Here is a 230,686-nt window from a genome sequence, read left to right as displayed (position 1 = left end):
ACCGAGATCGTCGGCGAGCTCGGCCCCGGCGGGGAGGCCCGAGGCCACGGTCACCCCACGGAGGGCCCCGTCGCGCTCCGGGCACACGGTCGTGACGAGGTGCGCGGGCCCCGCGTCCCCCTCGAGCCGAAGGCCTGTCACGCCCCCCTCGCACGCGTACGGCTCGGGAGCTCCCACGATGGCCACGGTGGTGCCCGCGGCGTCTCGCACGGCAGGGCGAAACCAGAGGAGCGGATCCTCGCTGTCCCCCGGGCCCGTGTCGGCGTCGACGAGCGCGCCGCGGAGGGGCTTTTTCCCGGGCTCGTCGGCGCTCGCCGCGAAGGTGTAGAGCGCACCTTCCGTCCCCACGACGAGGTCGCCCGTGCGCCCGTACGCGTGCGGCGCGAGGCGGTTTTGGCTTCGCGTCGCGGGTGCGGCGGGCTTCGCCGTGGCGCTCGCTTTTGCCCTCGGTGCGCCCTCGGGGGCTTTGGGCTCGGGTCCGCACGCGGACAGGAGGACGATGGCGGCCAGGGTCGTGCGGTCGTGCCTCGGGGAGCTCATGGCTACCGTCGGCGTATCACGATCGCCTGACGGATGGGCCCTCGCAGCGGCAGCTCGACGGGCCCGCCCGCGCTGCGGTAGACGACGCCCGTCGAGGGGCCTCCGTCGAGCGAGAGGGCGTCGTGGCAGCCACGTGCCTCGAGATAGTGCCCCGTGGCGAACAGCGAGGGCCCGCGCTCCTCGTTCTCGAGCACGACGACGCTGAGCACTTTGCCTCCGTCACGCAGGCAGAGGGTCGTGCGCTCCGCCCGTTTTTTGTCGTCGCTGCGCACGTTCGCGTGCCCCGAGACCACGAGCCTCGGGCGGCACTGGACGGCGAACGCCGGGGTGCGCTTTTTGTCGTACGTCTCGGTCTCGAAGAGGGCGCCCGTGTCGCCGTCGACCTCGAGCACGCCGCCCGAGAGCTTGGGCGCGAACGCGGAGAGGGTCGCCCCGCGCGAGCGCGAGAGCCCGAGGGGCGCGTCGTGATCGTCGAAGAAGCCCGCGTTCACGGCGAGCAGATCGTCGTCCGTCTCGAGGGCCCTCCCGAGCTCTCGGCTCGCGCCCACGTCGACGATCCGCAGCCCGACGCTCGCGAGCCGGAAGGTGAACCAGTCGGCCGTGAACGACTCGCCCGAGCTCGTCGCCTTCTCTCTGTGGTGGGGCTCGGACGGGCTCGGAGCGCCGTCGGTCCCTGCCGCGCTCGGCCCCTCGTGAGCGAGAGTCGCGCTCGCGCCGGCGTCGGGCGCGTCGTGGGTGCTCGGCCCAACGCGGCACGCGAGGAAGGTCGCGGCGGCGAGCGCGGCCGTGGACACGAGCCCGACCCGCGCCTTCGGAGCGACGCGCCCCGGAGTCACATCGCGCCCGGCGTGATGCCGTAGAGCTCCGATTTCGACGTGCGCACGAGCAGCGCCTTCAGCGCCTCGGCGAGCGGGCGCCCGCGGTGGAGCACGTGGAAGACCTGCTCGGTGATGGGCATCTCGACGCCGAGCTTCTTGCCGAGCTCGTAGGCGGCCGACGACGTGAGGTACCCCTCGGCCACGCTCCGCTGCGACGCCACGTACGCCGCGGGATCGACGCCCTCGGCCACCTTGAGGCCCAGCGTTCGATTGCGCGAGAGGTCGCCCGTGCAGGTCAAGACGAGGTCGCCCATGCCGGCCATGCCCATGAACGTGAGGGGATCGGCGCCCATCGCGACGCCGAGGCGGGCCATCTCGGAGAGGCCGCGCGTCATGAGGGCCGCGCGCGCGTTGAGCCCGAGGCCGAGCCCGTCGCACGTGCCGGTGGCCACCGCGAGCACGTTCTTCACGGCGCCCCCGACCTGAACACCGACCGGATCGAGCGACGTGTAGATGCGCAGCGCTGGCGAGTGGAGCATGTCCTGAATGGCCTCGGCGCACCCGGCGTCGCGCGACGCGACGACCGAGTCCGTGGGCAGGCCCGAGGCCACCTCTTTGGCGAAGTTCGGCCCCGAGAGGAACGCGAGGCGGCCCCAGCCGAGGCCCGGGATCGTGTCCTCGATGACCTGGCTCATGAGCTCGAGGGTGCCTTCCTCGAAGCCCTTGGTCGCGACGAGCACACGCGCGGTCGACGGGAGGTGCCCCTTCGCGATCGCGGCGATCTTGCGCAAGTGGGACGACGGTGGGACGAGCACGACGAGGTCGGTCCCCTCGAGGGCGTGCGCCATGTCGTTCGTGGCCGAGAGGCTCTTCGGGAGCTCGATCTTGGGGAGGTAGACCGTGTTCTCGTGGCGCTCGGTCACGTCCCTCGCGACGTCGGGCTCGAAGGCCCAGAGCACCACGTCGTGCTTCTTGCGCGCGGCGTGCGCGGCGATGGCGGTTCCCCAGGCTCCGGCCCCGATGACGGCGATGCGGCTCACGCGGCCGAAGCTACCAGGGCCTTCGCCGGAGGCAAAGGGCCCGCGGTGCGTCAAACGAGGCCAAATTCGCGGAGGACGAGGCCCACGGCGACGCTCGACGCGTTCGCGAGCACGGAGATCCAGAAGGCCCGGCGCCCCGGCACGCCGAACGCGCGGGCCACGAGCGCGGCCTCGACCAGCACGGCGAACGCCTCGGCGGCGGCGGCCATCCCCAGGTACGAGACGCCGTGCTCTTGCAGCAACGGGAACACGAACCACACGAACGGGTGGGTGACGGCCGAGGGCACGAGCGCCTTCCACCACGAGATTTTGGCCGTCCTCGCGTAGATCGGCCCCTCGACGAGCTGGGTGAGCGCGAACGCGCGGAGCCACGGGAGAAGGAGCGCCACGAGCGGCTCATACCATCGTGTCGCGCGGCGAGGGGGCTCACGTGCGCCCCGCGCCTAACGCCGTGTCGAGGTCCCTGACACGTGCGTCGCGGGGGGGCGAACGGGCCTTGACGGTGGTCGCGGAAGCGGGCCGAAAACCCGCACAGGGCTCGTCGTGTCGGGCACGCCTCTTCCGGCATGGCCCCTGCAATCCCTGTCGCCATGAGCCTCCCTTCGCTTGCCCGCGCCCTCCCTGCCCTCGCCGTCACGTTCTTCCTTTTTCACTGCACCTCGCAGCCCGAGCGCACGGCCGTGTACGCCGCGAGCGAGCAGGACACGGAGGTCTCTCGCGCGACGGGGCGGTTCGCGAGCGCCGACGGCAAGGTCGTCGTCGAGGTGTGCGAGGCGGGCCGCGCGTCTCCCGCCGTGAACGACTGCCAAGACTCGTACGTGATCCAGTCGGGGGGCCGCGGCGAGCGCATCAGCGACGGCTCCGCGGGGGGCGTCGGCTGTGGCGGCTGCCCCTTCGACGGTGTCATCTTGCCGCTCCGCGCGACCGTCACGCGCGACGCGACCCCGTCCACCTACGACGGCATCGCCGATTGGGGCAGCGACGACGGGACCTCGCTCCGCCGCGACAACGTCGACTACGACCTCGTGGCCGCGAACGGGAACAACGTGCCCGTGTCGCTCCGCCTCCGGCTCGATGGCACCCTCGAGCTGCTCGAGTCGACGAACGGCCAATCCTCCGTCACGGCCACGCTCACCCGCACGGGCGCTGCGACCTGCCCGCGCCCTTGATCGACGAGGCGTTCGGACGAAGGTCGCCCCGGACCGGCGGTAGGCGGGGTACTGGCCACCTGGAACACGAGGTTTCGAGAAAACGTCGCGTCCGAGGCCACCTGGAACACGAGGTTCCGAGAAAACGCCGCGTCCGAGGCCACCTGGAACACGAGGTTTCGAGAAAAAGTCGCGTTCCGGGCCACCTGGAAAGCGAGGTCTCGAGAAAAAGTCGCGTTCCGGGCCACCTGGAACGCGAGGTCTCGAGAAAAAGTCGCGTCCGAGGCCACCTGGAACGCGAGGTTCCGAGAAAAAGCCGGGTTCCAGCCGGGTGGACGCGGTCTCCCGTGCCGAGAGGGCCATCCGCGGGCTGTTTGACACCTCGCGCGACCGACACGATCGCACGCGGCACGTGCGAGAGCGTGAGGGCCACGCGCGACTTGCCCTTGGCGTGCCGTCTCGACTGCCATGAAGCCCCCCTTGGCAGGGTATCTGCGGTCGCGTAGCGTCTCCCCCGTTCGGCACGCGAGGGCGCGTGTCACGTTTGGGGAGGTATCATGGCCAAGAAGGGGTATTCGAAGCAGGTCTCCGATCGCGCCAAGGCTTCGCGGGGGCTCGCGCAGACCCTCGAGACGAACGCGAGCGCGCTCGCAGAAGCGATCGAGAAGGCGCTCGCGCGTGGCGCCTCGAAACCGAAGAAGCTCGGCGATCTGACGGGCCTCTTCGTGGCGATGGGCGCGCTCGTCACGGCCGTGTCCGAGGAGCTCGAGGCCGCCGACCAGGCGCACGAGCGCGAGATGGCCGACGACGCCGCGCCACGCGACGAGCGTGAAGCCGCCATCGCCGCGGTCCGCGAGGTGCTCGTCGACCTGCGGTCGGCGCTCGTCGCGGCGTATCCCGCCTCGGCCCTCCAGGCCGTCGGGCTCTCGGGCGCGGCGCCCTACGACGGGCAGGCGCTCCTCTCGTATGGCAAGAAGGTCCTCGAGGGGCTCGAGGGCGCGAAGCTGGGCGCGCCGAAGCGCGAGGGCCTCCATGTCGACACCAAGGTGTTCGCCAAAGATCTCCGGAAGCAGCTCCGAGCGCTCGACCCGGCGCTCGCGGCGGTGGCGCGTGAGCAGCGCGAGGGCGAGGCCACGCTCGCCACGAAGACGAAGGCCCTCGCCGAGAACGACCGCACCTTCCAGCGGACCGCCGCCGCGGTCGAGGCCCTCGCGCGCTTCGGAGGCCGCGACGACATCGCCGACAAGGTCCGCCCCTCGTCGCGTCGCCCGGGCCTCCCCGCCGAGGAGGAGGGCGAGGGTGAGCCCAAGCCGCCCCCCGAGGGGTGAGCGGCGAGAGGTCGCCGCACGAGGTACGAGCGCTCGCGGAGCTGTGCGAGCGCTCGTAGTTTCGTTGGAGGGTGCGACGAGGCTGTCTTCCCGCTCGGCCGCCTGACGCAGTCGTCGCACGCTCCCGGTACCGGACGCCCACATCTCGACGGCGCCGAGGTTGGCCACTCCGGGCAGGTTGCGCGCGGGACGTTCGTCGTGCCCCGTGGCATCTGCGTCCATCCTCCGACTCGTAGTGCCTCGATGACGACTTTCTGTTCACGTCGGCGACCACGCCGCGCCATGTCGCGCGGGTGGCCGCGACGTGGAGCCTCATGAGGCAGCGCCGCGCCGCGACCGAGCGAGAGCGCCCGTCGCGGCGAGCGTCACTCCGCAAGACGCGTTCTCCGCACGTCGGGTCATCGCATCCAACGGCGGGGCCGCGGTCGGACGAATTCCGCCGGATGACTTTACCCTCGACGTGCGATGCGTTCCGAAGGAGGATGGTGGCTTAATCATTCCCGTGCGGAGGAACCATGGGACTTCAGCGTCGTGTCGCTCTGGTGGGAACTTCGATCTTTGCCTGCATCGCTTCTATCGTCGCATGCAGCTCGGGAGAGGCTATCGCCCCCGACGCCGGCGCGCCCCCCGTCGGAGCTGGCTCTGACGGTGGCATCGATAGCTCGCGGCCGAAGGACGCTGGGGGTGACGCGCGCGGACCGCTCGGCCCCGCCGTGGTCGTGGCCCCTGACGCGCTGGGCTGCCCGGGCCAGGTCCGCGTCGACGGCACGGCCATCGACACGTCCACGTGGCCGCTGATTCGGGAGCGGCCCGAGTCGGGGCTGCTCTCATTTGCGGACGGGACGTTCGGCGCAGTCGTGATGGAGTATGACGTCGTCGCCGCGAGGCTCGGTCCCCGCCTCGAGCTGCTCGCCAGCTACCCCATCGCCCCCTTAGATCTTCCGCGCCCCGGGGTCACGGGCGGAGCCCCTCACGTTCGAAATGGAAGCATGACCGGCGTTGGCCTTGCGGGGCGAGTTGGGAACACGGATGCGGTCGCGGGGAGGTACTTCTCGTACGACTTCGCCAAAGGCGAATCCTGGACCATGGCCTACGACGAAACCGTCGACGGCCGAGTGGTCTCGCGGGGAGCGACGACGGGAGACGAAACGACGTCCTTCGCGTGGACGCGGGTGGCGGACGAGGCTGGCTCCTCCGTGTGGAGGCGTGCCTTCGGGGCGAGCGCTTGGCAGAAAACGGACCTATCCGCGATCCCCGAAACGCAGTGGGAGGAAGGCGGCGCGACCCACGTCTTCGATGGAACGAATGACGTCGTCGTCGCGGCGGACGGTACGGTCGTGCGGCAATCGGTCGTTCCGATGATCGAGAACACAGTCTCGCCGTGCTCCTTCGGGCAGGTCGTCCGCACCGGCAGCGCCTTCATCACGCTCCGCAGCATCCGTCGTCTACCGTGCAGCGACCCGGGCGCAAATGCGGCTCCCAGCGAGTACTGGGGGCACCTGGACGGGGATCCCGTCGGTCGCAAGCTTGGGGAGGCTACCCCAGACGAGAACCGTCGCAATCTCCTCCAGTTCCTATGGGGGCACGGAGTCGACGCCGTCGTCCGTCACGACACGACCGACGGTACCAAGTTCGTCGCGCATCTTCAGCGGCTCGGGCCCCGCCTGGAGCCTCTCGGGGACGTCGTGAGCATCACGGAGCGGGGAAGGCCGTCGAGATCGAAGCTCATTCCCGTGAAAGGTGGCTACTTCTGGTTCGTCGGGCGCGTGGAATCCGGGAACACCATCCTGCAATCGGCGTACAAGCTCGTCTGCCAGTAGCCCATGTCGACCCGACGACGTCGAAGAGGAGCCTCGCGACGACCAACCCCAAGGGCGATCGCCGGAGGCTCCTCCTCCCCGAACGTGGTTATCCCGAGACCGTCACTGCCCGTCCGTGACCGTGACCAAGGGGCGCAGCTTCTTGAACGTCCCTCGGCCTATTCCTTTGACCCTCATGAGGTCCTCCGGCCTCCTGAACTTTCCTATCTTGGCTCGTATCGCCAAGATGGCCTCGGCCTTCTTCGGGCCCACTCCGGGGAGCCTTCGCAGGTCCTCGAAGGTGGCCGTGTTGAGAGACACGGGGTTCTCCGGAGTGGCTTTTCCCGCCGCTCCGTTCGCGGGGGCCGGAGCTCCCGCGGCTTGTCCGGGCGGCGTCGTGGGCGCAGGGGGCGGGGGAGCCTGCGCCTCGATCACCGTCTCGGCGAGGGTCACGACGGGCGGAGGCGTCGCGCCCGCGTCGGCGAGGGCCACCCCCGAGGGCCCCGTGCTCGCCCGCGCGCCTCCGATCGCCGAGCCCCCGATGACCGAGAGCACGACGAGCGCGAGCACCGCGAGTGCCGCCTTCGCCGCAGGTTTTGCCCAGGGCGAGGCGCGCGCCTGGCTCACGAGGGCCGAGAGCGCCTTGCGGACCGGGCGCCGCTTCGCCACGTCGGTCGCTTGAGGGCGTCCGATCACGCGAACCTCGCCGCCGCGTCACCGGCGCCGTTCGTGCGGCCGTCGCGATCGCGCCCCTCCCGCCCCTCGCGGTCGCGCCCCCCGAAGTCCCTCTCTTCGCGGGGCTCCCAGTCGCGCACCTGGAGCGTGCCGTTCGTGGGCACGGCGTCGAGCTTCAGGTTGAGCGAGCCGTCGGCGTTCTCGAACCCCACGCCGACGCGCACCCAGTACGACTTCTGACCGCGATCCACGATGGTGTAGACGACCTTCATCTTGCGCTGCTGATCCATGATGACCTCCGAGCCCCGAGGCTCTTTGCCGCGGGGCACGAGCGCCCTTATTGCGAACGGGATGCCAACGTTAGATCGTTGAAATCATTGGAGTTGCGCCCCGTTTTGGGTGGCCGGGCCACATTTCGGCCTGGCCTGGGCCAGTCGCGTGGGGCGCGCGCGGTCGGGCTCGTCCCCGCGCGTGGGGGGGCGCGTGGGGTGACGGCCGGCGCGCGTGGGCTTGGTCCGTCGCGGAAAACGGCGTAGAGATGGGGGAAACCCGCCGCGGCCCCCACGCGCCGCGCGCCCGCACGAGGCCCCCATGCGCATCGACGAGCCTTCCGAGACCGCCCGTATCGAAGAGTCCCTCACGCCGGAGGCCGGCGCGGCCACGCGTCGCACGTTCCTCGCCGCGGCTGGCGCCATGGCGATCCCGCTCCTCCTCGAGAAGAGCGCCGAGGCCGCCGGAGGCGCGAACGAGGCCCCGAGCCTCGCCGCCGTCCCCCCCGACGGGTTCCGTCCGTTCCAGGCGCCGGGCAAGGTCGTGAAGGTCGTCAAGAAGGACAGCCTCCAGGCGAACCAGCTCTACCCGAAGCCCGAGGACGCGAAGGCCATGCTCACGCGGGTCATGACCGAGCTCACGGGCAAGCCCGACCTCGTCGCCTCCGTGAAAGAGTTCGTTCACCCGAAGGACAAGGTCCTCGTCAAGGTGAACGGCATCGCGCGCGAGAACATGGGCACCAACAAGGAGCTCGTGCTCCCGTTCATCGAGGCGCTCATCGCGGCCGGCGTGCCCGCGAACCAAATCACGGTGCTCGAGCAGTACTCGGGCTTCCTCGCCGGCACGCGCATCACGCCGCAGAGCCTGCCCGCGGGCGTGCAGGTCGCCATCCACCAGAACGGCAAAATCAAAGGCCCCGACGGCGACAAAGAGAACCCGGCCATGGTCAACATGCCCGAGCGCCTCATCCCGGGCACCGGCACGCGCACCAAGTTCGTGCGTCCGCTCACCGAGGCCACGGCGGCGTTCAACTTCGCCCTCGTGAAGGACCACAGCATCTGCGGGTTCACCGGCGCCCTCAAGAACATGACCCACGGGTGCAGCATCAACCCGCACGATTTCCACGTGCACAACGCGAGCCCGCAGATCGCGCTCATGTACGCCCAGGACGTCATCAAGTCCCGCGTGCGCCTCTCGATCCTCGACGGCTACAAGGTCATGGCGAACGGCGGTCCGCTCTGGAAGATGCCGCAGCACGTGAAGCCGCACGAGGCCGTGTACGCCTCGACCGACCCGGTCGCCCTCGACATGATCGGCTGGGAGGTCGTCGAGAAGTACCGCGCCGAGCTCGGTCTCAAGACCCTCACCGACGACAAACGCGCCCCCGTCTACATCAAGACGGCCGGGGAGCTCGGGCTCGGCGTCGCCGACAGGGCGCGCATCCAGCTCAAGGAAGTCACGATCTGAGCCCCACCTCGAGGCCCGTGCATCGTGCATGGGTCTCGATCGGAGCCTCTCATGCGCCCGGCCCTCACGCTCGTCCTCCACGCTTTGCTCGAGGAGACCCGAGAGCCGGGCGCTCGCCTTTTGTCGCTCGATCGTGTGGCCGAGGCGATCGGCACGGTGGCGGTCTCGGCCGACGAGGTCGAGGTCTTGGTCTCGGCGCTCGAGGCCGAGGGGCGCACCGTCGTCGACGCCCACGACGTGCGCTCCCCGAAGGACGATCTCGCGCTCGTGCTCCCGGCCGCGCGCGCCCTCGCGAAGGAGCTCGGTCGTAAGCCCACGGTCGCCGAGCTCGCCGTTCGCTCCGGCCTCTCGGAGGACGCGGTGCGCGCTGCGCTCCGGTTCGCCGAGGTCATGGCGCGCTGAGCCAGCGATGATCTCGTGCGTGCTCCCCGCGCGTGACGCTTCGTCCACCGTGGTCCGCGCGCTGTCGTCGGTCCTCGCCGAGGCGTGCGTGGACGAGGTCGTGGTCGTCGACGACGGCTCGACCGATGCGACGTCGGCGCGTGTGCTCGCGCTCGGAGACCCTCGGGTTCGGCTCGTCCGCACGCCGGGCCTCGGTGTCGCCGGCGCGCTCGCCCTCGGGATGCGCGAGTCCAAGGGAGAGCTGGTCGCACGTATGGACGCCGACGACGTCTCGTCCCCCGGGCGCATCGCCGCGTGCGCCGAGCTCCTCGCGCGAGACCCTTCGCTCGGGGCCGCGGCGTCGCAGGTCGAGCTGGTCTCGGACGAGCCTTCTCCAGGGTTTTCGGCATACGTCGCGTGGCAGAACGCCCTCGTCGATCCGGCGTCGCACGCCCTCGCCAGGTTCGTCGAGTCGCCGCTGTGCCACCCGGCGACGGTGCTCAGGAGGAGCGCGCTCGAGGGCGTCGGGGGCTATCGCGAGGCCCCGTGGCCCGAGGACTACGATCTCTTCCTGCGCCTCGCCGCGGCAGGGTACGGGCTCGCCAAGGTGCCTCGGGTGCTCTTCGCATGGCACGACCACCCGCGCCGCGTCACGACGAACGACGCACGATGCGACGAGCGCGCCCTCGTCGCGGCCCGAGCGCACCACCTCGCGCCGCTCCTCCGCGCGCGGCCCGGAGGGTTCGTCGTGTGGGGCGCGGGAGACGCCGGCAAAGGGCTCGCCAAGGCCCTCCGCGGAGAGGGGCTCGTGCCCCGCGCGTTCGTCGACGTAGACCCTCGTAAAGTAGGGAACTTGCTCGAAAAAGTGCCGATCGTTGGGCCCGCGGAGCGGCCTTCGGGGGCGCTCGTGCTCGTGCGCCTTCGCGCGCGGGGATCGCGGGCGCTCGCGTCCGAGCAGCGCGCCCTGGGTGAGGCTCTCCAAGTGTCGCGCTCGGCGCGTGACATGGTGCGTGAGCGCCTCGTGAACGAGGGGCTCGTCGAGGGCGAGGGTTTTCTCCTGACGGCCTAATCCGGGCTCGCATTCGCGGGTTTTCGTTTCGCGCGACCGAGGTTCCCCGTACTCTTTCGAGGTGCGTGACAAGCTGTCCACGTTGAAGACCCCGTTCTCGCGGGCGGGCCGAACCTCGCTCCCCGAGCTGCCCGCGGGCAGCGCGTTCTTGGTCATTCTCTACGGGCCCGACATGGGCCGGCGCGTGGAGCTGCACGACGACCCGATCGTCATCGGGCGCGTCGAGCCCGCCGAGCTCTGCATCGCGCAAGAGAGCGTGAGCCGCAAACACTCGCGTATCTTCAAGCGCGACGGTCGTCACCACATCGAGGACCTCGGCTCCACGAACGGCACCTTCGTGAACGACGTGTCCGTGAAAGAGAGCGCCCTCGAGAACGGCGTCCAGATCAAGATCGGCCGCAGCATCCTCAAGTACATGACGGGCGACGACGTCGAGGCCCGGTACCACGAAGAGATCTACCGCCTCATGATGACCGACGCGCTCACGCAGGCGCACAACAAGCGCGCCTTCACGGAGGCCCTCCCTCGCGAGGCCGCTCGCGCCCAAAGGTACAAACGCCCGCTGTCGCTCCTCCTCTTCGACATCGACCACTTCAAGAAGATCAACGACACCTACGGGCACGTCGCCGGAGACTCGGTGCTCCGTCAGCTCGCGGGCCTCGTGCGCCCACGCATCCGCGAGCACGACATCTTCGGCCGCGTCGGCGGCGAAGAGTTCGGCATCTTGCTCCCCGAGGTCGATCTGCTCGGCGCCAAGGTCGTCGCCGAGAAGGTGCGCATCGCGGTCGAGGCCGCGTCGTTCCTCATCAAAGACGAGACCTTCGGCGCCACGGTGAGCCTCGGCTGCGCGAGCCTCGACGGCACCACCCAAGACTCGGCCGAGCGCCTCTACGAGCGCGCCGACAAGGCCCTCTACGCCGCCAAACGCGCGGGCCGAAACCGGGTGGTCGTGGCCGAATGAGCCTCGCGCGAGCTTGGCTCGTCGTCGTGCTCGCGCTCGGCTCGCTCGCGTCGGGGTGCCGCCCGAAGGCCGACACGAAGCACGAGGACGCCGCCCCGCCGGTGACGTCTTCGTCGCCGGGCGCGAGCGCGAGCGCGCCGAAGGCCGATCCCATGGGCGCACCCTCCGTCGCCAAGCCCGAGGTCCGCGGCAAGGTCGAGGGCTCCGCGAGAGACGTGCCCGCCGAAGACCCCAAGAAGTCGTTCGTCGAGAACCGCGTCGCGCGAGCCGCCGCCGGCGCGGTCGAGATCGCGGGCCTCCGCGTGTGGCACTGCGGACCTTCGTGCACGTGCCCGCCCCCCTGCATCCAGACGGTCGCGCAAGAGGGCGGGGCGACCTGGATCGATCTCCACGACGACGGCGGAGAGCCGGTGACCCTCGCCGACTGGGCCACCGCCGACGTGACCGGGCGCTTCACCGGTCGCACGCGGAAGGCCCGCACGGGCGGCGGAGACGGCCCCGAGGTCACTATCCCGGAGCTCCGGCTCACGAGCACCCCCACCGTGGTTGGCTCGTCGATGGGCGCCCCCGACTTCGAGGGCGCGCGTGAGAAGGTCTTGCTCGCGGGCGAGGTCGCCAAGAAGGACGTCCCTCGTGTCCGCGACGACAGGCCGTTCCTCGTGGTCGCGGGCGCCTTCCCGATGGACGACCCTGCGCGCGCCGACGAGGGCGCCGGGGCCCTCTTCGAGAAGCTCACGAAGGCCGGGATCTCGGACGCCGAGCGCACCGACAGCCGCGCCTTCGTCGGGCTCGCGTGCTGCTTCGAGGTCGTGCTCGGCGGTCGCTTCACCGACGCGAAGGCCGCCGACGCGCGCGCGAAGCTCCTCGCCGCGAAGGGCATCAAGGGCGCCTACACCAAGAAGGGCTTCTGACGGATCCTGCGTGAACCGCCGGCTACGGCGTCGGTCAAATGTGAATGAAATCCGTGGGATAGATGCGGCTGGTTTCTGGAACGGTCGTTGCTAAAAGCGCCGCCATGCGCGCTTCTCTTCGCCTCTGTTCGTTCGTCGCTCTCTCTCTCTCCGCCGTCGCGGGGTGCGCCGTGAAAGACACCGCCGGCAACGGCGCGAGCGGCCTCCTCGAGTTCTCTCCGCCCGACGAGCCCCTCGCCGTCGGGGTGCCGGCGCCCGTGAGGGTCACCCGCCCGAACCAGGGCGTTCACATCTGCATCAAGGGATGTGTCGACGTCGATCCGAACGCGCTCGTGATCGACGAGGCCACCTGCGACGACGGGGCCTGCGAGATCGTGCCTTCGTCGTCGGGCCTTGGCATCGTCGCGCGCCGCGAAGGCTCGCTCACGCTCCGCATCAAGGGGCGCGATGGGAGCACGCAGCTCACCGACTCGTTCACCCTCACCGCCAAGACGCCCGCGTCGCTGGTCGTCGTGCCCGACGTTCGCCCCCACGACGCCGAGGGCACGCTCGGCCTCACGCCCGGCCTCCTCGTCAACGTCGGCGCCGAGGTCCGCTCGCAGTCCGGAGAGAAGCTCGCCCACGATCTCGACGCCGAGGTGTACGCGGCCACCGGGGCGATGGCGGTCGTCCCGAGCGAGTCGACGAGCGCCGTGTCTCGCAGGTTCGAAGCGAAGGCGCCTGGCACGGGCGAGGTCGGGATCACGCTCGGGCCGCTCCGCGCGGCGCTCCCCGTCGTCGTCACGAACCCCGAGGCTGCGCACGTGTCGCTCGAGGTCTATCGCTACGCGGGCCGTCGCGCCGCGGGCGAGCTCCAGAAGGGGCCCATCGTGCTCGAGCGCTCGTCGTACCCCGCGTTCGCCCTCGTCGCGCGCGACGCACGAGGCCAGGCGTACTACACGGGGGCGCGCTACCTCGCCACGAAGAGCGAGCCGCTCCTCTCGACCTTCCCGGAGCCCACGACGGCGCCCATCTTCAACCTTCGGACGAGCGACGAGACCCCGGAGACGTTCGTCGCCGCGTTCGGAGGGCAGACCGTCTCCCTGCCGGTGGTGGTCGAGGCGTCGAAGCCCGGGCAATAAAAGTCAGCGTCGCCTTGACAAGGGTTATGTGTACTTTATCTAAGAGCACATGAAGACGATCGTCCTCGACGACCGCACCCGCGTGCTCGTGCTCACCGGCGCTGGCATCTCGGCCGAGAGCGGCATCCCCACGTTCCGCGGCGCCGACGGCCTGTGGGAAAACCACCCGATCGAGAAGGTCGCCTCGCCCCGCGGCTTCGTCGAAGATCCCGCGCTCGTGTGGCGCTTCTACTCCGAACGCCGTGAGGCCGCGCGCGCCGTCAGCCCGAACCCGGGGCACGTCGCGCTCGCCGCGCTCGAGGAGCGCCTCGGGGACAGGTTCCTCCTCGCGACCCAGAACGTCGACGGCCTCCACAGCCGCGCCGGAAGTCGACGTGTCGTCGAGATGCACGGCACCCTCTGGAAGACGCGGTGCTCGCGCTGCGATCGCCCGCCCTTCGACGACGACACCGTGTACGAGCCCGGCTCGCTCCCCGGGTGCGCCCGCTGCGCCGCGCGTGGGGAGACGGCGCTCCTCCGCCCCCACATCGTCTGGTTCGGCGAGCGGCTCGACCCTCGCGATCTCGCGCGCATCGAGGCGTTCGTGCACGCGTCGGCTGGCACGCGCTTCGTCTTCTTGGCCGTGGGCACGTCGGGGCGCGTCTCTCCGGCGTCGGAGCTCGTCCTCCGCGCGCGCGACATGGGCGCCGAGACGTGGCTCGTGAACCTCGACCCACCGGACAACGAGCGCGCCTTCGAGCACGTCGTGCGCGGCCCGAGCGGCACCGTGCTTCCCGCGCTCTTTGCGTGACGATGCTCAGTGCACGCAGCCCTTGTCCAGTCGAAGTTGGCCCGCGGCCTTGGCGCATGGGTCTCCCGTCTCGCGGCACGCGGTCTTGAGAGTCTGCAGGTCGCCGCAGCCCAAGCTCGACATGCGGGGCAGCAAGAGCGATTTGGCCATCGGCCAGTTGGCGTCCCTGATGGCTGCCTCGAGGGGCGAGATCAAGACCATGCAGGTCGACTTGTACCTCGCGTCGCGCTTCGCGTTCGGGCCCGAGCACCAGGCCGGGCGAAGGCTCGGGCTCGGGGCCGGAGGCGCCGCGTCGAAGGCCGCGACGTACACGGGCACGGACGGCTCGGGCACGATCGGGTCCATTTCGGGAGGAGCTTTGGTGGTGGCCGGTGCGGGAGGTGGCGGAGGCGGGACGACGGCCTCGGCGGCCTCGGTCGGTGCAGCGCGCGTGAGGGCCTTGCGCGCGGCGAGCAGCACGACGAGCCCCGTGAGCAGAGCCCCCGCTACGTACACGACGCGCGACGGGCCCGGGGACGCTGGGCTCGCGTTCGGAGCTTCTGCGAACGCGGCCGGGGTCGACGGCATCGGCGCAGCCTCGCTCCGTTCGAGGGGAGGCCGTGGAGGCGCGCTCGCGCCTCCGAACCCGGGACGCGACGAGCCCTCACCGAGAGAGGGCTCGTGCGCCTCGAGCGTAGGTGCATTCTGCAAGGATGAGCCGAGGGCTTCGGACGAGGGCGGGGGAGACGCGCGCGCGGAGAGGCTCGGTCGCTCGCTCGCCTCGTTCAACGCGCGTGACGCACGCTCCGCGTGGACCTGGAGCTCGGCGGGAGCGAACGGGGCCAAGGCCCTCGCGAAGGCCGCGATGCTCGGGAACCTGTCCTCGGGTCTCTTCGCGAGCGCGCGCGCGACGACCTCGGCGAGCCCCTCCGGAGCCTCGGGGACCCTCTCGCGGAGGTTCGGCGCGTGGCCCGAGAGCACGGCCGCCATGGCTACGTGCGTCTCGCCGGGGAAGGCGCGAGCTCCCGTGATCATCTCGTAGAGCGTCGCCGCGAGGGAGAACTGGTCGGTCGCGGCGGTGACATGTTTGCTCGAGACGAGCTGCTCCGGGGAGGCGTAGCTCACGGTCGCCACCACCATCCCGGTCGTCGTGATCTCTTCGCGCGCCGCGCTCGGACCGCGCACCTCCCGCGCGATCCCGAAGTCGAGCACCTTGACGATGGAGGTGCCGTCGGGTCGCGTGGTCAAAAAGAGGTTCGGCGGCTTGATGTCGCGGTGGACGAGGCCCGCGGCGTGCGCCTCGGAGAGCGCCTCGCAGACCTGAAGCGCGTATCCGACGCCGACCGGCACCGGGAGAGGCCCTCCGCGGAGCACGCGCGCCAGGTCTTGCCCGACGAGGTGCTCGAGCACGAGGTAGAGCTCGCCGCTCGGGAGCGAGCCGAAATCGGTGGCGCGCGCCACGTGCTCGCCGCGGAGCCGCGCCAAGATCTGCGCCTCGCGCCGGAACCTCTCGACCGCGCCGGGACCCTCGGTGCTCTTCAGGAGCTTCAGGGCCACGCGCTGCCCGAGGCCCTCGTGCACGGCGACCCACACCTGTCCCATCCCCCCGGACCCGAGCGGGCCCTCGATCCGGTACCGATCGGCGAGCAAGGTCCCCGGCTTCATGAAGACAGGATCCTAAGGGAGCCGTCGTTCACGTGCACGTCTCCGACGCGCCCGACGAGGTAGGAGCGTGGGCTGCACGGTCGACCGTTGCTTGCCTCGAAGGCATAGCTCAACGGCGCGCGCGCACACGCATGCGCACGCCGTGCTTCGGGCGGAGCGTCGCCGAGGGCTCGGGCTCGTCGTCCGCGAGGCGCTCGAAGTCGAACCTCCGCAGCAGCACCGCGAGCGCGAGCTGTGCCTCCATGTATGCGAAATGATTGCCCAAACAGACCCGTGGGCCCGCGCCGAACGGCAGGTACGCGTGGCGGGAGCGCGCCGCCTCGTTGGCGGGCAAGAACCTGTCGGGATCGAAGCGCTCCGGGTCGGGCCAGACGTGCGGCGAGTGGTGGATGGCCCACGGCGAGACGAGCACGTTCGTTCGCTTCGGGAGCTCGTACCCGCCCACGGTGACCTCTTCCGTCGAGTCGCGGCCGAACATGTACACCGGCGGATAGAGGCGGAGCGCCTCCTTGAACGCGCGCAGGCACATGTCGAGGCGAGGGAGATCGTCCATCGTCGGCCGAAGGCCCACCGCGTCGGCTTCGCGGCGCATCGCCTCGAGGACCTCGGGGTTCTTCGACGCGAGGTACAACGTCCAGGCGAGGCCCGTCGCGGTGGTCTCGTGGCCGGCCACGAAGAGCGTGAGCACCTCGTCGCGGATCTGGCGATCGCTCATCGCCTCGCCGGTCTCGTCGTCGCGCGTCTCGAGCAGCCGCGTGAGGAGGTCCTTCGGTTTTTCGCGGGCGCTCCGGCGATCCTCGATCATGCGCTGAACGTACTCGTCGAGGGTGCGAATGGCGCGCCCGAACGCGCGATCGTCTTTGCTGACCAGGGCTACGGGCCCTTGAAACGCCTTTGCCGCGGCCGACGTGAGCGGGCGCAGCGCCGGCGGTACGCGCTCCCCGGCCTCTTCCATCGCGCGCTTCGCGAGCACGTGCAGGATCGCGCTCGGTCGGCCGATGACCGTGCCGGTCCAATCGAGCGCCACCGTGAGCGCCTCCGAGAGCGCGTCCGACTCGTCGAACGTGTCCACGTCGAAGAGCGTGCGCCCGGCGACCCCCATCGTGAGGCGCGTCGTCTCGTGGGCGAGCGAGATCGTGTCGCCGTCCCGCCACGTCGCGCACGTGCGCTCGGCGCACTCGACCATCGCGTCGGCGTAGGCCGAGAGCGCCTTCGGCGTGAAGAGCGGCGCCATGAGCTTCCGCTGGCGCTTCCAGAGATCGCCGTTGGACGTGAAGAGGCCCTCGCCGGCGAGGTTCCACAAGGAGAACCGCAGCATGTCCGACTTCGCGAACGACTTGGCCTTGTCGACGAGCACCTCGGCGACCACCTCCGGATCGTTCGCGACGCACACACGCACCACGGGCACGGCGGCGCGCAGGCGCTCGATGCGAGCCGCCGACGCCGTGAGCAGGCGCAGCGTCCCCAGACGATCGCGTTGAAACGCGCCCGTGTGCCCCGAGAGTCCCTCCCCACCCGGGGCGATGGGCATCGACGAAAAGTGCATGGCGTCTCCTCGGCTGCCCGGGCTCTCGCGCGGGGCACACGAATCTTTCACGCCACCGCTTGGGATGCCGTCCTTTTTCCGTCCCCGAGAGCGCGCGTACCTTCGACTACATGCGCATCGCGCCCTCCCGACGGGACGTCGCCGCGGTCCGCATGTAGGCTTGGCTCATGGCGATCCGAGCCCTTCGTACGACCTTGATTCCCGCCGTGTTGTTCTCGACGCTCGCGTCCGTGGCGCTGGTCGCGCCGGGCTGTGGTGGGGACCCGGACGCTGCGACCGACGGAGGCGCAGGCGGCGAGGGGGGCGGCGGCGGAGGTGGCGGCGGGGGTGGCGGGGGCGGAGACGATGGAGGCGGAGGAGGGGGCACCGAGCCGCCCAAGGCGTCGTGCCGGCCAGGCACGGGGGGCAGCGCGACGGTCGCCGTCCCCCAAGTGAAGCTCTCGCTCTCGGCCGACGGAGAGAGCGGTTGGCTCGGCTCTCCCGCCGTGGTCGACCTCGACGGCGACGGAAAAAAGGAGATCGTCGTCACGCGCAACTCCGACGTCGTCGTCTACGCGGCCGACGGCACCCAGAAATGGACCGCGCGCGCCGGCGGAGGCCGCATCTGGTCGAGCGCGGTGATCGCGAACCTCGCGGGCGACACGAAGCTCGAGATCGCGGTCGCCGCGCGTGACAAGGTCTTCGTGTTCGACGCCGCAGGCGCGCCGGTGCAAGGCTTTCCGGTCTCCTTCACGGACGAGATGCGCGCGCTCGCGGCAGGGGACCTCGACGGCGACGGCAAGGCCGACATCGTCGCGTCGACGGGCCGCGGCTCCCCGGCCGACGTCGTGGCCGCGTGGAAAGGGGACGGCAAGCCCGTCACGGGGTTCCCCCCGAACGCCGCGGGCGCGAGCGGATGCACGGGCCGCAACGCACCGAGCCCCTGCTACCTCGCGGGCGCCTTCGATCAGAACCTCGCGATCGCCGACCTCGACGGCGACGGAAAACAAGACGTGGTCGTCCCCATGGACAACGCGTACGCGAGCTTCCACAAGGGTACTGGCGAGGCGTTCGACTGCGATCCCGCCTTCGAGGACAAAAAGAAGAGCCCCGGGGTCCGCTACCTCCACGACCTCGCCGAGGCCCACGCCGGCTACGCCGACAACGAAGCCACGGCGCTCCAGGCCCACTTCACCAACACCGCGCCGGCCATCGCGGACGTCGACGAGGACGGCACGCTCGACATCGTCATGCTCGGCAGCGTCCAGAATGCCGCGCAGAGCCGCCGCGAGCTCGGCGTGGGCCTCTGGGTGGTCCACGCGAACGCGTCACGCGCGCCGGGCTGGGAGACCCCGTTCCACGTGCCTGAGTACCTCGGCGGCCTCGTCGACATCGGGGGCAACCTGGTCGCCGAGACGAACCAAGTCGCCATTGGAGACATCAACCCGGGCGAGAAGGGCAAGGAGATCGTCTTCGCCGGCTTCGACGGCAAGATCCACGCTGTCACGGCCGGAAAAAAGGAGCTCTGGGCGACGCCCTTCACCACCGACCGCGCCACGTTCACGGCAGGGGTCGCGCTCGCCGATCTCTCCGGAGACGGCTCTCCCGAGGTCGTCTTCGCGACGTACGGAGCGGCCGGAAAGAGCCTCTCGCTCGTGGTGCTCTCGGCGACGGGGCAGAAGCTCCACGAGGTGAAGCTCCCCGGCCGCGGCTCGATGGCGGTGCCCACGATCGCCGACGTCGACGGAGACGGCAAACCCGAGATCCTCGTCTCCCTCAAGGACCCCGACGGCGCCGCCGAGGTGCAGGTCTACGGCGTCGACAGCGCGCAGGAGAACTGCATTCTCTGGGGCACCGGTCGGGGCAACTTCACCCGGAACGCCTGGGTGAGGTAGCGCCTCAGGCGGCGCGCGGAGCCTGCTTCACCGCGGGCTCCTCGGCCCGCACGGCCTTCACCTTCGACTTGGCGAACACCCGCGCGAGGGCGAGGCCCGAGAGCGTCGGGCGGAGCCTCAGCGCGTCGACGTGGCCCTCGGCGTGGAGCTGCGAGATCACCGAGCGTACGTCGGCGCGCCGCACCTCGAGCTCCTGCGAGACGTCGTCCACCGTGAGGGTGCGCCCTTTGCTCGCCGCGCGGGCGAGGGTGACGAGGACGTGGGCGGAGAGCGCGTGACGGTCGATAACAGGGCTCATGGTGGACCTCCGAAGAACGGGGTTGGTGTTGCTTCGGGGTATTGCACGAGCCGGGCCATCCATGCGCTATGCACGCGATTTCCCCTTTTCCCGGACGATTGTGGAAAACCTGGAATCTTCAGTATTTACGCACTTATAGAAGTCCCTGGTGCCTCGGCGGCATGGGGCCGGATCGACGATCCACCAGGCGACCTTCACATAGAATTTCCCACACGCGCCGTCGCCCCACGAAAAAGCCGCCCCGGATCTCCGAGGCGGCGCATCCCGACGTGGGCGTTCGAGCGAGGTCGGCTCAGTAGCCGGCTTTTTTGTCGCCGGCGGGTGGGGTGGTCGCGGGCTCGGCTTTGGCGGGGGCAGGTGCCGGCGCGGGGGCAGGTGCCGGCGTGGGAGCGGGCGAGGCTCCCGGCGCCGTCGTGGCCTTGGGCAAGGCCTTCGTGTCGGTCGCGCGCTCGGTGGGGACGTAGTCGCCCTTGGGGAAATCGACGGCGAGGGTCGCCCCGGCCGTGCCCTGAGGAGCCGCCTCGACCTTGAACGTCGGCGCGGAGCCGCCCCGGAGCGCGATGACGAGGTGGAGATCGGCCCCGTGCGGCACGAGGCGCGCCTGGACGACCGGCGTGTTGAAGTGCACCGTCACGAGCGAGTTGGTGTCGTTCCAGCGCGACACGTGCGCGCCCTTCAAGATGTACGTGACGCTCCCCGCGGCCTTGCGCTCCTCGACGGGAACGCTCGCCGAGAGGTGCACGACGATGCGCGAGCCACCGCCCTCGGTCTCACGGAACGAAGGGAACGACGCGTGCGGCCCCGTGCGGACGACCCGCGGCCCTGCCGACGCGCGCTTCGGACCCTTGTCGCTGTAGGCGTAGCCCGCGGCCGCGCGCTTCTCTTTGGCGGCGGTGTCGTCGAGCTTCACGGTCTCGCCCGAGCCTTTAGGCTTCGTGTCACCCTTCTTGGCGGCCTCGGCCGCGAACGTGTCGGCGAGGGCGAACGCCGTCGACGACGAGAGGACGATGGCGGAGAGCCCGAGGAGACCGACGAGACGGCTCGACTTCATGCACCGAAGTAGACCACGGTCCGCGCGGCCGCACAAATCGCCGGCTTTTTCCCCTCGAAACGCCGAAGAGGGCGGGCCCAAGGCTTGCTGGGCCACACCCTCTTCTGCGATCCACGACGCGCGCTCTCAGAGCTTCGCGGCGTTCTCCTTCAGGTACGCCGCGACGCCGGCCGCGTCGGCCTTCATCGAGGCTTTGCCCTTCTGCCAGCCAGCCGGGCAGACCTCGCCGTGCTCCTCGGTGAACTGGAGCGCGTCGACGAGGCGGAGGGTCTCTTCGACCGAGCGGCCGAGCGGGAGGTCGTTCACCGTCTCTTGGCGGACGGTGCCGTTCTTGTCGATGAGGAACGTGCCGCGGAGGGCGACGCCGCCGTCGAGGAGCACGCCGAAGTTACGGGCGATGTCCTTGTTGAGGTCCGCGACGAGCGGGTACTTGATGGGGCCGATGCCGCCGTCCTCGACCTTGGTGTTGCGCCACGCGCGGTGCGTGTGCTCCGAGTCGACCGACACGCCGAGCACCTCGACGTTGCGCTTCTTGAACTCTTCGATGTGGTTCGAGAACGCGAGGATCTCGGTCGGGCAGACGAAGGTGAAGTCGAGCGGGTAGAAGAAGAGCACCACGTACTTGCCCTTGTAGTCCGAGAGCGAGATGGCTTTCTCGGTACCGTCGGCGAGGACGGCCATGGCCTTGAAGTCGGGCGCGGGCTTCTGAACGAGGGACATGTCTTTCTTGCTCCTGGAAGGGTTCGGGAGGGATTCTTACCACCGATGCCGAGCCCCGTGCACCCGTCGCGCACGACCTGCGCGAAAGGGGGCTTCCCGCGCGAAATGGCGTGCGAAATCGGGGGGGCTCAGGGGCCGCGAGGAGTCGTCGCCTTTTTCCTAGCCAAGGCGCTCGCGGCAGCCGCTCACGCTCAGTCGGCGCCCGCGTCGGACGGCTGGGCGTCGGGGCTCGCGTCGGGCGCTTGGGCGTCCGAGGCCGCGTCGACCCCGCCGTCGCCGTCGACCTTCGGGGAGCATGCCCCACAGCTGAAGACGCTCGCCCCTTGGGCGATCCAGAGGCTCAAGGTCTCTCGTTCGTCGAACGTGAGCGGGCGATTGGCGTCGTTCGGGGGGACGAACCCGGGGGCCGGGAAGGGCATCTCGACCCCGAGGACGTGGTCGCGCAGGACAGCGAGCTCGCTGTCCGAGGGGGCCGGGGTCGCGTTCGCGGGCAGCGTGAAGCCCGCGAGAGGCGGGCGCGTGGTGGCTTCGCAGACGAACGGGGTCGGCGGCACGTCCACGGTAGGGAGAGGTGCGAGGAGTACCTTGTAGAGGAGCCAGCTCTGCCCGGGGTTTTTCGGGCTGATGATGGGCATGTCGATGCCGAACGGCCGCCGCGGATCGTTCGGGGAGGCGCCCGAGCCCGCCTGCGCGGCGCCGCCCGTGTTGGCGCCTTGGGCCACGCGGAACGCCGTCGCGCCGAGCCCCACGCCCGTCGTGAGGACGAGGCCGGCCGCGGCGCTCGCCGAGCCCCCGTGGCAGGTGTTTCCTCCGCACTTCTTCTCGAGGAGCGGGGCGACGTCGTCGCAGAACGACACCCGGGGCGGCGCCAAGCTCTTCGGGCTCGGATCTCCGACCACGAACTGGATCGTGACCGGCTCCGCAAGGGGCGCGCCGTCGATCGCGCGCAGGCCGAACCCCGGGTTTTCTTCGGTCGGAACGGGCAGCGTGAGCTTGTACGACTGGTCTTTCGCGAGCCACGGTGACCCCTCGCCGTTCGGGCTCGCGAGGGTCACGACGCGCGTGACCGGATCGTAGGTGACGATCGCCGGCGTCACGCTCCCGCCGCCTACCGGCGTGAGGACCGCGGATTGCCGCGTCTCGGTGCCCGGCAAGAGGTAGCGGTCGAACGCGAGCTGGATCACCCCGTTCGCAGGGAGCTTCACGTTCGTACCGACGTTCGCGCCCAACAAACGGAGCGGGGCCGCTTGCTGGGTCGCCGGGTCGACGCGGAACGTTCCGGCGTCGCACGCGGCTCCCAGCGCGGCCCCTGCGAGCACGGCCACGAGGGTGGCCGCACCGAGCGCGCGAAGGCCCTTCGGCCTCAGCTGTCGCTGTAGTTCTGGAGCTCCTGCTTCATGACCTGCTCGTTGATGCCCGTGCGGAGGTGCTCCTTCAGCACGTCGGCCAGCGCGATCAAGAGGTCGTCCACGCCCTTGTCCTCGATGAGCTTCTGAAGGAGCGCCTTCGCCTCCTTGCTGTCGTCGCCCCTCAAGAACTGCCGGACTTGGTCGAGCGAGATCTCCCCCTGGAAATCCAGGTAGAGATTCTCCAAGAGATACCGGACGAGCTCTTTCACGGGGGGCCTCCTTCTGTCCCTCGGGACAGTCCCGGGGGGGAAGGCTATATCGCCCCCCCCGCGCTTCTTGCAACAAATAGCCGCCGCTGCCCTCCGCGTCGGGGGCGTTCGTGGCCGAGGCCATGGGCTCGTCGTGAGGAGGGCGCTTCATTTGCACTGGCTCAGGCTGGCGTCGCCGGGGGAGTGGCAGACGAAACACGGGCGGGGGTTTCGCGACATCTGCGTGGCGCACGAGGCCGTGAAGCCTCCTGGGTGCGGGTTGAACCCGCCGCCCACGCCGGTCGCGCCGTGGCACACGACGCAGTCGCGCTCGACGTGGCACGAGACGCACGCGTTCAGGTTGCGCCGCGCCTCTTGTGCGTGATGACCGGGGTTCCGCGGGGGGTCGCTCCAGATGGTCTTCGGCGGGTGGAAGCGGCCGGCGTTCCGCGCGTCGCTCGGGCCGCTCATGGTGATGCCGAGGCGCTGGTGGCACTGGAGGCAGAAGCTCTGCTCGCGGTGGCAGCTCTGGCACTTCTGCATGGCGAGGCGCGCCTCGACCGGGTGCATGGAAATGTAGTCGTTCGGGTGGATGCTGCGCGGCCGCACCTGGCCGTCGTGGCACGAGGTGCAGAAGTCTTCTTTGTGGCAGTTCGCGCAGAACTGAGAGTCGTTCGCGGCCACCATTTTGTGGCGCTGGATGAAGTCCGGCCCGTGCGCGGCGTTGTGCATCCACCGCGGAGGGACGAGCGTTCCCGACGCGAACGCGACCTTCATCTTGGTGCCGCCGGCGCCCGCCCCCGAGATGTGGCACGTCTCGCAGCTCCCCTTGGCGAGCCCACGCGCCGCCGAATCCGGATACTGATGGCATCCGAAACAGCCGCGCATACGCGGGAGCTGATCGCGTGTCGCGAGCTCGAGCTCCTGCACCTCGCCGTGGCACTGCCGGCAGTTGATGTTCCGGTCGGCGTGTTTCTTGTGGTTGAAGATCATGTTCGCGCGCGGCAAGACGAGCTTCGCGACGCGGTTTCCGTCCTTCGGCTGGTACCCCACGTGGCAGAACGCGCACTGGCCCGAGGCGTCGTCGCCCGGCTTCACGGCCGCGAGGTCGTCATGGCTCGTGCCGTGGCAGTCGTCGCAGGTCTGGCCCGTCGGGACGAGGTGGTCTTGAGCGGATTGGCTCGTGAGGGCGGCCTTGTGGCAGCTCTGGCACTTCATCCCCACCTTCGTCTGGTGGAGCTTGTGGTTGAACCGGAGCGTCAGCGACTGCGGCGGGTAGATGGCTTGGCTCGGCCCCGTGTCGGGGTCGAAAGCGCCATCGGGGAGCCATTTTCCAGGCACTTTTGCCCCGCCCGGGAGCGGCGCGCGCCCCGAGCCGAGCTCGCCTTGGGGAGGGCTCGACGCGGGAGCTGCGGCAGCCGCCAGGGGTGCTCCGGCGTCGGCCGCAGAGGGGGCGCTCGTATCGGCGAACGCGAGCGACAGCGCCGACAAAACGCCGACGACGAGCAACAGGGTGAGCGACAGGAACGGGGCGTTTGCGCGGCTCATTTGTTCACCGCGAGGCTGAGCCAGAGCATGAGGCGGAAGCGGTTGCCGACGATGCGGTTCATGTCGTGCTCGAATTCGACGAGCGCCTGGGAGCGCGGCGAAAAGATGTATCCTGCACCGAGCACGTAGCCGAGGCTCGTGGCGCTGCGGTCGGGCCGGAGCGAGTCTTTCCAGGCCCACGCGCCGACCCTGGCGGACACGAGGTAGCGCTTCTGGAAGGTGTGATCGGCGTAGACGTCGCCGCCCGCGCGACCCCCGGTGCCGCCGCCGTCGGCCGCGCCGCGCACGGTGACGTTGCCGCGCGTGTACCGGTACTTGGCCGCGACGTTGCCGCCGCCGTTCAAGTAGAGCGGGCTGGCCGCGTACTGGTTCGCGTCGGCGAGGGGGCTCTTCCCGCGCGTATCTTCTTCGGGGCCGGTCGCGTTCTCGAACATGCGCACGTGGCCCCCGCCCGAGACGCCGAACGAATCGGACGCTTGGTACGCGAAGCGCGCGCCGAGATCGTTCGTCGGGCCCGTCACGAACAGGTTCCAGATGCTGTCGGCGTCGAACGTGGGGCGGAAGTGGTCGAAGTCGGCGCTGAGCGTGAGCTTCTGCGTCGCGTAGACGTCCGTCGAGAGGTAAAGCTGGCTGAACTTCGCGACGTAGAGATCGTACGCGAGGCCGCCTCGCAGCCCACCCACGCTCGGCAGGCTCCCGTCGAACGCATACCCGATGCGCTCCGACGAGACCCGCGTGCCGTCGTAGAGGGCGGAGCTCCGGAGGCCGGGCTGGAACATGGAGACGTTGCTCTCGCCCGTGTTGTAGACGCGGCGGTACGTGAGGCGCGAGTGGAGGAACGACACGCCTTGGGACTCGAGGGCCGCGCCGAACGCGGGCGCGAGCGAGCTCGGTTGGTACGCCGCCCAGGTCGTCGGGTCGTAGCCGATGCGGCTCCCGCGGAGCACACCGTCGCGTTCGAAGCGCGGCGTCGACAGCGGCATGCCGCCGCGTTGCTCGAGGCCTCCGTACGCCTCGACGGCCATGAAAAAGGGCGTCGTCGCGCGCACCGTGGCGCCGTCGAACGACCACCAGCCGAGCACGTCGGTCACGTATTGACGCCCGAGCTTGAACCCGAGGACGCCGTTCGCGAAGCGCCGCCCCTCGACGTACGCGTACATGAGATCGAGCCGCCCGCGGGAAAATCCAGGGACGACCGAGCTCGCGAGGGAGGGATCCTCTTCCGCGGCGAGGGCGCCGTAGTCCGAGTCGAAGCGGACGCGCGCGCGGAACACGAGATCCGGAGCGAGCGGGTTCTGCTCGCGCACCTTGTCCTTCGAGAGGAGGTCGAGGGCGCCGACGCCGAGGGTGCTCGTGAACCTGCGGCGCGTGAGCACACGCGTCCCGTCGGGGCTCGTCACCTCGTAGAACTGCGCGGCCGTGTCGCTCGTGACCTCGGGCTCCACCGCGAGCGCCGGGCGCACGGCGAGCGTCGACCCGACGCCGCACACGAGGGCCAGTCCGTGTGCCGTAAGTCTTCGTTTTGACGAAGGAAAATGTGTCAGAAGTCGCACGAGCGCTTCCCGCCGAACTCGGCCACGAGCCGATCGTCGAAGGTGTCGGCCACGGCCGCGACTTGGCGGATGGTCTGCACGACCTCTTCGGGCTCGAGGTTCTCGGTGGGCCGCTCGGCCACGACCACGACGCTGTCGCCGAGGATGCCGAACGCGCACCACGAGAGGCCCGCCGCGTTGAGCTGGAGCAGCCGTAAGAAGAGCGCCTCGCGCGTGTCCTCGGCGAACACGACGATCGGCGCGACGACACGCAGGTGCACCCCTTCGGTCCCGAGCGCCTCACGCGCGACGAGCCCGACCACCACCTTTGCGCTCCCGCGTTTCATGGACCACGAGGGCAGCGCGTCGGGCTTCGACACGAGCACCTCGGCCGGCACCAGGTCGAGCATGCGGAGCGCGGTCTCGACGACCGCGAGGGCTTCGGGGGGAGCAGTGGTCATGGTCCTCGCCCCGAGGAGGGAGACGGCCTCGGGCCGCGACACGCTCGCATCACTTCGGTCATCGGCGCAAGGGCGTGCCCACGGCCGTGGTGTCGGAATCGACCGGTACGTGCGGGTGGCGAGGCTCGGCATGGCCTGCCGCTACGCAGGAAGCGCCGCGTCGGTTACCGGCGCCCCACGACTATTTTTCGAAGGTCCTGATTTTCCTCGAGAAATCGACTTCGGACCGCCCGCTCGCGAGGTCGCTCGACGTGCCATGTCCTCGCCCCGTTCCCGGTTTCGACTGTTCGGCGCGGGTGAACGCACCGTTTCCCGGTCATCGAAGAACGAACGCGAGGGTGACGAGCCGTAGGCCCACGAGCGCGAACGTCGCGACGGCGGCCCGTGCAAAGAGCCTCTCGCGAGCGGCGAGGGGGACGAGGGTCTCCTCGAGAGTCTCGGCGACGAGCACGACGGCGCGCCCTCGAGCGGCGGTGCGGTAGCTCGCGCGCTCGACCTTCTCGACCACGACCCGGTCGCCGAACCCGATGTCGGCGATCGGAGGCAGGGCCGCTCGCTCCTCCGGGGTCGCGAGGCACGACAGCTCGACACCGGGCTCTCGCCCTTCGAACACGCGGGTCACGAAGCCTCGCCGCGCGCGGTCCCTGAGGGCGAGCACCGTGAGTGAGCCGAGCCCGAGACCCGCGATCGCAGCGGCAGGGACGAGCTCCTCGGGGTCGAGCATGGCCATCCAGAGGGCGCTCGCCACGCTCGCCGCGCCGAGCGCCGGGATCCCGAGCCGCTCCTCCGCGTCGAGCACGGCCGCCGAGCGCTGCACGGTTCGGAGCCCGACGGCCAAGAGCGCGAACCCGAACACCGCGCCCACCGCGCCCGCGAGCGCACCGAAGACCAGCCACGCGCCACGGTCCGAGCCGAGCGGGACATCGAAGACCCAGAGCTTCTCCCAGGGATCGAGGTGGAGCGCGAGGAACGCCTGGCTCACCGTGCCGAGCGACGCCCCCATGGCGACCGTCAGGGCGAAGGGCCCGACGAGCGAGCTTCGCAGGCGAGACGCGTCGTGGATGCGGCTCGCGGCGTACGTGAGGGGAAACGCAGAGGCGGCCGCGAGCACCACGGTGAACGCCACTTGGGCCGGATCGACGCGGGCCATCCGCGTGACGTGGGCGAGCACCGAAGCGAGCGTGCCGAAGGCCACGGACAGGGCCAGCGCGAGCGCTTCTCGAGGGGCTTTGGTGACGAACGTCGGCGAAACGGCAGGCTCGGGCATCGTCGCTCCTCGCAGGTAGGGCACGGACCATCGCGCGCGGCCGAAGTTCCGCGCTGTCGCGTGATAGAGTGCGGGTCATGCGGAACCCCGCGTCTTCCTTCAGGTCCTTGTCGCTCGGAGTCTTCGTCTCGCTCGTGGGGGGCGCGCTGTCGTCGTCCGCGTGCTCCGGCTCGTCCGCGACCCCGGGCGACGCGGGATCTCCCCCGGTCGATCCCCCTCTCGACGCCGGCACGGGCGAGGAGACCTCGCTCGACGGTGCGGCCCTCGACGCCCGAGGCCCTGTCGGGAGCACGAAGGGCTCGGGTGGGGTCGTGTGCGCGAGCCGCGGCGAGCTCTCCGGGGGCGGGCGTTCTGCACGCTCACGATCGCGGGCGCCGAGGTCAAGCTCGCCGAGCCCACCGCGGGCGCGGGCCCCTTCCGTGTGGTCGCGTACCTCCACGGCGACGGCGCCGCGGCCCACAACAGCGGCAGCGCCATGCGCGCGCTCCTCCCGTTCGCCGACGAGCGTCACGCCCTCGTGCTCTCGGTCAAGGCCCCCAACGGCTGCCGGTGGTGGCAGGTCCCTACCCAGACCGACTGCTCCGATACGGCGCCCGAGGTCCCCGACACCGACGGCCTCAACGCCGACGTGCTCAAGGCGGTGCTCGACGCCGTCCGCGCGGCCTACGACGTCACGCTCGGGAACGCCTACTATTATGGCTCCTCGGGCGGCTCGATCTTCCTCACGTCGCAGTTCGTACGCAAGTACGGCGACGCGTACCCCGGCGTCTACGCGCTCAACTGCGGTGGGGAGCGGCCCACGAAGGCGTTCGCCTGGGACACGACGAGCCCCGAGAGACGCGCGGGCACCACGATGTTCTTCACCTACGGCGACCAGGACTTCTTGAAGGCCGACATCGAGAAGGCCGCGCCCCACTTCGCGGGCCTCGGGTTCCCGGTCGACACCAAGGTCGTGGCGGGCGCGGGGCACTGCGCCTTCGACGGGCACGGGCGAGCGGTCGAGGTCTTCCGCGCGAACTAAATCAGCGTGACCGAGGACAAAGGTCGGTCATCGGGCGAGCGTAGAGGCCCGCGAGGTCAGTGCGAGGTGGCGTGGTCGTCGTGGTCGTGCGTCACGCGCGTGTGCTCCGCCGCGATGACGACGAGCCTGCGGACCGAGCGCGCGCCGAAGAGCACGGCCACGACGGGGAGGACGGCGAGCGCGTGCCACTGAAACGCGAGGAAGGCCGCCGGCAGCGCTGCCGCGAAGGCGATCGCCGCGGACGTCTTGGCGTCGCGGGCGCGGAGGGAGAGCGAGAACTCGGAGGACCGAGCGGCCGAGCGGGTGTGGGTCTCGATGCTCATAGACCTTACGTATGCGCACTCCGCGTGGCGCGCGCTCGCCGCCTTCGTGTCGATCGTGTGACGCTTCGGTCACGCAATCCGTGCGGGATCGAACGGTCGCCCCGCGCACGAGCCTTTATTTCACGTAGATCGCGGCCTTGTAGGGGCCCGAGCCGCTGTCGACCTTGAGCTGGTATTTGTACATGCCGCTCTCCTTGGCGCAGTGGCCGACCATGGTGGTCTCGGAGTCGCTCTTGTTCTCGGTGACCCGCTTCGACTTCGGGTCCCACAGATAAAGAAAGAGCTTCTTCACCTTGCCGGGCTCCCCCGCGGCGATGATCCAGTAGCACTTGCCCGCTTCCATCGCGGTGTAGAGCTCGGTCGTCTCGGCCGTGCCCTCGACGAAATCGCCGGAGCGCTTGGCCCCCGCGGCGGCCTGCGCTGCCTTCTTCTCGATGGTCGCCGCGAGATCGCTCGTGGGCTCGGGCTTCTTCTCGGGCTCGGGCTTCTTCTCGACCCCCTTGGTCTTGTAGACGACCACGGCGTAGTGCCCGGCACCTTCGGAGACCTTGCCCTGGAGGCGATAGATGCCGCTCGTCTCGGCGCAGTGGGTGAAGATGCCCTGCGGCGGTTTTCCGCGCGCGCTGTCGAGGCGCTTGTCCTTCGGATCCCAGATGTACATCGAGAACCTCTGGACCCCCGCGTCGCCCGCGTAGCCGAACCAGTAACACTGCCCTTCGTCGAGCTGGATGCGCCAGTCCGTCGAGGCGTCGTCGCGGTGGGCCACACCTCGGAGCGTGTCGCCCACGCGCTCGCCCTCTTTGGCGCTCGAGCGTGCTTCGGCCTCGGCGCGGCTCTCGAGATCGCGGGGGGGCTCCGGAGAGACGACGATGCGCTCGTGCCCTCCGCACGCGCCGAGAGCAAGCGCTGCAGGGGCCAAGGACACGATCGCGAGGAGGCTCGTGAGGCGACGCATGCGCGCGACCATACCCCGACTTTCACGCGCGTGCGTCACGAGCGTCGTCGGCCTCCTCGTGGCTCCGCCGCATGCGCTCGGACTTTGGTCGTCTGCACGCGTCCGAGGCGGGTAGGATCGGCTCCGGAGGTTTTGCTCGTGACCCCACGGCGGACGCGACACGGCGAGCACGGACGCGCATGAAGGTCTCGGCGCGCCCCCTCCACCTCGCGCTCTTTCGGATCTGCGTCGTCGGGGTGACGCTCGCGTCGCCCGAGCCCGAAATGGCGTGCGCGATCGCCCGTGCGCCCTCGGCGCTTCGGTTCTACCCGGGGTGGCTCTCGGAGCTCGCACACGTGCCTCTTTCGCCGAGCGCGGTCGACGCTCTCCGGGTCCTTTTCTATGCGAGCGGAGGGCTCGCCTTGGTCGGCCTCTACACGCGCCTCTCGCTCTCCGTGCTCACGCTCGCGGCCCTCGTGCTGTTCGGCGTCGCGCAGCTCACCGGGGAGGTCGTCCACGACATGCACCTCGTGTGGATGCTCGCGGTGCTCGCGGTCGCGCCCTCCGGCGAGGCGCTGTCGGTCGATCGCGCCTTCGCGCGCGGGCTCTCGTTCCGGGCCCTCGCGGGGCCGAAGCGGCCGTCGGCTCCGGCCGAGATCGCGCTCGCGTCGGCCCGCGCGCTCCTCGGGGTCGTGTACTTCTTCCCGGGCTTCTGGAAGCTCGCCACCTCGGGCCTCGCCTGGGTCACGAGCGACAACGTCCGGAACCAGATGTGGTGGAAGTGGGCCGAGTGGGGCGTTGCCCCGGCGCTCCGCGTCGACCGCGTGCCCGGGCTCGTGGAAGCGGGCGCGGGGCTCGTGGTCGCCTTCGAGCTCTCGTTCTTCGTGCTCGGCGCCGTACCTCGCGCGCGAAGGCCGCTCGCCCTCGTAGGGCTCCTTTTCCACCAGGCCACGCGCGTCTTCTTCTTCATCACGTTCACGAGCCTGTGGGCCTGCTATGGGTGCCTCGTTTTTCCTCGGGCGCGGGCCCTCGGGCGCCGAAGGGCGGTGTCGCGCCGCACCCTCCCGGGCCTCGTCGTGGGCGGGTGGCTCTTCGTGATGGCGCTCGTTCAAGGCGTCCGTGGCGAGACCCAGAGCTACCCGTTCGCCTGCTACCCCACGTTCGCCGCCCGCGTCGGTCCGGAGATGCCCGACGTCGCGGTCGAGATCGAGCGCGACACCGGCGAAAGGAGCTGGCTCCCTCGCGCACCGCGCTCCCAATCGGAGTGGGGCACGACGTGGCAGATCGCGGGGCTCTTCGGCCGTGAGTCGACCCGCGAGGCCAAGCTGGCGTTCGCCCGCGGCGAGCTCGTCACGACCGGCATACCCCCCGGGACACGCGCCCTGAGGCTCTTCGTGGTCCTGCGCTCGGTCGAGCCCGGGAGCACCAAGTCCCGCGTCGTTCGCGAGCTCGTGACGTTCTCTCCGTCCGAGCTCTCCTCACCGTGAACTCGCCCCCTTGGGTGCGCGGTGGTGCGTGCGCATTCGAGAGAATTGTTCAATAAATCTCAGTGTTTGTGTGATCGAAATCGCGCGCGCTCGCCCCATACGAAGCGAGGTGCACGTGATGAAGGCTCGTCTCTCCAAGGTCGTGTCGTTGGTCTCGGTCCTGGTCGTTTTGGGGATGTCGTTCACGCACCGCGCGTCGGCGCACGTCGAGCCCGAGGGGCCACCGCCCGGAGGTGGGGTCACCGTGGTGCCTCCGCCGCGCACGACGACCGAAGAAGGGGCGCACGAGGAGGAGTGGGAGGACCAGGATCACGTGCGGGTGGGGGCGCTCCTCGGCCTCGGCTTCCCGCGCCCGTTCTCCCTCGAGGCCCTCGTGAAGATCGAGCGCACGCTCGGCCTCGGCGCGGAGGTCGGGTTCATGCCGAGCCTCAAGGTCGGGCCGCTCGAGGGCTCGTTCTGGGGCGTGGCTGGAGACCTCCGTGTCTTCCCGTTCCAAGGGGCGTTCTTCATCGGCCTCCGCGCCGGCTACCAACGCATGCACGCGCGGGCCACCGCGGAGCTGCCCATCTTGGGCACGCTCACGGAGACGGCGACGGCCGAGACCTACTTCGTGAACCCTCGCGTCGGCTTCTTGTGGACGCTCCGCTCGGGGCTCACCGTCGGGCTCGACGCGGGCGTGCAGGTCCCCATCAAGAAGTCGTACGTCGACTCGCTCCCGGACGGCACACCCACGGAGGTGCGGTCGGCCGCCGAGGACGTGGCGAAGACGTTCGGGTACGCCACCGTGCCCACGGTGGATCTCCTCCGGATAGGCTTCCTTTTTTGAGGGGTGCTTTCAGCGCTTCTCGAGGAAGAGCACCGCCGGGCTGTCGCCGAGCTTCGCGGGGGGCAAGAACGGATCGACGACCGGGGCGCTTCGCTGGAGCCTCGCGATGACGCGCTCGAGGATCCCCTTCAGGATCGTCGCGTCGGTGCGCGTGATGGCGGCCGCGCCCTGCGTGGCGCACGTGAGCGCCCCGTCGCGCCATACGAGGGTCTGGGCGTCGCCGCACATCGGGATGCGCCCCGTGCGGAGCGACGCCTTGAGGGGCCGTGCCAGCTCGCGAGGTGGTTTGCCCTCGACGACCCGGTACACGTAGTCGAGCGTGCGCGCGAGCAGGCCCTCGTCGACCGCGCCGGCGTTGCGTGGGCCGCACTCGATGGTGACGCCGTCGTGGCTCGTCTGCCCCGAGGCGAAGTCGGAGCACGGGAGCGCGACGCGCCCGGAGGGGAGATCCATGCACCGGAGCTCGCGTTGCGCGTTGAACGTCACGGTCTGGCCTGGGCCACATTTGGGCGTGGGCAGGGCCGGAACGCCTTCTTTCGAGGGCGCCGTCTCGCAGCGGAAAACGTCGGGGGAGACCTTGGTGAACGCCCCGCACTCGAAGGTCCGCTGCGGCTTCGGGAGCTCGGCGATCGTGCGCGCGGCGCCGCCCGCGTCGAGCCAACGCACGATCGCGTCTTTGCGGACGAGGTAGTACGGGTCGGTCTGGCCCGTGCCTCGAGGCACGCACGTCAAGGCGCCGTCGTCGTCGCCGGGCCCGAGCGAACAGTCGGCCGGGAGCGGGCTCGGGATCGTGGGCAGCGTGCGGCAGGCGTACGTCCCGTCGGGGCGTACCCCGAGCGCCTCGGTCGCGCCGCAGACGGGCAGCTTGAGGGTCTTCGGCGCGGGTGGCGCGTCTTCGGCGTGGGCGCGCTCCGGCGCGACGGTGAGGGCGCACGCGAGCACGAACGACGACGGACCGAGGAGGGCGCGAGCGAGGCCGTGTCTCATGGTCGAAGCATCGCACGTGAAAAAGGCACGTGAGGTGACGTTTTCCCGTGGGACTCGTTTCCACCCCCACTCCATCCCCGGCTATCGTACATCGCGCTACAGAGGTCCTTCGTGAGGAGGCTCGAGATCGTTCGGGTTTCGACGCTCTCGCGCCTCGAGGCATCCGCGGTTCCTCGGAGAGGATGGGAGGGCCGATTCAGGCCCGCGCCGCCATGGGATCGATCCCACGCTCGCGGAGCGGGGCGAGCACCTTCGTCTCCATCGATTTGCGTGCAAGCTGCAAGTACGCACCGGACTCCATCCAGGCGAGCGCGTCGCCCGCGGTCTCGGTGCGGCGAGGTCGCTTCTCGATGTCCTTCCACTGGTCGTGGATGGCGTCGACGGCGAGCCTCGCGTGGCGCGCGAGGTGAGCGAGGTCGTCCTCGCCGAGCATGGGCGCCGCCCAATCGAGGAACGCGAAGCCGAACGTCCCGTGCGCCGCCTCGTCCTTCACGATGCGCCCGAGCACGGCCTTCGGGAGCGGGTGTTTCGCCGCGTGCCAGGTCCCGCGGAGGAGCGGGATCGAGAGCGCCTCGCCCACGCAGAAGAACCGCACGACGAGCTCGGCAGCCCGGAGCAGAGGCGGCGTGCCCTCCTTCGCGTCGAGCACCATGAGGTCGGGGTCGTGTTGGATCTCGGTTCCTCCGCCGAGCTCCATCGCCATGCGCGCGCAAAGCTCGACGTGCACCATTTCGTCGAGAGGGAAGCGTGAGCCGAGGGCGATGAGATCGAGTGGCGCGCGGCACTCGATGAGCGCGCGGAGGGTCGCCGCGCAGGCGATGCCGGTCCTGTGCTCCTGGAAGGCCGCGCCCGTCCACGCGCGCCTCGCCGCGACGAGGTCCTCCTCGGAGATCCCGCGTGTGTCGATCGTGCCCCAGGGCATGGCCTCGACCTCGGGGCGCATGCGCCGGTAGCGCTTCTCGACGCCGCCCCCGAAGAGCTCGAGCTCGAAGAGTACGCCGCTCATCGCAGCCCTCAGAGCCGCCCGGGCGGGGGCATCAGGTTGCCTGGCGGGTGAGGCGGCGCGGTGGCCTTCGGGGCGGCGCCACCGTCGTGTTTGCCGGGGTCGCGCGTCGCGCCCGCGTCCTTCTTCTTCGCCCCCGCGTCGCTCGGCTCGGGCGGAGGTGGAGGCATGAGGTTGCCCGGCGGATGGTCGGCGATCGAGGGCTCGGGCGGGGGCATGAGGTTCCCCGAGGTCGGCGGCGCCGTCTCGGAGGGCGCGGGCGCGGCGTCGAGCGTCGGCACGGGCGCCATGAGGTTGCCCGGCGGGTACGGGTCTTTTTTCTCGCACGCGTAGAGGACCGTGGCGACCCCCACCGACGCGACCAGGAGCTTTCGGCTCTTCACAGTGCGCTTCATTCCCCGATGCTAGCGGCGTTCGGGGCCGCGTCGTCGCCCTTTCATGCGCGCCCGCCGATACGGCGACGATGTGGGGGAACGTGCGCTTCGGACCTGTCGGGCGAGGTGAGCCGCTGCGCGGGCGAGGACCGTGAGGTCAATCGGTGCCAGCGTCGCTCGCGCCGTCGTCTCCCGCGTCGATGGGCGGAGGAGGCATGAGATTTCCGGAGGTCGGGGGGACGTCGGGCTTCACGTCCTCGGAGGCGTCGACCGGGGGCGGCGGCATGAGGTTCCCCGAGGTGACGGGGCCGTCGGCCGCGGCGTCGGCGCCCGCGTCGGTGGTCGTCGTGCTCGTGGAGCAAGCCACGTAGCTGATGGTCGCGACTCCGATCGAGGCCACGAGCAGCTTCTTCCCGATGACTCGCCTTTTCATGGCTGCGCCCTCCCGGCAAGCTCGAGCCTAGCGTCTTTTTGCCGGTGCGCCGGCCGAAAAACCGCAAAACCCGCGTCAGGGGCCCGCTTCGTCCAGGGTAGCCCACCCTTGACCTCGCTCGGCCGCTGGTGGCACCCTGACAGCGCCCCGAAAAGGTGCGCGCCGAAGCCGAGGTCGAGAACGTCGTTCTCGTCTCGGAGCTCACCGCACTCTCGTGTGCCGGGTGGGACCGGCGAGTCGGGGTGTGTGTGCCGCGATCGGCCACGCGGGAGATTTTCTCCCCCTTACCCGGAGCCAGAATGTCGGAATCTCAGCAGCGCTACCGCGTCCTCCAGAAGCTCGAAGCGGGCGGCATGGCCGAGGTGTTCCGGGCGGAGAGCGAGGGGCTCCAGGGCTTCAAGAAGCAGGTCGCGATCAAGCGCGTCCTCCCGGAGCTCGGCAAGAAGAAGAAGTTCATCTCGATGTTCCTCGACGAGGCGCGCCTCTCGGCGCAGCTCTCGCACTCGAACTGCGTGCAGGTGTTCGACATCGGCGCGGGCGACGGGGCCTACTTCATCGTGATGGAGTTCGTCGACGGGGCGAACCTCAAGGCCATCGCCGAGTCGATGCGCAAGCAGGGGCGCGAGTTCCCGGTGCACGCCGCGGCCTTCATCGCGCTCGAGATCTGCAAGGGTCTCTCGTACGCGCACGAAATGAAGGACGACGCGGGGCAGCCGCTCCACATCGTGCACCGCGACATGTCCCCGCCGAACGTGCTCGTCACGAAGTACGGCGAGATCAAGATCGTGGACTTCGGCCTCGCGAAGGCGAGCTCTCAGCTCGAAAAATCCGAGCCGGGCATCATCAAGGGCAAGTTCTCGTACCTCTCCCCCGAGGCCGCCATGGGCCAAGAGGTCGATCTTCGCACCGACATCTTCGCCGTCGGCATCATCTTGTGGGAGCTGCTCACGCAGCAGCGCCTCTTCCTCGGCGAGACCGACTACCAGACCGTGAAGCGCGTCCAAGACGCGGTCATCCCGAGCGTCTCGCAGATCAACCCGCGGGTGCCTCGCGAGCTCGAGCGCATCGTCAACCGCGCGCTCGCGAAGGACCTTCACGCGCGCTACCAGTCGGCCCGCGAGCTCGGGCAGGATCTCACGCGCTTTCTCTTCGCGAACGGCGCGGCGGTCGGCACGTTCGACATCGCCGAGATCGTGACGCTCGCCATCCGCGATCGCGAGCGCGAGCGGATCCGCGCGCCCCAAGGCTCCAAGATCGACAAGCTCATCGAAGAGGCCCTCTTCGAGTTCACCTCGCTCCGCGAGGACGAGGACCCCGCGGTGCAGGCTCAAAATCAGCCCGGCGCGCAGCCCATCCACGGGGGCTCGTTCGTCGACCCGACGAACTGGGCGAACGAGCTGAACCTCGGAGGCGACATCCCGCGTACGCCGAGCGTGTCCATCGCCGACTCTCTGCCGAACCTCGCCGACGGCAACCTCTCGGCCCTCGAGGACGCCGACATCCCCGAGGCCCCGTCGCAGCCCAAGATCGCGCCGCACGCGTCGAACCGCGGTGTGCCCCAGGTCATGGGACAGCAGGGGCCACGCCCGGTCTCCATGCCCCCTCCAGCGCAGCTCATGGCGGCGCAGGTCGCGCCCGTGTCGGCGCCGGGCTCCGCACCTACACCCCAACCGCCCGCGAAAAAGGGTGGAGTCGGCGGGGCCGCGATCGGCGTCGTCGTGACGGTCGTCATCGCGGCGGCGGTCGGCGCGGCGTATTTTGCCGGCGCGATCGGTCATCACTGACGCTGCCTCGTTTGCCGCCACGTCTGCTCGAGGGGAGGTCCCATGTCGCACCAGCACAACCCGTACACGCCGCCGCAAGCCCCGATGGGGAACCCGTACCCGAACCCGTACGGTCTCCCTTCGTGCCCCCAGTGCCAGAGCCCCAACGTGCACAAGCCGGGCTTCACGTGGTGGGGGGGGCTGCTCGGTCCCAAGCTCTTGAACCACCACGTGTGCAACGCGTGCGGCTTCGGCTTCAACGGGTCCACGGGCAAGTCCAACGCCACCGCGATCGGCATCTACCTCGGCGTGGGCGTGGGCCTCGCGGTGCTCTTGGTCGTGCTTCGTGTCGCCGTCGGGTAGCCTGCAAGTGTCCGTCATGCCGAGTGTTTCGGCCCGACGACGAGGTCCGACGATCCGCGCGCGCGCCCATGGCCTCTCGAGGCGTGAGGCGTGGCTCCACGAAAACCTGGGGTGTCGGCTTTCGAGGGCCTGCTAGGCTCGGCGCCTCGACATGGGCACACCTTGGGACCGCGCGGCGGACGGCTACCTCGAAACCTGGATCCCTCGATTTCTCCCGTACCACCTCGATCTGGTGCGCGAGCTCTCGATCCCGGAGGGCGCGCGGGTGCTCGTCACGAGCTCGGGCCCCGGTGGGAACGAGGTGCTCGCCGTGGCCCGCGCGGTCGGACGAGAGGGCCGCGTGTTGGCGACGGACGCGAGCGCGCGCATGGTCGAGATCTGCCGCGAACAGGTCGAAAAGGCGGGGTTCTCGGATCGTGTGACGTGCGCCCAAGCCGACGCGGCCGCCGTGCCCGACGGGCCCTACGACGTCATCGTGTGTGCGTTCGGCCTTTGGCAAGTCGTCGAGCGTGAGCTCACCTTGCGGTCGTGGGCGCGGGGCCTCAAGAAGGGCGGCAAGGTCGGCGTGGTCGCGTGGGGGCCGGCCGAGATCGACGACCCGTTCGAGCAAATGCGCGAGCTGCTCCTCGAGCTCGAGCCCGAGGTCGCCACCCACAGCCACCGTGTTCTCGCGAGCCGCGAGTCGATGGCGAAGATGTTCTCGGAGAGCGAGCTGTCGATGGTGCGCCACACGGTGATCCGTCACTCGCTCACGTTCGCCACCGCCGAGGCCTTCGTCACGGCGCTCCGCGAGTCGTGCACCTGGCGCCGCGTCTGGGAGACCCTCGGCGACGAGCGGCTCGCCCGCGTCGCTGCCCGGTTCTACGACAGGTCCGGCGGGCCGCTCGCGCCGCTCACGTTCCAGCCTCCGGCCACCATCGCGATCGCCGCGCGCCCGGGCGACGAGGTCGTCCTCGGCGAGCGCACGGTGCGTGCCCCGGGTGTGGCGCGCCTCGTGCCTTAACATCTCGTATCTGTTGAGGTTTATTCGTGAGGTGAGGGCTCCCTCTCCGGCGACGCTGCGGCCCGCCGGCGTGTAGGGGGGCCGCCGTCGTGAGGGAGCTTGGACCGGCGCTCGCTCGAATCCGAGCCTCGCCGCGCGACGGCGCTCCCGCTCCGCGAGGGGGAGAGCGAGGCCGAGGCCGCGGGTGTCGGCTCGGTCATCGTCGATCTCGGTGCCTTTTTCGCCTTTGCGCGGTGCGCTTTCGGCGCTATCTCGGTGGCCTTGACGAATGGGGCGCAACGAAGCGCGCCAACAAGGCTCCCCGCGCTGGGCGGAACGAGCCGAGCCAGGAGAACCCATGACACGTTATCAGTTCACCTCCGAGTCGGTCACCGAGGGGCACCCGGACAAGCTTTGCGATCACGTCTCGGACGCCGTCCTCGACGCGATCCTCACGCAAGACCCGAAGGCTCGCGTCGCGTGCGAGACGCTCGCCAAGACGGGCATGGTGGTCCTCGCCGGTGAGATCACGACGACGGCGCGCATCGACTACCCGACGCTCGTCCGCAAGACCGTCGCCGACATCGGCTACGTGAGCTCGGAGATGGGCTTCGACGCGCACACCTGCGCGATCCTGACGGCCGTCGAGCAGCAGAGCCCCGACATCTCGCAGGGTGTCAGCGAGGGCGAGGGCATGCACAAGGAGCAGGGCGCCGGCGACCAGGGCCTCATGTTCGGCTTCGCCGTCAACGAGACGCCCGAGCTCATGCCCGCGCCGATCGCGTACGCGCACCAGCTCGCCCGCACGCTCACCCAGGTCCGCAAGTCGAAGAAGGTCGACTTCCTCCGCCCCGACGGCAAGACCCAGGTCACGCTCGAGTACGAGAACGGCAAGCCGGTCCGCATCGACGCGGTCGTCGTCTCGACGCAGCACTCGGAGAGCGTCAAGCACAAGGCCCTCAAAGAGGCCGTCATGGAGCTCGTCATCAAGAAGACGCTCCCGGCGAAGCTCCTCGACAACAAGACCAAGTACCACGTGAACCCCACGGGTCGCTTCGTCGTCGGCGGCCCCATGGGCGACTGCGGCCTCACGGGCCGTAAGATCATCGTCGACACGTACGGCGGCATGGGTCGCCACGGCGGCGGCGCCTTCTCGGGCAAAGACCCGTCGAAGGTCGACCGCTCGGCCTGCTACTACGCGCGCTACGTCGCGAAGAACGTCGTCGCGGCGGGCCTCGCCGACAAGTGCGAGGTCCAGATCGCGTACGCGATCGGTGTCGCGAAGCCCGTCGGCGTCCACGTGAACACGTTCGGCACCGGCAAGGTCGAGGACGAGAAGCTCGAGAAGTACATCCTCGAGAAGTTCGACATGCGCCCGAAGGCGCTCATCGACGAGCTCAAGCTCCTCCGCCCGATCTACCTCCCGACGGCCGGCTACGGTCACTTCGGCCGCAAGGAGTTCCCCTGGGAGAGCACCGCGCGCGCCGCCAAGATGGCCGACGACCTCCTCCCGAAGGCCCCCAAGCCGAAGACGAACGGCTCCGCCAAGAAGGGCAAAGGCTCGGCGCACGCGTCGGCCTGAGCTCCCTGGCTCGTGAGGCGAGCGGCTCCTCCTCCGGGTGGGCCGCTCTCTTCTTTTGTCTTTGATTTTCGATGGTTATCCGAGGCGGGCGCGAAGCGCTCAGCGGCACTCGGGGTCCTGGGTCCCGTGGCAGAGGCGCACGACGTCGACCGTCTCGAGCGGCACGGTCACGGTGGTGCCCTCGGCCGTGCGCCGCGGCGTGAGGGGGATGAGGTCACCGTGGAAGCCGAGCGCGAAGGTGTCGCGCCCGAACAGGGTGACGTCGATGGAGCCCTGCGGGAGCGGGCGGCCCGTCCAGTTGAAGAGCACGATCGCGACGCCCTTGGCCGAGCGAACGACGGCGGCCTCGACCCCGGGCACGCTCGTTCGTGCGTGGCGAAACGCGTCGCTCGGCTTGCGTCGCTCGGCGTCCTGCGCGGGGAGGCTCGCCCACACGCGGGGGGCGGGCGAGGTTACCTCGGGCAAGGCGGCGACGCTGCGCCCCTCGAGGGCGAGCCAGTGCTGGAGCCCGGGGAAAAAGGCGTACGCGTAGGCTACGCCGCCCGAAGGGTGCGCTTTGCGCGTGATGCCCGCCGAGGTGCCGAGGCGCGCGACGACCTCGGCGTCGTTCACGACGAGCTCGCCCAAGCGGCAGCCCGCGCGCTCGCACGGAGGCTGAAAAACCGCCTCCTCGGGGATCGAGCGAGAGGGCGCGGCCATGAGCGAGCCCGCGAGGGTGTAGCCCGTGGTTCCGGGGACCACCGGGGGCAAGCGGCCTTGACCGTCCGCGCGCTTCGTCACGCCGAGGATCGCATCGAGGTCGGTCACGGGCCTGTCGACCTCGTCCCGCGAGCCGGCGCCGGGCAGGGCCACGAGCGTTCCCCCGTCGCGCGTGACCCAGTCGGCGATGGCGCGCCTCGCGCGGGTGGTCGTGTGCGCCTGCGTGAGGAACACGACGTCGAACGCCGCCTTGGCGACCCCGCGCGCCAGGCTCTCGTCGTCGACCATCTCGACGGCATATCCGGCGTCGGTGAGGGCGCCGTGCAAAAACGCAGGCTCGTAGAGGTGCGCCGCCTCTCCCTTCGACCATAGGCTCGACACGCCTTCGGCCTGGATCGCCACGCGGCCTCGGGGGCGGGTGCCCGTGGCGAGCAGCGTGTCGGCGAACGCGACCTTCTCGCTGGCGCGCGCGACTTCCTTGTAGAATGCACGTGCCTCGGAGAAGCCGTCGTCGGGGAGGAGCCAGCTCGGCCCGAACGCCCAGTACTCCACGTGCCGAGCGCCGCGTGACACGGCGGCGAGCACCTTGTACGCGAGGCCGTCGCGCATCGGCACTCCGACGCCCACGGTGACGTACACGCCGAAGCGTGTGAAGGGCGACGGGGGCTTCCCCGGAAGGACGTGAGGGAGCTCGGCGGCCGAGCGCGCCACGTCGGCGCGGAAGGTCGCGAGGCGCGCCATGGTGTCGGTGTATTTGGTGTCGATCCAAGGGACGAAGGGCCGCGGCGAGGCCGTCCCGAGCGCTCTCCCCGGTCGCTCGGCCTGCGCGCGCATCGTCGCGAACCAATCGTAGCTTCCGACGGTCCCGTACGACTCGTACGCGAGCATGCTCGTGCGGTGCGCGGTCCCGTTGTTCCAGTTGATACCCGCGACGTAGTCGCACGCGCCGTCGGCCTTGCACTCGGGTAGGGCCGCGACCGTGGCCGCGAGGGTGTCGTTCGTGTCGAGCGCGCGGCTCGCCACCGTCTCGCTCAGGTAGCGGACCGTCGCGAGGTACCGGCGTTTTGCGTCGACGGTGCCGCGTGGATCTTGGGCCGTCGCGAGCCTCGCCTCGGCGCCGACCGCGAACCCGGTCTCCTCCCGAGCCTCGTTCGCGCGCGCGACCCACGTCCGGAGCCTCGCCTTGGCGGTCGCGTCGCGCGCGACGGCCTCGTACACCGCGGCGCGCGGGCCGAGAGGCCAGCTCGGCTCGTCGTCGAGCAGCACGGTGCGGAGCTGCGTCGCCTTGGCGCCTTGGCGATGGAAGAGGGAGCCGGGCTCCTCCGACGCGACGAGCGACCGCGCGAAGCTCGTGTCGAGGGCGGGACCTTTGGCCGAGAACGTCTCCGATGCGTCGAAGCGGCTTATCGATTTGGCTCCGACGAAGGGCATGCCGTACGCGCGGAAGCGCTCGTCGACCCAAGGCCGTGGGAGGAGCTGGGCGTAGTCGCTCGTGATCTCGTTGCACCCGAGGGCCGAGGTCGCGCGCGCGACGTTCTCGACGAACGCGGTGGCCCCGTGCGCGAGCAGCGCGTAGCAGCCGAGGTGGATGGCGCGGGGCGCTCGCCTCACCTTCACGGCCTCGGCGTCGTTCGCCCACTCGGAAGAGAGCGAGGTCAACGTCTTGAAGGCTTCGCGATCGAAGCTTCGAACGTTCGCTCCGGGGGCGAAAAACGTAAGTGATCTTCCGTAGATGGGGCCGTCTTGCTCGGTCTTTGCGGGGGTGATCCGGCCGCTCGCGTCGCGTGTCGCGAGCTCGAGCCGCGCGGAGAACCTCGGCGCGTCGGTGAGCGACTTCGCGACGAGGGTGTTGTCGCCCGAAGGCTCCGGACCGCCTGCGAGGTGGAGGGCGAGCGCGTGGGTGCTCTTCGCGCCGACGCCCGTGAGGAAGCCGTCGAGCGAGATCCAAGGTGTCGTCTTGCCGATCGCCTCGAAGCGGACGGAGAGGGGCTTCGCAGGGCTCGGGCCGAGGTCGGCGAGGGTGGCGTCGAAAGGAAGGGCGGGGAGAGCGTCTCGCCCGACGAGCTCCGTGAGCGTGAAGCGCGCGACGACGCTCTCGGGCACCTCGCCACCGACGCGGGAGTCCTCGCCGTCGATCGGCAACTCGGCGAGCGCGAAGAGCGTCTTCGTGTCTCGCGCCACGGCCATGGCGCCCACGACGTGGCCGCTCGGCACCGTGGAGACGCGCGCTCCGGGCACGTCCTTCGTCGCGAGGGTGACCGCGTCACGGGCGACGATCGTCGTACCTACGACCACGTCTTTGCCGTCGCGTGTCCTCGCCGTGCGTGGCTCGGCCGTCCACAGGATCGCGTCGCCCGGGTCGAGCGCGAGCCCATACGTCGCCGTGGAGGGTGCGGCGCCGCCGAGCCGCTCGAGGGGGACCCGCCCGCGCGCCCCGAGCGGCCCGGGATACGTGCGAAAGAGGGACGCGCCGTGCCCGACGAACGCGAGGGGCTGCGCTGCGCACTCGGCCGCGGGGAGGGGGACGTTCTCGGCGCAGGCGGGGCGGTGCTTCGTGACCGTCGTGGAGGCGACCTTCGTCCCGTCGAGCTCGAGCGTGACGAGCGTCGCGCCGCCTGCCCCGACGAAGAGCTTGCCGTCTGCGGCGTGGACCGCGAGGGCGTTGCCGGACCCCGTCTCGAGGGATGCCGGGGACGGGCCCGGGTGACCGCTCTCGTCGAGGGGGAACGCGAGCACCGTCGGAGTGACCGCCGTCGTCGCGTAGAGCACCCTCGGCGTCAGGGCGAGGCGGCCGCTCGACGGGGCGCCAAGGGGCACGACGCGCCTCGAGCCCTCGAGCACCGCGCCGTCGGCGGCGAGGTCGAACGTCGTGAGGCGGCCCTCCGCCCGATCGTTCCAGAGCACGTAGAGCCGACGATCCGTGGCCCGCAGGTCGGTCACGACCACGGAGGCGTCCGGCGAGAGCTCGACGTCGGAGAGGGCGACGTAGTGCGGAGTCGGTGAGAGCTCGTTGCCCTTCCGCGTGAGCACTCCGAGCGCCCGCGCGCGCCTCGCGCCGCTCACCTCCACCCCCATGTACACACGTGCGCCGCTCGGGTGCGCTTCGAACGCGGAGACCCAGGCTTTGTTCGTAGAGCCGTCGTCGAAGAGGTGCGTCGTGGGCAGCACGATCACGCGGGCCGAGGGGGCGTCGTGATCGCTCGCGGAAGGGCGCGGCGGCGCGACCGTCCCGTGGCCCGCCTGACCGCAGGCCACGAAGGTCGCGCCGAGGAGCATGCCGTGGAGACCTCGACGAGGGTGGCTTCGCACGCCCGCAAAGGTAGCAAGGTCACGAGCGCGGGGCCGCGAATCTCCGCGTCGAGCTCAGCCCTATGGCCTCACGTCACTCGCAGTAGCCGAAGCTGCACGTCGACTTGGCGCCCGTGCACTGGCTCGAGTCGCGGCACGGCGTGCACTCCGAGCGGGTCGTGGTCGGCGCGGCGGCCTCGAACGCGCACCCGCACGACAGCTCGGGGGTGTGGGGCGTGATGTTCGCGCCGTCGCTCGAGCGCCGCACCTTCATCGCGCACGCGGGCACGTTGCCGACGCGCTTCATCGCGCCGAAGAGGTCGACGCCGCGCACGGGGGCCTCTTGACGGCTCACCATCACGTACGCGAGGCGCTTCACGGCCGCGTCGAGCTCGGCCTTCGCGGTGCCTGACGGATCTCGCACGTCGTTCGGGGCGGCGATGGGCTCGCCACCCTGCGTGCGCACGAGGACGTGGAGGGCGTTCCACATCACGTAGTGGCCATCGCGCACGTTTCGCCGGTCGAGCGAGCCTCGAACCGAGTCCGGGTAGAACGCGACGGGCTGCGCGAGGTGTCGGTAGGCGAGGGCCTTCAGCGCGTCGGGGTTCGTGTCCACGATCTCCGACGAGCTGATTCCGATGGTCTTCGAAGGATCCTTCGTCGAGAGCAGCGCAGGCAGCATCGCCGACGACCCGTTCGAGTCGCGCCCGCGCAGCTTGTCCGCGGGGAGACCGAGCGTCCGCGCCACGGTCTGCTGGTTGCCCGAGCTCGCGCGTCGGCGGAACACCGAGCTCTCGTCGTTCCACGGCGTGACGCCGGAGCTCGCCATACCGAACACGCGGTACGCGGCATCGGCGCTGATGGCGCGCTCCTTGGAGGTGGCCGGGGTCGCGAACATGACCGGGCTCACGGGCCCGATGAGATCGTCGATGTCGGTCGGGAGGGTGACGGTGCCCGCGAGGTCGGCCTGCCCGCCGCACGAGCTCGCGAAGAGCGCCGAGAGGGCGAGGTCGGCCGGCTGGGGCTCGGAGAGCACGCAGCGCGACTTGTCGCCGTTCGGGGAGTACACGGTCACGGGACCGTCGACGCGCTTCTTCAGCACGACGCTCGCCACGCCCTCGCACGAGCCAGCCTCGCGGAACACGATCGTCGCCGCCGTGCCCATGGCCTTCGCCAAGGGCTCCATCGGGAAGCCGGTCGCCCCATAGACGAGGACCGGCGTGCGGAGAGAGGTAAGCGAGCACGTGGGCAGCACGGTCGTGTCCGGGGTCTCGCTGGGCCCGGGGTCGAACGCCGGGAGCTCGGGGCCCTGGTCCGCGATCTCGGGGAGGGGATCTCCCTCGGTGTACCCGGGGATCCTCGCCTCGTTGTCGAAGGTCTCGTACTTCGCGTCGGTGCACGCGGCGAGGAGCTGGGCCATCGTCGTGGGCTTGCAGCGGTAGCAGCCGTGGCCCCCGAAGCCGTTCGGGTCGACGCAGGTGTCTCTCGGAGGGGTGGACGTCCCCGTCGTCGGGGTGCCCGTGGAGCGCGACGGATCGTAGCCGTCGTAGCCATCGTAGCGGTCGTAGCTCCCCCCTCCACCGATCCAACATCCGGTGAGGCCAAGGGCGACGAGCACGAAAACAGAACGGGTCATGGGAATCTCCATCGGCGGCTTATGGTTCACTGGTTGAATCACTTGATGACCCATCAGCAAGGGGTGTGCCGCCGCCAAAGTGGCTGTTTCCCGCGCGATGGCGCTCCGGTGTCAAAGCTCGTTCACGCCCTCCCCCGGACCTCGTGACGGAACGGTCCGTGCTTAGGGCGAGGCGTGGCCCTGGTTCTTCCCTCGCTGCGAGCTCTCCTGTCGTCGCCGAAGGTGGCGTCGCAAGTCGCGGTCGTCGCCATGTGGCTCGGAGTGGCACGCGTCGCGTCTGCCGGTGAGCCGGTCGGCCTCGAGGTGGTCGGAGCGCCGTGCCTCACGGTCGAGGGCGTCACGGCCGAGGCGACGGCCCGAGGCGTCACCCTCGTTCCCACGGGGGCAGGCGCGCCCCCCCGTGTGTCGTACCGCGCCGTCGTCGTCTCGGAGGGAGACACGATCGAAGTCCGGGTCGAGGGGACCGACGAAGACCGCGCGATCCCCTCGCGCACCTTGCGGGCCGACTCGTGCGAAGAAGCGCGGCGCGCCGTCGCGGTCCTCGTCGCCGTAGGGCATGGGGGCGAGCCGGAGCCCGCGCCTCCCGCCCCAGTCGCGCCTGTCGTTTCGAGCGCACCGAAGCGCGTCCCGGCGCGTCCTTCGCCGGTCGCGCACCCCGAGGCCCCTTCGGCCGCCCTCACGGCAGCGGTCGGAGCCGGAGCTCGCTCGCTCGTCGAAGGCCAGGCGACGTTCTCCCTCACGATGGGGCTCGTACGGCCCTCGAACGTGGTCCCGTGGGTCGAGACTTCGTTCGTCGTGGGCGTCCCCAAGACGATCGTGGGGGGTGGCGCCTCGGGCGAGTTCTCCTACCTGGCCGGGCGCGTCGCTGCCGCGCCCGTGAGCGTGCGTGCCGGTGGGTGGAGCGTGTCGCCCTTCCTCGCGCTCGAGGTCGGCGCGCTCGGCGCCTCGGGTGTCGGCGCGACGCGGGTGGAGCGACGCTCCCGTCCTTCGCTCGTCGGCGCTCTAGGTGTCCGATCTCATTATGATTTTTCGCGTCGATTCTTCGCCTCGGGGGGCGTCGAGGGCCTCGTCGTGGGCCTCCGTGACGACTTCGTCATCGTCGGTGGAGGCACGACCTACCGCCCGCCCGCCGTGGGGTTCGCCGTGTCTCTCGCCCTCGGAGTGACGATTCCATGATCAAAACGCTCACGCCGACGATCTTCCTCGGGAGCGCCCCCGTGACCCCCGCCACCGAGAGCCCGATCGAACGTTCTCTGCCGGGCCCCGTGCCCATGGCGCGAGAGGTCCCGCGCTCGGAGCGCCTCGAGGTGCTGGCCGGCGTGCTCGAGCTCGTGTGGCGCTACGTCCGCCGGATGGGCTTCTCGGAGGGCGCCGCGGACGACGTCGCCCAAGAGGCGTTCTGCATCGCCGCCTCGCGTGTCGACGTGATCGAGATCGGGAAGGAGCGCGCGTACCTCCTCTCCACCGCCATCCACCTCGTCCGGCGCGAGCGCACACGGAGCGGCAGGCTCACGGCGCTCGATCGGGAGCCCGAGGTCGCCACGACGGAGCTGCCCGACGCGAGGCTCGACGCCGAACGTGCGCGGAGGATGCTCGACTGCGCGCTCGCGTCCCTGGAGGACGACGTGCGCGAGGTCTTCGTCCTCCACGAGATCGAGGAGCTCACGATGGCCGAGATCGCGGTCATGATCGGCGTCCCGAGCGGCACGGTCGCCTCACGCCTGCGCCGCGCGCGGGAAGAGTTCAAGAAGGCTACGGCGCGCCTGCGTCGCGAAGGGAGGCCCGCATGAGCTCGGGCGACTACGAGAGGGACGACCTCGACTTGCTCGCGGCGGCGCGGTCCGAGAGGCCTCGCGGCGATCTCCGCGCGCGGGTGCTCGTTGCGGCGTCCCTCGCCGGAGGTGCCGCGGTCACGAAGGTCGTCGCGACCAAGGTCGCGGCTACGAAGGTCGGGGCCAAGGTTGGCCTTGGCGCGACGTTCACCGGGCTCTTCGCGGGGGCGCGCCTCCTCGCGCTGAAGCCGCTCGTCGCGATCGCCGTGGTGGCCTCCGCTTCGGCGCTCGTCGTCGATCGCTCGCGCGACGAAGGCTCGCGAGAATCCCCCATGGCGACGCTCGACGGTGGCCGCGCGACCTTCGCCGTCGCGGGCGGGGCCGTGCGCCAGATCCTCGCGAAGGCGCACGCGCTCGCCGCGACGCCTGCCCCCCCCGTAGAGCCCCCGAGCGTCGATGCTCCTCGGCCTCCCCCGTCGAACGTCGCTGCGCCCACGCACGCGAACGGCGCGGGCGCCCCGCCGAGGCGCTCCACGTCCGTGAAGGACGTTCCGGCCGAGGCCACGGTCGCACCCGCGAACGACACGCGCCCCGCTGCGCCTCCTCCTCGCTCGTCCCTCGGCGACGAGATGGAGCTCGTCGACGCCGCGCGCGCCGAGCTCCGCAGGGGGACGTCGCGCGCGCCCTCTCCCGGCTCGAGGTTCACGCGTCTCGCTTCCCCTCGGGGATCCTCGCCGTCGAGCGCGACGCTCTCCGCATCGAGGCCCTCGCCGCCCAAGGTCGAGAGGCCGAGGCACGCGCGGCCGCGCGCCATTTCACCGTCGCGCACCCCGGAGCGCCGCTCCCTCCGCGTGCACGGAAGGCTCTCCTGGGAGATCGAAAAAACGAAGGGACCGGGTCGATTCCGTGATCGTTTCGTCGAGCTCCGCGATTGTACGAGCAGAGGTGAACGTCATGCAGATCCGCTTTCTTTCCTTTGCGTGTGTGCTCGGTCTCGGTCTCGCCGTCGGCTCCATCGGGTGCTCGGGGCAGGTCGTCCCCATCGGCGAGATCGAGAAGCCGGTGACCGGAGACGACGCAGGTCCCGGGCCCAACCCCGGCGTACCGGGGCCCGGAGGCACGAACCCCACCATCGACGACGGCCCGTGGGAAATGCCCGACTGCGCCGAGCCGAGCGGCGAGTCGAACACGTACACGTCGATCGCCGACGTCGAGGCGAAGGTCGAGGGCGTGTGGGCGCTCTGCTCGGGCCGCGTGAACAGCCCCGCCGACACGAAGGGCATCGCGTTCGCGAAGGGGCGGGCGCACTTCCTCGTCCAGGGGCGCGCAGCGGCCGGCCCGTCCGTCACGGGCTCCCAGCTCCAGAAGGGGGCGGGCGGCGACTACGAGCGGAGCGTCGAGATCCTCGACACCCAGATGATGAATGGTCCCGGGCACTTCCAGATCAACTTGACCGCGAACGGCGGCACGAACATGTACGCGTCGCGCACGTCGAAGGATGGGCGTTTCCTCGAGCTCAACGAGGGGACCTCGGGCAACCGCGGTCGCTACGTGCGCGTGACACGCAGGGTCGCGTCGACGTGCGCGACGCCGATGGGGCCGCTCCACGCGTACACCTCCATCGCCGACGTCGAGGCCCGCATCGCGGGGCGTTGGCAGGTGTGCACCGGGGGCATCTCGTCGCCCGCCGACACGAAGGGCATCGAGGTCGCGCAGCGGATGGCCTACTTCCTCGTGCAGGGCGCGAGCGGGCTCGAGCGCAAGCCGAGCTGGGACTACGAGCGGCGCGTGACCATCATCGACGCTACGAGCATGAACGGCCCCGGCAGCTACCAGATCAACCTGTCCGACGGAGGTGGGACGAACATGTACTTTACCCGTATCACCGAGGCGGGTGATCGCCTCGAGCTCGACGAGGGCACGAGCGGCAAGAAGGTCAGCCTCGTCCGCATCCCGTGAGATCGAGCGCGGGGCCGTCCGTCGTGTGGCGCGCGAGAGCCCCGCACGGAGCGGCCCCGCAATCCGTTCGCCGGGGCGACACCCTTGCGCCCAGGAGGGACAATCCTCGGGCAAAATGCGGTTGGCGTGACCTGTGCGTTCTTCGCACCTCATGCCCGAGGTTGCCTCCAGCCGAACGTCCGAGGTCGCCGAGGGGTTGGCGCGCGCCCTAGGGATGAAGGTGGGGGAGCGCCGCCGAAGCGCGCTGCTCTTCCTCTACCTGTTCCTCGCGTCGGCCGTGTTCATCCTGGGCCGTACCGTGCGCGACACGCTCTTTCTGAGCCGCTATTCGCTCTCGGCGCTCCCGTGGATGTTCGTGCTCTACGGTGTCGTTTCCGCGATCGTCGCCGTCGCCTACGGGCGCTTCGCCGACAAGCTGCCGCGGCACGTCGGGACGGCGGGGACCGTGGCGCTCGGCGGGGCGACCTATCTCCTCACGTGGGGGCTCGTGCGCCTCGGTATCGCGTGGATCTATCCGGTGTTCTACGTGTGGTCCGAGGTGGTGGCGAACCTCCTCATCGTCCAGTTCTGGACGCTGGCGAACGATCTGCACGACGCCCGCGCGGCCAAACGGCTCTTTCCGATCATCGGCTCGGCGCGCGTGCTCGGCGTCGTCGTCGTGGGGACGTCGACGGGGGCCATCGTGCGGCGGCTCGGGACCCCGCAGCTCCTCTTCGTGCTCGTGGCGATGATGATCGCCGTGGCAGGCCTCGCGAGGGCCCTCCGGCAGGAGCCTCGCGTCTCGGCCCCTTCGGCGACGAGGGGGCCCGCGCCGAAGGTCTTCGGGAGCCCCTACGTTCGTGCGCTCGCAGCTCTCGTGCTCCTCACGTTCATGACGCTCACGGTCGGCGACTACCAGTTCAAGGCGATCGCTCGCGCGACCTACCGTGAGGACGCGCTCGCGCAGTTCTTCTCCCTCTTCTACGCCGCCACGGGCATCGTATCGTTCCTCTTCCAGGTCTTCTTGACCCCTCGCATTTTGGGGCGCTTCGGGGTCGGGTACGGGATGGCGCTCATGCCCGTGGTGTTCGGCGCGGCGAGCGCGACGCTCGTCGGCGTGCCGGCCCTCCCGGTGGCGACCGTCATGAAGTTCGCCGACAACGGGCTTCAGTACACGATCCACGAGACGAGCCTTCAGGCCCTCTACGTCCCGTTCCCGGCGCGCGTCAAGGCGCGCACCCGCGCCCTCCTCGACGTCGCCGTCAAGCCGCTCGCGTACGGTGCCGGTGGGCTCTTGCTCGTCGGGCTCTCGTCGCGGCTCGCCGTTCGAGAGCTCTCCATCGTCACTTCCGCGCTCGTCGTCGTCTGGCTCGGCCTCGTGCCCGTCGTGCGCAGGCTCTATCAACGAACGCTCGCCCACACCCTGAGCGCGCTCGGTCCCATGGCGATCGAGGAAGAGCCGTACCTCGACTCGGCCGGTCGCGCGGCGCTCGCCGGAATGCTCGAGAGCCCCGACGCCCGCCTCGTGCTCCTCGCGCTCGAGCACCTCGGCGGCGATCCACGCGCGGCGCACCCGGAGGTGGTCTCCAAGCTGCTCGAGCACGCGGATCCGCGCGTCCGCGCCGCGGCGCTCCGAGCTCTGCCGGCCGACGCGCCGGTGCCGGGAGCCGCGCTCGAGGCACGGCTCCACGACTCGAGCGCCGAGGTGCGCGCGGCGTGCGTGAGGAGGCTGTCTCGTACGCGCGGGGACGAGGCCGTAGAACCGCTTCGTGCCCTCCTCGACGATCCCGACGACGACGTCCGCGTCGCGGCGTGCGCGGGGCTCATGCGGTCGTGTGGGGTCGAGGGCAGCCTCGTCGGAGCGGCCCGCCTGGGCTCGCTGCTCGAAGGCACGCCCGACGCGCGGGTCGAGGCCGCGGCGCTCCTCGGAGAAATCGGAAAGGACGCGTACATCCCCCTACGTCGCCTCCTCGACGACTCCGACGACGGCGTTCGTCGCGCGGCGCTCAAGGCCAGCGCGGGCGTGGGAGACCTTCGTCTCGTGCCGAAGCTCTTGGGGCTGCTCGACGACCGCACGGTGCGGGTGCGCGCAGGCCAGGCGCTCGTCGCCGTGGGGGAGCCTTCGGTGCCTGCGCTCCTCGCTCGCCTCTCCGACGCCGGTGTGCCTCGCGACACGAAGCTCTACGTCCCGAGGCTCCTGCGCTCGATCGCGAGCCCATCGACGTACGACGGCCTCCTCTCGCACCTCACGAGCGACGACAGCCACGTGCGCCTCCGGATCCTCGCTGCCCTCGTGAAGCTGCGTGAGGCCACCGGGAGGCGCCCCGAGCCGCTCTCGTTCGTGCGCAAAGCCGTCGAGCACGAGGCCGCGTCCGAGCTCCGCACCCTGCTCGCGTGGGAGACGGCCCGCAGCACCTACACGGCGCCCCTGCTCGTGGAGAGCCTCGCTCATCGCGCGCGCCGCGCCGAGCGCCGCATCGTGCTCATGCTCGCGCTCCGGTACGACACGGCAGCGCTCCGCCTCGTCCGCGACAGGCTCGGCGATCCGCGGCGTCGCGCCAACGCGCTCGAGACCCTCGACTCCCTGCTCGAGCCGAGCGCACGCGCGCTCGTCATGCCGTTCTTCGACGACGCTCCCCTCCCGGCGAGGATCGCCAAGGCGAGCCTGCTCGTCCCCGAGGTGCCGAAGCCCGACGCGCTCCTCCGCGAAGAGTGTCGCCACCCGAACCCGTTCGTGGTCGCCGTCGCGCTCGACGCGCTCACGCTCGCGAAGAGCCCGATCGTGGCCGAGGTCGCGGACGAGGCCCTTTCGCACCCGTCTCCCCTCGTGCGCGAGGCGGCGATCCATGCCGTTGTTTTTGCTGACTTTTCGCGCGTTCGTGAGCTCGTCTCGCCGCTCCTCGACGACCCGGATCCCACCGTCGTCGCGCATGCCCGCGAGGCCCTACGCGCCACACCCGACGATCGCCCGGAGGACTGCATGAACACGACGCTCGAGAAGATCTTCTTCCTGAAGAGCACGTCGCTCTTCGGTCATGTCGAGAGCGAGGACCTCGCGCCGCTCGCGCGCGTGGCGACCATCGAGAGCTTCGCCAAGGGGCAGAAGATCGTGAACGAAGGAGAGATCGGAGATCGCCTCTACGTCATCGTGTCGGGAAAGGTCTCCGTCTCGCGGAAGGGCGAGCGGGTCGCCGAGCTCGGACCGGGGGAGGCCGTCGGAGAGATGGCGATCCTCGACGCCTCGCCGCGGAGCGCGTCGGCCACGGCCGAAGAGGAGACGTCGGCTCTCTGCATCGGGAGCGAGGAGTTCTACGAGATCCTGCACGAGCAGGTAGAGATCGCCGAAGGCGTGATTCGCATGCTCACGCAGAGGCTCCGCTCGACCCTCGAGGGAGGGGCGAACGGAGCGTGACCGCGAGGCTCAGGCCAAGAGGCCGCGGGCGTGGTGCCGGACGTGGTCCTCCGCGAAGGTCGACACGAAGAAGTACCCGTGGTCGTACCCCGCGTGCCTTCGCACGGTGAGCTCTTGCCCGTGGGCCTTGCACGCCGCCTCGAAGATCTCCGGGCGGAGCTCCCGCTCGAGGAATTTGTCGGCGAGCCCCTGGTCGACGAGGATGTGCGACTGGCGCTTCCCCGCTTCGACCAGCGCCGTCGCGTCGTACGCCTGCCACGCGGCGCGGTCCTGACCGAGGTACGACGAGAAGGCCTTCTCTCCCCACGGGACGCGGCTCGGCGAGCCGATCGGCGCGAACGCCGACACCGTCCGGTAAAGGTCGGGGCGGCGCAGCGCGCACACGAGCGCGCCGTGTCCGCCCATCGAGTGCCCGAAAATGCCGCGGCGTGCGCCATCGAGCCCGAAGTGGGACTCGACGAGCGCCGGGAGCTCCTCGGTGACGTACGAGAACATGCGGTACCCGGACGACCACGGGCTCTCGGTCGCGTCCACGTAGAAGCCCGCGCCGAGGCCGAAGTCCCACGACGCGTCGTCCCCGGGGTAGCGCACTGCGCGCGGGCTCGTGTCGGGCATCACGAGCGCGATCCCGAGCTCCGAGGCCACGCGCTGCGCTCCGCCTTTCGTGGTGAACGTCTCCTCGGTGCAGGTGAGGCCGGCGAGGTAGTAGAGCACCGGCACGCTCGCCGAACCTTTGCGCTCGGGCACGAAGACCGCGAATTTCATGGGCCCCGAGCACGCCTCGGAGACGTGCTCGTAGTAGCCCTGGGTGCCCCCGAACGCGCGGTGCTCGCCGAGCGTCTTCACCGCCGACATCAGTAGGTCACCACCGTGCGAATGGACTCGCCGCGCTTCATGAGGTCGAAGCCCTCGTTGATGCGGTCGAGTGGGAGAGTGTGCGTAACGAGGGAGTCGATGTCGATCTTGCCCTCCATGTACCAGTCGACGATCTTGGGAACGTCGGTGCGGCCACGTGCGCCGCCGAAGGCCGAGCCCTTCCACACGCGACCGGTGACGAGCTGGAACGGCCGGGTCTTGATCTCTTGGCCCGCCCCGGCCACGCCGATGATGATCGACTCGCCCCAGCCGCGGTGGCAGCACTCGAGCGCCTGGCGCATGAGATCGACGTTGCCCACGCACTCGAACGAGTAGTCGGCGCCGCCACCCGTGAGCTCGACGAGGTGCGCGACCACATCGCCCTTCACCTCCTTCGGGTTCACGAAGTGGGTCATGCCGAATTTGCGGCCGAGCGCCTCACGCGCGGGGTTGATGTCGACGCCGATGATCTTGTCCGCCCCGACGAGGCGAAGGCCCTGGATGACGTTGAGCCCGATGCCGCCGAGCCCGAAGACGACCGCGTTCGCGCCGGGCTCGACCTTGGCCGTATGGATGACGGCGCCGATGCCCGTGGTGACGCCGCAGCCGATGTAACAGACCTTCTCGAAGGGCGCGTCCTTCCGGATCTTCGCGAGCGCGATCTCGGGCAGCACGGTGTAGTTCGAGAACGTGGAGCAGCCCATGTAGTGGAAGATGGGCTTGCCCTTCACCGAGAAGCGGCTCGTCCCGTCGGGCATCACGCCCTTGCCCTGCGTGGCGCGGATCGCCGTGCAAAGGTTCGTCTTCCGCGAGAGGCACGATTTGCAGCCGCGGCACTCGGGTGTGTAGAGCGGGATCACGTGATCGCCCACGGCGAGGCTCGTGACGCCCGGGCCGACCTCGACGACGACGCCCGCGCCCTCGTGCCCGAAGATGACCGGGAACTGCCCCTCGGGATCGGCGCCCGACAAGGTGAACTCGTCCGTGTGGCAGATCCCCGTGGCCTTGAGCTCGACGAGCACCTCACCGTGCTTGGGGCCCTCGAGATCGACCTCTTCGACGACGAGCGGCTTCTTCACTTCGTAGGCAACGGCGGCGCGGACTTTCATGGGGCTCTCCTCGCGGGGGTGGCAGGCAGGACGGTAGAGGCGCAATCTTACTCTGGTTTTCGCCGTTTCCGGAACGGGTACGGCGCCATGTAAGCGCCGTGAAAGGTGGGCTCCGGGCACGAAAAAGAGGCCCCCTCGTTCGTGACGAGAGGGCCTCCGGAGACGCGCTCGGCGCGCGGGCTTCAGGTGTCGAAGTAGAGGTAGAACTCGTGCGGCGTCGGGCGCATGCGGATCGGGTTCAGCTCCTTCGTGCGCTTGAGATCGAGCCACTCCTCGATGGCGTCCTTCGTGAAGACGTCGCCGCGGAGGAGGAACTCGTGATCGCGCTCGAGGTTGTTCAAGGCCTCCTCGAGGCTGCCCGGCATCTGCGGGACGGTCTTCAGCTCCTCGGGGGAGAGGGCGTAGATGTCCTTGTCGAGCGGATCACCCGGATCGATCTTGTTCTGGATGCCGTCGAGGCCGGCCATCATCATGGCGGCGAAGGCGAGGTAGGGGTTCGCCGTCGGGTCGGGGAAACGCACCTCGATGCGGCGGGTCTTCGGCGACGGGCCCGTGATGGGGATACGCACGGACGCCGAGCGGTTGCGGCTCGAGTACGCGAGGTTCACGGGCGCCTCGAAGCCCGGGACGAGCCGGCGGTAGCTGTTCGTCGTCGGGTTCGTGAACGCAGCGAGCGTGCCGGCGTGCTTGATGATGCCGCCGATGTACCAGAGCGCCATCTGCGAGAGGCCCGCGTAGCCGTCGCCGCCGAAGAGGGGCTTTCCGTCCTTCCAGAGGGACTGGTGGACGTGCATGCCCGAGCCGTTGTCTCCGAAGAGAGGCTTCGGCATGAACGTGCAGGCCTTGCCGTTCTTGCGGGCGATGTTCTTGATGACGTACTTGAACCAGAGGAGGTTATCGGCGCAGGGGAGGAGCTTGTCGAACTTGAAGCCGATCTCGCACTGACCGCCCGTCGCCACCTCGTGGTGCCCCACCTCGACGGTGATGCCCGTCGCCTGGAGCATGAGCATCATCTCCTGGCGGATGCCGGCGAGGGTGTCGGTCGGCGGGACGGGGAAGTACCCTTCCTTGTAGCGGGTCTTGTAGCCGAGGTTCGGGCCCTCTTTCGTGCCCGAGTTCCACGCGCCCTCTTTGCTGTCGAGGAAGTAGTAGCCCTCGTTCGGCTTCGAGTGGTCGAAGCGCACGTCGTCGAAGAGGAAGAACTCCGCCTCGGGGCCCATGTACGAGGTGTCGGCGATGCCCGTCTGGACGAGGTACGCCTCGGCCTTCTTGGCGATGTGGCGCGGGTCGCGCGAGTAGGGCTGCTTCGTGATCGGATCGAACACGCTCGCGACGAGCGAGAGCGTCTTGTTCTCGTAGAACGGATCGATCTTCGCCGTCGACGCGTCGGGGATCATGACCATGTCCGAGGCGTTGATGGGCTGCCAGCCGCGGATCGACGAGCCGTCGAAGGCGATCCCGTCCTCGAACATGGCCTCGTCGAGGCGGTAGGCCGGGAGCGTCGTGTGCTGCCACTGGCCCGGGAAGTCGACGAACTTGACGTCGATGAATTTGACGTCGTTGGCCTTCGCGAGCTCGATTACGTCCTTCGGTTTCATTCTCTCTCTTCTCCTCGGCGTGTGACGGTCGAAACGAACTTGGGTGGGGCCGCCTTGGCGGCAGTGACACTAGATGGCGTCTTTGCCGCGCTCTCCGGTGCGGATGCGCACGGCCTCTTCGACGTTGGTGACGAAGATCTTCCCGTCGCCGATGCGCCCGGTCTTGGCGCTCTTCTCGATAGCGTCGAGCACGTCGGTCACGAGCTCTTCGGGGACGACGATCTCGACCTTCACCTTGGGGACGAAATCGACGACGTACGCCGAGCCGCGGTAGACCTCTTTCTTGCCACCGGTGCGCCCGAAGCCCTTCACCTCGGTCACGGTCATGCCCTGCACGCCGACCTCGGAGAGGGCGTCTTTCACTTCGTCGAGCTTGAAGGGCTTGATGATGGCTTCGATCTTCTTCATCGGCGGACCTCGGCGTCGGGGAGCGTGGCCTCGGAGGCTACACGGCCGGCTCGGCCCGTGCGAGCGCGCTCACGCCCGCGCACGCCCTCGCCGCCGCTTGTGCATAGAGGGCCGAAGGTTTCGGGAATGTTTCTCCGTGTCGCGCCGCAGAGCGTCAAAAACGCGCGAAAAAAGGGCGTGGTTTCACGGCTTTGGGTGCGCCGTTTGCGACGACGTGCGACACGCCTCGACGATGCGCGCCGCGATGGCGCGGAGGGCCTCGCGGTCGGTCAGGTAGGCGCCTCGGTTCATGACGAGCCGCGCGCTCACGTCCCCGATGGTCGCGAGCACCTCGAGATCGTTGTCACGCAGCGTGTCCCCCGATTGCACGAGGTCGACGATGGCGTGCGCGAGCCCGAGCCGAGGCGCGATCTCGACGCTCGACTCGATCGGGACGAGCTCCGCTGTGATGCCCATGCGGTCGAGCCACGCGGCGCACGCCCTTGAGAACTTGGTGGCGAGGCGGAGGTGGGGCGTCGCGAGGAGCTCGTCGAGCCTCATCCCCTTCGGCCCCGCGAGGCAGAGCGTGCAGCGCCCGAAGCCCAAGTCCGCGAGCTCGAGGACGTCGTCGTCGCACTCTCCAAGGGCGTCGGACCCGACGACCCCGAAGGTCGCCGCGCCGCGCGACACGTAGCGGATGAGATCGCGCCCCTTCAGCCACACGGCGAGCACGCGAGGATCGCCGGTAGGAAACGTGAGCGCGCGCGGGTTCTCCTTCGACGGGATCGGCCCGAGCCCGGTGCCCGCGAGGCGTTTGTCGAGCGTCTCGCCGAGCCTGCCCTTCGGGAGCGCGAAGACGAAACGACGTTCGCCGTGGAGGGGAACGGAGGTCATGCGTCACCTCGCGTGAAGAGCTCGGGGTGAGCTTCGTGGAGGTCGAGGACACGAGAGAGCCGCACGCAGAACCCGGCGGCGCGCCAGGGCTTTCCGAGCTGCGGGTAGAGCGCGTCGTACCGGCCGCCGGCCGCGAGCTCGGCCGTCGCGAACGGCGCCCAGAGCGCGAACGTGGGCCCCGTATAGAAGTCGATGCCCGTGACGTCGGCGTAGTCGCGGCGGACGGGCACCGTGGCGGGGAGGGCCTCGCGAAACACCGAGGCGGCGCGCTCGATCGCCTCGAGGTCGTCGCGCACGAGCGACGCATACGGGCTCGCCTCCGGCGCGTCGTCGAGGAGCGCACGCGCGTGCGCGAGGAGCCTCGCCTCGGGACCGTCTCCGAGGCCTTCGATCGCCGCGGGGACCGCATGGAGCGCGCGTACGGACAGGGCGCGCACGTAGGCGTCGCGCCTCGCGCCCGAGACCCCTTCGTCGGCGAGCGGGCGCCGAACCAGGTCGGCGTGACCGAGCTTCATGGTGCCACCCGAGAGCCCGAGCGCCTCGGGCACGCGGGCCAAGAGCGTGCATAATGCACGGTCTGCGTCCTCGCCGTCGTCGTGGGGTTGCGTGTGCTCGCAGCCGACCTCGAAGCGCTCGGTGGGCTCCCACGCCCCCTCGGGCTCGCGGAACACGGGGCCGGCGTACGAGACGCGCCGCGGCGGATCGGCGTAGCGGACCACGAGGAGATCGGCGAGCGCCAAGGTGAAATCGCTCCGGAGCGCCGAGACGCCTCCCTCGCCATCGAGCACGAGCTTCTCGCGGCCGAGCGTCGCGTGCGTGCCGGTCGTCAGCTTGCGCGAGACGAGCGAAGGGCGGAGCTCCGCGTACCCGGCGTCGGCGAAGAGGGCCATGAGCCGGGCCTCCCACACACGGAGGCGCCTCGCGGGCTCGAAGAGGAGGTCGGGAAAGAGCGGCCTGTGTGTGGGCATGACTCAGCCACGCTCTCGCGTCTTCTGGGCGTGGCGCTCGCGGAGCACGCGCACGGCGTCCTCGAGGCTCGCGCCGCTCGCGACGAGGAGCATGTCGAGGTGGACGAGCAGATCGGCCGCCTCCCCGAAGAGCTCGGCGCGCTCGGCCTCGCCCGGGCTCTGCGCCACGTTTTTGGCCGCGATGACGACCTCGCCGGCCTCCTCGACGACCTTCTTGGCGATGCGGTCGATCCCCTGGAAAAAGAGCCGCTCCGTGTAGCTCCCGTCGGCCCTCCGCGCCGCGTGACGTTCGCGGAGCGTGCCCTCGAGCTCTCCCAAGAACGCGAGGCCCCGCGCGGGAACGAGCGACCCTTCGGGCTCCCCCTCGACCGAGAAGCAGCTCGGGGTCTCACGATGGCAGGTGGGCCCTACGCACGTCGCTCGCACGAGGACCGCGTCGCCGTCGCAATCGAGCCGGACGTCCTCGGCCGTGAGCGTGTGCCCGCTCGTCTCGCCCTTCACCCAGAGCGCCCCCGGCTTCGGCTGAAGAAGGTGACCCGCCCGGTCGAGAGCGTGCGCTCGTAGGCCTCGGCGTTCATGTACGCGAGCATGCGCACCTCGCCCGAGGTCGACTGGACGATGCACGGGACGAGGCCGTCTTCGCCGAATTTTGGAGTGGTTTCCGGAGCTTTCATAGGAGCCTCATGGAGTGGCCGCGGTCGGCCAAGAAGCGCTTCAGCGCGGCGACCTCGATGGCCTTCTCGTGGAAGAGGGACGCCGCGAGCACCGCGCTCGCCCCGGCGCGGAGCGCGTCGTCGAAGTGGGCCATGGTGCCGGCCCCACCCGAAGCGACGACCGGCACGGGTAGGTCGCGGAGCTTCTCGAGCAGGCTCACGTCGAACCCTTCCTTCGTGCCATCGCGGTCCATCGACGTGACGAGGATCTCGCCGGCCCCGAGCGCGCAAGCCTCGGCGGCCCAGGCCTCGGCCACGAGCGTCGTTGCCGTCTTTCCGGCGTCGACGTACACCCGGTGCACGCCGTCTCCGTCGAGCTTCGCGTCGAGCGCGAGCACCACGCATTGGGCCCCGAAGAGGTCGGCGCACTCGCGCAGCAAGGCCGGTCGTTTCACCGCCGCGCTGTTGATGGCCACCTTGTCGGCGCCGGCACGCAGGAGGGTGCGGACGTCGTCGGGGGAGGAGACTCCGCCTCCGACGGTGAACGGGATCGACAGCTCGTCGGCCACGGCGGAGACCCACGCCGCGCGCGCCTTTCGCCCCTCGTTGGTGGCCGAAATGTCGAGGAACACGAGCTCGTCGATGCCCTCCTCGTCGTAGCGGCGTGCGAGCGCCACGGGGTCGCCCTGATCACGCAGGTCGACGAACTTCACGCCCTTCACGACGCGACCGTCCTTCACGTCGAGGCAGGCGACGACACGCGCGGCTACCACGCCTCACCTCGGAGCGCGCGGCGCGTGCGCGGGTCGTCGAGGTCGATGGCCCCGTCGAGCACGGCCTTGCCCGAGATGGCCGCGTAGGCCGCGGGTACACGAGCGACCGTGGCCACGTCGTCGAGGCTCCGGATCCCGCCCGAGGCTTGCACCTTGAACCCGAACGAGCCGACCCAGGTGACGGCGTCGAGGCCGGGCCCCGTCATGAGCCCGTCGCGGTCGACGTCCGTCACGAGCGCAGCGTCGAGCCCCATGCCGCGGAGCTCCGCGCACACCTCGGCGGAGGGGCGCTTCGTGGTCTCCGTCCACCCGCGCACGACGAGGGCGAACGCGCCGCCTTCTTCCGCGCGGACATCGAGCGCGAGCACCACGTCGCTCGGCGCGATGCCCCGAAGCGCCGCGGGAGAGGTGACGGCGAGGGTGCCAACGACCGCCGAAAAACCGTGAGATATCGCATCCTTGACAGCCCGCTCGTCGCGCAGCCCTCCGCCGAGCTGGAAGCGCACGTGCGGGTAGCGCCGCGGGTACGCGAGCAGGCTCGGTTGGCGCGCCTCGCCGAAGGCCCCGTCGAGATCGACGAGGTGCACGAGGGTCGCGCCGGCGGCGACGAGGCGCTCGACCCACGCGTCGGCGTCGAGGTCGTACGTCTCTTCGGAGCCGTCGACCCCCTTCTTGAGGCGCACGACCTTGCCGCGCCGGAGGTCCATCGAAGGTACGAGCTTCACGTCATGCTCCCGAGGTTGCGGAGAAGGTCGCCGAGAAAACGCTGGCCTGCCCGCCCCGAGCGCTCGGGATGAGCCTGCACACCGAACACGTTCCCTCGGGCCGCCGCCGCCGCGAAGTCTCCCCCGTGGGTCGAGACGAGCGCGGTCTCGGGGCCTCGCGGGAGCGCGTACGAGTGGACGAAGTAGAGGTAGCGGGGCGCCGCGGGCACGTAGGTCGGAGCGTTGGCCCGTGTGACCTCGCTCCAGCCCATGTGCGGCACCTTGACGCTCGCGGGCAGGCGCGCGGCCACGCCGGCGAGGGCTCCCAGGCCGGCCTCGCCCGGAGCCTCTTCGCTCCCCTCGGCGAGGAGCTGGAGGCCGAGGCAGATGCCGACGAGGGGCCGACCGGCGCGGAGCGTGTCTTCGAGGAAGGCCCAGAGCCCACGCGCGACGAGCGCTTCTTTCGCCGCACGAAAGTGCCCGACCCCCGGGAGGACGACGGGGCCTCGCGCGCTTCGGGCCGCGGTCGCGTCCTCGGCGACGACGTGCGTGAGCCCCTCGCGTCGGAGAGCCCCCGCGAGCGACGCGAGGTTGCCCGCGCCGTAGTCGAGCACCACGACGCTCATCCGGTGAGGGTCCCTTTGGTGCTCGGGACCGCCGAGCCCGACACGCGCGTGGCCATGCGGAGCGCGCGCGCGAGCGCCTTGAAGAGCGCCTCGATTTTGTGGTGCGTGTTCTCGCCGTAGAGCACGTGCGCGTGGAGGTTCATTTTTCCTCGCACGGAGAGCGCGTGGAAGAACTCGCGGACCATCTCGGTCTGGAAGCCGTTGCCCATGATGACGCTCGGGAGGTCGGCCGAGAACACGCAGTAGGGCCGCCCCGAGAGATCGATGACCACGCGCGCCAAGGTCTCGTCCATGGGCACGTGCGCCTCGCCCCAGCGCGCGATCCCGGCACGCTCGCCGAGCGCCATCGCGAGCGCGTCGCCGAGCGCGAGCCCCACGTCCTCGACGAGGTGGTGGCTGTCGACCGGCAGATCGCCCGAGGCCGACACGTCGAGCCCGAGGCCGCCGTGCCGCGAGAGCTGGTCGAGCATGTGATCGAAGAAGGGCAAGCCCGTAGAAATGCTCGACTTTTCGCCGTGCTCTCTTCCGTCCAGGTGGAGCCCGAGCTCGATGCGAGTCTCCTTCGTGGTGCGCGAAACGGTGGCGGTTCTCATGCGGGGCTCCGTGGGGCTTCGGTGAAGAGCGGGCCTTGGGCGAGGAGCGCGCGGAGGGTCTCCGCGACGCGATCCCCGTCCTCGTGGCGAGCGAACGAGTCTCGATCGGGGCCGACGGCGGCGAAACGAAAGTGGGTCTCGGGGCGGAGCTTCGCCGCGGCCACGAGGGCTGCGCGATCGTCGCGGGTGTCGCCCACGAACACGACGTGGGTCGCGCGGAACGCGTCGGCGAGCTGGAGGAGCCCTCCGGGCCTCGGTTTCTCGACGTGCGGAGCGTGGGCGCACACGGCTTCGCACGTAAAGCCGAGGGTCCCCATGGCGTCCCGGAGCTCGCGTGGATCCCGACCCGTGAGGATGGCGAAGGGGACACCGAGCGCCTCGAGCTCGGCGTGCGTCACGAGCGGCACCTCGCACGCGCGGGTGTGCTCGTAGTGGCGCGCGACCCGCGCGGCCGACTCGGCGAAGAGCTCCGAGAGCGCGGCCTCGAGCCCCTCGTCCCACGTCACGCGGCCCTCGAGGAGCTCGCCGAGCCTGCCACGGTCGCCGAGCGCGGCCACACCGGCGCAGAGGCGAAAATCGTTGTTCATTCCGCCGAGCCGCTTCATGGCGCGGAAATACCGGTCGTCCCACGCGAGCCCCGGGCGCATCTCGGAGAGGGCGAGCCGCACGGCCTCACGGAAGCTCGCTTCGGCGTCGATCATCACGCCGTCGATGTCGAGCACGAGGAGGGGAGCCGTGGTGATGGGCGCAGGCTCGGCGAGTCTGCCTCCGAGGGCCCGTACGGCGGCCTCGCACTCGGCCTCGGTGCCGATCGAGATGCGCGTCCCGAGCGCTCCCCCGAGCCTGCGCGCGAGCAGTCCGTGGGCGGCGAGGGTGTCGGCTACGTCACGTGCAGTATGCACGAAATTGGCCGTGGTCGGAGACACGGGCACGCCGGCGCGCTCGAGGGCGTCGACGAAGCGCGTGCGGCGTTCGACCGTCTCCCGCACCGCGACGTCGAAGGCCGCGGCGTGATCGAGGGCGACGTCGAGCGCGATGAGCTGCGGGGTGGAGAGCGAATAGGGCAGCTTCAGACGCGCGAGCTCGGCGACGAGGTCCTTCGGGCCCACGAGCGCCCCGAGCCTGAGGCCGGCCGACGCGAGGGCCTTCGAAAACGTGCGGAGGAGCACGACGTTCTCGTAGCGCTCGGGCAAGAGCCTCGCCGTGCGTGAAGAGAACTCGGCGTACGCCTCGTCGAGCACGACGAGCGGAGGCTCCGGGAGGCGCGCGATTTCGTCGAGGAGCGAGACCACGCGCGAGAGCTCGCACGACGCCCCCGTGGGGTTGTTCGGCAGGGTGAGCCACACCTGGCGCACCCCCGCCGCGGCGGCTCGCGCGAAGCCTTCGAGTGGGAGCCCGAAGCCCACGTCGACCTTCTCGCACACCCCGCCGTGGCGCCGAACGAGGGCCGGATAGAGGGAAAATCCCGGGTCCGGGATGGCCACGCGATCCCCGACCGAGAGCCCCGCGAGCGCCACGAGATCGAGCAGCGCGCCGCTCGACGGCCCGAGCAGCACGGCGCCCTCGGGTGCGCCCATGCGCTCTTCGAGGCGCCTCGTCACATCGCCTTCCGTCTCGGGGTAGGTCGACAGGGGAGCGTGTGCGAGGCGCTCGAGGAACGCCGCGCGCGCCGCGGGAGGGAAGTCCCGGGCGGCCTCGTTCATGTGGAGGCGCGCGAGGCCGGGCGGCTCGTGGGGGCGCGTGTACGTGGCCCGCTCTCCGCGGAGATCGGGGCGCAGGAAGGCTCGCGGATCAGCCACGGAGCCTCGCACTCCGTGCATGATGCACGAGATTCTCCGCGTCGGCGAGCGCCCCGACCCAAGGGCCCATGGCGCGGGCGTCGGCGTTCGAGAGCGCGAGCACGCTCTGCCTCTTCATGTAGGTGGCGACGCCGAGCGGGCTCGAGTACCGCGCCGTGCGGTTCGTCGGGAGCACGTGGTTCGGGCCGGCGCCGTAGTCGCCGAAGGCCTCGGCGCTCGCGCTGCCGACGAAGAGCGCCGACGCGGTCGTGAGCGCGTCTCTCCAGTCGTCCGGATCGTGGACGACGAGCTCGAGGTGCTCGGGCGCGAAGGCTTGGGCGAACGCCACGAGGGCCTCTTTGTCCCCGTGGAGCAGGAACCCGTACGACGAAAGGCTCGCCTCCACGATCTCCTTCCGCGGCGACGTGGCGACGCGCGCGGCGAGCTCTTGCGCCACCGCGTCGAGCAGCGTGTCGCTCGTGGACGCGAGCACGGCCGCCGCGTCGGGATCGTGCTCGGCCTGCGCGAGCAGATCTTCGGCTACGCGCGCCGGATCCGCCGAGCCGTCGGCGAGCACGAGGATCTCGGTCGGGCCGGCGAGCGAGTCGATGCCCGCGGTGCCCACGAGCTGGCGTTTGGCCTCGGCCACGAAGCGGTTGCCAGGGCCAGCCACGAGATCGACCTCGGGCTCGCCGTGCGCGAGGAACGCTATGCCCTGCGCGCCACCGACCATGTAGAGCTCGTCGAGGCCGACGAGGTGCGCGGTGGCGAGCAGCACGGGATCGAGCCCCGAAGCGCGTGGCGGCGTGACCGCGACGATCCTGCGCACACCCGCGCACATCGCGGGGATCACGGTCATCACGAGCGTCGACGGGTAGAACGCTCGCCCTCCGGGGACGTACACGCCCACGCGCCGGAGCGGCAGCCACCGCTCGCCGACCTCGCCCCCGCCAGGAAGCGGCACTCGAACGTCGGAGAGGGCCGCGCGCTGCGCCAGCGCGAAGGTGCGCACGTGCTCGATCATCTGGCCGAGGGCGGAGACGAGCTCCGACGACGTATGCGCGAGCGTATCGGCCGCGGCTCGCATCGCGCTCGGCGGGACCCGGGCGGACGCCGCGTCGAGCGTGACCCCGTCGAGGCGCGCGCCGATCGCGAGGGCGCGCTCGAGGCCTCCCTCGGGGCCACCCGCTCGAACCTCGGCGAGGATCGAGGCCACGGTGTCCCGTGTGCGAGCTTCGACCCCCGGATCGCGTGCGAGCCGGGAGAGCACCTCGGGGATCGCGGACATCGTGAGCGTTCGTCGCTGCAAAATCGGGCCTCTTCGGCGCGGACCCTACCAGGCCGTCGAGGCTTCGGGTAGGCGATGAAGGAGTCCCGTCGACGAGAGCCGAGCTCTGCCCATGAGGTGCAAAATGAGCCCTTCGTAGAACGAGGGCGCATCGAACCGGCCCCAGCCGACCGAGCCCCAGTGGTCGGCGTCGATGTGGCCGAGCACCTCGCCGCGCGCTTGGGACGACACGGGGACCACGCCGTCGTTGTCACCGGCGATGCGCTTCAAGAACGCGTACGTCGGCAAGAGCCACGGGCCTACCCCGAGCGCTCCGCCCGACGGGGAGGCCACGACGGACGCGTACCGCACGCCCTCGGCGTCCGGGGTGTCACGCTCGAAGGCGTCCATGGCCGCGGTCGTCAGATCGAGGATCGAGGCGAAATTGCGCTCGACGAACGCACGTGGCGCGAGGAGCTTCGCTCCGAGGTCGGCGATCGGCGTGCCCCCGTGGGGGGTCGCCACCGTCACGAGGGACTCGGCGTAGGCCGCGAGCCCGAGGTGCGTCAGGGCGAAGCGCGCGTCGAGCCCGCCCATGCTGTGCGCGACCAGGTGCACACGTCCAGGGCCCAGCGCGCGCACGGCGTCCCGCACCTCGCGCGCGCGGGTGGCGATCCCCGCGAACGGCGACACCTTCACGAACACGGCCTCGATCCCGAGCGCGCGCAGCCTCGCGGCCACGCCCCTGAAGTACGCCGAGCGAACGCGGCCGACCCCGAGCTCCGAGAAGCCCGCGAACCCGTGGAGGAACACGACGCGCTCGGGGCGATGGACCCGCTCGAGCGGCGCGCGGGCCGTGAGCACCCGGTTGACGAAGGCCTCGAGGCTCTCGTCGTCGTCGTCCTCGGGGCGCGGGAGGGGGAGCTTCGGTGCGGCGCGGAGCCTCGGGCCGCTCGTGCGCTCCTCGTCGTTCTCTTGGTCCAGCCGGAGGGGCGCGTGCTCCTCGCCGATCTCGGGCGGCGGCGCCGAGAGCCCCCACGCGAGGCGGACGGCGAGCACGACCAGCACGAGGAAGGGGACGACGAGGGTGGCCGCGAGCGCGAGTTCGAGCATGGCTCCTCCCAACGAAGAAACCCAGCTTAGCTCGGATAACGTACCGCGTCAAACTTGGCCGATGTGACCGAAAGGACAGCGAAATATGGCTGACGCCCCGTGTCGTTCTGACGCTCGGCTCACTCGAATTTGTAGTTCAGCCCGACGCCCAGCGTGAGGGCGCGCACCGTGTACGTGCCGCCGTTGATCGACTCGGTCGCGACGGGGTTGCCCTTCACGGGGTTCACGCGCGGCACCTTGGCCTCGGCGGGATCGACCGCGATCTCGGGCGCGAAGATGTACGAAAACGCGCTGTCGAAGCGCCAATTTTTGCCGACGAAGAGGCCGATGCCGCCGCCGATCTGGACCTTGTTCGTGTCGACGGTGAGCGGGCTCACCCACTCGCGCGGCACCGCCGACGACTCGTACGAGCCGCCGCCGCGGAGCGCCATTTTGTAGTCGAAGAGGCCCTTGAACGTGAGCTCCCCGCCCACGCGGAGGGAGTTCGAGTCCTGGAAATTGCGCGGCAGCGAGATCGGCGCGACCCCGAACGGCGAGGGGAAGCCCGTCACGTCGACGAGCTTCATCGCGTCCGGCGTGACGTCGATCGAGTCGTGGAGGGACCAGAACTCGCGGATGTACGCGACCTCCACCCGAAGGAGCTTCTCGTTCGCCATCTTCTGACGAAACTCGACGCCCGCGCGGATCGTGCCCGGGAGCCGGAAGCTCACGTTCGCCGAGTCGCCCTCTTGCCGCGCACGATCGAAGGGCGCGGCCGTCGGCAAGCGCACCTTCAAAGTCGCGGGCGACGAGATCCAGAAGGGGAGGTGCCCGGCCACGCCGATGCGAAAGTGCTCCTCGGGCTCCCACACCGCGCCGATGCCGCCGCTCGGGGCGAAGATCGGGCCCACGCTCATCTGGGCTGCGGCGTCGTAGGCGGGGTCCTCCGGCGCGCCGATCACGCGGTCGGCGGGGTTCGCGTTGAACACGACGGTCGACGCGAACTTGCCTACGAGCATGTCGATGCCCACGCCGACGCGAAACTGCTCGACCGGCTTCCACGCGAAGTACCCGCCGAGCTGCACGAGGGCCGAGCCGTCCATGGAGAGCAGCGAGTACCGCGAGGGCGCGGGCTGACCGTCGACCGTCGCCGGGTAGGTGGCGATGGGCACGTAGGGCGCGAGGATGGCGCCGGCGAGCGTGTACTGCTTCTTGTCGCCGAAGGCGTACGAGCCCGCGATCGTCGGGATCGGGAGGAACGGAGTCGACCCTTTGACGGTCGGGTAGTCGTACCTCCGCACCGTGCCGCTCGCGTCGACGACCTGCGTCTGCCGCTTGAACTCCGAAGAGAAGTTCAGCCACGTGCCGTCGACGAGGATGCTCGAGCCCGCGTCGGCGAGGCCGGCGGGGTTGTACCAGACGGCGCCGAGATCGTCGGCGCCCGCGACGAAGGCCCCGCCGCGCCCGACGGCGCGCACGCCACGATCCGAGAAGTAGAGGCCCGCGGCCGAGGCCTCGCGGGGCAGGCTGGCTCCGGCGAGGCTCGCGAGGAGCGAAGCCGCGAGCGCCCGGCGCCCGAGGTTGGAAAGACGCTTCATGAGAGGCCTCTACTATCGACGCTCGGACGCGCTTAAGGGAGCGAAAAACGTCATTTCAGGCCGTTCCGAACGACTTCGTAGAACTGCTCGAGGCCGCGCTCCTTGTTGAGCAAGAAGTCCGACACGTTGTCCGACACGTTGCGGTAGTCGGAGTTCGAGAGGCGCTCCTCCATGGGCCGCGCCGGGTCGACGCGGTTCACCTCGGCGACGGTGTCGAGCACCACCTCGAGCGGGGTCTTGCCCTTTTGGGGGCCGTTCGGGATCGGCGTCACCATGTTGCCGAGCACCTGCGTGATGACCTGGTTCGGATCGATCTCGCGGGCGCAAATCTCGTTCCCGGAGCCGTCGAACGCGCGCCCGGCCATCTTGGCCAAGAGGGCCGCCTGGGCGTCGACGAGGCCCTTCTCGACGACCTTGCCGGTCGCGTCTTTCTTGGAGGGCGCCATGGCCTCGCTCATGACGTGCATGAACGGCACGATGTTGCGCTCGTCCTTCATGACCTGCATGGCGTCGGTCGCCGAGGCGAGCATGGCCTGGAGGGCGTCGTTTTTGGAGGCCTCGTCGAGCAGGTAGAGCACGAGCTTCTCGAGCTCGACGCGGCCGGCCTCGTCCTTCCGAACGGCGTCGGCGAGGTCGAGCCCCGTCGCGAACGTGGGCCCGTTCACCGCGTCGGCCATCTTCTTCGGGAGCTCCTCGCGGATCCACTTGCAGGGCTCGTAGGGCGGCGAGAACGAGCTCGGGCACCGCGCGTGGAGCTGCGACCGGAGGAGGTCGGAGATGACCGGGGTCATCTTCACCATGGTCGGGTTCGTGAACTTCGACGCCGTGCCCTTGCCCGTCACGCCGACGAATTGGTCGGCGAGCTGCGACCTGGCGCGACGCCAACGGACGAGGCGATCCTTGTCGTCGGGGTGCTGCTCGGCGAACGTGACGAACGTCTTGTCGATGGCCGAGAGGGCGTTTGCGATGAGGTAAGCTGGCGTAACTTGTGGGTTTTTCGTGCCGTCGTTGCGCAGACCCTCGGCGTTTCCGCGCCTGTCCTTGAGGCCCTGGGCCTTGGCGAGCTCGGGCGAGAGCATCGAGCGTGTGGCCTCGGCGAGCACCTGGGTGCCGGTCGCGTTCTCGCTCTTCGTGCACTGTTTCGTCTGCGGGTTCACCGCCGTGCACTTCTTCACGACCATCGTGGTGAGCTCCTTCGAGAGCGCCACGAGGGCCGGGAAGACGTCACCCGTGAACACGTTGCCGAGCAGCGGCTCGTACGAGACCAGGTTGCTCCGCACGCAGTTCGACGTGGGCGTGAGCTTGCACTCGTCGGCCGTCGCGTCGGCGTTCGGGTAGTGCTTGGCGATCACGGCCGACATCTCGACGAAGAGATCGGTGCGGCCGTGGCCCACGAACGCGGCCACGGTGGGCTGCATCGCGTCGTAGAACCCGAACTGCTCGAGCGTGAAGAGCGCGTCCCGGTTCCGCTGATCGAACCACTGGCCCTCTTGGCAGTTGCGGAGACCGCGCACCATGCCGTCGGGCGCCACGGCCGCGTCGATCGCGTTTCCGCAGCTCGAGTTCCCGCGGCACGGGTCGGAGATCACGCGCTCGGGGCAGGTGGCGCTGCCGATGTGCACGCCGTTGAGATCCTTGATGAAGGCGTTCGTCCGCGAGTTCTTAGTATCGGTGAAATCGAAGAAGACGAGGCGGTTCAGCCACGAGGGCTTCGGCCGCAGCTCCTTCGAGGAGCCCGGCGTCCAGAACCCGACGAGGCCCGACGAGTCTTCGATGGTGCTGACGTCGGCCGCGCCCAGCGTGAGCACGCCATTCCGCATGAGGCTGTCGCGCAGATGGATCTTGCCGGGGCAGGTCTTTCCGTCTTGGCACGGCAAGCCCGCGATCGAGCCGACGTAGAACTCGGCCATGTTGTCGACCTTCAAGGACTCGCACTCCTTGAAGGTGCCCGTGAGGGGCAAGTCGAGCGCCACGCCGAAGGCCCGGGCGTGGGCCTTGGCGCCCTCTTTGTTGCACATCGTGACGCCGCGCGCGTCGGACACGGCGGCGAGGAACTTGTACATCGCGCTGCGGTTGTCGCCCGTGAGCTTCTGCCCGCGGTCGACCGGCGTCTTCATGTCGGTCACGGCGCGGGCCGTGTCGTTGTAGGCCGCGCCGTTCAGGTTGTTGCGGTCGTACGTGATGCGATCTTTGTACTTGGCGAAGCTCGCCATCGCCGTGCCGAGCTGCGCGGTCTTCTCGTTGGCCATCGCCGTCATGAGATCTTCGAGGAGGCCAGGCTCTTTCGCGATCTTGGCGGCGACGTCGAGCAGCTCGTCCCAAAAGACCGAATTTTCAGGGATTTTCGCCGAATCGTACTGCGGGTCGTTCGAGGTCTCTTTGGCCGCGAGCATGGCGCCGGCCACACGCGCGACCTCGCCCGTCTTGTCGATGAAGAGCGAACGAACGAGCTGGAGCACCTCGTCGGCGTTCTTGTCACCCGCCGCCACGAGCAGCGCGTACGCGAGGTCGAGCAGCGGAGACGTGTCGGCGTGGACGCGATCGTACTGCACGGCGCCCGAGGGGTAGTCGCGTTTGCTCGCCGGGCTCCCGTCGCGCTTGCCGATCGCGACGTACGCGCCTGCCAAGGCGTCCATGAGCGTCTCGTGGTTCTGCGACACGTCCGGGTTCAAGAGCGGCTTCGTGTCGACGAGCATCTGGGCTGCGAGCGTGTGGCTCGTGTCGACGTACGCGTAGAGGAGCTTGTCCCCGATGACGGCTCGGCCGAACGGATCGCGAGGCGTCGAGATCTCCGCGCCCGGGAAATAGAAGGGCGAGGGCGCGACCGCGCCGTTCGTGGTCTTGAACTGCCCGAGCTCGTCGGTGTCCGGGAGGCCGTCCTTGTCGGCGTCGACGAAGGGCGCCCCGGCCGCGCCGGCGAGGGCCGCGTTGCCGAACCTGTCGCGCCGCACGATGTACCGCGGGGGGCCCGAGCCGAGCAGGGGATCGCTCGTGAGCATCACGGTCTCCATGATCTCGAGCGAGTCGCGTGGGCGAGAGAGCACGACGCGCCCCGTCTGCGGATCCGCGACGCCGACGAGCGGCGCCGACACCGGATCGGCGGTCATGTGACGGAGCTCCTTCTGCGCGACCTCGAGGAGCCGGTTGAACTGCGCGTTGGCCTTGCCGGGCACGGGCACCCGACCGACGCCGGGGAGCGGCGCGTCGTAGGGTTGCGAGTCCGCCGAGAGCACGTTGAGCGAGGTGTTCGCGAGATCGCGGAGCCTCGGGTACGCGGCCATGGGGCGCATCGCGCCGAGCGCGACCTCGTTCGGGCGGTAGCCTTTGCGAGCCGAGAGCCGCGCCCACGCCGCCTGCGCCTCGTCCGAGTCACGGAAGGCGTTCACGACTTTCGCGAGCGACTGCGTCGACTGTGGGAGCGTGCCGTCCAAATAAAGCTCGCCCATTTGGCCGAGCATGCGCGCGAGCTCGTCGTGGAGCTTGCCTTCGCCACTCTTCGCCGGAGCCCCACACGACTTGGTCGGATCGGGGTTCGCTAGGTCTTTGACGGGGATCGTGGAGTTCGGGAAGGCGACGTCGAGCGCCTCGATGAGGTCGTCGCGGCGGCGCACGAAGGCCTGGATCCGCGCGACGGCGTACTCGCGCGCGGCCTTCTGTTTCTCGAGGGGGACGGGCTTGCCGTCGACGTCCTTGCCGTTCGGGTCGAGCGCAGGGAGCTTGGTCTGGTCGACCTCGTTCGCGAATTTTCCCGCGTTTTTGTGACACACGTCGCGGAAGCTCGCGCCCGTGAGATCCTCGCGGAGGGCCTGCGCGGCCACACGATCGCACAGAATCCCGTACATCTCGGTGCCGAGCGAGCCACGCGGCGGGGGTGTGCGCTCCGTGTCGAACTCGTTGCACGCCGCCGTCACGCTCGCGCCGAGCACGATCGCGCCCAGCCCGAGGGCGCGCACGGCCCGAAGCCCGAGTTGGCGAGGAGAGCTCGTCGCCTCCGACGTCTTCGCCGAGCCCGCTTTCACCTGAAACCGCATGCCACTCCTCCGTACTTCGGGCCACGCATCGGCCGAAAAGCCAGGGCTTCAGTGTGGTCGATGCGGCGCGCCGGAGCGAGGGTGCATGCGCCGTGTCATGTCGTTTATGCAGTGCGGCATCAGCCGAGCATGTCCAAGCGGCGACGGGCTGAGGTACCCTCGCGTGCCCCCTCATCCACGGAGAGCCCATGTCGTCACTCACGGCCAAGACCACCGCCCTCATCCTCGCCGCCGGGCAGGGAACCCGCATGAAGAGCGCCCTCCCCAAGGTGCTCCACCCGGTGTGCGGCCGCCCGCTCGTCGCGTATCCGGTGCAAGCCGCGTTCGACGCGGGGTGTCACGACGTGGTCGTGGTCGTGGGGCACGGGCGTGAGCTCGTCGAGGCCGCGCTGAAGAAGGAGTTCGGCGATCGCGTGCGCACGGCCCTCCAATCCGAGCAGAAGGGGACGGGCGACGCCGCGCGCGCGGGCATCGGGGCCATCCCGGCCGACACCGAGCGCGTGCTCGTCTACTACGGAGACGTCCCGCTCCTCTCGGGCGACGACGTGCGCGCGGTCGCGACGGCGCTCGACGACGATCCGGTCGCCGGGCTCGCGCTCGCCACCTGTTCCATCGAGAACCCGCAGGGCTACGGCCGCGTGCTCCGCGACGCGCTCGGGCACATCGTCGAGATCCGCGAGCAGAAAGACCTGAAGACCGACGAGGAGCGCGCCGTCCGCGAGATAAACCCTGGCATCTACGCGTCGAGCCTCGCCTTCCTCCAAGAAGCGCTCGAGAGCCTCACGCCGAACAACGCGCAGAAGGAGTACTACCTCACCGACATCGTCGCCTTCGCGGCGAACCGCGGGCGCCGTGTGCTCGGTGTGCCCTCGCGCGCCGACGTCATGGAAGGCGCGAACGACCGCGCCCAGCTCGCGGCCCTCGAAGAGCAGATGCAGGCGCGCATCGTCCGCAAGCACCGCCTCGACGGGGTGACCGTGCGGGCGGGGGCGCGCATCGACTCCACCGTGACCATCGGCAAAGACGCCACCATCGAGGCCTACGCGGTGCTGCGCGGCAAGACGCAGGTGGGGCCGGGCGCGTTCGTCGACGTGGGCTCGGTGCTCACCGACGTCGTCGTCGAAGAGGGGGCGCACCTCAAGCCGTACACGGTGGCGACCCAGTCGACCATCGGAAAAAAGGCGCAAATCGGGCCGTTTTCGCACCTGCGCCCGGAGAGCACGATCGGCGAGGACGCCCACGTCGGCAACTTCGTCGAGACCAAGAAGACCACCATGGACAAGGGCGCGAAGGCGAACCACCTCGCGTACCTCGGCGACGGCGTGATCGGCGCCGGCGCGAACATCGGCGCGGGCACCATCTTCTGCAACTACGACGGCTACCAGAAGCACACGACCACCATCGGGGCGGGCGCGTTCATCGGGAGCGACTCGCAGCTCGTGGCGCCCGTGACGATCGGGGAGGGGGCGTACGTGGCCACCGGCACCACCGTGACGAAATCGGTGCCTGCCGACGCGCTCGCGATCTCGCGCGTGAAACAAGAGAACAAGGACGGCTACGCCGCGAAGCTCAAGGCCCGCATGAAGGCCGCCAAAGAGGCCGCCGCGAAGAAGTGAACGCCCTTGGAAGTGTCGGAATGAGCTCGGGTTTCCTGCGGCTCTCGGTCCGCAGGAGACCCGACCTCAGGCGCCCGTGGCGCCCGCCGGCTCGGCGCCGTCGATGACACGCTTGAGCGATCCTGGCACGAGCCCGTAGGCCTCGGCCGCCGCCACGAGGCCGGCGTTCTGCGCCACGTTCACGAGGAACTCCCTCGCGTACGGCGTGCCGCGTAGACCATCGACCCTCAAGACGAGCCGCGGCATGGCGCGCTCGATCGCGAACCGGGCGTCGCGGAGGCGGCCCATGTCGACGTACGCGTCGTGCAGGGCGAGGAAGATCGGGGCCTCGTTGAGGAGCGACGGGGAGCCGTCCTCGAGGAGGGTCACGGCCTCGAGGGCGAGCTCTTGGGCGCGTTCGGGTTCCCCGAGTCGGCGCTCGGCCTCGGCCCACACGCCGAGGGCCACGGGCACGAGGTCGAGCATCTTCGTCGAGCGGTAGGCGCCAGCCGCGGTCTTGAGCAGGGTGCGCGCGCGCTCGACGTCGGCCGTGTCGTTGCTGCGGAGGAGCTCGACGCCGCGATAGTAAAGCACTCCGAGCGTCGCGCGATCGTGGGGGACCCATCCCCCCGCCGCGGCGCCGTCGGCGAGGCCGCGCGGTTCGGCGAGGAGGGCGATCGTGTCGTCGTTCGGGCGAGGGCTCCCGTCGTCTTGCGTGTCGTCGGCGCGGTGCTCCTTCGGCCGAGGGGTCCCGAAGGTCGCCGCCCAGCAGAGCAGGATCATCTGCCCGTGACGGATGACCCCGGCGCTCCCGACAGCCTGACCGAGCGCGATGCCCGCGTCGATGGCGAGCCTGGCCTCGGCCTTCGCGCCGACCGTCGTGAGCGCGAAGCCCACGTTGATGGTCAGCATCGCCTCTTGGGTCTTGAGGCCGGCCTGGCACGCCGCCTCCGCCGCGCTCCTCCGCGCCTCGAGCGCGGCCCCCACTTCGCCCCGGGCTTGCCGAACGACGGCGAGCGTTTGCCAGGCGTCGACCGCGGCGCCCGGGATTCTCTGCCGGGCGGCGATCTCGAGCAGCTCTTCGGCCACGTCGGCGGCGCGCGTGAGCTGACCCGCGAACGCCGAGCGCGCCGCGAGCACCGCCGCGCTCTTGGCTTCTTCGTCGAAAAGTCCCAATTCTCTCGCAGACTTACGGACCTCGTCGAGCCCCTCGAGGGTGTCGGGTCCGCCGCCCTTCGCGTCCTCGTAGCGGAGCCTCGCACCCCGCGCGCGCACGCCGCTCGCGGCGTCGTAGATGGAGTCTTCCATGGCCGACACGGCGGTCTCGCGATCGGCCGCGCGAGGGTCGAGGCGAACGTGGGCCTCGTCGAGCAGGAAGGCGCGCGCGAACTGCGTGGGCTTGTCCTCGGCGAACGCGAGGGCCTTCTCGGCGTACGACGCGGCGTCGGCGTGGGCGCTCGCGGCGAGCGCGCGCCTCGCGGCCCTCTCGAGGTAGGTCGCGGCGTCCTTCGGGCGCCCACCGAGCTCGAGGTGCCGCGCGACGGTGGCGTCGTCCTCGCCGAGGCTCGCGAGCCAGAACCCGGCCTTCGCGTGGAGCTCGCGGAGCTCGTCGTCCCCGAGGGAGGCGTAGGCCACCTCGCGCGTGAGCGCGTGTTTGAACGCCCACTCGCGGGTGTCTCGAAAGCGCGACGTGGCCTGCTCCACGAGCAGCTCGGCGGCCCCGAGCGCACGGAGCGCCTCCGGAGCACCACGCACGCCGAGGCTCTCGAGGCCCGCGTCCCACCCCTGGAGACCGAACACCGACAGCTTCGCGATCGCGTCGCGGAGCTCTTCGTCGAGCGCGTCGAGGTGCACCTGGATGGCGGCCTCGATCGTGAGCGCGCCCGTCGCGTCGCGCCCTTGGGCGGCGAGCCGCGAGAGCTCCTCGGCGAACAGCGGAGACCCCGCGGCCTGCGCCGCGATCGCCTCGAGGGCTGCCTCGCCGGCCTCGCCCGAGGCGCGCTCTCCGAGCATGGCCTTGGCGATCGCGCGCACCGTGCGCTTCGCCAAGGGGCGGAGCTCGATGCGCACGTGATCGCGCGACGAGAACCTCTTGCCGTTCTCACGCAGGAACGAGGGCCGCGCCGTGACGAGCACGCAGAGCGGGTGCTTCGCGGCGCGCCCCATGACGTGATCGAGCCACGAGAGGCTCTCGGCGTCGGCCCACTGGGCGTCCTCGAGGGCGAGGAGCAGCGGGCCCTTCGCGGTGGCCCCGAGCGTCGCCTCGGTGAGCGCGAGCCAGAGGGCGTCGCGCGCGCCGCGAAAGTCGACCGACGTGGGCATGACCTCGTTCGTGAGGAGGCGCCCGAGGAGCTCTCGGTTGCGGTCGTCGATCGGACCTCCGCGCCCGTGGGTCAGCTCGGAGAGCGCCTCGGTGAGCTCCTCGCTGCTCGCCCCTTTGGGCAAGTGCGCGAGCGCCCTCGCGACGTCTCCCATGACGCTGAGCGCCTGCCCCTTCGAGAACGACTCGCACCGGACGAGCGCGAGCTTGGGCGACGTGGGGTGCGAGCCGATCCCTGCGAGCGCCTCGCGGCGGAGGCGGGTCTTGCCGATGCCGGGCAAGCCCGTGACCGAGATGAAGATGGGCGTTTTGTCCTCGGCGCTGCGCTCGTAGGCCGACAGGATCTGGGCGAGCTCCGCTTCGCGGCCCACGAACGGCGCGCCTCCCACGAGCTCGCGCCGCGCGATGACGGCGCCGCCCACGACCGCGGTCCCGTCGGCGCGGAGCTGAAACTCGTACCGGCCGCGGGCGAGCTCGCTCGTCGTCGTGTCGGCCAGCACCTGGCCCCTTCGTGCGTCTCTCGCGAGCGCAGCGGCCCGGTCCACGACCTCTCCCGTCGGCTTCGTGCGATCGATGCGCGAGCGCCCCGTCGCGATCCCGACGGCCGCGTTCGTCTTCGCGAGGCGCATGCCGAGGTCGAGCGCGCGCGCCGCCTCGTCCCCGAGCGTTTTGTGCACGCCGAAGTGCGCGACGATCGCGTCCCCGCCGAGCTCGGTGGCCTCCGCACCTCGTGCGCGGAGGTGGGAGAGTAGGCGATGCCTCGCCGGCCCTTTCGGGACGAAGGTCGCGAGGATGCTCGTGACGAGGCGCTGCCCCCCGAGGCCTCGGGACGTCGAGAGCACGATGCTCCCCACGCTCATCGGCGGCTCGGTCGCGAGCAGGTGGGCGCTCGGGGCCTCGGGCTCGTCGAGCTCGTGACGAATGCGGCGGAGCTCTTCGGCCACCTCACGGGCGGTGTCGGGACGCTCGTCGGGGAAGGTCGACAGCATGCGCCCGAGCAGCTCGTCGAGCGAGAGGGGCGCGTCGGGGAAGAGCTCGCGGAGGCGCGGCGCCGGGGTAGTGACGAGCTTGGCGAGCACGGCGATCGGGGTCGGCCCGACGTGCGGTGGCCTCCCCGTGAGCATCTCGAAGAGCGTGGCCCCGAGGCTGTATATGTCGGAGCGCGAGTCGACCTCGGACTCTCCCCGGGCCTGCTCGGGCGCCATGTACGCCGGGGTGCCGACGATGGCCCCTGTCTTCGTGAGGCGCGCGTCCTCGGCGCTCGCGACGCCGAAGTCGACGAGCTTGGTCACGAACGGGCCCGAGGTGCCCTCGGCGCTCCCCACCAAGAACACGTTCGAGGGCTTCACGTCGCGGTGGACGATGCCGGCCTCGTGCGCTGCCGTGAGCGCGTCGGCCACTTGGGCGGCGACCTCGATCGACTCGGCCACGGTGAGCGGCTTGCGCTTCTGCCGCTGGGCGATGTCCTCGCCCTCGAGCCACTCCATGGCCACGTAGGGTTGGCCCTCGTCGAGCTGGCCGAACGCGACCACCTTGACGATGCCCGGGGCCGACAGCCCCGCGAGCACCCGGCCTTCACGCGCGAACCGCGCCTCTTCGCCCGCGTCGACGCCGGAGATCGCGATCACCTTGAGCGCCACGGTCTGCGCCGTGATGCGGTCGAGCGCGCGAAACACGATGCCCACGCCGCCGCGCCCCACCTCGCGCTCGACGACGAAACGGCCGCCCATGACGAGCGGCGTGTCGTGCTCCCCCACACCGGCCATCATGGCGACGCCCCCTCGGCGCCCGGAGCCTTGGCTGCGCGTTTTCTCTCGCCGATCACGAACACCTCGTAGCTGTTCGTGCGGGTGCCCTCGGGGCGGATCGTGCGCTCCACCTCGAAGATGCGCTTTACCGCGGCCTTCGCGAGGGAGAAGTCCTCGCCCATGAAGATCTTTCCCACGAACGCCCCCCCAGGCTTCAAGAGCGCCTCGGCCACGCCGAGGGCCCGCATGAAAAGCTCGAAGCTCCGCGTCTGGTCTCCGAGCCGGTTCCCCGTCGTGTTCGGCGCCATGTCCGATAAGACGACGTCGTACGGGAAAAACTTCGACAGCGCCTCGGTTTCGAGCGAGAGGGCGTCGCCGATGAAAAACTCCGCCTGCGGAGGGAGCGTCGTCTCGAGGGGCTTCAGGTCCATGGCGAGCAGGTGGCCCTTCGCGCCGACCTTCCCCGCCGCGTAGAGCGCCCAGCTCCCCGGAGACGCGCCGAGCTCGAGCACGCTCTGACCCGGGCGAAGGAGCCGCGTGCGCTGGTCGATCTCCTCGAGCTTGAAGACGCTCCGGGCCGGGTATCCGGCCTTTTTGGCTTCGACGGTGAAGCGGTCGGCGCCTTTGTAAGGGTTTTTCCGCTTCATGGGACGACGGCTCGGTTCGCGCGGTTCGGCGTTCGGTGCGACGCGCGGGCCGATCGTGTGGTCCCGCGGTGGGGATCCGGTCGGATCCACCGACTCTCCTTGTCGCGCCTTTTTTCGCGAAAATCACGGCTTATTTCGTTGGCCTCCGGGTTGCAATCCCCGTGGGCACAACCCGAGAGGTGCGCCGTGACCATCAAGAGCCTCTTCCACGTCCAGTCGCGTTCGATCCGCCCCGCCCCGAAGCCCGACACCTCGTCCGAGACGATCGAGATCGCGGTCGTGTGGGACGAGGACCGCCCCCTCCGTGGGGTGTCCGAGCAGTCGTGGATGCGCGCGCGCGGCTGGTCGACCGAAGACTGAGCGTCGTGTAGCAGGCTTCAGAACGTGCCCACGAGACCCGCCCGTCCCGGCCCGAGGACCGGAGTGATCGCGATCTTCGCTGCGTCGTTCCGTACGGCGAACGTGCGCGGGGCCGTGAGGCCCACGACGAGCATCGCGGCACCGGCCGCCTGCGCGAGGCCGTCGACCACGAGGACGAGCTTGGCCGTGTCGCTCGACGCATCCTTCAAGTGAAGGAAGGGCCCCGCCACGGGCACGTACAGAGCTCCGGCGTTGCGCTCTCGGTTCGTGTCGTCGAGCGCGGCCGCGGTGAGCGCCGTGAGCAGGTAGAGCGAGCCGAAGGTGACGGCGCCGCCGATCACGAGGCCGCTCCGCACGCCGCCCTCGAGGTGGTAGCCGGCGGGCGCCGCTCGGTCGTCGTCCCAGCGCATGCGGGCGGGCCCCGAGGGGCTCTCGCTTTCGTTCGGCTCGGGGGTCGAAGCGCGCGGCGAGGGGGGCGCTTGCGGGGTCTTCGTCTCGGGCGGCGTCGCCTCCACGGCGGGGACATTCACGACGGCCGGGGCGGTGGCCGGCGGCGGCTCTTCCGCACGAGCCAGACGGGGGACGAGAGAGAGCCCGACGAGGGAGAGCGGGGCGACCCATCCAACAAAATGACGCATTGCCTTCATGTGGGCAGCAAGTGCGTCAAAGTCAATGCTGCGAATAACGCAATGCGAAACAAAAGCGCCACGAGGGCCCTGGCGACACCCCGCCATCGCGCCATAACGCCCGAGAATCGCAGCACAAAAGCAAAGCGCCTCGCGAGGTCCGCGAGGCGCCTTCGAGCCGAAGCTCAGCCGTCGATCAGGAGTTGCCCTTGAGGCGCTTCTTGACCGCGTGGCGGATGACGACGATGCCCGACTTCGCGCCGGGGATACCACCCTCGATGAGGAGGAGGTTCTTCTCGGCGTCGACGCGCGCGATCTTGAGGTTGAGGATGCTGACCGTCTCGTCGCCGTACTGCCCGCTCATTTTGAGGTTCGGGAGCGTGCGGCCCGGGGTCATGTTCGTACCGATCGAGCCACCGTGACGGCGGTACTCGTGCGTGCCGTGCGTCTGCACGCCGCCCGCGAAGTTCCAGCGGCGCATGACGCCGGTGTAGCCGCGGCCGCGGGTCTTGCCCTGCGCGTCGATGAACTGGCCTTCCTTGAAGACCTCGTCGAGCTTGATCGTGGCGCCGACCTCGAACTTGGCGGCGAAGTCGGGCTCGCAGCGGAGCTCGCGCACGACGCGCTTCGGGGTGACGTTCGCCTTCTTGAAGACGCCGAGCTCGGGCTTCGTGACGTGCTTCTCCTTGGCGTCGTTCATGCCGAGGACGAGGGCCGTGTAGCCGTCCTTCTCGGGGGTGCGCTTGGCGACCACCACGACGGGGCCAGCCTTGACGACGCACACGCGCTTGACGTTGCCGTCGGCGGCGAAATACTGAGTGAAACCAATCTTTTCGCCGATGATGCCGGGCTGCTGATTCATAATCGATTCTCCTTGCGTACCCCGAGAAGGGAAACCCCCGAGGAGATGCCGGCCGTTTGGCGTTTCGCCGAGGTTTCCCTAGGCTGAACCGGTCCACAGGGTACGCTGGACCAGGGGGACGAGCCCCACGCCGCGAGCCACCTCGCGGGGCGCGCACCATGGCAAACCCCCGCCCCCGAGTCAAGCGCTCCTGGGGCGTCTCGCGCGTCTCGGTCAACGAGGCCGAACGGCTCGAAAAGGCAGCCTTTTGGCTACTCGCCGGCGATCGGGATCGTGAGGGTGCCCGCGAGGCGAAAGATCCCCTTCGCGTCGGGGGACTCGGACTGCATGCGCGCGTCCGCCAGCCGGAGCACGAGCTGGGTGCGCGTCCGCGTCTCGACGACGGCGCTGCCCATGTCCGCCTCCCACACCTTCTCGCCCGCAGCCCCCGAGATCCCGGTCCCCTCGAAGTACACCACGTTCACCCGATCGAATCGGGAGAGCGACACGGTCTCCCCTTCGCGCGGGAGGTGCCCGGACGGGAACGCGACGCGGAGGGTCCGCGCCGTGCCGCTCGTCGTGTCGGTGAAGAGCGCGGAGCGACGGTCGTTCGTGAACGGGTAGCTTGCGTCCTTCAGGGAGAGCTGGCTCGTCGCGAGCGAGGCCTGCACGAAGTTCGGCGCCTCGCCCGTGATGGGCTCGTTCTCGGGGTTGCTCACGGCCAGGCTGGCCGCGCCGCCGGTCGCGTCGGGGAGCTTGGCGAGGGGCACCGTGACCGTGCCCTCGAGGGTGAACACGTCTTGGCCTGGCCCCTGGCCGAACTGGCCGACGGTCTGGAGGCGCAGCGTGACCTGGGTGGCCGAGATCGCCTCGACGAGGACCGCGCCGTCCCCGCCTGCGCGATGCGCCGTGCCTGTCGCGGGGTACGTCTCGACCCGAGCGCGTCGCGGGGGGAGCGCGGTCTGTGTGCTCGCCTCGGCTTGGAATCGCTCGGTGGCGTCGAGGGTCTGTGTGTCGTCGTACAGCGTGATCTCGATCGTGCGAAACGCGGCGATGGCGCGGTCTTCGGTGAGGCGCACGGTGAGCACCGAGCCGCCGCTCGGTCGCGGGCGAAGCTCCGCCGAGCCCTCCTTCGGGACGAAGGTGCCGAGCTTTGCCTGGGTCGGGAGCCCTGCCACGGCCTTCGCTTCGAGCGTGCCCGAGACGGGCCCCGGTGCAGGAGCGGCGTCCGCGGCGTCGGGGCGTGAGCCGTCGACGGGGGTGGCGTCGGGGCTCGCGCCGTCCGCCGTGCTCGCCTCGGGGATGGCGCCGTCGGCGGAGCTCGCCGCATCTGCCGTGGGAGGCTCGGGGGTCGACCCGCACGCCACGAACGGAAGCGCGGCGCCGAGCGCGAAGGGAAAAAAGACGTGAAAGACCCGCATGATACGAAGCTATCACCCGGTTTCCGTCAGGCGCCCGTCGTGCATGGTGAATCGTGCCGAAGCGGCATCCGCGAGGCCCTGGTCGTGGGTCACGGCGAGGACCGTGGTGCCCCCGGCGGCGAGCTCTCCGAAGAGCTTCCCGAGCTCCACTTTTCGCTTCGGATCGAGGGCGCTCGTCGGCTCGTCGAGGAGGAGCACCGCGGGCTCGAGCACCAGCGCCCGCGCGAGCGCGACACGTTGGGCTTGCCCCCCCGAGAGCTCTCCCGGGTACACGCTGGCCTTCTCGGCGACCCCGAGGCGCTCGAGCATCGCCATCGCCCTCTCGCGCGCGGCTCCGTCGCCGAGCCCGCGCACGTGGCGGAGCGCGAGCGTCACGTTCTCGACGACGCGAAGGTGAGGGAAGAGGTTCGGCTCTTGAAGGACGAGCACGGCCTTCCTCCGGAGCTGCAGCTTCAGCGCTTCGTCGCACGTGCCAGGCGCGAGCGTCATACCCGCGACACGCACCTCGCCGCGCGAGAACGGCAAGAACCCCGACAGCACGCGGAGCAGCGTCGACTTGCCCGAGCCCGACTCGCCCACGAGCGCCACGAACGAGCCTCGCTCCACCGTGAAGGTCACGTCGTCGAGCCTCTGCGGACGCTCTCCTTCGGCGGCCTCGGTGTCGACCGAGAGCCCTCGCGTGACGATCATGGCTTGGCCTCCGGGCGCGATTTCCGCGAGGCGCGCGCCTCGAACCGACGCGCGAGGCGCGCGAGGGGGTAGCTCATGGAGAGGTACAGGAGCGCGCACGCGAGGCCCGGTCCGCTCCACGATCTCACGTCGACTGCGGTGATGGACATCTGCTTTGTCAGCTCGACGACGGTGATCACGCTCACGAGCGAGCTGTCCTTGAGGAGCGAGACGAAATCGCTCGTGACGTTGGGGAGCGCGAGCCGCACCGCCTGCGGCACGACGACGCTCCGTACGACGCGGAAGCGCGAGAGCCCGAGGGCGAGCCCGGCCTCGGTGTGCCCCTCGGGGACGGCCTGGATGCCCGCGCGGTACGCCTCGGCCTCGTACGCCGCGTAGTTGAGCCCGAGCGCCAGCACGGCTGCGAACGGCGCCGGGAGCTTCACCCAGGGGGCGAGGCCGAAGTAGAGCAAGTAGAGCTGAAGGAGCAGCGGCGTACCTCGCATCACCTCGACGTACGTCGTCGCCATCGCCGACACGGGCCGACCGCCGTAGGTGCGAAGGCACGCGAGCGCGAGCCCGAGCGGCGCGGCGAGGGCCATGCCCGCGAGGGAGAGCGTGAGCGTGACGAGCGCGGCCCGGAGCAGCAAGACGAGGCGCGGGAGGTCGAACACGGGCTCGGGGCCCTCGGGCGCGGGCGTGGTGCTCTCGGGCGCGGGCGGTGGCAGGGCTCCGGCGTCGGCGCCCCCGTCGAGGCTCGTAGCGCTCGCGGGAGGTGGCTGGCCGAGCGCCGCGGCTTGCGCGGGTGCGTCCCACGTCATGAGCTTCTCGTCGCGTGGCTCGAGCAGCTTGGCGCGAGCGAGGATGTCCCGGAGCTCCCCCTTCGTGATCATGTCGCCGAGCGCGGCGTCGACGGCATCGCGCAGGCCCGGCTCCGAGCGCCGCGTCGCGACCGCGTAGAACCCGGGCTCCACGTCTCCGGAGACGACGAGCGACTTCTTTCCGGCCGAGTAGCGGACGGCGATGAGGTCGTCGAGCAGCACCCCGTCGATGCGCCCGTTCTCGAGGTCGATGTAGGGCTCGAGGCACCCTTCGTACGGCACCGGCACGGCGCCCGCTTCGCGCACGATCTCGAACGAGCGCGTGCCCGCGAGGGAGCCGATACGCTTCCCTTTCATCGCGTCGCGGGTGGGCGCGAGCGGGGCGTTCGCGCGGGTCATGAGGCGCGAGGCGTAGGTCTTGTACGGTCGTGTGTAAAGTACACGTGGTACGCGCGAGGCCGTCATCTCGAAGCCGTTCAGGATCACGTCGAACGTGCCACGGTCGAGCGCCGGCACCAGGGCGGACCAGTCGTTCTGCACGAACACGGCCTTCGCGCCGAGCCTCTTGGCGATGCCGTCGGCCACCTCGACCTCGAACCCCACGCGCTCGCCCTTCGCGTTCTCGTGCACGAACGGCTCGCCCCCTTGGACGTCACCTCCCCAGCGGAACGTCTTCGTGGTGGTGACGCGGCGGAGCCCAGGGTCTTGAGTCTCTTCGCCGGCGTGCGCCTCGGTCGCGGCCGCGAGCACGCTCGTGAGGCACAGGGCGGCGAGGGTGGCTTTCCCCGGAGTCACGCGGCGAGCGTACCCCGAACGACGACGCGCCCCACGGACGAAATCCGTAGGGCGCGTAGAGGGCTCTCGCCCGTCACGGCTTCGAGGTCGTCAGGGCGTCGGGTAGACGCAGCGGAGGCCGAGCTTGCCGTACTTGTTGAGGAGGTGCGACGAGTGGGTGGTCCCGATGCCGTGGCCCTCGAACGAGCCATTTTTCGCCCACGTCATCGACGACGCGAACGGCGTCGCGGCCGCCGGGTTCGAGATCGTGCCCGTGATCTCCATGAGCCCGTCGTTCAGCGAGTGGCCGTTCGCGCTCCTGCCGCGGAGCCGCCCGGGCGCCCCGATGAACACGGCGTAGTCGGTGCCGACGAGGTTCGGGTACTCGTACGAGTAGAGGAAGTTCGCGTACTCGATGCTCTGGTTCGCCGCGGGAGCGAAGGGGCTGCCGGCGGCGCGGAGGCTCTCGTCGGTCGCGGTGGGGAAGCGGTTGCCGGCGAAGGTCGCGCTGCCTTGGCCCTTCGGCACCGGGCTCGCGCCCCACGGGTAAGTGCTCGCGCCCCACGCGGCGTCGTACTCCGCACGGGTCTGGAGGCGGCCGCCGTCCCAGATGCAGAACGACTGCGCCATGAGGTAGTTCACGCAGTTGAGCCCCTTCGTGTCGTCCACGTCCTGGCTCACCACGTGGGGAATGTCGCCCATGTAGGAGGACTGCACCTGCGGTGTCATCCAGTAGGTGTGCGTACCGGGCGCGCTCACGTAGCAGCCCGTCTGGCTCTGCGTGTTGTTGCGGAAGATGAAGCCGCCGAGGTGACGCCACACGCTCGTATACACGCCGGGGATGGGCGTCGCGTCGTTCTGCGAGCCCTCGGCGAGCTCGGCGGCGTTGGTGTTGCCGTCGAAGCTCGTGGGCAGGTACGGGTCCCACGCGGCGTTCATGGCCGCGCCCGGGGGGATTCGGCCCGCGGCGCGCTCGCCCTGGATGAACCCGCGCACGTTGCCGCCGATCGACGTGAGGAACGCGCGCATGCGGCCCGCCGTGACGCCGTACTTGCCGAGGTGCGTGTCGGCCATGCCCGGCACGGGCGCCGTCGCGCAGCAGCTCTCGTGGGTGGCGCCGACCTGGCCCACCTCACCGCGACCGCAGGTGTCGCCGCCGAACCGCGCCACGCAGCTCCGCCGCGGGGCGCACTTGAAGTTGTACGAGCAACCGTCCGATGCGCAGTCGTTCGCGACCTTGCAGCTCTTCGCGGCCGCGCACTTCGGGTTGCCCGCGCCGCCGCAGTCGACGTCGGTCTCGGTGCCGTTCTTCACGGCGTCGGTCGGGGTGGGCGCGCGGCACGTTCCCCCCGTGCACACGCGGCTCGTGCAGTCGTCGCCGACGTTGCACATCTTGGTGTCGGCGCACGCGGGCGCCGTGGGCCCGCCGCAGTCGACGTCGGTCTCGGTGCCGTTCTTCACGCCGTCGATCGCCGGGGCCTTGCACGTGCCCGCGTCGCACACGCCGCTCACGCAGTCGGTCTTCTGCACGCACTTGAGGCCCGTCGCGCACTTCGGGGCGATCGCGCCGCCGCAGTCGATGTCGCTCTCGTCGCCGTTCTTGGTGAGGTCGTCGCCCTTGGGCGCTTGGCACCGGAGGCCCTGACCGTCGCCCATGTCTTTGCAGACGCTGCTCGTGCAATCGAGGCGCGTGAGGCACTTCTTGCCGTCCTCACAGGCCTTCTTCGTGATGCCGCCGCAGTCGACGTCGGTCTCGTCGTTGTTTTGGACGCCGTCGGTGTTGGAGGCGACCGCACACTTGCCCGTTGGCAGACAGATCTTCGACGAGCAGTCGTCGGGCTTCTCGCAGTCGGCCTTGGGGCCGTCCGGAGCGGCGTCGGGCGTGCTCGTGGGGACCGTCGTCGTTGGGGTCGTGGACGTCGGCACCGCGGCGTCCACCGTGCCTTCCGGGTCGGGCGTGCTGGAGCACGCGACGGGCACGGCGACGAGCGAAGCGAGCAGGGTGAAGCCGAGCACGCGAGTACGGTTCATCGATCCTCCGGGTGGCGCGAGAGAGCGCCATCTTCGATGGTACGAGGATCTATGCCGTGATGCACGTCACCCGTTCGGGTGGGCCCCGGCCGAGGTGACCGCGGCCGCGTCAGCCTCGGGGGCCGCCTCGCGCGCCTCGGGCTCGAGCCTGGCGACGACCGCGCGCACCCCGTCGACGTGGGCCGAGGCGTTCAGCTCGCCCTCGAAAATGCCAGCGATTTCGCCGTGTTTGGAGATGACGTAGGTCAGCCTTCGGACGCGCCCGAAGAGGGAGAGCAGCACGCTCCTCGCGTCGTACGCGTCGGCGAGGGCACGGTCCTCGTCCGCCACGAGCGGAAAGGGGATGCGGTTTTCCCGGGCGAACCTCTCGTGGGACTCGTTCGAGTCGGTCGAGATGCCGATGACCTCGGTGTCGCGGGAGACGAGCTCGGGGTAGAGCTCACGGAAGCCACACGCCTCACGCGTGCAGACCAAGGTGAAGTCGGCCGGGTAGAAGAACAGGACGACGTTCTTCTTTCCGCGGTAGTCGGCGAGGCGAACGTTCTGGCCGTTGCTAGCGACGACGTCGAATTCCGGGGCGAGTTGACCGATGCGGAGGCTCACAGCCCTGACGATGCCACCGAACGGACGGGCGTTGCGAGCCGAGCGGGATCGGGCCGTTCCTTTTCGAACAAAAAAGCCGAGGCGCGGCAGCCTCGTGGGCCAGCCGCGCCTTCGTCCCTTCGCGAGGTGTCGGGCTCAGGCGTCTTTCTGGTCGCGGACGCGGGCGGCCTTGCCCTGCAGCTCGCGGAGGTAGAAGAGGCGCGCGCGGCGAACCACGCCACGCGAGACGACCTCGATCTTGTCGATGCGGGGCGAGTGCGAGAGGAAGACGCGCTCGACGCCGACACCGAAGCTCACCTTACGGACGGTGAAGGTGCTGCGGGCGCCCGCGCGGTGCCGCTTGAGGACGACGCCCTGGAAGACCTGGATGCGGTCCTTGTCGCCTTCGACGATTTTGTAGTGAACGCGAACGGTGTCGCCGACGCGAAAATCGACCGACTCCCGAAGCTGCGACGACTCGAGGTCCGCGATGATGGGGGTGTTCATGGCAAATTCTTCCGTTTCTCTCGAAGGTCCGGGCGGGAGGCTTGGCCTCTACGCCTCGCGAGGGGACGCTAGGGACGCGCGGAGTTACCACCCACCCCACCCCCTGTCAATGGACGCTCGGGGCCCTCACGAAATGCGCGACGCCCGCTCCCCGGAAGGAAGCGGGCGCCGACGGAAGAAGGCTCGGAAGGAGCTCAGGCCTTCTTGGGGGTGACGAGCTGCCAGCGCTCGCCGAGGTACGAGCCGATGAGCGTGAAGAGCACGCCGATTCCCCCCAGGATCACATAGAGGAAGGCCGGGAGGGTGCGCACCGTCTGGCTCGCATGAAGGAGGTAAGTGGACGGAATCGCTACCAAAAATGCGGCGATCATGGGCTCGATGAAGGTGCGCCCCGGGGAGATCATGCCGACCAGCAGCCCCCCGACGAACCACACCGGGATGCACACGATCATGCCGTTGCCGCCCTCGAAGTCGATGGCGCGGATGAGCCAGGGCAGGCCGAAGACCACGGCGCCCGTGAGGAGCGCCTGCACGGCCAGGGCGATCAGCGTCCACTGCACCGAGAGCCCGTCTTGTTGGTATCGGCGATCGGCCTCGTCCTCCTTGGAGCGGGCCGAGCCCTCGAGCGACTCGATCTTGGCGCCGCAGGACCCGCAGCGCTGGGACCCTTCGGGGTTCTTGTCGAAGCCGCAGGACGGACAGGTGACGAGCTTGTTCGAGGCCATCCCCGGCAGCATACGCAAGGTCTTCGACTCTTCGCAAAGTCTTTCCGGGAACCTCGGGAACCTCCCCGTGCAGGCGTTGTCGGTACGGTGTACCTTCTCTCCCATCGTTAGGCCCAAGCGTCCCGAGCCCACCGTGCACAGCGCGTCTCACACCCCCTCGCACCCTCCGATCTCGGGAGGCCCCGTGTCTCGCCCCTCCGAGGACGAGCTCGATCCGGAGCTGCTCGCCCTCCCGGATCCGCCGAAGCAGGGCCTCTGGGCGACCGTGCTCCTCCTCGTCGTGACGGCCCTGGCCTCCCTCGCCATGGTGGCCTCCCTCCGAAAAGACGTGGCCTATGCCTTCGCCTCCGCCATCCCCCGCGAGCTCGGCGACCTCGGGGCCGTCGATTTCCGCGGGGTCGAGGGCAACGAGCTCGTGCACGCCAAGGCCATGCTCGGCGGCGGCGGGGCCATTCGCTACGAACGCCCTTTCGACTCGGGGAGCTACCGCCTCGCGCCGGTCGTCGGGCACCCGAACGTGTGGGTCGAGATGCACGTGCCCCCGGGGGCCGAGTCGGGCCGTTTCGTCCCTCCCCAGGAGTTCTCCGGGCGCCTCGTGAAGTTCTCCGCCGTCGGTCCGAAGCACCGCGGTCTCGCGGGCTCGATCGCCTCGGCGACGGGCCAAGTGGTGCCGGAAGGCGCGTTTTTGCTCGCCGAGGGGGAGCGCCCCGACAACGCCCGCTGGGCCGTCGTGCTCGTGGTGCTCTTCTCGATTTTCGCCGCGTGGAACGTGCTCACCGTGGCGAAGCTCGTGCGCCCCGCCAAAGAGTGACGCCTCAGCCCGGTCGTTGACCGAACTTCTGCTCGCCCAGGTAGGTGGCGAAGGCCTCTTGGGCCTCGCGATCGCCGTGGTGGAGCGCGAGCCTCCGAGGTGTGGGAAGGTGCGATAGCCAGCCGAGCAGCTCTTTGCGGTCGGCGTGCGCGGAGAGGCCCTTCAGCGTCGCGATGCGCGCGCGGACCTTCACCTCTTCGCCGTCGAGGCGGACCCCGCGCCCGCTCTTGGCCGCGTCTTGGATGCGGCGTCCTGGGGTGCCCTCGGCTTGGTGACCGACGAAGAGCACGGTGGTCGACGGGTCGGGGAGGCCGTCGACGAGGTGGCGAACGATGCGGCCGCCTGTGCACATGCCGCTCCCGGCGATGACGAGCAGGGGGCCCGGGAGGTCGGCGAGCTTCCGCGAGTCTCGCCCGTGTTTGATCGGGAAGAGGGTCTTCCAGTCGAGGACGTCGTCGTCCCCATGGGCCATCTTCTCGACGCTCTCCTTGTCGAAGAGGCGCGAGAAGCGCTTGTAGGTGTCGGTCACGGCGAGGCCCATGGGGGTGTCGAGCGCCACGGGGAACGCGGGCACCCGGCCCGACTCGACGAGCTCGTTCAGGTAGTAAAGCAGCGTCTGGGTTCGGCCGATCGCGAAGCTCGGGACGAGCACGCGGCTCTTCTTCGCCACGGCGTCGAGCAAAATGGCCTCGAAATCGCCGAGCACGTCGTCGTGTCCGTGGGCGTGCTCGCGGCTCCCGTACGTGGTCTCGACGACCACGACGTCGAAGGGGCGGCTCATGTCCCACGTGGTGTTCGGATCGCGCAAGATGGGCGCGCCGGGGCGGCCGAGGTCCCCCGAGACGAGGGCCGAGGAGCGCGCGCTCCGCACCTCGACGCTCGCGGAGCCCAAGATGTGGCCGGCCTCGCGGAAGGCGAGCGAGATGCCCGGGAGCGCCTCGCGGAGCACGTCGTACGGGAAGGGGCGCGAGAGCGCGTCGAAGCGCGTGAGGAATGCACGTATCTCGGCGGTGGACGCGCGCTGCATCTCGAGGGCGTCCTCGAGCGAGAGCCGGGTGACGGCGAGCGTGGCCGCGGTGCCGAAGATGGGGCCTTGGTAGCCGCCCTCGAGCAGCGCGGGCAGGCTGCCGACGTGATCGTTGTGGCCGTGCGTGAGGACGACCGCGGCGGTGTCGCGGGCCGCTTCGGGGAAGACGAAATCGTGCGCGTCGCGGCCTTGAGGCACGCCGCAGTCGACCAAGACAGCCGATTTTCCGAGCTCGATGCGGGTCATCGCGCCGGTCACGCAGTCGTGGGCGCCGAGTAGGCGGAGCTCGCCGTCGGGGAGGGGATGCACACGCTCGCACGCGACGATGTCGGTCATCCCGCGAGCATCGCAGGATCGCGCGAGAGGCGAAAGCCCACCTGTCCGCGCGGCACCCGGAGCCGCCTCAGTAGCGCACGTTGACGGTCGTGCCTTTGTTGTCGGCCGAGATCACGCCGTGCCAGCCCTCGGGCACCTGGGGGTCGGTCCACATGAAGATGCGGCGCGCGTCGACCGGCGCGATGTTCACGCACCCGTGGCTGCGCGGCGTGCCGAACACGTCGTGCCAGTAGGCCGTGTGGAGCGCGTAGGCGCCCTCGAAGTACTGGACCCACGGCACGTCGCGGAGCTCGAACGTGCCCGAGCCGCGGCGGAGCTGCTTGCCGTCCTTGTCCTTGGGCGGGCCGCTCGCCGGGGCGCCCTCGGGCTTGCCGTTCGAGTCCATCGTCGCCGTGACGTGTTTGTTCTTGATGCGGAACGTGCCCTGAATCGTGCTCTTCGTGGTCTTCGGATCGCCGGCGCCGTCTTGTCCGGTCGAGACGAGCGTGGCGTACACGGGCTTTTTGCCCTCCCACAGCACGAGGACCTGGTTCTCGATCGAGACGTCGATCCACTTCTCGCCTTTGGCGGCGACGGGGGGCAGCTCGCCGGGCGCACGCGCCACGTGCAAGTCCTTGGATTTCATCCAGGTTCCGCCCTCGAGCTCGCGCTCTTGCCACTCGTCTTTGCCCCGGAGCTGGCCGGTGAGCTTGACTGGGGTGCGGGCCTTTTTGTTGCCTTCGTCGTGTTTGAGGAAGGCCATGGGGAAGCCCCACTTCTCGAGCTCGACGCCGTGGAAGCGCGAGGCCGTGTCGGGTTTGACCTTGGTCGTCGGGATGAGGCGGAGGTCGACCGTGACCGCGAACGGGCGGTTCAGGTGCTCCTTGTCGGTCTTGAAATAGCCGACGAAGGCGAGGCCCGAGTGGCGGATCACGCGGTTCGCGAAGATGGCGCCGTCGGGGACGGTGAAGCCGGAGACGTTCGGGATGAGGCGCTTCGTGCCGTCGAGCCAGAAGGGGGGCGGGTCGGCGTCGGACTTTCCGCCGAACAGCTCGCCGGCGCTCATCTCGGTGGAGAGCTTCTGGGGCTTGTACCCGAAGGCCTCGACGTCGTTCGCGCCGAGCACCACGGCGTTCATCTTGTCGCCCTTCTTTTCCCACGTGGCGAGGTGCTCTTTGAGGCTCATCTCGCTCTTGAGCTGCATGTCCTTCGTGGGGATCCGAAGGTACTGGGGCGCGACGGCGCGCACGAAGCCGTACGCGTAGGGGAGGGGCTTCGACACGTCGGGGCGCACGCTCGCGGCGCGCACGAGCGGGGCCTCGAGGTCCAGCGTGGCCGATTTGCCCACGCACACGAATCCCTTGGGCTCGACCTTCACCCACCCACCGGGCGCGGGGCACTCGCCGTTGGCCGTCGGATCTCCGACGCGCGGTACGATGGCTCCCATGCGCAGGTAGCCGACCTTCGTCGAGGCGGTGCTCGGCTTCTCGAAGATCTTGGTCTCCATGTCGAGCGCGGCGACGCACGCGCCCTTGCATGCGGGGTTCGGTTTGCTCGGCGTGGTGGCCGAGCTCAGCGCCGCCACGCTCACCTCGGCGTCGTCGGCTCCCCCGTCGGCTCCGGATGCGTCTTTCTTGCAGCCCGCGGCGCCGACTCCGGCGACGAGCGCAGCAGCGAGGAGGGCGAGGGCGGAGGCAGGGCGGTACGGCATGGTCACGGCGGGCCCACCATGAAGCGGGCCGAGAGCCTTTGCCAGAAAACGGTCCTTTTTTCCACCGGGGCGGGCCTGTGGGCCTCTCCGCGGCGGTGCCACCTCGGGAAACGCGCTACTTCACGGGGCGCTCGACGACCATGAGCCCCACCGAAAAGACGCCGTTCTTCGAGGGCTTCGGCATCTTCAGGGACGAGGTGCGCGCCGCGATGCAGGCCTCGTAGGCGGGGCAGCTCGGTCCGAGTGGGAGCCCCGGAGAGAAGCCCACGTGGCGGAGCGATCCGGAGGTCGTGACCTCGTAGCGCGCGTCGAGCGAGAGCCAGGGCTCGTCGCGCACGACCTTGTCGATGCGCAGGCACGCGAGCGGGGCGCATGCGCGGAACGACGGGACGGCCGCGTCGAACGCCGCGAGCGCCTCACCTCCGGCCATGCCGTACGGGGTCATGTCGGCACCCGAACGGGTCATCACGCGTGTTACGCGGGGTGACGTCGGTACGCTCGCGTCGAAGGAAGCGGGTGAGGACGGCGAGGAGGATGGCGTCGGAGACACGCTCGCGTCGAGGGCTCCCGCGTCTTTGCGCTTGCTCGACGGCGCCGCAGGGGCCTTGGCGCTGCCGGACGCGCTCGCCACGAGAGCGGGCTCGTCGTCGGGCTCCGTGCTCGAGGCGGACGTTGCCAACCCCGCGTCTTTGTTTGGATTTGTGGCGGCCGTGGGCGGCGGCTCCTCGCCGTGCCACACCGCGTAGCCGACCCCTACGCCGATCCCCGCGACGGCGAGCAGTCCGAGGCCCAGGCCCAGGACGACGAGCCCGACCGAGCTCCGCGCCGGCGCGTGCGGCGTTTGGGCCGCGGGAAAACCGGTCTGCCCTTGAGCGGGAGCCTGGGCCGTAGGGGGTGGTCCGTAGGGCGGCGCGGCCGTGGGCGGAGGGCCGTAGGCCGGCGCCGGAGACGTGGTCGGTGCGCCGTAGACAGGCCCCACGCTCGCGGCCGCGTGAGGTGGCCCGAACGGAGGGAGCGCGGGGGGCGACGGGTGGGTGGGCGGCGCGGCCGCGACGGTGGGGCCGAACGGCGAGGGGCTCGGCCCGAGGGCCGGCGTGCCTGGTGTGACCGACTGCGCGAGGTGCGACATCGGCAGGAGCGCCGCGGACGACGGGGCCTTCTGCACGAAGACCAAGAGCGCCTCGCGGAGGGCGTCGGCGGTTTGGAACCTGTGCGAGGGATCCTTGGCCATCGCGCGCTCGACGATCGCAGAGAGGCGCGGATCGATGCCTCTCACGACGCTCGTCAGCGGCGGCGGCGGCACGCGGACGATCTGCTCGAGGGCCTGTTCGAACGGGGCGTTCTCGTCGATGGGGAGCCTGCCGGAGAGCACGTGGTAGAGCGTGGCCCCGGCGGCGTACACGTCGGTGCGGCCGTCGATCGTGCCCGCGAGGGCCTGCTCGGGCGCCATGTATGCCGGCGTGCCGACCATGGTGCCGCGCACGGTGATCGGCGCCTCTCCCGTGAGCTTCGCGACCCCGAAGTCGACCACCTTGGCGAGGAAGAGCCCCGGCCCCATCGGCACGAGGCACACGTTGTCGGGCTTCACGTCGCGGTGGACGATGCCCGCGCGGTGGGCCGTGGCGAGCGCGTCGAGCACCTGGGTCATGAGGAGGCACCCGAGCTCGACCGGGATCGCGCCCTCGCGCCCGAGCTTCTGCCCGAGGGACTCGCCCGGCAGCCGCTCCATGACGAGCATCGGTGGCTCGCCAGAAAGCCATTGGAAATCCGTGACTTGTACGATGTTGGGGTGACCGAGAGCGGCGGCCGCGCGGGCCTCCCGTTCGAAGCGCCGCACGTCGTCCGGGGAGAGGGCCGCGCCCTGCCGCAAGAGGAGCTTGATGGCGACGGGCCGCCCGAGGCGCTCGTGGGTGGCCTCGTAGACGGCGCCCATCGCCCCGCGGCCGAGCAATCGCCCGACGCGGTACGCGCCGCCGAGGAGCCTGCCTTCGATGCCCTGGGTCACCCTGGAAGGATGGCACGACCCCGAGGCGCCGAGGTGCCTTTCCGAACGGCGGGTGGTTTTGCGACACTGGGGCATGCCCCCCGAAGACGAGCCGCTCGAGCGGCGCGCCCGCACCCACGCCGAGCGCCTCGCGTTCGTGCGCGAGCACACGGCGTCGAGGCCGGTGCCCCTCGTCCCCGAGATCTCGGTGCGCGTGGCGAGCGAGGTGACGCCGCTCTGGCACGCGACCGAGGCGTGGCTCGCGTCGCGAGGGATCGATCCGCCGTTCTGGGCGTTCCCGTGGGCGGGCGGTCAGGTGCTCGCGAGGTACCTGCTCGACACGCCCGCCGAGGTGCGAGATCTCCGCGTGCTCGACTTCGCGTCGGGCTCGGGGCTCGTGGCGATCGCCGCGGCGAGGGCCGGCGCACGAGAGGTGGTCGCGGTCGACATCGATCCCTTGGCGATCGCCGCGACGGAGCTCAACGCGGAGGCTTCGGGGGTGAGCGTCGAGGCGCGCGCAGAGGACGTCACCGGCCACGGGCTCGCCGATCGGTTCGACGTCGTGCTCGCCGGCGACGTGTTCTACGACGCGGCCGCGGCTGCCCGTTTTTTGCCATGGTTCCGGGAGCTTGCGGCCTCCGGGGTGCGGGTGCTCGTGGGGGACCCGGGGCGCACCTACGTGCCGACGCGAGGGGTCTCGTGCCTCTTCCGCGCCGACGTGCCGGTGCCGCTCGGGCTCGAGAGCCGCGAGACGCTCGCGTCGCGTGTGCTGTCGGTCGAGCCTATGGGGGACGTTCGACCTACTTCTTGACGCACTCGCCGAGGCACACCTTGCAGTCGCCCGAGGGTGCGCTCGTGACGACCGGAGACGCCCCGTCCTTGCGCCGAATGGTGCCCTTCGCGTTGTCGAAGCAGCGGGCCGCGCAGTCGGTCGCGCCGCCGCAGTCGACGTCGCACGTGGAGCCGTCGAGGCATTTCGCGTAGCAGGCCTCGCCCGCCTTGCAGGTCATGGTGCACGTTCGACCGGCGGGGCACTCGCAGCTCTGCGCGTCGCACGCGACCACGAGCGGGCCCGCGTCGGCCGGGTCGGCGACGGTCTCGGTGTCTCCGCACGCGCCGAGCGCGACGAAGAAAAGAGCCGTGAGCGGCGCGAGGCAAGCGAGGCGGGCGGGGCGAGCGGCGAAGGGCATGCGCGCCGGGATCTAGTGCACCACCCGCGGAACACAAGCCGGAATCGTGGCGCGAACCTCCGTCACAGGCGCGAGAGCCAGCCGAGGAACGCACGGTCGGCCTCGACGGGGGTCATGCCGACGACACGCGTGAACGCCTTCTCGCCGGACGGGTCGGCGTCGCGTTCGTCTCGGAAGGCGTGGTAAAAGTCCCAGAGCTTGCCGCGCTCGTCGAGCCACTGGCACACGTACCGCGCGAGCGCGTAGTGGAGGGACTCGTCGTCGTCGCGGAAGGTCTCGTCGCTCATGCCGAAGAGGGTGTGGGGCAAGGCCTTCGGGCGCTCGCCGGACGCGAGGGCTTGTTTGAGCCTCGGGAGGCGCCAGTTCTTCACGCCGTGGATCTCGCCGGGCTTCGTGAACGCGGGGGCCTCGAAGACGGACGCGATCCCCTCGTTCAGCCAGGTCGGCGCGCGTGGGAAATCGGCCTCGACCAAGGGGTGCACGAGCTCGTGGGTGAGCGTCCCGAGGCCGAGGCCCGCGTTCATCACCATCCACCGCTCGCTCGGCCAGTAGAAACCGTACGGCGAGATGCACGGCTCGTGGATCGCCGCTTTGCAGAACGCGCCGTACGAGGCCGCGTCCCCGAAGAGGTACACGGTGATGGCCTCGCGGGGTGTCTTCGCGAACCGCCCGTTCGTGAACGCGGCGAGCGCGCGCGTGACGAGGTCCCGGCTCTGCGCGAACGCCCCTCCGGTGAAGCCCCTCGCCCCGACGAGGAGGAACACCCCGCCCACCGTCGCCGTCTCGATGCCCTTGCCGAGCCTCGTGTGGGCGTCCGCATCGCGGACCCCGAGGTCGTGTGCGAGATCGTAGTTGGGTGTAGTCGAGGGTGGAGGTCCTTTCGTCGTGACCTCGGCCGGCGCGACGGCGGCTTCGGGCTCTGGGCTCGACGGGGCGAGCTTCGGCGCGGCGAGCGGGGCAGGCGGAGGTGTGCTCTTGGGGGTCGGATCGCGCGGGGCCGAGCAGCCCAGGGCGAGGGCCACGACGGCCAAGAGGAGCGTGGGCACCACGGGAAAGGGGCGGTCGGCTTCGCCACGCGTCGCCGGAATTTCGACTCTTGGACAGCTCTTCACCCCCTCCCGTCGCGCGAGGTGCGGCGTTCGTGACGTGGGGCGGTCGATTCTTCTAGGCGTGCACGGCGACGCGGCCGAGCCCGCTCGGGGGCTCGAATTTCGCGGGGCTTCCCTCGAGGCTCCGCTCGACGACCTTGTCCCAGTAGCGCGCGCCCGCGGCCTCGGCGTGGGCACGCGCTTCGGGGAGGTGGGCGAGCACGGTGTCGCGCACGCGGGTGAGGCCACGGAGGATCGGGAAGACGTGCCGCACGGCGCGGCGCTCGAGGCCGAGGTCGTCGGCGAGCGGGTCTCCGAGGAGGAGCCTCGTGAGCGCGGTGCCGAACGCGACGCGGAGGGGGGCGAGGCGGCGCTCCGCGGGGGATGCGGCGACCTCGAGGGGCACTCGGAGCAGGGCCCTCGTGAGCGCGCGCGCGTCGTCGTCGGGGGGCTCTTGGGTCTCGGCGATGAGCTCGGCGAGCGCGAACGCGTCGGACTCGCACGTCGGCAAGATCTCCTCGTCGACGCCCATGAGCCTCCCGATGACCCGCCAGAGGTGGAGGTAGTCGTCCGCCTCGGCGCGAGGGATCGTGGCGCCGAGGGTACGCAGGCCATCGAGGACGGCGATCGAGAAGAGCAGCGTCGTGCCGGCCATGTCGTGCTGGTTGATGGGGCGCCCCCACGAGGCCTCGTCCCACGTGCCGGAGCGCTCGATCATGGCTCGCACCTGCGCGTGCATGTACCGGACCTTGAGCGTGATTTGGTACCCATCGGCGCCGACGTCGAGGCCGCGCGGCTCGGAGATCGCCTGGACGAACCGGCCGGTCTCGGCGAGCCGACGTGGCGCCTGCGCCTCGAGCCGCCCCGACAGGACGAGCGGTTTGTTGCCGGCCGGCGACATGTACCCGAGCACGAGGGAGCGCCCGCCGAGCACGGCGCCGGCGAGCGGCCCGTAGCGCAAAAAGAGCCGGCGGCCTCGTTCGAGCCGAACCGGATCGACCCACGCGGGAACACGCTCGGTCTCGCCGAAGAACGCACGGAACGACGCGGGCGCCTCTGGGATGCTCGCGACGCCGTCGCGTGCCGCGCGCGTGAACAGGGAAAAACCAGCCCCGCGGGGCATCGTGAGCGCGTCGGCGACGACCGCGTCGGCGAGGGGATCGCCGCGGAGCAAGAACGGCGCGAGGCGATCGGCGCGTTCACCGAACCGCGCCCGCGCGGCCTCGAGGTTCACGTAGCGAGAGGGAATGCTCACGCCGTCATCGTACGCCGCCCCGAGGGCTTACGCGATCGCCGCGGGCTACGGCCGAGGTACCACGAACGGAACGAAGAACTCGTACGAGACGGCCACGGATGGCCCCTCGAAGGCGCCCATGTCGGCCTGCCGGAGCACCTCGATCACACACGCGCCCTCGGGCGTGTTCCGGTACGGCGGGCCGAGCGTCACCTCGCTCACCTTGCCGTCGTGACCGAACTTGAGCGTGGCGCCGCCCGTTCCCCACAAGCCCTTCTTTTCGCCGCGGCACGAGGCGACCTCTTTGGCGACGCGGTCGATGGCGGCCTTGGCGGCGCGAGGTTTGAAGTGAGCCTGGGCGGGCGCGCCGGCGGAGCTCGACGTGGTGGGCTCGGGCGCGGCGGCGCTCGGCATGGGCTGGAGGGTCAGGGCGGGCTCGGGTGCGGCGCTCGGCTCGGTGCGACCTGGGGTCGCCGGGTGGGGCTTCGGGTCGGTCGGGCTCGGGCCCTTTCGACCGACCCCGAGGATGAACGCGACCACGAGGAGCCCTACGGCCGCGCTCGCGAACGCCCCGAGGGCCATCGGCCCGAAGAGACCCGAGCGCTTCGCCTTGGGGCGCTCGGAGCTGGAGAGCGCCGAGGTGCTGTCGTCCGAGGGTTTCGACGGGGCCGCGGCGCTTGCGCTCGTGTCTCCCGCGCCGTCGCGGGCGCTCGCTTCGGCTTGGCGACGGATCTCTTCGGCGAGCGCGCGCGCGTCGTCGTTGGCGAGGGAGAGGGCCGCGGCCTTCTCGCGGGCGTTGGCGGCCACCTTGGCCGTCTCGTCGTCGTGCGGGCTCTTCGGGAGGATCGGCTCTTCCGCGGCCCGCGCGCGACCGGTGGCGACGGCGGGAAGAGCGGGACTCCCGGCGGGTCGCGCGGGCTCGGCCTCGGCTTGACCGGACGCCCCCGCGTCGTGACCGGACGGCGGGGCCGCTTTGCCGGAGCCGGGGAGGGCTTGAGCGGCTTCGGGGAGGGTCTGAGCGGGCAGGCCGTCGAACGAGGGCAGCCGAGCGGCGGGGATCTTGGGGGCGCTCGACGAACGTTCCAGGGCCTCGAGCGGTGACGGGGCCGGGACCGTCGGGAGCTCGTTCCGCTTGGCCGGCGAGGCCTCGGCCTGCGGTTTGACAGGGGCGCGGCGTAGCGACGCCGGCGGCCGGGAGGAGCTCCGTCGGGCAAACGGCGGTGGCGCCGAGCTCCGTCGAAGGACGAGACCTTCACGCTCGAGGGGCCGCTCCGCTGGCCGCGGTGGCAAGGGGGGAGGCTTCGGGGCGGCGGGCGCGGCCACCGCGGCCTCCTCGGGGCGCGACGGGCTCTTCGCGGGCTTCGGCGCGGCGCGCAGCTCGGCGTCGAGATCGCCTCGTGACACCCGCGTCGTCGACGCGTCGTCGGTCTCGACCCGAGGCGCCTCGGGGGTCGACCCGTCCCGGGTCTGCGCCACGGGTGGGGCCTTCGCTACCCGAGCCTCCGCCGCGGGGCTCGGGGCCGTCTCGGGTGCTCGGGCGGCCTCGGGTGGTGCGGGTGCGGGCGCGGGGTTCGTCTGTGCGGGGGCGGCTGGGGGAGCGGGCTCCTCGGTCTCCGCGTCGGCCGAGAAGAACGGGGGGGGCAGCAGCGACGTCGCGTGGCTCGCGTCATCGGCGAGGTCGGCGAGCGCGGCCTCGGGCGCCACCTCGGTGGGGCTCGGCGAGCGCGGCGCCCGTGGCGCTTCGGCGGTGGTGACGGCCGGGCGCGGGGGGGCCGCGGCGACCGGTTTTGTCGCGGGGCTCTTCGGTGGCTCGGCCTTCTCGGGGGCGGTGATCACGGCGTCCCAGTCGAGGTCGAGGTCGTCGGTCGAGTCCCCGAAGACGCCTCCCGTGACACTCGGCTGGGGCGGTGGCGGGAGCGAGAACCCCTCGGGGACCACGAGCCGCTCGGCCTCGGCTCTGACGGCCGGGACGTCGGCGCGGGACTTCCGACCGAGCGCGCGGAGCTTCTGCGTGACGAGCCGACCTCGGGCCCGCTTGGGGTTCTCGAGCGCGGGGCGAAGGACGAGCGTGCCCTCGCGTGCCGCGGCCTCGACGAGGGCCGCCCAAAAGGACCCCGCGTCGCTCGGGCGACGTGCCGGCTCGAGCGAGAGCGCACGTTCGAGCACGCGCGCGACGTCCTCGGGGAGGTCGAGCCCCATCGCCTTCGCGGTGGGGCGTGCCGCCGGATCGAGGACCTTCAGCATGGCCTTCGGCACGTCGGGCTCGTCGACCACGGGGCGGTCGGCGAGCACCTCGAGGACGAGGAGCGCGAGCGTGTACACGTCGGCCTGGGGGCCGGGGTCACCGAGGGTGCGCACGAGCTGCTCGGGCGCCGCGTACGCCGGCTCGAGGACACGCGCGCGCGGGGCGAGGGTCTCGCTCGCTTGGTCGACCGCGCGCCCGACGCCAAAATCGAGGATCTTCGAGCGGGTGACCCCCTCGGACACGGCCAAGAACACGTTGCTCGGCCGGAGCGCGTGATGAACGACGGCGCGACCGTGGGCGTACGCGAGGCCCTCGGCGACGTGCTCGAGCAGCCGGATCGCGTCGGCGAGAGAGCGCCGTGGGAGGGTCTTCCCGGCGGCGAGCTCCGCGCGACGGCCCGCGAGCATGCGCGCGAGGGACTCGCCCTCGAACCACTCCCGGACCATGTACGGCACGGTGGCCCCGGTGCGCGGCGCGAGCGTGCTGCCGCTGGCGAGCGTCTGGGCGATCGTGAGGCTGCCGCGGCCGAGCTCGTAGTGGAGCCGGCTCCCCTCGAGGAAGCTCTCCACGATCGGGCGCGAAAAGTCCGTGTCGAGCGTCTGTGGGAGCGCGAGGCACTTGATGGCGACGGGCGAGCCCACCTGGACGTGGTGGCCCCGGTAGACGACGCTGAGCCCGCCCTCTCCGGCGACGGAGTCGACGCAGAAGTGGTCGCCGAGCACGTCGCCGACCAGGTCGAGGGGATCGTCGGCCATGGGCGGGCGATTGTCACAAACAATGCCCCGTGGCAAAAGGGCAATCGCGTCGCGCACTTCCGACCGAAGAGTGGGCGGGGGTGGGCGAGGTGGGCGAGCGCCCCTCGAGGGTGGCTTAGGCCAAAAGCTCGATGTGGGTGATTTCGGCCGGGGCGCCGACCCGCATCGGGGGGCCCCAGTAGCCGGTGCCGCGGCTCACGTACACCTGGGTGTTTTCGTGCTGGTAGAGCCCGGCGACGAAGGGTTGCTGCAGCTTGACGGCCTGGTTCCAGGGGACCATCTGCCCGCCGTGGGTGTGGCCGGAGAGCACGAGCGAGACGCCGTGCCGAGCCGCCTCGAGGGCCGTGCGTGGCTGGTGGGCGAGCAGCACCAAAGGGAGGCTCGGATCGTGCCCCGCGATGGCCTTCGGCACGTCTTGGCCGTGCCCGTTCCCGAACGCGCGGGCGCCGAAGTCGTCGACCCCGGCGAGCACGAAGCCCCCTTCGCCTCCGAGGACCACGTGCTCGTTCCGGAGCACGCGTACGCCGAGCGTGCCGAGGTGGGCAATCCACGCGTCGGCGCCGGAGTAGTACTCGTGGTTGCCCGTGACGAAGAAGACGCCGTCTTTGGCGCGGAGATCGGCGAGGGGCGCCACGTGATCCCGGAGCTCCTCGACGCTGCCGTCGACGAGATCTCCGGTGATGACCACGGCGTCCGGCGAGAGGGCGTTCACCTGGTCCACGACCCTTCGGACGAACGCGCGATCGATCGTGGGCCCGACGTGCACGTCGGTGAGCTGCACGATGCGGTACCCCGGGCGACCGAGCCCGGAGAGGCGCACCCGCACACGCTCGATCGTGTGGCCCGAGAGCACGCTCGCGAGGCCGCTCGACGACAGCCCCACTCCCGCGAACGCCGCGGCGCCTCCGAGCACACGGGACACGAACTGTCGCCGCGAAGGGTCGCGGAGAGACGGCGCCGCGTGGCCGGCGAGGTGGACGCCGAGGCGGAGCACGTCCGTCGCGAGCACGGAGAGGACCAGGAAGAAGAAGAGGCCGAGCCACACGTAGACGAACCACGACAGCGGCGCGACGAAGGCCCGCGGGCCGCGCGCGAACGCGAGCCCGAGGACGAGCAGCACGGGCATCCCTCCGAGCCACGCCTTGCCCGCGCGGGCCCACCGCACGGAGAGCGCCGTGTCGCGGACGAGGCGCACGTAGAGGTAATAGTGCCCGCCGCCGAGCACCGCGGTCATGACGAAGAGGAAGACGGCGATTCGGCCGAAGGACATGGAGGGGCGTCTCTTTGGTGGCTCGGGCGTGTCGCCTGGTTGGCGCGCTCTACGAAGCTACGATGCCTTCGCGCGAGCGCCGTGCCGCGCCTCGGTAAACTTGTGCAAACCTCGGGTAAGATTGGTGTTTTTGGCGCCGAGCCGAAGCCCGCGAGGCAGGCTCAGCGCTTCTTGGCCGGGAGAGGCGTGCGCGCGAGCTCGAGCACGAGGCGGAGCTCTTCGGCCGTGACCTTCGTCACGCTGATGCGCGAGCGGCGAACGACGGCCATGTCTTTCAGGACAGGGTGCGCCTTCAGCGTGGCGAGCGTCACCGGGGCCACGAGCTTCTTCACCGGCTCGACGTCGACCACGCTCCAGTCTTCGTCCGTCGTCGGGTCGGGGTAGGCTTCTTTGGCGACCCGCGCGAGGCCGACGATCTCTTTGCCTTCGTTCGAGTGATAATAGAGAAGAAGGTCGCCCTTCTTCATGGCGCGGAGGTTGTTTCTCGCCTCGAAATTTCGAACGCCGTCCCAGAACGTGCGCCCGTCGGCGACGAGCTTCTCCCACGCGTAGACCGAGGGCTCGCTCTTCACGAGCCACGCCGATTGGCTGTCGACCATGGGCCGAGGCTACCCGTATTCTCACGGGATGGCTGCGACGATCTCGAGGTGCGTGCGCCGGGGGCGAAGGTGAGCCCTCGCCGAAAGTACGTGGCCGTGGCCGGGACGATCGGCGCGGGAAAGACGTCGCTCACGGCGTGGCTCGTGAAGCGCTACGGGTTCCGTCCGTTCTACGAGCCGAACGACGAGAACCCCTACCTCGCCGACTTCTACGCCGACATGAAGGCGTACGCCTTGCGGAGCCAGCTCTTCTTTTTGGCCCACAAAACGAAGCTCCACCAAGAGCTCGATCGCGCCGCGTCCCACGGTCCGGTGGTGATCGATCGCACCATCTACGAGGACGCCGAGATCTTCGCGAAGAACCTCCACCGGCAGAAGATCCTGGATGATCGAGACTTCGGTGTATACCGCACGCTCTACGAGAGCCTCCGGGACTCGCTCCGTCCCCCCGATCTGCTCGTGGCGCTCACGTGCTCTCTCAAGGCGACCAAGCGGCGCATCGCCACACGAGGCCGCGCCATGGAGGCCGAGATCCCCGATGCGTACCTGCGGCGGCTCCACAAGCTCTACGAAGAGTGGTTCGAGAGCTACACGCTCTCTCCCGTCGTGCGGATCGACACGACCGAGCTCGACTACGTCGAGAACCTGGTCGACCTCATCGAGCTGCAGAACACGATCGACCGCGCGCTCGGGTAGGCGCGGCGAGAAGTTGGTCGCGCGGCCCGATTTCGCGCACGCTGTGACGTGATGTCTCTCGCCGACGCCGATGCCCCCCCTTCGTCTCTCGAGCGCGACGCGGCCGACGCGGAGAGGGTGCGGCTCCTCGCCGTGGTGCGCCGGGCCATCGCGCTCGTGCGGGCGTACCGCGCCGAAGAGGGGCAGGCGGGGGGACCACGCGAGAGCGCGTGCCTCGTGACGGTTCGCGACGCGCGCGCGGCGCTGTCGAAGCTGCGGGCCGCGAGCTCCCCTCCGTTCGCCGCGGGCCCGGGCCTCGCCAAAGGAGCGCCCGTTCCCGCTCGTGGCGAACGTAAAAGCTCGTAACTACTGCTGTTTTTCGCGTTTTAGTAGGGCCGAGACCTCGGCGCACATGGGCGCCGAGCTCACCGTGCCGGCCGTGGTGCAGGCGTCGACGACGTGGGCCGCGAGGCACGAGCCGATCTGCGCCATCGGACGATCCCCGCCGTTTTTGGCGCACGCGAGCGCGCCGAAGCAGTCTTTCGTGCCAGCGAAGCAGGCGGCCACGACGGCCTGCTCGCCGAGCTTCCACGGCGTGAAGCGGCGGAGCACCGAGTCGCAGAGGGTCTCGCCGTCTTGGCCGGCGCACGCGGTGACGCACATGCCTCGCGCGTCTTGGATGGCTCGGCTCGGGGCGACCGTCCTCGCGACCTCGAGCTTGCAGTCGGCGCCGCACATGGCCCGCGTGCGGCAGAGCATGTACTTGTCGACGGCCTCTTTCGTCCAGACCTCCTCGAGGCAGGCGCGCTCTCCCAAGCACACCTTGTCGAGGATGGGCTCGTTCTCCTTGGAGATGCCGGCGCAGGCCTTCTCGTGCTCGCGCCGCTGGGTGCAGGCCTCGGCGTCCGGGAGGGGCGCGCCGACGAGAGAGAGAGGGGGAGGCTTCGGGGCCGCGGGGGGAGGGGGCTCCCCGCCGCAGGCCGCGAGCGCGAGCGCGACGCCGAGAGAGGCCGCGACGAGGCGACCTCCCCCAAGTGCGCGCGTGGGTGTCACGAGCGTCCGGCGGCCTCGACCGCCTCGATGCGCGCGAGGAGGAGATCGCGGTGGAGCTTCAGGGCCTTCGGCATCGTGTCGCCGATGGTGCCGAAGAACTCGTCGAGCGAGGTGAGCTCGCTCTTCCACTCGGCGAGGTCGATGTTCGTCGCCTCGTCGACCTGCTCGCTCGGGATGTGGAGGCCCGAGAGATCGAGATCCCCCGCCTTGGGCACCCAGCCGAAGAGGGTCTCTTGGCCGCCGACACGGAGGCGCGCGCGGTCGACGATCCACTTGAGGACGCGCATGTTCTCGCCGAAGCCCGGCCAGAGGAACTTGCCGTCTTTGCTCTTCCGGAACCAGTTGACCATGAAGATCTTCGGCGGGTTCGTGATGCTCGACTGCATCGAGAGCCAGTGCTGGAAGTACTCGCCCATGTTGTAGCCGCAGAAGGGCAGCATCGCGAACGGGTCGCGGCGAACGACGCCGACCTTGCCCGTGGCCGCGGCCGTCGTCTCGGAGCCCATGGTCGCGCCGAAGAAGACGCCGTTCAGCCAGTTGAAGGCTTGCATGACGAGCGGCACGGTGGTGGCGCGGCGGCCGCCGAAGATGATGGCCGAGATCGGCACGCCGGCGGGATCGTCGTAGAACTTCGACAGGGCGGGGTTGTTCGTGGCCGGGGCGGTGAAGCGCGAGTTCGGGTGCGCGGCCTTCTCGGTGGACTTGGACGTCCACGGGTTGCCCTTCCAGTCGATGAGATCGGGCGGGATCGGGCCGTCTTTGCCCTCCCACCAGACGTCGCCGTCGGGGGTCTTCGCGACGTTCGTGAAGATGGTGTCACGCGAGACCGACTTGAGCGCGTTCGGGTTCGACTCGTGGCTCGTGCCGGGCGCGACGCCGAAGTATCCGGCCTCGGGGTTCACGGCGTAGAGGCGACCGTCCTCGCCGACGCGCATCCACGCGATGTCGTCGCCCACCGTCCAGATTTTCCAGCCCTTGAAGCGCTTGGGCGGGATCATCATGGCGAAGTTCGTCTTGCCGCAGGCGCTCGGGAAGGCGGCGGCGACGTACGTCATCTCGCCCTCGGGGCTCTCGACGCCGAGGATGAGCATGTGCTCCGCGAGCCAGCCCTCTTTGCGACCGAGGTAGCTGCCGATGCGGAGGGCGAGGCACTTCTTGCCGAGGAGGACGTTGCCGCCGTACCCGGAGCCGACGCTCCAGATCGTGTTGTCCTGCGGGAAGTGGCAGATGAAGCGGCGCTCGGGGTTCACGTCGAGCGTGCAGTGGAGGCCGCGGTTGAAGTCGTTCGAGTCGCCCAGCATGGTGAGCGCCTGCGTGCCCATGCGCGTCATGATGCGCATGTTGAGTGCAACATACACGCTGTCGGTGAGCTCGACGCCGACCTTGCTCATGGGCGAGCCGATCGGGCCCATGACGTACGGGATGACGTACATCGTGCGGCCCTTCATCGAGCCGTCGAAGAGCTTGCCGAGCTTCTCGTAGCCCTCGGCGGGCGCCATCCAGTTGTTGGTGGGGCCGGCCTCTTCTTTGGTGGGCGTGCAGATGAACGTGAGGTGCTCGACACGTGCGACGTCGTTCGGGTTCGAGCGGTGCAGGTAGCAGCCGGGGAGCTTCTCGTGGTTCAGCGGCTCGAGGATGCCGGCTTTCACGGCGTGCTCGGTGAACCGCACCTTCTCTTCCTCCGAGCCGTCGCACCACACGATGTGGTCGGGCTTCGTGAGCTGGGCCATTTCTTTGACCCATGCGAGGAGGTGGGCGTTCTTGGTGGGCGGGGTGTCGGAAGGTGCGCTCATGGGAGGCTTCCGGAATACCGCATGTCGGGCCGGTGTGCATCGCCCGCGCGCGCCTTCGACGGGCCTCGCGGCACCTTTTTTCGGTGCCAACGCCGCCCCGCATGACAGGCACGCGACATGGATGCATGCTTCTTGAAGCCAATGAAAGCGAACGCCCCGGGTCTCACGCAAAGGATGCGCGATCGCGTACGCAACTACGACACTCTCGCATGCGTTGCGATCGGCGGCGTGGCCCTCGCGCTCTCGGGTTGCAGTGGACCGCCGCCGGCGCCGAAGTCGCAGATCGTCGCCGCCGCACCTCCGCGTGACGACGGGGGCGCAGCGAAAGGGGGCACGGGCGGCAGCGAGCACGCCGCGGCCCTCGAGCAGCTCAAGACGAGCGACGTGACCGCCCCGTGGAAAGATCGTCAGTCGTCGTTGCGTGTGCCCCTGCCCGACGCGAAGACGTGGGTGCGCGTGAAGTTCTGGGGGGTGCCGAGCCTCGTCGGGTTCCGCTACGGCAAACAACACCACGCCGTGGTCGGCGCGTTCACGACGCACGTCGAGGACAACACCGTGCCCGGCGCGTGCACGAAGTCGTTCGAGGCGTGGGCCGCGCCCTGGCTCGAGACGTTCGAGGTCGAGCTCGAGCGCAGCCCGCCCGAAGCCGTGGCGTGGCGCCCGTCGGCGAACGACACGGAGGCGCCGCGCATCGTCGAGATCGAGTCGGTCTTCGCCAAGACGGCCACGATCCTCGCGCGCGACAGCTACGCCGGGGCGTACGCGGCCTACCCGGTCTGGGGCAAGACCACGTGCCTCATCGTCGGCATGGCCGCCCCGTCGCGAGGCGAGGACGCGCGCGCCAAAGCCGTGCGTGACCGCTTCATCAAAGAGGTGCTGCCGAAGGTCGAGGTGCTCTCGCCCATCGAGCCGAAAGAGCGCTACTGACGGGGCTGTAGGCCGAGGTGGGACCCTCGCGCCCAATGCGCGACGAACCCGACGGCGCGGCGACGAATAGGCTGGAAGCTGGCGCTTTTCGCCCGGTACCTTCGGCGACACTCATGAAAAGTGTCCTCCGTACGTCCTCCTTCGCTCTGTCCGTTCCACTCCTCGCGTTGGCCTCCACGGCATGCGGGCCCGGCGCCGTCGGCGAGGCCGTGCGGCCCCAGACGCCGTCGGCCGCGAACGCCATCCAGTCCGACACCGCGGATACGCCCCTCTCGTGCCGCCCCGGCTCGTACGCCGAGCCGCTCGTGGTCGATCTCTCGGCGTCGTCCCGCGTCGACTTCGAGGCCGCGATGGACAGCGGCGTGGCGCTCGTCCACTACGATTGCAAGGCCGTGCGCCTCGTCAAGGATTGCCGCCTCGCGGGCGACTACAAGTTCGCGGGCGTGAGCCGAAAAGAAGAGGTCATCCACCTCGACAGTCAAGACGAGATCAAGGCGAACCTCGCGTTCTCGCCCGTCGCCAAGGGCACCGTGGAAGCGAACCGCGCGGCCGCGCTCGACGTCGCGTACGTGCTCGTCGGCAAGCGCACGACGCCCGCGCTCGTGAGCAAGGGCGCCCTCGAGGGGAGCCAGTGCGGCGAGGTGACCCACTACGTGCGTGCGGCCTCGGTCGGCGCGTTCGCCGTGCAGACGTCGACCAAAGGGCGGGTCGCGGCCGCGGCCGACGTGTTCGGCTCGAGCGGCTCGGGCTCGTCCGGGAGCGTCAAACAAAACGCGAAAAAGGACGGAAATCCGAAGGCTTGCGAAGAGTCGAAGCCGGGCGCAGAGCAGCCCCCGGGCGAGTGCCGTTCGGCCATCCGGTTCGAGCTCGTGCCCGTGACCGAGAAGGTCGCGACCAAGAAGGGTGACGACAAGGCGCCCGACCCGAAGCACCCCGCGAAGGGCGCGCCCGCGAAGCCCGAGACGAAGCCCGACAAGGGGGACGCGCTCGTGATCGACGACCCGTGCCCCGAGGGGTACGGGCTCGTGGGCGGCAAGTGCGCGAAGAAGGTCGAGGGCGCTGCGGTCGCGCACCTCTGCGCCCCGAAGGACGTCGCCGATTGCGAGGCGCAGTGCACCGCCGGCCACATGGGGAGCTGCCACAACCTCGCGACGCTCGCCTTCGCGAACTACGGCAAGGACGTGTCGAACGCGCAGAACGTCAAGGACGAGACCCGCGCCGTCGAGCTTTGGAAGAAGGCGTGCGACGCGAACGTCATGGAGGCGTGCAACCAGTACGGTGACGCGCGCGCCACGAAGACGGGCACCTTCCCGGCCGACCCTGCGGCGGCCGACGCGGCGTACACCAAGGCGTGCGACGGCGGCAACTCGGAGGCCTGCTACACGAAGGGCGACCGGCTCATCACGGGCGCGGAGGGCGTGAAGAAGGACCCCGTGGCGGGCTTCGCGCTGCTCGGCCGCTCCTGCCGCCTCGGCCGGAGCTGGGCGTGCCGCGAGATGGCCGAGTACCTCTTCGAGGGCTCGAACGGCATCCCGAAGCTGCCCGCCAACGGAGACAAGCTCCTGTCGGCCTTCTGCGCCCAAGGCGACATGACGGCCTGCGACGATCTCGGCCTGCACCTCCTCGGCTTGTACGACGACGACGACAAGCCGGAGCGCCCCAACACCGATATCCCCAACGCGAAGGTGCGTGGTCGCGGCTACCTCGAGAAGGTGTGCAAGTCGACCTCGGCCAAGGGCCCGCGCGCGTGCGTGGTGCTCGGCCGCGTGCTCGCCGAGGACAACGATGCGAAGGGGCGCGCGCTGCTCACCGAGCGGTGCGACAAGTCCGGTAGCGGCGACGCCTGCCACTTCCTCGGTCGCTCCTACTGGGACGGCAAGGGCGGCCCGGCCGACAAGGCCAAGGCCGTCGAGCTCCTCCTCAAGTCGAAGGACGACGACGCCATGACCCGCGCCGGCATCGCGCTCATGAAGGGCGACGGCGTGAAGAAGGACGCGGCCCGCGGCAAGCAGATCCTCGACAAGCTCTGCAAGGACGAGGAGCACAAGCCGGCGTGCGAGGCCGTCGGCGGCGCCACGACGAAGCCCGCCGCTCCGGCTCCGGCGAAGAAGAAGTAGGTCCATCGACCGAACATGAACGTCGGCCCGGCCCTCGCGGCGCGGGCCGACGCGCGTTTCGAAACGCGGCGCGCGAGGCGTGCGGCACACGGCACCCCTCCCGGGAGAGCACCGGGCCTACGCGGACCCGGTAAGAGCCCTTACTTCCCCACGCACTCGTCGAGGGCGGCGAAGTAGTCGGTCATGAGCTCGGGGTTGAACCTATGGCCGAGGCCCGGGTACGTCTTGAGGGTCGCGTCGCCGCCTTCGCGGGCGAAGGTGTCGACCGTGGCCTTGCCCCACTTCGAGGCGATGACGTCGTCGGCTTCTCCGTGGAAGGCGCGGGTCTTGGCGGCCTTCTCTTTGGGCTTCGGAAGGAGGGGGCCGGGGAGCGAGCCTGCGACCGGGAGGGCGCACCGGAGCTCGTTCGGGTACTGCGCGGCGAAGGCGTAGGAGAGGATCGCACCCTGGGAAAAGCCCGTAACTACGTACTTTTTCCCGGCGACGACCTTCGCCACCGAGGCGTGGAGCTTCGTCATCGCGGCGCGGACGTTGTCGCCGAATTCGGCGTCCGTGAGACCTTCGCGGAGGGAGAACCACGAGAAGCCGTCGCCGAACGGGTCGTACGCGCGTGGCGAGAGCACGCGCACCTTTCCGCCGTAACGCTTGTAGAGTGCACTGAATGCCGCCGGGGTGTCGCCGCGGCCGTGAATGGCGACCACGATGGGGGCGTCGTCCGGGGCGTCGTTCGTGAAGGTCTCGAAGATCTCGGTCCCCTCGACGGTCAGCGTGCGCGACTCGGGGCGAGGCGCCTTCTTCACGGGGGCCTCGTCGCCCTCTCCGGGGGCCTGCGTTCGGCAGCCCGTGGAGACCGAGAGGACGAGCGAGGCGGCGAGCAAGAGGCGCTTCATGGCGGAGAGGGTAGCGCGCTCTCGGCGGGTTTCGCGAGGCCTTCGAGGCAGGAGTCGAGCTTCGCCCCGAGGGCCCGGCGCTCCTCGGCGTCGGTCGTGTGGCCGAGGGTCGGGTAGGTGACGAGCTCGGCCCGCCCGCCTGCTGCGGTGAAGGCGGCGACGGTCGCGCGAGCGCCCTCGAGGGGGACCTTGGTGTCGCGTTCGCCGTGGAACGCAAAGACGTCGGGGAGCTTCGCGCCCGGCCGTGGATGGAGCGGCTCGGGCAGCGTGCCGGCGATGGGGAGCGCGCACGCGATCTCGCTCGGGTAGCGCGCCGCGAGCGCGAACGCGAGGAAGCCTCCCTGGGAGAACCCGACGACGGCGTACCGCCTGCCCCGCGCGATGGCCGCGATGCGCGCGTGGACGGCCTCTCGTGCGTCCGACACCTCGCGCGCGAGCTCGGCCTCGGTCATCTTCGGGTGGATCTCGAACCACGAGGCGCCCTCGCCATACGACCGTGGGCCTCGAAGGAAGACGAACGTCGCGCGCGTGGGGTAGGCGTGGAACGTGTCGGAGAAGCTCTCGGGGGTGTCGCCGCGCCCGTGGAGCGCCACGACGAGCGGGGCGGGGGTCGAGCTCGCGTCCGTGCCCGCGCCGTTCTCGAGCACGACGGCGCGCCCCTCGTCGAGGTGCGTGAGCTGTGCACGTTTCTCCTTCGTCGTCCCGTCTCCGCAGGTGGTCGCGCACGCGGCGAGGTGCGCGAGCGCGAGGGCGGCGAGCGCGCGTCCGGGGAGCCTCACGGTCTCACCGCTTCGGGTGGGCCTCGAAGAATTTCATGACCTCTTCGCCCCATGTGAAGGCGTTCGGTCCCTTGCAAGGCACGGCGTACTGCGGCGAAAACGGCGGCATGGTGCTGCCCGGGAAGCAGTGCCCGCGCGAGCTCCCGAAGGGGCCCGTGGGCTCGGTCTCGTAGGCGTGCTCGAAGACCTCGAGGGTCGGCCCGCTCGGCTTGGTCCAGCGGCGATGGGTGTATTGTGCATTCGATGAGACGGTCTTCGGCGCGGGCAGGCCGTAGTCGGTGACGAGCGCGTCTCGGATCGAGGTCATGGTCGAAAAGGGGACGGGCACGTCGGTGCGGCCCACGAGGAAGAGCACGTCGGCCTTGCGCGACGGGGAGCGGCCTTGCGAAAAACAGGTGGTCTCGCCGTTGCCGTTGCCTGCCGCCGCGGGCGCGAACGACGCGAAGAGGTCCGGCGCGTCGCACACGAGCCTCCAGGTGACGAAGCCTCCGCGCGAGAAGCCCGTCGCGTGGATGCGTTTGTCGTCGACGCGGAAGACCTGGGCGAAGAGCCGCGTGATCGCGACGAGCTTCGCGTCCTCCGCGCGGGTCCACGTGGAGCCGGGCTGCCCGCCCCCGAACGCGGGGCCCGTGGGCGATATCACCACGTAACCCTTCTGTTTTCCGAGCGCGTGAAGGTTCGTGTTCTGGTCGATGAGCTTGCCGGTGCCCGTGTCGCCGTGGATTTGCAGGATGAGCCCGCAGCCCGGGGCGAGGCACGCGTCAGGGACCGTGGCGTCGACCCGGAGGCCCTCGCACGTGAAGACGTGGTCCTTGGCGGACACGTCCGTGATGCACCCGCTCGGCGTAGGCGGGGGAGGGCGCGCGGCGTCGGTGCCGGCGTCGCTCGAGGGGAGGGCGCTCGCGTCCACGCTCGGGGCCGAGGGCGACGACGTGGGGGAAGGTGAAGGGCCCGTGGGCGAGGCCGGGAGAGGCGGTGGCTCGCTCGACGACGCACACGCCGCGACGAACGAGAGCATGACCACGAGCCCGGGACGCGCGCGACCGACCATGACGAGAGCGTAGCAAGAACACGCACGAGCGGCCGTGAGAAGGGCGCACCTCGAGGGCGCTCGAGTCGGGGCGCGTCGTGCCGGTCAGGCCGTGGCGACGCGGTTCGCGAGGGCGTCGGCGAACTGCATCGTGGTCGCCGTGCCACCGAGGTCCGGGGTGCGCAAGCTCGGCTCGCGGAAGTGGTCGACCAAGGCCTTCTCGAGCTTCTCGCCGGCGTTCATCTCCCCATGTGGAAGAGCATCATGATCGCCGACTGGACGAGGGCCGTCGGGTTCGCCATGCCCTTGCCGGCGATGTCGGGGGCGGTGCCGTGCACGGCTTCGAACACCGCGTAATCTTTGCCGATATTGCTGCCGGGGACGATGCCGAGCCCGCCCACGAGGCCCGCGCCGAGATCGCTCAAGATGTCGCCGTAGAGGTTCTCGGTGACGATCACGTCGAGCTTGTTCGCGTTGCGCACCATGTTCATGGCGCACGCGTCGACGATGACCTCGGCGGGCTCGAGCTGCGGGTAGCGGGTGGCGACCTTTCGGAAGCTCTCGAGGAGGAGCCCGTCGGAGAGCTTCATGATGTTGGCCTTGTGCACCACGGTGACGCGCTTGCGGTTCATGCGCGTCGCGTAGTCGAAGGCGTACTCGCAGATGCGCGTGCAGCTCCGCTCGGTGATGAGCTTGATGCTCTGGGCGACGCCCGGCATGATCATGAGCTCGAGGCCCGCGTAGAGGTCCTCCGTGTTCTCTCGGACGATGACGATGTCGGTGCCCTCGAAGCGAGGCTCGAGGCCCGGGAGGCTGCGGATGGGGCGCACGTTCGCGTAGAGGTCGAGCTCTTGGCGGAGCGTGACGTTGACCGAGCGGAAGCCCTTGCCGATGGGCGTGCCGATGGGCCCCTTGAGACCCACCTTGTTGCGCTTCACGGACTCGATCACCTCGGGGGGAAGGGTGGTGCCCCGCACCTCGGCGACGGCGGCGCCCGCGTTGTGGACCTCCCAGTCGATCTTCACGCCGGTGGCTTCGAGCACGACGCGCGTGGCGTCCGACACTTCGGGACCGATGCCGTCCCCCGGGATGAGCGTAACCGTGTGGGCCATGGGGTCTTCACGGTAGCCCGAACGTGGCGCGCGAGAAATGCCCAAGCGTGGCGAATACCTCGGGAAATCGAGGCCGGGAACGCGCTAACGTCACGGCCTCATGGCGAGAGAGACGCAACACGTGCGCGCAAATGGGCAAGACCATCCGGTGATCGTGTGGGAGCCCGCGCACTCCCCCGCACGCGCCACGGTCGTGCTGCTGCACGGCTACATGGATGCGCCGGGCACCTTCGCGGACGTGGTGCCGGCGCTCCTCCACGCGGGGCTCCGGGTGCTCGCCCCGCACCAACGCGGCTTCGGCGAGGGCCCGCGCGTGCCCGCCGGCGCGTACTACCACTTCCCCGACTACGTGCACGACCTCGCCGAGATCGTCGACGTGCTCGTGCCGAACGAGCCGTTTTTCCTCGTGGGGCACTCCATGGGCGGCACCGTGGCGACCATGTACGCCGGGGCCTTCCCCGAGCGTGTCACGCGGCTCGCCCTGCTCGAGGGCACGGGCCCCATCGACAACCCGCCTGGCGTCGCGCCCATTCGGATGCGCAAGTGGATCGAGGATGTTCGCGCCCTCGCGACCAAAGAGAAGAAGCCCGTGCGCTCCCCGGAGGACGCGCTCCGGAGGCTTGCCCAGAACCACGGCCAAGTGCCCGTCGAGGTGCTCCGGCAGCGCCTCGACGACCTCCTCGGGGTCCAGCCCGACGGCACGTACGAGTGGCTCTTCGACCCGCTCCATCGCACCTTGTCGCCCTCGCCGTTCTTCGTTGCAACCTACAAGGAATTCGCGAAGCGCGTGGCGTGCCCGGTGCTGGTGGTCGACGGCGGGCCCTCGGGGTACCAACCTCCCGACGAGGCCGAGCGTGTGGCGTCGTTCGCCGACGTGAGTAAGGAGAGCCTGCCGAACGCGGGGCACATGCTCCACTGGACCGAGCCCGCGGCGCTCGCGAGGCTGCTCGTCGAGTTCTTCGCGCCGGCGTGACCGTGAGGGCGCGCCGACCCCGGCGACGCGTCAGCGGTACGACTTGACGAGCTCGGAGAGCTTCTTTCCTTCGCCGTCCTCGAGCATGCCTACGGCGAGCACGTTGAGGCGCGCCGGCTTCGCGAGCTCGGCGACGAGGTCACGGATGGCCTCGCGGGTGACGGCCGCGTTCTTCTCGAGGCGCTCTTCGACCGTCTCGAAGCGCTCGAACAAATACCCGCCGCCATAGAAGCTGCCGAGATCCTCGGGGGAGTCGAGCATGGCCTCGATGTCCCACGCGTTGCGCTTTCGGGCCTTGTCGAGCTCGGCCTCGGTGGGGCCGGAGGCGGCGAGCTCGCGCACGAGATCGAGCATCTCGCGGGCGACCTTGGTCGTGCGGGAGTGCTGCGTGCCGGCGGAGAAATCGATGACGCCCTGATCTTCGTAGCCGTCGAACGCCGCGCCTACGTCGTAGCAGAGGCCTTGGGAGTCGCAGATGCGGTGGTAGACGCGCGTGGACATGCCGTCGTCGAGGATGCGCATGAGCATGTCGATCGTCGGCCGCTCGGGGCTCGCCTCGGAGAAGGCGCGGAGCGAGAGCCGGAGCTCCGTCTGGCTCGTCACGTTCTCGACGAGCTTGATGCGCGGCTTCTTCTGCGTGCCCGTGAAGGGCTCGGCGACGATGCGCGGGCCGCGCGGGATCCCGGTGAAATGCGCCTCGGCGAGCTTGCGCGCGGCCTCGGCCGTGACCTTGCCCGAGAGCACCAACACGCAGTTCTCGGCGGTGTAGTGACGTGTGTGATGCGCGCGGAGCATACGCTCGTCGAACGAGCGGACGCGGGGCTCGTCGCCCGTGATGGTGTACCCGAGGGGGTGGTTCGGGAAGAGGAGCTCGCGGCACAGGTTGTCGGCGTCGACCTGGCGGCCCTCGTCGTCGAGGTCCTCGAGGATCTCTTCGGCGACGATGCCCTTCTCGATGTCGATGTCGAAGAAGCCCGGGTCGGTGAGGACCTCGGCGAAGAGGGCGCTCGCGGCCTCGAGGCTCTCTTCGGGGAGCGTGACCGAGAAGACGCCGAAGTCGGAGTGGGTGGCGGCGTAGAGGTACCCGCCGAGAGACTCGAACGCGTGGTTCACCGCGTTCGCGCTCCGGAGGCGCGAGGTGCCGCGGTAGAGCATGTGCTCGAGGAAGTGCGAGAGCCCGTTCGTCTCCGGCGTTTCGAAGCGCGAGCCGACACGGACGTACACCCCGACGTGCGCGCGGTGGAGCGTGGGCTGCGGCACGACGACGGTGCGCAGCCCGTTCGGGAGGACGAAGGTCTCGTAGGGAATGGGAGGGAGGCGCTTCAAGGGCTCACATGCCGTCGTCGTCGTCCATCGGACTGGGCGCGCCGGCGTCGCCCTTGCGCTTCTGGCCCGTGGCGAGGTCGAGGTTCGTCTTGATGTTGGCCTTCGAGGCCTCGCGGAGGCGCTGCACGTAGAGCGCGAGGGCCTCGGCCTGTTTGGCGGCGAGGAGCATCGACGCGTAGCCGTCGCGGTCCTTCTCGAAGTCGGCCTGGGTGGCGGGCTTCTGCTCGCGGATGAGCACGATCATGAAGCCGTCGTCGACGCGGAGCGGCTCGTCCATGATGGCGCCGGGCTTCGACTCGAAGGCGAAGAGGCGGACCTTGGTGTCGGCGTCCTCGGGGATGCCGGGGATCGGGGGAGCCTGGCGGTTCACGGCGCTGCCCGTGAGGGGCTGCGGGCGCTCCTGGTCGGTGTCGGCCACGTAGACCTTCGGGGGAGGCGCACCGGCATCGCCCGATGCGGCGTCCGCGCCGGCGTCTTTCGAGGCCTGGGGAGCGGGCGCGGGGGCCGGGGGCGGCGCCTTCACGAGCGGGGCGATGGCGGCCTTGGTCACGTCGTCGGGGCTCTTGCCGGCCTTGATCTCGGCGAGGATCTTGGAGGCGAGGTCTTTGGCGGCCTCGAGCGACTTGGCCTTCAGGTAGGCCTTCTTGCGCTTCTCTTTGCCGTCGTCGTCCTTGCGGATGACGTGGAAGCCGAACTGCGTCTCGACGGCGCCGCTCATCTCCCCTGGCTTCAAGGCGTCGGCGGCCTTCTTGAAGGGCTCGACGAACCCGTCGGTCTTGGTGCCGACGTCGCCGCCGCGCATGGCCGAGCCCGTGTCGTTCGAGACCTCTTTGGCCACGTCGGCGAAGGGTGCGCCCTTCTTGATGCGGTCGATGGCGGCCTCGAGCTTGGCTTTGGCGGCCGCTTTGTCCTCGTCTTTCGCGGACTTGTCGATTTTGACGAGCACGTGCCGGATCGTGTTGCCTTCGACCGTGGCCGCGTTCGTCGCGTCCTTCGCCCACTCTTCCACCTGGGCGTCCGTGGCCGTGACGGCGTACTTCTCCATGTAGGATGCACGCACCGGGATGTAGTTGAGCGCGGCGGTCGACTTCTCGTCGACGTAGCGGTCCCACACCTCGGACTCGGAAATGCGCACCGGGGCGCGCACGACGTCCCTCATGCGGGCCGCGAGGAGCTCGCGGTGTTGCCACTCGCGGAACTCGGCGGGGGAGCGCCCGGTCATGCCGCGCACGGTGCGCTCGTACACCTTCGAGTCGAACGTCTTCGTCTTCGGGTCGCGGAAAGCGCCGTAGAGCATCGGGTTGATGCGCCCGTCGCGGACGCCGAGCGTGTACGCGAGCTGGGGGTTGTCCGACGGGACGCTGACGAGGATGAACCCGGCGAAGATCGAGTCGGTCACCTCGTCGTCGCTGACGGTGATGCCGAGGCGGGTGGCCTCTTGGGCGAGGAGCTCGCGCTCGATGAGGCCGTCGACCGAGATCTTCCCGAGCCCCATGCCCTCGGCGCGGGCCGTGAGCAGCTCGCCGCCTTGGCCGCGCGGAATGAGCAAGCGGTAGGCCGCGCGTTGGGTGCGCGGGTCGATGCAGCTCCCGTGGACGTCGGCGACGCACTCTTCTTTGATCGAGCCGAGCTTCTGTCCGGCGTTCGGGCGGAAGCCGATGATGAAGACGAGGATCGTGGCGACGATGATGGCGCCGTAGACGACCGACGTGAGCCCGCGCTTTCGGAAGAGGTCCAACATGGGGACGCCGGCCATACCACGGCCCCACGCCGAATTCGAGCGCGGAGCTTTCTTCGGGGATGGAAGCGGCCACCCCGGCCGTTCACGGACCAGGGGACGCGGATGGGCTCTGCGTCCTACCCGAGGCCGTGGGGCAGGCCGCGGGCACGCTCGGATCTGCCTTCAGCGGCCGTGGCCGGCGCTCTTCTCGAGCCCGAGGGCGAAGCGGGCCTCGTCGCAGGCCTCTTCGAGGGTCTTCACGTCGAGCGTGTAGACGACCTCGTACAGCGTATCGAGGGTCTTCTCGGGGTCGACCGGGTCCTTCATGGGGATGACCTGGGTGCCGAGCTCCGAGAAGCCGTGGGCGGCGGCGGGACCGGCGAGCGAGCGCGCGCGATCGAAGAGGGTGTCGGGCCCTTCGCCGTGGAACGCGGACTGCTCGGCCCGCAGCGCGAGGCGTAGCCGGAACGTGCCGTTCAGCGGCGTTCGGACGCGGACCCCCGAGTCCAGGATGAGGTTCTCCCGCGGGCGGTCGGCGAGCACGATCTCGTCGCCGAGGGTGCGGTAGACCTCGAGACCGGCTTGGATGAGAGCTTTCTTGAGCTGTTGGGGGGTCACGAAACGCCTGCCGAGCTACGCCGTGCGGCCGACCGCATCGGCCCTGCACGTTTCACGAGAACATGCGACATCAAAGGCGGATGTGCGCTTTGCGTCAAGGCTTCTTCCTCGGCGCGCGGCCGAAAAGGTGATTCTTGGTGCTCTCTGCTGGGCCTTGCTATCCTCGCGAAGCTTTGACCAAACGTAGCCACCTGACACCTCCGGCCGGTGTGCCCATCACGGGCGTCCACGCGATGCGACGAGAGGGGGCGCGGCGCGAGGTGTCCGAGCGGGTGGTTCTGCGCAAGGGCGGCGCCGTGGTCGAGGGGTGGGCCCTCAACGTGAGCCGCGGCGGGGTTCGCCTCATCACGGAGGATCCTGTCGCGCTCGGGGACGTGTACGACGTCACCCTGGGCGACGAGCCTCGCGAGCGCTCGGCTCGGGTCGTGTGGATCCAAGAAGAGCCCGACGGGATGGTGTGTGGCCTCGCCTACGTGCCCGCCGCGGACGAGGGGCCCAAGACCGTGCCGCCCCCGCCGCCCGGTTCCAAGGTGCTCTGACCCGCCGAGCGGTCAGCAGCCCGTTGATCTTCGGACGACCCTTGGAAGTCCCCGACGGGGGACCGAGGCCGTTCGACGTCCGCCCGACCCGCCGAGGCGCGATCCGAGGAGCGCCCGGAGCCTACTTTTGTAGGTGAGGACGACCCTTGGAAGTCCCCGACGGGGGACGCACCGCAGGATCGCAACGAAGGCGGTCGGGATGCGGCGGCGACGACCCTTGGAAGTCCCCGAAGGGGGAGCGGCCGACGACCCTTGGAAGTCCCCGACGGGGGGTGGGAGAAAATCAACGGGCTGCTAACGTGCGCAGGCGAGGGTGACCGACTTCGTGACCCCATCGCGCGTGACCTTGGCCTCGCTCGTCCCGTCGAACGCGATGTCCACCGTGCCGCTCGCCCCTTCGACGGTGATCCGGCCTCCGGCCTCGGGGCAGGCGCCGCGGCAACGGGTGAGCTTGTCGAGGGTGACCGTGAGGGCCTCGCCTTCGACCTTTCCGGTGGAGCGGCCCGTGGTGGTGATGCACGCCTCGCCGGCGGTCGACGTGATGGTGCGCTGGACCGAGCGTGAGAAGGCGCGGTCGCGCGCGCTCTTGCCCTCGAGCTCCGCCTCCCACGTGGAGGTGCGGGTCGTGCCCTCGACCGAGACCGTGGCGCGCGCCGTGAGGCTCAACGTGGCGCGGCCGACCTCGAGATCGCGCGCGGTCAGCGTGAGGGAAATGCCCTGCCCGGTTGCCGGACGTGTGTAGCCGATCACCACCGTTCCCGTGAGCCTGCGGAGCCCGAACGGGCCCGTGCAGCCGGAGAAGACGTAGGTGACCTTGCGCGCCGCCGCGTCGTGGCTGGGTTTTACGCAACCGACCGGAAAGAATAGTATTTTTGCCCCGTCACCGAGGTCGCTCGGGGTCACTCCGCTCTCGAGCGCGGTGGCGAGGGAGAGCTGGCCGCCGGCCGAGCCGACGAGGGCCGCCGCGAGGGCCTCGGTGTCGCCCTCGTGGCTCACGAGGTCGGTGCCGTCGCGTGCGACGACGGTGGTCGTGTCGTCGTCGGCTTTGGGGGCGCAGGCGGCGACGGTCGCGAGAACCGTGACCCCCAACCATCCGAGCGCGCGAGCGCGCTCCGCGAAGAGCTGTGCGAACGGCGTCGGTCGCGCGCGGGCCATACGCCATTCGTAGCACCTCCTTCCGAGGCTGCATGCGCCTCGGGGGTAGGAAAATCGCGGTGGACGTCGGGGTGTCCGGAGGACGAAACGGCGTCCGGGGAAGGGTGGCCGATTCGTCCGCGGCGCGCTTCCGGCCGTGACGGTCGTGCCGTGGGGCTGGTACGAAGGAGGGATGGTGGAGACTCGGACGCGTGTCCTCAACTGGTTCGTGCGCGGGGGCGTCGTGGTTCGCCAGGGCGGTGAGCGGGTGCTCGTCGACGTGGACCCGGTGGTGGTCGGTCGCGACGAAGGGGCTCACGTCCGCTTCGACGATCCCGAGGTGAGCGCGCTCCACTGCGAGCTCCGCGCCTCGACCGAGGGCATCGTGCTGAAGGACCTCGGCTCGACCAACGGCACCTTCGTCGGGAAGGTGCGCGTGCGCGAGGTGCTGCTCGGCGAGCGGACGGAGATCACCGTCGGCCAGACCACGTTCGTCGTGGAGCCCACAGGAAAGAAGCGGGTCGACATCGGCTTCTCGGCGAGCTTCGGCGGCCTCGTGGGCTCGTCGGCCAAGATGCGCAGGCTCTACGGCGTGCTCGAGAAGGTCGCGCCCACGCCGCTCAGCGTGCTCATCCTCGGCGAGACCGGCACGGGCAAAGAGGTGGTCGCCAAGTCGGTCCACGACGCCTCACCCCGGAAAAATGGGCCTTTCGTGGTGGTCGACTGCGGCTCGATCCCACCCACGCTCGCGGAGAGCTTGCTCTTCGGCCACGAGAAGGGCGCGTTCACGGGCGCGAACGAGCGTCGCAAGGGGGCGCTCGCCGAGGCGAGCTCGGGGACCCTCTTCCTCGACGAGCTCGGGGAGCTGCCGATCGAGCTGCAGCCGAAGCTCCTCCGGGCGCTCGCCGAGCGGCAGGTGAAGCGGGTGGGCGCGTCGAGCTTCGAGCCGATCGACGTGCGCTTGCTCGCGGCCACGCGCCGTGATCTCGGGGCCGAGATGAACGCGGGGCGCTTCCGCTCCGACCTCTTCTTCCGCATCGCGCAGGTGCGCGTGGAGATGCCCTCTCTCCGCGAGCGCACGGCCGACATCCCCGAGATCGTGGCTGCCGTGTGCGCGCGCCAGGGCCTCCCCGAGCGGGCCGACGCCGTGGTCGCGTGGATCGAGAAGAACCTCGCCCACCACGACTGGCCCGGCAACGTGCGCGAGCTCGTCAACGTGGCCGAGGTCGCGGCGACGCTGGCCGACAGCCCCGAGGCGATCGACGACGTGCTCACCCTCGCGCGACCGGGCGGAGGCGATGCGGCGCGGGCGTTCGTCGGACCTTCGGGGGCCGAGGGTGGCGACGACGTGGGCTTCACCGAGTCGAAGCGCGCCGCCGTGGCCGCGTTCGAGCGCGGGTACTTCCAGTCGCTCTCCGAGAGCACCAAAGGCAACGTCAGCGAGATGGCCCGGCGGGCCGGCATGGAACGCCACCACGTGCGCGCCTATCTGCGAAAGTACGGAATTCGTTAGGCTTTTTGGCCCATGGTGCGGGGACGGCGCCGGACGAAATAAAAGATTGCGAGTGCTCGCTCTCTATGTCAAAGCCTTGGCATGCTCTGCGACATCGTGATTCGGGACGGGCTCACGTTCGACGGCACCGGCAAGGTCCCGCCGCGCATCCTCAACGTGGGCATTCGTGACGGGAAGGTCGTGAAGCTCACGACCGAGGCGCTCGAGGTCGGTCCCACGACGCGCGTCGTCGACGCGAAGGGCAAGTGGGTCATGCCGGGGTTCGTCGACGTGCACACCCACTACGACGCCGAGGTGCTGCGCGCGCCGAGCCTCTCCGAGTCGGTGCGGCACGGCGTGACCACGGTCACGATCGGGTCGTGCTCGATCGGCGCCGTGCTCTCCGAGCCGGAGGACTGCTCCGATCTCTTCACGCGCGTCGAGTCGGTGCCGCGCGAGCACGTGCTGCCGCTCCTCCGCGAGACGAAGACCTGGTCGACGCCGAAGGAGCTCGTGAGCTTCCTCGGCTCGCACCCGCTCGGGCCGAACCTCGCGACGTTCCTCGGTCACTCCGATCTCCGCGCGCGTGTGCTCGGGCTCGGGCGCGCCGTCGACGAGACCGTGCGCCCCTCGGAGGGTGAGCTCCGTGAGATGGAGACGTGGCTCCGCGAGGCCATCGACTGCGGGTTCGTCGGGCTCTCGACCATGACGAACCCGTGGGACAAGCTCGACGGCGATCGCTACCGCTCGGCGAAGCTGCCCTCGACCTACGCGACGTGGGGCGAGTACCGCAGGCTCCACCGTGTGCTCCGCGAGCGTGGGGCCGTGCTCCAGTCGGCGCCGAGCCTCGTCACCAAGGTGAACTCGCTGCTCTTCATGCTCGAGAGCGCGGGCCTCTTCTTCCGCAAGCCGCTCAAGACGACGCTCATCACGTTGGCCGACGCGAAGTCGAGCCCCGGGCTCCACCGGGTCATCGCGAAGGCCGCCGAGCTCTTGAACCGCTTCTTCGGCGCCGACCTGCGCTGGCAGACGCTGCCCATGCCGTTCGAGGTCTACGCCGACGGGATCGACCTCGTGGTCTTCGAGGAGTTCGGCGCCGGAGAGGCCGCGCTCCACCTCGCCGACGAGGCCTCGCGGAACACCCTCATGAGGGACCGTGAGTACCGCCGAACCTTCCGAAAAGACTACGAAAAGAAGTTCTCTCCCCGGGTCTGGCACAGGGACTTTCACGACGCGCGCATCGTGGCCTGCCCCGACGAGACCGTGGTCGGCAAGACGTTCGGCGAGGTCGCCGAGCTGAGGAAGCTCCACCCGGTCGACGCCTTCTTGGATCTCGTCGTCGAGCACGGGAAAAAGCTCCGGTGGAACACCACCATCGCGAACCACAGGGCGCGCGAGGTCGAGCGCATGGTGTCGGAGCCTGCGGCGCTCGTCGGCTTCAGCGACGCGGGCGCGCACATCCGCAACATGGCCTTCTACGCGTTCCCGCTCCACCTGCTCCGGCTCGTGCGGCGCGCGTCGCTCGAGGGCCGGACCGTGATGTCCATCGAACGCGCCGTTCACCGCCTGACCGGAGAGATCGCGGACTTCCTCGGCATCGACGCGGGCCACCTCCGCGAGGGCTCGCGCGCCGACGTCGTGGTGATCGATCCGGCCGCGCTCGACGAGCGCCTCGACGTCTACCACGAGGCCACCATGGAGGGCTTCGGCGACCTCCGTCGCATGGTGAACCGCAGCGACGGCGCGGTCGAGTGCGTGCTCGTCGCGGGGCGCGTGGCCTTCGAGCACGACGAGGCGGAGGGCGCGCGGTTCCACCCCGACCTCGGGCGGCGCACGGGCTTCGGCAGGTTCCTCCCGGCTCGCACGGCAGCGCGCACCGTCGAAGCGGGTCGCTCGGTCGACGTGGGCGAAGGGCCGAAGCCCGAGGCCGCCGAGAGGGCGGCATGAGCACACTCGATGCGGTTCGTAAGTTGCCGAAACGAAAAGAGAAAGAGCCCGAGAAGGCGACCCGCCGGACGCAAGGCGAGCGCCGCGAGACGATGACCCGGAGGCTCCTCGACGCGGCCCGTGACGAGCTCGTCCTCTCGGGTTACGCGGGGGCGACCACGGCGCGGGTGTGCGAGCGCGCGGGGGTGTCGCAGGGGGCGCTCTTTCGTCACTTCCCGACGCGCGAGGCCCTCATGGTCGCGGTCGCCGAGGACGTGGGGGCGCGCCTCCTCGCGGGCTACGAGGCCTCGTTCCGTGAGCGTAGCCGCGACGGCGCCCCCCTCGACGAGCTCCTCCGCCGCGCCCTCCGCCTCGTGCGGGAGGTCTGTCGCGGCCACGAGAACCAAGCGCTCTACGAGCTCGTCGTCGCCTCGCGGGTCGATCCTCGGCTGCGCGAGGTGGTCGGTCCGCGGCGGGCCTCGTACCACGCGGCGATCGTCGCGCTCTCGGCGGGGCTCTTCCCCGGCCTCGCCGAGGTCATGGGAGCGCAGTTTCCCCTGCTCGTGGGCACCTTGCTCGCCGTGTTCGACGGCGAGGCGCTGCACGGGTTCGTCCTCGACCGTGACCCCGTGGCCGACGAGGCCCGCATCGAGCTGCTCGTCTCGCTCGTGATGGGAGCCGTGCCTCGAAGCGCGTCGTGAGCGCTTTATGCACCCCGCGTCGGGCCCGCGTGTACGATGCACGTATGTCTCGTGTGCCTTGGCTCTTCTTCGTCGCCGCGGTCGCCGCGAGCTCCATGGGGTGTGCCGCGCCGCCTCCTGCCGCGCCGCCGCCCTCGAAGGAGCCCGCCGCCGCGCCCGCGGGCCCTCTCGCGGCCCAGGTCGCCGAGGGCCGTGCCCTCGTGCTCGCGTACGACGCGCAGATCTCCGAGACCCTCGACGCGCCCGCTGCCGTGGAGCTGCTCGTGCTCGGGCGCGACGAGAAGACGACGGACAGGCTCCACGGGCACCCCATCCTGGTGCGGCGGATGCTCCCTCCCGAGAAGCTCGAGAGGGCGCGCGCGACGTTCTATGCGTCGCTCGTGCGAGGCCCGTTCGTGAAGGCGACCTGCCCCGAGGCGCCCTTCGCGCTCGTCGTGCGCGGCGCGCTCGTGCTCGAGATCCTCGTGTGCGAGGCGCCTCCCGCGATCGACGTGTTTCGTGCGCGTGCGCCCGACTTCGCCATGGATCCCTCTCGAGGGCGAGCGTTCGCCGCGGAGGTGCGCGCCCTCGCCGCCGAGTGAGACGCGTTGCGCCCTTCGCGTGCCGTGGATCTCGCTCTACTTGGCGGCCTCGGCCGACGCGCTCACGTCGAAGAGTGTGTAAGGCGCCATGTCGAGGTGGAAGTGGTCTTGGTGGCCGACGTAGCCCGGGCCGAGCACCACGCGAAAGAGCGGGCGAAGCCGGAGCGCGAGCCTGTGGAGGAACCGCTTGTGCACGGTGCCCGCCGCGCCCTTCGCGTCGAAGTGGGCCATCACCGAGACGCCGAAGCCCTGCGCGAGCTCGCGCGGGAGCCCGTCGGGGAGCTTCTGGCCCTTCGGGAGCGGCGCGAACGTGAAGGCCGCGACGTCGATGCCGTTGCCGAGCCCGTGCTCGCTCACGAGGTTCGGGTACCCGGGGATCCTGCGGCAGTTGTACGCCCCGAGGTGCTGGAGGCTCGCGGGGGCGCGCCCGTAGACCTCGATCGCCACGGCACGCACCAAGGCCTCGAGCTCTTTCAGCTTGGCGACGAACGCCGGGTGCACCTGGACCTGCCCCTGGAAGGGCACGAGCGAGCCACCGTAGAGCGTGAGGGGGATGTCGGGGCAGCGGAATTTCCCGCGGGTCGGCACCTCGCGAGAGAGCTCGTCGAGCGCGTAGGTGGCCGCGTCGGCGCGGGCGGTGCCGTCCGAGGAGGCGAGCGCAACGAGGCCTGCGATGACCCCGAAGAGGACCGAACGACGCGCGAGGACCGAGGAGCTTTGGGACGTGGGCATGGCTCTCCGGGAGTCGCTCCCGCAGCCTCGAGTGTGACACGCGCGCGTACGAACGCCTGTCTCGGATCTCAGAACACGAAGCCTGCGCCGGCGCGACCCACACGGACGGTCTCGCTCCGTGACCCGACCACGAACGCCGTGCCGAGCGCGATCGTGGCCACGCCGAGCACGATGGGGATCGAAAGAGTCGTGTAAGCTGCCGTTTTTGCTCCAGAATACTCCGAGGCGAGGCGCTCGCGCTCGAGGGGGTCGTCGCTCGCGTCGTGGGTGCTCGCGATCGACAGGGCCGAGCCGTACTGGATGGCGGGGACGAGCACGGAGACCGCCGTGGCGCCCGCACCGACGAAGATCCACACGGGCGAGAACGGCCTCACGGTGCGGGTCTCGAAGACGGGGAGCGGGTCGCGTCGTTTCGGGGGCTCCTCGGGTGGGGGGGGCTCGACCACGCGCTCTTCGCCGGCGACCACGTCGATCGTGCGCTCGACCGAGCTCGGCCCGGTGCGAAACGTGAGCGTGTGCGGGCCGGGGGAGAGCAGCACGGAGAACCCTGCGGGGCGCTCGGTCCCGCGGTCGACGCGCACGAGGACCGGGGCCTTCGTCGGAGGGACGCGCACCCTCCCGCGCGATCGCGACAGCTCCTCGAGCCGCGCTTCGGCGTCGTGGGCTTGCCGCTCGACGAGGTCGGGGAGCGCCTCTCCTCGAGCGCGCCGGGCGCGGACCGAGCCGAGGTACACGTCGTAGAACTCGGTCGCCCGCGACGCGTCCCCGAACGCGTCGAACGCGCGCCCGAGGTTGAACGCCAAGCGGTAGCCGCGCTCGGGGCCGAGCGTGTCGTAGATCGCCTGCCAGACCACGATCGCCCCGGCGTAGTCGCCCGCCGTGTACGCGTCCATGCCGCGGCGGAACTGCGCGCGCGAGGCCTCGAGGGGATCGTCTCCTGGGCTCTTCGCGGGCTCGCTCGGGGGCTCGTCGGCGCGCGCGTCTCCGGCCGTGAGCGGGAGCCCTGCGACGGCCGCCGCGACGAGCACGGCGAAGCGTCGGGCCGAGGGGTGCGAGGAGCGATGCATCACGAACGAGGCCGAGCGTACCCGAAAATCGGCCGGGCCTCAGAAGGGCGTCGGGTCGACGTCGAGCGGGACGCTGGCCGACGGCTTCGGCCGGGCCGACGCGCTCGCGGGGACCGCCGCCGAGGGGCCTTGGCTCGGGGCGGGGGCGGGCTTCGACGGCACGCTCGGGTGCGCGGGGACGCGTGTGGGCGCGGGCGCGGCGACCGCGGACGGGACCACGCTCGCCGTGGGCACCGGGGCCGTGGACCTCGCGGAGGGCGCTTCGGTGGGGGCGCCCCGCGTGGACGGTGCGGCCTCGGCCAGGGTCGCGGGGGCCCCGTCGTGGGCCGGATCGCGAGGGCCCCGCGCGAGCACGAAGCCCGCGCCGACGAGCCCGACGGTGACCACGGCGAACAGGGCGAATGGTCCGTTTTTGTTTGGCTTTTTGGGGGAGCCGACGCTGTCGAACGAGAACGATGCGTCGTCGCTCGGGGAGGTCGACCGAGAGGACCTCGGCGACGTGGTCGTCGTCGCGGTGGGCTCGGCTGGGAGCGCGGAGGGGAGGCTCTTTCGGACGGGCTCGATCGCCTCGTCGAGGTGGGCGCGGCGGGCACGGATCGCCTCGCTCCCCACCTCGAGGACCCACGCCGCGAGGTCGTCGTCGGTGGGGCCTCCGGCGCCTTGGACGTACGCCTCGAGCGCGCGCGCGACCTCTTCGGCGGTCTCGGGGCGGTCTCCGGGCTCCCGCGCGACGAGCCGCGCGCAGAGGGGCGCGAGCGCGTCGTCCCCGGAGATCGGCGGGGGGGACTCGAGGGCGAGCTTGCGCAAGACCTCGAGCTCCGTCCCGTCGCCCCACATGCGTGTACCTTCCACGCATTCGTAGAGGATCGCGCCGAGCGAGAAGAGATCGGAGCGCCGATCGAGCGGATCTCCGAGGCCCTGCTCGGGGGACATGTAGGCCGTCTTGCCGCGGACCTCGCCCGTCTTGGTGAGGCCGCGACCGGCGTCGATCTTGGCCACGCCGAAGTCGAGCAGGACGACCCTGCCGGAGGTGGACACGAGGACGTTGTGCGGGGAAATATCGCGGTGGACGAGGTTTTGGGGCGCGCCCGACTCGTCCCGGAGCTCGTGGGCCTCGTGGAGGCCGCGCGCGAGGGCCGCGACGATTTTGGCGGCGAGCGTGCGCGGGAGCTTCGCGCCCTTCTCGCGGGCGAGCACGAGCAGCTTGTCGAGCGGGAGGCCGTCGACGAAATCCATGACCAGGTAGGGGCCGTCGTCGTCCTCGCCGGCTTCGAGGGTGCGCACCACGTTCGGGTGGGTGAGGCGCGTGGCGACGCGGCCCTCGCGCAAGAAGAGCTCGCGCTTCTCGGCGTCCTTCGCGTACTCGGGGAGGAGCCGCTTCCGCGCGAAGCTCTTGCCCTCGCCGTCCAGCACGAGCGACACGACGCCCATACCCCCACGCCCGAGCTCGAGCACTTCGCGGAGCTCGGCTCGCTTCGGCTCGGTGGGAGGCGCGTGCGCGCTCGGCTCGTGGGGCGGCCCGTCGGGCATCGACGGAAGCGTAGCAAAACCCGCGTGCGAGGAGGTCCGCCGTGCGTCGCCCGAAGGGCCCGGGTGGTGTAGCCTCGAGGGGTGGTGCGTGTGAGGGACCTCCGTCGCTTCGTCGTGGCGCTCGTGGCGGCCGGGCTCGGGGCCTCGGGCTGCTTGCCCGAACTGCGCGAATTTCCTCCGGAAAGCACAGGTTTGCGGTGCGGCGACGGGTTCGTGGCGCTCGCGGCTTCGGGGGGCGAGCAGTGCGATCCGGGCGAGGGCGGGGCCGTCGGGTGCAGCCGCGCGTGTGTCGTCGAGTGTGCAGGCGGGACCTCGGTCGCGACGCGGCACTGCTACTTCGTCGCGGCGAAGGCGGCGAGCTACCAAGAGGCCGCCGAGGCGTGCCGCGCGGCCTCGGCGCACGTGGTCACCTTCTCGGGCGACGACGAGATCCGGTCGGTCGAGGCTGCGGCTCCGGCGGGCGAGTACTGGGTCGGGCTCACGAAAGACTTCACCGGCGTGTACACCCCGGAGGGGCGCGACGAGCCTGGATTTCCCGAGCCTCCCGACACGGGGCCCTGCCCGGGGTGCTTCGCGCGGGCGGAGGCCTCGGGCACGTTCCCCGATGTCGCAGGTCAGGCCGGTCAAGGCTGCCTCGTGGCGACGCCGGGCCTGCGTGAGCCGTGGCGCCGCGTCTCGTGCACGAAGGCGCCGAAGGCGTACGACGTCGTGTGCGAGCGCGAGCCCCCGGGCCAGCGCTCCGAGCCCTGCACGGGCGGCATCTGCGTTCGCCTTCCGTTCACCGAGAAGCGGTACCTCTACGTCGCGCAGCTCACGTCGGCGAGCGGCGCGCAAGAGGGGTGCGTCGCGCTGGGGGGCCGCTTGGTCACGCTCGAGAGCCCCGAGGAGCGCGAGGAGCTCTCGCGGGAGCTCGCTCGGTACGCGCCCGAGCAGGGCGTGTGGGTGGGCCTCGCGCGACGAGCCCAAGACGGCCCCTTCACCTGGGAGGATGGCAAACCCGAGACGCTGGTGCTCTGGGGCGACCGGGAGCCCGATCGCGACGGTGCCCCGAAGAGCCCCGTCCGCGCGTTCCTCGACTTGCGCGGCGGCCGCTACGACACGCGCCTCCTCCGCGCGGCGCACGACGACAAACCTCGCGGGTACCTCTGCCAGTACTGACGTCGGCGAGCCGGGGTGCGCGCCCTTCGAAACGAAACGAGGCCCCGCCGGGGTTCGGCGAGGCCTCGATGGGAGCGAAGCGCGTTCAACGGCCCGCGATGCGGTCGTTCAGGCGCTTCACCACGTGCGCGTAGCCCTGCCCCGGGGTGGTGAGCATCTTGTGGAACTGCTCGTAGTAGTTCTTCGTCATGCTCGAGCCCTCGGTCACCATGTCGGCCACCTTGAAGGTGCCGGGCTGGCCGATGACGACGTAGTCGACCGTGACCGGAGCTTCACGGGGGTTCACGCGGCTCTTGGCCTCGGTGCGGATCTTGGTGTCGCCGTTGGCGAGGGCCTTCGAGCCCTTGTACGAGATGTCGTAGTCGACGGTCTTCGTGAGGGTCTTCTTGTAGTTGCGCTCGACGAGCTTCTTGAGGAGGCCCGTGACCTCGCGCTTTTGCTCGTCGGTGAGGCCGTCCCAGTGGTTCTGGCACTGCGAGATCGCGGCCGGGCAGGGCTTGCCGAAGGTGCGGCGGGCGAGCTCGTCGTAGTCGACCATGCGATCGAGCTCTTGGGAGATGGAGGCCTCTCGGCTCGCGGCCGCGGGTTGTTTCATGAGGTTCGAGAGGCGCCCGTGCTCTTGCTCGACGAACGCCTGCGCGTTGGCCTGGGCCGCCGCGGGGAGCGCGAGGCCGATGGTGAGAGCGAAGGCCGACGCGGCGAAGAGGCGGCGAGCGACCGGGAGCAAACCAAGCTTCATGACGGACTCCTTGGAGGTGGCACGGCGGTTGGGCCGACCACGGGCGAAGCAGCTAGCAAAAGACGGACCAAGAGGTGAAACGAAAGGGGCCTCGAGCGGTCGCGGACGACTCGGTGGAGGCCCTCGGATAGACGGCGCAGCGCGGCTTCGATTCACCACGACCTGGAGAACGAAACGAATAAACTTAGGAATATTCGACGTTTACAGGGGTGGATCGGGGTTTTTCAGGCGGAGCGAGAAGACCGCGCCGTGGCCCTCGGGGGACGTGACCTCGATGGTGGCTCCGAGGGTGGCGTGGTCGTCCACGATGCGCTTCACCACGGCGAGACCGAGGCCGGCCCCTGACGCCCTTGTCGTATAGAAGGCGTCGAAAATTCTCGCTCGGTCCTGGGCTGCGATGCCCGGGCCCCCGTCTTCGACCTCGACGAGGGTCTCTCCTGCGCCCGGGCGGACCCGGACCGTGACCTTGGAGCCCGCGCGCGTGACTTGCACCCCGTTGCGCACGAGGTTCCACAAGACCTGCTTCATCTGGGCGGGATCACACTCCGCGAACGCGCCCGTCTCGGGTCCGTCGTAGAGGACGGTCACGTCGCCGGCGGCACTTCGTTCGGAGTGGGAGGCGAGGGCGCGAACGTCTTGCGCGAGGCGGGCGAGGTCGACGCGCTCGGGGCGGGGCTCGCGAGGTTTCGAGAGGTCCATCATGTCGGTGACGAGGTCGTTCAGGCGGAGCGCCTCGCGGTGGATGATGGTGCAGAGCTGACGGTCCTCGTCGCCGAGCGCGGGAGACTCGCGGAGCATCTCGACCGAGCCCGAGATCGACCCGAGCGGGTTCCGGATCTCGTGGGCGAGGCCCGCCGCGATGCGACCGAGCACCGCGAGCCTCTCGGCGGCTTCGGCGCGCGCGGCGGCGGCCTCGAGCTGGCCACCCGTGCGCTTCAGGCGCTCGGCGAGGTAGCCCGCGAGCGCGCCCACGAGGCCGATGCCGAGCGCGTTCGTGAGCATCGGGTAGGCGACCGCCTCGAGCGAGGTGGCGTAGGCGCGCAGTTGATCGGGTGGGGGCAAGAGCGCCTTCGTCCCGAGCGCGAGGCAGAGCACGAAGTAGAAGACGATGCCGACCAGCGCGGCGAGCGCCGAGCCCCGGAGGCCGATGACGACGGCCGCGACGAGGCACGTGAGCCCGTAGAACGAGGTGGCCCCGCTGCCCGCGCCGCCCGACACGTAGACGATGGCCGTCCACGTGAGCTGATCGAGGACGATCTGCGCGTACGCGAGGCGCGCGACGTTCTTTCCGGCGCGGAGGACGAGCGCGTACACGAGCGCGAGCACGAGGCCCGAGCCGAGCGTGACGAACATGACCCGCTCGCTCTGGGGGTACCGCGCGAGCTCGCCCTGCAGATAGAACGCCGAGGTGACGAAGAGGAGGACGAGGAGGAACGCGAGACGTAAGCCCGTCGTCCAAGCGACGCGCGCCCAGAGCCCGCGGTCCTCCGCACGAACCGGCGCGCCGAGCTTCACGTCACGTCGTCTTGATCTTGCCGGCGATGCTGAAGATCGGGAGGTACATGGCGACGAGCACGACGCCGACCGTGCCGCCGATGCCGACCATCATGACCGGCTCGATGAGGCTCGTGAGGGCCGCGACCGCCACGTCGACCTCGTCTTCGTAGAAGTCCGCGATTTTGGTCAGCATTTGGTCGAGCGCGCCGGTCTGTTCGCCGACGCCGACCATCTGGACGACCATGGGCGGGAAGACCTTCGCCTCGGCGAGCGGCCCGGCGATGTTCTTGCCCTCGCTCACCTTCTGCCGCGAGTACTGGATGGCGTCTTGGATGACGAGGTTGCCGGCCGTCTTGGCGACGATGTCCATGGCGTCGAGGATGGGGACACCCGACGTGAGCAGCGTGCCGAGCGTGCGCGTGAAGCGCGCCACGGCGATCTTCTTGAGGACGCCGCCGATGACGGGCAGGCGGAGGAACACGCGGTGGGCCGCGCGTTTGAAGGGCGTTCGGCTGTAGGCCACCGTCCACCCGAAGATGAGCCCGCCGATGCCGAGGAAGATGAGGAGCGCGTGCTGCGTGAAGGCCTCGGAGGCCCACACGACCTTCTGGGTGAGCCAGGGGAGCTCGTCGTCCGAGCCGAGGTCTTTGAAGATGCCCTTGAACTGCGGGATGACGAAGCCGAGGAGGCCGACGAGCAGGCCGATGAAGATCACCAAGACGACCGACGGGTAGACGAGGGCGCCGGTGACCTGGCGCTGCAGCTTGACCGCCTTCTCGTTGTACTGCGCGAGGCGGTTCAAGATGGTGTCGAGGATGCCGCCGACCTCTCCGGCTTGGACGAGGTTCGTGTAGAGCTGATCGAAGACCTTGGGGTGCCGGCGCAGCGAGTCGCTGAAGGTCATGCCCTGCTCGACCGAGGCCTTCACGTCCGAGAGGACCACCGCGAAGCGCTTATTGTCGGTCTGGCCTTGAAGGATGTCGAGGCACTGCACGATGGGCAGGCCGGCGTCGATCATGGTCGCGAAGAGGCGCGTGAAGGTGACGAGGTCTTTCGTGCTGACGCCCGAGCCGAACTGGATGTTCAGCGAGGCGCTCTTCTTTTTGACCTTCGTGGGCGTGAGCTGTTGAGCACGGAGGCGCTGATTGACGACGTTCTCGTCGTCGGCCTCCATCGTGCCACGTCGCAAATCGCCGGCTCTGCCGCGCGCTTCCCAGACGAACTCCGCCATGCGGTGAAGCTTATCGGCACGTACGACGCGCGGTCAAAAGGCTTGCGCCCTTTCTCCAGGATTTTCGGCCGGGCGAGCGCGTGTGGTTGAATATCCGCATGCAACGTGCGAGGCCCAACACGCTGCCCTGCCCCGAGGCGGGGGCCCTGGCCCGCGACGTGGTCGCGCGGGGGATAGCTCCACACGCGGCCGTCGGCTACTTCGGCGTCACGGGGCCTGCCCGCGTGGGCGGGCACGACGAGGCGATCTTCGACCTCGCGAGCCTCACGAAGCCCATGACGGCCGTGGCGTTCGTGAAGGCCGGCCTCGATCGCCGGGCGCCGCTGGTCTCGTACCTCCCCGAGCTCCACGACACCCCTTCGGCCGAGGTGCCGCTCGAGCTCTTCCTCGCGCATCGGGCGGGGGTGCCGGCGCACATCTCGCTCTTTCATCCGCTCCTCGAAGGGCGCGCGGTCGAGCTCGGGGACGCCCTCCGGACCGCGGCGTGCTCGCGTCCGGCGGGGGCCTCGCCCGTGGAGGAGCACCCCCCGGTGTACAGCGATGTGGGATATCTGCTCGCCGGCGCGGCGCTGGCTCGGGCGACCGGCGCGCGTGACGCGGGAGAGGCGATCGAGCGGTTCGTCGTCGCGCCGCTCGGCCTCGAGGGATCTCTCGGGACGGCGAGGCGCCTCCGCGAGGTGACCGACTTCGACGCGCGGGTGGTGCCGACCGAGGTGGTCCCGTTCCGGGGCGGCGAGGTGCGCGGCGCGGTGCACGACGAGAACGCGTGGGCCGTGAGCGGCGACGGGGGCTCGGGGCACGCCGGCATGTTCGGCACGGTCTCCGCGGTGCTCACGTTCGCGCGGCACACCCTCCGGCTCCGGGACGAGGCGCCGTGGCTGTTTTTCCCGCGGAAGAGCGGGTCGTTGCTCGCCGGGTTCGACGGAAAGAGCCCCGAGGGCTCGAGCGCGGGCACGGTGCTCGGCCCGTCGACGTACGGGCACCTCGGGTTCACCGGCACGAGCTTCTGGGTCGACCCGGACACGCAGGTCGGGGTCGCGCTGCTGACGAACCGCGTGAGCCCCACCCGGGAAAATACGGCCATTCGGCGCGCGCGGCCCGAGGTGCACGACGCGCTCGCGAAGCTCGCGATGGGCGCCCCGGCGCGCGACCGTTGAGCCACGACGCATGAGGACACACGTTTTTCGGCCGCGTTCTTTGAATGCGCGGGCGAGGGCGATACCCTAGGGGAGCCTATGGCGCAGATCCCCACCCCACGCACCGGCGCGGAGCGCGACGCATCGCGCGGGGCCGACGTCGCGTCGGTCGTCGACGGTGCACGCGCCGCCGAGGGCGCCGCCGGAGCTTCGGCCGAGGTGTCGCCCGTGCCCGCCTCGGTGCGGAGGCTCGCCGCGGCCCGCGCCCTCCCGAGCACGCGCCCCACGTCGCTCTCGGCGAAGCCCGGGTACAGACCCGTGAGCGCGTCGCGCTACCGCTTCGTGCGCGCGTACTCGACGACCTTCCGCGTGATCGCGAGCTACCTGTGGCTCTCGTTCAAGGGGCGGCTCTGGGGCAAGGCCTACAAAGATCAGCACCTCGCCGACGTGCACCGGAGGAACGCGAAGCGCGTCGAGGGCACGATCCTCGTGCTGCAAGGCGTGTTCATCAAGGTCGGGCAGCTCCTCTCGATCCTCGCGAATTTCTTGCCGGAGGAGTTTCGCTCGGAGCTCGAGGGCCTCCAAGATCAGGTGCCCCCTCGGCCCTACGCCGAGATCGCGCGCAGGATCGAGCAGGATCTCGGCAAGAAGGTGTCGGAGCTCTACGCCGAGTTCGACGAGGAGCCCATCGCCTCGGCGAGCCTCGGGCAGGTGCACAAGGCGCGCACGAAGGACGGCCGCCTCGTCGCGGTGAAGGTCCAGCACCACGACATCGATCGCATCGTCAAGCTCGACCTCCGCACGATCCGCCGCATCTTGGGCATCGTGCAGTGGTTCGTGCCCATCCAGGGGCTCGACGGGTACTACCACCAGATCAAAGAGCTCCTCGGCCAAGAGCTCGACTTCGTGCGCGAGGCCGACAGCGTCGAGCGCATTGCCAAGAACTTCGAGAAAGATCCGCGCGTGCGGTTCCCCGTGCCGGTGCGCGAGCTGTCGACTCGCCGGGTGCTCACGAGCACGTTCGTCGAGGGCGTGAAGGTGGGCGACGTGGCGCGGATCGACGCCATGGGCATCGATCGCAAGGACCTGGCGAACCGGCTCGTGCGCGCGTACTGCCAGATGATCTTCGTGGATGGCGTCTACCACGCCGATCCGCACCCCGGGAACTTGATGGTCGACGGCGACGGCAACCTCGTCCTGCTCGATTTCGGGGCGACGGCGGAGCTCTCTCAGGCGATGCGCGAGGGCATCCCGGAGTTCCTCGAGGGCGTCATTCGGCGCGACACGGACCGGCTCGTGAAGGCCATGCGCAAGATGGGCTTTTTGTCGCGGACGAGCGACGAGGCCATGAGCGAGAAGATCATCGAGTACTTTCACCGGCGCTTCCAGGAAGAGGTGAAGCTCGAGAGCCTGAACCTGAAGGACATCAAGATCGATCCGCAGCGTGGGCTCGAGAACCTGCTCGACCTGCGCAAGATGAACGTGGGCCTGAAGGAGCTGTCGGGCGCCTTCACCATCCCGAAGGATTGGGTGCTGCTCGAGCGCACGATCTTGCTCGTGTACGGGTCGTGCTCGCAGATCGATCCCGAGCTCAACCCGATGGCGATCATCAAGCCGTACTTGCACGAGTTCGTGCTCGGGAACCGCGACTACTCGCAGATCGCGCTCGAGACGGTGCGCGAGATGGCGCTCGGGGCCGTGACCCTGCCCGACGACCTCCGCAAGTTCCTCACGCGGGCGACGCGCGGCGAGATGGAGATGCGCGTGCGCGGGGTCGAGGCCGGGACGCGCGCGATCTACGCCGTCGGCCGGCAGCTCATCTACACGACGATCGGGATCGCGGCGGTCTTCGCGGCCATGGCCTACGAGGGGCGGGGGGACGCGGCCCACGCGAAGGTGGCGTACGGCGTGGCGGCGCTCGCGGGCCTGTCGTTCGTGCTCTCGTCGGTGTTCTCGCGCCCGCGCTCGATGCGCTAGAAATCGAGTGGTTCCGAACGCTTAGGAGAGGGCCCCGGCGCTCTTCCGGGCCGACACGGAAACCCTCTTCCGGTCTTCCTCGAGGGCCCGTATAGCTCGGCTCATGTCGAAGCTCCTCCTCGCGATCGATCAGGGAACCACTGGCACGACGGCGCTCGTCGTCGACACCGAAGGCCAGACCGTGGGCCGCGCGACGGTCGACTTCCCGCAGCACTTCCCGAAGCCGGGTTGGGTCGAGCACGATCCCAAGGAGATCTGGGCGTCCGTCGAGGCGGCCGTGCGGGGGGCGTTCGCGTCGGCCAAGATCGACGGCAGCGCCATCGCGGCGATCGGCATCACGAACCAACGCGAGACCACCCTCGTGTGGGACCGCGCGACGCACGAGCCCATCGCGAACGCGATCGTGTGGCAGTGCCGCCGCACGGCCGACACGTGCGACGCGCTGCGGAGCGCCGGCCACGAAGCCCGCGTCCGTGAGGTCTCGGGGCTCGTGCTCGACGCGTATTTCTCGGGCACGAAGGTCGCGTGGATCCTCGACCACGTGGAGGGTGCGCGCGCGCGCGCCGAGAAGGGGGAGCTCGCCTTCGGCACGGTCGACTCGTTCCTCGTGTGGCGCCTCACGAGCGGGCTCGTGCACGTGACGGACGCGACCAACGCGTCGCGCACGCTGCTCATGAACCTCCGGTCGCTCGCGTGGGACGCGTGGGCGTGCGAGCTCTTCCGTGTACCGCCCGAGGTCTTGCCGAAGATCGTGGGGAGCGCCGAGATCGTGGGCACGACGCGAGGCATCTCGTTCCTTCCGGACGGCGTGCCGATCGCGGGCATCGCGGGGGACCAGCAGGCCGCGCTCTTCGGGCAGGCGTGCTTCGAGCTGGGCGACGCGAAATGCACCTACGGGACCGGCGCGTTCGCGCTCGTGAACGTGGGCAGCGAGCCCGTGATGAGCAAGAACGGCCTCGTCACGACCGTGGGCTTCCGCATCGGCAACGAGACCACGTACGCCCTCGAGGGCAGCTCGTTCATCGCCGGCGCGGCCGTGCAGTGGCTCCGCGACGGGCTCGGGCTCGTCGCGACGGCCAAGGACATCGAGCCGCTCGCCGCCCAGGTCGACGGGACGGGCGGCGTGTACTTCGTGCCCGCCCTCGCGGGGCTCGGCGCGCCGCACTGGGATCAGGGCGCGCGCGGCACGATCTCGGGCATCACGCGCGGCACCACGAAGGCGCACCTCGCGCGGGCCACGCTCGAGGGCATCGCGTTCTCGGTGGCCGACCTCCTCTCGGCGATGGTGAAAGACGCGGGCCGCCCGCTCGCGCGGCTTAGGGTCGACGGGGGCGCGTCGCAGAACGATCTGCTCATGCAGTTCCAGTCCGACGTCTCCAGCGTGGTCGTCGAGCGGCCGACCGAGGTCGAGTCGACCGGGCGCGGCGCGGCGATGCTCGCGGGCCTCGGCGCCGGTCTCGTCGACCGCACGAGCGTTCGGAGGATGCTGAAGCTCGGGAAGCGTTTCGAGCCGAAAATGAGCGCCGAGGAGCGCGCCGAGCGCCTCGCCGGGTGGGACGACGCCGTACGTAGGAGCCGCTCGCACATCTCGTGACGTCCCTCCCGGGACACACGCGGCGCCGGCCGGGACACGAAGGGATCCTCGGCGAGCGCTCGAGACGACGAAGGTGTGCGCCATGCGCCGCCCGGACGCCGCCCCGTGGTCGGGGGCGCCACGCCGGCTCGCCGAAGGGCGCGAAAGAGCGAGAGCAGAGAGTGAAGGGGAGGTGGGCTAGGGGCTTGGTTCTTCGCCCGCGGCGTGAGACCCTTCGAGGAGCCCGTGCCCGCCATTTGCCGGTTCGGGACCTCTTCTTCTCGCGCGGCTCCGCCGCTTCGCTCTTCGCTTTCGAGGCCTCGTCGCCAGCCCCGTCGTGGCCCTCGTGTCCGTCCCGCGCCAAGCTCCCGTGCGCGGTCTCTTAGCCTTCGAAGGAGAACCGACTCATGACCACCGAAGATCCCGCAGGAAGCGAAGCCAACCTGCGTGACGTTCCCGTCGACTGGGAAGCCCTCGAGGACGCGTTCGAGAACAACGCGCCCGAGGTCCACAGCTATCTCCACCTCGCGACCGGCGAGGTCCTGCGTGTCGTCGACGGCGTCGCCGACCCTCAGATGCACGTGCGCATCAGCTCCGACACGAACTACCTCCGCATCGACCCGGTGTCGTCGCGCGAGCAGTACCGCTGGATGGAGCGCTTCATCCCCATGGTGGACGACCTCGACCTCCGCGGGAAGCTGACCCATGCGATCGACGGGAAGGGCGCGTTTCGCCGCTTCAAAGACGTGCTCATGTCGTTCTCGGCCGACCGCGAGCGGTGGTTCACGTTCCGGAGCGAGCGCCTGCGCACCTTCATGGAGGCGTGGCTCACGGCGCACGCCATCAAGGCCGTGCCGAGGCCCCAGTGGGCCGACGCCCCCGAGGCCCCCGAGAGCGAGGCGCAGACCGAGCCCGCGAGCTCCGACGAGGCGCCGCGGTCGCAGAGCGGCCGACGCGCGCGGAACGCCGAGGCGCTCCGCCAGCAGGTGCGCGACGTCATCGAGGTGCTCGGCCCGCGCGAGCTCGAGACGCTCGCCGCGTTCTCCGAGTTCTTGAAGGCGCGCCGGGCGGCCCGCGGGTTCGCCCATCACCACGAGCACCAAGCGCACGAGCGCGAGAGCGGGACGCAGCTCCCGAGGTCGGCCCCGACGGGGACGGATCCGGTGTCGTCGGGCGAGGGATGAAGCGCCTCGGGGCGGCGCTCGGGGTCACGTTCGCGCTCGCGGGAGGCTTCGTCCTGCCCGCGACCGCGAGCGCCGCGCCGAGGACGGTCGATCGGGTGGTCGTCCGGTATTTCGCCCCGGAGACGGGCGGCGCGGCCCGCCCGAGGTTCGTCACCGAGCGTGAGCTCGCGTTCTTAGCTCGGGTCGAGTCCCGCGCGGAGGGCGTCGAGGCGGTGAAGGGGGACTACCCTACGCGCTTCGTGCGCGCGGCCCTCGATCGGATCGTCGCCGAGGACATGCTCGCGCAGCTCCAGGTGCGGCGTGGCGTCGAGCCACCGGAGCTGCCGCGCCTCGCCGACGAGGCCCGGGCCGAGCTCGAGCTGCGCGTCGGGGGGCCGAGCCGGCTCGCGGCCATCATGGACGAAGAGTCGTTCGACGACGGAGAGCTCCGGGGCTCGCTCATGCGAAGGGTGCGCGCGGCGTACTACGTCGACCGCGCGATCCAGCCCATTTTGCGGCCGAGCGAGGAGGAGCTCCGCAGCGCGTTCCGCACGTCGCTGCACCCGCTGCGCTCGTTCCGCTTCGAGGACGTGCGGCCCGAGATGGCGCGGTGGCTCGTGCAAGAGCGCCTCCGCCTCGTAGCCCTCGACTTTCTGCAGGCCGCGCGGGCGCGTGTCACGCTCGCGTTCGTCTCGCCCCTCGGCGGCTCGTGACCTTCGAGCGGCGGCGCGCGGCGTGGCTCGTCGGGGCGCTCCTCGCGGCGCTCGTCGTCACCGTGATCCCGGGCCGAAAGACGGTCTCGGCGAGGCCTTCGGGGGCCGCTCCCAAGGTGCGCGTCGGCCTCGTGTTCGACGTCGGTGGCCGCGGCGACAAAAGCTTCAACGACGCCGCCTACGAGGGCCTCACGCGCGCCGAGCGCGAGCTCGAGGCCGAGGTCGCCTTCCTCGAGCCCTCGGGCGCCGAGGATCGTGAGAGCGCGCTCCGGCTGTTCGCGTCGCGCGGGGTCGACCTCGTGATCGGTGTAGGGTTCATCTTCTCGAGCGACGTCGACACCGTCGCGCGGGACTACCCGAGCGTGTCGTTCGCGTGCGTCGACTACGCTCCGCGCGGCGAAATCCCGAAGAACGTCGCGGCTTTGTCGTTCAAGGAGGAGGAGGGCTCGTTCCTCGTCGGGGCAGCGGCGGGCCTCCTCTCGAAGACGCACCACGTGGCCTTCGCGGGCGGCATGATCGGGCCGCTCATCAAGAAGTTCGAGGTGGGCTTCGCGACCGGCGCCAAGGCGACGTGCCCCTCGTGCGTGGTGCACGCCGGGTACGTCGGGCCGACCCCCGAGGCCTACCACGACCCGGCGAAGGCCAAGGTGCTCGCGTCCACCCAGATCGCCGCGGGCGCCGACGTCGTCTACCACGCGTCCGGAGCGAGCGGGCACGGCGTGTTCGAGGCCGCGCGGGAGGCGAAGGTGCTCGCGATCGGTGTCGACGCGGACCAGCACGACGAGATGCCCGGGGTCGTCGTGACGAGCATGGTGAAGCGCGCCGACGTGGCCGTGTTCGACGTGGTGCGGGAAGCACGCGACAAGAAGCTCGTGACCGGCATGCGCACCTTCGGCCTCGCCGAAGGCGGCGTCGATTGGGTGCACGAGGGGCCGCACGCCGCGGGGCTCCCGGCCGACGTGGTGGCGAAGGTCGAGGCGCTCCGGGCCGACGTGATCTCGGGGAAGATCAAGGTCCCGCGGGAGTAGCTGCGGTCTCCGACGCGAGCTCCTTGGCGCGTGTCACGAGGAAGTCGACCATGGGGCCGGCGACGTCGATTCCGGCGACGAGCGTGGCGTGGGGGAAATAGCAGGGGAAATTCACCTCGAGGACGTAGAGCCGGCCTGTCGGGTGGACGAGCACGTCGACGCCGGCGAAGAAGACGCGTTCGGCGCGGGCGGCCGCGAGGGCGACACGCGCGAGGCCGTCGGGGACGTCGGTCGTGTAGTCGGCCGGATCGCTGGAGGGGCTCGAGCGGAAGTCGCTCTCGCGCACGGGGTTCTCGTAGCTGCACACGGCGCGGTCCCCGACGACGATCACGCGGTGGTGCATCGCGCCGGGAACGTACGCCGAGAGCCACGGGATCGTGCCCTGGCCGCGCACGAGAAGATCCACGAGCCCGAAGAGCGCTTAGCGCGAGGTGGTCCTCGACGTGCTGCGCCGCCCTCGAGGCCGCGGGGCGAAAGAGCATCGCGCCGTGGGGGAGCAGGCTCGCCTCGCCGTAGTCGAAGGTCGTTGCGTCGATGGGACGGAAGACGATGCCCCTCACGTCGCAGGCGTCACGGAGGAGCGACGAGGTCTCGTCGGGGAGGCCCCGGTCGACGACACACGCGAGGAGCGAGCCGGCCTCGGGAGGCGGAAAGTGATGTGGTTCCGGGGTGTTGCGGGCAACGTCGGCGGCGCGGAGGTCCTCGAGCGTGGCGTACACGAAGAAGAGCAGGACGCTCTTCGTCCCTTGGCGGACGGGCACCCCGCGATGCGAGGAGGCCGCGAGCGTCGTGCCTTCGGGGGTCACGTTTCGCCAGGTCACGAGGGAGCACGCGCGCGGCGTGACGGCGACCGGGTAGGGGAGCGCGAACGGGAGCTCGGTGGCGCCGCCTTCGTCGGGGGCGCGGAGGACGAGCATCGCGGTCGCGACGAGCCGGGCTCCGTCGATCGTGTAGTCGTCGGCGTGGAGCGGGTGGCCCTCGCCGACCTCGTACCTACGGTAGCGCACCGACCTCACGCGCGGCGTGATGCCGACGGCGCGGGCGACACGGGCCTCGAGGTCTCGGAGCTCGGGAAGCGCGTCGACCTCGGCCACGTGGCCGGTCTCGTCGTGGCGGAGCGGGAGCCCCTCGAGGAGGGTGAAAAGCGACGAGGCCTCGTCTTCCGTGACGAAGCCGTCGATGCGCTCGAGCAAGGGGCTCGCCGCGAGGCGTGTGCCGGTCACCGCGGCGCTCGGCTCAGCGCTGCGTCTTCATCGCGGACTCTTTGTTGCGCGCGTCGTCGCGTGGGGTGACCTTCTTGGCCTTCTCGTCCTGCTCGGAGCGCATGCGGGCCTCGTCGAAGTGCTTCGCCTCCGCCTCGGAGCGCATGCGGAGCTGCGACTCGGACTTCGCGAGCTGCTCGGCGCGGAGCCGCGCGTCCCCGGCGCGCTTCTCGAGGGCGGCGTCGATGGGGTGGGCCGCTTTCCTGGACTCCTCTTTGTTCTGCGACTCGCCGATGCGCTCGCGGGTCGCGAGCTCGCGCGCTTTCACGCGCTCTTCCTGGGACTTCATGAGGGCGCTGTTCGCGCGCTTCTTTTCGGCCTCGAGCTTGCGACCGGGGCGCTTCAGGCTCTTCTCTTTCTCTTCGGAGACGCGGGCCTCGGCGAGGCCGAGGGTGCCGGCCTTCGCGGGGGCGAGCGCGACGAGCGCGGGGCCTGGCGTGCCGTCGATCGCGACGAACGAGCCGAGATCACCGGAGCCCGGAGGGGTCACGCGCGCGACGAGGAGGTCGGCGTCGGCGAGGGCGTCGAGCACGGCGTAGAGCGTGTCGTCGTCGACGGGGATCCCGGAGCTCTGCTCGGCCTCGGCGCGGATCGCCGCCAGGGGCTTCTGCCCGTCCGCGAGGGCGTACACGGCCGCGGCGAGCGGGTGCAGGCGGTAGGTCTTCTGGGCGCGTGCGTCGGTCAGGAAGAGGGCGTCGCCGTCGACCGCGAAGGTGAGGCCTTGGGTTTTGCGCGCGGCCGTCGCTTGGGCCGGTGCGGCCGCGCCGGGTTTGGCGGGCGCGGGCTCGGCCGAGGCAGGGCCCGCGAGGGCGACGAGGACCATGGCGACGAGCTCGGGCCGAAGAGGCGGAAATAGGCGCATGACTTTCAACGTCTCAGACGCGCCCGGGCCGTGTCAAGCGGCCCTTCGCGTCACGCGAGGTGCACCACGGTGGCGCCGTCGCCCCCTTCGGACTGCGTGCCGGGGCGGAAGCTCGCGACGTAGGGGCTCTCTTTGAGCTCGGCGCGCACGGCCTCGCGTACGGCGCCCGTGCCGTGCCCATGCACGAGGAAACAGACGCGGAGGCCGTCGTTCAAGGAGCGGTCCAAGAACTGCGTGGCCATGGCGACGGCGTCGTCGGCGCGGAGACCGCGGAGATCGCAGGTGTTGTCGCGGGTCTGGATGGCGAACGCCTCTCCGAAGGCCGACCCCTTGGCGCCCTTCGCCGTGCGAGGCGCCTCGATGACCTCGGGGGCGAAGAGCTCCTCTACCGGGACCTTGGCCTTCAAGATGCCCGCGGCCACGGTGACGCCGTCGGGAGAGACGTCGAGCACTTCGGCCTCGGCGCGGAGACGCGCGACGTACACCTTCGCGCCCTTCTTGAGGGACTCGCTCGCGATGGGGGAGCGCGGCGGCTCGGCGGCCTTCTTGTTCACGAGGGGCTCGAGCGAACCTCCGAGGGCGAGCTCGCGCCCGACCTTGTCGATCGTGCGCTCGGCGGCGCGGAGCTCGTGGGGCTCGATGCGCTTCTGGCGGAGCGTGCCTTGGGCGTCGCGGAGGGCCTCGCGGGCGCGCTCGATGCCCTTCCGGAGGGCCTCGGCCTCGCGTGTAAGGTCGCGCATCTCTTTGGCTTTTGCCTGCTCGATGCGCTCGTCGAGCTCGCGCCGACGTTCGTCGAGCTCGAGGGCCTTGCGCTCGGCCTCGGCGCGCGAGATGGCGAGGGCGCGGCGCTCGTCGTCGAGCTTCTGGACGGTCTCTTCGAAGGTGCGATCCTCGCGCGAGAGGAACGTCTCGGCGCGCTCGATCACGGTGCCGGGGATGCCGAACCTGCGGGCCACCGCGAGGGCGCTCGAGCGCCCGGGCACGCCGAGCGCGAGCTGAAACGTGGGGGTCATGGTGGTGTAGTCGAACCCGACGCTGGCGTTCGAGAAGCGCGCGTCAGCGAGCGCCAAGGCCTTCAGGCCTTCGTAGTGGGTCGTCGCGACGACGGCGCCTCCGCGCGCGGTGAGCGAGTCGAGCACACCGGCGGCGAGGGCCTCACCTTCGCGCGGGTCGGTCCCGGTGGCGACCTCGTCGAGCAGGACGAGCGCTCCCTCGTGCGTGGCGTCGAGCACCTCGGCCAGGTTCTTCACGTGCGCGCTGAAGGTGGAGAGGTTCTTGTGGAGGCTCTGATCGTCGCCGATGTCGGTCAGGACCACGTCGAAGAGGCCGACGCGGCTTCCCTCGCCGGCGGGCACGGGGAGTCCTGCGCGCACCATGAGCGCCGAGAGCCCCAAGGTCTTCAGGACGACGGTCTTTCCGCCGGCGTTGGGCCCCGAGATCACGACGGCGTGGCGCGCGCGCACGGCCGCGTCGCTCGGGACCACGTCGACCCCGTCGAGGACGAGGAGCGGGTGGCGCGCGCGCTCGAGCGAGATCTCGGCCACCTCGGACACGACGGGAAAGTGCAGACGGAGGTCGTGGGCGAGCTCCCCGACGGCGCGGAGGTAGTCGGCGTGGGCGAGGGCGTCGACCGCGGCCATGACGCTCGCGAGCGCGTCTTGGAGGAGCGACGAGAGGCGCGCGAGCACCACGAGCTCCTCGCGGGCCACCTCGGCCTCGAGCACCTTGAGGCGGTTGCCCATGGGGATGACCGCGCGGGGCTCGACGAACAGCGTGGCGCCGCTCGCGCTCGTCCCGTGGACGATGCCGGGGAAGCGCTCGTGCGCGTCGGACCGGACGGGCAAGACCCAACGGCCTTCGCGCTCGGTGACGAACGCGTCTTGGAGGATGCCGTCGTACCGACGCATGAGCTCCTCGAGCCTCGAGAGCATGCGCGCGCGGGCCGCGCGGAACTCGGAGCGGAGCTCGCGGAGGCGCGGGCTCGCGTGGTCGGCGAGCGTGCCGTCGGGGTCGAACGCGCCGCGGAGCTCGTCGGCGAGGGTGTCGAGCGTCGCGTCGGTCGTGAGGGCGAGGTGGAGGTGCGGGGCGCTCGCGCGGCGCGTGGAGAGGAAGCGACGGAGGACGCGAGCGGCCTCGAGCGCGCGCCCCACGTGCCTGAGCTCTTCGGCCGAGAGAACGCCGCCGGCCCTCGTGCGGAGCACTGCGTCGCGGACGTCGGCGAGCTCGGTCACGGGGAGGGGTTCGCCGTCACGCGTGAGCCGCGCGGCCTCGGAGGCCTCGCCCAGGCGGCGCAGGGCGTCGCCCCTCGTCTCGGAAAACTCGAGAGATGTCGCCATGGTACGGCCGAGTGGGCCACGGCAACGCGCGGCGATCGCCGAGAGGACGCGGTCCCACTCGAGGTCGCTGCGGGTCTTCGGAGGGCAGGGGGCGATGGGCTCGTCGTGGGGCATGGGAGGGCGCCTAAGCTTCGGCGGGGCCGACGTGTGTAGCGCGCGTTCGTGCGGGGTAAAGCGCTTTTCGTCTTCGCGGAGGGCAAAAGGCCGTGCACGCTCGTGATCATGATGCCCCACCCGCCACAGGCCCCCATGAGCCCAACGGGCCCGCGCACGTCGCGGGTCGCCATCGCCGCGCTCGTCGCGGGTGTGGGCACCGCGCTGGGGGTCCCGTTGCTCGTCGTGTTCGGAGTGCTCGCGACCTCGGGGCGTGACGCCGTGGACGTGGTCGGCGTCCTCTGCGCGCTCGGTGCCGTCGGCATGCTCACGGCCATCGGGCTCGCGGTCGCGTCGTTCGTGACCCACACGCCGGGGGACACGAAGGGGAAGCTCTTCGGGATCCTCGGCCTCGTCGCGGGTTTGCTCTCGCCCATCACCATCGGGGTCGTGAGCCTGCTCGGTCTCTTCGTTGCGGGTGGCGGCGGGCCCCATGGCCGCCCGCTCCGGCGCAAGGGAGTGCCCGTGCTGCCCGACGTGGACGAGGGCGCGGCCGGAGGCGCCGAGCCGAGCGCGTGGTCCGTGGCCGACGACGTCGTCACGGGGCTCACGCTGCCGGCGTGTCCCGAGGTGCGAGAGAGGCTCGCCGAGGGGTGGCTGCTCGACGCCCGCACCGAGCACGCGTCGGTCGCGACGTTTGCGCTCTTGGCCGAGGATCTGTTGTGCCTCGGCGCGCCGCCCGAGCTCCTCGTCGCGTGCCAAAGGGCGGCGATCGACGAGGTGCATCATGCACGTATCGCGTACGCGATCGCGTCGTTCTACGCCGGTCGCACGCTCGCGCCCGCGCCGTACGCGCGCGCGGCGCGTGAGCCTTCGGAGGTCCCGTCGGTCGCGCGGCTCGCCCGGGAGGCGCTGCTCGAAGGGGTGGTGGGCGAAGGGGCGTGCGCGGCGGCGCTCGCGGCGGTCGCGCGGGACACGGAGGACCCGGTGCTCGCGCGGCACCTCGCGCGGCTCGCCGACGACGAGGGGCGACACGCGGCCTTCGCGCGGGACCTCGTGACGTATCTCGTGGAGCGTGAGCCCGGCCTCGTCGCGGAGCTCCGCGCTGCCCTCACCGGCGTCGTGCCGGAGGCGCCGGCGTCTTCGGAGGAGTTGCGCGCGCACGGGCGGTTTTCGCCCGCGGCGTTTCATGAGGCAGAGGCTCGGTGCCGCGCGGAGGCCGCGCGGTTCGTCGAGGGGCTCGTCGCGGGGGAGCGCCGGGCTCGGCCGAGTCCTCGGCACGCGGAGGGTCCGAGCGCGTAGGCTCCGAGCGCGTAGGCTCCGGTCCCCCGCGGAGGGCGCGCGAGAGCAGGCGTGAGGCGTGGGCGGCGATGTCGAGCACGGCGCGCCGAGAGAACGCGAGGCCGTCGCCGTGCATGCGCGCGAGGCCGTGGAGCGTGGCCCAGGCGACCTGCGCGAGGCGCAGCGGGTCCTCCCCGGGGGCGAGGCGACCGTGCTCTTGCTCGCTCCGGAGGCGCGCGACGAACGCCTTGAACGAGCCCTTGGCGCGGGTGTGCAGGGGGCCGCGCGTGGGCCTTTGCCACGTGGCCCTCCCGAAGGTGAGGTCGTAGAGCTCGGGGTGGGCCATGGCGAACGTGACGTACGCCCGCGCGAAGGCGTCGAGGTCGATGCCCGTGCCCTCGCTGCCGAGCGCCCCCGCGATCGCCGCCTCGAAGCGGGCGAGGGCCGCGAGGCCGAGCTCGGTCATGAGGGCGTCCTTGTCGCGGAAGTGATGGTACAGGGCCGGGGTCGATACGCCGCAGTGGGAGGCGAGGCTCGCGAGGGTGAGCTTGCCGATGCCGTGCCGCTCGACGAGCCGGAGCCCCTCGCGGACGAGCGTGCGGCGGAGATCTCCGTGGTGGTAGGCGGGGCGGGCGGCTTGCATGCGGGGCCTTGGGTGTCCTATCTTAACGCCGTTAAGTTCGGAAGGAAGCCGCTCGATGACGACGTACCCCACGCTCCTGTCTCCCAAGGATCTCGGCCCGCTCACGCTCAAGAACCGCGTGGTCATGGGCTCGATGCACACGGGCCTCGAGGACCGGTTCTACAACTACGACAAGCTCGCGGCGTATTTCGCCGAGCGCGCCAAGGGCGGGGTCGCCCTCATGATCACCGGCGGCATCTCGATGAACCACGAGGGGTGGCTCTTGCCCTTCGGCGGCACGTTGAACCGCTACGCGGACGTGTTCTTCCACAGGAAGGTGACCTCGGCGGTGCACGCGCACGGCGGCAAGATCGCCATGCAGATGCTGCACTCCGGGCGGTACGGCTACCACCCGTTCGTGGTGTCGTCGTCGGCCAAGAAGTCGCCCATCTCGCCGTTTACGCCGCGGGCCATGTCGAAGCGGAACATCGAGAGCACGGTGCGCGACTACGCGAAGAGCGCCTACCTGGCGAAGCTCGCGGGGTACGACGGGGTCGAGATCATGGGCTCGGAGGGGTACCTCTTGAACCAGTTCACGTGCGCTCGCGTGAACGCCCGAAAGGACGAGTACGGCGGCCCGGTCGAGAACCGCCTGCGCTTCCCCGAGGCCATCGTGCGCGCCGTGCGCGACGAGGTGGGGAAAGATTTCTTGATCATCTACCGCATGTCGCTGCTCGATCTCGTGCCCGGGGGGAACACGTGGGAGGAGATCGTGACGATCGCCCGCGCGCTCGAGGGCGCGGGGGTCGACGTGTTCAACACCGGCATCGGGTGGCACGAGGCGCGCGTCCCCACGATCGCGATGCAGGTGCCGCGCGCGGCGTTCCGTGGCCTCACGCGAAAGCTCAAGGGCGAGCTGCGCGTTCCCGTGATCGCCTCGAACCGCATCAACACCCCGGAGGACGCCGAGGACATCGTCGCGAGCGGCGACGCGGATCTCGTGTCGATGGCGCGGCCGCTCCTCGCCGATCCGGACTTCGTCAACAAGGCCGCGGCGGGCGACGCGAAGTCCATCAACACGTGCATCGCGTGCAACCAGGGCTGCCTCGACCTCACGTTCCAGGCGAAGCGCGCGACGTGCCTCGTGAACCCGCGCGCCGGCTACGAGACCGAGCTCGTGTACCTCGCCGCGCGCCGCCGCAAGAAGGTGGCGGTCGTGGGGGGCGGCATGGCGGGGCTCTCCGCGTCGACCGTGCTCGCGGGCCGCGGGCACGACGTCACCCTGTTCGAGGCCGGGGCGCGGCTCGGCGGGCAGTTCGTGCTCGCCGCGAACGTGCCCGGAAAAGAAGAGCTCGGCGAGACCATTCGCTACTTCGAGAACGAGGTCGTTCGCACGGGCGTCACGGTGAAGCTCGGGGTGCGCGCTACGGCATCGGACCTCGCGGCGTTCGACGAGATCGTCGTGGCGACTGGCGTCAAGCCGCGTGCGCTCACGATCCCGGGCGCGTCGCACCCGAAGGTGGTCTCGTACCCCGATCTGCTGTCGGGCCGCGTGACGGTGGGGAAGAAGGTGGCCGTGGTGGGCGCGGGGGGCATCGGTGTCGACGTATGCGCGTTCTTGCTCGAAGAGCGGCACACGAGCCGCGAGTCGTACGCTCGCACGTGGGGCATCGACCTCTCGTCGTCGGCGCCGGGGGGACTCGTGCCGCCGGAGGCCGCGCCCCCGTCGCGCGAGGTGTGGCTCTTGAAGCGCTCGAAGGGCGAGAAGAAGATGGGCTCGGGCCCGGGGAAGACCACGGGCTGGGCGCACCGGATCGCGTTGAAGGCGCACGGCGTGCACATGATGGCGGACGTCGAGTACCTCGGCGTCGACGACCGTGGGCTCTCGCTGCGGGTCGGGGGTGTGCAGCGGTCGCTCGACGTGGACCATGTGATCGTGTGCGCGGGGCAGGAGTCGGTCGTCGACGTGGTGCCGTCGCTCGAGGCCTCGGGGAAGAAGGTGCACGTCATCGGGGGGGCGCGGATTGCTGGGGAGCTGGATGCGCGGCGGGCGATCCTCGAGGGGGCGCGGGTGGGGGCGCAGATTGGGGCGTGAGGGGGGGCGGGGGGGGCAGAAGCCGGGCACGGGCACGGGCACGGGCGGGAAGATCCCGCGGGCGGGCACGGGAAGATCCGACCGACGTTGGCCGCAACGGTTCGAAAGGATTCAGAGTTGGGGCTCGCGTCGCCTCAGGTTTGAGTTGCGGGCGTCGGGGCCGGGGGGCGTGTGGGGGCAGAAGCCGGGCACGGGCACGGGCACGGGCACGGGCACGGGCGAGACGGCTCGGGGCGGCGAAGATCCGACCGACGTTGGCCGCAACGGGGGAAGATCCGACCGACGTTGGCCGCAACGGTGCGAAAGGATTCAGAGTTGGGGCTCGCGTCGCCTCAGGTTTGAGTTGCGGGCGTCGGGGCCGGGGGGGCGTGTGGGGGCAGAAGCCGGGCACGGGCACGGGCACGGGCACGGGCACGGGCGAGACGGCTCGGGGCGGCGAAGATCCGACCGACGTTGGCCCGCAACGGCGGGGGCGCGGGGAAGATCCGACCGACGTCGGAAGATCCGACCGACGTTGGCCGCAAACGTCCGAAAGGATTGGAAATCGGGTCTCGACGCGCCGCTGGCTAGAGTCACGTGCCCGGTCAGCGGACGGTGGGGCCGGGCAGCGGTTCGGGCCGCGCCCCCTCGAGCCCCGCTTCGCGCTCGAGGCGCTCGTAGGTCTCGACGAGCAGCGTGACGAGGGCCTCGTCGAACGCGGGACAGGTGTCCCTGTAGGCCTCGTCGACGACGCGGCTCACCTCGTGCGTCCAGCGCGTCCATAGCTCGCGCACCACGGCATACGCGAAGAAGGGGCGGTCGCCGTGCGGGTTTCGCTCAGGGGGTCCGCCGAGGGCCGTCTCGCAGACGTAGTAGTTGCAGACCGCGGGCTTCTCGCGAGGGTCGAGCGTGCACCCGGTTTCGCCAAGGAAGACGCACCCTTGCACTCGCTTGCCGCGCGGCCCGCGGCGCTTCGGGGTGGCGAAGCGGAGGCCGCCGCGGGTGAGCGTGAGTTCGCCGCGCGCGAGGGCCCCTTCGAGGTGAGCGCGCCCGCCCAAGGAGAGGACGCGGGCGACGTCGGCCCAGTCGTACGGGGGCGGATGCGAGCAGCACCCGAACACGTGGTGCGGGCAGGCGCTGCAGGCCGTGGCGTGGAGGTGGGTGTGGGCTCCCAGGACCGTGAGCCAGAAGCGGGGTCTCTCGTTCACGGCTCGGCGACGAAGTGCGCGTCGAACGTGACGCGGATGCGGTCTCCGATGCGGAAGGCGCCGAGCGGGCCCTTCACGTCGTGGCCGGCGATCTCTTTCAGGTGGAGGTCGACCTCGCCGCGCACCGTCTCGCCGTTGTCGTTGGAGGTGCCGACGACCTTGGCCGTAGCGGACGTCGTGCGACCGCTGGGCGAAGCGACGGTGAGGCGGAGGGACGTACCTTCGAGCGTGCCTTCGAGAGTCACGGCAGACTCGGGCGAGGCGCCACCGAAGACGTCGCTCCGCATGCGCTCGAGGATCTCGAGGCGATCCTTGTCGGACAGCACGTCGGTCTTGAGGGTGTCGCCCTTCATGACCCCGTCGACCGTGAGGGCCGAGAGGGCGATTTTTCCCTTCAGCGTGGCCTTGCCTGAGGTGTCGCGGGTGGCCGTGAGCTCGCTCGGGGCGACCGTGAGGCGGAGATCGTGGGCGAGGCGCGCGAAGAGGCCCTCGGCGTACGTGAAGACGTGGACGTGGGTCGCGCTCGGGTCGATGCGGTACGTGGTCACGCCGTCACGGTAGCGCACGCGGAGAGGGCCTTCGAGGCGGAATCGACGGCGGGGCTCGTGCGCGCGTGGCGCGGTGGGCTCGTGCGCGCGTGGCGCGGCAGGCTCGTGTGCGCGCCTGCAAACGTTGCGCTACTCGACCCAGCGGATCTCGCGGGCCGTGTCGGGGCCGACGCCGAGCTCGGCCAGGGAGTCGACGAGCTCTTCGTGGCCGGGCGCGACGAGCCTTCCGCGGGCCATCACGTCGGCCCGGCGCTGCGGATAGAGAGGAATTTGCGCCGGATCGGCGAGCCCCTGCGGCACGAGGGTGCGGCCGCTCGCGTCGATTTTGTCGGTGGCGCCGAGCGTGTGGAACGCCTCGTGGGTCACGACCATCCACGCGACGTCGAGCATGGTGTCGTCGAGCTCGACGGTGACCTGACCGAGCTTGCCGCCCTGCTCGCTCTCGCCCTCGACCCACGCGCGCTCCTTCGCGGCGCGAGGGGTGACCGTGAGGTAGATGCGGCTGTCGTAGGTGTCGGCGTCGATCGCGGCGGCGGCGTCGATCTCGCGGGTGTAGGCGCGCATCGCGAGGGTCTGCTTGGCGAGATCCGCGAGCCCGTCGCCCGTGGCCTTCGGGGGGAGCGTGGCCGTGACGATGGGGCCGTAGAGGTGGAAGGCGAACGGAGCGCCCATCCCCTTTCGGTAGGTGCGTCCTTCTTCGGTGAGGCGCGCCTCGAGCGCGGGGATGCGCGCGCGGAGGCCCGTGAAGAGCGCAGGATCGACGGGAGTTTTCGAGACCACGATCACCGCGACGTCGAGCGTGCGGTCCCAGCGGGTGCGCCCTTCGCGCCGCCGCACGTCGCCCACGGCGTAGAGCACGACGAGCACGAGGGCCATGGTGAGCACGACGACACGAACCTTGAATGCCGTTCCTCGAGCGCCCACGTCACCGAGCGTATCTCATGCCCCATCGCGCGGGGACGTGGGCGAGAACAGTGCGTTTCCCTCGGGGGCGAGGCGTCGCGCGCGCCGCGGCGTTATGGTCGTCGCATGTCCCAAGCCGCTCTCTCTCGCATGCCGGCCGTGTACGTTCCGCACGGCGGTGGCCCGTGGCCCTTCGTCGACGTGGGCTTCGGCGAGCCTGACTCTTACGCGCGGCTCGCGTCGTACCTCGAGGGGCTGAGGGCGCTCCCGCCCGTGGCGCCGAGAGCCGTGCTCGTGGTTTCGGCGCACTGGGAGGCGAGCGTGCCCACGGTGATGAGCGCTCCTTCGCCGCCGCTGCTCTTCGACTACTACGGGTTCCCCAAGGCCTCGTACGAGCTCACGTGGCCCGCGCCGGGGAGCCCGGAGGTAGCTTCGCTCGTGCGCGCGCGGCTCGCCGACGCGGGCATCACGAGCGCCGAGGACAAGGACCGCGGCTACGACCACGGGACGTTCGTGCCGTTGAAGCTCACGTACCCCGAGGCCGACGTGCCCATCGTGCAGCTCTCGCTCGTGCGTGGCCTGGATCCGAAGGTGCACCTCGCCATCGGCCGCGCCCTCGCCCCGCTCCGCGACGAAGGGGTGTTCGTCGTCGGCAGTGGCATGAGCTACCACAACATGCGCGGCTTCGGCCGACCGCAGGCGCGCGCGGCCTCCGAGGCGTTCGACACCTGGCTCCAAGAGACGGTGCGCCTCCCCGCGGAAGAGCGCGACGCGAGGCTCACGGCATGGGCGAGCGCGCCATCGGCCCGCGAGGTGCATCCGCGCGAGGAGCACCTGCTCCCGCTCATGGTCGTGGCCGGCGCCGCAGGCGGCGACGTGGGCACGGTGCCTTATGCCGACACGCTGCTCGGCGTGAAGCTCTCGGCGGCGCAGTTCGGCTGAGGTACGCGGGGGGCGCCGGGGAGGGGACGCCATGACGCGCGCGCTCGGTGGCGCGCGCTCGGGGTGGCGCGTGAGGTCAGCCGACGATGCGACGCGGGGGCGCCAGCGAGGTCCGAACCGGTCCTCGACGTGAGCCCTCTTCGATCGCACGCAGGGTGTCCTCGACGTCCTCGAGGGCCTCGTCGAAGGCGGGGGAGCGGAGCGTCACGGGCGCGTTCTCGGCGGGGATGTCCAAGGGTTCCACGACCTTGCGCGATGCCTTGCGGGCAACGCCGGAGGGGGACTTGGTGGGCTTGCGTCGAGACATGGTACGGCTCCCGGGCGAACGACGGACTCCCCTCAGCAAATGCTGGTCCATCGTGCGGGGGCGTGGTGTCGCTTAGTTCGGGTGCGAGGTGGCTTTCACCTTTGCACGATCCTTTCGTTCTCGAAGCGTGCACGCGTGGGGACGCATCACCTTTCGTCGTCGTCAGGAATCGTCGGGCGCGAGGGAGCTCGAGCGCTTTTGGAGGGTGCGGCGTGCGGCGACGAGGCCGAGGGACACCCCGATGGCGGCGAAGGCGAGGCCTCCTTCGGGCGTGGTCGAGGTGGACGTGGTGGTGTCGCAGGAGCACCCGACGGGGGCGGCTTTGCGTGCGCCGGGGTCGAGGTCGGCGAAGCTCGGCGCGACGTCGGGGCAGGGGCCTTCTTGATCGGGGCGCGGGGCGGGCGCTTCGGCGGCGAGGCGGTCGGCGAGCTCGTTCACGTAGACCTCGATGGCGGTGTACTCGCCTTCGAGGGGGCGCTTCGCGTCGCTCGGGTCGGTCGGTGAGAGGCCTCGCGCGGTCTCCCAGGCGTCGGGCATGCCGTCGCGATCGGTGTCGAGTGGGGGGGCGCTCGCGGTGAGGCCCTCGAGCAGATCGGGCGGGACCTTGGCGCCCCAGTGCCCGCAGCGGGTGCGTGTCTCTTCGATCGTGCGCCGCGTGATGGTGTCGCGCGGGAAGGCGCCCGACTGGCGGAGGACCTCGGCGTAGGCCTCTTCGGGGGAGCGCATGGGTGCAGCATGCACCATTCCGGGGACGGGCCCGTCGGGGGCGGTGGCCACTCCGGAGGGGAGCTCGGCGAAGCTCGGGTGGAGGCTCCGCTGGGCGAAGGGATCGTCGACCGTGCCGACGAAGCGGCCAGGGTCGTCGACGCGGTTTTGGCGGACCACGTACGTCGGATCTCCGCTCGACGGATCTTCGTCCTCGAGCACGAAGGGCCGGAGAGCCGCGCTGCGGCCGCGCTTCCACACGTTGCCGACGACGTAGAAGGTGCCCTCGGCGGGGTTGTCGTGGAGGAAGCCGTCGCGCAGGTCGTAGACGACGTTGTTTCGAAACTCGACGGGGCCGGTGGCGAACGCAGGCGCGCGTCGCATGTGGTGGGCGACGAGCGTGCGCAGGATGGACACGCGCGCAGCCTCGGGGCCGACGATGATGCCGTAGGCGTGGGCGCCTTCGGGGTGGCCGGTGAGGCTCGACTCTTCGACGGTCGAGTCTTGCAGGGTGAGGTCTTTGGCCTCGTAGAAGTCGCACGTCTCGTCGGAGGCCCAGGAGGCGCTCACGTGGTCGAGCATGACGCGCGAGTTGCGGGAGAACTGGACGGCGTCGTGGAGGTTGCCCTTCTCGGTGACGGTGAGGAGCGGTGGGGGGCGCACGCGGAGATGGCGGATGACGATGTCGGTGACGCGCGCGTCGTAGGCGCCCATGAGCCTGCCGCGGATGGTGATGCCCGCGCCGGGGGCCGTCTGGCCGGCGATGGTGACGCGTCCGTGGGTGACCTCGATGTCGCCTTCGATGATGCCCGACACGTCGAACACGACGACGCGGGGCGTGTCGCGATCGAGGGCCTCTTGGAGGGAGCCAGGCCCCCTGGGCGCGAGCGTCGTGACGTGGACCACGTCGCCGCCGCGGCCGCCGGGGGTGACGGCGCCGAAGCCGTGGGCGCCGGGGAAGGAAGGCGTGGCTGCGTGGGCGCGCGGCGAGAGGGCGAGCAGCGCGACGAGGCTCGCGGCGAACGCGGGGAGGGAGAGCGCGGTGCGACGGCGCGGGGCGTGAGGCGGCGCTTGGGTGGGTGCGGGGCTCACGTGGGGATCGTGGCAGAGGGAACGCGCGAGGAAAAGCGGAGGCGCACGGCCACGTGGGGCGTACGTGTCGGTAAGTGTTGACATCCTGGGTGCCGGGAGTATGGTGCGCCCCAGCTGACGCGCGGTGGAGCAGCCTGGTAGCTCGTCGGGCTCATAACCCGAAGGTCGTAGGTTCAAATCCTACCCGCGCAACTGAGTGAACCCCGGTGATGAACCGGGGTTTTTTTCTTTTTGTGGCGTGGCGTGGGGGAGAAGAGCCGTCCGACGTGGGAGCGGCGTCGTGGGGGGAAGATCCGACCGACGTCGTGGCGTCGGGCGCGGGAAGATCCGACCGACGTCGGGGGAAGATCCGACCGACGGAGGAAGATCCGACCGACGTTGGCGCTAAGTGGTTGAAACCACGTTGACGCCGAGCTCGGGAGCAGGGGGAAGATCCGACCGACGTTGGAGGGGGAGATCCGACCGACGTTGGCGCTAAGTGGTTGAAACCACGTTGACGCCGAGCTCGCGGAAGAGGCGCCACGTCCCCGCTGGAAACAGCACATCCCGCACCGCGTTCCTCAACTTCGCGAACGCCTCCCGGTACGCCCCCAAGAACGCCGCCCGCTCCTTCATCGCGCGCACGGCCATCTCGACGTTCCCGCCCGCCGCGAAGCTCGGGTTCCGCGCCCCTTCCTTCTCGAACGACGACGCACGCGTCGTATGCGGCACAGAGAAAATCCACTCGAGCGAGCGCACGAACTTGCCCGCCTTCCGCGCCACGATGCGCGCCTTCTCGACCGCCGAGTTCACCGCGGAGACGATGCGCTCCCGCGCCCCTTCGTGACCGGAGCTCGCCTCGAGCGAGCGCGGCACCGTGATCGCGATCTCGGCCATGGCAGGCCAACGCGTGTTCTCCGCGTCGAAGTACACCTCGGGCCGCGCCACACGGAACGTGCGCGTGCCGATGTCGGTCGCCGCGAGCGTCACACCCGGCCAATCCTCGGGGCTCGAGACGAGGCCCGCTTCGACCACGTTCGCGAGCGTGTAGCCGATCTTCTGCAGCACCGCATCCTCGCCATAGAGCGCCACCACGCTCGCACCCTCGCGCGAAAAGACCTCCTCGGGCCACCCACGCAGCACCTTGATGGCGTTCGCGAGCAGGCGATTTCTCTGCGAAAGGAATTTTGGCAGCTCACCGCGCGTGTCGGTCAGCACCTCGTGAAGGTGGTTCGAGAGCATCTGCACCGCATGGATCTCGATGCCAAACTCTGCGGCGAGCACGGCCGTGGCGTACCAGTAGAAGGCGAGCAGCATGCGGCGCTTGTCCGGGTTCAAGAGGAAGTAGCGGCGCGTGGTTCTGCGCGTGACGAGATAGGTGGTGCCGGGGACGATGCGACGAGGGTTGGACATGCCCTGTCTAATTCACGATGTGGGCCAACTCTAAGTGTTTGAAATTATTGAATAGTTGTCCCTCATTTGGGTGGCCGGGCCACTTCTCGGGGTGGCCCTGGCCAGGCCCACGAGTGATTTCGCGTACTTGGCGCCAACGTCGGTCGGATCTTCACGTGCATTTCGCGTACTTGGCGCCAACGTCGGTCGGATCTTCAGTCGGATCTTCACGTGCTAGGAGGGGGTCAGTTTTACTGCCGTTCGGGGGTCAGTTCTCGCAGACGTTGCACAATCTGCTCTACGACGCCGGGATCTGCCCGGATCTGCCCCGTGCCCCGCGGTCGGATCCGCCCCGCATGGATTGTGTTCCTGCGCGCGCGCGGGTACTTTTCGCCGCCCGTGTGGACTGCTTTCACCGAGCCCGAGGTCAAGGCGCTCCTCGACCGTGTGGACCCGGTCGAGCGCGCATCGATCGTGGAGGACCTCCGGCGGACTCACGGGGCGTCTTGGCGCACGCACGCGCGCCTCGGTCCAGGGCTCGCGGCGGTGGCGCTCTCCTGGTGGGACGTGGTCGCCGCCTCCACGAGCGTGGACCGGGCGCCGCTCGAGGCTTGGCTCGCGATTCTTGACGCTTGCGTCCCCGACCCTGGGGCCGCCGCCGCTGCGGTGCATGGCTTCGTTCGCCTCCGCGACCTGAGCAAGGTGCTCACCTACCAGCGCGGGCTTGCGAGGTTCGGCGCCAGCCTCGCGAGGCCGATGTGTGCGGCCGCCGTCGGGCTCGACTCGCCGACTCGCGTGTTCGTCGTGCGCTGGCTCGCCGACCACGCCCCGCAGCGAGCCGAGGCGGAGCTGCTTCGGTGTGCGGGTGATCCCGCTCGCGGCGTTCGCGATGCCGCGCTCGCCGGTCTGCGAGGTCTCGGGCCGCCGGTCATCGCAGGGGTCGCGGCGCACCTCGCGTCAACCAGCCCGGAGGTTCGCCGGAGCATCATCGCGTTCCTCGCGGGTCTGGCGCACCCCGACGCGCTCCCCCCGCTCCGCGGCGCCCTCGAGAAGGAGAGGTCGAACCCGATCAAGACGGAGATCCACAAGGCGCTGCTCGCGTGCGGAAGCTCGGTGGCGGCGAGAGCGAGCACGACCCGCGGAGGCTCCACAGCGGCAGATCCATCGACGATCTCGGCCTCGGCCGCGCTCCTCGCGTCGATCGAGGCTCAGCCCGCGGCGAAGCTGCCTCGCTTCCTCGAGGAGCTCCCCTACCCACGGGTCCGCGTCAAGCACGAGGGCGAGCTGTCTCGGAAGGCGATCCGCTGGCTGCTCTCTCGCCTCGCGCTCGAGCAGCACGAGTTCACCGACCCCGAGAGTCGCGGGCTCCGAGCGCACCTCGTCGACGAAGACTGTCACGAGCTGTCCCGGATTCTGACGGACCTCGCGCTCGCACGCGGCTCCCGGGCCGACGACAAGTGGCTCGTGTACCAGCGGGCCATCCTCGGAAGTGAGCAGCAGGTGCTCACGGGCGTCGAGGACCTCGAGCAGCGCGTGACCAACAACGGCTTCGCGAGAGCGACCTGGACGCTCGACGTCCTCGATCGACACGCCTCCCCGGGCGCGCTCTACTGGCTCGATTTCTTCGCCCTCGAGGCGCGAAGCGACGCGGTGCGCCGCGCAGCGTCGGCGCTCCTCGAAGGGACCCGGGCGAGACTCGGGTCGGCCGAGGTGCAGCGGCGCGTCGATGCGGGGCTCCCGAGCTTCCCCTTCGACGCGGACGGACGCTGGCGGCTCTCCGAGAAGAAGGTCGTCACGCTCTCGGGCGCCGGCCGCGTCGACTACGTCCCTCGGAAGAAGAGCGCCTTCGAGGCGGCCGAGCTCGCGCAGATCAGCGCCTGCCGCCGTACGGTCGACCGCGCCGCTCGCTGGCTCGAGCGCGCCATGTGCGAAGGCCGCACCTGGGGTCGCGAGGCGTTCGCGGCGACGTTCGAGCGCCACCCCGTCGTCCGCGTCCTGGCGCGCCCCCTGCTCTTTCTCGACGAGGCCTCCTCCACGCTCTTTCACCTCCACCCCACCGGAGGCCCGCGGGAGGCCTTCGGGGCCACGTGGAGCTTGGGATCGGACGCCAGCGCGCGGATCGTTCACCCGATCCACCTCCGGGGACGCACGACGCCCGGCGGGTACGCCGAGCTCCGAGAGCTGCTCGGACGCTTCGGCGCCCCGCCGTTTCCGCAGCTCGATCGCGAGGTGTTCCTCGTGGACGACTGCCGCCGCACGGACGAGGGCGTCGCGCTCGACTCGCCGGCTCTGCGGGTCTCGCCGACGCTCAAATCTCTAGGGCGACGTGGGTGGGTGACCGAAGAGGACTCGGACGACACCGCGTACGAGACGACGAAGGCGTTTCCCGGTGGGTGGAGCGCCGCGGTGAGGCACACCGGCGTCGACGTTCGCTTCCTTGGCGGCCGGGCGCACGACGACGGGGCCGATTTCTCCCTGGAGGATGGGTCCTTTTTTCTGGAGGGGCTCGAGCTCGATGGCCCCGGAGGTGCGAGAATTTGGGACGCTCCGCCCGTCTTGTTCAGCGAGGCCATGCGGGACGTGGAGCTGGCCATCCGCGCCGGCGCGCGTGAGACGGCCGACGACGTGTAGGCGCTAGGGTCGCGCGGGCACTTGATGTCTACGTTGGTCGGGTCCTCCCGTGAGTGTTTTCGCGGACTTGGCGTCAACGTCGGTCGGATCTGCTCTGGGTGTTTTCGCGGACTTGGCGTCAACGTCGGTCGGATCTTCCGCCCTGCCCGATCTTCCGCGGCCGCAAGTGCTTTCGCGGACTTGGCGTCAACGTCGGTCGGATCTTCCGCCCTGCCCGATCTTCCGCCGCCGCAATGCTTTCGCGGACTTGGCGTCAACGTCGGTCGGATCTTCCGCTTCCTTTCTCCACCGCTTCGGCCGCCAACATCGCGTCGGCCTCCGCCTCGGCTTCGGCCATCAACGCCGCCTCGCGTTCCCGCGCACCCGTGTCGTCGGCGACCCGCACGTGGGCGTCGCCGACCTCCGCGGGCCGCGCGCCTCGATGCCGGAGCAGCGTCGCGAGCTCCTCAGCCGCGTCGGTCGTGACGGTGACCTTCGCCTCGTTGCCCTTCGTGTCGCGATACGTGATGGTTACACATTTTCCATTGCCTCCCGGCGTGCTGTAGGCCACGCCGCCCTTGCGGCTGCGCCGAATGCCGAACCCGCCGTGCGCGACCCAGTCGTACGTGCCAACCTCGACCTTTTCGATCGAAGCGAGCGGAATCCTCGGCCCGAAGAGGCCGTACTGGATGTGGAGCGCCTCCTTCGTGACCGTCACGCGAAGGTAGAGAAAGAGCGCCCACATGAGCGCGAGCAGCGGCACGACCGCCAGGTTCACGAAGCCCACCGCGTTGCCCATCGCGAAGAGCGTGGCCGCGACCGCGAGCTGGAGCACCATCGGCAAGAGGAAGAGCGCGTGCATCCACTTCGGCATGCCGCGCCGGTCGCGCAAGAGCGCCTCGCCCCCGCCCATGTACTCCGTCTCGTAGCTGTCCGGCTTCGGCTCGGCCATCGCTCCTCCTCGGGCACGAGTATGCGCCTAGGCGGAGTCCACGTCGGTCGGATCTGCTTCGGGTTAGGCACGGGGTCGCCGGAGTGGTTTCGCGCACTTGGCGCCAACGTCGGTCGGATCTACCCGCCAGGTTTCGCGCACTTAGCGCCAACGTCGGTCGGATCTGCCCCGCCAGGTTTCGCGCACTTAGCGCCAACGTCGGTCGGATCTGCCCCGCCAGGTTTCGCGCACTTAGCGCCAACGTCGGTCGGATCTGCCCGCGCCCATCGGTCGGATCTGCCCCGCCAGGTTTCGTGCACTTAGCGCCAACGTCGGTCGGATCTGCCGCCTCGGTCGGACCTACCCACGTCGGTCGGATCTACCCCCCCGCGGTCGCCCGAGACCTGACGTCCCCCCGCATCACCCCCGCCGCAAAATCAGCTCATGGTCCCGCGTCGCCCCCACGGGAAACTCATAAGCCCCCACCTCGACGAACCCCCGCCGCCCATAGAGCCGCTTCGCCCCATGGTTCTCGGACCACACCCCGAGCCACACGCGCCCCTTCGCGTTCCCCTCGAGCCACCCGAGCGCCGCGTCGAGCAGCTTCGACCCACGCCCGCCGCCCTGGTGCGACGCGAGCAAGTAGAGGCGCTTCAATTCGCCCTCGCCCGGCGCGACCTCGGGGTGCGGCAGCTCACACGGGCCGACGAGCGCAAACCCCACGGCCCGCCCGTCTTCCACGCCGAGGAACGCGGCCTTCTTCGGATCGGTGAGGTCGCGCCGCGTCCGCGCGAGGCCGTACGCTTCGGGCAAGAAGGCCTCGAGATCGGCCTGCGGGTAGAGGTGCCCGAACGTCTCGCGGAAGGTCGTCTCGCCGAGGGCCGAGAGCGTCTCGGCGTCTTCGAGGGTCGCGCGTCGAACGGAGAACGTCATGCGCGCGCACGATAGCAGGCCAAGCGAACCGCACGGCCGCGGAGGTGAGGGGACGTGCCGTGGTCGAAGCGAGAGCCTCGCGCGAGCCCGCGACGCGGTCCTCGTGTCAGTCCGTGCTCGCGTCGCCGGCGTCGGGGCTCGCGTCGGTCTGGCTCGCGTCGGGACCCGCGTCTTCGGGGTCCCGCGGGGACGGGACGCCGCACGCCATCATCTTGCCGTTCTTCGGGGGCACCCAGATGCCGCACCCGTAGGCGTCGGTGGTGCGGGTCCAGCCGTCTTGGTTGGGCTCGAAGACGGCGCCGTCGTTCCCGTAGGTGCACCTGTCGTCGGCAGACTCCTTGGGGCCGTTCCTGGCGAGCAGGATGCACGTTGGTTTCACGTCGGGGCAGCACCCAAACGTCCCCCGAGGGCTGGACGCGTCCGCCGTGTCCGAGACCGAGGTGCTCGAGCAGCCGAAGCCTGTTGCGATGGCCCCAGCGACGACGAGAGAGACGAGGAGTGGAGAGAGGCGCATCTCTCCAGTAAAGCACTCCCAATGCCACGCCACGGATCGCGAGATCCCTCATGATTCTTCGTGCCGTGGCAGGTCGTGGCACACGCGCACACGACGGACCGGTCAGGGCTGAAACACAAGAGCCCCGCGGGCGCGTGGCTCGCGGGGCTCGCGGGGTGGACGCGCGGCGTGTGCGCTCGCGTCACTCGTCGTCGTCGATGAGGTCGTCGGGGATGCGGTCGCTGTCGTCGCTCGTGTCGTCGACGGGGGCGGGCTTCGACGGGCCAGGCTTCGGCTTGGGTTCGCTCTCGTCCTCCGTGGGCTTCGCGAGCTTCGCCCTCGAGGCGCGTCGGCGCTCGCGGTCGTGGGTGCTCGCGGTGGCCTTGAGGAGGCTCGGGTACTCGGCGAAGGCGAAGCGCATGACGAGGCGGAGCTTCTGCACGCGGGCGCGGATGAGCCCGAGGATGGCGTCGCGCCGCGCGACGAGCGGTGCGCTGCTGACGGTCGGCGTGGTGCCTGCGCGGCTCACGAGGATGCCTGCGATCGACTTCGCTTCGTCGACCATGCTCATCTCGAAGCCGTGGAGCGTCGCGAGGTCGGCGGCGAGGGTGGTGCACATGGCCGCGTAGGCTTCGAGGCCGCTCGCGAGGGTCGCGAGGGTACGCGGGCTGCTCTCGTGCTGGCGCTTTAGGGCGGCGATGGCGACGTCCTTCTTGTCTTGGACGCCATCGTCGACCACGACGTCGAGCGCGCTCCGGAGCCGCCGAAACACGGTGAGGCCCCGCTTGATCACGACGTCGTCGACGGGCGTCCGCCCTTGTTCGACCAGGATCTCGCCCTCTTTCCCGAGCTTGCAGAGGTAGAGGATCTGGGCGGCGATGTCCCCCCGAGGCGGGGCGCGTGGGGCGCGAGCCCGACCGACACCTTTCCGCGCGGGTTGGCGTGCCACTCGGCCAAGCACGCGAGCGCGCGGGCTTCGTGGAGGTACGTCTCGACCGACATCGAGAGGTCGGGCGGACCGCCACGGTACGACTCGATCTCGGCTTCCATGGCATCCGCCAGGCGAGCATCGAAGCGCGCGGAGATCTGGCCGACGAGGTCGCGGGAGCGACGGTCCTGTTCGTCGGACATGAGGAGCACGGTGTGGGGGAGCTTCTGCTCGCTGACCTCCGAGGCCTTCGTGAGCTGGGCCTTCGCAGCCACCATCTTCGTGGCGGACGTGGGCTTGCCCTTTTTGGACGTGGAGGACGACGCAGACGCAGAAGACGAAACCGAACGACGGGCCATGATTCACCTCTAGGGTTCGTCGAAGCGCGACCTGCGCCCCGACACCCACGACGTCGGCTCCCTCCCCCGTGTCGTTGCGGAAAATCTTCGTCGCGCGCACGAATGTCGAAAAGGCTAAGGAAGCCGTGGGCTTGGCCGCGAGCTGCGGGTTGCCAGGAGGGAGCTGCGGGTTGCCAGGAGGGAGCTGCGGGTTGCCAGGAGAGCGCTGCGGGTTGCCAGGAGAGCGCTGCGGGTTGCCAGGAGCGAGCTGCGGGTTGCCAGGAGCGAGCTGTGGGTTGCCAGGACGGAGCTGCGGGTTGCCAGGAGCGAGCTGTGGGTTGCCAGGAGCGAGCTGTGGGTTGCCAGGACGGAGCTGCGGGCTGCCAGGACGGAGCTGCGGGCTGCCAGGACGGAGCTGCGGGCTGCCAGGACGGAGCTGCAGGTTGCCAGGAGCGAGCTGCGGCTTTCCAGGATCGAGCTGTTGGGTGTCGTGGGCTTCCGTACGATCTTGAGCGCGGGCTCGCGGGCGGACCGGACGAAACCCGAGCTCGTCGGCGTCCTGAAGCCCGCCGTGGTCGGGCCGCCGATCGGCGTGTCGAAGCGCGACTGGGGCACCTGCCACGGCTCGGAGGACGTCACGTCGGCGCGACGCAGAGCGTCTTGACGCACGCCGCGCAGCCCAAGGGGGGGCGACGACAGCCCGGAGATCGTTTGAAAATTCGGCGACCGAACGAGGTTGTAGGCCGCCCGCGACAGGGGTGCCCCATGGCGCTCACGCACGCACGCAGGACGACCATGTAAGTCAATATGGTACGCAGATGAGCCGTACGATCGTTGCTGCAGCGTTTCGATCTTTCGGTATGGTGGTGCTGCATGGGGGAGCACGCTCAACGTCACGCGGCAGGCGCGCATCTCACGGGAGGCCGTGGGTTCAGCGGGATGCCGAGCCTGGAAGGGCCAGCCTCCGATGGGGCGGGGGGCGTCAGCACCGGGCGTGAGGCTCGTGCCACGCATGCGCGTTTCGGCATCGGGGTGGTCGCTCCGGCGAGGAGGGTGAGGTGACTCTGGTGGATCGCGATCCCTTCTCGTTCGAAGAGGGCCTCCTCCGATGCGACGTCGACACGGCGGTGTACCGCGTCGCCGCCGTGCAAAAAGCGGCCTACAAGCTCGCCGCGCTCGCCACCATCCACATCGCCGAGCGGGGGCCGGAGAAGCTCACCTTGACCTTCATGTTCGCCGAGCCGAAAGGCGAGGAGGCGGCGCGGTCGGTCGGTCGGCGGTTCCTCGAGGAGCTGCTCGACCAGGAGCTCCGCGAGGCCGTGCGAGCGCAGACCGAACCGCTCAGGATGCTCGTCCTCGCTCACGCGTTCTCTCGAACCGGCCTGGTGAAGTCGTCGTGACGGCTGCTCCTGCGCGGTTCCTTGCTCGCTCGGCGTTCGAGCCGGCTCGAGAGTATCGTCTCCTGCCATTCAGGTTCGGGCGGCTCGACTCCGAGCGCTACGTGGTGACGAACGACGTAGGCGAGTACGTCGTGATGGGCCGTACGGAGCTCGCGGCCTTCGCAGAAAGACGCCTTCCGACGACGTCGAACACGTACCGCGCGCTCAAGGCCAAGCACTTTCTCTTCGACGATGCCAGCGAGTGTGCGCTCGATCTGCTCGCGCTCAAGGTGCGTTCGCGCGCCGAACGCATCGCGCAGTTCACGGGGCTCCACATCTTCGTGCTCACGCTGCGGTGCGACCACTCGTGCCACTACTGCCAAGTCTCCCGGCAGACGGAAGACAAGGGCGCGTTCGACATGACCCTCGAGCACGCCGACGCGGCGCTCGACGCCGTGTTTCGTAGCCCGTCGCGCGCGATCAAGATCGAGTTCCAGGGCGGGGAGCCGCTGCTCGCGTTCGAGACGCTCAAACACGTGGTGCTGCGCGCCGAGGAGATGAACGTCGCCTACCGAAAGGACCTCGCCTTCGTCGTCGCGACGAACCTCTCCAAGCTCGAGGACGAGCACCTGGCCTTCGCCAAGGAGCACGGGATCGCCTTTTCGACGTCGCTCGACGGGCCCAAGGACCTTCACGACGCGCGCCGCCCGATGCGCGGTGGATCGAGCTACGACGCTGCCCTCCGCGGCATCACCCGCGTGCGCCAGGCGCTCGGCCCTCATGGCGTGAGCGCGCTCATGACCACGACCCCGGACAGCCTCGACCGCGTCGAGGACATCGTGGACGAGTACGTGCGCCTCGGCTTCCAGGGCATCTTCTTGCGAAGCTTGAGCCCGTTCGGGTTCGCGGTGAAGACGAAGCTTCTGCGGAAGCTGGGTATCGAGGACTGGCTCCGCTTCTACGAGCGGGGCCTCGCGCGGGCGATCGACGTTGCGGCGAGCGGGGTGCCGTTTCGTGAGGAGTACACGAGCATCTTGCTCCACAAGATCTTCGGCGCTTCGGGTACCGGGTACGTCGACCTGCAATCGCCGGCGGGAATCGGCATCGGCGCCATCGTCTACAACTACGACGGCGCGGTGTACGCGTCCGACGAAGGGCGCATGCTCGCCGAGATGGGCGACACGTCATTTCGGCTCGGTCAGCTCGGGGTCGACTCGTACGAAGCCATGATGACGAGCGAGGCCCTTGTCGGCCCCCTCGATGACACGGTCCTCGAGAGCAGCCCGATGTGCACCGACTGCCCGTACCTGCCCTACTGCGGCGCCGATCCGGTCTACCACCGGGCCACCCAGGCCGACCACGTGGGCCACAAGGCGCTCAGCAGCTTCTGCACCAAGCAGACCCACGTCCTCGGCCATCTCTTGCGGTTGCTCGAGGACGATCCGCGCGCTCGCAGAGTGCTCCTGGGGTGGGTATGAAGCCGCTCCCGCTGTATGGCCGGCATCTTCGCGCGCTCGGCCCCACCGACGACGGGGTGTTTCACGCCCGACTCACCGACGACCCCGACCTCGCCCCCGAAGCGCGCGGTGCGCACGTGTTGCTCGTGCGAGGCGACACCGCCCTTGCGGCAGGGTTCCGTGCCTACTTTCGCACGGACGGCGACGCGACCGCGATCGCGATGCGCAATGCGTACATGCTCGGGGAAGAGCTCCATCACGTACGCACCGGGGACGTGGTCCGCGTCGACCCGGCGCGGCGCTCGGTGAACGTGCTCTATCGCCGTTCGTCTCCGACCAACTCGATCTTGGTGACGGAGCGCTGCGACAACTACTGCCTCATGTGCTCCCAGCCGCCGAAGCCACAGGACGACTCGTACTTGGTGGACGAGGCGTTTCGCTGGGTGCACCTCGTGGACCCTGACACCGCCGAGCTCGGGATCACCGGGGGCGAGCCGGGGCTGCTTGGAGAGCGGCTCCCGCAGCTCGTGTCGCACATCGAGCGCTGCCTGCCGCGCACGGCGCTCCACGTGTTGTCGAACGGCCGTCGCTTCGCCGACCCCGCGTTGGCGCGGGCGCTCGCAGCGGCTGGCCACCACGACCTCATGGTCGGCATACCCCTCTACTCGGACCTCCCCGAAGAGCACGACTACGTGGTGCAAGCGCGCGGGGCCTACTCGGAGACCCTTCGGGGCATCCTCGCGCTGAAGGCTGCCGGGGTACGGGTGGAGATTCGCACGGTGATGCACGCGCAGACGTTCGCGAGGCTGCCGGAGCTCGCCACCTTCATCGTCCGAAACCTGCTCTTCGTCGACCATGTCGCGCTCATGGGGCTCGAGCTCATGGGCTTTGCGCGGTCCAATCTCGCGGAGCTTTGGATCGATCCCGTGGAGTACCAGGAGCAGCTCGCCGCGGCGGTGGAGATCCTCGACCGCGCGGGCATGGCGGTGTCCGTCTACAACACGCCGCTTTGCCTGCTGCCGGAGGGCCTGCATCGCTTCGCGCGGCAGAGCATCTCCGACTGGAAGAACGCCTACACCGACGAGTGTGAGGGCTGCACCGAGCGAGGCTCGTGCGCGGGATTCTTCACGTCGTCGACGTTGCGCAAGAGCGCGCACATTCGACCCTTTGGCGCGCGCACTTCCGCGAGCCCGACACCTGCCTCGCCGATTCGACCCACCCTAGAGACCCTGGAGCAACCCACATGAAAGAACGCCGCTTTGTATTCCCGCTCGGGGTCGCTGTCCTCGGTGTGCTGACGGGGGCCGGGGCGTCGGGGATGCTGGTGCCCAACGCGGCGGCGCAGATCGCGCGGCGACCCGAGGACGAGGAGAACCCGCACGAGCCGCTCACCCTCGCGCTCCCCAACACTCACTCGACGGGCATGCTGCTCGCGCACCGCTCGCACTCGTCGCACCGGTCGCACTCGTCGCACCGCAGCCACTATTCGGGAAACCACGCGGGGGGTGGCGGTGGCTCCGGCTACGACAACGGCGGAGGTGGGAGCGACTACGTTCCCCCGACGCCGGCCCCAGCTCCGCCGCCTCCTCCCAAGCCGGCGAGCGTGTCGATCGTGGCCTTCCCTGGCGGCAAGATCACGCTCAACGGCAAGGTGGTGGGCACCGACGCCACGGGCACGCTGTCGCTGCCCCCGGGCCTGCACGAGGTGCGCATCGAGAACCGCTTCGTGGGCGACCACAACACCACGATCAACGTCTCCGAGGGGCAGACGGGCGTCGTGACGGTGGAGTGGTGAACATCGACAGCCAAGGACCGAGGGAAGAAACGTGAAGGCTACGACTTGCGGGCATTGCGGCGGCTCGCGCGAGACGAGCACGGGGCCATGCCCCTTTTGTGGAGCGGATGCGTCACCCTCGGAGCCGGCGGCCGGGCCGAGTGTGCACGACGCGATGCGCCGGTGGGGCGCGACCATCTTCGGTGCGCCGAGGGCGATGGATCGGCTCGTCAGCAAGATCGATGTCCGCGACGAGGTGCTCGAGCGGCTCGTGACGCAGGTCTATCGCCGCGACTTCCGTGAGGAGCGCGCCCCTTCGCCGAGAGCGGGGACGACTCTGCCGAAGCAGTCGGTAAATTCGCTCGACCCCTTCGAGCTCTCGCCGGCGGCCGTTCGGGCCGAGACGGAGCACGTCACGACCTGCTCGTACTGTGGAGGGGCGGGGCGGGGCCCGTGCAGGGGCTGCTCGGGAAGCGGCAGGCGCGCGTGCGGCGGCTGCGGCGGATCGGGCAAGGAGGTGAAGCACTACAAGAACGGCAATACCCGCTACATCAACTGCAAGATATGCCGCGCGACGGGGTCGCTCTCGTGCCACGGGTGTGGCGGCGGCGGAACCATTCAGTGCGACGTGTGCACGGGCGGAGGCTTCCAGCTCGCGTGGTACGCGTACTACGAGACCGAGCGATGGGACGTGCGGATCGAGCCCGACAGCCCGGTGCTCCTCGCGCACGGGCAGCTCAAGGAGGCGCGCGCCGTGAGCCGCGACGACCTCAAGGCGTTTCACGTCGTCGCGATGCAAGAGCACAAGGGCCCGCTCGCTTCCGGAGGCTACCGCGACGTTCCTGCGGCGCTCGTGGGAGCGGCACGCGTCGAGCCGAGGCTCGAGCGCATTGGCTACCAGCAGTACGTCAAGATGTCCGTCGTCCGGCGGGACGTGACCTACGAGATGGCGGGGACGTCCGGCACCGTGGTGCTCTCGGGGAACGATCTTCGCGGCGCCGCCGAACCGAAGGCCATCGCGCCCATGCGGCGGAGGCAGTACCTATGGGCGGCGGGTACTCTGGTGGTGGGCACCCTCGGGTACTCCTTGTCGAGCGCGCTTCGCGGCAAGTCCGCCTACTTCGCGGGCTCGTCTGCCTGGTTCGGGCTGCTCATCATCGCGACCATGGCCGCGGCCGCTCCGGCGCTGGGCGGGCTCCTGCGCGCATGGCGGCCGGGCTTCAAGAGGGGAAGGGTCGAAAGCCTCGAGCTCGCATCGGCTGCCGCGGCCGCCTTCCTGCTCTTGGCCACGGGTATCGGCGCGGCCCTCTCACGGCCATCCCTCGGGGAGGTCGAGCGCGCGCTCGCGCGGGGCGACGCGACACAAGCGCGCGCCGTCGTCGACGCGCTGAAGGAGACGAAGCCCGGGTCGCCCGACCTTGCGAAGGCCGAGGATGCGGTCCTCTTCGCGGAAGCGCAGAACGCCGCCAAACCGGACGAGCGGCTCGAACGGCTCGACGCCGTCGCCAAACGTGGTGGTGACCTCGCCGCGAAGGCTCGCGACTTGGCGAGGAGGGAGCGCCTCGGCGCGGTGCGCACCCAGCTCGATGCCAAGGCTGGAAGGAAGGCCCTCGCCGAGATCGAGCGCCTCTTCGGCGATCCGAGCCCCAACGACGCGGAGCTCGCCGAGCTTGGCGCCAAGGCTCACGAGATCGTGGCCGACGGGTGCAAAGACCCGGGCTGCCAGCTCGTCGCCGCGACCGCCGCGCAACGAAGGGCCCCGAGCGCCCCGCGGGAGGCGCGTGTAGCCGCCGTACGTGGCGAGCTCCTCGCGTTCCTGAACGCGAAGGCAGTCGCGGGGAGGCGACCGACCCCAAGGTGGAGCGGCTCGAGCGCATGGCGAACGCCGCGGGCGCGGCCCTTACGGTGCCAAGCGTAGACGCCGAGCTCAAGACCGTCGCGACCGAGACGATGGTGAAGGCCGCCGCCGAGAGGGCCAAGACACCGCTCATCGGGAGCGACGTGGCAGCCATCGAGAGCCTGCTGAGCGTGAAGCTGCCCGAGGGCGGGGCGTTCTCGAGCGCCCCCCTCGACGGGATGAGCGTGTACTTCGTCTTCGACGCGGCGAAGCGATGCAAGGGGATCTACGCCGTGGGAGCGAAGCCGAAGCACCGCGCGATGGTGGGGACCACGTGGACGCCGGACCGGTTGCTCTCGCAGGCGGTGGGCCGAGACGTGAAGGTGAAGGCGGCTACGCCGGCGGGGGCCGTGACGGCGCGGTGGTTCGAGGCGCCAGTGCCGGTTGTGGCGCGGTGGAATGGAGGGGCGTTGGTAGAGATACGGGTGGGGGATGTGGGACTCCAATAGGCTCCTGCATAACGATCTAGTCAACGACATCTGTGCCAAATCGTCCGGTAGAGACTCATGAATTGCTTCAAACACATCAAAACGCACAGCACTGCAAGGATATTTGAATGGACGAAGCGGCCTTCTCGCGAAGAGCTCCAGCGCTGCTTTGAAGCCCTAGCCGCGCGCCCAGGGTACGAGCAACAAGGTGCCTCAACGATAAGGAAAAAAGTTCCAGTCGAGGACACAAGCATTCAGGCTTCGTTCGTTATGTTCCTAATTGAGCGGGAGCCCGCCTTCCTTTCCAACTCTGGCGTGCTGGAAAAGCGATCCGGGTATGTCCTTATCTTTGAAAGGGGCGCCGGTCTGTGCGTTCTCTCCAGCAACCTGGGAGACCCCTTCAAGATCCTCCCGAAGAACAGCATAGCAGAAGCGTCCCAAGAGATCACCCTGCGACTGTTCACGAGCAGCAAGACCACGTACGATAAAGCTGATCTGCGTTCGATGAATATTGCAAGCTCGAGTATCCGAGCGCGAACCATTGAGGCCGTAGATCTTGAGAGCACGATGCCGTCGTTCACCGCGCACCGTTCTATACCTCGTGCACTTCGGTTCTCGGAAACTGGAAAAACATACTCGGTGACGCCAAGTGTTGCTCGAATTCGTCAGCATCAAACAAGGCTCGATATCAAGCAACTCGCTGATTGGGCAAGTAGGGTCCTGTCTGATATGAAGCCTGCCAAGTCGCGAAGGATTGACTTTATTGATCGCTTCGCGAACGCAACAAGGCTATCCCTCAAGCCTCCCGGCATCGTGGCGACCGGGGTGCTTGTGGATGTTCATGCTCTGCTCGAGAGGGAAGAGCATGGTGAGCTATCTCTCGTGTCGACGAGCCACACAGGTAAATCGCCTACGCCAGAAGAACTTCGAGGGGCGATTGAGGGTTGGGCTGAGACGTTGGCCGTGACGCAAGAGGTGACGCGACATCGGGATGGGACAACAGTCACAGTCAATGTTGTAGGTAACTCGGTCGGACGTGTCGGAGTGCTCCGTCAGAATAAGGACTCGTACTCGCTAATCTGCTCGTCGTTGGATGGTATTGTGATTGTCGATGAGTTGGAAGAGTCGACCTCGATAGGTGCCTGGCTCACGAGCAACAAGCTGTTTACCGTGACGTTTTCAGATCCATCGTACTGCTATCTCGACGGAAAACTCTACCGAGACAACAGGCTTCTCGCCGACGCTAGGCTCGTTGCTGGTATGCTGGAAACCGACTGGGACCTGACGAGGGCTACTTCGGAAAAGCCGGACGGAAGTTCGCGCTCCGTGCCTGGCTCCGACACCCTCTTTGGTGTGACAGAGCTTATGCTGTCGAGCGACGATGCTTTGATATGTGACGATCTGGGTGACGAATGGGCCGACTATATCTCGGTGTCGAACCGTAGTCCGCCTACGATAAGATTTATTCACTGCAAGTATGGTGAGCCGGCGCTTGGTGCGTCGCAGTTCCATATTGTCGTTTCTCAAGCGCAAAAGAATCTCGGTCGTCTATTTGCATCTGAAGACGACCTGGTGCGCAAATTTAAGTCGTGGGGTAAGAAAAAACGGATCGTCGGCCAGGCTGCGGGGAGTCCTGAAAAGGCCAAGTCTGCCTTTGTGAAAGCAAATTCGGATCCACAGACAAGGCGGGAAGTCTGGCTGGTCGTCAGCTTCTTGTCCAAGTCTGCCTTTGTTGCCGAGCTGGACAAGCTAGCGAAGGGCGCGGCGTCTAGCCCCGAGAACGTCCAGCTCTTGTGGCTGTTGTCGTCGTTCATGAATGTCTGCATGGAGTCTGGCGCGGTGCCTCGCATCAAGTGTCTGAAGTAATGCGCTTGCGCAGAATGTTCTTGTTGCGCGGTAGGTTCCTTTCGGGTGGGGGGAGCGGGCCAGCATATCGGGTGGGTTGGGTTGCTATGCCCTTCAGGAAAGTGGAGCCCCTCCAGTAGCGGTTTCCGCGCGCGTTCGGAGCGGGGCGTTCGCCCCCCGCCCCACGTGCCATCGTACCGATGGCACGGCGCGCCAGGCGCTCGTCACCGGCGAGTCTAGAGGCGTCCCGGACGTCCTCGTACGGCGGCAGCTCCGACGTCGATGCCGCGGGCGCCAAGGGCCGTTTTTGCCCCCTTTCCCCGATCCCCCGCCGCCCGAACGCGTGTACGCTCTCCGTGTTCCCCTAGCCCACGCCCCGCGAGGCTGAGCCGAGTCTCCCGGGCAACCCCCCCACCCCGTGAACACGCCCTCGCCCAACTTCGCCTACCTCGCGCATCACGATGCGCGGCTCGTCGCGCTCGCGACGCAGGCCGAGGAGCACTTCGCGGGGGACCCTTCGGTCACGCTCTTCAAGCTGCGGCAGTTCGGGGAAGTGCTCGCGAAGCGGGCGGCGGCGAAGGTGGGCCTCTTCATCGGGCCGGAAGAGAAGCAGCAGCAGCTCATCGACCGCCTCTTCGACCGGAACGTGATCGGCGCGACGCAGCGGTCGCTCTTCCACGACCTTCGGCGCGTCGGGAACGCGGCGGTGCACGAAGGGGAGGGCGACCACCGCGAGGCGCTGCACCAGCTCCGCATGGCGCGGGAGCTCGCGGTGTGGTTCCAGCGGAGCTTCGGCAACGACCGGAAGTTCGAGCCCGGGCCCTTCGTTCCCCCTGCCGAGCCCAAGAAGGCCGGGACCGAGCTGCACGAGGAGCTCGCGCGGCTTCGGGACGACGTCGAGGCGCGGCGCCAAGAGCTCGAGGCGGCGCAGCGCGCGATCGAGGAGGCGCGGAAGGCCGCCGAGGCCGAGTCCCTCGAGAAGCTCACCGCCCAGGAACGCGCGGCGAAGGCCCAGGCCGACGCCGAGATTTGGGAAGAGCTGGCGAACGAACAGATCGAGGCGCACAAGGCCTCGGCCCAGGCCGAAGCCATGAAGAGCGCGGCGCTCGAGGCGCAGAACCGCGCGCTCCTCGCCGAGCTCTCGGCCCTCCAAGCCGCCGCGCAGGCGATGCCGGCCCAGGCGCTCTCGAGCGCCATCGACAAGGCCAAGAAGGCCAGTGAGGACATTGCCCTCGACGAGGCCGCCACCCGGAGAATCATCGACCGTCAGCTCCGCGAGGCCGGGTGGGAGGTCGATTCCCAGCGGCTCACGTTCGAGCACGGCGTGCGCCCCTCCAAAGGGAAGAACATGGCCATCGCCGAGTGGCCGACCCTCACCGACGGCAAGCAGGGGTGGGCCGACTACGTGCTCTTCGCCGGGCTCCAGGTCGTCGGGGTCGTCGAGGCGAAGCGCCGGCACAAAGACGTGATGGGCGTGCTCCCGCAGGCCAAGCGGTACTCGCTCGGATACCAGGTGCACGCCGACGAGGTTCTGCCAGAGGGGAGCCCCTGGCTCGACACGAACGGCGCCGCGCAGAAGGTCCCGTTCCTGTTCGCCACCAACGGGCGCCCGTTCTTGCGCCAGCTCCGCACGAAGAGCGGCATCTGGTTCCTCGACGCGCGCCGGCCGCAGAACCACGCCGTGCCGCTCGAGGGGTGGTACACGCCCGCGGGCCTCCTCGACCTCCTCCGGCAAGACGTGGACGCCGCGCACGAGCGCCTCAAGGTCGAGCCGATGCCCTACATCGACCGCGAGTACCAGCGAGGCGCCATCCTCGCCGTCGAGAAGGGGCTCGAAGAAGGCAAACGCGAGCTGCTCGTCGCCATGGCCACCGGCACCGGCAAGACGCGCACGTGCATCGGCCTCTGCTACCGCCTCCTCAAGACCAAGCGCTTTCGCCGCGTGCTCTTCTTGGTGGACCGCAACGCGCTCGGCAAACAAACGGCCGACGCCCTGAAAGACCTTCGGCTCGAGAACCTCCAAACCTTCACCGACATCTTCGACGTGAAGGAGCTCGCCGACCTCAAGCCCGATCGCCAGACCAAGCTCCAGATCGCCACCATTCAGGCGATGGTGAAGCGCGTGCTCGGTCCGTTCGACGACGGCGAGGGAGACGTGCCCCCCGTCGATCAGTACGACTGCATCGTCGTGGACGAGTGCCACCGCGGCTACCTGCTAGACCGTGAGCTGTCCGACACCGAACTCAGCTTCCGTGGCTATGACGACTACGTCTCCAAGTACCGGCGCGTGCTGGACTACTTCGATGCCGTCAAGGTAGGCCTCACGGCGACGCCCGCGCTCCACACCGAAAGATCTTCGGCGCGCCGGTGTTCTCGTACTCGTACCGCGAAGCGGTGGTCGATGGCTTCCTCGTGGACCACGAGCCGCCCATTCGCATCGTGACCAAGCTCGCGCGCGACGGCATCCACTACGACGCGCGCGAGGAGGTGCTCGTCCTCGACCGGACGACGCAGACCCTCAAGAAAGAGGAGCTCGCGGACGAGGTCCAGTTCGACGTCGACACGTTCAACAAGCGCGTCATCACCGAGCACTTCAACCGCGCCGTGCTGCGCGAGCTCGCGAACCACATCGACCCGGAACAAGACGAGAAAACTCTCATTTTCGCGGCGACCGACGAGCACGCGGACATGGTCGTCCTCCTCTTGAAAGAGGCCCTCGCAGCGAAGTATGGCACCGTCGACAACGACGCCGTGCAGAAGATCACCGGCGCGGCGGACCGCCCGCTCGAGGCCATTCGGCGCTTCCGCAACGAGCGCCAGCCAAACATCGTCGTCACGGTCGATTTGCTCACGACCGGGATCGACATCCCCAAGATCGCGAACCTCGTCTTCCTCCGCAGGGTACGGAGCCGCATCCTTTACGAGCAGATGATCGGCCGCGCGACGCGGCTCTGCCCCGAGATTGGCAAAGAGCGCTTCCGCATCTTCGACGCCGTGGACCTCTATTCGGCACTGAAGAACGTGACCGACATGAAGCCGGTCGTGGTGAACCCGCTCGTGAGCTTCGAGCAGCTCGTGAAAGAGGTGCTCGAGGCCACCGAAGACGAGCACCGCCGCGCCTCGCTGGACGAGCTGCTCGCGAAGCTCCACCGCAAGAAGCGCGTCTTCAAGGGCGAGGTCGCCGAGCACTTCGAGACGGCGGCGGGCATGACCGTCAAAGACCTGGCCCAGCTCCTGAAGGGCGGCAGCGTGGCCGACGCGGCCGACTACCTGAGGGCGCATCCGTCGCTCGCGCCGTTCCTCGATCGCACCACCGGCGGACCGTACAAGATGGTCGTCTCCGAGAAGCCTGACGAGCTGCACGAGGTGACGCGAGGGTACGGCAAACACGGGAGCCGCCCGCCCGGCGACTACCTCGAGGCGTTTCGCGCGTTCGTATCGAACAACATAAACCGCATGCCCGCGCTGCTCGTCGTCACGCAGCGCCCGAAAGACCTCACCCGCGAGGACCTTCGGCAGCTCAAGCTCGCCCTCGACCAAGAGGGTTTCAGCGAAAAAATCCGTGCAGACGGCCTGGCGGGACCAGAAAAACGAGGACATCGCGGCCACCATCGTCGGGTACATCCGCCAGCTCGCCCTCGGCTCGCCCCTCGTGCCCCACGCCGAGCGCGTGGACCGCGCGGTGCAGCGGCTGCGGAGGGCGCACAAGCTCACCGACCCGCAGTCGAAGTGGCTCGACCGCATCGCCAAGCAGGTCAAGCTCGAGACCGTGGTCGACCGCGCCTCCCTCGACGCCGGCCAGTTCAAGGCCGACGGGGGCTTCACGCGCCTCAACAAGGTGTTCGACGGAAAGCTCGAGACGCTGCTCGGGGAGCTCGCCGATGAGGTTTGGAAGGACGTGGGCTGAAGGTGGCGATCGGGAAAACCATTCGAATCTACCTCGCCGACGGGACGCCCGGAGGCATCCGCCACGCCGAGCTTATGAACTGGAGCGGCCAGGCCATCGTCTGCCCGCGGAGCCGCTTCAATGAGCTTGCGTCGTGGTCGGAGAGGCGCAGCGGCCAGGCGTGTACGTGTTGGTCGGCGACGACGAATCTGGCAGCGTGATCCACGTCGGCGAGGCGGAGAACGTCTTCACTCGCCTGCAGAACCACCTGAAAAATAAGGACTTTTGGACGCGTGTGGTGTTCTTCACAAGCAAGGACGAGAACCTGACGAAGGCACACGTGAAGTACCTCGAGGCACGGATCATCGAGCAGGCCACGGAGGCTGCCCGTTCGCGTGTTGAGAACGGGAACTCGCCGCAGCGCCCCGCTCTTCCGCGAGCTGACCGCGACACGATGGAGGAGTTCCTTGGGCCCATTGGCACGTTGCTCGGCGCCCTTGGATTTCCTTTCTTGCAGCCGGTTCCAGCGGCGGCCTCGAGCGCCGCCTCGAACGGTGCCGCGGGCCGCTTCTACTTTCGGCCCGCGAAGCGATCGATCGACGCGGAGGGCGCCTGGGCGGACGACGAGTTCGTCGTCTTCACGGGATCGGTCGGCGACCTCGAGACGCGCCACCACCTGAAGGGCGGCTACCTCCAGCAGAGGCAGGCGCTCTTCGAGGACAAGTCGGTTCAGAAGGTGAACGACAAGACCTTCCGTTTCGTTCGCGATGTGCTCTTCAGCAGCCCATCGGCGGCCGCGGCTGTGCTTGCGGGTGGTGCCTACAACGGCCGCGAGGCCTGGAAAGACATCAATGGTCGATCCATCAAGGCCATCGAGGAAGAGCTCGCCGAAGCCTCAGGAAAGAAGACGAAGAAGCGCTAATGCCCACGACCCAAGACATCGTCCAAAAGCTCTGGAACCTTTGCCACGTCCTTCGGGACGATGGCATCACGTACCTCGAGTACGTGACCGAGCTGACGTACCTGCTCTTCCTCAAGATGGCGAAGGAGACCGAGACCGAGGGACAGATCCCGAAGGGGTACCGGTGGGACGAGCTCACCAAGAAGGATGGCGTCGAGCTGCTCACGTTCTACAAGCAGCTCCTCATCGACCTGGGCGGCAAGGGCTCGGGGCGCGTGCAGCCCATCTTCGCGAACGCGTCGACGTCGTTCCGCCAGCCGCGCCACCTGAAGCAGGTCGTGAGCGACATCGACTCCCTCGATTGGTACAGCGCCAAACACGAGGGCCTGGGAGACCTGTACGAGGGCCTCCTCGAGAAGAACGCCGAGGAGACCAAGAGCGGCGCGGGCCAGTACTTCACACCGCGACCGCTCATCGACGCGATCGTGGCGCTCATCAAGCCCGCCCCGGGCGAGCGTGTGCAAGATCCGGCGGTGGGCACGGGCGGCTTCCTCACCGCGGCCGACCGCTACGTGCGCTCGAAGACGGACGACTACCACGACCTCAAGACCGCGCAGCAGAACTTCCAGCGCCGCGAGGCCTTCTCGGGCGTCGAGCTCGTGCCCGACGTTCAGCGCCTCTGCCTCATGAACGCGATGCTCCACGACATCGAGGGCGACATCGTCCTCGGGGACACGCTCGGCCCCACGGGCGAGGGCCTCCCCAAGGTCGACGTGATCCTGTCGAACCCGCCCTTTGGCACCAAGAAGGGCGGGGGCGGCCCCACGCGGAGCGACATCACGTACCCGACGAGCAACAAGCAGCTCGTCTTTCTCCAGCACATCTACCGTGGCCTCAAACCTGGCGGCCGTGCGGCGGTGGTGCTCCCGGACAACGTGCTCTTCGAGGAAGGTGTGGGGCAGAAGGTCCGCGCCGACCTCATGGACAAGTGCGACCTTCACACCATCTTGCGCCTGCCGACCGGCATCTTCTACGCGCAGGGCGTGAAGACGAACGTGCTCTTCTTCACGCGAGGGGAGAAGGACAAGGGCAACACCAAGGCCGTCTGGTTCTTCGACATGCGCACCAACATGCCGAGCTTCGGCAAGCGCACTCCCTTTACCCGCGCGCACTTCGCCGAATTCGAGAAGGTGTACGGCGACGACCCGTATGGAAAGAGCAAGCGAAAGGACCAGGGAGAGACGGGGCGGTTCCGCAAGTTCACCCGCGAGGAGATCGCGAAACGCGGCGACAACCTCGACATCTCATGGCTCAAGGACGACAGCGTGACCGACCACGCCGACCTGCCGGAGCCCGAAGAGATCGCGGCGGAGATCGTGGCGCAGCTCCAGACGGCGCTCGAGGAGATGCAGGCCTTGCAAGAGGAGCTCGGGTCGTGAGCGAGCTCGTCGAGTACGCTCTTCCGCAAGGTTGGTGTTGGGCCTCGATTGAGGATCTGAGTGCTTATGTGCAGCGCGGAAAGTCGCCAAAGTATGCCGAGCGAAGTGAGCTTCCGGTAGTAAATCAGAAGTGCGTTCGCTGGCACGGCGTCCAGGCTCAGTACGTAAAGTTTGTTGATCCCTCACAGTGGGAATCCTGGGGCCCCGAGCGGAGCCTTCGTGACGGCGACATCCTCTGGAACTCGACGGGGACCGGGACGATCGGGCGCGCTGCGATCTATCGTCCAATAGATGGCTATGAGCGTGTGGTCGCGGATTCTCATGTTACCGTCGTCCGTGGAAAGGTTGGGCCGCCCGAATACCTCCACGCGTGGATTCGTTCTCCTCTCGTTCAGAGTCGCATTGAAGCGATGCATACCGGATCCACTAACCAAGTGGAGCTTGGCCGGACCGAGGTTCTGAGAACTCGAGTTCCGGTTGCTCCCCTCAACGAACAGCGTCGCATCGTCGCCAAGCTCGAAGCCCTTCAGGCTCGGAGCCGTCGGGCGCGTGAGGCGCTCGATGCCGTGCCGCCGTTGCTCGAGAAGCTCCGCCAATCGATCCTCGCCGCCACCTTCCGGGGCGACCTCACGAAGGACTGGCGCGCGAAGAACAAGGACGTGGAGCCCGCGACCGAGCTGCTCAAGCGCATCCGCGCCGAACGAAAGAAGAAGTGGGAGGAGGCCGAGCTCGCCAAGATGAAGGCGAAAGGCAAGCCCCCCACGGACGACAAATGGAAGGCGAAGTACAAGGAGCCCGAGCCGGTGGATGCGACGGGGCTGCCGGAGCTGCCGAAGGGGTGGTGTTGGGCGAGTGTGGATGAGGTGACTTCAGCTGTACGACCCCCCTGCTACGGCGTCGTCCAACCGGGCGACGACTCGTCTGACGGCGTGCCGCTCGTCCGCGTCTGCGACCTGGAGGGCGACGGTGAGAACATTGCGATAGCGGGCCTACGTCGAATTCCGGCTGAAGTTGCCTTGGAGTACGAACGGTCGCAGTTGGAAGGTGGCGAGCTTCTGATTTCCGTCGTCGGGACGATCGGCCGCACTGCTATCGCTCCAGCTTCCCTTCGCGGAGCGAACGTCGCTCGCGCGATCGCGCGCCTCGTCTTCGATGCGCCGCTGTCTTCCACCTGGGGGATGTACTGGTTCACTGGCTCCTTCATGTGGCATCGCCTCAATTTGGAGTCGCGTGAGGTCGCTCGCAAGACGCTCAATATTGGCCAGCTGCTTGACATGCCGGTGCCTCTGGCGTCGCCAGGGGAGATGGCAGAGGTTTGCGCTCGGCTCCGACGCGGGCTCGCTCGGGTGGTGGAGATTGGGGGCGGGACCCGAGAGGCTGGCGTGCGGGCGAGCACGCTCGAACGAGCCACGCTGGCCAAAGCTTTCCGCGGCGAGCTCGTCCCCCAAGACCCGAACGACGAACCCGCAGACGTGATGCTCGCGCGGCACGGGGCGACGAAAACCGACGCCAGGGTTCCGGAGCGAGCCGGCAAGAGAGGTGCAGCCAAACGAGGCGCTCGTGCGTGAGCCCTGCCCCGTCCCCTACGCGAGCTCGCTCGCCAAGCTGCGGGAGTTTCTCCACGCGGCTTGCGAGGAAGGGCTCTCGACGGAGAAGGCGGGGCGGAAAGTCGCCCTGAAGCCCCGGTTCCACTCCTACTACGCCGAGGCAGCCGAGGTGCTCGGCCTCGCGCGCCGCAACGGCGGGAAGCTTGCCATCGCGCGACTCGGTGAGGAGCTGCTCCGTACGGGACGAGGCTCACCCGCCGAGGCCGACGTCTTTCGGCGCGCGATCGAACGCAGCGCGGTTCATGCCGTCGTTCCGGACCTGCTGACCGCTGAAGGGCCAGAGGGCGGTCCCGTGGAAGCGCCCCTCCGTGAGGTGAGGAGGCTGTACTGGCCGATCCCTGGAACATTAGAAATGTAGGAGCTCCGAGAGCGTCCGCACCTACGTTTCAGCGGAAGCACCGCCTTCAACGAGGTCGTCATTAAGAATGAGCGTACCAGTGACAACAGTTAGAATCCTTCACATCTCGGATCTTCACGAACGCGCAGCATTTGAGGGTATGCCCCCGAGTCGGAAGGCCACCCTCGAACGAGATGCGGAGCATCGCGGCTACGTCCTCGGGTCGCGCTTTACAAAGGCGCTAAGGAACGTCGCCGCATTGGGCCGATTCGATCTGGTTTTGTTCACCGGCGATCTTGCTGACTGGGGACACCCGGCCGAGTACGCTGCAGCGACTGGGCGAATCGAAGCAATCCTAAACGAACTAAATGTACCGAGGGACCGATTCTTTGCCATCCCTGGGAACCATGACATCCGCCGAACGGTCAATCCAAAGGTCAGAGCGAAGGTGCTAAACGCAGCCAGATCGGCCGGCACCGTCGCCGTCGGGGAGTGGATGCGATGGGGCAAGAACGTCCACGGAATGGCAAAGGATTGGCGCGGACAGCTACTGGAGCGAACCGAAGACTTCTGGCGATGGCACACCGAGTTTCGGCAGGACAGTCTACGCCCATCCGGCAACAAGCCACTTGGGTATCGGCATACTTTTCGACCGGGCCAGCTCGTAGCGGGAGCGCCCGAATTTCACATCATCGGCCTCGAATCTTCATGGCTCTGCGGAGCAGACGATGATCAAGGAAACATCTTCCTATCGAGCGAGCAGATCACGGGCCACATCAGGAATGGAACGAGCGCGCTCGGAGGCTTTCGTCTCGGGCTAGTGCACCATCCTCTTGACCATTTGGCAGACCATCATGAGGCTCGCCGACTACTGTCGGATGACGGCGTCGACCTACTACTCCATGGCCATCAGCATACCCCGATCGCGCTCAGCACAACAGAGGGTGCCCACACCTTGGTGGTCGTGGCGTCGGGCTGCCTAGTGGAGGGCGACCTCGGGAAAAACTGGCCCAACTCATTTCAGGCTATCGAAATCGACACCGGTCGAAGACAGGTTAGAGTACACTTTTCCAAGTGGGCGAGAGAGGGCCGGTTTTGGGGATCGGGAAGTGACATCTACGAGCAAGCGGCCGACGGAACATTAGCCCTCGAGTTGCCGCAACGCCCGACCGGCGACGGAGCACTTCACGCGCGAGCGCGGTCTCGCATCGAGCCGGCCGCACAACCGCAAAATAACTTACTTGTATTCGGTCGCCGAGCGATAGCGCTCGGCGACCGCATCGCAGTCGAATCTGGGAGCTGGACGTTGCGCATCGAAGCCTTCCTTTGTGGAGGCGAACACTCAATAACTTCAATGTTTGAGGCTTGCACAGAGCCTCACGACCGCTTCGTCATAACCAGTCATCCGCCCGAGGCACGCGCAGCCGAACGCCTAGTGAAACTGGAGCGAATCGACAACCACATCGAAGTAATTATTGCGATTCTGCCTCACGCTCCACCTCAACCGTTCATAGACCACGTCGACATCGATGGCAATCTTCGCGAGATAAGCGGGCAGGCGCTCCAGGCTCAGATTGTTCAAATGGCACTAGGAACCGCCTATGGGCACGTCGCGCCAGCTCACGGGACGCTGGTCCCTGAGTGGGTTCGCATGACCTCATATCAGGACGGGATCGGAAAGCTCGTCGAGATGGACATCGCTCGAATGACGTCGCTCTTCGGTCCCGGCGCTGAGCCTCCGACCTTAGGACACGTGACAAGCGCGACGGTGGTGAGCGCGGATGGGCTCAACGTGGAGCTTGACGTCAGGTTCCTCGACGGCCATCGCCAGTCAGTTTCGGCCAAGATACCTCACAAACCCTACGACCACCGGGAGACTGAAGCTGCAGTTGCAGCGCTGATTGCTGCAGCCTCGGCGGCGCCGATGAGCCGTCCGCAACAACCACGAATAACTCCCACCAACCGCGAACTCCCGAAAGACTTCACACCTACGAACGGAGCGCTGAAGTCTAGGTCCGGGGGGATAGTCGTACCCACTGCATGGCGTCTAACGCTGAACCTTACTGTCGACGGGGTACCACCGAGCGAGCTCCTTAGGGTACTTTGCGATTCGCGTGCGACTGAAGACCTGCACAACTATGGTCGAACGGCAAGGTGGCCGCGGCCGCTCTTCTTTGGGACCTCGACGGTAAATGCCGCCACGACCCACTGGCTACATTCGTACACGTCGGCGCAGAATGAGATCGGTGAGGAGCACCTCTCCCTCGCCCCGACGGGGCGCGTCTCGTACGAACGTCACACGTCCTCGGACCACGACCAGCCCGCGGTGGACTTCGGTATTCTTGGTCTTGACGTAATCATGTTCACGGCTGTTGCAGCACGCTACGCTTCGAAACTCGAGGTGCGCGAGCCGTGCATGGTTGAGTTTTCGCTTCACAATCCGCACAAGCACGTTCCAATGCTGGCCGCCTTTCGGGCGACGCCACTGAAACCAGTTCGAAGCGATGTTGCGCAGTACACTGGTGACGGGCTTGCGCTTACGCAAACGTTGCCTCTGAACATCGCCTCACGAGATTCCCTCGGTGATTTTTGCCATCGACTGATCGAACGGGTCGCGAATAACTTCGCCCATGAGCCGGGTCGAAGCGAGTCTCCGTTCCTGTCGATCGACAGGCAATCAATAGCGCAGGCAATAGACTGGTATCTGCCGGGCTCCAGTTATCCGTAGTTACCGACATGCTGCCGTGGCGGCGTCATCATTTCGCCACTACTACTGCCTGCGGTCGTTTCGGAGCGACCGAGCCACGCTCCGACTTTCGCAGGTTTACAGCTAAATCGGCGAACTGGAGCCTCGATCACCACGAAAAGGCAGATGGAAGTATGCGAGCTCGCTCCGGGTTCTGGAATCGCCAGACACCAGACACCAGAGGAACTCGCGATGGGGATGATCGATCGGATGAGCCGGGAAGAGCGACGTGGCATCGTCCGGCTCGGGCGGATTACATCCGCGGGCCCGAGGGCATCCTCCTCGGCCTCGCCGAAGAGCTGGGAAAACAAGCCTCCCGCCGCGACCCGCTCGAGACCTGAGCGTCCTCCACCCGCACCGAGCGCGGGCGCTCGTGTGGGATCGCAGCACGCAACCCACGTCCGCCGGCAGGCTCGCTCGAGCCCTCCGCGACCGCCACGCCACCACGCGTTCCTCAGGGAATCTCAGGGGGTGCGTTCGCGTAACATCCGCTGTCGCACCCGCCGCGGGGCGCCATCGGGAGAAGAAGATGCGCAGGTTCGAGCTCGTCGAGGGAACGTCGGCCAAGTTCTGGGAGGTGGGGGTGGCCGGCGCGGAGGTGCACACGCGCTACGGGCGCCTCGGCGCCGCGGGGAAGACCACGGTGAAGGCCCTCGAGTCCGAGGATGCTGCCCACACGCTCGCCGCGTCGCTGGTTCGCGAGAAGGTGGGGAAGGGCTACGTCGAGAAGTCGGTGGTCGCGCCGACGGCGTCATCGGGGTCGTCTGCGCCGACTGTGCCGTCTGCGTCGACTGCGCCGTCCGAGCCTTCGGGTTCGCCTGCGCCGCCTGCGCCAACTGCGCCGACAGCTCCCTCCGTCGCCGAGCCTGCGCGCGCTCCCGAGCCCGCGCCGAAGCCCGCGAAGGCCGCGAAACCGGCGAAGGTCGCCGCGGCGCCGAAGCCGCCCAAGGCTCCCGCGAAGGGGAGCGCGGACTATCAGGCGGGGTGCGACGCCTGGGCCGCGGCGCTCGGGTGGCTCCAGGTCGATCGCATCGAGGAGCTCTCGGCCGAGGGATACGCGGCCGCGCTCGACGCCGCGCTCGCGGACCCACGCGCCGCCGGCGTGGCGGCACCGGAGGCCATCCTCGACCAAGTGGCGACCCTCTCCCTGCCGGACAGCCAAGTTTGCGACGAAGCCCAGGTCGAAAAGCTCTTCGGGGACGACCCGGCGGAGCTCGCGAAGCAGCAGGCGCGTCAGCTCGCGTTGCGTGCGCGCATCGCCGAGTGGATGCAGGCGAAACACGCCACGTTGATTCGTCTCCTCGAGGCAGGATACCCCGCGACCAAACGCGCCAAAGGCTCGTACTCGTTGCCACTCGAGAATTTCGTGCGCTCTCTGCCCTGCTCGACGCAGGAGAAGATCCCCTATGCGTGGGATGGGCCGGAGGGCGCGGCATCGACCACGGCCGCCGACGTGCTGCGCTCCTTCGTCGCTCATGGGAGCGGCGTCTCGGACGACGCGCTCTCGGAGGCCGCGTTCCTGCGCTATCCGGCGCTGCGCGTGCTCGTCGAGGCCGGTGGCGGCACGGGCAACGGAATTCTCCTCGCCTGGGGGAGAGCCACCGAGCGGAGCGCGACCTCCGAGGGGGACGTCCGCGCCGACGCGCGCCGCTACCTCGAGCTGCTCGCGCCTGCCTTGCGCGCGGCCGGAGCCGACGGACTGAGCTTCGAGGGGCCGAACGGCGTGGTGGCCGGCGCGCTCACCGTGGCGCTCACGCGCGGCGCTTCGGACGCCGTGGCGGCGCTCGTGTCGGCGGGGACACCGCTCGATCAGGCGCTCGCGGTGGAGGTCACCGACGACGTGCACGTCGGCTCGAACCTCCTCCCCGGCGGCCAGAACCAGAAGCTTCGTTTCGCGGCCGGCTTCACGAGCCGCGACGTGGCCGAAGCCACGCTCGACGCCCACGACAGTTGGGAGGCCGCGCTCGGAGACAAGGACGGGCCCCACGTCACCGACGCACGCCGACGCGCGCGGGATCGCGTGAGGTCTCTCGCAGCCACGCTGGCGGCTCGCGGAGTCCCGGTCTCTGGCCTCCGCGTCCCCCTCGCGCCGGTCGAGACCATCCCGACCCCACCGACGTTCAAGCCCACCGTGGACGCCGCGCTGCTCGGCTGCGTCGAGCGCCTCGGAGGCGACTCGGCCGAGGCCACCCGTCGCCTCGCCGCGCTTCACCCTGGAGGCTTTGGTCCATTCGTCTACTTCAAGAGCGCCGCAGCGGCCGTGGGCCCGCTCCTCCCTCGCGAGCGCCTCTCGGAGACCGGCGCCGCATGGCTCTGCGCCTACCTCGGCTACGACAACGGCGCCACGTTCGAGAACCTGAGCGGCTACACCTCGGATGCGCGAGCCGTCATCCGCAAAGGCACCCTGCTGGGCGTACGTGGCTCGGACACCGTGGCCGTCCTCGGCAAAGACGGCAGCGTCGCGTGCGCCAGCGTACGCGGAGGCGTCGAGCCCCTCGCCCCGGACCTCGAGACCTTCGTCCGCGAAGACCTCAGTCGGGTCGGGGTGGGGTAGCTCGTCGAGGGTGAGAACGCGCCGCACATCCTCACGAAACGCGCAGGCGACGGGTCGACTCGACGGACGCCCCTGCGTTCCCGCTATCGCGTACCGACGGGCTGGTCGTGTAGCCGCACGGCGGCGACCAGATCGGGCACGACGCGTGATAACCGCTCGAGGAGCTCATCGAACGTTACGGGGGGCCCCCCCTACTTCAGCTCGGAGTCGTAGCCGCCGAGCTCTTGCGTCATCTGCGAAAGCTCGCGAAGACCTGCGCGGCGATCCTTGTCGCGGTTGTTCTTGAACGCGAGCACGTCTTCGATCCGCAGCCGCCGATGTTTGCCGGTCTTGCGAAAGGCGATCCGCCCCTCGTCGAGGAGTCGCACGAGGTACTGCCGTGACACGTTGAGCAGATCGGCGGCCTGCTGCGTAGTTACCTCGCGGCCGACAGGCACGACGGTGACCGAGTCGCCCCGCGCGAGCACCTCGGCCACGCGCGCGAGCACATAAAAAACCGACTCGGGAAGGGCTATGGTCTCCCCCTTAGGGCCGACGAGCTTGCACTTGGGCGCGCGGCGCTTCGGCGGGTGGACCATCCCCCCGAGCGCCCTGGACAGCGCGACCACCTGAGCCTGCTGCTCAGGCGGGGCGGCGACCGGGGTCATCCGACGGATCAGGTCTTCCATCGTGTGCGCTGCGGCTTGCATGAGGGAACCTCCTCGAAAAAGGCTAGCGATCGACGCAAACGCAACCACGATCGACCCATCCGCAACTAGGCTCGCATGACAGAGTCGTCCTCGGTGGACCGTTCCGTCCGCTAGCTCGCTCGACGCGCCAGCGCGCCCCCAAACTACCCCAGCATGCCCCCCACGACCTGTTGGGCCAGGCGAGGAAATCGACGGGCTGCTACCGCCCGTACGAGCAGCCCGGGGCGCAGAAGTCGTACCCCGTCGAGTCGGAGCACGGTCGCGGCGTGCCCGTGCAGCCTCCGGTGGTCACGCAGCCGCTCTTTCCGAGGACAGCGTCGCAGTTGCCGGTGAGCACCCGTTCGTCGCAGGCCACGGCCTGTCCGGCGCATACGTAGTTTCCGAAGGACAGCGTCCAGCGGCAGCCCGGCACGCGGTCGCACGTCGTTTGGGTGAACGTGCTGCAGGATTTCGCGGTGCCCGTGCAAGCCGGCGGAACGTAGTCGCAGCCTCGCTTCGTGCAGTCGGATTTCTCCGGGGTCTCCTCGCAGGAGAGGGGCGTTCCCACGCAGGTGGACCTGGCGGTCGACGTGCCACCCGCGGCGACCGTCGCGGTGTCGCCTCCGTTGGCGCCTCCGTCGGCGTCGCCTCGCCGACCGAGGTCTTCTTCGCTGGCGCACGCGGCGAGGGAGGAGAAGGAGCAAACCAGACCGAAGAGAGCAAAAACGGCTGGAGATCGTAGGCATTGTCGTGGCCTTGTTACCGTTCCCCCGCATCCGTCACGCGGGGATCACTTTTTCTTGGGAGACCGGGAAGCCTTTCAGGAGGGAGAAGCGACCCCCTTCGACGGAACCGTTGCCGCGTGGTGCCCGACAAGCAAGTCCTTTGTCGGCGGCGTGCCTCGTCGGCATACCTGGGCTCGTCGTCTCGTCCAGGCGTGTGCCCGCAGCTCGAGGGCTCGATGCGGGGGGCTGTGCTCACCATGCGGGAGGGCGCGCACGCGTGTCACTTCTCGAAGCAGTACAACCGGAGCTGCTGAGAGCAATCCGCGGACGAGTCGTCGTAGCCCGTCCCGGCCTCGGTCCAGGCGAGGGTCTGCGAGGCGAGCCCGTAGGCAGCGCGTGCGTGCACGCCACCCACGGAGCCCGAGCCCGCGGACGTCCAGTCGGTGCATCCGCTGATCGGGAATGACGCCCCTTGCGCGTAGTACCTCGGCCGCACGTCGTATTGCCCGCGGTTGTCCGTCCCCGTCCACACGTAGCTCGAGGCTACCGTCTTACCTCGCTCGTCCCTCGCGAGCGGAACGCGGGGGCCCTCTTTGATGTAGAATTTGCTCTCGAACACCTTCGTCGTGCGATCGACGAAGTACCAGGGCCCGACGTCGGGGACGCGGTCGATGGCGTTCTCGGTCGAGCTCGAGAGCCAAGCGACCCAGGTGCCCCCGAGGTTGGCGGCTGCCGCGTGCGAGGCGCAGAGGTTGTCCGCGCCCTGCAGGCCCGTGGCCGCTTTGCCCTCCCCCGCGAGGTTGCCCGTATAGGTCAGGCTCGTGACGAAGACCCGCTTGGCCCCGGGAACGGGGCTCGTGCCGCCTTCGGCGACGGGGCCGTCCGGTGCGGTCGGGGTAGTGGGCCCGCCGTCCGAGGCGCCTGTGGTCGAGCTGTCTCCGCTCGGCGTCGGCCCACCGTCGTTGCCGGGGCGCTGACCAAGGTCCTCGTCGTTCGCGCACGCGGCGACCCCGGTGGAGAAGAGGCAAGCCACGGCGATGAGGGAGAATGTGCGGGAAATCATGTGCATACCGGGGCCTTGTTGCCCTCGCGGCCGTTCTGTCACGGGCAGCGGCATTTTTTTTCGGGAGACCGCCGCGTCGCGATGCCACGGATCGCGACGTGGTGCAAAGCCTGGTTTCCGTGCTAACCGACGGGCCCGTGGCAGCGGCCGGAACGCGTGTCCTCTCTCGGTGGGCGTGGCTCGTCGGTGTGCTCGGCGTCTTCGCGCCGATGGGGGAGGCGCGCGCCGACGAGCCTCCGGTGGCGTCCCTCGTGTACGCTGTCGGCTCGGGGCTCTCCTGCCCGGACGAAGCCTCGTTTCGCGCTCGAGTGACCACTCGCCTGGGGCGCGATCCCTTCGTCCCGCAAGCCGCGACCGCGGTGCGCGTGCAGTTCGAGGCTCGGGGCGCGCGGGTCGTGGCGCGCGTCGAGGTCGCCGAAGGCTCGAACGTGCCCGGAGTACGATCGCTCGAGCAGCCGAAGGGCGCCTGCGACTCCCTCGCCGATGCCGTAGCCGCGGCGGTCGCGACGGCGATCGACCCGATGGGCCCTCGTCCGGTCTCTCCCGCGCCGCCGCCGACACCTCCCCCCGCCGCGGCCCCCCCGCCCAAAGAGCCTCCCGCCGCGCCATCCGTCGCTGCGCCCGCGTCGCCTCCCGCGCCCGCGCCCGCGCCCGCTCGATCGGGGCCACCGCTCCGGCTCGCGCTGACCGCGCACGGGCTCGGGTCGGTCGGTGTCGTGCCGGGGCCTGCGCTCGGCGCGCTCGTCGGCGTGGGTCTGCGTTATGGCGCCTTCGCGCTCCACCTCGAGGGGCGCCTCGAATCGACTCCCTCGTCTGCGGCCGTGACCGCCCGCGATCGCCTCACCGGGGTCGCCTATGGAGGCGGGCTCGTGCCATGTGGGGAGATAGGGTGGTTCGAGGGCTGCGTAGGCCTGAGGCTCGGCGCGCTCCAGGTCACGTCGCTCGACGTCGTGCGCCCGACGTTGACGAGCGCGTTCGCTGCCGCCGTTCTCGCGCGCGCCGTCGTCCGCGTTCCCGTGGGGGAGCGCGTGCACCTGCGCGGCGGGCTCGAGGGCGGCCTACCCCTCGTGAGGACCACGTTCTCGATCGAGGGCGAGCCCGTGTGGACGGCGGATCCCCTCTACGCGGCCCTCGTCCTCGGGATCGAGCTGCGGCCGTGACAGAAACCGCCCAAGCACGACAAGGCCCGGGTGTGGGAGTCGAGGCTTGGTCACATTGGGCAGAGTTTCGGGCGCTCTTCGAGGCCGAGTTCGACTTCGTCTGCCGCTCGCTGCGCCGCCTTGGCGTGCGCGACGCCGACGTGCACGACGTCGCCCAGGAGCTCTTCGTGACGGTGAACGCTGCCCTCCCGACCTACGAGCGCTCGCGGCCGGTTCGCCCGTGGCTCTTCGCGTTCGCGACGCGCTTCGCGGCGAACTACCGTAGGTTAGGGTGGCACAAGGGGGACGTGCTCTCGGAGGACGCGCCGCTCCCGAGCCCCCGCCTCGCCGAGAAGCTCACCGCGAGGGTCCTGGTCGCCCGTGGGCTCGACGCGCTCGACTTCGACAAACGTGTCGCCCTCGTGATGCACGACCTCGAGGGTATCCCGGCTCCCGAGATCGCGCGGGAGCTCGACGTCCCGCTCAACACGGTCTACTCGCGCGTGCGCCTCGCGCGTGTCGGGTTCAAGAAGCGGCTCCGCGAGCTCGAGGCCGAAGAGCGCACGGGAGAGCCGAAACCCGCCGAGTCGGGCCCCGAGGGCTCGGCCGACACGGACGAGGAGGACCCGCGATGAACGACCTCGAGCCGCTCGATGACGAGCTCTCACGCCTCTTTGCCGACGAGCGTGTGGCCCACACGCCCGAGCCCGTGGCGCGTGGTGAGGTGCTGGCGAGGGTCGAGAAGTCCGTCCTCCTCGCGACGCTCGCGCAGGGCGCGGCGCAGGGTGGGGGAGCGAAGGTCGGGGCCGCGGTCGGCTCGGGCGCCACGGCCCTCGCTCGGCTCAAGGCAGCCATGGTCGTGGGAGCCCTTGGCGCGTTCGCGGCGGGGGTGGCCGTCGGGCGAGCATCGGCGCCGCGCAGCGCCCCACCGCCTGCGCCGTCGGCGATTGCGCTCTCGAGTGCGCCGACCGCCACGGAGTCGGCTGCCCCGGTCGTCACGAGCGCCCCCTCGGCGGTCGTCTCGGCCGTCCCCACGGCGCAGGTCCCACCCTCCGCCACGCCCAGCGCGACCATGATCCCCACGGCGGTGGGGGACCTCTCCAAGGAGCAGATCTTGCTCGACACGGCGCGCGCGGCGCTCGCGCGAGGTCGAGCGGAGGACGCGCTCGCGGCGGTCGCGTCCCACGCGGCTCAGTTCCCACATGGCCGCCTGGTCGAGGACCGGGAGGCCGTCGCGGTCCAAGCGCTCGCCGCCGCGGGGCGAACGGACGAAGCACGTGCTCGCGCGCAGCGCTTCCGAGCGCGCTACCCACGGAGCATCTACCTGCCGGCGATCGACAGGAGCCTCTCGCATCCGTGACGTGCGACGGGCCAGGCGCTACCGAATGCCCGCCTTCGGCACCAAGGTGAGCCTCGGCAAGTACGTCTGCTCCATCAGGCGTCGCCGCGTTCCCACCACCGCGACGCCCTCCCCGCACGCTACGATTTTGGTGAAGTCGACCTTCGAGATGGCCCAGTTCCCCTTCGCGGCGAGGGTCTCCGCGTCGAACGAACGAATCGCGCCCGTTTCCGAGCTTCGATAGACCGTGCCATTCGAAGGGTCTGCCGCTATCGCCTTCCCGTACTGGAGCACATACGTGCCGAGCTGGGCGAAGGTGGTCGCGTCGTAGGCCTGTCCGTCCGCGAAGAGGAGCCGGTTCCCCGCTCGCACGAAGCGCACCGTGTCGTTGGACCCCGTGCCTTTCGTCGGCGCCGGCCCCATCACGATGCCCGTCGCGTCGACGACGAAGCGGGCGAGGCCGTACCCACTCCCGGGGACGGTGGTGCGCCCGATGAGCTCGCTCGCGGTGCTCCCTCGCGCGAGCAGGCTCCCCCCGCGATCACGGAGCGCCTTCGGCCGCGCGACCCCGTCGTCGAACACGGCCGTCCCCGCGCGGGCCGGCGACCGGTTCTTGATGGCATAGGTGATCGCGACCGCGCTCGTCGACCCCTCGAGAGCGAGCATCTGCTCCACATAGTAGACACCGGCTGAATCTGTGGGCAGCGGAACCAAAGGGCCGGCGGTGTCGTTCCGCAAGTCCACCTTCCGAAAGGAGCTCGCGCCGTCGATGGCCACCCACAAGGTGGTCCCATCGTCCGAGAGCGCCATTTCGCCTGGCTCGCTGCCGATAGGAATCGAACGGTCGACCGCTCCGGTGATCGGGTCGACCACCACGAGCCGATTTCCGAGCGTCGGATCGGCGCTCGGCACCGAAGCGACGAGCTTGCCGCGCGCCGCGTCGCACACCACATGATTGACCACGATGTCCGTCGCGATGCCCGGCAGCACCGTCACCACGACCGACTTGCTCGTGCTCTTGCCATTCCTCGTGGCGGTCACGGTGTACGTGGTCGTCTCCGTGGGGACCACCACCGCGCGGGGCAGCTGCCTGGAGGTCGCCTCCTCCATGCGGGCCGGTTGAGGCGATACGGTCACCGTCGTGTCGGCGTCCGTCGTCCACGTGATCTCGACCTCGGTGCCCGCCAAGACGAACGGCGTCTCCGTCGTCACCTCGCCCAACGTGGGCCCGGGCGGCCCCGGGTCCTGCGGCCGTGCAGGCTCCTGGCCGATGGGACAGGCCTCGCCCCCTCCGCACCCGATCGCGATCGCCACCCCACAAATTCCGACCAGACGAGAGAGCGGGAGCGGTACGAAGGAAGACGTGACTCGGTTCATGGATCCTCGGAGAGCGTAGGACGGAGCGAGCGCCAGTCGCTCGCCAGAGGGAAGTGCCCGCGGGCGCACTAACGCTTGTCGAAATGCGAAACAGGAATGGAGAGCAACGCCTTGCCGCCCACGCCCGTCACCACGCTCGGGCCGCACCGAACGATGCCTCCGAACTGCCCGCCGGAGGGACGATACGAAGCGCGTGGGGTGAACGCCTCGAGATCGAAGGCAATGACCTGCCCGCCCCCCGTGGCGAAGACCGTCTGGCTCGGTGGATGAGGTGCCACCGACCCGACCACGCCCGCACCGCCGCCGGGCAGCAACGTACCTAGCCGCGCGCCCGCGGTGGAGAGCACGTTCCCGGTCGAGAGGTAGAGACGCCCGTCCGCGAGCTCGATCGTTCGCGCGCCCCTATCCACGATGTCCGGCTTCTTCTCGAGCTCGCGAACGCCGTCCGCCGCGATCGACATGACGTAGAGATCTTGGCTCCTGCCATACGGACCGATTCCGTAGAGCTCGTTCGCGGCGGCAGACCGCGCGAGATAGGTCGGCCTCTCGGGCCCGCGCTCTTGCATGACGGGGCGAGGTACGCCGTCGTCGTAGACGGCTACCCCTTCGGGAAGGAACTGGACGGCGAGATCCCGGTCGCGGGCGATCGCGACCGAGGTGGTGCTGCCCGCGAGCACGACGATGCTCGCGGCGTACACGCCGCCGTTGTTCGGCGGCAGCTGCGGGAAGGTGTGCAGCGGCCCGCGCGCCAAGGTCGCAGTATCGACCTTTCGGAAGCCCCGCTCCTTGTCGATGCCCACCCACGCTGTCGTCGCGTCGTCCGAGAGGGCGACGACCCCCGGCTTCTGCCCCACTTCGACCGAGCGCTCGATCGCGCCCGTGGTCGCGTTCACGAAGGCGAGCCTATTGGGGAGAGTGGGGTCTTTCTCGTCCGTCGTCGCAAGGATCGTCCCGTGAATGGCATCGCAGACCATCGAGCGAACCATGAGGTTCGTCGCCACTCCGGGCAGCACCTCCACCCTGACCGACTTCGACGCCGTGCCGGATTCGTTCGACGCCGTCAATGTGTAGGTCGTGGTCTGGGCGGGGCTCACGAGGGTCGTCGTCTTGAGCGGCGAGATCGGCTCCCCGGGAGGATCGAGCGCGATGCGGGCATTCGGTGGGCTCACGACCCACCGGAGGGTGCTCGTCTGCGACGGCGCGAGCAGCGGCGATTCGGCCACGAGCTCCATGATCGTCGGGGCTGGCGGCGGCGGCGGTTGGTAGCTCGATGTCGGACTCGGCTCGGTCGGCCCCGACATCAGCTCGGGCGTGTTGCACGCCCCCGACATGGCGACCACTGCAAGAACGACGGAACCGTACGCGATGCGCATCTCCCCCCATCTAGCCGTGACGCACGTTCTACGCCACCCTTAACGTCGCGTGTTCGTCGCTCCGTGCGAGTCGCCCATAGGGCCTCCGAGGGCAGCCAGCCCGCTTACCACGAGGGGCCCGGTGTCGCGCTGCGACTGCCGCGCGACCTCGAGCGCGTGCCACACGCCATGGGCGTCACGCGCGAGCCCGCACACCCCCAAACCTACCCCAGCATGCCCCCCACGACCTGCTGGGCAATCGGGTGGTACGTGCCCCGGTACTCGGCAAAGAGCTCCTTCGCCAACGCACGCGTCTCATCGCGCCGCGCGAGCGCCCGGTAGAGCGGCTTCAAATACTTCATTCGGCCGATGCTCCCGAGCACCTCTTTCACTCGCGGGAGCACCGGCGAATACCCCGACTCACACGCGAGCACGAGCCACGAGACGGCGATCTCGAGGTTCTTCGAGGCGGTGAGGCCGTACGTCGTGTCGAGGGCGCGGCACACCTCCTCGCTCGAGGGCTTGGGCATCGCCTCGAGGTAAAGCTGCCACTCGGCGGGAGTCCACGTTCTGGCCTCTTCGGCCCCGGGCACGGCGCCGGCCTGCGCGAGCGTGCGCACGGCGGTGAGGCGCTTCGACTGCGGCTCGTAGTGGCGCGGGGGGAGGCCAGGGCCGTCGATCCAGGCCTTGGCGTCGACCTCGGCGAGGAGCCCGGGGGCCTTGTCCTCCACGAGCGCGACGAAGTCGTCCGTGGTCGCCGCGCCGAAGCGGTGCGCGCCGAGCCACGCGGTGAGGAGCGCGTCGAACCGCTCTTTGCCTGCCGCCGCCTCGAGCGACTTCAAGAACAGATACCCCTTCTCGTAGGGGACGGCGCTGAACGCCTCGTCCGGATCGATGCCCTCGAGGTGCGTGCGAAGACGCGTGAGCTCCGGGTGGCTCGCGTGCTGCTCGAAGGCCTGCTTGAGCCGCTCGTACCCGAGCGCCGCGTGCAGCGCTCCGAGCTCGTCGCCCTCGAGCGCCTCCACGATGCGCCGCTCCGCGAACACCGTGAACCCCTCGTTGAGCCAGAAATGCTCGGCGTTCGTGTTCGTCACCAAGTTGCCCGTCCACGAGTGGGCGAGCTCGTGGGCGAGCACGCTGACGAGGCTCCTGTCGCCGGCGAGCAGCGAGGGCGTGAGGAACGTGAGCCTCGGGTTCTCCATGCCGCCGTAGGGGAACGAGGGCGGCATCACGAGCAGGTCGCAGCGCTCCCAATCGTACGGCCCGAAGAGCTGCTCGGCCGCGCGGAGCTGCTCCTCCACCACCGAGAACTCCCACGCCGCCGCCTCGATCTGCGCGGGCTCGGCCCACACGCGGCACCGGTCCGACACGTCGCGCGAGACCACGTCGCCCACGGCGAGCGCGAACAGATAAGGGGGAATCGGCTGCGGCATCTCGAAGCGCTCGAGGGCCCGCGCGCCCGGGCCGCTGCCTTGCACCTCGCGCCCCCGTGACGCGGCCGCCATCACGCCGCGCAGCTCCGCGGGGACGTCGAGCGTCGCCGTGTAGGTCTGCCTCACCCACGGCGTGTCCTGGCAGGGGAGCACGCTGCGCGCGTGGATCGCCTGGCACTGCGAGAAGAGGTACGGGTGCACCTTTCCGAGCGTCTGCGCGGGCGCGAGCCACTGGAGCGCCGACGCCTCGGGCGACGTCCGGTACACGATGCGCACCGCGCTCGCGCCCTTCGGCAGCGTGATCTCGAGGCGCTGCCCGAGGATCGGATCGGCCGCGTGGAGCGTGTGGGGCAGGGGGGCGCCGCTCTCGTCGGTCACCGCGTCGATGGTGAGGCCCCGCGTGTCCAAGTCGAGCGGCCCGCCGCGCGAAGGCTCTCGGAACGTGAGCGTCACGGAGCACGTGAGCACACGCGCCTCGAAGTCCACGCGGGCCGTCCACTCGAAGGACGTCGTGAGAGGTTGGGAGTCGTCGGCGTAAGAGTGCGGATCGCGTCGTGCCACGGCGGCAACCTACACCGAAGCCGCGGCCTTGGCGCGCCGCACGGGCCCTCTCGAAGGCCCATGCCGCCAATGGGACCTCCAAGGTAGGTCGCGCTCGCACCCCGCCACCCGCGCAGCTCGCGCACGTGGCGGGCAGTGCGGGGTCAGCAGGCCCAGTCGAACGCGCCGCTCTCGAGGTCGTACTGGGCGCTTCCGTCAGCGAAGTTCGCGCCGCCCGCGTCGCACGCGAGCTCGAGCACGAAGTATCCCATCGCGCGTACGGCCTCGTCTCCCTGCATGGGGTGGAGCGGCCGTCCGAGCTGCACCACGGCGGTGTGGGGGGGATTGGCGCCCCGGTAGAGCGCCGCCTCAGGCTCGTTCAAGGCTCCGTAGAGCTCGCCGAGATCGTGGTCGCCGCACACCTCCGGGAACGTCGCACGCGGTGCGCGGTAGCTCGCCTCGGTGTGGAAGACGAACGCGTGGGTGTGGCCGAGCGGATCCAGGAAGGTGTGGACGTAGCGGTCCGCGCTCGGTGGGGCCGCGAGGGCCTTCGCGTGCGCGGCCACGGCGGCGAGCAGCGGGTCGTCCGTCGGTCCCTCTCCGTCGTTCTCGAAGAGCTCGGCCACGCCCTCGGGGCTTTCGAATCCCACGGCCTCGGCGTCACCGGGATGGAAGAACGAGATCGCGACGAACGGCACACCGTCGGCGTTCTTGCGCACGCGGTAGGCCTCGGGGAGCTCGATCGTCAGCCCGTGCGCGAGCGGGAAGCCTCCCTCACGATGCCGGGGCCACTCGGCTGCCGTAAGCCCCGGCGGCGCGCCGAACGCGTACCCCACGGGCGCGCCGTTCGGCTCCGTCCCGAAGTAGTGAGCTTCGGGCATTCCCGAACGGATCCGGTCCACCTCGCCGGTCACGAACGCCGCGACCGACGCCGCTGCCTTGCGATGGCCCTTAGAGCCGAACAGGTAAACGGCGGCCTCCGCCGTAGGAGGGGAGAGCACGAGGTACTCCGGCTCCCCCGCCTCGTCGGTCCGGTGGCCCACCACGGCTCCCGCGCGAATGGCCTCGCGCGCGGCTTCGTCTTGCTCCTTCGGAACGGGCTCGGCGGACGCGTCGGCGAGCACGGCGCCCGGAGGGAGCATGGCGAAGACGCGGCCCTGGGCCAGATCGGCGATCGCCCGCAGCCACTCGTGCGCGAACGAAGGATGCTGAAGGAACCGGAAGTACACCTCTCCTTCGACGAGGCACGCCTTCAGGTAGCCCCACGGGCCCCCCTCGAAGGTCGTCGGATCGGGGAGTGAAGCGCGCCCTCCGTACCCACCGGGCACGTGGTGCGCCTCGATCCAGGAGGTGAGAGAAGCGTGGATGGCCTGCTTGGGCGTGACCTGGTCGGATGTCATCGGTGCACCATACGGCGAGAGGGTCGCGCTCCTTCCCCGTCCCGTGGTGAGGGCTCGCATCGCCGTAGAGGCTCGACGCGGCCCGCCCTCCCACGGCATGCTCGCGGCCATGCTCCCCGTCACCGTCGTCACCGGCTTCCTCGGCGCCGGCAAGACCACGCTCGTGAACGCGTGGCTCGCCGACTACCCGCGAGGCGACGTGGCCGTCGTGGTGAACGAGCTCGGCGACGTGGGCATCGACGGGGAGCTCCTCGCCGAGCGTGTGCGCACCCTCGTCGAGATCACCGGCGGGTGCGTGTGCTGCCGCTCGCAGGCCGAGCTCGTGCGCGCCCTCGAGGCCATCGCCGCGCAGCGGCCCGCACCGTCGCGCGTCGTCATCGAGACGTCGGGGGCCGCGTCACCTTCGGGCGTCTTACGGGCCCTCGCGGGAGGGGGCCCATCCGGGGAGCTCCGGCTCGACGGCGTCATCACCGTGGTCGACGCCACGCGGATCGCCGAGCTCGCGTCGCATGACCTGGCCATCGAGCAGATCGCGTGTGCGGACGTGGTGGTGCTCGCGCGGGCCGACGTGTGCGACGAGGCCGCGCTCGCTGAAGCCGCCGCACGAGTCGGAGCGTGGACGACCACCGACGCCGTGGTGACGTCGGCCCGTGGGTCGATTCGCGAGCCGGGCCTCGGGACGCTCGAGTCCCTCGTCGCCCACGCACACGACGCGGTCCGGCGCGCGGGCCCGCGGATCACCCCCATGGCGACGCACGCGGCGTACACGGCTGTGTCCCTCGTGCTCGAGGGCGAGGTGGACGGCGAGGCCTTCGCGGACTTCATGGAGCGGGAGCTCGGGGCGCTCGGACCCCGGATTTTGCGGACGAAGGGCATCGTGGCCGTCGCCGGCGTGGACGCCCGCATGATCGTGCAAGGCGTGGCCGACCTCGTCGAGATCACCTTCGGGGAGCCGTGGGGAGAGGCGCGCCGCGAGAGCCGCCTCGTCGTCGTGGGCCTCGGCATCGACGGGGACGCCCTCGTCCGCGCGTTCTGGGCCGTCGCCGCGAGGCCATGACGAAGAACACCAAAGGCGAACGCGGAGGCCGGATTTCTCCGATCTCCGCGCCGCCTCCCCGTGCCTCGATCCGCGTCAGATGAGCTGCATCTTTTGGTTCGGGTCGTCCGAGCACGCGGTCACGCTCGAGCCCGCGAAGTCACCGGTCGTCCCGGGGAGCACGAGGCAGAGGCCCTTGTCGCTCTTGAGGTGACCCGAGGCGTCGAAGACCCACGAGGTCTTGATGGCGCCGTCGCAGTCCCCCATGACGACCGCGTTGTCGCTGCGCACGACCGCGCATTTCTGGGCGCCCGCGTCGATGCGGAGGTGCCCCGCCGCGTCGAGGCTCCACTTCTGCGTGCCGCCGAAGTTGCAGGCGAAGGAGCCCACGGCCGCCCCGTTCTCCTGTTTGCCCCAGAAGTCGTCGAGGCACACGTTCGCCCCCGAGGTCCTTTGGAGCGACTTGCTGGCGAAGGCCCGCGGGAGGGCCGCGTCGAGCGCCGCCTCGAGGTCGGCCACCGGGTGGACCTTGGCGGCGAGGCCCGACGCGCCGGTGACGCAGGCCGCGACCTTCGGGTCGGAGGCGAGCGGCACGTACTTGAGCGCGTCGTAGCAAGCGTCGTTCGCCGCGGAGATCTTCGCGTAGTCGTCCTCGAGCATCGCGTCGGCCTTGGCCTTGGCGGTGCGGTCGACGGCTGCGGAGCCATCCGCCTCGATCGAGCGCGCTTTCAGCGCGACGCGCTCGTGGAAGAGGGCGGCGATGCGGCCGCGGGCGTCGTCGACCGTGCCCGGGAGATCGTCGATCGCGGGCACTTGCGGCTCGGGCAGCTCGAAGTAGGGGCGGGTCTCGTAGCTCGTCACGGCGGGCTTCTGCTTCGACGAGGTGCGGAAGTCCCCGCTCGCGTAGGTGATGGCGTCCTTCATGAGGGCGTCGCACGAGGCGAGGTCGTCCATGCTGCACTTCGCCGCGTGCTCGCCGCTGATGAGCGCGGTGAGCCCGCTCGTGTCGCCACCCTCCTGGAACGCGTCCATCGCGATGGTGACCTTGCCCTTGTACTGGTTCTGGAGCGCGTGGAGGGACTGCGAGAAGTCGAGCCAGCTCGAGTGCGCGCCGATCTTGGCGTCGAAGCTCGTCTTCGTGTCCTCGCTGTCGAACTCGAAGCGCAGGTTCACGTAGAGTCGCGCCCCGTGGTTCTCGGCACGGACGAACTTGTCGCCGCACACCTGCATGAAGCGCGCGGGGTTCCCGACGAGCCCGCGCGCGACGTCGGCGAGGCGAGGGGCGTTGTCTTGGATGACCTTCGAGTCGAGGTCGTACGCGACCTTGTACAAGTACGAGACGCCGCGCTTCGTGCCGAGCGCCTTCCGGGCGAAGCTCGCCTTGCCGTCCCCGCCCCAGATGCCGAGCTTCACGGAGGCGTCCGTGTCGAGCCCGAGCTCGGAGACCACGGTGTCGAGCGACTCGGCCTTGCGGAAGCTGAGCGTCGCCGTCTCGGTGCCTGGGATGAGCGCCGTCTTCGCGTCGACGCACGAGGTCGTCGTGAAGTTGCCCGAGCGGGTGTTGAACCCGTTGAGGACGGTGCCGACGTCCGTCGAGAGCGCCTCGCTCGAGAGGGCCTCGCTCGACGAGCCGAGCGCGCCCTCGGCCGGGGTCGAGGCGTCCACCGCGCAGCCGGAGGCGCCGAGGGCGGAGACGAGGAGGAGCGCGGAGACGACGGCCTTTTTCGTGGAGAACATGGGAGACCTCTTCGGTGTTGGCGGCGCGTCCGTCGCGCCACGAGAGAGAGGATGCGTCCCGAATCGAAGAAGGGTAAGTGAAGGCTCGTTGCCGCTATGTGTAGCGTTCCTAATGTATGAGTCGACCCGACGGAGATGTCACGGCGCCCCTCGGCCCCGGCGTGGTAGCACGCGCCCATGAGCGAGCTCCCCGCGTGCCCGAAGTGCAAGTCGGCCTACACCTACGAGGACGGCGAGCGCTTCGTCTGCCCCGAGTGCGCCCACGAGTGGCCCATCGCGGCGGCGGCGGAGGCCCCCGAGGCGGCGCGCGTCGTGCGTGACGCGAACGGCAACGAGCTCCAGGACGGCGACAGCGTGATCCTGATCAAGGAGCTCAAGGTGAAGGGCGCCTCGGCGCCGCTCAAGGTGGGCACCAAGGTGAAGAAGATCCGCCTCGTCGAGGGCGACCACGACATCGACTGCAAGATCGACGGCTTCGGCGCGATGCAGCTCAAGTCCCAGTTCGTGCGCAAGGCCTGACCGCGCGAAAAGGGACCGAGCCCTACTTCGCCGCGCCGGCTGGCCCTACGCTCGGCCCATGGCGCTTGGGCCTTCGGAGCGTTACTACGCGTCGCTCGTCGGGGCGTGGTCGGGCACGTTCACGTTCGCGGTGACCGACGAGGCCTCGCTCGCGACGCACCCGTTCGGCACGCGCGCGCTCGTCCGGGCGTCGGCCAAGGTGTCGCCCATGCGCTTCTCGACCACGCTCGAGGGCGAGGGCCGGCTCTTCGTCCACACGGCGCGCGTCGTCGCGATGGGGGTGACCGCGTACACGACGGAGGAGCACATCGTGCTCGCCGGCGACGGGGCCTCGCTCCGCATGGAGGGCGTGCAGCGCATGTCGCTCGGGCGCACGGTCACGTACGTGGCCGAAGGTCGCGTGGCGGGCGACGCGTCCGGCGCCACGTACGAGATCCCGTGGCTCGGCATCACGCTCGTGCAACGTACACGCATCGAAGAAGGCAAGCTCCGGCTCACCCAAGAGACGCCGTTCTCGCGTGCCGAGGTCCTGCTGGCGCGCGCATCCGCCTGAGGCGGCCCCCAGCGGGACGTCGTCCGCGCGCCCTTTGCGCCGCTCGTGTGCAAAGGATGCAGCGGCACGGACCTTGCGAAACTCGAGTCGTGTCCGCATCTTACGCGCGTCACATGAAGCGCCAAGAACACCTGCGAGTACGTGAGCCTGCCGTCGCCGGGTTCTTCTATCCGGGCGACGAGGATGCCCTCTCGCGTGGGGTGGACGCCTACCTGGCCGAGGTGCCCGTGGCGGAGACGCGCGTGTGCCCGAAGGCGCTCATCGTGCCGCACGCGGGCTTCGTCTACTCGGGCCCCATCGCGGCGTCGGCGTTCGCGCGGCTCCGGCCCTTCGCGGGCGTCGTGCGGCGCGTGGTGCTCGTGGCTCCGGCCCATCGGGCCTTCGTCGACGGCATGGCGGCCCCCGGCGTCGAGCTCCTCCGCACACCCCTCGGCGACGTGCGCGTCGCGACCGACGTGCTCGCGACCCTCCCGAACGTGCACGACGACGCCCGCGCCCACGCGAGGGAGCACGCGCTCGAGGTGGAGCTGCCCTTCCTGCAGCGCGTGGTGCCCGATGCCGAGATCGTGCCGCTCGCGGTCGGGCGCGCGACCCCCGACGAGGTCGCCGAGACGCTCGGCGCAGCCTACGGTGGCCGAGAGACCGTGCTCGTCGTGAGCTCGGACCTGTCTCACTATCTGCCGTACGCCGAGGGGCGCGGTCGACGCCGTGACCGCGGCGAAGATCCTCGAGCTCGGCGCGCCTCTCTCCTCCGACGAGGCGTGCGGGGCGGCCGGCATCAACGGCTTGCTCGTGCTCGCGCGGCGCCACGGCCTGCGCGGCGAGCTGCTCGATCTTCGGAGCTCCGGGGACACCGCGGGCTCGCGCGACGAGGTGGTCGGGTACGGAGCGTTTGCATTCTACGAGGACGGAGGGCACGCATGATGCACGGACGAGAGCTCGCGAAGTTCGCTCGAGAGAAGGTGCGTGAGGCCTTGGGCGCAGGCCTCGTGCGGCCACCCGAAGGCGCGGGCTTCGACGCCCCGGGAGCCACGTTCGTCACGGTGAAATGGCCCGACGGGCGCCTCCAAGGCTGCATCGGGAGCCTCGAGCCCCGCCGGGCCATCGTCCGCGACGTGGCGCACAACGCGCTCGCCGCCACCTTCGACGACCCACGCGCGTCTCCGATCGCCCTCGACGACGTCGACGACCTCGACTTCGAGCTGTCGATCCTGTCGCCCCTCGAGCGTGTCCCGTGGGACACCGAGGCCGACGTGGCGCGTGGGATCCAGGTCGGAAAACACGGCGTCCTGCTCGTGTGGAAGAGCCACAGGGCCACGTACCTGCCGGCCATGTGGGAGCACTTCCGCGACGTGCCCGAGCTGCTCGCGTCCCTCAAGGAGAAGGCCGGCCTCGCGCCCACGTTCTGGGCCCCCGACGTGGAGATCTACCGCTACACCGTGGAGAAGCACGTCGATCCTGGGGAGCGGAGCCGGCCGTCGTGAGCGCCCCCGACGCCTCGTTCCCTGCGCGGTATGCGCACATGAACGAGAGCGGCAAGCTCGCGTGCGACCTCTGCCCGCGCGACTGCCTGCTCGCCGATGGTCAGCGAGGGATGTGCTTCGTGCGCAAGCGCGAGGGTGCGCAGATGGTGCTGACGACCTACGGGCGCTCGAGCGGTGTCGCGCTCGATCCGATCGAGAAAAAGCCCCTGAACCACTTCTACCCGGGGTCGAGCGTGCTCTCGTTCGGCACGGCCGGGTGCAACCTCGCGTGCTCCTTCTGCCAAAACTGGGAGATCTCCAAGTCACGCGAGATGGACAGCCTCTCCGAGGAGGCGAGCCCCGACGCGATCGCGCGCGCCGCCAAGGCCGCCGGGGCGCGCAGCGTGGCCTTCACCTACAACGACCCCATCGTCTTCGCCGAGTACGCGATGGACACGGCCGACGCCTGCCACGCGCTCGGCATCGCGACCGTCGCGGTGACCGCGGGGTACGTTCACCCCGAGCCGCGCGCCGACTTCTTCTCCAAGATGGACGCCGCCAACGTGGACCTCAAGGCGTTCACGGAGGCATTCTATGCAAAGTACACGGCCTCGCGCCTCGCGCCCGTGAAAGAGACGTTGGTGTACCTGGCGAAGCACACGCCGGTGTGGCTCGAGCTGACGACGCTCGTCATCCCGGGCCTGAACGACTCGGACGCCGAGCTGACGGCCCTCGCGGCGTGGGTGGCGAAGGAGCTCGGAGAGGACGTTCCCCTTCATTTTACGGCGTTCCACCCCGACCACCGCATGCGTGATGTGCCCGCGACGCCGCTCTCCACGCTGCGCCGAGCTCGCGCGATCGCCCAGCGGGAGGGGCTCCGCTACGTGTACACGGGCAACGTGTACGACCCGGAGGGCGACACGACCTCGTGCCCCTCGTGCGGCGAGGCGGTCATCGAGCGCGACAGGTACGAGATCGTGAGCACACGCCTCTCGGGCGGGGCGTGTGGCTCGTGCGGCGCGCGCATCGCCGGCCACTTCGGCGCGAAGACCGAGGCGTTCGGGCGTCGGCGCGTGCGGCTCGTCGCGCTGCGGTAGACGGGCGGCCGCTCAGGCGACCTTGGCCACCGCCACGACGTAGTTCTTGCCGTAGACCTTCGCGCAGCTCGGGCACGTCGTGTAGAAAAAGTAGAGCGTCTGGAGCTCCTTGCCGCGGTCGTGCACGATGCGCCCCATGGCGTCGGCCCACGACGGCGCATCCGAGAACGGGCCCTCGAAGACCTTGGTGAGGAACGTGCCCGAGAGGTGCGCCATCACGGCGCCGGGCACGTCGTGGTCGACCGCGAAGAGGTGCTCGGAGTGCCAGGCGGAGTCGTCGTGGCTCAAGACCAGGAACTCTTTGCCCTCGGCGTGATGACGACGGATAGCCTCCCACGTCTTCGTGAAGACGGAGCCCATGTTGAGCGGCACGTGAAACGCGCTCACGGTGGACGCACGAACGAAGGGCTTCTCGTCGAACGTAAGCTCCTGGTTCTCCCACGCCTCGGGGTGAAACCGCGGGCAGCACCCCGTAGGGTTGTCGGTCGGATCGTAGGGAGGGATGGCGTTGACCTGCATGGTGCGCGAACGTCATGCACGCGGTCTGCCAATGCGCGCATTGCTTGAAAGGCTCGGAGCCGTCACCGGCTGGCGCACGGCCTGCGCCCTATGCGAAGACCTCGCGCCTCGCCTCAGGTCATGTAGATGCCGCCGTTCACCTGGAGCGTCTGCCCCGTGATGAACGGGTTTCGGACGACGCTCACGATGACGTCGGCGACCTCCTCGGGGGTGCCGAGCCTGCCCACGGGCACGCGCTCGGCCGAGGCCTTGTCGTTCCCCGCGAGCATCTCGGTCTCGATGAGAGCCGGCGCAACGGCGTTCGACGTGATGCCCTCGCGCGCGAGGAGAGACGCGTACGCGTGCGCGAGCCCCTCGACCCCCGCCTTCGAGGCCGCGTAGTGCGGGCCCACGATGCCGCCGACCTTGGCCGCGGTGGACGAGACGAACACGAGGCGTCCGAACCTGCGTTCGCGCATCCCAGGGACGACCCCCGACGCGACGATGAACGGCGCGCGCAGGTTCACCGCCATGGTCGCGTCCCACGTGGCGAGCCGGACGGCCTCGAGCGGCAGCGGCTTCGCGATCCCTGCGTTGCTCACCAAGATGTCGACCGGGCCGAGCTCGCGGCCGATGTCGTGGAGCATCTCGTCGACCGCCTCGGGCGAGGCCACGTCGGCGCCGACGGCGAACGCGTCCCCTCCGAGCGCCTCGATCTCGCGCACCACGGTCGCCGCATCGTCGGCCGCCGCGCGGTGGTTGACCGCCACACGAACGCCCTCCCGCGCGAGCGCGAGCGCCGTGGCGCGCCCGATCCCTCGGCTCGCCCCGGTCACCAAGGCCACGCGACCTCGGAGGGCTTCGATCACGCGTGCTCCATCACCGACGGAGCGTACCTCGGCTCGCGCCGCCGTACACGCCGAACGCACCACGGCAGCCGTGCGGTCGAGCTACGGACCTGTGCTACGGAAGGTGTGTGGAGCCTGCCCCCGCGCTCGACGTGCCGGAGAGGCACGGCACCTCTCCCCGCGCCGCCCGCGTCGCGCGTGTGGCCCTCGTGGCCGTCGTGCTGGTCGCGGCCTTCTTCGCCGTGAAGAGCGGGCTCGTGGCGCGCTTGGCCGACCCCGAGGCGCTCGGCCGAGAAATCACCGCGCTCGGCGTGTGGGGGTACGTGGCGTTCGTCGTGGCGTTTGCGCTGCTCCAGCCGTTCGGCCTGCCGGGCACGGTGTTCGTGTTCGCGGCGCCGCTCCTCTGGCCATGGCCCGTCGCGTTCGCGCTCAGCATGACCGGCACGATGGCGGCGAGCGTGGTCGGATTCTCGTTCGCGCGGTTCGTGGCGCGCGATTTCGTCGAAAAGCGCATCCCCGCGCGGTTCCGAAAGTACGACGAGGCCCTCGCGAAGCGCGCGTTCTGGACGATCGTCGTGCTGCGCTTCGTCTTCTGGATGCCGCCTCTGCTCCACGCCTTCTTCGGCGTGTCGAAGGTGCGCTTCTGGACGCACGTGTGGGGCTCGTTCGTGGGGTACTTCGTCCCGCTGCTCCTCGTGAGCTACTTCGGGCGCAAGATCGTCGACCTCGTCTCCGGCCTCGACGCGAAGGCGTGGGGAGGGATCGCGGTGTCGGTGGTGGTCGTCGGCGTCGGCGTTTGGCTCGTCCGAAGGCTCCGTCGTGCGGCGCGCGGAGGGGACGCGCTCGAGGCGGCTACGGCGAAGGCGGAGGCCTCGAGCTCAGGCGAACCGTGATGCGCTCTTCGAGGCTGATGGCGTCGATGCCGAGCGCGGCGGCCGACGCGAGCAAGAGCGCTCGCTCTTTCGGATCGACGTAGCCATCGACGATGGCGGCCTCGACGAGCAGCGCCATCACCTTGGGGCGCGCTTCGGCCGGGAGGGAGCGCAGCACCTGCGTCGAGCGCCCGAGGTCACCGGCGAGCTCCGTGGTCGTGTCGCGCTCGGGCAGCCCGAACCGGCTCACGATGCTCCTCAGGAGCTCGGCCTCTCGGGCTTCGACCACCCCGTCCGCCGCGATCATCGCCGCGATGAGCTCGCACACCTTGTGACGTTCGTCCCTATCCATGGAGGCCCAGACTACCGCACCGGCCCGCCGCCCGTCGCGGTCATCCGGCGTGGCGAAAAGGTTCGTGGTTACGGACGTTTGGCCCCGTGGCCGTGTCCCCGCGGGCGCTCCCTCGAGCGTTCACTCGGGGAGGCGGATCTTGCGCGGCGTCGCAGGCGACGGGCTCTCCTCGGACCCGTACGAGAAGCGCCCGAAGCAGTACGTCTCGCCGCCCTCGGTCGTGGCACACGTAGCCGACGAGCCACACGCGACCTCGATCGCAGGCGGGAGCTTCTCGACCCGCATGGGGCGCTGGGCTTCGTACGTCGACCGAGGGATGGCGTAGCCGAGCTGCCCCTCGGAGCCCGACCCGAAGCACACGACGCCGCCGCGCCGATCGACCGCGCACGCGTGGTTCGCCCCGAGGCACACGGACCTCGCGCCCTCGAGGGGGATCTCGAGGCGGTTCGAGCGGCCCTCGCGCGCGGTGAGCATCATGAGGCTCCCGAGACACACGAGGCCCTTCTCGAAGGTCGCGCACATGGCCGACTCGTTGGCGACGATCGCCGTCGCGCCGTCGAGGAGGGGGACGCGCGTTGGGCGGACGTTCTTGCGCGCCGTGGGCTCTCCCTCGCGCGACCACACGTCCGTTCCCCAGCAGAAGGCCTCGTGGGCCGCGGTGAGGGCGCACGCGGACTGCCAGGTGATGGCCACGTCGACGACGTCGCGGAGACCCGAGACGCGCTCGGGCAGGGCGAGCGCGCGTGCGTCGTCGAGGTACTGGGTGTCGCTCCCGCTCTCGCCGTGCTGGTTCTTGCCCCAGCACGAGAGCCCTCCGTCCGTGTGGATGGCGCAGGCGGTGAAGGGGCCGGAGCGCACGGCGCGCACCTTCTCGAGCCCGACGACCGGGGTCGGTCCGCGGGCCTCGGGCTCGGCGATGCCGGCGCCGAGCTGCGCGAACGTGTTGCCTCCGGCGCACTGCACGTGCCCGTCGGCGAGCGCCACACACGAAAAATCACGACCTTGGGCCGCCGAGACGGCGTGGTCGAAGAGGTCTTGGGTCTCGGCGAACGGCTCGGCGGTCCCCCTGTGGACGGGGCACGCGAGCTTGCCGCGCGTGAGGGCGCAGATCGTGCTGCCGGAGACGAGCGTGGTGCTGGGTTTGGGCGCCGGAGCGCGAGGGGGCTCGGGGGCGACCGAAGGAGGAGGCGCCGGGCGGCTCGCCACCTTGGGCACGACGGCCTCGGTCGGACGAGGCTCGGCGCACGCCCACACGAGCGCCGTCACGGCCCCCAACGCCGGAACGATGAAGCGACGCCCGCTCATGGCGTGGGCCGCGTGAGGTCGAGGGTGAAGCGGCGCTCGGGGCCGCGGTTCCCCGACTCGTCGACGGCCGCGACGGCGAGCGTGGTGCGTGGGCCGGACAAGGGAAATTCCCGTGGATCGCAGAGGCTCGTGCGACCGATGAAGAGGCGCCCCTCGTGAGCGCGGTAGATCGTGGTGGGGGGCCCTTTGGTGTCGAGCTTGCCGGTGCTGTCGGGGCCCCAGATGGCGTACGCGAGCTCGGCGTCGGGCCTGCCAGGATCTTCGACGGAGAGCCCCTCGATCTCGACCCACGGGCCTCGGATGGAGCACATGCCGCCGCCGACGTGCCCGAGGTTCATGCGCGTCTTGGCCGTGCCGTAGCTCTTCACCTTGGGCGCGACCGTGTCGGTCGTGGTGCCCGTCGTGAACGTGCCGACGACCGTGGTGCTCGGGACGGCGCTCGGATCGACGATCGCGACCTCGTACCGGGTCTCGCGGGTGAGCGGCGCGGTCGGCGTGAGCTCGACGGTATCGAGCTCGGCGCCGGAGAGGACGGTCACCGACGTGGGCACGGCGGCTCCGCGATGCGCCCGCAGCACGAAGCTCGGCTTTGCCTGATGGGGCACCTCGAGCCGCACGCGCGTGTTGAGCGGCGCCGCTTGGGCGCGCACGGGGGTCAGCATGGCCATGCGCGGGCCGACGCACGAGCACGCGCGCGCATCGTGAGCCACGAGGCCCGCCGCCGCGACCGCACCGACGCCGACCAGCGCGAGGGAAAGAGGAACGCGCATGCCCCGAGGATAGAGGCGCCCGCGCCACGGTGGCGTTCTTTTTCCGAGAATCTCGGCCGAGCTGCGCGCGCCCTCGAAGTGCGCGCATTCTTTGCGGAAACGGAAAGATTGCCCTCGACGGAAAAGGCCCTATTTCTAGGGGTGATTCGCCGAAGGTCCGCGCGCAGGTCGCATGGCCCGAAGGCACTTGGAGGATTTCGACATGAAGAAAGACGCTCTCTCCCGTCGTGAGATGCTCCGCGCTTCGGCGCTCGTCGGCACGGCAGGCCTTCTGCCCGCGTGGCTGCTCGCTTGTGGCAAGAAGGAGCTCTCGTGCATGGACACGGCCGGGCTCGCGGCGCCCGACGTCGCGATGCGCACGACGCTCGGCTACGTCGACAAGAGCCCCGAGGCGAACAAGAACTGCGCGGGCTGCGCGCTCTACAACCCCGGCGCCGCCGACGCGTGCGGTGGCTGCAAGGTCCTGAAAGGGCCGATTCACCCGCAGGGCTACTGCAAGTCGTACGCGCCCAAGCCCGCCTGATACGCCACGAAGACCGAACGAGCGTCGCGCTGCGGTGATCCCGCGGCGCGACGCTGTCTTTTTGTGTCGAGATCAGTCGTGCGCGTGGATGGTGTACGTCACGTTCGTGTTGCACACCTGGTTCGCGCCCTGATCGGGCACGAGCTCGCCGCCCCATTCGAAGGCGCCGTACGCGTCACCCGTCTGCTTCCGGACGGCGCGATAGAGCTTGAACTTGGTGACCTTGCAGTTGCCGACGTACTCGAGGTTGTCGGTGAAGGTCGCGCTCTGGCCGGAGCGAATCTCGGTCGAGGCGACGTCCTCGGTGCGCCACTTGTTGTCGCACCCGTCGAAGTACTGGATCTTGGAGACCTTGATCGTCTCGGACTTGTCGTTGACGACCTTCACCTTCGGGGCCTTGCAGTTGTCTGCGAAGGCGGTGGTGGCGGCGGCGACGACGACGAGACCCATCAAGGCGGCGTGGATGTTTTTCATGCGCGATGAGACGGCGCGCGCGCGCTACAGGTTCACCTCCGGGCGGCCCATTTGGATCGCATTTGGACCCGGGCTTCGCGGGGTGAAAGATGCCGTTTTTCGGCCACGAAAGGCCTCCATCCGGCGGAGGCGCGGGGAGAACGGCTGGCCGTCCACCCTAGCGGCCTGTTGATTTAGGGACCGAGGTCCGTCGTCGTCCGCGCCCGACCCGCCGAGGCGCGATCCGAGGAGCCCGCGGAGCCTACTTTTGTAGGCGAGCAGGCACCGGAGGAGCGCAACGAAGGCGGTCGGGATGCGGCGGCGACGGGGCGACGACCCTTGGAAGTCCCTGAAGAGGGACGGGAGGAAATCAACGGGCTGCTAGGGCGCCGCGGCGCTTCGCGCGACGCTGGGACCTCAGCTCCGCCGCGCCTCGACGAGGGCCCCGAGGTCGGCCGCCGTCGCGACCTCCGCGTCGTCCGGCTCGTCCACGACACGCGTCCGTGGGGCGAGCTCGTCGTAGTTGACCGCGGCGAGGAGGGCGTCTCTCTGGGTCGTCGACGAGTCCCGTGTGTCTCGGGCGAGCGCGTCGCGTTCGGTGTCCCCACGTGTGAGGGCGTCGAGCTCGTCGCTCGTGACGACACGCTCGCTCGGAGGTAGGGCGTCCGCGTCGACCTTCGTGGGAGGGGCGATGGCGGAGGCGGCCCCTCGTGCGGCGGACTCGGCCGTCGCCGCGGGGTCGCCCTCGCGGGAGGTCGAGACGACCGCACGCACGGCCGCGATGGCCCGAAGCCTCGCCGGGGCCTCGACCTTCGTGTCGAAGCGCTGCGACGTCACGGAGGCGCGCCGGCGAAGGGCCTGCGAGGCGCGCGTGAAGAAGAAGGGCGGGAGGTACTCCCAGAAGCGCACGCGGTCTCGGGCGACGACCTCGAGCCACGCGACCACGGCGGCGGCGCGCGCGCGTGCGGCGTCTCCCGTGAGGTCGTCGAGGGCGCGCTCGAACGCGGCGAGCTTCGGCAACGCGTCGTCGGCCCGGAGGCGCGTGCGGAGGCCGGGCGCACCCACGAACGGCGCGGCCTCGACGAGGAGATCTCCGACCAACGCGAGCACCCACGGGCAGCGCGCCGCGTCCTCCGGGGAGGTGAGGCCACGGCCCACCACGCGCAGCTTCAGGTCGAACGGCAGCGCGACGAACAAGAGGGCGAAGAGCGCGGCGCTCGCGATCCGCGCGGCGTCGTGCACCTCGGCGTCCTCGAGGGGGACCATGCGGAGCGCGCCGTCCCCGGGGTCGAGCGCGCGCCGCACTTCGAGGGTCCCGCTCGACGCGCGGCGAACGAACAGGGTGCGCTCGACGTCCCCGGGCACGTAGCGCGGCACGACGACGTAGCGGCGGTCGGGGGCGCGGCGCGTGAGCTCGGCCGAGAGCCGCTCGGCCCGCCGATCCAGATCGCTTCGGTCGATGTCGGACCACGGCCAGAGGTAGGTCGTCACGACCTCCGCGCGCACGGCGCCTTCGTTCGGAGTGAGGCCGAGGACGGATTCGATGATGGCGTCTCTGCGGGTCCCGTGGGGGAGAGGTGGATCGTCGTTCGTCGTGGTGGTCGGCACGAGGTACTTGTCGAGGTCCTTCGTCTTGCCCAGCACGAGCACCCGCGTCCCACGTCGCGCGAGGGCGAGCACCGTCGTCTTCGGGATCGCCGCGAGCGGCGGGGCCTCTCGTCGGCCCTTCGGGTTCGGGACGACCACGAGCCCGAAGCGCACGTCCCCTCGGACCGCGGCGTCGAGCACGTCCGCCCCCGATTCGAGGCTCACGTCCCAGGTCGCGAGGCGGAGCCCGAGCGTCCTCGCGTGGGCCTCCCACGCCGCGAGCTCGTCGGCGGTCGTCTCTTCGTGCACCACGAGGAGGACGTCCGCGTCCTCGCGTACGAAGCGGCGCCCGACGCGGACGGTGTGCTCGACCACATGGACGGCGCGCGTGCTCGGAGCGCCGTTCGGGCCCTCGAGCTCGCACGTGAGGGTGAGCTTGGCCGCCGTGTACGGCGCGGCGGTCGGTGCGATGGCGAGGACGAGCGAGAAGGGGGCCTTCGCGCCCCCTTCGACGAGCTCGACCTCGTGGTGCTGGGGCGCGGCCAGATCCCGAGGCCCGTCCCGGTCGTCCACGAGGCGCACGTCGTTCGGGCCGAGCTCGCCGTGGCCGAGCGCGAGGCCGACGCGGACGCTGCGCGCGACGTCCCCCCGAGCGCCGTAGGAGCGGGTCGCGACGTTGCGCACGGTCACGTGGACCTTGGTGGCTTCTCCCGGCGCGAGCGAGGGAAGCGCGACGACCGGCTCGAGCGCGACCGGGTGCCGCACGACGATGCTGCCGAGGGCCTCGGACGCGCCGCGATCGAACGCGTCGAACGACCGACGTACGGCGGGGAGCGTCGCGCGGAGGCGGAGAGTCTCGGGCGCCGCGAGGGGCGCGCCGGCCGAGCGCGCCGCGTGTCCTGCCACGACGAAGGGGAGCTCCTCGGCGAACGTGTGGCGTTGTCCGGGCCCGAGCCCTCTCGGCAGCTCGAGGCGCGCGACGTTGCCGCGTGCGTCCTCTGGGGGACCTATCCATTCGCTCGCTACGAGCTCCACGGTCACGGCCGTGTCGACCGGGAGAGGCATGGGGCCGGTGTTCTCGACCTCGATCGCCCCGACGAACCCGCGCTCGCTCGGCTCGTAGACGCCGTCGTCGTTCTCGCTCCGGTGCGCGAAGGAGACGAGGCGCACGTCGTACCGGCCGGGGAAGCGCTCCACGGTGCCCCCCGGCCGAACGACCTCGTACGCCATCGCACCCGACGCGCCGTGCGAGCCGTCGTGCAGGGCGCGTGCGATCTCCCTCCCGCTGCTCCCGCTCGGGCCGCGGCTCCCACCGGACCGCGAGTGGGAGGTGGTGCGCGTTTGGAGCTGACCATTCCCGTCGGTGTAGGTCTCCGTCTCCGACCAGTGGTAGGACGAGCCGCCCTCGCCTCCGGAGCCCCCGCCTCCGGCACGGCCGTGGCTGCCAGCGCGCCCTCCCGAGCCGCCCGCGACGCTCGCCTGAACGAGCATGAAGAGGTGCATGTCGGGCTCGTCCACGCGCACGACGATCGTCCCACCGTTCCCCCCCGTGGCCCCGTCGCTCCCGGCCCCCGCGTCTCCTCCGTCGCCGCCGCGGCCGCCGTTCGTGCCGTCGGAGTACCGGGACGCGTCGCTCCCGCGAGAGCCTTGGCCGCCCTCCCCACCGTCACCGCCGCTGCCGCCGCGCCCACCGCGTCCCCCCGTCGCGGCGAGCTCGATCGCCGTCGGGTGAAAGAAATCGCACGTCTCGTCGATCGCCGCGCTGCCGCCTCGGGCGGAGAGGTTCCCTTGGAGACGCACCTGCGTCGTGCCTGCGACGCTCGCGAGGCGCAGCTCGATCCGTCCCCCGTGCTCGCCGGGGCTTGCGGGGCCTGCGTGGCCCCCGCTCTCGCCGTCGCCGCCGTACGAGCCGTGGGAGCCCGAGCGCCCCGAGGCGCCGTCCTCTCCGCGTCGCCCACTCGCGTCGACGCGCGCGAGAGGGCCCTCCTCGATGGCCTCTGCGTCCCTCTTCGCCGCGCTCCGGTAGGCTGACATGGGCGCAAGGTACAAGCTCCGTGAGCGCGCGGAAACCGTGAGGGCGCGCGCCAGGCCGCGAGACTCGACGTGCGGGGCCGTCATGGAGGTAAGGTCGCGGCGTGATCGACCTGACCGAAACCCCCGAGGACGCGCTCGCGCGCCTCGGCTCTCGCGCCGAGGGCCTCACACGGGAGGAGGTCGCGCGGAGGCTCGCCGAGGTGGGTCCGAACCGCGTGGAGCGTGTGCGGCGTACGTCACGGATCACTCGGTTCCTGCGGGAGCTCGTCCACTTCCTGGCCATCGTGCTGTGGATCGCCGCGGCGCTCTGCTTCGTGGCCGACGCGGTCGATCCAGGGCAGGGCATGCGGGTGCTCGGCGTGGCCATCGTGGCGGTCGTGCTGGTGAACGCGGCGTTCTCGTTCTGGCAGGAGCTCCGCACCGAGCGCGTCCTCGCCGCGCTCGAAGAGCTCCTCCCGCACTCGGTGCGCGTGCGGCGGGGCGGCGCCGTCGAGGTCGTCGAGGTCGACGCCGTGGTCCCCGGGGACGTCGTGCTCCTCCAGGCCGGCGACGAGGTGCCGGCCGACGCGAGGGTGCTCGAGGCGTCGGCGCTCATGGTCGACACGTCGGCGGTCACCGGGGAGTCTCAGCCGCGGTCGCGCGACGCGCTACCGGCCGCCCCCGACGACGATCTCTTGCATGCACGATGCATATTGCTCGCGGGCACCGAGGTCGTGGCCGGGACCGCGCTCGCCTTGGTGACCGCGACGGGAGGGCGCACCGAGCTCGGACGGATCGCTCGGCTCGCCCAAGGGGGTACGCCGCCGCAGTCTCCGCTCGTCCGCGAGATCCATCGCCTCTCCCGGGTGGTGTCGGCGTTCGCGGTGGGGCTCGGCGTGTCGTTCTCGGTGCTGGGGCACGCCCTCGGGCTCCCCCTCTTCGAGAGCCTCGTGTTCGGGATCGGCATCATCGCCGCGAACGTCCCCGAGGGGCTCTTGCCGACGGTGACGCTCTCGCTCGCCATGGCGGGCCAGCGCATGGCCAAGCGCAAGGTGGTGGTGCGGCACCTTACGGCCGTCGAGTCGCTCGGCGCCGCCACGGTGATCGTCACCGACAAGACCGGCACCCTCACCGAGGGCCGGATGGTGGCGCGGCGCGCGTGGGTCGCGGGAGACACCTTCGAGATCGACGGGCTCGGCGAGGTGGCCTTCGCTCACGACCTCCGCGTGTGCGCGCGGCTCTGCCACGACACGGTGATCGACGGGACGGGCCAGAGGCTCGGCGATCCGCTCGAGATCGAGCTCGTGGTCCGCGTCGGCCGGGGCGAGGAGCCCGTCGACGCGTGGACCCGCATAGGCGCGATGCCTTTCGACGCCGACCGGAGGCGGATGAGCGTCGCCGTGATGTCCCCCGACGGGCCGTGGGTGCTGGCCAAGGGAGCGCCCGAGAGCGTCTTGGCGGTCGCCAGGTCGATCCGAGCGCGTGACGGGATCGTGGCCCTCGATGGTGGAGCGACGGCGGAGGTGCTGGCCGCGGCCGAGGCGATGGCGCGTGATGGCCTCCGGGTGCTCGCGCTCGCCGGGCGGAGAGCCGAGGGCGGAGAGATCGACGGCAACGACCTGGAACGGGAGCTCGTCGTCTACGGGCTCGTGGGGCTCGAGGATCCTCCGAGGGAGGGCGTGGCCGCCGCCGTCGCCACCGCACGAAGCGCCGGCATCCGTGTGGTCATGGCCACGGGGGACCACCCGACCACGGGCCTCGCGATCGCGCGTCGTGTCGGGATCGCGCGGGCGGACGCCACGCGGGCACGAACCGGCAAGGAGCTCCGCGAGCTCGACGACGCGGCGCTCTCCGAGGTGCTCGACGCCGAGGAGGGCGTGTTCGCGCGGGTGAGCGCCGAGCAGAAGCTCCGTGTGGTGCTCGCGCTCCAGCGAAAGGGACACGTGGTCGCCGTCACGGGCGACGGCGTGAACGACGCCCCGGCCCTGAAGGCGGCGGACGTCGGCGTGGCGATGGGGAAGAGCGGGAGCGACGTCGCGCGGGAGGCGGCCGACATCGTGCTCGTCGACGACGACTTCTCGGCGATCGTGGCCGCGATCGAAGAGGGGCGCGCCGTGTGGGACAACCTGCGAAAGTTCATGACGTACATTTTGACGTCGAACGTCCCCGAGATCGTTCCGTATTTGGCGTTCGTGCTCTTCCGCGTGCCGCTCGCCCTCACCATCGTGCAGGTGCTCGCGGTCGACCTCGGCACCGACATGCTCCCCGCGCTCGGCCTCGGCGCCGACCCCCCCGAGCCCGACGTGATGACGCGTCCTCCTCGATCGGCGCGGGAGCGCCTGCTCGACCGCGCGACGCTCTTCCGGGCGTACGTGTGGCTCGGGGGCATCGAGGCCGGGCTCGCGATGGCGGTGTTCTTCGCGGTGCTCTCACGCGGTGGCTACACGCACGGGGGCCTCTCGGCGGGTGATCCGCTCTACCGGACGGCGACGACGGCGACGTTCGTGGCGATCGTGGCGGCGCAGGTCGGCAACGTGCTCGCGTGCCGCAGCTCCCACGCGTCGGCGTTCGCGCGGTCGCCGTTCACGAGCCGCCTGCTCGTGCTCGGTGTCACCGTCGAGATCGTTCTCTCGGCTCTCGTCGTGTACACCCCTTGGGGCCAAGCGCTCTTCGGGACGGCGCCGCTCGGGCTCGGCACGCTCGCGCTCGTCGCGCCCGTCCCCTTCGTGCTGCTCGCGCTCGAAGAGCTTCGAAAGTGGGTGAGCCGCGCCGCTCTTCGGCGCGCGCGCGCCTGAGGCGATCACCCCTGGAAGACCTCGTCGGGGGCGCTGTCCTCGGCCTGTCGAGGGATCCCCCGCGTGTAGTGCTCGCGAAACGCGGCCATGATCGCGTCGAAGGGGAGGTCCGTGAACCTCCCTCGGTCGCGCACGTACTCCATGTGCCTCCTCCCTTCGGCGTCGAACGCCTGGAGCATGGCGTCGTGCTCCCCGTCGAGCTCGAGCACGGGCACCCCGAAGCGCTCGCAGAGTGCGGAGTTGAACGCCGGGGTCGCGAGCACGTTCGCCCCGTCGATGGCCAGCTCGACGTACCCGTGAAAGACGAAGAGATCGGTCCCGAGGACACGGAGGAGCTTCTCGCTCGCGAGGTGGTTCCGGACGTCGGCGAAGCCGAGCCGCGCCGGGATGCCTACCGCCCGCGCGGCCGCGCAGAGAACGACGGCCTTGGGGACGCACCAGGCGCGGTCGTGGGCCAGGATGGAGCTTGCCTTGAGGGCGCTCGGGTCGGGGGAGAACGAGTACGGGTCGTAGCGAAACCGCTCGCGCACGGCGCGAAAAAGCCGGGTCGCGCGCTCCTTTGTGGTCTCGGCCTCGCCGCAGACCTCGCGCGCGAACGCGATCACGCGGGGGTGATCGGAGTCGACGAAGGTCGTCGGGGCGAGCCAGCTCGGGTCGTGCATGCCTCGAAGGGTAGCAGGCACGTCATCGGGCTTGCGAAGGAGCCTTGGGTCGCGCGAGCGCCGACCACAGGGCCGCGCACGGGAGCGCCGCAAGCCCGACGGCCGTCACCGCGCCCCACGTGTGGGTGCGGTCGACCACGGCCCCGAAGATCGGGTTCGCGGCGACGTGCACGATCGACTGGATCGCGGCCGAGAGGCCCCCGGCGAGCGCGGCCGCGCGCGGGTCGATGCGGCGGAGGAGATCGGACGTCCCCACGACGTACATGCCGGCTCCACCCGCGAGCGACACGCTCCCGAGGGCGACCTTTCCCCACGCCGAGCCGACGAGCGGGACGAGCGCGAGCGTGGTGGTCGCGAGGGCCGCCACGGCGAGCAGATCGTGGTGCGCGTGATGCGCGTCCTTGGCCGTGCGATCCCTGCGTGACGCGGCGACTCCGAACGCGATGGCCGCGACGTCGAAGGCGAGCGGGGGCACCCACAGGTAGTGGCCGACGGCGTGCTTCGGCACGTCGCACGTCTCGTGGAGGAGCTGGGGGTACCACGAGAGCACCACCAGGATCGCCGGCGCCGACCCGAGCACGACGAGGGCTTGCCGTACGAAGGCGCGGTGGCCGAGCACCTCACGGACGGGGACCGCGGGCGCCTCCTTCGCCTCGCCGTGGGTGTCGTCCGGCGGCGAGACGAGGAGCCACAGGGGCAGCCACGCGAACCCGATCGCCGCCGTGAGCACGAAGGTCCTCCGGAAGCCGTACGCGTGCGTGAGGGAGGTGGCGAGGGGCGCTGCGATCATGGCCCCGATCGAGCTCCCGGTGAAGAGGAGGCCCGTCGCGGCGGAGCGACGCGCGGGGGGCACGTGCGTGTGAATGGTCCGCGCCGCGGCCGGGAACGAGGGGGACTCGAGCGCCCCGAGCAGGACACGCAGCACGAAGAGCGACACGAACGAGCCAGCGAGCGCGTGCATCGCCGAGACCAGCGACCATCCCACGAACGCGGCGGCGAGCGTCCTCCGCGGGCCGATGCGGTCGACGAGGCGCCCGGAGATGGGCGAGAAGACGAGGTAGGCGAACGCGAACCCCGAGCCGAGCCACCCGAGCTCGGTGTGCGAAATGCCGAGCTCCGACCGCACCGTCGGCGCGATGGCCGAGAGCGTCTGACGGTCGAGGTAGCTCACCGTCATCGCGAGCGTCGCGACGACGGCGACGAGCATGGGCGGGGCGCGTCTCACGGCGCGAGACGTTCGCGCCTCACGCCCTCCCGGTCAACCGCCGATGCGCGCGAGGCTCAGGCCATCATGTGGGCCGGCTCGTCGACCAGCTCGAAATCGAAGGGCAGGGGCCGCGCCTCGTCCTTGTCGAGGAGGAGGAGCAAGAGGTCCGTGCTCGTGACGAGCCCGACGAGCTTGAGGCCGCGCACCACGGGGATGGCGTCGATCTTTCGCTCGGTCATCACCTGGACGAGCTCGCGGATGTCGGTGTCGACCTCGCAGGTCGCGAGCGGCGTGTGGGTCATGGCCTCGCCGACGACGACGTCCGTGGGGACCTCGAGGTGGCCGCTCTTGGTCATGGTGGAGCGCGTGAGCACGTCGCGGTCGGACAGCACGCCGACGAGCGCACCCGCGCGGACGACCGGCAGGTGCCGGATACGCTCGCGCTGCATGACGTGCCAGGCGGAGCGGAGCGTGAGCTCGGGAGGGACGACGATGACTTTTCGGGTCATGGGGACTTCGGCGCGCATGCCCGGCTTCTACGCAAGCGACGTGCCCCGAGTGTCGCGTCTGCAAATGTCCGAAACTAGGCCAGAATCTGGCATCGAGACCGCGCTCCTGGGTGCACGCGGTGCGAGCGCGACGCAAGCCCTGCGTGCCGTGTCAGGAGTCGGGCCGCGACGGCGGACGAGGCCCGGGGGGCGTCGGGACCGCCGCGGGAGGGTGCCCGTCGTGATGGCCGTGGCCCTGCGGGTAAGCGGGCTGCGAGGGCGAAGGAGGCCTGTGCTGCGCCTGGGGGTAAGCGGGCTGCGAGGGCGAAGGAGGCCTGTGTTGCGCCTGCGGGTAAGCGGGCTGCGAGGGCGAAGGAGGCCTGTGCTGCGCCTGCGGGTAGGCGGGCTGCGAGGGCGAAGGAGGCCTGTACTGCGCCTGCGGGTAAGCGGGCTGCGAGGGCGAAGGAGGCCTGTGCTGGGCGTGCGGGTAAGCGGGCTGCGAGGGCGAAGGAGGCCTGTGCTGGGCCTGCGGGTAAGCGGGCTGCGAGGGCGAAGGAGGCCTGTGCTGCGCCTGGGGGTAAGCGGGCTGCGAGGGCGAAGGAGGCCTGTGCTGCGCCTGGGGGTAGGCGGGCTGCGAGGGCGAAGGCTGCGGGATGGCTCCTGGTGTCGGCGCGCGTTTCCGCCGCGAGAGCCCCACGCCGAGCCCCACACCGAGCGCGATGACGCCCAAGCCCGCGACGCCCGCGAGGGCCCACACCGTGCGTGACGGCCCCGCCTCGGCGGGCGCGCGGAGCTCGTTCGTCGCGCTCTTCGGGTCGACGAAGGGGCGCACCGCAGAGGCGCTTCCTTGGGGGGTGAGCGGTGTGGGAGGCCCGAGGGCCCCACGGGCGGAGAACCGCACCGACGTGCCGGCGGCGAGCACGATCGCCTCTCCGCGCGCCGGGCGAATCGTCGCGGCGCCCGAGAGGAGCGCCACGTCCACACCGTCGGAGAGGCGGACGATGCGCGCCTGCGAGCCGAGCTCGATCGTGCCCTCTTTCGTGACGATGACCTGCTTCGCGGGCGGGAGGGTGGTCACGATGGCGCCGCCTTCGTCGATGCGGAGCTGTCCGTCGGCGAGCCGCTCGACCACCGAGCCGGGGAGCACCGAGATCGCGGACGCGGGCGTCGTCTTCCCGGGCGGTGTGCTCCTTAGGACCTTGGTCTCGGTCGCCGACGTGCGGAACGTCTGAGGGACGCCGCCCGATACGTCGGCGATCGGCAGGGGCGGAGGCGGAGGACCGGGTGGACCTGGGGGCGGCGGTGGAGGAGCCGACGAGGCTTGCGGAACGCGCCGGACGGGCGTCGGACCTGGGGCTCCGAAGAGGCCGCCTCCCGATGGTGGAGCGTCGGGCTCGTTCCCTCCCGGAGAGCCTCGGATGATGGTCCCCACGCCGCCGCAGTGCGCCGTGGCAGCGCCGAGCTCCGCAGCGGGGACACCATCGATGAGCACCCCGGCCCGGTTGCCTCCCGTGATTCGGTACATGTTCGGACCGCAACACGCCGCGTGGGTGCCGTAGTCGCCTTGCCGCGCAGCGGGGAGCCCGTCGACCGTGACCGTCGGGCTGCCCATGACGATGGGGCCGATCACGGGGTGAGGGCACGCCGGGCACCCATGGGCATCGGCGGGCGCCTGGGCGAGGTCGGCGAGGCGCGCGAACCCTGTCGTGCGCACGGTCTCGATCGCGAACGTCTTCTTCTTCCCGTCGCACGTGATCGTGAGCTCGTTCGCGCCGGCGTAGTTGAACGTCGGGCGAACGGGCGTGCCCTTCGGCGGCGCGAAGCTGGCTGTCCCACCCCAGACTACCTCCGCCGAGAGATCCTTCTCCTCCTTCGTTCCTTTGGCGCGGACGCACCGCGCGCCGAACATCCAGCCCTTCGTGAAGACCTTCGGGCTCTTGCCGGCCGGGTGGAGCAGCTCGATCTCGATGTCGTCGAGCGGCTTCGTCTGGGTGAACGTGCCGCGGATCGTGATCATCGGCTGCGTCGCCGTCCACGTGCCCGAGATCCGGAGGGACCGCGCGTCGCGCGTGAGCGTCCCGGTCATGGTCATGCGGTACCCGTTCACCGTCGTGACGCACGAGACCGCCGAGCCCGAGACGGTGAACGGGCAGGTCCATAGGCTCCCGTCCTTCCCTCGGAAGGCCATCGTCATGCCCCCGGCGGTCGCCGTGGCGTCGCCGTCCATGGTGTGCGTCACGTTGAGGTACGGAGCGATCGCGGCCTCGACGGGCTTGTACGGGCTCGACGCGCCGGTCATCACGGCCGAGCCGCTCCACTCCCCGTCGAGCTCGGAGGTGGGCTTGGCGCCGGGTCTCGACGGTGGCGGCGCCTCGGCGTGCGCCTCGGGCACGAGGAGCGGAGCGAGCCAGAGGGCCTCGCGATCGGTCGTCGTGCACGTCGTCGTCGTAGGGCCCCGACCGTCGGCGACGAGGGCCGCGAGCAGCGCGACGAGCGCGAAGCCAAGGGCGCGACCGGAGCGTCGTGTGCAGTTCATCGCGCATCCTTTCGAAAGGCGAGGCCGAGGCTCGCGTAGGCCGCAGCCTCACGATCGTGGGCTCGCAGGGTAAATGGAAGCTCCCGCCGCGCTTGGAGGCGGAGCCGGCTCACCTCCGCCAGGGCGACCAGGGCGTCGGGGGCCGAGGTCCGAGCGTCACCGAGCCAACGTTCGACGGGGGTGACCTCCTCGCGGAACGCGAACGGCGAGGTCACGACGAGCGGGCCCCCCGGCGCGGTGAGGGCCCCGAGCTGCCGAAACACGAGCGTCGGATCGGCGACCGAGTCGAGCAGGTTCTCGGCGAGCGTGCGGGTGAACGCCCCGGCCCGAAAAGGAGGATCGTGCACGTCGGCACATACCCACGCCACGTCGGCCTTCGGCCTCTCGGGCCAAGAGATCCGAACGCCTCGAAAGCTCCGAGGGTCGCGCGGGACGGCGACGTCCACGGCCCCTTCGCGCGCGAGCCTACGCGACAAGAGGAGCGACGGGAGATGCGCGTCGACGAGCAGCGTCGCGCACGTGGACTCCCACGCCTCGCGCCCCGGCCCGGAGCCCATGACACCGAGCACGTCGCCGTCGGACGCGGGCGAGAGCGCCTCGAGCCACGCGACGACCTCGACCGGATGAATCGCGCCGTCTTGGGCGTCGAAAGGAGACGCGTGCCCGAGCCGCGCCTCCGCGTGGTCCCGAAAGTGGGCCATGGCCCAACGCCCGAGCCTCGCGCTCGAACGAACGAGCTCGCTCGCAGGGGCGTGCCCGTCGAGGGCCGCGAGCCGGGTCTCCAAGGGCGCCTCGGTGAGGTCCCCGAGCGGTGTGTGCTCGAGGGTCAGCGCCTCGGGGGAGGGAAGCACGATGGGGATCCCGCGCACCACGGGGTAGCTCGCCGTGCAGCGTGTGCACTCGAGCGCGAAGCTCGCGTCGAGCTCGCCCGGGATCGCCTTGGCTCGCGTCCGCTGGTCGACGAGGTCTCCCACGACGAGGGTGCCCGCACCGTCGACGTGCCGGCAACGGGGGCACACGAGCGCACAGGCGGAGAACGGTGAAGCCATGATCCATCGAGCCCGAAGCAAGGCGCATGACAACGCTGGGGGGCCACGATCGGTGCGCTCTTGCCCCTCGTGCTGCAAACGTTGCGTGTGAGGCGCAAGCGACTCCCCGCCGCGCGCCGTCGATCCGCGTCCCCGGCGCGTCATGCCTCCTGGCACGAATCTTCCAGACGTCCCGGGCATGTGGGAGTACAAGGCCATTCACGTCGAAAATGATGGGCTCGTGTCGGAGCGGCTCGAAGCGATCCTCGCGCCGCTGGGGAAGGACGGGTGGGAGGTGGCATCTGCGGTCCAGCGCTCGACTCACGGCTACTCGCACGGCGCCACGTTCGTGCTGAAGCGCCCCCTGCGCGAGCGCGGATGACCTCCCGCACCGAGGTCATCGTCGGGCGGGGACTCACGAAGGTCTACCGCATGGGCGAGGTCTTGGTGAACGCGCTCGCGGGCGTCGACTTTCACCTCGCCGAGGGCGAGCTCGTCGTGCTGCTCGGCGCCTCGGGCAGCGGAAAATCGACGCTGCTCAACATCCTGGGTGGCCTCGACGTACCCAGCGCGGGCACGATGAGCTACCGAGGTACCCCGCTCGAGGGGGCGGCCGAAGCTGCGCTCACGCGTTACCGGCGCGAGCACGTGGGCTTCGTGTTCCAGTTCTACAACCTGGTGCCGAGCCTCACCGCGCGCGAGAACGTCGCCCTCGTGACCGACATCGCCGACGACCCGATGGACGTGGTCGAGGTGATGCGCCTCGTCGGCCTCGAGGACCGCATGGACCACTTCCCGGCGAACCTCTCGGGCGGCGAGCAGCAGCGTGTGGCCATCGCGCGCGCGGTCGCCAAGCGCCCCGACGTGCTCCTGTGCGACGAGCCCACGGGCGCGCTCGACTTCAAGACCGGCCGCCTCGTGCTTTCGGTGCTCGAAAAGGTGAACCGGGAGCTTGGCACCACCACGGCGATCATCACGCACAACGCGCCCATCGCGGCCCTCGCCGATCGTGTTGTGACGCTCTCCGGCGGCCTCGTGAAGGAAGACGTCGAGAACCCGAGCCGCCGCACCTCCGACGAGATCGTATGGTGACCGCGCTCACGCGGAAGCTCCTTCGCGACGTGATGCTCCTCAAGGGGCAGCTCGTCACGATCGCGCTCGTCGTCGCGTGCGGCGTCGCGAGCTACGTGGCGGCGGTCGGAACCTACCGATCGCTCTCCGGATCGTGCGCGCGCTACTACGAAGAAGAGCGCATGGCCGACGTCTTCGCGACGATCGACCGCGCCCCCGAGGCCGTGGCGGCCCAGATCGAAGAGATCGACGGCGTTGCGACGGTGTACACGCGTGTCGTCGAGCGTGGGACATTCCCCCTCGACGAGCGCAAGCCCGCTGCGGGCCTCGTGGTCTCCCTCCCGGACCGCGGAGAGCCCCCGCTGAACGGCGTGCGGATCCGCCAAGGTCGCATGGTCGACCCGTCGCGGTCGGACGAGATCTTGGTGAGCGAGTCCTTCGCCAAGGCGAACCGCCTCGCGCCCGGCGACAGGATCCCCGTGGTGCTCGACGGGCGCAGGTACGAGCTCACGATCGCCGGCACCGCCATGTCGCCGGAGCACGTGTTCGTGATGTCCGGCGCGATGATGTCCAACGACGACAAGCGCTTCGGTGTGTTCTGGATGGCCCGGCCCGCGCTCTCGGCGGCCTTCCGCAAAGAGGGCATGTTCAACGACGTCGTGCTCCGCCTCCGCCCGGGGGCTTCGGAGCGCACGGTGCTCGCGAACGTCGATCGGGTGCTCGCGCCCTACGGCGGGCGAGGCGCCGTCGCTCGGGAGAAGCAGCTCTCGAACAAGATGCTTCAAGGGGAGCTGTCGCAGCTCCGAGGCATGGGGGTCATCGTCCCCGCGATTTTCCTCGGCGTCGCCGCGTTCCTGCTGAACGTCGTGCTCGCCCGCCTCATCGAGCTCCAGCGTGGACAAATCGCCGTGCTCAAGGCCCTGGGGTACACGGGGCTCGAGCTCGGGCGTCACTACTTGGAGCTCATGGGGGTCATCGTCGCCGTGGGCATCGTGTCGGGGCTCCCGCTCGGCCACTGGGTCGGCGTGTCGTGGACGGAGATGTATCGGCCGTACTTCCGCTTCCCCGATCTCGCGTTCCGGCTCGAGGGAGACCTCGTCGCCGTCGGCGTGCTCGTGAGCCTCGGCTCGGCCGCCTTCGGAGCCCTCCGCACCGTGTGGAGCGTCGCCAGGCTGCCGCCCGCCGAGGCCATGAGCCCGCCTTCTCCCCCCGTCTACGGCTCCTCCCTCGCGGAGCGCTTCGGCCTCTTTCGCCCGTTCGGGACGGCCGCGCGCATGGTGCTCCGAGACATGCTCCGCCGACCCCTCCGTATGCTGCTCGCCGCGTTCGGCGTCTCGACGGCCATGGCGGTGCTCGTGCTCGGGCTCTTCTCGAGCGACGTCATCGACTTCTTCATGGACGTGCAGTTCGCCCGCGGCGTACGCGAGGATCTGCTCGTGACCCTCGCGAAGCCCGTGCCGGTGCACGACCTCGGCGCCATCCGTGCGATGCCCGGCGTGCTGCGTGTGGAGGCGGAGCGGAACGTCGGCGTGCGCTTCCGGCACGGTCACCACTTTCGCGAAGGTAGCCTCACGGGGCGCTCGCGCGACGCCACCCTCCGCCGCGTCGTCGACGTGCACGGGAAGGTGCTGGTGCCCCCCGTAGAGGGCGTCGTCCTCTCGTCGAAGCTCGCGGAAGTGCTCGACATTCGCCCGGGCGACGAGCTCTCGATCGAGGTGCTCGAGGGGGCCCGAAAGACGCTGCGTTTGCCGGTCGCCGGCGTGGTCGACGACATGATGGGCCTCACTGGTACGATGGAGATAGGGAAGCTCGCCTCGGTGCTCGGCGAGGACCTCACGGTGAACATGGCCTACCTCGCGCTCGACCCGCGCGAGAGCGAGGGCATCGAGGCGCGCCTCGCCAAGGTCCCCCTCGTGATGGGCACGGGGCGGAGAGCCGACGTCGTCGCCGCCTTCCGCGACCAGACCGCCGAGAGCATGCTGCTCTTCTCGGCGATCCTCACCGTGTTCGCCGCGATCATCTCCGTCGGGGTCGTCTACAACACGGCGCGGGTGTCGCTCTCGATGCGGAGCCGCGAGCTCGCGAGCCTGCGCGTGCTCGGCTTCACGCGGGCCGAGGTGTCCTCGATCCTGCTCGGCGAGCTCTTCGTCATCGTGCTCTTGTCCGTCCCGATGGGCCTCCCGATGGGCCGCTTCTTCGCCGTGGCGATGATGTCGTCGGTCGACGTCGAGCAGGTCCGCTTCCCCGTCGTGATCTCTCTCCGAACGTACGCCTACGCCGTGAGCGTGGTCGTCGCCTCTGCCCTCGCGAGCGCGCTCTTCGTGCGCCGCAAGCTCGACGCCCTCGACCTCGTCGGGGTGCTGAAGACCCGAGAATGACCATGGAAAAGAAGAAGAAGAGCCGTTGGGTGTCCCGTGCCGTGACCGCCGCGGTGGTGCTCGCGCTCGCCTCCCTCCTCGTGTACGCGTGGATGCCGAAGCCCCTCGTGGTCGAGAGCGCCGAGGTGGTCCTCGGCCCGCTCCGCGTGACCGTCGACGAGGACGGTCGCACCCGCGTGAAGGACCGGTACGTCGTCGGCGCGCCGCTCGGCGGGCGCCTCTCGCGCATCGAGCTCCGCGCGGGAGATCCCGTGACCACGAAGACGGTGCTGGCTCGGATCCTCCCCGCCGAGACGCCGCTCGCCGACCCACGCTCGTCGGCCATCGCGGACGCGCGGGTCGCCTCGGCGAACGCGGGGGTGCTCCAGTCGCGCTCGGCGATCGATCGCGCCAAGATCTCGCTCGATTCGGCCGAGGCCGACCTCGCCCGCGCCAAGGACCTCGTCGCCTCCAAGACCGTCCCGCCCATCGAGCTCGAGCGGGCCGAGCTGCTCGTCCGCGCGCGAAAGCAGGAGCTCGCCTCGACGAAGTTCGGCGCCGACATCGCGGTCCACGAGCTGACGAGCGCCCGGGCCGCGGCGGATCGAGGCAAACGCACGAAGAGCGACGACGTGTTCGACGTCACCTCGCCCACGGCCGGCGTGATCCTCAAGGTGCTCCAGGCGAGCGAAGGCGTCGTCGGTCCGGGGACGCCCCTCGTCGAGGTGGGAGATCCCGACGCCCTCGAGATCGCCATCGACGTGCTCACGATCGACGCGCTCCACATCAAGCCCGGCGCGCGTGTCACCATCGAGCGCTGGGGTGGCGACTACCCCCTCGCCGCCCACATTCGGCGCATCGAGCCCTCGGCGTTCGTGAAGATGTCGGCCCTCGGCGTCGAGGAGTCGCGCGTGAACGCCATCGTCGATCTCGACGAGCCCATCGACAGGTGGCGCGGCCTCGGCGACGGGTTCCGTGTCGAGGCTCGCATCCTCGTGTGGGACGAAGCGAACGTGCTTACCGTCCCCGACGGGGCCCTCTTCCGCATCGGCGACGACTTCGGCGTCTTCGTCGTCGAGGGCGGCAAGGTGCACCAGCGCAAGGTCAAGCTCGGGCGCCGCAACGGCACGATGGCGCAGGTGCTCTCGGGCCTCACGCGCGGCGAGCGTGTCGTCGTCCACCCGACCGACAAGGTGGTCGAAGGTGTGCGCGTCGTGTTCTGAGGCCCAAAAAGGAGCGTGTGCGGGCGACCCGCGGTAGCTTCGGCGCATGCGCCGGGTCGTCCCTCTCGTGCTCCTCGTGTCGTGGGTCTTCCTCGAGCGCTTCGCGTACTACGGCCTACGGTCCACCATGGCCATGAGGCTCCGCGACGAGGGCCTGTCGATGGCGTCGATCGGCATGGTGCGCACGGTGTCCAGCGCGGCGTTGCTCGTCGGCTTCGTGGTCGGAGGGCTCCTCGCGTTCTTCGTGCGCCGCCGCGTCGTCTCGCCCGCGGTCACCATGGGGCTCGTGCTCGCGCAGGGTTTGGGGCTCGTGAGCGTGGGACCGGCGGTCGTGCTCGCGGCCTTCGTCGGTGCGCTCCTACGCCCGCTCGTCTTCGTGGCGCTCGCCGAGGAGCTCCGCGGGGAGGCGCGTTTGTGGCAGGGGGCCGCGGTCGGGGCCGCCGTGGGGTTCGTCTCGAACCTCGGTGGGTTCCTGGGCGGCCTCGTCGGGGGGGCGTCCACCTCGAGCCCGGGCGCGCTCGGCGCAGCGCTCCTCGTCGCCGTCGTGGTCGCCGCCGTCCTCTCCGCCGTGGTCGCCGTAGCGTACCCCGGCGAGCCGTTCGTGTGGCCTTCGGGAGAGGCCACTCTCGCTCCCGGAGGTGCCGATCCCTATCGGCCGTTGCCCGTCGTGGTTCCCGGGGTGGCGCCTCCGCGGCTCGAGGTGCTCGGCCTCGTCCTCCTGTCGGGTGTAGCCGCAGCGACCGCTTCTCAAGCCGGCTCCGATGCCTTCTACGGCTTCCTGTTCGACGGCGGCTCGGCGACGTCGGGGCTCTTCACGACCGTGTCTCGCTTCGCGCCGGTGCTCGAGTGCGGCGCAGCCCTCGTCGTGTTCGGCGTCGCGCTCGCGCTCGCGCTCACGGGGGCACGCTTCTCCGTCTCGCGGCTCATGGGCGTCGGTGCATGCGCCGTCGGCGCGCTCGTGATGGTGCAGGTGCTCGGGGCGGGGCTGAAGCTCGCGCCCGTGGCGGTGCTCGGGTCGTTCGGCGGTGCCGCCGCCGAGGCCCTGTTTTTCCCATGCGCGCTCGGTCTCGTGCTCACGACCACGTCGTCGCGTGGGGCCGGAGTCGCGGGCGCCGCCCATGCGTTCGCGGTCTACGGAGCGGCCATCGTTACCGGCTTGCTCACGGGCGCGGGGCGCGGGGCGTTCGCCGGTCCGCTCGCCGTCCTCATGGCCGTCGCGACGGTCGCGTCGGGGATCGTGCTCGTGCTCGTCGGTCCGAGCTTCGAGCGCCCCGGTACGTCCGCCCGCCCTTCCACATGACCGCACCGTCGGCGTCGCCTCGGCGCGCTCGGGGGTGCTACGCTCCCCATCCATGAGCAAGGTGCGAGCGCTGATCGTGGGGTCGATGGTCGTCATGGTCGGCGCAGGGTGCGCGAAGTCCGAGTCGTCGCCGTCGGCGGCCTCGGCCGTGGAGAACCCCGGGGCTCAAGCTCCCGCGCAGCCGGCCATGCCGCACAACGAGGCCCCGGCCACCCCGGTGGCGACGGCAGGGCCCGCGCCCACGCCCGCGCCCGAGGGCGCTCCCGAGAAGGACTACGTCTCGGGCGACGTGACGGTCACCGAGCTCGCGGGCGCCAAGAACGACGCGACCAAGCCCTCGCCGGCCGCGGCCGCCAAGGCGAGCAGCGCGCTCGCCCCCGACACCATCCGCCGCGTCGTGCGGAACGCGAACGCGAAGTTTCTCGCCTGCTACCAGGCCGCCCTCCAGAAGAACCCCACGCTCGCCGGGCGCGTCACGGTGAAGTTCACGATCGACAAGAACGGCGCGCCGAAGGCCGTCACCGTGGCGGGCGGCGATCTCACCGACAAGTCGGTCGGGCAGTGCCTCACGAAGGCGGTCGCGTCGCTCACGTTCCCCCAGCCCGATCGCGGCGAGGTGCTCGTGAGCTACCCGTTCGCGTTCACCCCCGCCGACGCACAGGGCACGGCGGGTACTTCGGTGAAGTAGCGAAAAACAAAGTGGTTACGGCTACTTAGCGGCCTCGTTCTCCCAGTCCGACCAGGGCACGTCGTGGCGCTCGACGTACGCCTTCACGGCGACGCCCACGGTCGGGAAGAAGAACTCGTGCCCGATGCGGGCGTGGAGGCCGTAGCGCTCGAGGCGATCTTTCACCGGGTCCTTGAGCTCGGCGAACGCGAGCTCGGCCCCGTACGCCGCGAGCTCCTTGTCGAGCTCCTCGAGCATGTCGGCCGCGGTGGTGTCGACGTCGGTGATCGGCTCGGCCGCGACGACCACCCAACGGATGGGAAGCGAGGACTCGCCGACGAGCGCCATCACACGCTCCCGGAACGAGTCGGCGTTGGCGAAGAAGAGCGGCGCGTCCCACCGGAAGAGCAAGAGGCCCGGCACCGTGACGGCCTTCGGGTACCTGCGGATGTCGTGGTAGCCCTTCACCCCCGGCGCGCGCCCCAAGACGGCGTCATGGGGGCGCCACGCTCTCCGCACGAAATCGAGCAGCGAGACAGCGACCGCGAAGGCGATCCCGCGGAGCGCGCCGAAGAACGCGACCGACCCTAGGGCGACGAGCGACAGGACGAAGTCGGCGAAGCGAAAGCGCTTGAACCCCCGCATCGCCTTCAGGTCGAAGAGGCCGATCGCCGCCGCGATGACCACCGCCGCGAGCGCCGTCGTCGGGAGGTCTTTGAGGGCTCCGGGGGCGAGCAGGAGCACGAGCACGATGGCCGCTGCGCCGACGAGCCCCGTCACCTGCGACTTGGCCCCCGAGGCCTCGGCCACCGGCGTGCGCGACGAGCTCGCCGAGATGGGGAACCCGCGAAAGAGCCCCGCCGCCACGTTCGCGAGGCCGAGCCCGACGAGCTCCTGGCTCGCGTCGACCTTGTAGCGCCCGCGCGCGGCGAACGTGCGCGAGAGCACCGTGGTGTCGGCGAAGGAGAGGAGCGCGATGCCGAGCGACGCGACGAGCAGGTCACCGAGGTCGTCCCACGACATCGACGGCAGCTTCGGTGTCGGGAAGCCGTGCGGCACCTCGCCCACCACTGGGATCGTGCTCGCGAGCCCCGCGAGCTTGGTGGCGGCGATGGCGCCCACCACCGCGAAGAGGACGCCGGGGATCTTCTTCGCCTTCTTCTTGAGGACGAGGATGAGCCCGAGGCCCCCGAGGCCTATCGCGATAGCCTGGGGTTTGGCCTTGCCCTCGGCGACCCCGCGCGCGAAGGCGGCGAGCGACTCGAGCACGTTGCCCCCTCCGGCGGAGAACCCGCAGAGGCGAGGGAGCTGCGACACGAGCACGGCGACCGCGATGCCGTTGGTGTAGCCTACACGTACAGGCTTCGACAGGAGGTCCGTCACGAAGCCGGCCTTGAGGAGCCCCGCGGCCACGCACGTCGCCCCCGTGAGCAGGGCGAGCACCGCGGCGAGCTCCATGGCGCGCTCCGGATCGCCGTGGGCCTTCTGCGCGATGGCGGAGGCGACGAGGCCCGCGAGCGCCGAGTCGGGGCCGAGCACCATGATGCGGGACGGCCCGAAGATCGCGTACGCGACGAGCGGGGCGATGGTGGCGTAGAGACCCGTCACGGCGGGGAGGCCAGCGGCCTCGGCGTACGCCATGCCTGCGGGGACGAGGAGCGCAGTCAGCACGAGGCCCGCGACCACGTCGTCTCGCAGGTACGCTGCGCGGTAGTGGCGGAGCACCCAGAGCCCGGGTACGCGCGTGTAGAAGCTCCCCGGAGGCGGCGCGGGGAGCGTCATTCCCGGCGGCGGGAGCGAGCGGGGGCCGAGCGAGACCGGGCCTTCGGTCGGGGGGTCGGTCATCGTCTCTACGATACCGTCATGTCTCGTGGCCGGAGCCGCGGAGTGAGGCTCACGCGATGCGCGCGAGCAGGGCCGCTTCGGCAGAGCTCACGTCTCCGAAGGTCGCCGCGACCCAGGTCGGGTCGAAGTAGGTGCCGAGATACCGCTCGCCCGAGTCGCAAATGAGCGACAAAATCGACCCGCGCTCGCCGCGGGCGCGCATCTCCTCGGCCAAGGCGAGCACGGAGACGAAGCTCGTCCCCGTCGACGGCCCCACCTTCCGCCCTCCGAGGCAATCCCCGAGGACCCGCATCGCCGCGACGCTGTCGACGTTGGTCACCTCGTGCATTCTACACACGACGTCGCGGAGGAAGCTCGGCTCCACGCGCGGCCTGCCGATGCCCTCGATGCGCGAGCCCTCGGACGTGAGGCTCGTGTCGCCCGTCGCGTGGTACCGCGCGAAGACCGAGCCCTCCGGATCCGCGACACAGAGGCGCGTCTTCAGGCGGTGGTACCGCACGTACCTCCCGATCGTGGCGCTCGTCCCGCCGGTGCCCGCGCCCACCACCACCCACGCGGGCTCGGGGAAGCGCTCCCTCCGCATCTGGGCGAACATGCTCTCGGCGATGTTGTTGTTGCCGCGCCAGTCGGTCGCGCGCTCGGCGTAGGTGAACTGGTCGATGTAGTGCCCGTTCGTCCGGGCCGCGATGCGCCGGGCCTCGTCGTACACCTGGGACGCGTGGTCGACGAACGCGCAGCTCGCCCCGTAGCGCTCGATCTGGAGGACCTTCTCGGCCGACGTGCCCTTCGGCATCACGGCCACGAAGGGGAGCCCCAAGAGCCGCGCGAAGTATGCCTCGCTCACGGCCGTCGAGCCGCTCGACGCCTCCACCACGGTCGACCCCTCGCGGAGCCATCCATTGCAGAGTGCATACAAAAAGAGGGAGCGCGCGAGCCTGTGTTTGAGGCTCCCGGTCGGGTGGGTCGACTCGTCCTTGAAGTAGAGGTCGATGCCGGCGTCGCGCAGGCGGGGCAGGGGGCAGGCGATGAGGTGGGTGTCGGCCGAGCGCTGGAAATCCGCCTCGATCTGGCCCACGGCCCACCCCTGCCAGCCCCTCGGATCGTCGCACACGCTCATGGCGGGCGATGATGCGCGCACGCGGCGCCGGGCACAACCGGAAGCCTACTTCGAGGGCTCCTTCGGGGCGACGCTCGCGAGCAGCTCGTCGAGCTCGGCGCGCGCGGCCTTCACGCTCTTGACGGGCCCCGTCATCTTCACGAAGTGGGGCATGCCCTGCGTCTCGACGATGGCGCCGAGCATGGCCCAGTTCTCTTCTTCGCGGCCGTCTTTGCCCATGCCGCCCGTGTACTTTCCCTCGACCTCGACGAGCGTGATCGTGAGGCCCTTGACGGTGCGGGTGCTCTTCTTGGCGTTCTTCTCGCCTTCGGGGCCGAACTGGCCCATCCAGCGTTTGGCGTTCGCCTCGACCGTACCGCCGGCCTGGCTCACGGCGACCTCGGGGTCCTCCGAGTCGCCCGGGGCGTGCGGCACACGGTAGGTGGCGATGCGCATCGTGCTCGGGTTCGGCACGGTCTGCCAGCGCGCCGGCACCTTCCACGTCATCTGCGCGGGCGCTGCACCCTGAGGCGCGCCCATGCCCGGGGGCATTCCGCCGCCCATACCCGGGGGCGCCTCGCCCATGGGCGGGTGACCCGGAGGCAGATCATTTCCTTGCCCGAGCGGGGGCGCGTTGCCCATTTGCGGTCCGCCTCCTTGGGGCGCTTGCGCGGCGGGCGTGGGCGGTTCGGGCGCGGGCGGCGCGAACGAGCGCCCCGCGGCGAACGCTCCGGCGCCCACGAGCGCCGACACCGCGACGAGCGTCGTCAACGTGAACCTCGGCCCTTCGGGAGCACGGGCCGGGGCGCGCGGCGCTTCGGGCTCTTGCCCTTCCTCGTCGTCGGGCGCGGCGGCCTCGGCTTCGTCGTCGTGGTCCTCGGTCGGTTCCGGCTCGTCGGCCCGGGATTTGGTCATGTTCGTACGCTCGGGGGTGCGGCCGCGTTCGGGAGGCGATCGTTTTCGCTCGTGCGATGGCCGCAGGAGGTGGGAGGGCGCCGAGAGGTCCTCGGCCTTCGCTCGTACGAAAGCGCACCGCGCATGCCCACGTCAAGCGCGAGCGCGGTGAACCGAGCCTGCGTCAGTACGGCGTCCCGTCCTTGTGGAAGAAGCGCCAGGTGCCGTCCACTTTGCGCGCGACCACGTCGTCGTCGGGGTAGGTGGCTTCGTCGTCGGGCTCTCGGGTGCCGATCTCCAGGTAGCGTGCGCTCCTCGCGCTCCGGTTCTCCAGGTGATGACCGTTCGGGACGCCTCGCGGGAAGCCCGCACACGTGCCCGCGCGGAGCACCTGCTCACCCTCGTCCGTGTGGAGCACGACCTCGCCCTCCAGCACGAAGACGAGCTCCTCTTCGCTCGAGTGATGATGCCGAAGCGCCGAGATCTTGCCCGGGAAGAGCGTCGTCAAGTTCGCGCCGAAGCGCGTGAGGCCGAGCGCGTCGCCGAGCGCGCGTTTTTCGCGTGGGAGGACCCGTTCGCGGAAGAGCGTCGGGTACGCCGAGGTCGTCCGCGGTGGCAGGTCGCGAGGGTCGAGCGCGGGCCTCGTGAGAGAAGCCTCGGCGTGGGGTCGGCGTGGCTCGGTGTACCGGTAGGGGCTCTTGCGGGCGGAGTCGCGCGCTCCGAACGCCGTCGCAAACGCGCGCAGCCGAGGGTAGGGCTCGAGTGACACCGTGCCACGAAACGCCACGTGCTCGACGAGGCAGAACGCGGCGACCTCGAGGTACGACAAAGTGCGCTCCTTCGGAAGGTCCTCGAGGGCCTCGTCGAGGTTCGCCTCGAGCCACGCGAGCGCGCCTTCGAGCCCGCGCGTGACTTTGACGACGAACGGGTTCTCGGCGCTCACCTTGCCGAGCCCCGGCGCGAGCACGAGCGTCACCTCGGCCGCCATGGCGTTTTGGACGAGCTCGTGCGCGTTGCGGCCGCGTGTCGTCCGAACGTCCTCCGGCCAGACCAGGCCCGAGGCGCCTCGCGGCGACACCTCGGCGAGCCTCCGGCACACGTTCTCGGCCCCGAAGACGACATCGCCCCCGAAGTCCGCCGCCGGGATCTTCAGGGTGGGATTGCCGCCGTACTGGCTCGCCTCGAGGCTCGTGAGATCGGCCACGTGGACCTGTTCGAACGGGACGTCGAGCTCGTGCGCGAACATCACGGCGACGCGGGTGAAGTGCGAGGCCTCGCGGCCCACGATACGGACTTGGGTCATGGTCGGTCTCCTCGGAGCCTCTGGTTCAAGAAGGACAGGATCTCGTCGCGCGCCGCGAGCGTCGGGGAGCCCTCGGCAAAGGCGAGGTGCGCCGTCACGACGCTGTGGGGGCAGGCGACGATCTCGGCGAAGAAGGGGGGCGGGCGACCGTTCGCCGCCGAGTCCGGCAAGACGCGAGGGAGGAAGCGGTCCCCGAGGGCCGCAGCGTACGCGCGAAAACGACCGGCGGGGCAGTGGCGGTCGCCCTCGAACCGGTAGGCGAGGACGGAGAGATCCTCTTTCTCGAGCCGCTCGCGAACGACGGCGAGCTCGCCCGCCGGCATGGCGAGGGCCGTCGGGTCCGAGAGCGGGAGAGACGGCTGGCAGAGGACGGGCGCCAAGGTCGCGGGCTCGAGCATCATCGAGAGCGCGAAATTCCCGGTGAAGCACATCCCGATGGCGCCCACCCCGGGCCCTCCGCGCTCCTCGTGGGCGAGCCGCGCGAGCGCCCGGAGCCACGACGTCACGGGGGCCGAGACGCCGGCCGCGAGCGCCGAAAACTCCGACGCCACACAGGCGCGCTGCAGGACGACGAGGCCCTCGCGGGCCCTTGGGTACGCGCCGTCTCGCCCGAAGAGCGACGGGACGTACACCGCGAAGCCCGCGTCCCGGATCCAGCGCGCGAACCTCGCGACGTCGGGGCTCACCCCCGGCATCTCCGGCATCACGATCACCGCCGGACCGTGCCCCGTCACGAGCACCGTCCGTGCCGTGCCCTCGAGAGAGAGCTCGCGGCGCTCGAAGTCGTCGAGGGGATCGTCGGCGGGCTCGAGGCCCTCTGCATCTTCCGTGGTCATGACGAGACCATGCGCCGACCCGTGCGCCGTGCGAAGTGGCGGAATCGACAATGTTCGGTCTAATCTTGCCACATGTTCGTTCACGTGGCGCTCGACGGAGTGGCCGATGGTCCGCTCGGCGTAGGCCTCGACGTCGTCGCGGCGGCCCGGCGCATCACGCTCGCCTCACGCGCGGGGCCCCCCAGCGATCCTCGCG

General features: G+C 69.9%; 195 protein-coding genes, 1 tRNA gene and 4 pseudogenes (2 of these 200 cut by a window edge). 82 read left to right on the top strand and 118 right to left on the bottom strand.

The genetic code is table 11. The features are described from left to right. The 4 genes in view from IPK71_28725 to IPK71_28710 are tightly spaced (at most 50 nt apart) and all read right to left on the bottom strand, a layout consistent with a single transcriptional unit that may run on beyond the window. Positions 1-540: the start of a PHP domain-containing protein gene (locus IPK71_28725; GenBank protein ID MBK8217730.1), read on the bottom strand. Its footprint begins 1,890 nt before the window's first position; 540 of the gene's 2,430 nt are visible here — the first part of the coding sequence; its start codon is at positions 538-540; its stop codon lies off the left edge, out of view. A gap of 2 nt (positions 541-542) precedes the next feature. Beyond that, positions 543-1,376 carry a phosphodiester glycosidase family protein gene (locus IPK71_28720; GenBank protein MBK8217729.1) on the bottom strand — a complete coding sequence of 278 codons (834 nt, stop codon included), beginning with the start codon at positions 1,374-1,376 and terminating at the stop codon, positions 543-545. Beyond that, positions 1,373-2,398 carry an NAD(P)-dependent glycerol-3-phosphate dehydrogenase gene (locus tag IPK71_28715; protein ID MBK8217728.1) on the bottom strand — a complete coding sequence of 342 codons (1,026 nt, stop codon included), beginning with the start codon at positions 2,396-2,398 and terminating at the stop codon, positions 1,373-1,375. Before IPK71_28715 ends, IPK71_28720 begins: the two co-directional genes overlap by 4 nt. Before the next feature lie 50 nt (positions 2,399-2,448). Then, entirely contained in the window at positions 2,449-2,787 is a 339-nt protein-coding gene (locus tag IPK71_28710; protein MBK8217727.1) for a hypothetical protein, read from the bottom strand. A gap of 201 nt (positions 2,788-2,988) precedes the next feature. On the opposite strand from IPK71_28710, the gene IPK71_28705 reads away from it, so the two are divergent. The 3 genes from IPK71_28705 to IPK71_28695 all read left to right on the top strand — a co-directional run bounded on the left by IPK71_28705 (position 2,989) and on the right by IPK71_28695 (position 6,694). After that, the gene (locus IPK71_28705) at positions 2,989-3,567 is read left to right on the top strand and encodes a hypothetical protein (protein ID MBK8217726.1); all 579 of its coding nucleotides are present in this window, start codon (positions 2,989-2,991) and stop codon (positions 3,565-3,567) included. A gap of 536 nt (positions 3,568-4,103) precedes the next feature. Next, a complete protein-coding gene (locus tag IPK71_28700; GenBank protein ID MBK8217725.1) occupies positions 4,104-4,874 on the top strand; it encodes a hypothetical protein in 771 nt (256 codons plus the stop codon). A 515-nt stretch (positions 4,875-5,389) separates the two neighbouring features. Next, positions 5,390-6,694 (top strand): hypothetical protein, encoded by a 1,305-nt coding sequence (locus IPK71_28695; GenBank protein ID MBK8217724.1) that lies wholly within the window; start codon positions 5,390-5,392, stop codon positions 6,692-6,694. Positions 6,695-6,796: 102 nt separating this feature from the next. Here IPK71_28695 and IPK71_28690 read toward each other — a convergent pair whose 3' ends face one another. Next, positions 6,797-7,369, bottom strand: coding sequence for a helix-hairpin-helix domain-containing protein (locus tag IPK71_28690; protein ID MBK8217723.1), 573 nt, complete (start codon positions 7,367-7,369; stop codon positions 6,797-6,799). Continuing rightward, positions 7,366-7,638 carry a hypothetical protein gene (locus IPK71_28685; protein ID MBK8217722.1) on the bottom strand — a complete coding sequence of 91 codons (273 nt, stop codon included), beginning with the start codon at positions 7,636-7,638 and terminating at the stop codon, positions 7,366-7,368. The genes IPK71_28690 and IPK71_28685 overlap by 4 nt, the downstream gene beginning before the upstream one ends. Before the next feature lie 301 nt (positions 7,639-7,939). Between IPK71_28685 and IPK71_28680 the strand changes: the two genes are divergently transcribed. From IPK71_28680 to IPK71_28650, 7 genes are all read left to right on the top strand, one after another. Beyond that, a complete protein-coding gene (locus IPK71_28680) occupies positions 7,940-9,085 on the top strand; it encodes a DUF362 domain-containing protein (protein ID MBK8217721.1) in 1,146 nt (381 codons plus the stop codon). 51 nt (positions 9,086-9,136) lie between these two features. Beyond that, positions 9,137-9,487 (top strand): hypothetical protein, encoded by a 351-nt coding sequence (locus IPK71_28675; GenBank protein MBK8217720.1) that lies wholly within the window; start codon positions 9,137-9,139, stop codon positions 9,485-9,487. 7 nt (positions 9,488-9,494) lie between these two features. Beyond that, on the top strand, positions 9,495-10,535 hold the full coding sequence (locus IPK71_28670; protein ID MBK8217719.1) for a glycosyltransferase: 1,041 nt from the start codon (positions 9,495-9,497) through the stop codon (positions 10,533-10,535). Positions 10,536-10,596: 61 nt separating this feature from the next. Next, positions 10,597-11,496, top strand: a complete 900-nt coding sequence (locus IPK71_28665; GenBank protein MBK8217718.1) for a diguanylate cyclase — start codon at positions 10,597-10,599, stop codon at positions 11,494-11,496. Then, positions 11,493-12,407: a hypothetical protein gene (locus tag IPK71_28660; protein MBK8217717.1), complete on the top strand. Its 915-nt coding sequence runs from the start codon at positions 11,493-11,495 to the stop codon at positions 12,405-12,407. The genes IPK71_28665 and IPK71_28660 overlap by 4 nt, the downstream gene beginning before the upstream one ends. Positions 12,408-12,511: 104 nt before the next feature. Further along, on the top strand, positions 12,512-13,528 hold the full coding sequence (locus IPK71_28655; protein ID MBK8217716.1) for a hypothetical protein: 1,017 nt from the start codon (positions 12,512-12,514) through the stop codon (positions 13,526-13,528). A gap of 49 nt (positions 13,529-13,577) precedes the next feature. After that, positions 13,578-14,318, top strand: a complete 741-nt coding sequence (locus tag IPK71_28650) for an NAD-dependent deacylase (GenBank protein ID MBK8217715.1) — start codon at positions 13,578-13,580, stop codon at positions 14,316-14,318. A 6-nt stretch (positions 14,319-14,324) separates the two neighbouring features. Here the strand turns inward: IPK71_28650 and IPK71_28645 are convergent, their stop codons facing one another. Both IPK71_28645 and IPK71_28640 read right to left on the bottom strand, forming a co-directional pair. Further along, positions 14,325-15,962: a protein kinase gene (locus IPK71_28645; protein MBK8217714.1), complete on the bottom strand. Its 1,638-nt coding sequence runs from the start codon at positions 15,960-15,962 to the stop codon at positions 14,325-14,327. A 109-nt stretch (positions 15,963-16,071) separates the two neighbouring features. Further along, positions 16,072-17,508 (bottom strand): cytochrome P450, encoded by a 1,437-nt coding sequence (locus IPK71_28640; GenBank protein ID MBK8217713.1) that lies wholly within the window; start codon positions 17,506-17,508, stop codon positions 16,072-16,074. 167 nt (positions 17,509-17,675) lie between these two features. On the opposite strand from IPK71_28640, the gene IPK71_28635 reads away from it, so the two are divergent. After that, positions 17,676-19,382: a VCBS repeat-containing protein gene (locus tag IPK71_28635; GenBank protein ID MBK8217712.1), complete on the top strand. Its 1,707-nt coding sequence runs from the start codon at positions 17,676-17,678 to the stop codon at positions 19,380-19,382. A 4-nt stretch (positions 19,383-19,386) separates the two neighbouring features. Here the strand turns inward: IPK71_28635 and IPK71_28630 are convergent, their stop codons facing one another. The 9 genes from IPK71_28630 to IPK71_28590 all read right to left on the bottom strand — a co-directional run bounded on the left by IPK71_28630 (position 19,387) and on the right by IPK71_28590 (position 27,856). Further along, positions 19,387-19,680 carry a hypothetical protein gene (locus IPK71_28630; protein ID MBK8217711.1) on the bottom strand — a complete coding sequence of 98 codons (294 nt, stop codon included), beginning with the start codon at positions 19,678-19,680 and terminating at the stop codon, positions 19,387-19,389. 292 nt (positions 19,681-19,972) lie between these two features. Continuing rightward, positions 19,973-20,731: a hypothetical protein gene (locus tag IPK71_28625; protein MBK8217710.1), complete on the bottom strand. Its 759-nt coding sequence runs from the start codon at positions 20,729-20,731 to the stop codon at positions 19,973-19,975. Positions 20,732-20,857: 126 nt separating this feature from the next. Next, a complete protein-coding gene (locus tag IPK71_28620) occupies positions 20,858-21,451 on the bottom strand; it encodes a peroxiredoxin (GenBank protein MBK8217709.1) in 594 nt (197 codons plus the stop codon). 191 nt (positions 21,452-21,642) lie between these two features. Next, the gene (locus IPK71_28615) at positions 21,643-22,770 is read right to left on the bottom strand and encodes a hypothetical protein (protein ID MBK8217708.1); all 1,128 of its coding nucleotides are present in this window, start codon (positions 22,768-22,770) and stop codon (positions 21,643-21,645) included. 44 nt (positions 22,771-22,814) lie between these two features. Continuing rightward, positions 22,815-23,069 (bottom strand): hypothetical protein, encoded by a 255-nt coding sequence (locus IPK71_28610; GenBank protein MBK8217707.1) that lies wholly within the window; start codon positions 23,067-23,069, stop codon positions 22,815-22,817. A 147-nt stretch (positions 23,070-23,216) separates the two neighbouring features. Continuing rightward, on the bottom strand, positions 23,217-24,596 hold the full coding sequence (locus IPK71_28605; protein ID MBK8217706.1) for a cytochrome c family protein: 1,380 nt from the start codon (positions 24,594-24,596) through the stop codon (positions 23,217-23,219). After that, on the bottom strand, positions 24,593-26,086 hold the full coding sequence (locus IPK71_28600) for a hypothetical protein (GenBank protein MBK8217705.1): 1,494 nt from the start codon (positions 26,084-26,086) through the stop codon (positions 24,593-24,595). Before IPK71_28600 ends, IPK71_28605 begins: the two co-directional genes overlap by 4 nt. Before the next feature lie 50 nt (positions 26,087-26,136). Continuing rightward, entirely contained in the window at positions 26,137-26,589 is a 453-nt protein-coding gene (locus tag IPK71_28595; GenBank protein ID MBK8217704.1) for a YbjN domain-containing protein, read from the bottom strand. Positions 26,590-26,905: 316 nt separating this feature from the next. Beyond that, positions 26,906-27,856: a hypothetical protein gene (locus IPK71_28590; GenBank protein ID MBK8217703.1), complete on the bottom strand. Its 951-nt coding sequence runs from the start codon at positions 27,854-27,856 to the stop codon at positions 26,906-26,908. 313 nt (positions 27,857-28,169) lie between these two features. On the opposite strand from IPK71_28590, the gene IPK71_28585 reads away from it, so the two are divergent. Next, positions 28,170-28,877, top strand: a complete 708-nt coding sequence (locus IPK71_28585) for a hypothetical protein (GenBank protein MBK8217702.1) — start codon at positions 28,170-28,172, stop codon at positions 28,875-28,877. 56 nt (positions 28,878-28,933) lie between these two features. On the opposite strand, the gene IPK71_28580 is transcribed toward IPK71_28585, so the two are convergent. Both IPK71_28580 and IPK71_28575 read right to left on the bottom strand, forming a co-directional pair. Continuing rightward, positions 28,934-29,200, bottom strand: a complete 267-nt coding sequence (locus tag IPK71_28580) for a hypothetical protein (GenBank protein MBK8217701.1) — start codon at positions 29,198-29,200, stop codon at positions 28,934-28,936. Positions 29,201-29,315: 115 nt separating this feature from the next. Further along, entirely contained in the window at positions 29,316-30,155 is an 840-nt protein-coding gene (locus tag IPK71_28575) for a hypothetical protein (GenBank protein ID MBK8217700.1), read from the bottom strand. A gap of 179 nt (positions 30,156-30,334) precedes the next feature. Here IPK71_28575 and IPK71_28570 point away from each other — a divergent pair, with 179 nt between their 5' ends. Beyond that, positions 30,335-31,621 (top strand): hypothetical protein, encoded by a 1,287-nt coding sequence (locus IPK71_28570; GenBank protein ID MBK8217699.1) that lies wholly within the window; start codon positions 30,335-30,337, stop codon positions 31,619-31,621. A gap of 118 nt (positions 31,622-31,739) precedes the next feature. Continuing rightward, a complete protein-coding gene (locus IPK71_28565; protein MBK8217698.1) occupies positions 31,740-32,447 on the top strand; it encodes a hypothetical protein in 708 nt (235 codons plus the stop codon). A gap of 9 nt (positions 32,448-32,456) precedes the next feature. Here IPK71_28565 and IPK71_28560 read toward each other — a convergent pair whose 3' ends face one another. The 4 genes from IPK71_28560 to IPK71_28545 form a co-directional block, all read right to left on the bottom strand. Next, positions 32,457-33,434: a hypothetical protein gene (locus IPK71_28560; protein ID MBK8217697.1), complete on the bottom strand. Its 978-nt coding sequence runs from the start codon at positions 33,432-33,434 to the stop codon at positions 32,457-32,459. Between the two features lie 196 nt (positions 33,435-33,630). Further along, positions 33,631-34,440, bottom strand: coding sequence for a hypothetical protein (locus tag IPK71_28555; protein MBK8217696.1), 810 nt, complete (start codon positions 34,438-34,440; stop codon positions 33,631-33,633). 8 nt (positions 34,441-34,448) lie between these two features. Next, positions 34,449-34,832, bottom strand: coding sequence for a hypothetical protein (locus IPK71_28550; GenBank protein MBK8217695.1), 384 nt, complete (start codon positions 34,830-34,832; stop codon positions 34,449-34,451). A gap of 136 nt (positions 34,833-34,968) precedes the next feature. Next, entirely contained in the window at positions 34,969-35,244 is a 276-nt protein-coding gene (locus tag IPK71_28545) for a hypothetical protein (protein MBK8217694.1), read from the bottom strand. Positions 35,245-35,543: 299 nt separating this feature from the next. Between IPK71_28545 and IPK71_28540 the strand changes: the two genes are divergently transcribed. The 4 genes from IPK71_28540 to IPK71_28525 all read left to right on the top strand — a co-directional run bounded on the left by IPK71_28540 (position 35,544) and on the right by IPK71_28525 (position 39,934). Beyond that, positions 35,544-37,028: a protein kinase gene (locus IPK71_28540; GenBank protein ID MBK8217693.1), complete on the top strand. Its 1,485-nt coding sequence runs from the start codon at positions 35,544-35,546 to the stop codon at positions 37,026-37,028. A gap of 42 nt (positions 37,029-37,070) precedes the next feature. Next, positions 37,071-37,370 (top strand): hypothetical protein, encoded by a 300-nt coding sequence (locus IPK71_28535; GenBank protein ID MBK8217692.1) that lies wholly within the window; start codon positions 37,071-37,073, stop codon positions 37,368-37,370. A gap of 151 nt (positions 37,371-37,521) precedes the next feature. Continuing rightward, a complete protein-coding gene (locus IPK71_28530) occupies positions 37,522-38,373 on the top strand; it encodes a class I SAM-dependent methyltransferase (GenBank protein ID MBK8217691.1) in 852 nt (283 codons plus the stop codon). A 337-nt stretch (positions 38,374-38,710) separates the two neighbouring features. Beyond that, complete coding sequence (locus tag IPK71_28525) at positions 38,711-39,934, top strand: methionine adenosyltransferase (protein MBK8217690.1); 1,224 nt, start codon at positions 38,711-38,713, stop codon at positions 39,932-39,934. A 99-nt stretch (positions 39,935-40,033) separates the two neighbouring features. Here IPK71_28525 and IPK71_28520 read toward each other — a convergent pair whose 3' ends face one another. Then, the gene (locus IPK71_28520; protein MBK8217689.1) at positions 40,034-43,942 is read right to left on the bottom strand and encodes a hypothetical protein; all 3,909 of its coding nucleotides are present in this window, start codon (positions 43,940-43,942) and stop codon (positions 40,034-40,036) included. Positions 43,943-44,015: 73 nt separating this feature from the next. Next, entirely contained in the window at positions 44,016-45,557 is a 1,542-nt protein-coding gene (locus IPK71_28515) for a hypothetical protein (protein ID MBK8217688.1), read from the bottom strand. A 174-nt stretch (positions 45,558-45,731) separates the two neighbouring features. Between IPK71_28515 and IPK71_28510 the strand changes: the two genes are divergently transcribed. Next, positions 45,732-46,733, top strand: a complete 1,002-nt coding sequence (locus tag IPK71_28510) for a hypothetical protein (GenBank protein ID MBK8217687.1) — start codon at positions 45,732-45,734, stop codon at positions 46,731-46,733. After that, positions 46,730-47,347, top strand: coding sequence for an RNA polymerase sigma factor (locus IPK71_28505; protein ID MBK8217686.1), 618 nt, complete (start codon positions 46,730-46,732; stop codon positions 47,345-47,347). Before IPK71_28510 ends, IPK71_28505 begins: the two co-directional genes overlap by 4 nt. Before the next feature lie 10 nt (positions 47,348-47,357). Here IPK71_28505 and IPK71_28500 read toward each other — a convergent pair whose 3' ends face one another. After that, on the bottom strand, positions 47,358-48,158 hold the full coding sequence (locus IPK71_28500; GenBank protein ID MBK8217685.1) for a hypothetical protein: 801 nt from the start codon (positions 48,156-48,158) through the stop codon (positions 47,358-47,360). Positions 48,159-48,283: 125 nt separating this feature from the next. On the opposite strand from IPK71_28500, the gene IPK71_28495 reads away from it, so the two are divergent. Continuing rightward, positions 48,284-49,288, top strand: coding sequence for a hypothetical protein (locus tag IPK71_28495; protein MBK8217684.1), 1,005 nt, complete (start codon positions 48,284-48,286; stop codon positions 49,286-49,288). Between the two features lie 151 nt (positions 49,289-49,439). Continuing rightward, complete coding sequence (locus tag IPK71_28490) at positions 49,440-52,679, top strand: HEAT repeat domain-containing protein (GenBank protein MBK8217683.1); 3,240 nt, start codon at positions 49,440-49,442, stop codon at positions 52,677-52,679. Positions 52,680-52,688: 9 nt separating this feature from the next. Here the strand turns inward: IPK71_28490 and fghA are convergent, their stop codons facing one another. The 16 genes and pseudogenes from fghA to IPK71_28410 form a co-directional block, all read right to left on the bottom strand. Beyond that, positions 52,689-53,525 carry an S-formylglutathione hydrolase gene (fghA, locus tag IPK71_28485; GenBank protein MBK8217682.1) on the bottom strand — a complete coding sequence of 279 codons (837 nt, stop codon included), beginning with the start codon at positions 53,523-53,525 and terminating at the stop codon, positions 52,689-52,691. Between the two features lie 8 nt (positions 53,526-53,533). Further along, a complete protein-coding gene (locus IPK71_28480) occupies positions 53,534-54,643 on the bottom strand; it encodes an S-(hydroxymethyl)glutathione dehydrogenase/class III alcohol dehydrogenase (GenBank protein ID MBK8217681.1) in 1,110 nt (369 codons plus the stop codon). A 182-nt stretch (positions 54,644-54,825) separates the two neighbouring features. Next, complete coding sequence (glnA, locus tag IPK71_28475) at positions 54,826-56,241, bottom strand: type I glutamate--ammonia ligase (protein MBK8217680.1); 1,416 nt, start codon at positions 56,239-56,241, stop codon at positions 54,826-54,828. Positions 56,242-56,310: 69 nt separating this feature from the next. Next, positions 56,311-56,649: a P-II family nitrogen regulator gene (locus IPK71_28470; GenBank protein MBK8217679.1), complete on the bottom strand. Its 339-nt coding sequence runs from the start codon at positions 56,647-56,649 to the stop codon at positions 56,311-56,313. Between the two features lie 183 nt (positions 56,650-56,832). Continuing rightward, positions 56,833-57,522: an ATP phosphoribosyltransferase gene (locus tag IPK71_28465; GenBank protein MBK8217678.1), complete on the bottom strand. Its 690-nt coding sequence runs from the start codon at positions 57,520-57,522 to the stop codon at positions 56,833-56,835. Then, positions 57,519-58,490 carry an ATP phosphoribosyltransferase regulatory subunit gene (locus tag IPK71_28460; protein ID MBK8217677.1) on the bottom strand — a complete coding sequence of 324 codons (972 nt, stop codon included), beginning with the start codon at positions 58,488-58,490 and terminating at the stop codon, positions 57,519-57,521. The genes IPK71_28465 and IPK71_28460 overlap by 4 nt, the downstream gene beginning before the upstream one ends. Positions 58,491-58,493: 3 nt before the next feature. After that, positions 58,494-59,164, bottom strand: a pseudogene (locus IPK71_28455) (bifunctional phosphoribosyl-AMP cyclohydrolase/phosphoribosyl-ATP diphosphatase HisIE). Continuing rightward, positions 59,161-59,916, bottom strand: a complete 756-nt coding sequence (gene hisF / locus IPK71_28450; GenBank protein MBK8217676.1) for an imidazole glycerol phosphate synthase subunit HisF — start codon at positions 59,914-59,916, stop codon at positions 59,161-59,163. Before hisF ends, IPK71_28455 begins: the two are co-directional and overlap by 4 nt. Next, on the bottom strand, positions 59,910-60,641 hold the full coding sequence (locus tag IPK71_28445) for a hypothetical protein (GenBank protein ID MBK8217675.1): 732 nt from the start codon (positions 60,639-60,641) through the stop codon (positions 59,910-59,912). Before IPK71_28445 ends, hisF begins: the two co-directional genes overlap by 7 nt. Further along, positions 60,638-61,246: an imidazole glycerol phosphate synthase subunit HisH gene (gene hisH, locus IPK71_28440; GenBank protein MBK8217674.1), complete on the bottom strand. Its 609-nt coding sequence runs from the start codon at positions 61,244-61,246 to the stop codon at positions 60,638-60,640. The genes IPK71_28445 and hisH overlap by 4 nt, the downstream gene beginning before the upstream one ends. Then, positions 61,243-61,839, bottom strand: coding sequence for an imidazoleglycerol-phosphate dehydratase HisB (gene hisB / locus IPK71_28435; protein MBK8217673.1), 597 nt, complete (start codon positions 61,837-61,839; stop codon positions 61,243-61,245). Before hisB ends, hisH begins: the two co-directional genes overlap by 4 nt. Then, complete coding sequence (locus IPK71_28430) at positions 61,836-63,638, bottom strand: aminotransferase class I/II-fold pyridoxal phosphate-dependent enzyme (GenBank protein MBK8217672.1); 1,803 nt, start codon at positions 63,636-63,638, stop codon at positions 61,836-61,838. Before IPK71_28430 ends, hisB begins: the two co-directional genes overlap by 4 nt. Beyond that, positions 63,631-64,905 (bottom strand): histidinol dehydrogenase, encoded by a 1,275-nt coding sequence (hisD, locus tag IPK71_28425; protein ID MBK8217671.1) that lies wholly within the window; start codon positions 64,903-64,905, stop codon positions 63,631-63,633. Before hisD ends, IPK71_28430 begins: the two co-directional genes overlap by 8 nt. A 45-nt stretch (positions 64,906-64,950) precedes the next feature. Next, on the bottom strand, positions 64,951-65,997 hold the full coding sequence (locus IPK71_28420; protein ID MBK8217670.1) for an alpha/beta fold hydrolase: 1,047 nt from the start codon (positions 65,995-65,997) through the stop codon (positions 64,951-64,953). 119 nt (positions 65,998-66,116) lie between these two features. Continuing rightward, positions 66,117-67,574: an outer membrane protein transport protein gene (locus tag IPK71_28415; protein ID MBK8217669.1), complete on the bottom strand. Its 1,458-nt coding sequence runs from the start codon at positions 67,572-67,574 to the stop codon at positions 66,117-66,119. 50 nt (positions 67,575-67,624) lie between these two features. Continuing rightward, entirely contained in the window at positions 67,625-71,605 is a 3,981-nt protein-coding gene (locus IPK71_28410) for a hypothetical protein (protein MBK8217668.1), read from the bottom strand. A gap of 188 nt (positions 71,606-71,793) precedes the next feature. On the opposite strand from IPK71_28410, the gene glmU reads away from it, so the two are divergent. Continuing rightward, positions 71,794-73,221, top strand: a complete 1,428-nt coding sequence (glmU, locus tag IPK71_28405) for a bifunctional UDP-N-acetylglucosamine diphosphorylase/glucosamine-1-phosphate N-acetyltransferase GlmU (GenBank protein ID MBK8217667.1) — start codon at positions 71,794-71,796, stop codon at positions 73,219-73,221. Between the two features lie 66 nt (positions 73,222-73,287). Here the strand turns inward: glmU and IPK71_28400 are convergent, their stop codons facing one another. Continuing rightward, the gene (locus tag IPK71_28400; GenBank protein MBK8217666.1) at positions 73,288-77,289 is read right to left on the bottom strand and encodes a protein kinase; all 4,002 of its coding nucleotides are present in this window, start codon (positions 77,287-77,289) and stop codon (positions 73,288-73,290) included. Continuing rightward, complete coding sequence (locus tag IPK71_28395; protein MBK8217665.1) at positions 77,286-77,915, bottom strand: RlmE family RNA methyltransferase; 630 nt, start codon at positions 77,913-77,915, stop codon at positions 77,286-77,288. Before IPK71_28395 ends, IPK71_28400 begins: the two co-directional genes overlap by 4 nt. 186 nt (positions 77,916-78,101) lie before the next feature. Here IPK71_28395 and IPK71_28390 point away from each other — a divergent pair, with 186 nt between their 5' ends. Then, entirely contained in the window at positions 78,102-78,275 is a 174-nt protein-coding gene (locus IPK71_28390) for a hypothetical protein (GenBank protein MBK8217664.1), read from the top strand. 17 nt (positions 78,276-78,292) lie between these two features. On the opposite strand, the gene IPK71_28385 is transcribed toward IPK71_28390, so the two are convergent. The 9 genes from IPK71_28385 to IPK71_28345 all read right to left on the bottom strand — a co-directional run bounded on the left by IPK71_28385 (position 78,293) and on the right by IPK71_28345 (position 87,272). Continuing rightward, positions 78,293-78,922 (bottom strand): hypothetical protein, encoded by a 630-nt coding sequence (locus tag IPK71_28385; protein ID MBK8217663.1) that lies wholly within the window; start codon positions 78,920-78,922, stop codon positions 78,293-78,295. Between the two features lie 175 nt (positions 78,923-79,097). Beyond that, entirely contained in the window at positions 79,098-79,763 is a 666-nt protein-coding gene (gene rplC / locus IPK71_28380) for a 50S ribosomal protein L3 (GenBank protein ID MBK8217662.1), read from the bottom strand. A 251-nt stretch (positions 79,764-80,014) separates the two neighbouring features. Then, complete coding sequence (locus tag IPK71_28375) at positions 80,015-81,163, bottom strand: hypothetical protein (GenBank protein MBK8217661.1); 1,149 nt, start codon at positions 81,161-81,163, stop codon at positions 80,015-80,017. A gap of 12 nt (positions 81,164-81,175) precedes the next feature. Then, the gene (locus IPK71_28370; protein MBK8217660.1) at positions 81,176-81,853 is read right to left on the bottom strand and encodes an amino acid ABC transporter ATP-binding protein; all 678 of its coding nucleotides are present in this window, start codon (positions 81,851-81,853) and stop codon (positions 81,176-81,178) included. Continuing rightward, positions 81,850-83,403 (bottom strand): ABC transporter permease subunit, encoded by a 1,554-nt coding sequence (locus tag IPK71_28365; protein ID MBK8217659.1) that lies wholly within the window; start codon positions 83,401-83,403, stop codon positions 81,850-81,852. The genes IPK71_28370 and IPK71_28365 overlap by 4 nt, the downstream gene beginning before the upstream one ends. 135 nt (positions 83,404-83,538) lie before the next feature. Next, positions 83,539-85,458 (bottom strand): hypothetical protein, encoded by a 1,920-nt coding sequence (locus IPK71_28360; protein MBK8217658.1) that lies wholly within the window; start codon positions 85,456-85,458, stop codon positions 83,539-83,541. 66 nt (positions 85,459-85,524) lie between these two features. Next, on the bottom strand, positions 85,525-86,061 hold the full coding sequence (locus IPK71_28355; protein MBK8217657.1) for a peroxiredoxin: 537 nt from the start codon (positions 86,059-86,061) through the stop codon (positions 85,525-85,527). 135 nt (positions 86,062-86,196) lie between these two features. After that, positions 86,197-86,547, bottom strand: a complete 351-nt coding sequence (gene rplS, locus IPK71_28350) for a 50S ribosomal protein L19 (protein MBK8217656.1) — start codon at positions 86,545-86,547, stop codon at positions 86,197-86,199. Between the two features lie 194 nt (positions 86,548-86,741). After that, on the bottom strand, positions 86,742-87,272 hold the full coding sequence (locus IPK71_28345) for a hypothetical protein (GenBank protein ID MBK8217655.1): 531 nt from the start codon (positions 87,270-87,272) through the stop codon (positions 86,742-86,744). 184 nt (positions 87,273-87,456) lie between these two features. On the opposite strand from IPK71_28345, the gene IPK71_28340 reads away from it, so the two are divergent. Further along, positions 87,457-88,083: a hypothetical protein gene (locus IPK71_28340; GenBank protein MBK8217654.1), complete on the top strand. Its 627-nt coding sequence runs from the start codon at positions 87,457-87,459 to the stop codon at positions 88,081-88,083. 4 nt (positions 88,084-88,087) lie between these two features. Here IPK71_28340 and IPK71_28335 read toward each other — a convergent pair whose 3' ends face one another. The 3 genes from IPK71_28335 to IPK71_28325 all read right to left on the bottom strand — a co-directional run bounded on the left by IPK71_28335 (position 88,088) and on the right by IPK71_28325 (position 93,141). After that, positions 88,088-89,446: an MBL fold metallo-hydrolase gene (locus tag IPK71_28335; GenBank protein MBK8217653.1), complete on the bottom strand. Its 1,359-nt coding sequence runs from the start codon at positions 89,444-89,446 to the stop codon at positions 88,088-88,090. Positions 89,447-89,513: 67 nt separating this feature from the next. Beyond that, a complete protein-coding gene (locus IPK71_28330) occupies positions 89,514-90,932 on the bottom strand; it encodes a L,D-transpeptidase (GenBank protein ID MBK8217652.1) in 1,419 nt (472 codons plus the stop codon). A 319-nt stretch (positions 90,933-91,251) separates the two neighbouring features. Beyond that, entirely contained in the window at positions 91,252-93,141 is a 1,890-nt protein-coding gene (locus IPK71_28325; GenBank protein ID MBK8217651.1) for a protein kinase, read from the bottom strand. Between the two features lie 73 nt (positions 93,142-93,214). Here IPK71_28325 and IPK71_28320 point away from each other — a divergent pair, with 73 nt between their 5' ends. After that, a complete protein-coding gene (locus tag IPK71_28320) occupies positions 93,215-93,931 on the top strand; it encodes a methyltransferase (GenBank protein MBK8217650.1) in 717 nt (238 codons plus the stop codon). On the opposite strand, the gene IPK71_28315 is transcribed toward IPK71_28320, so the two are convergent. From IPK71_28315 to IPK71_28290, 6 genes are all read right to left on the bottom strand, one after another. Further along, on the bottom strand, positions 93,921-94,310 hold the full coding sequence (locus IPK71_28315; GenBank protein MBK8217649.1) for a hypothetical protein: 390 nt from the start codon (positions 94,308-94,310) through the stop codon (positions 93,921-93,923). The genes IPK71_28320 and IPK71_28315 overlap by 11 nt on opposite strands. A gap of 62 nt (positions 94,311-94,372) precedes the next feature. Continuing rightward, the gene (locus tag IPK71_28310) at positions 94,373-95,359 is read right to left on the bottom strand and encodes a DUF1570 domain-containing protein (protein MBK8217648.1); all 987 of its coding nucleotides are present in this window, start codon (positions 95,357-95,359) and stop codon (positions 94,373-94,375) included. 115 nt (positions 95,360-95,474) lie between these two features. After that, positions 95,475-96,653: a DUF2236 domain-containing protein gene (locus IPK71_28305; protein ID MBK8217647.1), complete on the bottom strand. Its 1,179-nt coding sequence runs from the start codon at positions 96,651-96,653 to the stop codon at positions 95,475-95,477. A 45-nt stretch (positions 96,654-96,698) separates the two neighbouring features. Continuing rightward, entirely contained in the window at positions 96,699-99,632 is a 2,934-nt protein-coding gene (locus IPK71_28300) for a protein kinase (GenBank protein MBK8217646.1), read from the bottom strand. 115 nt (positions 99,633-99,747) lie between these two features. Beyond that, on the bottom strand, positions 99,748-100,902 hold the full coding sequence (locus IPK71_28295) for a metallophosphoesterase (protein MBK8217645.1): 1,155 nt from the start codon (positions 100,900-100,902) through the stop codon (positions 99,748-99,750). A 161-nt stretch (positions 100,903-101,063) separates the two neighbouring features. Next, a complete protein-coding gene (locus tag IPK71_28290; GenBank protein ID MBK8217644.1) occupies positions 101,064-101,501 on the bottom strand; it encodes an EVE domain-containing protein in 438 nt (145 codons plus the stop codon). Positions 101,502-101,570: 69 nt separating this feature from the next. On the opposite strand from IPK71_28290, the gene IPK71_28285 reads away from it, so the two are divergent. Further along, positions 101,571-102,197 (top strand): deoxynucleoside kinase, encoded by a 627-nt coding sequence (locus IPK71_28285; protein ID MBK8217643.1) that lies wholly within the window; start codon positions 101,571-101,573, stop codon positions 102,195-102,197. Positions 102,198-102,248: 51 nt separating this feature from the next. Further along, positions 102,249-102,542 (top strand): hypothetical protein, encoded by a 294-nt coding sequence (locus IPK71_28280; protein ID MBK8217642.1) that lies wholly within the window; start codon positions 102,249-102,251, stop codon positions 102,540-102,542. On the opposite strand, the gene IPK71_28275 is transcribed toward IPK71_28280, so the two are convergent. Continuing rightward, complete coding sequence (locus IPK71_28275; protein MBK8217641.1) at positions 102,543-103,229, bottom strand: hypothetical protein; 687 nt, start codon at positions 103,227-103,229, stop codon at positions 102,543-102,545. Then, positions 103,226-105,022, bottom strand: coding sequence for a phosphoenolpyruvate carboxykinase (GTP) (locus IPK71_28270; protein ID MBK8217640.1), 1,797 nt, complete (start codon positions 105,020-105,022; stop codon positions 103,226-103,228). Before IPK71_28270 ends, IPK71_28275 begins: the two co-directional genes overlap by 4 nt. A 174-nt stretch (positions 105,023-105,196) precedes the next feature. Between IPK71_28270 and IPK71_28265 the strand changes: the two genes are divergently transcribed. Together IPK71_28265 and IPK71_28260 are read left to right on the top strand one after the other, a co-directional pair. Then, a complete protein-coding gene (locus IPK71_28265; GenBank protein ID MBK8217639.1) occupies positions 105,197-105,949 on the top strand; it encodes a hypothetical protein in 753 nt (250 codons plus the stop codon). A gap of 167 nt (positions 105,950-106,116) precedes the next feature. Then, complete coding sequence (locus IPK71_28260; protein ID MBK8217638.1) at positions 106,117-108,066, top strand: sel1 repeat family protein; 1,950 nt, start codon at positions 106,117-106,119, stop codon at positions 108,064-108,066. 140 nt (positions 108,067-108,206) lie between these two features. Here the strand turns inward: IPK71_28260 and IPK71_28255 are convergent, their stop codons facing one another. The 4 genes and pseudogenes from IPK71_28255 to IPK71_28240 all read right to left on the bottom strand — a co-directional run bounded on the left by IPK71_28255 (position 108,207) and on the right by IPK71_28240 (position 111,877). After that, positions 108,207-108,956 carry a dienelactone hydrolase family protein gene (locus tag IPK71_28255; protein ID MBK8217637.1) on the bottom strand — a complete coding sequence of 250 codons (750 nt, stop codon included), beginning with the start codon at positions 108,954-108,956 and terminating at the stop codon, positions 108,207-108,209. After that, positions 108,953-109,735: an alpha/beta fold hydrolase gene (locus IPK71_28250; GenBank protein MBK8217636.1), complete on the bottom strand. Its 783-nt coding sequence runs from the start codon at positions 109,733-109,735 to the stop codon at positions 108,953-108,955. Before IPK71_28250 ends, IPK71_28255 begins: the two co-directional genes overlap by 4 nt. A gap of 4 nt (positions 109,736-109,739) precedes the next feature. After that, positions 109,740-110,786, bottom strand: a complete 1,047-nt coding sequence (locus IPK71_28245; protein MBK8217635.1) for a hypothetical protein — start codon at positions 110,784-110,786, stop codon at positions 109,740-109,742. A gap of 84 nt (positions 110,787-110,870) precedes the next feature. Further along, positions 110,871-111,877, bottom strand: a pseudogene (locus IPK71_28240) (isocitrate/isopropylmalate dehydrogenase family protein). A gap of 100 nt (positions 111,878-111,977) precedes the next feature. On the opposite strand from IPK71_28240, the gene IPK71_28235 reads away from it, so the two are divergent. Next, on the top strand, positions 111,978-112,850 hold the full coding sequence (locus tag IPK71_28235) for an alpha/beta hydrolase (protein MBK8217634.1): 873 nt from the start codon (positions 111,978-111,980) through the stop codon (positions 112,848-112,850). Between the two features lie 30 nt (positions 112,851-112,880). Here the strand turns inward: IPK71_28235 and IPK71_28230 are convergent, their stop codons facing one another. The 3 genes from IPK71_28230 to IPK71_28220 form a co-directional block, all read right to left on the bottom strand. Continuing rightward, positions 112,881-114,176 (bottom strand): insulinase family protein, encoded by a 1,296-nt coding sequence (locus IPK71_28230; protein MBK8217633.1) that lies wholly within the window; start codon positions 114,174-114,176, stop codon positions 112,881-112,883. Positions 114,177-114,180: 4 nt separating this feature from the next. Beyond that, entirely contained in the window at positions 114,181-115,917 is a 1,737-nt protein-coding gene (locus IPK71_28225) for a peptidylprolyl isomerase (GenBank protein ID MBK8217632.1), read from the bottom strand. 162 nt (positions 115,918-116,079) lie between these two features. Continuing rightward, positions 116,080-116,514, bottom strand: coding sequence for a hypothetical protein (locus IPK71_28220; protein ID MBK8217631.1), 435 nt, complete (start codon positions 116,512-116,514; stop codon positions 116,080-116,082). A 173-nt stretch (positions 116,515-116,687) separates the two neighbouring features. On the opposite strand from IPK71_28220, the gene IPK71_28215 reads away from it, so the two are divergent. Next, the gene (locus IPK71_28215; GenBank protein ID MBK8217630.1) at positions 116,688-117,053 is read left to right on the top strand and encodes a PilZ domain-containing protein; all 366 of its coding nucleotides are present in this window, start codon (positions 116,688-116,690) and stop codon (positions 117,051-117,053) included. Between the two features lie 294 nt (positions 117,054-117,347). Here the strand turns inward: IPK71_28215 and IPK71_28210 are convergent, their stop codons facing one another. Beyond that, positions 117,348-118,208 (bottom strand): hypothetical protein, encoded by an 861-nt coding sequence (locus IPK71_28210; protein MBK8217629.1) that lies wholly within the window; start codon positions 118,206-118,208, stop codon positions 117,348-117,350. Between the two features lie 172 nt (positions 118,209-118,380). Between IPK71_28210 and IPK71_28205 the strand changes: the two genes are divergently transcribed. The 4 genes from IPK71_28205 to IPK71_28190 all read left to right on the top strand — a co-directional run bounded on the left by IPK71_28205 (position 118,381) and on the right by IPK71_28190 (position 122,887). Next, a complete protein-coding gene (locus IPK71_28205) occupies positions 118,381-119,700 on the top strand; it encodes a sigma 54-interacting transcriptional regulator (GenBank protein ID MBK8217628.1) in 1,320 nt (439 codons plus the stop codon). Between the two features lie 81 nt (positions 119,701-119,781). Next, entirely contained in the window at positions 119,782-121,626 is a 1,845-nt protein-coding gene (locus IPK71_28200) for an amidohydrolase family protein (GenBank protein MBK8217627.1), read from the top strand. Further along, a complete protein-coding gene (locus IPK71_28195) occupies positions 121,623-122,306 on the top strand; it encodes a TetR/AcrR family transcriptional regulator (protein ID MBK8217626.1) in 684 nt (227 codons plus the stop codon). Before IPK71_28200 ends, IPK71_28195 begins: the two co-directional genes overlap by 4 nt. Before the next feature lie 44 nt (positions 122,307-122,350). Continuing rightward, positions 122,351-122,887: a hypothetical protein gene (locus IPK71_28190; GenBank protein MBK8217625.1), complete on the top strand. Its 537-nt coding sequence runs from the start codon at positions 122,351-122,353 to the stop codon at positions 122,885-122,887. Positions 122,888-122,923: 36 nt separating this feature from the next. On the opposite strand, the gene IPK71_28185 is transcribed toward IPK71_28190, so the two are convergent. From IPK71_28185 to IPK71_28175, 3 genes are all read right to left on the bottom strand, one after another. Then, entirely contained in the window at positions 122,924-123,619 is a 696-nt protein-coding gene (locus IPK71_28185) for an extensin family protein (protein MBK8217624.1), read from the bottom strand. A gap of 68 nt (positions 123,620-123,687) precedes the next feature. Continuing rightward, the gene (locus IPK71_28180; protein ID MBK8217623.1) at positions 123,688-124,689 is read right to left on the bottom strand and encodes a hypothetical protein; all 1,002 of its coding nucleotides are present in this window, start codon (positions 124,687-124,689) and stop codon (positions 123,688-123,690) included. Positions 124,690-124,725: 36 nt separating this feature from the next. After that, a complete protein-coding gene (locus IPK71_28175) occupies positions 124,726-126,216 on the bottom strand; it encodes a protein kinase (protein ID MBK8217622.1) in 1,491 nt (496 codons plus the stop codon). Positions 126,217-126,306: 90 nt separating this feature from the next. Between IPK71_28175 and IPK71_28170 the strand changes: the two genes are divergently transcribed. Beyond that, the gene (locus tag IPK71_28170) at positions 126,307-127,374 is read left to right on the top strand and encodes a hypothetical protein (GenBank protein ID MBK8217621.1); all 1,068 of its coding nucleotides are present in this window, start codon (positions 126,307-126,309) and stop codon (positions 127,372-127,374) included. Between the two features lie 85 nt (positions 127,375-127,459). On the opposite strand, the gene IPK71_28165 is transcribed toward IPK71_28170, so the two are convergent. From IPK71_28165 to IPK71_28155, 3 genes are all read right to left on the bottom strand, one after another. Then, the gene (locus tag IPK71_28165) at positions 127,460-128,113 is read right to left on the bottom strand and encodes an ABC transporter substrate-binding protein (protein ID MBK8217620.1); all 654 of its coding nucleotides are present in this window, start codon (positions 128,111-128,113) and stop codon (positions 127,460-127,462) included. Positions 128,114-128,314: 201 nt separating this feature from the next. Continuing rightward, positions 128,315-129,628 carry a two-component sensor histidine kinase gene (locus IPK71_28160; protein ID MBK8217619.1) on the bottom strand — a complete coding sequence of 438 codons (1,314 nt, stop codon included), beginning with the start codon at positions 129,626-129,628 and terminating at the stop codon, positions 128,315-128,317. A 1-nt stretch (position 129,629) separates the two neighbouring features. Then, positions 129,630-130,841, bottom strand: coding sequence for a type II secretion system F family protein (locus tag IPK71_28155; protein MBK8217618.1), 1,212 nt, complete (start codon positions 130,839-130,841; stop codon positions 129,630-129,632). A 98-nt stretch (positions 130,842-130,939) separates the two neighbouring features. Here IPK71_28155 and IPK71_28150 point away from each other — a divergent pair, with 98 nt between their 5' ends. The 6 genes from IPK71_28150 to IPK71_28125 all read left to right on the top strand — a co-directional run bounded on the left by IPK71_28150 (position 130,940) and on the right by IPK71_28125 (position 138,431). After that, positions 130,940-131,998 (top strand): beta-lactamase family protein, encoded by a 1,059-nt coding sequence (locus tag IPK71_28150; protein MBK8217617.1) that lies wholly within the window; start codon positions 130,940-130,942, stop codon positions 131,996-131,998. Positions 131,999-132,076: 78 nt separating this feature from the next. Continuing rightward, complete coding sequence (locus IPK71_28145; GenBank protein ID MBK8217616.1) at positions 132,077-133,954, top strand: AarF/ABC1/UbiB kinase family protein; 1,878 nt, start codon at positions 132,077-132,079, stop codon at positions 133,952-133,954. Positions 133,955-134,057: 103 nt separating this feature from the next. Further along, positions 134,058-135,548: a glycerol kinase GlpK gene (gene glpK, locus IPK71_28140; protein MBK8217615.1), complete on the top strand. Its 1,491-nt coding sequence runs from the start codon at positions 134,058-134,060 to the stop codon at positions 135,546-135,548. 386 nt (positions 135,549-135,934) lie between these two features. After that, complete coding sequence (locus tag IPK71_28135; protein ID MBK8217614.1) at positions 135,935-136,711, top strand: hypothetical protein; 777 nt, start codon at positions 135,935-135,937, stop codon at positions 136,709-136,711. After that, a complete protein-coding gene (locus IPK71_28130; GenBank protein MBK8217613.1) occupies positions 136,708-137,403 on the top strand; it encodes a hypothetical protein in 696 nt (231 codons plus the stop codon). The genes IPK71_28135 and IPK71_28130 overlap by 4 nt, the downstream gene beginning before the upstream one ends. Positions 137,404-137,465: 62 nt before the next feature. Then, the gene (locus tag IPK71_28125; GenBank protein ID MBK8217612.1) at positions 137,466-138,431 is read left to right on the top strand and encodes a BMP family ABC transporter substrate-binding protein; all 966 of its coding nucleotides are present in this window, start codon (positions 137,466-137,468) and stop codon (positions 138,429-138,431) included. Here IPK71_28125 and IPK71_28120 read toward each other — a convergent pair. Then, entirely contained in the window at positions 138,412-138,837 is a 426-nt protein-coding gene (locus tag IPK71_28120) for a hypothetical protein (GenBank protein MBK8217611.1), read from the bottom strand. The genes IPK71_28125 and IPK71_28120 overlap by 20 nt on opposite strands. A 302-nt stretch (positions 138,838-139,139) precedes the next feature. Here IPK71_28120 and IPK71_28115 point away from each other — a divergent pair, with 302 nt between their 5' ends. After that, the gene (locus IPK71_28115) at positions 139,140-139,289 is read left to right on the top strand and encodes a hypothetical protein (protein MBK8217610.1); all 150 of its coding nucleotides are present in this window, start codon (positions 139,140-139,142) and stop codon (positions 139,287-139,289) included. A gap of 378 nt (positions 139,290-139,667) precedes the next feature. Here the strand turns inward: IPK71_28115 and IPK71_28110 are convergent, their stop codons facing one another. The 3 genes from IPK71_28110 to IPK71_28100 form a co-directional block, all read right to left on the bottom strand. Then, complete coding sequence (locus tag IPK71_28110) at positions 139,668-140,555, bottom strand: hypothetical protein (protein MBK8217609.1); 888 nt, start codon at positions 140,553-140,555, stop codon at positions 139,668-139,670. Positions 140,556-140,605: 50 nt separating this feature from the next. Continuing rightward, on the bottom strand, positions 140,606-143,005 hold the full coding sequence (locus IPK71_28105; GenBank protein MBK8217608.1) for an endonuclease MutS2: 2,400 nt from the start codon (positions 143,003-143,005) through the stop codon (positions 140,606-140,608). A gap of 1,090 nt (positions 143,006-144,095) precedes the next feature. Beyond that, positions 144,096-144,908, bottom strand: coding sequence for a TetR/AcrR family transcriptional regulator (locus tag IPK71_28100; GenBank protein MBK8217607.1), 813 nt, complete (start codon positions 144,906-144,908; stop codon positions 144,096-144,098). A 55-nt stretch (positions 144,909-144,963) separates the two neighbouring features. On the opposite strand from IPK71_28100, the gene IPK71_28095 reads away from it, so the two are divergent. Next, complete coding sequence (locus tag IPK71_28095) at positions 144,964-146,982, top strand: NADPH-dependent 2,4-dienoyl-CoA reductase (protein ID MBK8217606.1); 2,019 nt, start codon at positions 144,964-144,966, stop codon at positions 146,980-146,982. Between the two features lie 584 nt (positions 146,983-147,566). Here IPK71_28095 and IPK71_28090 read toward each other — a convergent pair. The 3 genes from IPK71_28090 to IPK71_28080 all read right to left on the bottom strand — a co-directional run bounded on the left by IPK71_28090 (position 147,567) and on the right by IPK71_28080 (position 149,641). After that, on the bottom strand, positions 147,567-148,169 hold the full coding sequence (locus tag IPK71_28090) for a hypothetical protein (protein MBK8217605.1): 603 nt from the start codon (positions 148,167-148,169) through the stop codon (positions 147,567-147,569). Then, positions 148,166-148,717 carry a hypothetical protein gene (locus tag IPK71_28085; protein MBK8217604.1) on the bottom strand — a complete coding sequence of 184 codons (552 nt, stop codon included), beginning with the start codon at positions 148,715-148,717 and terminating at the stop codon, positions 148,166-148,168. Before IPK71_28085 ends, IPK71_28090 begins: the two co-directional genes overlap by 4 nt. Before the next feature lie 129 nt (positions 148,718-148,846). After that, positions 148,847-149,641 carry a hypothetical protein gene (locus tag IPK71_28080; protein MBK8217603.1) on the bottom strand — a complete coding sequence of 265 codons (795 nt, stop codon included), beginning with the start codon at positions 149,639-149,641 and terminating at the stop codon, positions 148,847-148,849. 105 nt (positions 149,642-149,746) lie between these two features. Between IPK71_28080 and IPK71_28075 the strand changes: the two genes are divergently transcribed. Next, positions 149,747-150,562, top strand: coding sequence for a dioxygenase (locus tag IPK71_28075; GenBank protein ID MBK8217602.1), 816 nt, complete (start codon positions 149,747-149,749; stop codon positions 150,560-150,562). A gap of 76 nt (positions 150,563-150,638) precedes the next feature. On the opposite strand, the gene IPK71_28070 is transcribed toward IPK71_28075, so the two are convergent. Both IPK71_28070 and IPK71_28065 read right to left on the bottom strand, forming a co-directional pair. Then, complete coding sequence (locus IPK71_28070; GenBank protein ID MBK8217601.1) at positions 150,639-150,806, bottom strand: hypothetical protein; 168 nt, start codon at positions 150,804-150,806, stop codon at positions 150,639-150,641. Positions 150,807-151,031: 225 nt separating this feature from the next. Further along, entirely contained in the window at positions 151,032-152,666 is a 1,635-nt protein-coding gene (locus IPK71_28065) for a pectate lyase precursor (GenBank protein MBK8217600.1), read from the bottom strand. 118 nt (positions 152,667-152,784) lie between these two features. On the opposite strand from IPK71_28065, the gene IPK71_28060 reads away from it, so the two are divergent. After that, positions 152,785-152,858 (top strand) — tRNA-Met (locus IPK71_28060). A gap of 282 nt (positions 152,859-153,140) precedes the next feature. On the opposite strand, the gene IPK71_28055 is transcribed toward IPK71_28060, so the two are convergent. Further along, positions 153,141-154,058 carry a transposase gene (locus IPK71_28055; protein MBK8217599.1) on the bottom strand — a complete coding sequence of 306 codons (918 nt, stop codon included), beginning with the start codon at positions 154,056-154,058 and terminating at the stop codon, positions 153,141-153,143. Positions 154,059-154,436: 378 nt separating this feature from the next. On the opposite strand from IPK71_28055, the gene IPK71_28050 reads away from it, so the two are divergent. Next, positions 154,437-156,668, top strand: a complete 2,232-nt coding sequence (locus tag IPK71_28050) for a DUF4132 domain-containing protein (GenBank protein ID MBK8217598.1) — start codon at positions 154,437-154,439, stop codon at positions 156,666-156,668. A 253-nt stretch (positions 156,669-156,921) separates the two neighbouring features. Here IPK71_28050 and IPK71_28045 read toward each other — a convergent pair whose 3' ends face one another. The 5 genes from IPK71_28045 to IPK71_28025 form a co-directional block, all read right to left on the bottom strand. Continuing rightward, positions 156,922-157,599, bottom strand: a complete 678-nt coding sequence (locus tag IPK71_28045) for a hypothetical protein (protein MBK8217597.1) — start codon at positions 157,597-157,599, stop codon at positions 156,922-156,924. A 399-nt stretch (positions 157,600-157,998) separates the two neighbouring features. Beyond that, positions 157,999-158,511: a GNAT family N-acetyltransferase gene (locus IPK71_28040; protein ID MBK8217596.1), complete on the bottom strand. Its 513-nt coding sequence runs from the start codon at positions 158,509-158,511 to the stop codon at positions 157,999-158,001. Between the two features lie 106 nt (positions 158,512-158,617). After that, complete coding sequence (locus IPK71_28035) at positions 158,618-159,025, bottom strand: hypothetical protein (GenBank protein MBK8217595.1); 408 nt, start codon at positions 159,023-159,025, stop codon at positions 158,618-158,620. Between the two features lie 181 nt (positions 159,026-159,206). Next, the gene (locus IPK71_28030; GenBank protein MBK8217594.1) at positions 159,207-159,797 is read right to left on the bottom strand and encodes a hypothetical protein; all 591 of its coding nucleotides are present in this window, start codon (positions 159,795-159,797) and stop codon (positions 159,207-159,209) included. Further along, positions 159,794-160,291, bottom strand: coding sequence for a hypothetical protein (locus IPK71_28025; protein MBK8217593.1), 498 nt, complete (start codon positions 160,289-160,291; stop codon positions 159,794-159,796). The genes IPK71_28030 and IPK71_28025 overlap by 4 nt, the downstream gene beginning before the upstream one ends. A gap of 469 nt (positions 160,292-160,760) precedes the next feature. On the opposite strand from IPK71_28025, the gene IPK71_28020 reads away from it, so the two are divergent. The 15 genes and pseudogenes from IPK71_28020 (at position 160,761) to IPK71_27950 (ending at position 182,520) form a co-directional block, all read left to right on the top strand. Next, a complete protein-coding gene (locus tag IPK71_28020) occupies positions 160,761-160,934 on the top strand; it encodes a hypothetical protein (protein MBK8217592.1) in 174 nt (57 codons plus the stop codon). A gap of 403 nt (positions 160,935-161,337) precedes the next feature. Further along, the gene (hxsD, locus tag IPK71_28015) at positions 161,338-161,670 is read left to right on the top strand and encodes a His-Xaa-Ser system protein HxsD (GenBank protein MBK8217591.1); all 333 of its coding nucleotides are present in this window, start codon (positions 161,338-161,340) and stop codon (positions 161,668-161,670) included. Further along, a complete protein-coding gene (gene hxsB, locus IPK71_28010; GenBank protein ID MBK8217590.1) occupies positions 161,667-163,127 on the top strand; it encodes a His-Xaa-Ser system radical SAM maturase HxsB in 1,461 nt (486 codons plus the stop codon). The genes hxsD and hxsB overlap by 4 nt, the downstream gene beginning before the upstream one ends. Further along, on the top strand, positions 163,124-164,353 hold the full coding sequence (gene hxsC / locus IPK71_28005) for a His-Xaa-Ser system radical SAM maturase HxsC (protein MBK8217589.1): 1,230 nt from the start codon (positions 163,124-163,126) through the stop codon (positions 164,351-164,353). Before hxsB ends, hxsC begins: the two co-directional genes overlap by 4 nt. Then, positions 164,350-164,901 carry a PEGA domain-containing protein gene (locus IPK71_28000; protein MBK8217588.1) on the top strand — a complete coding sequence of 184 codons (552 nt, stop codon included), beginning with the start codon at positions 164,350-164,352 and terminating at the stop codon, positions 164,899-164,901. Before hxsC ends, IPK71_28000 begins: the two co-directional genes overlap by 4 nt. 196 nt (positions 164,902-165,097) lie before the next feature. Further along, positions 165,098-166,798 (top strand): hypothetical protein, encoded by a 1,701-nt coding sequence (locus tag IPK71_27995; GenBank protein ID MBK8217587.1) that lies wholly within the window; start codon positions 165,098-165,100, stop codon positions 166,796-166,798. Next, positions 166,756-167,226 (top strand): hypothetical protein, encoded by a 471-nt coding sequence (locus tag IPK71_27990; protein MBK8217586.1) that lies wholly within the window; start codon positions 166,756-166,758, stop codon positions 167,224-167,226. The genes IPK71_27995 and IPK71_27990 overlap by 43 nt, the downstream gene beginning before the upstream one ends. Before the next feature lie 57 nt (positions 167,227-167,283). Continuing rightward, the gene (locus IPK71_27985; protein ID MBK8217585.1) at positions 167,284-169,071 is read left to right on the top strand and encodes a hypothetical protein; all 1,788 of its coding nucleotides are present in this window, start codon (positions 167,284-167,286) and stop codon (positions 169,069-169,071) included. 397 nt (positions 169,072-169,468) lie between these two features. Beyond that, a pseudogene (gene hsdR / locus IPK71_27980) lies at positions 169,469-172,957 on the top strand (type I restriction-modification system endonuclease). Positions 172,958-173,126: 169 nt separating this feature from the next. After that, the gene (locus tag IPK71_27975; protein MBK8217584.1) at positions 173,127-173,858 is read left to right on the top strand and encodes a GIY-YIG nuclease family protein; all 732 of its coding nucleotides are present in this window, start codon (positions 173,127-173,129) and stop codon (positions 173,856-173,858) included. Next, a complete protein-coding gene (locus tag IPK71_27970; GenBank protein ID MBK8217583.1) occupies positions 173,858-175,276 on the top strand; it encodes an N-6 DNA methylase in 1,419 nt (472 codons plus the stop codon). Before IPK71_27975 ends, IPK71_27970 begins: the two co-directional genes overlap by 1 nt. After that, complete coding sequence (locus tag IPK71_27965) at positions 175,273-176,844, top strand: hypothetical protein (GenBank protein MBK8217582.1); 1,572 nt, start codon at positions 175,273-175,275, stop codon at positions 176,842-176,844. Before IPK71_27970 ends, IPK71_27965 begins: the two co-directional genes overlap by 4 nt. Continuing rightward, positions 176,837-177,241, top strand: a complete 405-nt coding sequence (locus IPK71_27960) for a hypothetical protein (GenBank protein ID MBK8217581.1) — start codon at positions 176,837-176,839, stop codon at positions 177,239-177,241. The genes IPK71_27965 and IPK71_27960 overlap by 8 nt, the downstream gene beginning before the upstream one ends. Positions 177,242-177,308: 67 nt before the next feature. Then, positions 177,309-179,948 (top strand): metallophosphoesterase, encoded by a 2,640-nt coding sequence (locus IPK71_27955; protein ID MBK8217580.1) that lies wholly within the window; start codon positions 177,309-177,311, stop codon positions 179,946-179,948. 547 nt (positions 179,949-180,495) lie between these two features. After that, positions 180,496-182,520: a WGR domain-containing protein gene (locus IPK71_27950; protein ID MBK8217579.1), complete on the top strand. Its 2,025-nt coding sequence runs from the start codon at positions 180,496-180,498 to the stop codon at positions 182,518-182,520. A gap of 191 nt (positions 182,521-182,711) precedes the next feature. Here the strand turns inward: IPK71_27950 and IPK71_27945 are convergent, their stop codons facing one another. The 3 genes from IPK71_27945 to IPK71_27935 form a co-directional block, all read right to left on the bottom strand. Next, complete coding sequence (locus tag IPK71_27945; GenBank protein MBK8217578.1) at positions 182,712-183,098, bottom strand: helix-turn-helix domain-containing protein; 387 nt, start codon at positions 183,096-183,098, stop codon at positions 182,712-182,714. A 310-nt stretch (positions 183,099-183,408) separates the two neighbouring features. Continuing rightward, positions 183,409-183,756, bottom strand: a complete 348-nt coding sequence (locus tag IPK71_27940; GenBank protein ID MBK8217577.1) for a hypothetical protein — start codon at positions 183,754-183,756, stop codon at positions 183,409-183,411. A gap of 437 nt (positions 183,757-184,193) precedes the next feature. Beyond that, positions 184,194-184,976 (bottom strand): hypothetical protein, encoded by a 783-nt coding sequence (locus IPK71_27935; GenBank protein MBK8217576.1) that lies wholly within the window; start codon positions 184,974-184,976, stop codon positions 184,194-184,196. Positions 184,977-185,113: 137 nt separating this feature from the next. Here IPK71_27935 and IPK71_27930 point away from each other — a divergent pair, with 137 nt between their 5' ends. The 3 genes from IPK71_27930 to IPK71_27920 are packed head-to-tail and all read left to right on the top strand — an operon-like array spanning position 185,114 to position 187,475. Beyond that, complete coding sequence (locus IPK71_27930; GenBank protein ID MBK8217575.1) at positions 185,114-186,136, top strand: hypothetical protein; 1,023 nt, start codon at positions 185,114-185,116, stop codon at positions 186,134-186,136. A 32-nt stretch (positions 186,137-186,168) separates the two neighbouring features. Next, complete coding sequence (locus tag IPK71_27925) at positions 186,169-186,750, top strand: RNA polymerase sigma factor (GenBank protein MBK8217574.1); 582 nt, start codon at positions 186,169-186,171, stop codon at positions 186,748-186,750. Next, positions 186,747-187,475, top strand: a complete 729-nt coding sequence (locus IPK71_27920; protein ID MBK8217573.1) for a hypothetical protein — start codon at positions 186,747-186,749, stop codon at positions 187,473-187,475. Before IPK71_27925 ends, IPK71_27920 begins: the two co-directional genes overlap by 4 nt. 18 nt (positions 187,476-187,493) lie before the next feature. Here the strand turns inward: IPK71_27920 and IPK71_27915 are convergent, their stop codons facing one another. From IPK71_27915 to IPK71_27900, 4 genes are all read right to left on the bottom strand, one after another. Then, positions 187,494-188,831 (bottom strand): hypothetical protein, encoded by a 1,338-nt coding sequence (locus tag IPK71_27915; protein MBK8217572.1) that lies wholly within the window; start codon positions 188,829-188,831, stop codon positions 187,494-187,496. Positions 188,832-188,899: 68 nt separating this feature from the next. Continuing rightward, entirely contained in the window at positions 188,900-190,204 is a 1,305-nt protein-coding gene (locus IPK71_27910; GenBank protein MBK8217571.1) for a hypothetical protein, read from the bottom strand. Between the two features lie 203 nt (positions 190,205-190,407). Further along, the gene (locus IPK71_27905; GenBank protein ID MBK8217570.1) at positions 190,408-192,177 is read right to left on the bottom strand and encodes a M1 family metallopeptidase; all 1,770 of its coding nucleotides are present in this window, start codon (positions 192,175-192,177) and stop codon (positions 190,408-190,410) included. 143 nt (positions 192,178-192,320) lie between these two features. Further along, positions 192,321-193,556, bottom strand: a complete 1,236-nt coding sequence (locus IPK71_27900) for a hypothetical protein (protein MBK8217569.1) — start codon at positions 193,554-193,556, stop codon at positions 192,321-192,323. Between the two features lie 109 nt (positions 193,557-193,665). On the opposite strand from IPK71_27900, the gene IPK71_27895 reads away from it, so the two are divergent. Next, complete coding sequence (locus IPK71_27895) at positions 193,666-194,613, top strand: GTP-binding protein (GenBank protein MBK8217568.1); 948 nt, start codon at positions 193,666-193,668, stop codon at positions 194,611-194,613. A gap of 75 nt (positions 194,614-194,688) precedes the next feature. On the opposite strand, the gene IPK71_27890 is transcribed toward IPK71_27895, so the two are convergent. Further along, positions 194,689-196,329 (bottom strand): ricin-type beta-trefoil lectin domain protein, encoded by a 1,641-nt coding sequence (locus IPK71_27890; protein ID MBK8217567.1) that lies wholly within the window; start codon positions 196,327-196,329, stop codon positions 194,689-194,691. A gap of 177 nt (positions 196,330-196,506) precedes the next feature. Between IPK71_27890 and IPK71_27885 the strand changes: the two genes are divergently transcribed. The 5 genes and pseudogenes from IPK71_27885 (at position 196,507) to amrS (ending at position 199,961) form a co-directional block, all read left to right on the top strand. Beyond that, the gene (locus IPK71_27885; GenBank protein ID MBK8217566.1) at positions 196,507-196,848 is read left to right on the top strand and encodes an alkylphosphonate utilization protein; all 342 of its coding nucleotides are present in this window, start codon (positions 196,507-196,509) and stop codon (positions 196,846-196,848) included. 58 nt (positions 196,849-196,906) lie between these two features. Continuing rightward, positions 196,907-197,401 carry a hypothetical protein gene (locus IPK71_27880; GenBank protein MBK8217565.1) on the top strand — a complete coding sequence of 165 codons (495 nt, stop codon included), beginning with the start codon at positions 196,907-196,909 and terminating at the stop codon, positions 197,399-197,401. A 113-nt stretch (positions 197,402-197,514) separates the two neighbouring features. After that, positions 197,515-198,325: pseudogene (amrB, locus tag IPK71_27875) on the top strand (AmmeMemoRadiSam system protein B). Beyond that, positions 198,322-198,885 (top strand): AmmeMemoRadiSam system protein A, encoded by a 564-nt coding sequence (gene amrA / locus IPK71_27870; GenBank protein MBK8217564.1) that lies wholly within the window; start codon positions 198,322-198,324, stop codon positions 198,883-198,885. The pseudogene amrB and the gene amrA overlap by 4 nt, the downstream one beginning before the upstream one ends. Before the next feature lie 38 nt (positions 198,886-198,923). Next, positions 198,924-199,961 (top strand): AmmeMemoRadiSam system radical SAM enzyme, encoded by a 1,038-nt coding sequence (amrS, locus tag IPK71_27865; GenBank protein ID MBK8217563.1) that lies wholly within the window; start codon positions 198,924-198,926, stop codon positions 199,959-199,961. Between the two features lie 12 nt (positions 199,962-199,973). Here the strand turns inward: amrS and IPK71_27860 are convergent, their stop codons facing one another. Both IPK71_27860 and IPK71_27855 read right to left on the bottom strand, forming a co-directional pair. Continuing rightward, a complete protein-coding gene (locus tag IPK71_27860) occupies positions 199,974-200,480 on the bottom strand; it encodes a hypothetical protein (protein ID MBK8217562.1) in 507 nt (168 codons plus the stop codon). Between the two features lie 113 nt (positions 200,481-200,593). After that, positions 200,594-201,325: an SDR family NAD(P)-dependent oxidoreductase gene (locus IPK71_27855; protein MBK8217561.1), complete on the bottom strand. Its 732-nt coding sequence runs from the start codon at positions 201,323-201,325 to the stop codon at positions 200,594-200,596. 182 nt (positions 201,326-201,507) lie between these two features. On the opposite strand from IPK71_27855, the gene IPK71_27850 reads away from it, so the two are divergent. After that, the gene (locus IPK71_27850) at positions 201,508-202,200 is read left to right on the top strand and encodes a TVP38/TMEM64 family protein (GenBank protein ID MBK8217560.1); all 693 of its coding nucleotides are present in this window, start codon (positions 201,508-201,510) and stop codon (positions 202,198-202,200) included. On the opposite strand, the gene IPK71_27845 is transcribed toward IPK71_27850, so the two are convergent. The 3 genes from IPK71_27845 to IPK71_27835 all read right to left on the bottom strand — a co-directional run bounded on the left by IPK71_27845 (position 202,160) and on the right by IPK71_27835 (position 204,606). After that, the gene (locus tag IPK71_27845; GenBank protein MBK8217559.1) at positions 202,160-202,531 is read right to left on the bottom strand and encodes a TerB family tellurite resistance protein; all 372 of its coding nucleotides are present in this window, start codon (positions 202,529-202,531) and stop codon (positions 202,160-202,162) included. The genes IPK71_27850 and IPK71_27845 overlap by 41 nt on opposite strands. A 120-nt stretch (positions 202,532-202,651) precedes the next feature. Beyond that, complete coding sequence (locus IPK71_27840) at positions 202,652-203,836, bottom strand: hypothetical protein (protein MBK8217558.1); 1,185 nt, start codon at positions 203,834-203,836, stop codon at positions 202,652-202,654. Continuing rightward, on the bottom strand, positions 203,833-204,606 hold the full coding sequence (locus tag IPK71_27835; GenBank protein ID MBK8217557.1) for a hypothetical protein: 774 nt from the start codon (positions 204,604-204,606) through the stop codon (positions 203,833-203,835). Before IPK71_27835 ends, IPK71_27840 begins: the two co-directional genes overlap by 4 nt. Positions 204,607-204,808: 202 nt before the next feature. On the opposite strand from IPK71_27835, the gene IPK71_27830 reads away from it, so the two are divergent. Next, on the top strand, positions 204,809-205,129 hold the full coding sequence (locus IPK71_27830; GenBank protein MBK8217556.1) for a high-potential iron-sulfur protein: 321 nt from the start codon (positions 204,809-204,811) through the stop codon (positions 205,127-205,129). Positions 205,130-205,201: 72 nt separating this feature from the next. Here IPK71_27830 and IPK71_27825 read toward each other — a convergent pair whose 3' ends face one another. Continuing rightward, complete coding sequence (locus tag IPK71_27825; GenBank protein MBK8217555.1) at positions 205,202-205,603, bottom strand: hypothetical protein; 402 nt, start codon at positions 205,601-205,603, stop codon at positions 205,202-205,204. 396 nt (positions 205,604-205,999) lie between these two features. Continuing rightward, the gene (locus tag IPK71_27820) at positions 206,000-209,203 is read right to left on the bottom strand and encodes a hypothetical protein (protein ID MBK8217554.1); all 3,204 of its coding nucleotides are present in this window, start codon (positions 209,201-209,203) and stop codon (positions 206,000-206,002) included. Between the two features lie 104 nt (positions 209,204-209,307). Between IPK71_27820 and IPK71_27815 the strand changes: the two genes are divergently transcribed. After that, positions 209,308-211,977: a cation-transporting P-type ATPase gene (locus tag IPK71_27815; GenBank protein ID MBK8217553.1), complete on the top strand. Its 2,670-nt coding sequence runs from the start codon at positions 209,308-209,310 to the stop codon at positions 211,975-211,977. A gap of 5 nt (positions 211,978-211,982) precedes the next feature. On the opposite strand, the gene IPK71_27810 is transcribed toward IPK71_27815, so the two are convergent. The 5 genes from IPK71_27810 to IPK71_27790 all read right to left on the bottom strand — a co-directional run bounded on the left by IPK71_27810 (position 211,983) and on the right by IPK71_27790 (position 217,919). Beyond that, positions 211,983-212,639 (bottom strand): transglutaminase family protein, encoded by a 657-nt coding sequence (locus IPK71_27810; protein MBK8217552.1) that lies wholly within the window; start codon positions 212,637-212,639, stop codon positions 211,983-211,985. A 22-nt stretch (positions 212,640-212,661) separates the two neighbouring features. Further along, the gene (locus IPK71_27805) at positions 212,662-213,864 is read right to left on the bottom strand and encodes an MFS transporter (GenBank protein ID MBK8217551.1); all 1,203 of its coding nucleotides are present in this window, start codon (positions 213,862-213,864) and stop codon (positions 212,662-212,664) included. A gap of 56 nt (positions 213,865-213,920) precedes the next feature. Further along, entirely contained in the window at positions 213,921-214,373 is a 453-nt protein-coding gene (locus IPK71_27800; protein ID MBK8217550.1) for a CBS domain-containing protein, read from the bottom strand. Positions 214,374-214,506: 133 nt separating this feature from the next. Beyond that, positions 214,507-216,243 carry a PAAR domain-containing protein gene (locus IPK71_27795; GenBank protein ID MBK8217549.1) on the bottom strand — a complete coding sequence of 579 codons (1,737 nt, stop codon included), beginning with the start codon at positions 216,241-216,243 and terminating at the stop codon, positions 214,507-214,509. A gap of 623 nt (positions 216,244-216,866) precedes the next feature. Next, entirely contained in the window at positions 216,867-217,919 is a 1,053-nt protein-coding gene (locus tag IPK71_27790; protein MBK8217548.1) for a hypothetical protein, read from the bottom strand. Between the two features lie 142 nt (positions 217,920-218,061). On the opposite strand from IPK71_27790, the gene IPK71_27785 reads away from it, so the two are divergent. From IPK71_27785 to IPK71_27760, 6 genes are read left to right on the top strand one after another with little or no spacing between them, the layout of a single operon-like run. After that, on the top strand, positions 218,062-218,280 hold the full coding sequence (locus tag IPK71_27785) for a DUF4177 domain-containing protein (GenBank protein MBK8217547.1): 219 nt from the start codon (positions 218,062-218,064) through the stop codon (positions 218,278-218,280). Beyond that, positions 218,277-218,990: an ABC transporter ATP-binding protein gene (locus IPK71_27780; protein MBK8217546.1), complete on the top strand. Its 714-nt coding sequence runs from the start codon at positions 218,277-218,279 to the stop codon at positions 218,988-218,990. The genes IPK71_27785 and IPK71_27780 overlap by 4 nt, the downstream gene beginning before the upstream one ends. Continuing rightward, positions 218,984-221,347, top strand: coding sequence for an ABC transporter permease (locus IPK71_27775; protein MBK8217545.1), 2,364 nt, complete (start codon positions 218,984-218,986; stop codon positions 221,345-221,347). The genes IPK71_27780 and IPK71_27775 overlap by 7 nt, the downstream gene beginning before the upstream one ends. Positions 221,348-221,349: 2 nt before the next feature. Next, positions 221,350-222,549 carry an HlyD family efflux transporter periplasmic adaptor subunit gene (locus tag IPK71_27770; GenBank protein MBK8217544.1) on the top strand — a complete coding sequence of 400 codons (1,200 nt, stop codon included), beginning with the start codon at positions 221,350-221,352 and terminating at the stop codon, positions 222,547-222,549. Between the two features lie 46 nt (positions 222,550-222,595). Next, positions 222,596-223,849, top strand: a complete 1,254-nt coding sequence (locus IPK71_27765; GenBank protein ID MBK8217543.1) for a hypothetical protein — start codon at positions 222,596-222,598, stop codon at positions 223,847-223,849. Between the two features lie 52 nt (positions 223,850-223,901). Then, on the top strand, positions 223,902-224,537 hold the full coding sequence (locus tag IPK71_27760; GenBank protein ID MBK8217542.1) for an AgmX/PglI C-terminal domain-containing protein: 636 nt from the start codon (positions 223,902-223,904) through the stop codon (positions 224,535-224,537). A gap of 21 nt (positions 224,538-224,558) precedes the next feature. On the opposite strand, the gene sulP is transcribed toward IPK71_27760, so the two are convergent. The 5 genes from sulP to IPK71_27735 all read right to left on the bottom strand — a co-directional run bounded on the left by sulP (position 224,559) and on the right by IPK71_27735 (position 230,490). Next, positions 224,559-226,298, bottom strand: a complete 1,740-nt coding sequence (gene sulP, locus IPK71_27755) for a sulfate permease (protein MBK8217541.1) — start codon at positions 226,296-226,298, stop codon at positions 224,559-224,561. 112 nt (positions 226,299-226,410) lie between these two features. Continuing rightward, positions 226,411-227,478: a PLP-dependent cysteine synthase family protein gene (locus tag IPK71_27750; protein ID MBK8217540.1), complete on the bottom strand. Its 1,068-nt coding sequence runs from the start codon at positions 227,476-227,478 to the stop codon at positions 226,411-226,413. 45 nt (positions 227,479-227,523) lie between these two features. Further along, entirely contained in the window at positions 227,524-228,372 is an 849-nt protein-coding gene (locus tag IPK71_27745) for a hypothetical protein (GenBank protein ID MBK8217539.1), read from the bottom strand. Positions 228,373-228,535: 163 nt separating this feature from the next. After that, complete coding sequence (locus IPK71_27740; GenBank protein ID MBK8217538.1) at positions 228,536-228,970, bottom strand: cupin domain-containing protein; 435 nt, start codon at positions 228,968-228,970, stop codon at positions 228,536-228,538. 680 nt (positions 228,971-229,650) lie between these two features. Continuing rightward, on the bottom strand, positions 229,651-230,490 hold the full coding sequence (locus tag IPK71_27735; protein ID MBK8217537.1) for a dienelactone hydrolase family protein: 840 nt from the start codon (positions 230,488-230,490) through the stop codon (positions 229,651-229,653). Between the two features lie 72 nt (positions 230,491-230,562). Here IPK71_27735 and IPK71_27730 point away from each other — a divergent pair, with 72 nt between their 5' ends. Beyond that, positions 230,563-230,686: the start of a helix-turn-helix domain-containing protein gene (locus tag IPK71_27730; protein ID MBK8217536.1), read on the top strand. The gene runs 860 nt beyond the window's last position; 124 of the gene's 984 nt are visible here — the first part of the coding sequence; its start codon is at positions 230,563-230,565; its stop codon lies beyond the right edge, outside the window.

Source organism: Myxococcales bacterium (assembly GCA_016712525.1).
Lineage (GTDB): Bacteria > Myxococcota_A > Polyangia > Polyangiales > Polyangiaceae > JAAFHV01.
This window is presented reverse-complemented; position numbering and strand designations above follow the sequence as displayed.

Coding starts and splice junctions, on each gene's coding strand:
- IPK71_27915 (MBK8217572.1), bottom strand. CDS start 188,831: ATGAACCGAGTCACGTCTTCCTTCGTACCGCTCCCGCTCTCTCGTCTG.
- IPK71_28360 (MBK8217658.1), bottom strand. CDS start 85,458: ATGAACCGTACTCGCGTGCTCGGCTTCACCCTGCTCGCTTCGCTCGTC.
- IPK71_27735 (MBK8217537.1), bottom strand. CDS start 230,490: ATGACCACGGAAGATGCAGAGGGCCTCGAGCCCGCCGACGATCCCCTC.
- IPK71_28625 (MBK8217710.1), bottom strand. CDS start 20,731: ATGAAGTCGAGCCGTCTCGTCGGTCTCCTCGGGCTCTCCGCCATCGTC.
- IPK71_28525 (MBK8217690.1), top strand. CDS start 38,711: ATGACACGTTATCAGTTCACCTCCGAGTCGGTCACCGAGGGGCACCCG.
- IPK71_27830 (MBK8217556.1), top strand. CDS start 204,809: ATGAAGAAAGACGCTCTCTCCCGTCGTGAGATGCTCCGCGCTTCGGCG.
- IPK71_28590 (MBK8217703.1), bottom strand. CDS start 27,856: ATGCCCGAGCCTGCCGTTTCGCCGACGTTCGTCACCAAAGCCCCTCGA.
- IPK71_28265 (MBK8217639.1), top strand. CDS start 105,197: ATGCGCGATCGCGTACGCAACTACGACACTCTCGCATGCGTTGCGATC.
- IPK71_28470 (MBK8217679.1), bottom strand. CDS start 56,649: ATGAAGAAGATCGAAGCCATCATCAAGCCCTTCAAGCTCGACGAAGTG.
- IPK71_28560 (MBK8217697.1), bottom strand. CDS start 33,434: ATGAGACACGGCCTCGCTCGCGCCCTCCTCGGTCCGTCGTCGTTCGTG.
- IPK71_28570 (MBK8217699.1), top strand. CDS start 30,335: ATGAAGGTCTCGGCGCGCCCCCTCCACCTCGCGCTCTTTCGGATCTGC.
- IPK71_28555 (MBK8217696.1), bottom strand. CDS start 34,440: ATGAGCGGCGTACTCTTCGAGCTCGAGCTCTTCGGGGGCGGCGTCGAG.
- hxsC (MBK8217589.1), top strand. CDS start 163,124: ATGAAGCCGCTCCCGCTGTATGGCCGGCATCTTCGCGCGCTCGGCCCC.
- IPK71_28235 (MBK8217634.1), top strand. CDS start 111,978: ATGGCGAGAGAGACGCAACACGTGCGCGCAAATGGGCAAGACCATCCG.
- IPK71_27765 (MBK8217543.1), top strand. CDS start 222,596: ATGCGCCGGGTCGTCCCTCTCGTGCTCCTCGTGTCGTGGGTCTTCCTC.
- IPK71_28270 (MBK8217640.1), bottom strand. CDS start 105,022: ATGAGCGCACCTTCCGACACCCCGCCCACCAAGAACGCCCACCTCCTC.
- IPK71_27845 (MBK8217559.1), bottom strand. CDS start 202,531: ATGGATAGGGACGAACGTCACAAGGTGTGCGAGCTCATCGCGGCGATG.
- IPK71_28055 (MBK8217599.1), bottom strand. CDS start 154,058: ATGTCCAACCCTCGTCGCATCGTCCCCGGCACCACCTATCTCGTCACG.
- IPK71_28490 (MBK8217683.1), top strand. CDS start 49,440: ATGCCCGAGGTTGCCTCCAGCCGAACGTCCGAGGTCGCCGAGGGGTTG.
- IPK71_28640 (MBK8217713.1), bottom strand. CDS start 17,508: ATGCACTTTTCGTCGATGCCCATCGCCCCGGGTGGGGAGGGACTCTCG.
- IPK71_28675 (MBK8217720.1), top strand. CDS start 9,137: ATGCGCCCGGCCCTCACGCTCGTCCTCCACGCTTTGCTCGAGGAGACC.
- amrA (MBK8217564.1), top strand. CDS start 198,322: ATGATGCACGGACGAGAGCTCGCGAAGTTCGCTCGAGAGAAGGTGCGT.
- IPK71_28465 (MBK8217678.1), bottom strand. CDS start 57,522: ATGACCTCCGTTCCCCTCCACGGCGAACGTCGTTTCGTCTTCGCGCTC.
- IPK71_28315 (MBK8217649.1), bottom strand. CDS start 94,310: ATGCCCTTCGCCGCTCGCCCCGCCCGCCTCGCTTGCCTCGCGCCGCTC.
- IPK71_28035 (MBK8217595.1), bottom strand. CDS start 159,025: ATGCGCCTCTCTCCACTCCTCGTCTCTCTCGTCGTCGCTGGGGCCATC.
- IPK71_28075 (MBK8217602.1), top strand. CDS start 149,747: ATGTCCCAAGCCGCTCTCTCTCGCATGCCGGCCGTGTACGTTCCGCAC.
- IPK71_28575 (MBK8217700.1), bottom strand. CDS start 30,155: ATGCGTCGCCTCACGAGCCTCCTCGCGATCGTGTCCTTGGCCCCTGCA.
- IPK71_28185 (MBK8217624.1), bottom strand. CDS start 123,619: ATGCCCACGTCCCAAAGCTCCTCGGTCCTCGCGCGTCGTTCGGTCCTC.
- IPK71_28495 (MBK8217684.1), top strand. CDS start 48,284: ATGCAGATCCGCTTTCTTTCCTTTGCGTGTGTGCTCGGTCTCGGTCTC.
- glnA (MBK8217680.1), bottom strand. CDS start 56,241: ATGAAACCGAAGGACGTAATCGAGCTCGCGAAGGCCAACGACGTCAAA.
- IPK71_28410 (MBK8217668.1), bottom strand. CDS start 71,605: ATGCGGTTTCAGGTGAAAGCGGGCTCGGCGAAGACGTCGGAGGCGACG.
- rplS (MBK8217656.1), bottom strand. CDS start 86,547: ATGAACACCCCCATCATCGCGGACCTCGAGTCGTCGCAGCTTCGGGAG.
- IPK71_28605 (MBK8217706.1), bottom strand. CDS start 24,596: ATGAGCCGCGCAAACGCCCCGTTCCTGTCGCTCACCCTGTTGCTCGTC.
- IPK71_28660 (MBK8217717.1), top strand. CDS start 11,493: ATGAGCCTCGCGCGAGCTTGGCTCGTCGTCGTGCTCGCGCTCGGCTCG.
- IPK71_28295 (MBK8217645.1), bottom strand. CDS start 100,902: ATGTCCTTCGGCCGAATCGCCGTCTTCCTCTTCGTCATGACCGCGGTG.
- IPK71_27790 (MBK8217548.1), bottom strand. CDS start 217,919: ATGGCTTCACCGTTCTCCGCCTGTGCGCTCGTGTGCCCCCGTTGCCGG.
- IPK71_28580 (MBK8217701.1), bottom strand. CDS start 29,200: ATGAGCATCGAGACCCACACCCGCTCGGCCGCTCGGTCCTCCGAGTTC.
- IPK71_27775 (MBK8217545.1), top strand. CDS start 218,984: ATGGTGACCGCGCTCACGCGGAAGCTCCTTCGCGACGTGATGCTCCTC.
- IPK71_28335 (MBK8217653.1), bottom strand. CDS start 89,446: ATGACCGACATCGTCGCGTGCGAGCGTGTGCATCCCCTCCCCGACGGC.
- IPK71_28385 (MBK8217663.1), bottom strand. CDS start 78,922: ATGAAGGCAATGCGTCATTTTGTTGGATGGGTCGCCCCGCTCTCCCTC.
- IPK71_28670 (MBK8217719.1), top strand. CDS start 9,495: ATGATCTCGTGCGTGCTCCCCGCGCGTGACGCTTCGTCCACCGTGGTC.
- IPK71_28150 (MBK8217617.1), top strand. CDS start 130,940: ATGCAACGTGCGAGGCCCAACACGCTGCCCTGCCCCGAGGCGGGGGCC.
- IPK71_28620 (MBK8217709.1), bottom strand. CDS start 21,451: ATGTCCCTCGTTCAGAAGCCCGCGCCCGACTTCAAGGCCATGGCCGTC.
- IPK71_27820 (MBK8217554.1), bottom strand. CDS start 209,203: ATGTCAGCCTACCGGAGCGCGGCGAAGAGGGACGCAGAGGCCATCGAG.
- sulP (MBK8217541.1), bottom strand. CDS start 226,298: ATGACGCTCCCCGCGCCGCCTCCGGGGAGCTTCTACACGCGCGTACCC.
- IPK71_28530 (MBK8217691.1), top strand. CDS start 37,522: ATGGGCACACCTTGGGACCGCGCGGCGGACGGCTACCTCGAAACCTGG.
- IPK71_28375 (MBK8217661.1), bottom strand. CDS start 81,163: ATGCGGGTCTTTCACGTCTTTTTTCCCTTCGCGCTCGGCGCCGCGCTT.
- IPK71_28370 (MBK8217660.1), bottom strand. CDS start 81,853: ATGATCGTCACGCGAGGGCTCTCGGTCGACACCGAGGCCGCCGAAGGA.
- IPK71_27795 (MBK8217549.1), bottom strand. CDS start 216,243: ATGTTCGGCGCGCGGTGCGTCCGCGCCAAAGGAACGAAGGAGGAGAAG.
- IPK71_28155 (MBK8217618.1), bottom strand. CDS start 130,841: ATGGCGGAGTTCGTCTGGGAAGCGCGCGGCAGAGCCGGCGATTTGCGA.
- IPK71_28095 (MBK8217606.1), top strand. CDS start 144,964: ATGACGACGTACCCCACGCTCCTGTCTCCCAAGGATCTCGGCCCGCTC.
- IPK71_27890 (MBK8217567.1), bottom strand. CDS start 196,329: ATGTTCTCCACGAAAAAGGCCGTCGTCTCCGCGCTCCTCCTCGTCTCC.
- IPK71_28320 (MBK8217650.1), top strand. CDS start 93,215: ATGCCCCCCGAAGACGAGCCGCTCGAGCGGCGCGCCCGCACCCACGCC.
- IPK71_28130 (MBK8217613.1), top strand. CDS start 136,708: ATGAAGCGCCTCGGGGCGGCGCTCGGGGTCACGTTCGCGCTCGCGGGA.
- IPK71_28040 (MBK8217596.1), bottom strand. CDS start 158,511: ATGACGTTCTCCGTTCGACGCGCGACCCTCGAAGACGCCGAGACGCTC.
- IPK71_28205 (MBK8217628.1), top strand. CDS start 118,381: ATGGTGGAGACTCGGACGCGTGTCCTCAACTGGTTCGTGCGCGGGGGC.
- IPK71_27785 (MBK8217547.1), top strand. CDS start 218,062: ATGCCTCCTGGCACGAATCTTCCAGACGTCCCGGGCATGTGGGAGTAC.
- IPK71_28165 (MBK8217620.1), bottom strand. CDS start 128,113: ATGAAGCTTGGTTTGCTCCCGGTCGCTCGCCGCCTCTTCGCCGCGTCG.
- IPK71_28175 (MBK8217622.1), bottom strand. CDS start 126,216: ATGCCCGACGGGCCGCCCCACGAGCCGAGCGCGCACGCGCCTCCCACC.
- IPK71_28460 (MBK8217677.1), bottom strand. CDS start 58,490: ATGCCCACACACAGGCCGCTCTTTCCCGACCTCCTCTTCGAGCCCGCG.
- IPK71_27945 (MBK8217578.1), bottom strand. CDS start 183,098: ATGGTCCACCCGCCGAAGCGCCGCGCGCCCAAGTGCAAGCTCGTCGGC.
- IPK71_27920 (MBK8217573.1), top strand. CDS start 186,747: ATGAACGACCTCGAGCCGCTCGATGACGAGCTCTCACGCCTCTTTGCC.
- IPK71_28135 (MBK8217614.1), top strand. CDS start 135,935: ATGACCACCGAAGATCCCGCAGGAAGCGAAGCCAACCTGCGTGACGTT.
- IPK71_28515 (MBK8217688.1), bottom strand. CDS start 45,557: ATGACCCGTTCTGTTTTCGTGCTCGTCGCCCTTGGCCTCACCGGATGT.
- IPK71_28000 (MBK8217588.1), top strand. CDS start 164,350: ATGAAAGAACGCCGCTTTGTATTCCCGCTCGGGGTCGCTGTCCTCGGT.
- IPK71_28565 (MBK8217698.1), top strand. CDS start 31,740: ATGAAGGCTCGTCTCTCCAAGGTCGTGTCGTTGGTCTCGGTCCTGGTC.
- IPK71_28110 (MBK8217609.1), bottom strand. CDS start 140,555: ATGCGCCTATTTCCGCCTCTTCGGCCCGAGCTCGTCGCCATGGTCCTC.
- IPK71_27950 (MBK8217579.1), top strand. CDS start 180,496: ATGCGCAGGTTCGAGCTCGTCGAGGGAACGTCGGCCAAGTTCTGGGAG.
- IPK71_27810 (MBK8217552.1), bottom strand. CDS start 212,639: ATGCACGACCCGAGCTGGCTCGCCCCGACGACCTTCGTCGACTCCGAT.
- IPK71_27990 (MBK8217586.1), top strand. CDS start 166,756: ATGGCGAACGCCGCGGGCGCGGCCCTTACGGTGCCAAGCGTAGACGCC.
- IPK71_28550 (MBK8217695.1), bottom strand. CDS start 34,832: ATGAAGCGCACTGTGAAGAGCCGAAAGCTCCTGGTCGCGTCGGTGGGG.
- IPK71_28535 (MBK8217692.1), top strand. CDS start 37,071: ATGTCGCACCAGCACAACCCGTACACGCCGCCGCAAGCCCCGATGGGG.
- IPK71_28480 (MBK8217681.1), bottom strand. CDS start 54,643: ATGAAAGTCCGCGCCGCCGTTGCCTACGAAGTGAAGAAGCCGCTCGTC.
- IPK71_28650 (MBK8217715.1), top strand. CDS start 13,578: ATGAAGACGATCGTCCTCGACGACCGCACCCGCGTGCTCGTGCTCACC.
- IPK71_28695 (MBK8217724.1), top strand. CDS start 5,390: ATGGGACTTCAGCGTCGTGTCGCTCTGGTGGGAACTTCGATCTTTGCC.
- IPK71_28540 (MBK8217693.1), top strand. CDS start 35,544: ATGTCGGAATCTCAGCAGCGCTACCGCGTCCTCCAGAAGCTCGAAGCG.
- IPK71_28210 (MBK8217629.1), bottom strand. CDS start 118,208: ATGGCCCGCGCGCGACCGACGCCGTTCGCACAGCTCTTCGCGGAGCGC.
- IPK71_28280 (MBK8217642.1), top strand. CDS start 102,249: ATGTCTCTCGCCGACGCCGATGCCCCCCCTTCGTCTCTCGAGCGCGAC.
- IPK71_28545 (MBK8217694.1), bottom strand. CDS start 35,244: ATGAAAAGGCGAGTCATCGGGAAGAAGCTGCTCGTGGCCTCGATCGGA.
- IPK71_28105 (MBK8217608.1), bottom strand. CDS start 143,005: ATGCCCCACGACGAGCCCATCGCCCCCTGCCCTCCGAAGACCCGCAGC.
- IPK71_28290 (MBK8217644.1), bottom strand. CDS start 101,501: ATGGTCGACAGCCAATCGGCGTGGCTCGTGAAGAGCGAGCCCTCGGTC.
- IPK71_28420 (MBK8217670.1), bottom strand. CDS start 65,997: ATGCTCGAACTCGCGCTCGCGGCCACCCTCGTCGTCCCCTTCCTCGTG.
- IPK71_27900 (MBK8217569.1), bottom strand. CDS start 193,556: ATGACATCCGACCAGGTCACGCCCAAGCAGGCCATCCACGCTTCTCTC.
- IPK71_27985 (MBK8217585.1), top strand. CDS start 167,284: ATGAATTGCTTCAAACACATCAAAACGCACAGCACTGCAAGGATATTT.
- IPK71_27935 (MBK8217576.1), bottom strand. CDS start 184,976: ATGATTTCCCGCACATTCTCCCTCATCGCCGTGGCTTGCCTCTTCTCC.
- IPK71_27860 (MBK8217562.1), bottom strand. CDS start 200,480: ATGCAGGTCAACGCCATCCCTCCCTACGATCCGACCGACAACCCTACG.
- IPK71_28100 (MBK8217607.1), bottom strand. CDS start 144,908: ATGCAAGCCGCCCGCCCCGCCTACCACCACGGAGATCTCCGCCGCACG.
- glmU (MBK8217667.1), top strand. CDS start 71,794: ATGTCGTCACTCACGGCCAAGACCACCGCCCTCATCCTCGCCGCCGGG.
- IPK71_28400 (MBK8217666.1), bottom strand. CDS start 77,289: ATGATGGCCGGTGTGGGGGAGCACGACACGCCGCTCGTCATGGGCGGC.
- IPK71_28190 (MBK8217625.1), top strand. CDS start 122,351: ATGTCTCGTGTGCCTTGGCTCTTCTTCGTCGCCGCGGTCGCCGCGAGC.
- IPK71_27770 (MBK8217544.1), top strand. CDS start 221,350: ATGGAAAAGAAGAAGAAGAGCCGTTGGGTGTCCCGTGCCGTGACCGCC.
- IPK71_28225 (MBK8217632.1), bottom strand. CDS start 115,917: ATGTTGGACCTCTTCCGAAAGCGCGGGCTCACGTCGGTCGTCTACGGC.
- IPK71_27800 (MBK8217550.1), bottom strand. CDS start 214,373: ATGCGCGCCGAAGTCCCCATGACCCGAAAAGTCATCGTCGTCCCTCCC.
- IPK71_27880 (MBK8217565.1), top strand. CDS start 196,907: ATGGCGCTTGGGCCTTCGGAGCGTTACTACGCGTCGCTCGTCGGGGCG.
- IPK71_28345 (MBK8217655.1), bottom strand. CDS start 87,272: ATGGCCTCGAACAAGCTCGTCACCTGTCCGTCCTGCGGCTTCGACAAG.
- IPK71_27995 (MBK8217587.1), top strand. CDS start 165,098: ATGGATCGGCTCGTCAGCAAGATCGATGTCCGCGACGAGGTGCTCGAG.
- IPK71_28680 (MBK8217721.1), top strand. CDS start 7,940: ATGCGCATCGACGAGCCTTCCGAGACCGCCCGTATCGAAGAGTCCCTC.
- IPK71_27955 (MBK8217580.1), top strand. CDS start 177,309: ATGAGCGTACCAGTGACAACAGTTAGAATCCTTCACATCTCGGATCTT.
- IPK71_28300 (MBK8217646.1), bottom strand. CDS start 99,632: ATGGCCGACGATCCCCTCGACCTGGTCGGCGACGTGCTCGGCGACCAC.
- IPK71_28415 (MBK8217669.1), bottom strand. CDS start 67,574: ATGAAGCGTCTTTCCAACCTCGGGCGCCGGGCGCTCGCGGCTTCGCTC.
- IPK71_28200 (MBK8217627.1), top strand. CDS start 119,782: ATGCTCTGCGACATCGTGATTCGGGACGGGCTCACGTTCGACGGCACC.
- IPK71_27750 (MBK8217540.1), bottom strand. CDS start 227,478: ATGAGCGTGTGCGACGATCCGAGGGGCTGGCAGGGGTGGGCCGTGGGC.
- IPK71_28330 (MBK8217652.1), bottom strand. CDS start 90,932: ATGGAGACCAAGATCTTCGAGAAGCCGAGCACCGCCTCGACGAAGGTC.
- IPK71_28245 (MBK8217635.1), bottom strand. CDS start 110,786: ATGGTCGGTCGCGCGCGTCCCGGGCTCGTGGTCATGCTCTCGTTCGTC.
- glpK (MBK8217615.1), top strand. CDS start 134,058: ATGTCGAAGCTCCTCCTCGCGATCGATCAGGGAACCACTGGCACGACG.
- amrS (MBK8217563.1), top strand. CDS start 198,924: ATGAACGAGAGCGGCAAGCTCGCGTGCGACCTCTGCCCGCGCGACTGC.
- rplC (MBK8217662.1), bottom strand. CDS start 79,763: ATGAATCAGCAGCCCGGCATCATCGGCGAAAAGATTGGTTTCACTCAG.
- IPK71_28505 (MBK8217686.1), top strand. CDS start 46,730: ATGATCAAAACGCTCACGCCGACGATCTTCCTCGGGAGCGCCCCCGTG.
- IPK71_28705 (MBK8217726.1), top strand. CDS start 2,989: ATGAGCCTCCCTTCGCTTGCCCGCGCCCTCCCTGCCCTCGCCGTCACG.
- IPK71_27780 (MBK8217546.1), top strand. CDS start 218,277: ATGACCTCCCGCACCGAGGTCATCGTCGGGCGGGGACTCACGAAGGTC.
- IPK71_28255 (MBK8217637.1), bottom strand. CDS start 108,956: ATGAAGCGCCTCTTGCTCGCCGCCTCGCTCGTCCTCTCGGTCTCCACG.
- IPK71_28700 (MBK8217725.1), top strand. CDS start 4,104: ATGGCCAAGAAGGGGTATTCGAAGCAGGTCTCCGATCGCGCCAAGGCT.
- hisH (MBK8217674.1), bottom strand. CDS start 61,246: ATGAGCGTCGTGGTGCTCGACTACGGCGCGGGCAACCTCGCGTCGCTC.
- IPK71_27840 (MBK8217558.1), bottom strand. CDS start 203,836: ATGAGCGGGCGTCGCTTCATCGTTCCGGCGTTGGGGGCCGTGACGGCG.
- IPK71_27760 (MBK8217542.1), top strand. CDS start 223,902: ATGAGCAAGGTGCGAGCGCTGATCGTGGGGTCGATGGTCGTCATGGTC.
- hisB (MBK8217673.1), bottom strand. CDS start 61,839: ATGAGAACCGCCACCGTTTCGCGCACCACGAAGGAGACTCGCATCGAG.
- IPK71_27745 (MBK8217539.1), bottom strand. CDS start 228,372: ATGACCAAATCCCGGGCCGACGAGCCGGAACCGACCGAGGACCACGAC.
- IPK71_28635 (MBK8217712.1), top strand. CDS start 17,676: ATGGCGATCCGAGCCCTTCGTACGACCTTGATTCCCGCCGTGTTGTTC.
- IPK71_27835 (MBK8217557.1), bottom strand. CDS start 204,606: ATGCGCGTTCCTCTTTCCCTCGCGCTGGTCGGCGTCGGTGCGGTCGCG.
- IPK71_28655 (MBK8217716.1), top strand. CDS start 12,512: ATGCGCGCTTCTCTTCGCCTCTGTTCGTTCGTCGCTCTCTCTCTCTCC.
- IPK71_28045 (MBK8217597.1), bottom strand. CDS start 157,599: ATGGCCGAGCCGAAGCCGGACAGCTACGAGACGGAGTACATGGGCGGG.
- IPK71_27970 (MBK8217583.1), top strand. CDS start 173,858: ATGCCCACGACCCAAGACATCGTCCAAAAGCTCTGGAACCTTTGCCAC.
- hisD (MBK8217671.1), bottom strand. CDS start 64,905: ATGTCCGCGATCCCCGAGGTGCTCTCCCGGCTCGCACGCGATCCGGGG.
- IPK71_28025 (MBK8217593.1), bottom strand. CDS start 160,291: ATGGCCCGTCGTTCGGTTTCGTCTTCTGCGTCTGCGTCGTCCTCCACG.
- IPK71_27895 (MBK8217568.1), top strand. CDS start 193,666: ATGCTCCCCGTCACCGTCGTCACCGGCTTCCTCGGCGCCGGCAAGACC.
- IPK71_27825 (MBK8217555.1), bottom strand. CDS start 205,603: ATGAAAAACATCCACGCCGCCTTGATGGGTCTCGTCGTCGTCGCCGCC.
- IPK71_28595 (MBK8217704.1), bottom strand. CDS start 26,589: ATGACCACTGCTCCCCCCGAAGCCCTCGCGGTCGTCGAGACCGCGCTC.
- IPK71_28195 (MBK8217626.1), top strand. CDS start 121,623: ATGAGCACACTCGATGCGGTTCGTAAGTTGCCGAAACGAAAAGAGAAA.
- IPK71_28685 (MBK8217722.1), bottom strand. CDS start 7,638: ATGGATCAGCAGCGCAAGATGAAGGTCGTCTACACCATCGTGGATCGC.
- IPK71_28145 (MBK8217616.1), top strand. CDS start 132,077: ATGGCGCAGATCCCCACCCCACGCACCGGCGCGGAGCGCGACGCATCG.
- IPK71_28395 (MBK8217665.1), bottom strand. CDS start 77,915: ATGAAGCGGAAAAACCCTTACAAAGGCGCCGACCGCTTCACCGTCGAA.
- IPK71_28645 (MBK8217714.1), bottom strand. CDS start 15,962: ATGAAGCCGGGGACCTTGCTCGCCGATCGGTACCGGATCGAGGGCCCG.
- IPK71_28630 (MBK8217711.1), bottom strand. CDS start 19,680: ATGAGCCCTGTTATCGACCGTCACGCGCTCTCCGCCCACGTCCTCGTC.
- IPK71_27885 (MBK8217566.1), top strand. CDS start 196,507: ATGAGCGAGCTCCCCGCGTGCCCGAAGTGCAAGTCGGCCTACACCTAC.
- IPK71_27910 (MBK8217571.1), bottom strand. CDS start 190,204: ATGCGCATCGCGTACGGTTCCGTCGTTCTTGCAGTGGTCGCCATGTCG.